Source organism: Anaerococcus nagyae (genome assembly GCF_040364225.1).
Taxonomy (GTDB): domain Bacteria; phylum Bacillota; class Clostridia; order Tissierellales; family Peptoniphilaceae; genus Anaerococcus; species Anaerococcus nagyae.
Genome location: NZ_AP031484.1, coordinates 1,672,474 through 1,891,834 on the forward strand (window position 1 = coordinate 1,672,474; position 219,361 = coordinate 1,891,834).

Genomic DNA, 219,361 nt, shown 5'->3' on the forward strand with positions numbered 1-219,361 from the left:
TATAACTGCTGGATCATCGAAGTAATCATCTTGATCTCCATAATTATAGTTCTTACGAACTTTTATCATATTATTAATCATACCTTCTAATGAATCTGTTTTTGTTGGTCCACAAAGTCCATAATAATCACCTGCAAATATACATGGGTAGCCATCTTTTCTAAATAAAATTAAGGCATAGGCTATTTCCTTAAACCATCCATCTACCCAAGAATCAAGTCCTTGACCTGGTTGGCTATCGTGATTATCTACAAAAGTAACCGCTTGTTCTGGAAAGTCTTTTACAATAGTATTATCAAAAATCTTTCTCATATCGTAATTACCCATGGACTTACTAGCTTCTTCAAAGTGAAAGTGAAGCGGCACATCAAATAGATCTATTTGATAATTTGTAGATTCTAAATATGCACTAATAGTATCCTTAGAATATTGCCAAAATTCTCCAAATAGATAAAAGTTTTCTATCCCATTTTCATCTATGATATGACCTGATAAATCTTTGATAAAGTCTTCTGATATATGTTTTAAAGCATCGTAACGGAAGCCATCTACATCAGTCTCTTTTATAAACCAGTCAGTCCATTTAAATATTTCATCACGTACTTCTGGGTGAGTATGGTCTATATCGTTATTCATAAGGTAATCAAAGTTTCCTTTTTCATTGGAAACATCGATATCCCAATATTTCCCATCTCCAACTATCCTATAGATAGCAGAAGTTTCTGATAAATCATCATAGTCTACACCGGTAAAGTGATACCAGTGCCATTGCATTCCGGAATATTTTCCCTTACGACCTGGAAAAGTGAAATGAGTCCAAGCTTCTATATCAGTTTCTTCTCCAACATCTTGAGTACGGTTATTTTGATCAACCATTACTGCCTTAAACTTTTCTTTTGCATCTCCATTTCCCTTATGGTTTAAAACTACATCAGCATAGCATTTTATTCCTGCTTCATGAAGAGAGTTTATCGCCTCTAGTAGCTCTTCTTTAGTACCATATTTGGTTCTTATTGTTCCTTTTTGGTCAAATTCTCCCAAATCCCAAAGGTCATAGGCACCATAACCTACATCCATATCGGATCCACCCTTGGTCATTGGTGGCATCCATAGTGCATCTATGCCATTTTCTTTAAGTTTTTTTGCATTTTTTCTTAGATTTTTATAAAAACTGCCATCTGCTGGAGTGTCCCACTCGAAAGATTGCATCATTACTTCATTTGCCATTATTTATCCTCTGCACAAATTTCTATAGACTTGCTTGCTCCAATTCTACTAGCTCCTGCTTCTACCATTTCTAATGCTTCACTTGCCGTATGAATTCCTCCACTAGCTTTCACTCCTATATTAGGACCCACTGTTTTTCGCATAGTAGCTATATGTTTAGCTTTTGCACCATCTGTTGAAAAACCAGTAGATGTTTTTACAAAATCAGCTCCTGCTTTTACTGCAAGATCGCAAGCTTTTATAATTTCTTCTTCTGTAAGTAAACAAGTTTCCACGATAACTTTTAAAATATTATTTCCACAAGCCTCTTTAACTGCTTTTATATCTTCTATAACATAGTCATAGTCTTTTTCCTTGAGTCGGCCAATTTCTATAACCATATCAATTTCATTAGCACCATCTTCTATAGCACATTTTGTCTCATAAGCCTTAGCAGATGTAGCCATAGCTCCTAATGGAAATCCAACAACCGCAGTTATTTTTACATCTTTATTATAGTCTTTTATAAGTTTTACAAATGATGAATTTACACATACACTGTAAAAATCATTTTCTATGGCTTCATCTACAAGCTTTTTTATATCAGAGCTTGTAGCCTCTGGCTTAAGATTCGTATGGTCAATCAATCTATTTAACCTCATCTTCGTTCTCCTTATAAGAAATCATAGCAAGGGTTATATCATCTTGTTGCTCTCCCCAAGTAAAATCACTTATTCTATCATATATCTTATTTATATCCTGAAATTTACAAAAAGTTTCTCTTAATTTCTCAAGACCAAATTCTTTTTTATCTTCATTACTAGCTTCTATTGCTCCATCAGTAAAAAAAAGAATTTTGTCCCCTTCTTCTAAGTTTAAGGTCACTTCATTATATACATCTGGTTCTATAATATTTGAAATCATTCTACCATTAGCATGGAGAAATTTGCAAGTATAGGCACTATTCTTATATAGCATTGGTGGGCAATTATGACCAGCATTAGAAAATATTAAGCTATTGTCTTTAAAATCGAAAATTCCAAGCCAAGCTGTAAAATACTGAGAAGAATCTATATCTAAATCAAAAAATCTTTCACGAAGTTTAAGAAAGGCATCTGAAGGAGTAAATTCTGGGTGCTTATCAAAAATTGAGCCTATAGATACCTTAATGAACATAGTCATTATAGATGCCTTGACCCCATGTCCCATTACATCAGCTATATAAAATGCATATCTACTATCATCTAGCCTTATAATGTCATAAAGATCTCCAGAAACATTAGCACTAGGTATATATATACCTTCTAAAATAATATTTCCATAAGCCTTACTTTTAGGTAAAATAGAAGACTGAACTTTTCTAACAAATCTTATATCATCAAGCATACTTCGATTAGCTTCAAATAACTCAATTTTCATCATAGTTTCTCTAGTTATATCACGAAAAACTTCAACTGTACCCTTATATTTATCTTCATAAAAAATAGGAGAAGCCTTTATGCTATAGTATCTTTCTGAAATAAGTTTTTCCTCAACTACAGTGGTATTTCTAATAGACTCATTCTCACTTGCAAGGTTAAGGGGGACATTTTCATCTAGATATATCTTAAGATCTTCGGACTTCTTCCTAGCTTCTTTTAAAGAATCATTAATAAACATAGTGTTTCCTTTAGGGTCCACTATCCTAACCCAATCATCCATTGAGTTTAACACAGCAAAATTTGTTTCTTCTAATTTATCTACAAGTGTTTTTGCCATAACTTCCATCCCTTAACACGTTAATTTTTGAAACTTCTTACTAATAACTATATCATTTTACCTAAACTTTGGCAAATAATTCTCAAAGTGTATATACTTAGAATTTCAACGTTTATAAGATTTAAATTGAATTTAAGGAAAGCAATATTTAAAATTTCTAATTTTATAAGCTTTATATAAGTAATAAAGATAAATATATTGACCAAAAATTACAATACTATAATAAAATTGATTCATTTTATATAACAAGTAAGTTTTTTTTATAAAATATAAAAATAATACTTATTAACTATTATTCCTATTTTTACATATAGAAAGATAAATTGAAGATAATAAACTCGTATTAACCTATATCACATGCCAAAGTATATTGTATAATACTTTATTATCTTTGTATTTATAATATAATTATCTAATGATTAATTTATGTAATTAATAACTTGATAAAGATCAACAAGCTCTCTATCAGCATCAAAATTTTTATCAAAAGAAGTATCATGAACTATAAAGTAGTCAATACCAGCAGCTTTGGCAGCCTTATATCCATTATTAGAATCTTCTAATATAAGTGCTTCATTTTTTTCAACCCTAGCTTTTTCGATTGCCTTTATAAATATTTCTGGATTTGGTTTACTTTCTTTAAGTTCTTCTCCGGATATAATAAAATCAAAGTATTCGTAAATTCTTTCCTTCTCTAATAAAAATGAAACTTTTTCTCTAGAAGAAGATGATGCTACACAAGCCCTAATATTATTTCCTTTAATAAATTTTAATAGTTGGTCAAGTCCTTCTTTTTTGATACTTTTTTCATAACTCTTAAAATATTCTTCTCTATAATCTTTAAGTTTATTTCTAAACTGTGTAGTTTTTTCTTCACTGCCTATATCATCTGCAATAAATCTATGAATACCAGCTTCACTCATTCCAGCCATTTGGTTTCTTTTATTTATATCATAGGAAAATCCATAATCTGCAGCAAACTTTTTACAAGATTCATAATACATTTTCTCAGTATCAAACATCAAACCATCCATGTCAAATATTATTAGCTTATATTTCATTTCAATCTCCTAACTATGTTTTTCGTATTAATTAATAATATTACTATTTTTAGTTATTAAATCAAAGTCTATAAAACATAATGGTAGGTATATATTTTTATTTATCTAAATCTTTAATATAAATAACAAAAAAGGCAAGGTATAATAAGCCTTACCTCTACTAATACTTTTATTATAATATATCTATTTCTTCACCTTCTAGGGCCTTGTTCATGCTCCTAATTGAGCAGAATTTACCACACATAGAACATGAATCTTCATTTTCTGGCTTGTATTCATCCCTTTTTGTGCGTGCTTTTTCTGGGTCCATGGCAATGTTAAATTGTGCTTCCCAATCTAGATTTCTTCTAGCATCTGCCATTTGATCATCTAGCTCTCTTGATTTTGGCAACTTATTTGCTATATCTGCTGCATGAGCTGCAATTTTAGTTGCAATAATACCTTCTCTAGTATCTTCTACATTAGGTAAGCCTAAGTGTTCTGCAGGAGTTACATAACAAAGAAAGCTAGCTCCATTTTGAGCAGCTATAGCTCCCCCTATAGCTGCTGTTATGTGATCATAACCTGGAGCTATATCTGTAACTATTGGCCCTAATACGTAGAAAGGTGCTCCTTTACATAAACTTTGTTGTATTTTCATATTAGCTGCTATTTGATCCATAGGCATGTGTCCTGGTCCTTCTACCATTACTTGTACATCCTTATCCCAAGCCCTTTGTGTAAGTTCTCCAAGTCTAACTAGCTCATCAATTTGAGATATATCAGATGCATCTGCAAGACAACCTGGACGACAAGCGTCTCCTAGGGATATAGTAACGTCATATTCACGACAAATGTCTAAGATTTCATCGTAATATTCATAGAATGGATTTTCCTCTCCAGTCATACTCATCCAAGCAAATACTAGAGAACCGCCTCGAGAAATTATATTCATCTTTCTCTTTTCATTCTTTATTTGATCCATAGTTTTTTTATTTATACCACAGTGAAGAGTTACAAAATCCACACCATCTTCTGCGTGTAGTCTTATTACATCTACAAAATCTCTTCCACTTATATCTTTAAGGTCTCTTTGATAATGGATTACAGCATCATATACTGGTACTGTTCCAAGCATTACCTTGCTTTCTTCAACAAGTTTTTGTCTAAATGGTTGGGTGTTTCCATGACTTGATAAGTCCATAATTGCATGAGCACCAAGTTCTATAGTTTTATTTACTTTCTCTATTTCCTTATCATAGTCTTTTGCATCTCTTGATATACCCAAGTTAACATTAACCTTTGTTGTAAGCATTGATCCTAATCCTTCTGGATCTATTGCTTTATGTTTAATATTTGCTGGAATAATGGCTTTACCTTCAGCTATGTATCCTCTTAAAGTCTCTGGATCTATATTTTCTTTTTTAGCAACGACTTCCATTTCAGAAGTTATTATCCCCATTCTAGCAGCTTGCATTTGTGTCTTGTAATTTCTTTGCATTTTATTAGCTCTCCTTTTTTAATTTTTATTATTCAAGGTTGATTTATATATAGAGGAGAACCCATGTTAATCGTAATACATCTACGTTAAGGATTATAAAATAAAAAATACCTGCAAAAATATGCAAGTACTACATCTTTTTGCTCCCTACGCTAGTATTAACTAACAGGTTCTAAGGGTCAGGTTTTACCTTCTCAACTTTTATAGTAAAGTCCCCCTGCGATTTATTTAATTTAACCTACAATCATCCTAACACTATGTATTAGCTTTGTCAAATTGCTATTTTTAAAATTAAGATAAATAAAAAAGCACCTTTGTTTCGCCAAAGATGCTAGAAGTCTTGTTTTAACTTATTAATTTATTTTTATACTAATAACTAAGCCCAATATTACTCTCTTATCAGACTGGATTATTATTAAACTAATTCAAGTATAGCTCTTTCTGAGCCATCTCCTCTCCTTGGTCCTAGTTTTAATACTCTTGTGTATCCACCGTTTCTTTCAGCATATTCTGGAGCTATTTCGTCAAATAGCTTTTGAACTGTTGAAGGTTTATAAATGTAAGCTGCTGCTTGTCTTCTTGAGTGAAGTGTATTTTCTTTGCCAAGACTAATCATTTTTTCTGCCATCTTTTGTGTTTCTTTAGCTCTTGAAATAGTAGTTTCAATTCTACCGTTTTCGAATAAAGAAGTCACTTGGTTTCTAAGCATGGTATTTCTATGGTCAGTTCTTCTGCCAAGTTTTCTTTTATTAGCCATTCTTACCTCCTATTCATCTTTTAGACTTAGACCCATATCATGAATCTTATCTTTTACTTCTTCTAATGATTTTTTACCAAAATTTTTGATAGTTTTAAGTTCTGCTTCAGATTTTTCTACTATATCACCTACTGTATCAAAACCAGCTCTTTTTAGACAGTTAAATGAACGTAAAGATAGATCCATTTCTTCAATCGTCTTGCCTAACTCTGTATCACTTGGTTCTGTGAAAGTTTCTTCTTCAACTTCTTCGATTTCTTCTTCTTCAACAAATTCTACATTTGGAAGATCTTTGAAGTAAGTGAAGTCATCTATAAGAATACTTGCACCTTCTGATAAAGCTTCTTGTGGTGAGATAGTTCCATTTGTCCATACTTCTATGACAAGTTTATCATAGTCTGTTGCTTCTCCTACTCTAGTATTTTCTACATAGTAGTTTACTTTTTCAACCGGAGTAAATGAAGAGTCAATAGCGATAGTTCCGATAGGATCTGAGTCAGATTTGTTTTGATCTGAAATTCTATATCCCTTACCATTTGTAACTTCAAGTGATATAAATAGCTTAGCCTTGTCATTAACAGTTGCTATATAATGATCAGGATTTGCAATTTCAATTGAACTATCCTTGCTTATATCTTTTGCTGTTACAATCTTTGGTCCTTCAATATCTAAAAATAATGTTACATCTTCATCATTATTTTTCTTAATATCAAGACCCTTTAAGTTTAGGATGATTTCAGGAACGTCTTCTACTACTCCATCAATTATTGAAAATTCATGGAGGACTCCTTCTATGAGAATTTTTGAGACGCTAGAACCAGGTAAGGATGAAAGTAACACCCTTCTCATACTGTTTCCAATGGTTGTACCATAGCCTCGTTCAAGTGGATATAAGGCAAATTTGCCATAATTGCTGGCTTCGTCTATATCCAATATTTCAATATTTGTATCTAATTTTTCGATCATGGTAACTCCTTAGTTCTAACTTTTTTTAATTATTATTTAGAGTAGAACTCTACGATCATACGTTCTTCTACTGGTATATCAATGTCTTCTCTAGTTGGGAATCTATCAATTGTTACTTTTAAGTTTTCTATATCAGAATTTATCCAATCAACTACTCCAAAAGTTGCGTTTGTTTCTTTGATAGTTTTGAATAATTCTTTGTTTTTAGATTTTTCACGTACTTCGACTACATCGCCTTCTTCTACAAGATATGAAGGGATATCTACTTGTTTACCATTTACTAATAAATGTCCGTGAGTTACTATTTGTCTTGCTTCTCTTCTTGTTCTTGCAAGACCTGATCTAAATGCTATATTATCTAATCTTCTTTCGCAAAGGATTATAAGTTGTTCACCTGTTTGTCCTTCCATTGTAGTTGCTTTTTCATAGTATCCTCTAAATTGTTTTTCAGATACTCCATAGATAAATTTAGCTTTTTGCTTTTCTCTTTGTTGCATACCGTAGTCTGACATTTTACCACGTCTTTGTGGGAGTTGTCTTTTAGATTCACCTGTGTATCCAAGGTATGCTGGAGAAATTCCTAAAGCTCTTGCTCTTTTATAAACTGGATCTTTTGATACTGCCATAATTTCTCCTTATTAAACTCTTCTTCTTTTTGGTGGTCTGCATCCATTATGTGGAATTGGTGTTACATCTTTAATCATTGTAACTTCAAGTCCTGCAGCTTGTAAGCTTCTTATTGCAGATTCACGTCCAGAACCTGGTCCTTTTACATATACTTCTACTGTTTTTAGTCCTTGGTCAATTGCTTTTTTAGCAGCTGTTTCTGCAGCTTCTTGTGCAGCAAATGGTGTAGATTTTCTACTACCTCTAAAACCAAGTTGTCCAGCAGATGCCCAAGATAAAGCGTTACCTTGCATATCTGTAATAGTTACCATTGTGTTATTAAATGTTGAGTTAATGTGAGCTTGGCCACGTTCAACATTTTTCTTAACTCTACGTTTACGTGATGTTGTTTTTCCTTTTTGAGCCATTGTTCTCCTTAACCCTTTCTTCCTTTTCTAGTTCTAGCGTTATTTTTTGTATTTTGTCCTCTTACTGGAAGTCCCGCTTTGTGTCTAAGACCTCTATAGCTGTTGATTTCACGAAGTGCTCTAATATTCATAGATGTTTCACGACGTAAATCACCTTCGATTGTATAGTTGTTTAGTTGTTCACGGATTTTACCTAATTCTTCTTCAGTAAGATCTTTCATTTTTGTATCAGGATTGATTCCTGTATTTTTTAATATTTCGTTTGCAGTTGCACGACCGATACCATAGATATAAGTAAGGCCTATTTCTGCTCTTTTTTCTCTAGGTAAATCTATACCAGCTAATCTTGGCATTAAACCCTCCTAACCTTGTCTTTGTTTATGCTTTGGATTTTCGCAAATTACCATAACTTTACCATTTCTTTTGATAATTTTGCATTTATCGCACATTTTTTTTACTGATGCTCTAACTTTCATGTTATTCTCCTTGTCTTTATCTGACTTATTTTTAAGTCCTAATGAAATTATCCTCTCAAGGCTTTATAGCTTAGTCTTTAGGACTCATAATCACCCGTCTGGTTAATCTATGACTTCGTCTCGAAAATGTAAAATGCTTCGCATTTTCCACCCATGATGATTTTCCTCTCAAAGAAGATGCTCTTCTTCTCGCTTAGTTTTTCGGACTCATGATCGCCCGTCCGGTCGATCTAGGACTTCGTCTCGAAAATGTAAAATGCTTCGCATTTTCCACCCATGATGATGGGACTACTTCTTCCTCCAAGTGATTCTTCCTTGGCTTAAGTCATATGGAGATAGTTCTACTGTTACTTTATCTCCTTCTAGTATTCTTATGCTGTTCATTCGAAGCTTGCCTGAGATATGGGCTTGGATTTCGTGTCCATTGTCTAGTTCTACTTTAAATATTGCGTTTGGTAGAGCTTCTGTAACAACTCCTGTAACTTCTATAGCATCTTTTTTTGACATATATAGAACCTCCTTTTTTGCTTCTAACATGTCTTATAAAACTAATTTATTTGCCTTATATCCATAAGACATATTTGCTCAAAGAGATTCGATATTTTCTCTTTTTCTACTAATCATAAATTAGTTTATTTCTCCTAATTTATGTTTAAATTCTTCAAAAACTTCATCGATAGTTTTGCTGCCATCAATACTCTTTAATATACCTTTGTTTGTGTAATAATCAATGAGTACCGCTGTTTGTTCATTGTAAACATCGATTCTATTTTTTACTGTTTCAAGTGTATCATCTGCCCTTTGAATTAGTTCTGTTTTACATTTATCACATATTCCATCTACCTTTGGTGGATGATTAATTATGTGATATGTAGCTCCACAATTTGGACAAACTCTTCTGCCTGTTACTCTTTCAATTAATATATCTTCATCTACATCAAAGTAGATTACTACATCAATTTTTTGGCCCCTATCTTCCATACCTTGATCTAAAGCTTGGGCTTGGCTTAGGTTTCTTGGAAAACCATCGAATAAAACAATCTTATCAGAACTTTTTGTGTTTTCTTGCTTATCAAAGTAGTCCCATAATAAATCAATGGTTAATTCATCTGGTACAAGATTACCTTGATCCATATACTCTTTTGCTTTTAAGCCTAGAGGAGTTTTATTGTGGATGTTATATCTAAATAAATCTCCTGTGGCTATTTGTACTGCATCTAAATTTTCTAAAATTTTATTTGATAGTGTACCTTTACCTGCTCCTGGGGGGCCTAACAATATAATATTCATCTTTTACCTATTTAAAAATCCTTTGTATTGTTTCATTGTCATCATTGCTTCAAGTTGTTTTATAGTTTCAATTATAACTCCAACTACTATGATTACTGAAGAACCACCAAATGATAGTCTCAATCCTAAAAGTTTGGAAGCAATTGCTGGAATTATTGTAAGAAGCGCTAAGGCTATTGAGCCTATAAAAGTAATCCTGGTAGCAACTTTTGCTAAGTATTCGCTTGTTGGCTTTCCTGGTCTAATTCCTGGAATGAACCCACCATTTTGTTGTAATTGTTTTGCATATTCTACAGTATTAAACTGAATTTGGTTATAAAAATATGCAAATATTAAAATAAGTGCTGATTGGATTATTAGGTATAGAATAAAACCTCCAGTTGTATTTTGGAAGAAATTTGTTATACCACTTTGTCCACCATTGCCAAAGAATAAACTAATTGTAGATGGTATAGCCAACACTGCTGAAGCAAATACTATTGGCATAACTCCACCCATATTTACTTTAACAGGTATATGGGTTGATTGACCACCATACATCTTACGTCCTACGACTCTTTTAGCATACTGAATTGGAATTCTACGTTCACCTTCGGATATTAATACTACTGCAATTACAATAAGGATTACTAAAATCGCCATTATTATAATTGGTAAATATCCTACTAATCCATAGTGAACTTGTGAAGTCCATCTGGATAGTGTCTTTGGAAATGATGCTATGATACCCATAAAGATTAGAAGGCTTGTACCATTTCCAAGTCCTTTTTCTGTAATAGTTTCACCCATCCATGTAACAAACATTGTTCCACCGATAAGGATTACATTCATTGCTATTTTTTGGAATGTTGTTGCATTTGAAAGTGCTGCTCCATATAAACCGTTAGTAACTGCTATAGCTTGGAATATCGCTAATACTATTGTTACATATCTAGTGTATTTTTGGATTTGCTTACGTCCTTGTTCTCCTTCACGTGTAAGTTCCTCTAGTCTTGGTATAACTACTGTTAATAGTTGCATGACGATAGAAGACGTAATGTAAGGCTGAACGCCTAGGGCAAAGATTGATAGGGTTGATAGGCCACCACCAGTTAACATATTTAGATAGTCAACTAAGGTACCTTCAACAGATGAGTAAGCACTTTTGAGAGCCTCTTGATCTATAAATGGTAATGGAATATTATTTCCAAACCTATAAACCAAAAGCATAAGCATGGTAAACCAGAATCTTTCTCTGATTTCAGGCTCTCTAGATGCTTTTTTAATTGTTTCTAGCATTGCTCACCTTCTTAGTTTTCTGCTTTTGTATCTTTCTCAGATGGTCTTACCCATTTTTTAACTTCAATTTCTTCAACTGATCCACCAGCCGCTTCGATTTTTTCTTTAGCACTTGCTGTGAATTTGTGAGCTTTTACATTAAGTTTTGTTGTAAGTTCTCCATCACCAAGGATCTTAACTCCATCTTTAGCTTTGTTTTTATTCAATATTTTATTTTCAAATAGTAATTCTGGTGTTACTTCTGTTCCATCCTCAAACATATTTAATGTTTCTACATTGATAACTTCGTATTGTTTTTTATTGATATTTTGGAAGCCTCTTTTTGGAAGACGTCTATATAAAGGCATTTGACCACCTTCAAAACCTGGTCTTACTCCACCACCAGATCTTGAGTTTTGTCCATCTTGTCCACGACCAGCACGTGTACCATTTCCTGAACCTGGACCTCTACCTTTTCTTTTTTTCTTCTTTAGTGGTTGATTAGGTTGTAATTCATGTAATTTCATCTTACACTCCTAGTTAATTTCTTTTACTTCAAGCATAAAAGGAATTTTATTAATCATTCCTCTAACTGCTGGATTATCTTCTCTTACAACACTTTGTCCGATCTTTTTAAGACCTAGAGCTTTTGCTGTTGCAATTTGATCATCTTTTCTACCGATAAAAGATCTTTTTAATTTGATTTCTAATTGGCTCATATTTGCTCCTTAATAATCGAATTCTTCTACCGATTTACCACGAAGTTTAGCAACATCTTCAACAGTTTTCATGTTATAGAAAGCATCTAGACAAGCATTGATAATATTTCTAGGATTGTTGCTTCCTAAGTTTTTAGCTCTGATATCTTTATAACCTGCAAGTTCGCATATAGCACGTACAGGTCCACCAGCGATGACTCCAGTACCTTCTGCTGCTGGCATTAATAGTACATGTCCGCTTGCTTTATGCCCTTCTATTCTATGTGGAATTGTTGTTCCTACTACTGGAACCTTGATCATATGTTTTTTAGCATCTTCTGTTGCTTTTCTAATTGCTTCTGGTACTTCTGTAGCTTTTCCTGTTCCAATTCCAACTACACCGTTAGAATCTCCTACTACTACAAGAGCTGCAAATCTCATGTTACGTCCACCTTTTACAGTTTTAGCAACTCTGTTGATTGATACTACTCTATCTTCGAGGTTTAGCTTTTCTACTTCACTTCTTAATAAATATTTCATCTAATACCTCCTATTAAAACTTAAGACCAGCTTCTCTTGCTGCTTCAGCTAGAGCTTTAACTTTCCCATGGTAAATATTACCATTTCTATCAAAAGCAACTTCACTTATACCAGCTTCAATTGCTCTTTTCGCTATAGCTTCACCTACTTTACTTGCAGCTTCAATATTTGATTTAGATTCTAAACCATTAGCTACATCTTCTTGTAAAGTATTTGCACTTGCTAATGTTACACCATTTACATCATCAATGACTTGTGCGTAGATATTAGCATTTGATTTGTATACGGAAAGTCTTGGTCTTTCAGGAGTACCGCTGATTTTTGCTCTAACTCTTTTTTTACGAGTTTGAAGTCTTTGTTTTTTATTATCTTTAGCCATTTATCTCTCCTACTTACCTGTCTTACCAACTTTGCGTCTTACATATTCGCCTTCATATCTTATACCCTTACCTTTATATGGTTCTGGTTTTCTCCATTTTCTGATATTAGCTGCATGTAAGCCTACTAATTGTTTATCAATTCCATTAACAACAATAGTTCTATCATTTGGTACTTCAGTTTTGATTCCTTCTGGATCTGGCATTGTAACTTGGTGTGAAAAACCTAAATTCATTACTAAGTTATCACCTTGTTTTTGAGCTCTATAACCTGTACCTTCAATTTCTAATGTTTTGCTAAATCCTTCTGTAACACCTTTTACCATGTTAGCAATAAGTGATCTAAATAAACCGTGGTCTATATTTTGTTGCTTTGTATACTCTTCTGGAATTTTAACTAGTAGCTGATTATCTTCTTCTACTACTTCAATTGTTGTTGGGAAACTTTGAGTTAGATTTCCTTTTGGGCCCTCTACTCTAATATTTTGTCCGTCAATTACAACTGAAACTCCATTTGGGATTTCAATTGGTTGTTTACCTATTCTTGACATATATTTCTCCTTACCATACGTAACAAATAACTTCGCCACCTACATTTTGACTTCTTGCAGCTTGGTCAGTTAAAAGTCCTTTTGATGTTGAAATAATTGCTATCCCAAGACCATTTAATACTTTTGGTACTTCGTTCGCTTTTACATAAACACGAAGACCTGGTTTACTAATTCTTCTAAGGCCTGAGATTACTTTTTCACCGTTTTCAGTATATTTTAAATCTATTGTAAGAATTCCTTGTTTGTTATCTTCTTCTACGTTAAATCCGTTAATGAAGCCTTCATCAAGAAGAATTTGTGCAATAGCTTTTTTTTCATTAGAAGATGGTAAGCTAACTTCTTTATGATTAGCTTTAACTGCATTTCTAATTCTTGTTAGCATATCCGCAATTGGATCTGTCATCATAATATTTATCCTCCCTAATTACCAGCTAGATTTTCTTACTCCAGGAATTTGTCCCTTATTTGCTAATTCTCTAAAACAAATACGGCATATTCCATATTTCCTAAGGTAGCCGTGTGGTCTACCACAAATTTTGCATCTGTTATATTCTTGAGTTGAATACTTATGTGCTTTCTTTTGTTTAGCTATCATTGACTTTTTAGCCATTAAGCGCTCCTTTATTTTTTAAATGGCATTCCCATTAATTCTAAGAATGCTTTAGCTTCTTCATCTGTATTAGCTGTAGTAACAATTGTAATATCCATACCATGTAAGAAATCTACATCATCATATTTGATTTCCGGGAATATTAATTGTTCTTTAATTCCTAATGAATAGTTTCCACGACCATCAAATGAGTTTGGGTTTATACCTCTAAAGTCTCTTACACGTGGTAGTGAAATACTGATTAACTTATCTAAGAAGTCATACATTTTTTCACGTCTTAGTGTTACTTTAGCTCCGATTGGTTGACCTTCTCTTAATTTGAAGTTAGCTACTGATTTTTTAGCACGAGCTTCTATAGGTTGTTGACCTGTAATTAATGCAAGTTCATTCTTTGCTGAAGTTAATAATTTTTCATTATCTTTCGCTTCACCAAGACCAACGTTTATAACTATTTTCTCTAACTTCGGTACTTGCATTACATTCTCGTAGTTAAATTGTTCAATAAGAGCTTTTACTACTTCGTTTTCATATTTTTCTTTTAATCTGCTTGCCATAATATCTCCTTAGACTAGTCGAACTTCTCATTTGTCTTATGGCTTACTCTGATTTTTCTGCCATCTTCAAATACTTTGCTAGTTCTAACACCTCTGCCAAGTTCTTCTGAGTATAGAAGTACTTTTGACGCATCAATTGGACCTTCTTGTTCAAGTCTTCCAGATTCGCCACCCATTTGCATAGCTCTTTGGTGTTTAATTTGAATATTAGCACCTTCTACAATAACTTTATTTTCTTTTGGGAAAGCTTTTATAACTTCACCAACATGACCTTTATATTGGCCAGATATAATTTGAACTTTATCGCCTTTTTTAACGTGCATTGAATCCTCCTATAATACTTCTGGAGCAAGGGATATAATTCTCATGAATCCTTCCCTTCTTAATTCTCTAGTAACTGGTCCAAATATACGTGTACCAACTGGTGACTTATCATCTTTAATAATTACTGCTGCATTTTCATCAAAAGCAATTTTTGAACCATCAACTCTTTTTAGGCCTCTTTTGCTTCTAACAATAACCGCTTTTACAACATCACCTTTTTTTACCGCTCCGCCGGGTGTTGCACTTTTAACTGAACAAGTTACAACATCACCTATATTTGCATATCTTATGCCAGTTCCGCCTAGAACTTTGATTACTTGTAATTCACGTGCTCCGGAGTTATCTGCAACTCTCATACGAGTTTCTTGTTGTATCATTATAATCTCCTTAAACCATTAAACAATTTCAGCAGTTTGGGCAACTCTTACTAGTCTCCATCTTTTTGTTTTTGATAGAGGGCGGGTTTCCATAATTACTACTGTATCGCCTACTTTAGCTTCATTTTTCTCATCATGAGCTTTATATTTTTTACTTCTATTGATTCTTTTTTTATACACTGGGTGTGAAATTTTATCTTCTACTAAAACTGTAATAGTCTTATCCATCGCATCAGATACTACAACACCACGTGCTACTCTTCTACTGTTTCTTTCCATGAAATTTAAGCCTCCCTATTTATATTAAGCTTTCTTTCAGTTTGTATTGTTTTAACTCTAGCGATGTCTTTTTTGACACTTCCAATTGCTGATGGATTTTCTAATTGTCCAGTTGCAAGTCTGAAACGAAGATTAAAAAGCTCACTTTGTAAATCATATAATTGTTTATCTAAATCATGGTCTGATAAATTTCTGATTTCTTTTGCTTTCATTATTATTCCTCCGTACCTGTAACTTCAAGTCTTTGTATGAATTTAGTTTTGATAGGAAGCTTTTGTGCAGCAAGTCTCATAGCTTCTCTTGCAGTTTCTTCACTAACACCACTCATTTCAAATAGTACACGGCCTGGTTTTACTACTGCTACCCAATATTCAGGAGCACCTTTACCAGAACCCATTCTAACTTCTGCAGGTTTTTTAGATACTGGTTTATCTGGGAATACTTTAATCCAGATTTGACCACCTCTTTTGATATATCTTGTCATCGCACGACGAGCAGCCTCGATTTGGTTAGCTGTCATCCAAGTAGCTTCTAATGCTTGTAAGCCATATTCACCATAAGCTAATTGGTTACCTTTTTGAGCTTCACCTTTCATTCTGCCCCTGTGTTGTCTACGATATTTAACTCTTTTAGGCATTAACATAAGTTTATCTCCTTATATAAATACTATTTATTAGTATTTTCGTTATTATTTCTGTTAGGACGTCTATTGTTGTTTCTTCTCTTTTTATTTCTATTATTTGGTCTTTGCTTCATTTTTGGTTCACGTACAGCTTTCTCTCCTGGAAGAATTTCGCCTTTATAAATCCAAACTTTACAACCAATTTTACCATATTCTGTATCAGCTTCTGCAAAACCATAGTCAATGTCTGCTCTTAGTGTTTGAAGTGGAATTGTTCCTTCTGAATATCCTTCGCTTCTAGCCATATCAGCTCCACCAAGACGACCAGATACCATAGTCTTAATACCTTTAGCTCCAGCTCTCATTGTTCTTTGGATAGGTTGTTTCATAGCACGTCTAAATGCTACTCTGTTTTCAAGTGCTGATGCAATATTTTCTGCTACTAATTGTGCATTAAGGTCTTGATATTTGATTTCTTCAACGTTTATGATTGTTCTTTTGCCCGGAGCAACTTTTTCGATTTTTTTCTTAAGTTCTTCAATTCCTGAACCACCTTTACCGATAACCATACCTGGTTTTGCTGTAAAGATTGTGATTTTAAGGTTATTTACTGCTCTTTCAATTTCTATATCAGCAATTCCTGCATCATAAACTTCTTTTTTAACTACTTTTCTGATGTTATAGTCTTCTACTAATAGATCTGAGAATTCTTCTTTATCTGCATACCATTTTGAGTCCCAGTCTTTTATAACACCAACTCTAAATCCTTTAGGGTTTACCTTTTGGCCCATATTTTCCTCCTACGCTTCTATATTCTCAAGAACTATGCCAATGTGGCTACTTCTTTTAAGTATTGGATATGCTGCACCTTTAGCTTTTGGATGCCATCTTTTCATAGTTGGAGCATCATTTGCAAATGCGTTTTTAACATATAGGTCTTCTCTATCAAGTCCGTTGTTGTTTTCTGCATTTGCTATAGCAGATTTAAGTACACCTTCAAGTAATCTAGCACCTTTTTTGTTTGTAAATCTTAAGATATTAAGTGCTTCATCTACTTGTTTACCTCTAATCTCTTTACAAATATAGTTTACTTTAAGAGGAGATATTCTTTGATATTTAGCTGTTGCTTTAACTTCCATTGTAATCTCCTAACGCATTTTACTTTTCATTTCAGTTGCCTTTTTAGCATGGCCTCTGAAAGTTCTTGTTGGTACAAATTCACCTAGTTTATGTCCCACCATATCTTCTGTGATATAGATTGGCACGTGTTTTCTACCATCGTGTACTGCTATAGTATGTTCTACAAATTCAGGGAATATTGTAGAACGTCTTGACCAAGTTTTTATAACTTTTTTCTCATTTTTTTCATTTAATTCGTCAATCTTTTTCATTAAATGATCATCGACAAATGGTCCTTTTTTAAGTGATCTAGCCATTATATCCCCCCTATTTTTCATCTCTTCTTCTTACAATGTATTGTGAAGATTGTTTTTTCTTATTACGTGTTTTAACACCGATAGCTTTTTTGCCCCATGGTGTCATTGGTGATGGACGACCAATTGGTGTACGACCTTCACCACCACCGTGTGGATGGTCTACTGGGTTCATTACAGAACCTCTAACGTGAGGACGGCGTCCTTTATATCTTGTTTTACCTGCTTTACCAAGTCTAACTAATTCGTGTTCTGAATTTCCTACAACTCCTACTGTCGCTTTGCAGTTTAAGTGTACTAGTCTAACTTCACCACTTGGTAATCTTAGTGTTGCAAACTTACCTTCTTTAGCCATAAGTTGTGCCCCAACACCAGCACTTCTTACTAATACTCCACCTTGACCTGCTCTAAGTTCAATATTATGAATCATAGTACCTACTGGAATATCTTTAAGTTCTAGAGCATTACCTGGTTTGATATCTGCATTTTCTCCTGATAGAATTTCATCTCCTACTTTAAGTCCTCTTGGAGCCAAGATATATCTTTTTTCTCCATCAGCATAAGTTACTAAAGCGATATTTGCTGATCTATTTGGATCGTATTCTATAGTTTTTACTCTTGCTGGAATATCATCTTTGTTTCTTTTGAAATCGATGATTCTATATTTTCTTTTTACTCCGCCGCCTCTAAAGCGCACTGTTGTTCTACCAGTATTGTTACGACCACCTTTAGATTTTAAATCTCTTAAAAGTGATTTTTCTGGTCTATTTGTGGTAATTTCTTCGAATGTTGAAACAGACATATTTCTATGACCATTTGAAGTTGGTTTTAATTTTCTTATAGGCATTTAAATCCTCCTTATAAACCTTCGAAGTATTCGATTTCTGCACTGTCTTCTGTAAGAGTTACGACAGCTTTTTTCCAGTCTGCTTTTTTGCCAATACCATGACGTGTACGAACTTTTTTACCTTCGTAATTCATAGTTCTTACTTTTTTTACTTTTACTCCGTCAAAGATTTCTTCAATAGCAGCTTTTATTTCTGGCTTGTTTGCATTTTTATCTACTTCAAAAGTATATTTGTTTTCATCAAGTAAGCTCATGCTTTTTTCTGTAATAATTGGTCTTTTAATTACTTCATAAGGTGATTTCATTATATAAATACCTCCTCAAGTTTAGCAATTGCATCTTTTGTAATTACTAGCTTGTTATGTCTTACTAAATCATAAACATTTATTAAATTAGCAGCTGATACATCAACACCTTCAATGTTTCTAAATGATCTATAAACGATGTTGTCATTTTCTGCTGTTACTACATACGCTTTTTTGCCAGCGTCAATAGCATTTAATATACTTGCTGCTTCTTTTGTCTTAGGCTCTTGTAAATTTAAGCTATCTAAAACTATTAATTCATTGTCGTTTACTTTTGAAGTAAGAACTGAGTAAAGTGCTTTTCTTCTTAATTTCTTTGGAATTTGGTAGCTATAATCTCTTGGCTTTGGTGCAAATACTACTCCACCGCCTGTATAATGTGGTGCTCTTATTGAACCTTGACGAGCTCTACCCGTTCCTTTTTGTCTAAATGGTTTACGTCCACCACCACGTACTTCAGAACGTGTTCTAGCAGATTGTGTACCTTGTCTTTTATTTGCAAGTTGGTTTTTAACTACTTCGTAAACTGCGTGTTCGCTTACTTTTGTGTTAAATAGAGTTTCGTTAAGCTCTAATTCACCAACATTTTCTCCTTGAATGTTTAATACGTTAACTTTAGGCATTTAAGTCCTCCTTAGTTTTGGCCCTTGACTGCTTGTTTAACTTGAACAAGTCCGCCTTTAGGTCCTGGAACCGCACCTTTAACTAGGATATATGAGTCTTCTAAGTTTACTTTTACCACTTGTAAGTTTTGAACAGTAACCCTTTCATTTCCCATTTTTCCTGAGCCTTTTCTACCTTTGAATACTCTAGCTGGATCTGAACCTGCTGCACGAGCACCTGCTACTCTATGAGATTTAGAACCGTGAGATTGAGGACCTCTACCATAATTCCATCTTTTAATAGCACCTTGGGTACCTTTACCCTTGCTTGTTGCAACAACATCTACGACTTCGCCTGCTTCAAAGATATCTACAGCTAATTTATCTCCTACCGCAAGTTCTATTGGATCATTGCCGTAGTTTACTTCTTTAAGGTATCTTTTGTAAGATGCGCCTGCTTTGTCAAAATGACCTTTAACTGGTTTTTTAACATTTTTTTCTTTTTTGTCCATATAACCGATTTGCACTGCGTTGTAACCGTCTGTTTCTTCTGTTTTAACTTGTACAACTACATTTTCATCAGCCTTTAGAACAGTAACTGGAGTAACTACTCCGTCTTCATCGATGACTTGAGTCATGCCTACTTTTGTTGTAAATATACTCTTCATGAGTACCTCCTTAATTACAGCGGATTGATTCCTTCTATTAGAATCTATCAATCATTCTAATTACAGTTATTATAACTTAATTTCGATATCAACACCTGCAGGTAAGTTAAGTTTCTTAAGTGCATCAAGTGTTTTAGCATTTGGATTGATGATATCGATTAATCTTTTATGTGTTCTTTGTTCAAACTGTTCTCTAGAGTCTTTGTATTTATGAACCGCTCTTAAGATCGTAATCTTTTCTACTTCTGTTGGAAGTGGGATTGGTCCAGATACTTCCGCTCCGCTTCTTTTTACTGCTTCTACGATTTTTTCTGCTGAGCTATCGATTACTTCGTGATCGTAAGCTCTAAGTCTAATTCTGATTTTTTGTTGATTAGCCATTTTTCCTCTCTCTTTCTATACCACCCATCCGGGCGTTTGATATTTTTGGAAACCGCTTAGAATTATTTCTAAACTTGCTAGACAAGAGTTCCCTTGGGGCTTGGCCTTAGTCTCCAAGCAACATCTTGCTTCAAAGCACCCTATTATAATACAACAAAAAGCTTATAATAGCAAGCACTTTTAATAGATTTTACAAACTTTTAGTAAAATTTATGAATATACATAAAACTATATTTAAACCATTGCTATCTAGCCATTTGCTAAGTGCTTCTTAATATACTACCTATCCTATATTTGTCAACAACTTTTCTCTCTAATTTTAATCTATTCTATGCTAGAGTAAATTTTTAATTTTTTTAATAACATTTATATTTTCAGTTATAAATTAATTATTTTCACCTTCTATAATTAATCATAAACAAGGAGGCAATTATGAAAAATATTTTGGAAACAAAAAACTTAACAAAACAATACGGAGATTTTAAAGCTCTTGATGAAGTGTCTATCAATATTCATAAAGGTGAAGTTTATGGACTTTTAGGTCCAAATGGGGCTGGTAAATCGACTCTACTTAAACAGATAACACAAATAATAAAGCCAAGCTCTGGAGAAATTTTTTATAAAGAGCATCCTATCTGCCAAAAAGATCTCTCTGAAATAGGAGCAATTATTGAAAGTCCTGCTATTTATCCAAATCTAACAGCTTACGAAAACTTAAAAGTCCTAACTACTTTATTAAATATAGATGAAAATAGAATAAATGAAGTTTTAAAAATAGTTGGCCTTACTAATACTAGTAATAAATTAGCTCGTGAATTTTCCCTAGGTATGAAGCAAAGACTTGGCATTGCTATGGCTTTAATAAATAATCCATCATTTTTGATACTAGATGAGCCAACAAACGGCCTAGATCCAATAGGTATTGCCGAGCTGCGCGAACTAATAAAATCTTTTAATAATGACGGTATAACCGTACTTATTTCTAGCCACATTTTAAGCGAAGTAGACCAAGTTGCTGATAAAGTCGGCATAATTGTAAATGGCAAACTTGCCTATGAAAGCGCTAATGATAAGGGAAGTGATCATCTGGAAAGTCTTTTTATGGAAATTTTAAAAAAAGAAGGTTATTAATATGAATAAATTTATAAAAACTGAATTTATTAAAGAAAAGAGATCAGCTAATAGTAAACTTATAAAGATAGTTCCACTTATTTTTATTATTTTTACAAGTCTAGTTGTTTTACTCATGGTTAGAAGCATAGAGAATAAGAGTTATTTGTTAGCTGCTGCTTATAACTGGTACCCTATTTTAATTCTGCCAATAATTTTAAGTCTTTTAGTAGTAAATATTATAGTAAAGGAAAAAGATTATCATATTAATCTTTATAAAAGTCTCGGCTTAAATAAAGAAAAAGTCATTTGGGCAAAAGTAATTGTGGTGACTCTCCATTTATTTATAATACTAGTAATTTCAGGTCTACTTTTATATATAGTAGGAAAATTTATGTTACAGGAGAATGTATACTTTATTGATATAGTTAAAGCCACTTTTGTAACTTTTATAGGGTCACTTCCAATAATTTCCTTTTCATTTTTATTGATGGTGGCTTTTGGTAAAAATTTTATAGTATATATTGCTAATTTTATTCTATCCCTACTAGGACCAATAATTGCAATCAAAAATTACTGGCTAATTTACCCCCACTCCTATACTTTTAGGATGCTTGCACCTGCTATTAATCTTAATCCGAATGGCATTTTTTTAGAGAAAGGATCTTACCTAGCAAATCCGAGTGCTATTTATATAGGGATGATATTAAGTCCAATAATTTTTACATTTACGATGATATTTAGCAGTAAAATTTATGTGAGGAATAACAATGATTAATATTATAAAATCAAATTTTATAAGAAATAAAAGAACTGCACTTATTTGGGTATCAATCTTTGCCCCGATTATGTATACTTTATTTTTCTCTATTTATATAGCAACTACCCATAACCTAAAGGGACAAGAAATACATTCTTTCTTTGGTATCTTTACCATACTTGCAACCTTTGCCTTAAGTTTTTTTGTACCTATGGCCTATGAGTCTGATAAAGAAGCAGGCTACTATTTTAACGAGATAAGATTTTCTGTATCTAGAAAGAAAATTTTTTTAGGAAAATTTTTATTTATCTTAGTTTTATTTGTCTTAATAGTAGCCCTAGCTAGCATTGGAATTTTCCTTGGGACAAAAATAATAAGAATTGACATACCGAGCCACAAAATAAATTTCACTCTGCTTGGAATAAGTCTTTTGACTCTAGTTCCCCTAATTCCTATATATCAATTTTTGACCCTAAAATTTGGTAAATCTATAAGTATTTTAGCTGGAATTTTTATCACCCTTGCTGCCATTTTATTTGGTTCAACAGGGCTTGTAGAACTTATTTGGCCTATTTTTCCTTTTGTATGGCCGATTAAACTTATTTATTTATTAGCTTCTAGCAAAATAAATCTAAATAATGTTATAATTTTCTTAATTCTTGCTATCGTCCTTACATCTGTGTTTTTACTTTGTGCTATGGATTGGTTTAGTAAATGGGATGTAATCGCAAAAACGGAGGAATAGATGAATATTTTACTAATTGATGATGATATAGACCTTACAAACTTGATAAAAAATACCCTAAAAAAAGAATATGATCTTACAATTTATAACGACTCATCCATAATAGATCCAGATATTTTTTCAAATTTTGATCTGATCATTTTGGATATTATGATGCCAAAAATGTCTGGTTTTGAATTTTTAGAAAAGTATAGGGATATGATAGACATTCCTATACTTTTGCTTACTGCAAAAGACTTTGAAGCTGATAAAATTGAGGGCTTTGCTCTAGGGGCTGACGATTATATCACCAAACCATTTTCAATAAACGAGCTTCGCGCTAGAGTTGCAGCTCATATCAGACGCGAAAGGAGAGAAAAACACAATCGTTTAGTCGATTATCCTATTTCCTGTGATCTATTAAATCGTAAATTTTATACTTACGAAAATGAAATCAATTTGACCAAAAGTGAGTACGAAATATGTGTCCTACTTTTAAAAAACAAGGGTCAGGTGTTCTCAAAAGAATATATTTATACGACAATTTACGGGTACGATGCAGATGGTGACAGCAAATCTTCTATAACAGAGCGCATAAAACAGATTAGAAGCAAATTTGTTGAACACAAGCTAGATCCGATCAAAACAGTCTGGGGAGTGGGATATAAATGGGAAATAGAAAATCTTTAGGTTTCTTAATAAGAAAATACGCTATTTTTGAAATTATTTATTCTGCATTTATATTTTTACTTGCACTTTACCTCGTAAGATTTGCCCTAAATAGGTCTATTATTTATCCAGCAAATTACGCAGAAAATCATATTAGTGAAATAGATGCAATGCTCACGCAAGATGACTTTAAAACCAGCAATATCCCCTATTTTTACGATTATGAGTATACTAAAAATGGTAATGTTATAGAGAATACTATCGATGACAAATACTCAAATTATGTAAAAGAAGCTTACAAAAATGGATTATCATATATAGGTTCGCTACTAAATCCTAAATTTTTAAAAAAGCTTTCGGCAGGTGATAAAACACTGATTTTAGCTTATCAAATATCACCAATTTTGACATCCAAAAATCTATACGAAAAAATAAATAATATAGAGATATTATATGTACTTACCATATTTACCATCTGGCTAATAGGTTTCTCACTTTTTATAAGAAAGTCTGTCAGATTATTGAAAGCTGAAATAGAAAAAATATCAGTAACAAACAGCCATATAAAAGATATGGACTTAGATTATAAAAGAGAAAAGTCAAAGTATAGAGAAATCTATGGGGTTTTGAACTCACTAGACACCTTATCTAAAGAGCTAAAAAGATCTCTAACTGACCAATGGGAAGCTGAGACTTCTGAAAAAGAATTACTAGAAGAAATCACTCACGACATTCGCACTCCTATTACAATTATAAAAGGCAATACCGAATTGCTTAAAGAAGATATAGTTGAAAGTCAAATTGAATACTTAAATGGTATAGAAAGTGGAACAGCTAGGCTAGAAATTTACATCGATAAGCTTAAAAATTTTTCAAAGACTCTAAAAACAAATCCACATCCAGTAGATGAAAATGCTATCAGTTATTGGATAGACATAGCAGAGACAATTATGGCTAATAAAGATATTAATTTAGTCCTTAGCAAAAGAGAAACTTCTAAAATAAGACTAGATAAAGAGCAAATAGCAAGCGCCTTACAGAATCTAATTGTTAATGCGACTGAGCATAGTAAACCTTACGGAAATATTTATCTATCCTTTGAAAATGAAAATAATTTATTTGTAATAAGCGTAAAAGATGAAGGGGACGGTTTTGAGAATGAAATCTTAGAATCCTTCCCTCAAAAGAAACTCACCAGCAAAAAAGATAAGATAAATCATGGCTTCGGTTTAAATATTATAAATCAAATAACAAAAAATAATAATGGTATACTAGAAATCAATAATTACAGTGAGAAGGACAATCAAGGAGCTGTAGTTAAAATGAAGTTTAAAATATAAAAAAGTAGGTCAGTTTATGAGCTGAACCCATACATCCGTATTCCGAATTTTGGGGGTTCAGCTCATTTACTCTCTTGCCTACTTTTTTAGTTAAATGCTTATTCCAATACGATATTGTTGTATGTTTTTTCTGTCATTTTAAATGTAGCAAGGTAGAAAAGTATATAAGCTGCAAAGACAGCTAATAGGCATTTTATAAATAAAGATATTTTTGTAAGCCCAAGAATTTTTAAAAACTCAGTAATGATTGGTAGAGCAAATAATGAGTGTACAAAAGCAAATACTAGTGGCAAGAAAAATACCAAGCCCATTTGCTTAGATATACTTTTTTTAGCCTCTTTATTAGTCATGCCCAATTGTCTCATAGTTTTAAATCTTGCTCTATCATCAAGACCCTCAGAAAGTTGCTTGTAATAAATAGCTAGTACTGTAGATACTAAAAATCCTAAACCTAGGATAATACCTACAAAGAATATTCCAGCATACATAGCTAATAATTCTGCCCTATCAGCTCTACCATCACTTAAAGAAAACCACTGATCTGATAGCTTATCAGCAAATTTCTTCCACAAATTTTCCTTTAACTGTGGATCATAGGGTCCATCTACATCAAAAGTTATATTCCAATTTTCGTCATACCTAGGATCATCACTTATCTTTAGACTATCTGTCACTTCCTTAAAAAGCTTAGGATCTTTAAAAACAAGTTTAGAGGTATTTGTCATAGTTATATCAGTAGAAGGAAATTTCGTAGGATAATTTTCTTCTTTTTCCTTGTTAATTTTTAAATCTTTACCTTCAATTTTCGTTATATTATAACCTTGATCATCTGATAAGAGTATAGCATCAGCTCCATTGAAATTATAAGTAGAATTTTCATCAAGATAAAGTCCTAGAAAACTAGAACCTCCAAACTCTTCTTCAAGAGTAGCTTCAGAATCACGTTTGGTAATTATAGTTCCATTTTTATCTATAATAAAATAATTTGACTTAAAAGAATTTATCTTAGCAGTTTTATTTTCTTCTTTTAATGCGTTTGCTACTAATTTCTCATAATAATCTAAACTTTCTTCTTTTTTAGGAAAACTCATTTTGTAATCAGTTGGATACAGTTGATCTTGCATTTTAATAGTTCCAAAATAAAGGGAAAAGCCCGAAGTTAAAACAACTATTACCATGGTTGATAAGACAGCAATACTAGCAAGAGTATTAGCACTATTTTTCACTCTATAAATCAAACCAGAAACTGCTGTAAAGTTTGATTTTTTGTAATAAAATCTTTTATTTTTCTGTAATAATTTTAATATTCCAGATATTATTACAGAAAAAGCAAGATATGTTCCTAAAATTACTAGCAAGACAGCTACAAAAAATAATCTAAAAGCTTTCATAGGATTATCTGTGCTAAGGCTTATATAATACCCTAGACCTATACAAATAATCCCTAATATTCCTATAATAGCAGGATGTTTAGGAGCTTTTTGTCCTGCTTTCGACTCTTGCATATAATTAAGAGGAGTAAAATTCCTATTCTTAAAAACTTGTTTTAAAAGCAATAATGCAAATATGGCTAAAAATATTAAAGCTGTAAGCATCAGTGGTTGTATTACTGGAAAAATCCCACTTTCTAATACATTAATATCAGAATTCATCAATTTCAAAAATCCAGCAAAAACTAATTTATATGATATTAGTGATATAAGAGTCCCTATTATTAATGACCTTAAGTATAAAATCAATAGTTCATGAAGATATATCTTTATTAAATGCTTTTTCTCCATTCCTAGCATCAGATATAGAGCCGACTCATCTGCCTTATTCTTTTGAATAAAGTTATAGTTCTGCGAAATCGTAAGTAAGGCAAATATCAATAGTATTATAGAACCAAGATCCATAAGTGTTCCTACTGTAGTTGCCCCAAAAAAAGTTTCTATAACAGGATCGGCACTTATAGATAGACATAAGTTTATTAAAACTATAAAAAACACCGTAGTTCCTATAAATGGATAATAGAGTCTTTTATGTCTTCTTATGCCATCTTCGGCGAGATTTTTGTAAAGTGATTTCATTTTATCTCACCTCTAGCAAGCATTTGCATAGTATCAGCTATCTTTTCACCCATTTCATAGCTTGTAAAACTAGAATTATAAAGTTCATGAAAGATCTTTCCATCTTTTATAAATAAAACTCTTTTTGCTTCTGCAGCTGCTTGGACTGAGTGGGTTACCATTATAATAGTTTGTCCACTTTCGTTTAATTTACTAAAAACTTCCATAAGCTCTCTAGAACTATTAGAATCAAGGGCTCCTGTAGGCTCATCTGCTAAAAGCAATTTGGGATTTGTTATTAGGGCACGAGCTACTGCACATCTTTGCTTTTGTCCCCCTGATACCTCATAAGGGTATTTATTTAAAAGTTCATTTATTCTTAAAGATTTTGCAATATCATCTGCTCTTTTATCAAAACTTGCAGGATCTTCCTCTGCAAGTATTAATGGTAATATTATATTTTCTTTAAGAGTTAAAGTATCTAGTAAATTAAAATCTTGAAAAACAAAACCTAAATGCTCACGTCTAAATTTTGACATTTCAGAATCACTTATAGTCGAAAAATCTTTACCTTCTAAAATTATTTCTCCCTTGGTAGATTTATCTAAAAGAGCAAGTAAATTCAATAGAGTAGTTTTTCCACTACCAGACTCTCCCATAATAGCTATGTATTCTCCTTCTTCTACCGAAAAATTAACATTATCTAAAGCCACAACCTGATTGCTTGATAATCTAGTTTTATATATTTTCTCTAAGTTTGAAACTTCAAGTAGCATATTATCACTTTCCTTTCTTATCTTTTCTTGTCTATATAATACAATAGATAAAAATAAAAATCCTTGGATTTATATAACAGTTTAAGACTTAAAGTGACAATTTGTTAGTTTTAATAGTTCCATCAAAAAAAAGAGCCAAGCTTAGCTCTTCCTTAATTACTATTAATTTTTAGCTTATTTGGAAAATAATATATCGTAAGAATCCTTTTCCAAATCTTCTCCTATAAAAATAAGAGAATTATTTGAAGATTTCCCCTCATACTTTTCTACATTAAATTTATTATCTACAATATCCACTCTTACTTTTTTATTAGTAACATCGACTATACCCTTAGCTCTAATAAGTTTTCCAAATCTATTACAAGTAACAGCATTTAGCTTGGTTCCTAGCTCATTAAAATCCTTAAAATTTACATTATCATAGCTAAAGCTATCTAACTTTAATTCTTTACTAGCTGAATTAGCTCCTATATCTATATCATAAGTGCTAAGTAATTCTTGCCATATATCTTTATCAAAATCTTTGTAATGATTTGCGTATATACTTGCCTTCGTTAATCTTTCTAACTTACTTATTACCTCTTCTATTTCTTCTTTACTGGTATTCTCGGTTTTAGATAATAATAAGTATCCGGAGTTTTTAATCTGGTCTAAGAAAAGATCTTCATAGTTCCTAATTAAGCTATCAACGCTGTTGTAGTCTACTATAGTTATAGGATTTAATAATTTTATTTTTTCATATTCTATAGACTTAATATTAGCGATGATATTAGATAAATATCCTACGCCAGTAGGCTCAATGATTAAGTAATCAGGATCTATAGTATTTTCTATAGTTATAACTGTTGTTGCGAAATCCTTCTTTTTTGAACAACATACACAACCTTTCTCCAAAGAAAGAATATCTTTTCCTGTATTAGCTAATATATCATAATCCACATTTGCTTTAGCATAGTCATTTTCTAATATTGCTACGTTTTCTAATCTCTTTTGAAATTCTTCTATAAAAGTAGTCTTTCCACTGCCCAGAAAGCCAGATACTATTATTATTTGCATATTATTTATCCATCAAATCTTCTGCTACTACTACAACTGGCTTAATCAAATCAGCTGGCTTATCTTTCATAAGATATAAGGCATCTTCAACTTTATCTAAACCATAGAATTTATGAGTTACAAGTTTGGAGATATCAAGCTTGCCACAAGATACGAGACTAGCCAATTTTTCCATCCTAAGTCTTCCACCTGGTGTTAGTCCTCCGCTTATGACTTTATGTCCCATACCTACGCCCCACTCAGCTCTAGGAATTTTTACATAATCACCGCCATCAAGATAGTTCACATTGCCAATCTTAGCACCTGGCTTCATAGCTTTTATAGCTTCTTCAAAAGTATCTACTCCACCACCAGCTATAATAACCCTGTCTACACCCTTACCATTGGTAAGATCTAATACTTGTTCAGAAATAGACCCTTCCTTATAAGAAATTATGTCGGTTGCTCCATAATATTTAGCAGCTTCTACACATTTTGGTCTAGTACCTACAGCATAAATTTTACCAGCGCCTCTTAAGTTTGCTCCTGCAACAGACATCAAGCCAACAGGACCTATTCCTATAACTAAAACTTCATCTCCAAATTGCACATCAGCTTGTTCAACTCCATGGAAACCTGTAGTTACCATATCCGATAACATAGGTGCAAGGACTGGATCAACCCCTTCTGGAATCAATGCTAAGTTAGCGTCAGCATCATTTACATGAAAAACTTCTGCAAAAACTCCATCCTTAAAGTTCGAAAACTTCCATCCTGCAAGCATTCCACCAGAATGCATAGGAAATCCTGCTTGACTTTCAAGAGATGACCAATCAGGAGTTATAGCAGGTACTAATACCCTATCTCCTACTTTGAAATCCTTTACAAGCTCTCCAACTTTTACAATTTCTCCTGCTGATTCATGACCTAAAATCATATCGTGTCTATCTCCGATCGCACCTTCCCACACTGTGTGAATATCAGATGTACAAGGTGCTAAAGAAATCGGCTTTACCAGGGCATCCAGAGGACCAATCTCTGGCTCTGGTTTTTCAATCCATCCTGTTTGACCAATTCCCAACATTGCAAAACCTTTCATATAAACCTCCTTATTTTTATTTCAATATCATTATATATCGTTTTCTCTAATCGTCAATAATTTAACGTTATATATTTAACTTTTCTATACATTTTTCTTGATCCTACTAGTAATTTAATTTATCTCTCGAGCTAAATTAAGTATGAGTTTGCTACCTATTCCCACCTCTGATTCAATATCTACATCTATACTTAAGTTTTCTGCGGTAGTTTTTACTAAATTCAACCCAATCCCGGTTGACTTTTTATAAATCCTACCATTATAGCCCGTATATGATTTATCAAAAACTCTTGGCAAATCTTCCTTTCTGATCCCTATACCCGTATCCTCAATTACCAAATTTTTACCTTTCATATAAATACTGATTTCTCCATTTTGAGTATATTTATTTGAATTAGATAATATTTGATCTAATATTAAGCCAAACCATTTTTCATCAGTAGTTATAAACAATTCAGTAGGACAAAATTTTACCTTGTTTTTCTTTTTTATGAACAGTTTAGAATATTTTTTTATAGATGATCTTATAAGCTTATCCAAGCTTTGCTTTTTAAAAACAAAATCAGTGGATAAGGATTCAAGTCTAATATAGGATAATAAGCTTTCTATGTACTCTTCTATTTCAAAAACCTCTGCCCTAGCAGCATGACTATCAACAGGGTGATCATTTAATATCAGGTCTAGAGAAAAAAGAGGAGTCTTTACTTGATGGGCCCACATGGTCATATAATCTTTAAATTCTTTCATCTTTAAGTCAAAAGATTTTTCCATTTCCTTATTTAACTTATTAATAGAATCAATTTCTTCAAAAAACTTTGTGTTATTAATTATATCAGGTGGATCCATGGAAGGATCATCAGCCCAATAGGTCAATGCGTTTGAAATTTTTTTATAGTTTATAAAAGAAATTACTATATCCACTAAAAATAGTAGAACTGATACCAATATTATATATAGGATATAATTTCTATCAATTCCAAATAAAGTGCTTGCAAATAAGAAAACTATATAAAGTGAAAATATTATTAATACATGAGTCTTTATTTTTAAAAATCTAACTATCTCTTTCAATATAATAACCAACTTTCTTTTTAGTCTTTATTAAATCTTTTAGGCCAACATCCTCAAGTTTTTTACGAAGTCTCATAATATTTACAGTAAGTGTATTGTCATCAATAAATTCATCAGTCTGCCATATCTTATCCATCAGTTCCTCTCGCTTAAATACTTTCTCTGGATATGTAAACATCATCTCTAAAATTAAGTATTCATTCTTTGACAAGCTAACTTCTTTATTATCAAATATCAATAACATTCTATTCCTATCTATAAATATATCTTTATATGAAATATTGTGAGTTACTTCTGTATACTCATATGATCTTCGAAGTAAGGCCTTAATTTTCGCCAATAATAACTCCAAATCAAAAGGCTTAGTTATATAGTCATCAGCTCCCATATTCATTGCCATTATCTTATTTAAGTTTTCACTAGCTGAAGATATAAAAATTATGGGAACATTCGAAACATTTCTAATTTTTTCGCACCAATAATATCCATTGAAAAATGGTAGAGATATATCTATCAAAATAATAGCTGGGTCTATTCTTTCATATTCCTCAAAAACTTTCTCATAATCTTTAACTAGATAAACTTCATAAGACCAATTTTCCAAAAATTTTTTAAGCGATTTAGCTATAATCTCATCATCTTCTATCAAAAATATTTTAAATCTATCCATAATTAACCCCTTTCATATGATTATATCCTAAAAATACACATTAAAAAAAGCTACCAAGATTTAATCTCAGTAGCTTGCATTATTTATTTTTTTCTTTAAAGTCATATCCTCTATCTTCCAAGTCTTCTATAAGATTTGGAAAAGCTTTTAGGATTCTCTTTTCACCGTATTTATCAAAGCTTTCTTTGAAGTCTTTGCTCCTTTGATCAAATTCTTTTCTTTTATTACTTGTTTTACCAGCCGCTTCTATACCCTTATTTGCAATTTTTTCTCCAATATCTGTTGTAAACTCGCTAATTTTTTCTGAAGATTTTTCTACCTGACTAAACTTTTTATTGATTCCTAGAATTGAATTTATTGTTGCTACTAAATCTATGATAAATAATACAGCCACAATTATATTTATTCCTATAGTCAATTTATAAGGAATATATTTTACTAAATTTGCAATCATCGGATGTATAGCTTCATATAGAATAAAGCACAAAGCTGCCCATGCAATGGAATACTCTGCACAAATATAGCCACCTATATTAAATTTCTTATCAGAGTAATCCCACCATTTTTTATGGAAGACTTTTTCTAGGATAAAGCCTGTTATAAGTTCTATTATTGAAGCTATAATCATTGAAGCAAAAAATAAAAAAAGTTTACTATCAGTTCTAACTGACTTTAGTAGTATCAAAATACTAATAACTGCAAAGCCATAAATAGGGCACCAAGGCCCATTTAATACTCCACAGTTAATATATTTTGCTTGTCTAATTGCATTATAGGTTACTTCCAACGCCCAACCTATGATGGCATAAATAAAAAAATAAATTATATAGATTTTAAGCATAAATACCCCTAAATAAATCTTTATTTAATTAAGAATAGCAAAATTTATAATAATAGGCAAGACTTTTATTTTTCTTCTTTTCTTTTTATAAAGTCTCTATTTCCCCACCTATCTTCTAAATCTTTAATTAAATTCGGATAAGCACGTAGTAGTCTCTTTTCTCCAAAGGAATCAAATTTAGCTCTAAATTCTGCACTTCTTTCATCAAATTCCTTTACAAATCTAGAATTTTCAAACTCTTTTTTCTTATCGAGAGCTACAAATGTCTTATCTGCAACCTTTTGTCCTATACCATCAGATACTTTTTTGATATCTTTAGACTGATTTTCCAATGATTTGAATTTTGCACTTAAGCCCATAATTGTAATTACTGTTGATATAAAATCAACTAAAAACACGATTCCTAGTATTATATTTAGTATTATAATTACTTTTATAGGAACTAGTTCTGTAGCCTTTTTTATCAAAGGATGGACAGCTTCATATAATACAAAACAGGCAGCTCCCCATATTAATGAGAATTCAGCACAAATATATCCTCCTAAGTTAAACTTATAGCCCGTATAATCCCACCATCTTTTATGAAATATCTTTTCTAATATAAAACCTGTTACAAGTTCTAAAAGAGTTGCTATAATCATTGATACAAAAAATAATAATAGCTTATTAATATTTCCCACTTTATTTAATAGTAGAATTACTGCTACAGCACCAAAACCATAAATAGGACAATATGGACCATTAAAAAATCCTCTATTTACAAATCTTCCTTTAGTAATAACATGAAAAGATACTTCTAAAATCCAGCCTATAATAGCATATATAAAAAAATAAAATATGTAATATTGCATAAATAAAAAAAACTCCTAAGAATTACTTCTTAAGAGTATATTTTACATATTCTATTTGATACATTCAACTATCTTGCTTATTTCATCCTTATCTAGGGTTATTTCTAGCGTAACAATATTTTCTCCCTCTGTAAGAACTACATAGTTAAATTATCCATCATACCAGTACTTTCCAAAGCTAATTATATTACAATATTTAAAAATAAAAAATTATCAATTATTATTCTTATCAAATTCTTTCAAATGTTTTTTAGCACGCTTTAAATATTCTTCCATAACTTTAATCCTTGCATAATATTTCTGATTGCCTTCTACAATTATCCAAGGAGCATAATCAACATTAGTACGATCTAGCATTTCATCCATAGCTTCTATATATGAGTCCCATTTTGCTCTATTGCGCCAATCTTCATCTGTGATTTTATAATTTTTATCAGGATTATTTTCACGTGCCATAAAGCGTTTATACTCTTCATCCTTATCTATAACTACGAAAAATTTGAGTATCAAGCTTCCATGATCATGTATTTGCTTTTCCATATCTAGCATTTCATCATAGGCTCTATCCCATTCATAAGTTGTTGCAAAGCCTTCTACACGCTCTACCATGACTCTGCCATACCAGGACCTAGAAAAAATTCCTACATAACCATCCTCTGGCAATTTATTATAAAATCTCCATAAATAATGATGGTCCAATTCATTTTTAGTTGGAGCTGAAATTGCATGCACGGTGTAAAGTCTTGGATCAACTTTTTTTACAAGTCTTTCTATAGCACCATCTTTTCCAGCCGCATCAACACCTTCAAAAGCTAAAACAGTAGATATACCACGCTTATAATATTCAAACATCATATCTCTAACTTCTTTTTCAAGCTTATCTTTCTTTTCTTTATATTCTTCTTCACTTATTTTCTTTGTAAGATCAAGCTTTTCTATTATTTTATTATTACTTTGATAGGAACGTTCAGTATTTTCATTATCTAACCTTTGGGTTGATACCCTCTCTAAACCAATTGTTAAGGCTTCAAGCATTTGATAAAGTGCTTCTTTACTAGCCTTCTTTAAATCATTACTATCAATTACAGTCCACGGGCTAAAAGAGAAATCTGTTTTTTCTATTATATTTTCAAAATGTTTTTGATAATCTTTATAATTTTTATTTTGCTCTTCATCATTTCTCTTTAGATAAAAGCTTTTTTCGTTAGAATCTTTAAGTTTTTCTATTCTCTTTTTTTGCTCATCCTTACTTACATTTAGAAAAAACTTGATTATTATAGTCTGATCATCATATAGCATCTTTTCCATCTTTTCCATAGACTTTATCTTTTTGTCAAGTTCTTTCTCTTTTAGGCTTAAATCATCAAATAATTTGTAATATAATGATCTATCAAAAATTTTTATATGACCTTTTTTGGGAACATTCTCAAAAAATCTCTTCTCAAAAGGAAACCTATTATCATATTCTTCATTTTTCTCAAAAACATCTACATCAAAGTACTTTGGTATCAAATCTTGGCTTAGATAATTTATTACATAGCCCTTACCTGCCGACTCAAATCCATCTACCATTACAAGGACTGGAATTTCTAAATTCTGACAAATCCTTGCAAGCCTTGCTACTCTTGCTTCAAGATCAGAGCGACCTAAGTCGTTATATTCTACTTTTATTTCTTTATTTAAATTCATAGCGTACTCCTTTATAGAATTCTACCCAAAATCCTAAATGATATCCTTCAGTCTTTCTATATCTTCGATTTCTATTGATTTATCAGATAACGTTATTAATCCATCATCTATCATATTTGATAACTCACGAGATAAAGAAGGTCTTGTTGTTGCAAGTATATCCGCCCATTCTTCTCTGGAATGATCTATAGATACTTTAGAATTTTCTTGATTTAGTATTAGATATTTGACTATTTTTTGTCTAAGAGTAGACTGGGAGGTAATTTGGTTAGTGCGGCTCAATTGAAGACATTTTTTAGATAAAAGGTCTATATAAGATTGCAAAAATTCTTTTGATACATCTGTTTCAAATATTTTTTTAAAATCGTTAATTATTAAAACTTTACTATCATTTTCTGCTTCAGCTGAAAAGTCAAAAGGTTCACCAAGATAGGAATAAACTTCACCGAAGATAGAGGGTTTATTAAGCTTTTTTATAATAAATCTCTTACCATTGGGATCTATTTTATATACCAATATGCTACCTTCTATAAGATAGTACATGTGAGAAGCTACTTCTCCTACCCTAAATATCTGCTCCCCCTTTTTATAAAGTTTTTCTTCTATATTCACATTTTTTCTTATACATGATAAATCTTCATCACTTAGATTATTAAAAATTGAAATGCATCTTAAATTCATATTTCACCTCAGATTAAGTATAAAAAAGATCGTCTAATTTTTCAACTACACAATTTATCAATAAAATTACTATAGATAAAAAAAGTCTATACTATCTTTAATACTTCTAATTGACTAGCCTTTAATCATTCTAAAAACACTATACAAGGATGAAGTATTGCTAATGCCAATACTAATATAAGATGTCAAATAGTGGATTTTTCATAGTAGCTAATTTCTTTATTTATTTGGGTATTATAATAATATAACTTAATTATTATTAATTTTTACATATTATAATTAAAAAAAGTTATGTACTTAACTATTTGCCAGATAATTAATATAATTAATAGTTATTTTTAAAATTCATTATATAGGAGGTATTTGATAATCTTATGGAAACTAAGTTAAAAGATAAGACTACTAAAGTAGCTTTTTCTAAAGCTATTGATCTTGCACTAAAGCATGTAAAAAAAGATCCTGTTGAAGGTATGAAGGATATTACTAAGATAATGGATAAGTACATAATGCCTAAATCTTCAGAAGAAAACAGTGCAAAGCATGCTCTTGAAAGAATTAGAGCAGAATTTGCTAATCCTTCATCTAAGTGGGCTTCTTTTGCTGAAGAAATAGTAGATGAAGTTGATGATCATGTATTAAAGCAATTTATCATGACAGTAGCTTATAATGCTGTTTATAAAGGAAATGCTAAAAGAAATGAGCTTCAAAGACAATATAATTGCAATATTCCATGGGCAATTCTTTTTGATCCTACTTCTGCTTGTAACTTAGAATGTAAAGGTTGCTGGGCTGCAGAATATGGACATAAAAACAACCTAAGCTATGAAGAAATGGAAGATATTGTTAGACAAGCAAATGAAATCGGTTGCTATTTCTTCTTGTTGACAGGTGGAGAACCTATGGTTAGAAAAGATGACATTATTAAACTTGCTAACGAGTTTAATGAATCCGAATTCTTCTTATTTACAAATAGTACATTAATTGACGATGAATTTTGCGATGAAGTTGTAAAAGCTGGAAATATATCATTTGGTCTTAGTGTTGAAGGTACAGAAGAGTCTACAGACTTTAGAAGAGGAGAGGGTGTATATAAAAGAGTTCTAGATGCCATGGATAGACTTAGAGAGCACAAACTTTTATATGGTGTCTCTGTATGCTATACATCTAAAAACTATGAACAAATTACTTCAGATGAATTTGTATCAAAAATGATAGATCACGGATGTAAGCTAGCCTGGTTCTTCCATTATATGCCTGTTGGTAACGATGCCGATCCTTCACTTTTACCAACACCACAACAAAGACAATATGTTTGTGAAAGAATAAGATATATAAGATCTGGCTCTAGTCCATACAAGATATACGCTATAGATTTCCAAAATGATGGTGAATTTATAAATGGTTGTATAGCAGGTGGAAGAAACTATTTGCATATTAATTCTCTAGGAGATGTAGAACCTTGTGCATTTATCCACTATTCAGATTCAAATATTAGAGAAAAAACACTTATGGAAAGTTTACAAAGTCCTCTATTTATGGCTTATCATGATAACCAACCATTTAATGACAATATGTTTAAACCTTGTCCAATGCTAGAAAATGCTGGAAAACTTACAAAAATCGTAGAGGAATCAAAAGCAAAATCAACTGACTTTATATCGCCAGAAGATCCTAAAGATCTAGAAGCAAAATGTAGTCCATATGCTAAAAATTGGAATAAAACTGCAGATGAAATCTGGGAAAAAAGAAAAGAAGAAAAGAAAGCTAATCTAGCAAAATAGTAAAATAAAATTAAAAATTAAAGCTCGAAATTCACATAGGAACTTCGAGCTTTATCTTTATCTAATTTTCTCTATTTAAGCAGTCATTTCTTCTAAGTCTTCTTTAACACTTGTATTTGGAGCAATACCAAAATTTTCTACTAAAAAATCTACAACTGTTTCTGATAGGAAGGCTGGAAGAGTTGGTCCTAAATGAATATTCTTAACTCCTAGACTCAATAGAGCAAGTAGTACTATTACTGCTTTTTGTTCATACCAAGCAATATTATATTCTATTGGTAGATCATTTATTGAATCTAAGCCAAATGCTTCTTGTAGAGTAAGAGCAATTTGTACTAGTGAGTAAGAGTCGTTACATTGACCAGCGTCTAATACTCTTGGGATTCCATTGATATCTCCAAGACCTAATTTATTGTAACGGTATTTAGCACATCCTGCTGTTAGGATTACCCAATCTTCTGGAATAGCTTCAGCAAAGTCTGTGTAGTATGATCTATCTTTAAATCTACCATCGCAACCTGCCATTACAACAAACTTTTTGATATTTCCTGCTTTGATTTCCCCTACAACTTTATCAGCTAATTGAACAACTTGGTTGTGAGCAAAACCACCTACAACTTTAGTATCCTCAAGATTTGTTGGAGCTTTACAACTTTTAGCAAGTTCTATAATCTCTGAGAAGTCTTTGTACCCATTTTCGTCTTTTTCTATATGTTTACATCCTGGATAACCAGCATCCCCTGTTGTAAACATTCTATCTTGATAAGTATTATCTTTTTTCATTGGAACAATACAATTTGTTGTCATAAGTATTGGACCATTGAATGCCTCAAATTCATCATTTTGAGACCACCAGCTATTACCATAATTACCGTGGAAGTGATCATACTTTTTGAATTCTGGATAGTAATTTGCTGGAAGCATTTCAGAATGAGTATAGATTTCTACTCCACTATCTTTACTTTGATCTAAAAGCATTTTCATATCATTTAGATCATGACCTGATATAAGGATAGCTGGCTTATCCCCTGCAGAATAATCAACCTCTGTAATTTCTGGATTACCAAAACTTTCGGTATTTGCCTTATCAAGTAAAGCCATAGCCTTAACCCCATGGCTTCCTGTATCCATTACTAAATCAATTAAGCTTGGTACTTCTTTGTCAGATTTAGTAGTTTCTTCTAAAGCATGTGCAATAAATCTATCTACTTCTTGATCTCTATATCCTAGAACATTCGCATGGTGATTGTAAGCTGCCATTCCCTTTAAGCCATATGTAGTAAGTTCAACAAGGGATCTTTCATCCTCATTCATTGTATTAAGCACACCAACTTCAATGGCCTTTCTTTCAAGTTCCTTATCATCCATTGATGAATAAAGAGCTATTTCAGATAAGTTATCTTTATTATCTAACTTTTCAATTAGCTCATCTTTCATTTTTATAGTTTCTTTAACAACTTTCATGATAGCGTCTGTATCAAAGTTTGCATTTGTAATAGTTACAAATAAATTATTTGAAATCCTATCATATACTTCTTCATTGTCATCACCAATTCTATTGGCAACTTCTGCAAGTCCTTTTGTTACATATACTAATAAATCCTGTGCATTTGCAGTGTCTTCCTTCTTACCACAAACACCTTGTACTGTACATCCTTCGTTTTTAGCTGTCTCTTGACATTGATAACAAAACATATTATTACTCCTTTTTAAACTTAATGTCTAATATCCTTTATGTTTACATTATAGAATATACCCATCTTAAAATCTGTAACATATGTTACATTTCCAAAATTTTTCTAAAAATAAATATACGACTATTCACAGATTTTGATATTGGGTATAATTGTAAAAAGATTTACTAATTTATTATAAGGAGGAAATATGGGATTATTTGATAAATTTAAATCAAAATCTGAAAAAAAAGTAGGCGATAATAACAGTGAAAATATTATACTTGCTCCTATGACAGGAGAAGCTAAAAATATAAAAGACTGCCAAGATCCAGTTTTTGCACAAGAGCTAGTGGGTAAGGGAACTATGATAATTCCAAATGAAGGAAAATTATATAGCCCAGTTGATGGTACTATTTCAATGCTTGCTGATACAGGACATGCTGTTGGAATTACATCAAGTTCAGGGCTTGAGATCCTAATCCATGTTGGACTTGATACAGTAGAATTAAAGGGTGAACCATTTAATATAAAAGCTAGCAAGGATCAAAAAATAAATGCTGGAGACTTACTATTAGAATTTGACATAGCAAAAATCGAAGCTAGTGGTAAAGCAATCGAATCACCTGTTCTCATTACAAATCCAGATGGTTATGAAATAAATGTATTAAAAGCTGGTGCAGTTAACCATGGCGACGAATTAATAGAAATAAGATAAAAAATAAGGGCTTTTCTATAAACTTTATGGTTTACAAAAGCCCTATTTTTATAAAATTTATATATAGAGGATTACTATGAAATTAATTGCACTTGATGTAGATGGTACACTTTTAAACTCTAATCATGAAATAAGCCAGAAAACTCGTAGAGCAATTATAAAATCTTTAGAAGAAGGTCATAAAGTAGTTATAGTCTCAGGTAGACCTACAAAAGCTATAAATCATATAGCAAAAGAGCTAAGCCTTGATAAATATGGAGGACTCATATCAGCCTTCAATGGTGGGACAATTATCAACTATGAAACTGGACATGAACTTACTAATCACACCCTAGACCTTGACCTTACTAAAGAAATTATAAAAGAAAGCAGAAAACTAGATATAGATGTACTAATTCCTAAAAATAAAACTATGATATCTTATAGGGACAATAAATATTTAGACCTTGAAAAAAAGATTTTGGGATTTGAAACTGAGGTTAGAGAAAATATTATAGAAAACATAGACTTTAATCCAAACAAATTACTCCTTGCTAATGACAAGAAAACTCTAGATGAGCTTATTCCGGTTCTAGAAAAAAAATATGGTAAAAAAACAACTTTAGTTCGTAGCCAAGATTTTTACTATGAAGTGATGCCCAAAGGCTTATCCAAGGGCAATAGCCTTTTAGAGATAGCAGAGCACTATAACATGAAGCAAAAAGACATTATAGCCTTCGGAGATCAGATGAATGATAAAACTATGATAGAGATAGCCGGTGTAGGTATTGCAATGGCAAATGCAATAGAACCTATAAAAGAAATAGCAGACTACATCACGCTATCAAACGATGAAGACGGAATTGCAAATTATCTAGAAAAATTCGTACTTAAAGGAACTTATGATGAATAAATTAATAGCTGTGGATGTAGATGGAACACTCTTAAATGATGACCATCAAATATTATCCAATACCAAAGACTCAATTATAAGAGCAATGCAAGCAGGTCACAAAGTAGTTATAGTTTCAGGTAGACCAACAGAAGCTATTCTACCTATAGCTAAAGAACTATCTTTTGAAAAATACGGTGGTTTAATATCATCATATAACGGTGGAGTAATAACCAACTTTAAAACAGGAGAAAAAGTTACAAATCACACTCTAAATATAGATTTAGCAAAAGAAATTTTAGAAAAAACAAAAAACTTTGATGTATTTCCACTTATAACAAATGAGTACACTATGCTCTCAAATAAAGAAAACGCCTTTCTTACAGTTGAAACACAAATATTAGGTCTTAAGCCTTTGATCATAGAAGATTTAAGTCATGCTATTGACTTTAATCCTCACAAAATTATATTCGTCAACTATCCTCAAAAAATTGATGAATTAATTCCTTTATTAGAAGAAAATTTTTCTGATAGAACTAGTCAAGTCAGAAGTCTAAGATCTTTTTACGAAATCATGCCTAAAAATCTATCCAAAGGTAATTCTCTTATAGAGATAGCTAACCACTACGGAATAAATCAAGAGGATATAATAGCCTTTGGAGATGCCCAAAACGATATAAGTATGTTTGAAATGTCAGCAACTCCAATTGCTATGGCGAATGCAGATGATATTATAAAAGAAATGGCCTCATATATAACTCTATCTAATAACGAAAACGGAATCGGGTATTATCTAGACAAATTTATTCTCTAAGACTTAAAACATAATATGGTATAATTGTAATTAATGCGCAAACCATTGTATTAATAGCAGGAGGTTTTATGGCTAAAATTATTGCAGTAGATATTGATGGAACACTTTTAAATAGCAAAGGTAAAATCAGCGAAAAAACTCAAAAAGCATTAGAAGATGCTTTGCAAGAGGGTAATATTGTTGTCATAGCATCAGGAAGAGATCCTAAAGGAGTCATCCAATATGCAGAAATTCTAAAGCTTGACAGATATGACGGCCTACTTTCAAACTATAATGGAGCCAGAATAACAAACTATAATACACAAGAGATATTAATCAACCATACACTAAATATTAGTGAAATGAAAAAATTATTAGAGTTTTCTGAAGATTTGGATATAAATTATACTATTTATTACGATGGTAAGTGCTATACCAACTCCATGGATACATATAAGCTTAAAGATACTAGCTCAAAAAATAATATGGAAATCATATACGATCCGAAACTATCATATAATATAGACTTCGAACCAAATAATGTACTATTTGCCTGTCATTCTGACAAAATAGAGGAAGCTATAGTGCAAATTGATGATAGCTTTAATGATAAGTTTACTTTTGTAAAATCAACACCATATTACTATGAGGTTATGCCAAAAGGTATAGGGAAAGGTGAAAGTCTTCTAGAAATTGCAAAATATTATGATATTCCAATAGAAGATACAATAGCTTTTGGAGATGAAGAAAATGACCTGACAATGATCAAAACCGCTGGTATCGGTGTCGCAATGGGAAATGCGACAGACTTAGTAAAAGAAGCTGCTGATTATATAACTTTATCAAATGATGAAGATGGAATAGCAGATTATTTGGAAAAATTTATACTTAAAAAGGAGAAAATTTAATGAATATTATTGTTGCACAATCTGGTGGACCAACAAGTGTAATTAACTCATCACTTGCCGGAGTAATATCTGCAGGAATAGAAAATAGTTTTGATAAAATCTATCTTAGTCTTCACGGTATAGAGGGAATTATCAATAATGAGATAGTAGAAGTTGATAAGAAAAAATATGAAGAAGTAAATGCAAAAGAAAGATTAATGGCAAGACCTTCTTCAATATTGGGGTCTTGTAGATTCAAACTTCCAGAATCCTTTGACGACAAAATTTTCGAAAATATTTTCAAAACATTAAAAGATTATGAGATATCAACATTTGTATATATAGGCGGAAATGACTCCATGGATACAGTCATGAAGCTAAATGAGTATATGAAAGCCCATAATATAGAAGGCATAAACATCATAGGTTGTCCAAAAACCATAGACAATGACCTAATGGAAATGGATCACTCACCAGGCTTTGCTTCTGCTGCTAAATATATAACTTCAACTTTAAGGACACTTAGAACTGATGTTGACATTTATGATTTAAAATCAGTAACTTTTGTAGAAATCATGGGAAGACATGCAGGTTGGCTTGCAGCATCAGCTCTTACAGCTAACTATGGCATGGGTAAGGAAGTGGTAAACTTAGTCTATCTACCAGAAGATAAGAAATCCTTGGATCAAGTTTTAGAAGAAATACATGCAGAACTTGAGAACGAAAATAATCTAATAGTTGCTATAGCAGAAGGATTTAGAGACAAAGATAATAAATTGGATGAAGAAAGATTCGAAAATAAAGACGATGCCTTTGGTCATAAGATTGTAGCCGGTGTAGCAAGCAGACTTTCCGACTTAGTACGTGATAAACTAGACATAAAATCTCGTGCAGTAGAACTTTCTATAGCACAAAGAACAAGTAATCTCATAAGCAAAATAGATGCAAACGAAGCCTACAATCTAGGCTATAATGCTCTAGAACTTGGAATAGATAATACAAATCTAATTCCAGTACTAAAAAGAAAAGATACACCTGAATATCAAGTATACTACGAATCAGTAAGTCCAGGTCAAATAGCCAACAAAGAGATGAAAATCCCTGAAGAATGGTTGGTAGATAAAAAAACATTAGAAGAAAAAATAACAACTTATACCCTCCCACTTATAGAAGGAAGTATAGAACAAACATACAAAAATGGAATGCCTGTTTTTGTTGATATTGGTGATTTTATAAAATAAATAAAGCTCTACTTGATTTTAATCAGTAGAGCTTTTAGTATACTATTTTTAATTTCCGTTAAACTTCTTCTTATTAATATTTAAGATAACAGATCCTAGTATTACTAGAATTAATCCTAGAAGTAAATTTATTGTAAAATCTTCTCCTAAAATTATAACTGAAAGTATGGAGCCAAATATTGGTATAAACAACTTGTACATACCCATTTCATTGACACTATAATATTTTAGAACTGAGTTCCAAATTACATAAGCTGTTGCTGAAATAAAAGCTCCATATAATAGTAAACCTACTGCTTTTGGTGTAAATACCAAATTATTTTTGTTCATAATATAACCAATAATTATAAGTGGTAGAGAGCCTAGTATGAACTGACTTGCCGTTACTAAAAATTCATTTTGATCTTTTCCATATTTTCTTACATATACTGACGATAAAGCATTAAAAAATGTGGACAATAATATCATTCCCTCTCCCATGAGATTAAATTCGCTTCCCATTTCTCTAATTCCTCCATTTACAACTACTATACCTAGTGTACCTAATCCTATTGCAAATATTGTATTGGCTTGGACTTTTTCGTTTGGTAAAAGTATTAGAGAAATTAATACTACCATAAAAGCATTGGTTGACTGAATTATTGCAGCCTTTACTCCAGCTGTATTTGATAAAGCTATATAATAAATCATATATTGTATAAAGGTTTGAATTAATGATAGGATTACAATATATCTTTTATCAACATCTTCTCTTATAATTTTTTCTTTATTAAATAATTTCAAATAAATAAAGCCCAAAACTCCAGCTAAGAAAAATCTAATCCCAGCCAAAAAAATTTGAGCTCCAGTATCACTTCTTCCTACTCCTAATTCTTGATAAGTAGTTTTTATAGTTGGTATAGCAGACCCCCACAAGAGCATAGCTATGACAGTTGCTATAATTGCCGCTTTTTTATTTTTTAACATACATCTCCATTCATTACATAAAAACAATTGAAATTAAAAGGTAAATTATACCACTTGCAAGCATTATTTTGATAGGATCTGTCTTTAGTTTAAACATCGCAAATAAGGATAGTCCAAAGATAATGAACATTAACCAATCTAGATTATTAAACGCTATAGTATTTGTATTAAAAAAGGCTGTTCTTAGAATGCTTATACCAGCCATCAAAATCATGGAAACTATAGCAGGTCTTAAAAAGTATAATACATTGGAAATAGCATCCAGATCAGAATATTTTTTATAAAAATAAGAAATAGTTCCTACAATAAGTGCTGAAGGCAAGACACATCCAAAAGTTGCAGCCATAGCTCCAGGAAAACCTGCTATTCTTGTTCCTACAAAAGTTGCTGAGTTTATAGCAATTGGACCTGGTGTCATTTGACTTATGGTTATTAAATCATTAAATTCATTTAAAGATAACCATTGATTTATATCAACAACTTGCTCTTGTATTAAAGGCAAGGCAGCATAACCTCCTCCAAAACTAAATAGACCAATTTTTAAAAAGCTTAGAAATAATTTAATTAGCATGACGGCTCCTTTTAATTAGTGTATAGATTGTCCCTATAATTATGAGTCCAAGTATTATATAAGTTACATTCATATCAAAGAAAAATCCTAAGATAAAACTTACTATCATAATTATTGGGATTATAGGAGCTTGTGCTTTCAATAAATCTCCAGCCATATCTATTACGACCTTAATAATAAGAGCTCCGACACCAGCTTGCATACCTTTTAAAAATAGGGCTATATATTTATTAGTAATAAAAGCCTCATAGGCAAGGGAAATTAAGCTAATTATAACAAGAGGTGGAATAATTGTTCCTAATATGGCAACAAGCATACCAGTAAGGCCTAATGTCTCATAGCCTACAACAACAGCAGCATTGACAGCTACAGCTCCAGGAGCTGATTGGGCAATAGCTGTCATATCAAGCATCTGTTCTTTACTAATCCATTTTAGCTTATCAACAAAAGTTTCTTTCATAAGTGATAAAATTACATAACCTCCACCAAAGGTAAACGCTGATAAATAAAGAGTCGACTTAAAAAGGTCCCATAAGTTTTTTTCTTTTTTCATAAGTCCCCATTTCTATTTTCTTATGATAAAATAATACCCTTAATTCCTTTATAGAAGTTAAGGGTATTGCAATCATAGATTTTAGCTTAGGCTTTATAGTATTTATCATTAATTTTTTCTGAAATTTTTTCTGGTGTAAAGCCAAACTCCGCTGTTACTTCATTTCCTTTTCCAGAAAGTCCAAAACTGTCAATACCTATATTTAAACCATCGCTTCCTGTCCATTCTGCCCAGCCAAATGTTGTTGCCATTTCTATAGAAACTTTATTTTTAACCTCTTTTGGCAAAACTTCTTGTCTATAAGCTTCGTCTTGTTTTCTAAATAATTCCATAGATGGCATAGACACTACTCTTACATTTTTACCATCTTTTTGCAAAAGTTTTTTACTTTCTAGAGCAAGTTCTACTTCTGAACCTGTAGCTATTAATATAAGATCTGGTGTGCCTTTTGCATCACTTATTATATAAGCTCCTTTTTCTATATCATTTATATTTTCTGTCTCTTTAAGATTTGAAATACTTTGGCGAGTAAGAGCCATAACTACCGGACTTTCCTTGCTTTCTAAAGCAATTTCCCAAGCAAGTCTTGTCTCATTAGCATCTGCCGGTCTTAGCATGATAGTGTTTGGAATAGCCCTAATCATCGCTAGTTGATCTATTGGCTCATGAGTTGGACCATCTTCACCAACTGCTATTGAATCATGAGTCATAACATAGGTTAGTGGGAGTTTTGATAGGGCTGATAGTCTAATAGCTGGTTTTAGGTAATCAGTAAATACAAAGAAAGTTGAAACATGATGCCAGCTTCCACCGTGAGCCATAATTCCATTTCCTATGGCAGCCATTGCAAATTCTCGAACACCATAATAAATATTACGTCCTTCTGGAGTTCTATCTGTAAAAGCTATAGTATCTTTAATATTAGTTTTATTGGATGAAAACAAATCTGCAGATCCAGCCCAGAAATTCGGTGTGATTTTTGCTAAATCTTGGATAATTTCTCCATTTGATGCACGAGTTGCAAGAGCCTTATCCTCTGATGAGTATTTCCTAACCTCATCCATAAAGTTTTCTGGTAGTTCTCTATTAATTCCTGCCATCAAATTATTATAATCTTCTCTGTAGTTTTCTTTATAGAATTCTAAAAGCTCATCCCACTTTTGATTTTCTTTACTACCTGTATGAGCTATCCCTTCCTCAAAAGTCTTATAAATGTCTTCTGGAATTGAAAAATCATCTTCATTCCATTCATAGATTTCCTTAGCTCTCTTAAAATCCTCGGCGCCTATTGGAGCCCCGTGAACTTTATTAGTCCCTTGATTGGTAGAACCATATCCTATTACAGTTTTAATTTCTATAATGGTTGGCCCATGCCAGTTACCTTTTGCATGATTAATAGCCTCATAAATCTTATCTAAATCTCTGCCATCATCAACAAAGATATAATTCCAATTAAGAGCTTCTGCTCTCTTTTTCATATCTTCTGAAAATGTTGTGTTAGTAGCTCCGTCTAAACAGACATCATTTGAATCATATAAAACTATTAATTTTGATAAGTTTAAATGCCCAGCAAGACTCATTGCTTCATAAGATACACCTTCCATAAGGTCACCATCACCGCAAAGTGCATAGGTATAGTGGTCTATAATTTGCGCATCTTCTTTATTATATAAAGCTGCCATATGTTTTTCTGCTATTGCTAGACCAACTGCTTGGGCAATACCCTGACCAAGTGGACCAGTAGTAACCTCAACTCCATCTATATGCCCACGTTCTGGGTGTCCTGCTGTGTTTGAATGAAGTTGTCTAAATTTTTTTAAATTATCTAGACTTACATCGTATCCTGTTAGGTGTAATAGGGAATATATCAATGCAGATCCATGTCCTGCTGCTAGAACAAATCTATCACGATCAAACCAAGAAGAATTCTTAGGATTCGCTTTTAAAAACTTATTCCATAAAACATAAGCCATAGGGGCAGCACCCATAGGAAGTCCTGGGTGACCACTATTTGCCGCCTCAATTTGGGCAATTGAAAGGGATCTTATAGCACTGATCGCTCTATTATCATCATTATTAAACATTTTCTCTCCTTAATTATTAAATTTATACAAATGAATATTTACTTATATGATTACTATACTCTTCATTTTTTATATATATTTATAAAAATAGAGCGAGTCTAATTAACTCACTCTTTATACACTATTTATTCCTTGATTCGAAAGCTTCCCAGTCTTTCTTAAAAGACTCAATCCCCGCTGTCGTAAGAGGATGCGTCCAAAGTTTTTCAAAAAGATTTCCTGGAATAGTAGCTATATGCGCTCCAGCAAGTGCAGCTTTTTCTAAATGATTAATGTGCCTAATACTTGCTGCTATAATTTCTGAGTCATAATCATATATATTTATGACTTTTCGAAGTTCAGCTACAAGTCTAGCTCCATCTTCACCCATATCATCGATTCTACCCATAAAAGGAGAGATATATGTAGAACCTGCTTTCATAGCCATTATTCCTTGGGATACAGAAAAAATCAATGTGCAGTTAGTCTTAATTCCTTCTTTACTTAAAGTATGAATTGCTCTTAACCCTTCCTCTGTCATAGGAATTTTTACAACTATGTTATCAGCCCACTTAGCTAAATCACGAGCTTGCTTAACCATTCCCTTATAATCGTAACTAGTAACCTCAGCAGAAACTGGCCCATCAACCAACTCTGTTATATCCCCAATAACTTCATTAAAATTACGCCCCTCTTTATTAATTAAAGAAGGGTTGGTAGTTACTCCATCACAAAGTCCTAAATCATTTATCCTCTTTATTTCATTTATATTTGCTGTGTCTAAGAAAAATTTCATGATACCCCCATTAATTAAATACAGAATTTTTAAATCTTATTAAAACTTATATTATATTTATATATTTAGATCTAGCATAAAAGTTATATCCCTTTTAAATATTATTCCCAAAATCTCTTCTTAATTATCTTTAAAAACATTTACTTTTAATAAAACGTTAATCTCTAAGATATTTTAAATTAAAATTACCCATAAGTTTATAAAAATTATATAAATCCACGGAATATTGGTATAATTAGTAAGTGTATTAACTATATTATTTATCAAAGAGGTATGTATGACTGCCAAAAATTCAAATTATATAAAAAGAGTATTAATTTGCCTTATGGCAAATATTCTAATCGGAATAACCATAGGTGCTATGAGAGTAGTTAATCTTGGTATAGATCCATTTACATCTCTAATAATAGGAGTAAGCAACTTAGCTAAAACTCCTTTTAGGTATATATATCCCATTATAAATGGAGTGATTATAGTATTAATTTTTTTCTTAAATAAGCCAATGATTGGTATAGGGACAGTTATTAATCTTATAGTTATAGGACCAGTAGCAGATTATTCTGCGGCTTTTATAGAAAATATATACACTAGCCCAACTTTCATATCTAGAATTATCATTTTAATAGCAGCTCTTATAATAATGGCTATGAACGTTTCTTTGTATACTAGCACCAATATAGGAGTATCTGCTTATGATTCCTTGTTCCTTACAATTAATAAAAAGAATCATAATATTTCTTTAGGTGTTGCTAGGATTATCACTGATTCTATAAGTATGATCGTAGGTATTATAGGAAAAGCTACTATCGGTATTGGAACTATAATAAATGTATTTTTTATGGGCCCAATGGTCGATTTTTTTAATAAGTCTATAGCTAGTAAATTACTTAAAAATATATGTTAGCTTATAATACTTTAAATATAAAAATATCCCATTAAAGCATAATGAACTGAGCCTTTAAAGTTGAACCAAAGCAACTTAAGGAGGTCAGTTCAAACCTTAAGGGATTGCTTTTATTCTTCTACTATTTTATCAAATACAGATGTAGCTGTTTCTTTTATAACTTCATTTAATGTTACTATATTATCTTTCCCTTCTGCATTTAACCATTCTTTTGCTTCTTCTTCAGATTTACCAAATTCTTCTACAGCGCCTCTCCAAGTAGCTCTTCCGCAAAGGACACCATTGAATGTTGAGCCGGCTTCTTTGGCAAATTTTAGGGTTTCTTTGAATAAGTCTGCGCTTACTCCGCCGCTTAGGAAGATGAATGGAATATCAGTTGCATCGGATTGTTCTTTGAAATATCCTAAAGCTTCTTTCCTTGAGTGTAAGATTTCACCATCACCAAATCCTTCTACAAAGTTCATATTTACTGGTGCTTCTACCTTTAATACGTCTACCTTATATCTTGGATCATCAAACACCTTAATTGATTCGATTACTTTTTTAGGACGTAGCTTAGAATACTCTGCTCCTTTTGCATCGTCTATATTTGCATCATAGTTTACGATTTCTAAGAAATACGGAAGTCCTAATGCTTCACATTCATAACCAACTCTTTCAACCCAAGCTTTCTTGATGTCATTGATCTTATCATCTTCATCTATATCGTAGTACAAAAGAACTTTAACAGCATTTGCTCCCATTTCTTTTATTCTAAGTCCTGATACAAAATCAATTAATCTAGGTAATCTGCCTTCTTCATACTCATCATATCCAGTTTGTTCATAAGACATGATTAAGCCAGCATTTTTATCACGAGCATTTACACCTTTCATACCATAGATTGGATCAAGAAGAATAGATGATGAGTATTTAGTAAGTTCACTAGAAATTAATTCTTTAAACCTTCCAATCCCTTCTACATTATTTAACTTAGGGTTAGCTTTCTCCATCATCTTTTCCATAGACCCTCTTTGATCAATAGCAAGAGCTGCAATGGCACCTTCTTTATTTACTAGTTCTTTAAAATTTGCATATTTTTCTTTAGATACTTTCATTAAATCTCCTCCACTTCTATTTGCTCATAATATTTATCAAAATCATCCATATTTATGTGGGCAATTTCTTTATTTAAAACATTTAATAAACCACAAGTCATACTTGTTTTTATGATATCTATGTCATCTTTATCTTTACTTATAGCATATATAGCTCCTGCAAGAGAAGAATCTCCGCTCCCAACAGGATTAATTGCCTCTACTTCTGGAACGTTTGCCTTATAAACTTTATTATCAATTTTTACAATAGCCCCATCTTTGCCCATAGAAGCTATTATATATCTTATATCTTTGAAAGGTTCTCTTAATAAAATATCAACCAAATTATCTTTGCTAACTTCCGTCTTTAATACATCTCCTATTTCACTTTCGTTTGGCTTAATTAAATCTGGTTTTACACCTGCATTTATTATAGACTCAAGGGTTTTTCCTGAAGTATCCACAGATATAAATTTATTTTTCTCTTTAGCATAGGCTATTATTCTTTCATAAAAACTTGCATTAAGACCATTTGGTAATGATCCTGAAACATTTATATAATCACAGCCTTTAGTGATTTCATCGAGCTTTTCTATAAAGTCATTCTCTTCAGTTGTTGTTATTTTAGGTCCTTTTTCAAGGATCTCTGTTTGATTTCCTTCGTGTAATACAGCTATACAATTTCTCGTATCTTCCCCTATATCAATAAATCTTGACTCTTGCCCTTTATTTTTAATGGTATTTTTTATATACTCTCCTAAGGCTCCTCCAACAAAGCCTGAGTGTACAACATCTTCTCCCAGTTCATTCAAGACATATCCAACATGAATTCCCTTACCACCTGCATCTTTTATAACTTGGTTAGTCCTATTAACATCATCGATTTTAAAATTTTCTAGTTCATATGATATATCTACAGATGGATTTGCTGTGATTGTTAAAATCATTCAAAAGCCCTCTTTCCATTTATATAGGTAGCTTTAAGATCTAAATCTTCGTTTAGTACTATAAAATCTGCTTCATAGCCAAGTTTTAATTTTCCACATACATCATCAATACCTACAGACTTTGCAGGTATAAGGCTTGCCATTTGTATCGCTTCAAATACATCTGCAATTTCCCAGTCAACTACATTTTTAACTGCGTCTTTTAGCTTAAGTATAGATCCTGCTAGAGAACCGCCTTCCTTAAGTCTTGCTGTGCCATCTTTAACTACAACTGGAAATTCTCCTAGCATATAGTCTCCATCTTTCATTCCACCTGCTGACATACAGTCCGTAATTAAAGCTATATGATCTCTTCCCTTAACATTCATCAAAATATTGGCAGCAGCTGGATTTACATGATGACCATCACATATAAGCTCAGATATAGTTTCTGAATTCATTGCAGCTCCTACCATTCCAGGATTTCTGTGATGAAGTCCACTCATACCATTATAGGTATGAACAAATATATTTGCCCCTTCATTTACAGCATCCATAGCTTCTTCATAGCTTGCATCAGAATGTCCAAGAGCAACGTATACTCCCATAGCATTTGCCTTGTGTATAAAGTCTTTTATATTTTCTCTTTCCGGTGCAATTGCAATCTTATTTACAAGACCATTTGAAAGCTCTTTCCACTTTTTAAGTTTTTCTATATCAGGATCTGACATATATTTTTCATTTTGAGCACCTTTATATTTTTCAGTAAAAAATGGTCCTTCTAAAAATATGCCACGAATCTTAGCACCTTTTACATCCCTGTATTCCTCACCTACAATCCTACAAGCTTCATTTAATCTTTCAGTACTATCTGTAAGGGTTGTAGGCAAAAAGCTTGTAACTCCTGTTTCTAGTAAGGCTTCTGAAATTATATTTAGAGCACCTGGCTTAGCGTTCATAATATCTTCTCCACAATATCCATGAATATGAGTATCTACTAAACCTGGTGCTATAATTTCTCCTAGATCTTCATAAAAATCTGGCTTCTCTTTTGAAAATGATTTAATCTTTCCATCTTCTACTTCCATATAGTAATCTTGTAAAACTGTATTTTCTAATATTATATATTTTGCTGTATAAAACATAACTTCTCCTTTTCTTTAAGTATTTATTTTATACCCATGACTTAATTATAAGGATGTATAGTAACTCCCTTTACTACTCTATTAACGGTTCCAGATTTTGAAGGATTATCAGGGGTATTGCCTACTCTTAGACTTGTAATCAAACTTACAAGTTGACCAATAATTATAAACGGTAAAGATAAGTAAGCATCACAAGTAAGTTCATTTTCATAAATTAACTTTTCAAAGTCCCCATCTATTTTAGAATTGGCTACAGCTATTATTTGAGGAGCAATTTTATCAGCTGCTATTTCATTTAATATATCCAAATCATAATCTCTTGTATACTCATTTGAAGATATAAAAGAAATAATTAATGTCTTACCATTTACAAATGACTTAGGTCCATGTCTAAAGCCCATTGAAGATTCATATAGACTAGAAACATCACCCGCTGTAAGTTCTAGAACTTTTAGTCTAGCTTCATTGGTTAGTTTATACAAAGAACCCGATCCAAGATATATGATCCTATCAAAGTCAAAGTCAACAAGTTTTTCTATTTTCTCGCTATCTTTTAAAATATCTCTGGCTATCTTAACAATTACATCCACTTGCTCTTTCTTGTCGCTTCTATTATCAAATATTAAAAGAGCTGTTAAAAGCATAGATGAAAATGAACTTGTCATAGCAAAGCCCTTATCGTTTGTACCTTCTGGCTCTATGAAAACATAAGAATTATCATCATCTAATAATTTTAAAGCAAGTTTACCATCTGGAGCACAAGTAATGGCTAAGTTATAAAAGTCATCTACTAATTTTTCGCCAAGCTCTACTGCGGCTAAAGACTCAGGTGAATTACCACTTCTTGCAAAACTTACTAGTAGAGTTTTTTTATCCTTTTTAAAATGAAGATATGGGCAACTTACTAAATCAGTAGTTGCTATTGACTTAAAATCGTAATTTCCTAAAGAATTTAAGTATTCACAAGCAACATTACCCACATATTCACTAGTCCCAGCTCCAGTAAAAATTATCTCAATATCCTCACCTATTTTTCCAAAAAAATCCTTAAGTTCTTCTAGTCTTTGTTCATAAAGCTCATATACTTTTTCCCATATATCAGCTTGAGAAAAAATTTCTGAATAAGTATTAATTGCATCATTTTCTTTTATATAATCTAAATCTAAGTACACTTTCTAACCTCTTCTTTCCTAATAAAAATTTTACACATTAGCAACAACTATTATATTAAAAAACGATAGCGCAATTGATTAATATTCAATTGCACTATCGTCTCATTACTAAATACCATCTTGATTTGAGGAAGTTTCTATTTCTTGCTTGTAGGTCACAATTGATTGTTTTGATGTTGTAATTATATCTTCTAAGAATTCCTCATTATCTTCTATTTCAGATGATAAAGCCTGATATAACATCGCAAAATTAACACCCGCTACAAACTGAACATTTTCTTTATCTGCTAAAGTCATTACAGATCTATTAAATGGAGTTCCACCAGCCAAATCAGACAATACAAATATATCACTATAGTTCAATTCTTTGTATGCATCTTCTATATTCTTATCTAATTGCTCAATATTATCTCCATCATGAAATTCAACAATTCTTATATTATCAAAGCTTCCTGCTATCATCTTAATTGTCGAATATAGCCCACTAGCTAAGTCTCCATGAGTAGTTAAAATAATTCCTTTCATCAGATACAACTCCTCCCGCTAAAATACACCAATATAAGCACCTACTATACCTAATATAAGAAGGAAGACTATGCACTTTATAGGCGTCCAACTCTTCTTAGATAAGAGGAAGTATAATAGTAAAGTAAGACCTAATGGTACTAAACTTGGTATGATACCATCTAGTACTTCTTGGATATTTACATTAACAGGAACTTGTTCATAAACGGTGAATTTTAATTCTGATGTGCCGTTTCCAAGATCACGTACCTTAGCACCTTCTTTCAAGTCTTTGGTAAAGTTTCCCTCATCATCTTTTATATATAAATAATCTTCATATGTCTTAATAGAGTCATTAGCTACTACTGTTTGCACTTCTTGAGCTTCATTTGTCATACCATTTGGAATTTCAATAGCAAGCTTTGTACCACCGTAAACTGATATAAGTGCTCCAACTATTATTACACCAAGTATAGATGCTGCTCTAGTAAATTCTTTAGCATTAGCTGTGAAAATATCTATAGCATCGGATCCCAATTTATAAGACCAGTTCATAAGCCAAAAACGCAATGCAAACTGAGCCACATTAAATATTACGAGAAATAGTATCGGCCCTGCAATATGTCCCTGTAAAGCAAGGTTTGAAGATATGCCTGCAGTAATTGGTACAAGAGTAAACCAAAATAAAGCATCTCCTATTCCACCTAGTGGACCCATAGCAGCTACTCTTACAGCTCTTATTGTGGGAACTTCAACTTTATTTTGTTCAAGCGAAAGTATTATTCCCATTACAAATGTAACCAAGAATGGATGAGTATTAAAAAATTCAAGATTATGAGCCATAGACTTAGATAGGTCTTCATCATTAGTATGAATCTTTTCTAGACCAGGTAGTATAGCATATAGCCAACCTGCAGCTTGCATTCTTTCATAATTAAATGACGCTTGTAAAAACAGTGATCTCCACACCATCTTATTTAAAGTTTTTTTGTCTAATTGTGGAGCAGGAGTAAGATCCTTATATTGGGTTGATTGATTATATTCCATCTTCATAATCTCCTTCAATAGATACACTTGATGATACTTTTATCTTAGAATTAATTTGATAATCCCAATATGCAATCGCAAATCCTATCATAGCTATTATGAGTAATGCTGGTCCACTTAGGGTTGGATTAGCCATTATAATAACAGCTAGAGCAAAACCAGCAAAGAAAAATCCCCACAAGTCACGACTTATCATAAGTCTTAATAATACAGCAAAGCCTACATATTTCATCATTCCACCTGCAACATCTAAGCCATGCATAAATGTATCAGGTATATTTTTTACAAGTTGCTTTCCAAAGGTAGCTCCACCTATGAAAAATAATACTACAATAATACCAAATATAGCTCCAATCGCCGCCATAGCTCCATAATTTAATTTTTCAATCCCTCTTGGGTTAGCTTCAGCTGCATATTTATCTGCCCTACTCATTAAAGGTGCCATTATTGTAAATATTACTGTTACACCATATTGTCCTAAAAGAGCAAAAGGAATAGCTGCTGCTACAGCCGCATTAGAGTCAAACCCTGCTGTAATAGCAAATATTACAGACATAATTCCACCGATAACTGCATTAGGTGGTTGTGCTCCTCCTACAGGCATATTACCTATAGTCATAAGCTGATAAGTCGCTCCAACTATTAATCCAGTGTTTAGATCACCAAGGATAGCTCCAACTATAGGGCCCATTACAATCGGTTGATAAAGTGATTCAAGAAAACTAAATTGGTCAATAGCTGCTATAAATGTCACTATAAATATCAAAATTATTTGCAAAGCATTAAAATGCATAATTTTCTCCTATTATATTATGAAAATAGCTTTTCAACGCTCTCCGTGGCTTCTGTAGGAACTTTCCTTATTTCAAGTTCTATACCGTGTTCTCTTAAAGCCTTAAAAGCATTGATATCGTTATCATCTACAGCAACAACACCTGCCACTTGTCTTTTTCCCTCAGACATATGCATATTTCCAACATTTACTTTTTTAATAGGCACTCCACCTTCAACTAATCTTAATGCATCCTCTGGGGATTCAATAATAATAAATATTTTTTGCCTATCTGCAGCTTTATGAATAGTATCTATCGTCTTTTGAATTGTCCAATATCTTGTATCCACCCCATTAGGAGCAGCCATATCCATAAGACCTTGTCTCATTTTATTACCAGCAACCTCATCATTTGCGACAAGTATTAAATTTGCTCCAATAGCTTTTGTCCATTGAGTTGCAACTTGTCCATGCAATAAACGATTGTCTATTCTCGCTAGAATAATATTTGGCATAAATAACCTCCAACATAATTTTAAGCAACTACTTCTTTTATTGCGGATCGATCCACTTTGATATCTACATCTTTTGCTATATTTACAATAGCAGTATCTTCACTCATCTTTATTACTCTACCGTAAATCCCTCCAAGCAAGATAACCTTTGATCCAGGCTTGAGTAAAGCTTGCAGTTTTTCCATATGAGATCTAGACTTTTTCAAGTTTCTCATACTCACTATTTGCATAATGATAACAAAAATGAGTATAAAAACTAATAAAACTAGTGAAACTGTAGCGATATCTTTTATCATGAATCCTCCTAACTGGTAATTACCTCTTATTTAATTATAAAAACATTTTCTCAAAGTGTCAACTATACATAATAATCATATATAATATTATTTATATATAGTTCTTATAAAGGATTATAAGAAGTTTCATAATAAAATTTATCTCCCCTAGCAAGAGAAATAGTATACTCTAATACCTGATCATCAAAATCATAAGATTTTCTAATTATTTTTAAGCACGCATCTTTTGCTTTTTGATTAAGATAGTTGGCTATCTTATTAGGTAATATCCCTACTGAAAATCTCTCATTAACATTAAAAATTTTTGTGCTTGCTTTCTCATCAAATATTTCATATAAAGGCTTTCTTTCAATCATGTCTTTAGTAACCCTTTCAAATCTACTATATGGAATATATGTGACCTCATACATCATAGGAACCTCATTTGCCAACCTAAGCCTTGTAAAAGATATAGCTAAATCAGTTTCTTTTATTTTAAGATTCTGGGAAATTTCATAGGAAGGATGTATTATCCTAAAATCAATAATCTCTGATCTAGGCGTCTGTCCATTTGCTATTGTCCTTTGAGTGAAAGAATAATATTTATTTAAATTATCTTGATCAGAGGTTTTACCTGTAACAAAGGATCCTTTACCATGGATTTGATAAATAAGCCCACTATTGACCAATTCATTGATAGCATTTCTTATTGTAGTTCTACTTACATTATATATTGCACAAAGTTGTCTCTCAGAGGGAATCTGATCTCCTTTTTTCATATTTTTAATTTCTTTACTTAAATCATCTACAATATCCGAATATAAACTCATATAACAAAACCTCTATTTAACTAATTTTCATATTAATGCTTACATTTATTAAAAATATTACATTATTATCTTTAAATATATTCATAAATTTTGAATTAAATAATTAATTTATTTAATAAATTATACTATCCTAAAATAAAAATAACCAAGTCAGATAAATAAGTATAAAATTTTTATACTTGCTAAACATCCTCTTGTTACTTAATTACTATTTTCATTTAATATTAAGATTAACATAGGACATATTTTTAAATAAATTAATGAGCTTCATATATAACTTGTATAAACATTATATATAGTTTTAATATTTTATTATATCTAGAAAATAGATCTTATATATCCACCAAAAAGACGGTTTTTCTACCCCCAACATTAGCAACTAAAAATATAATATATCATAAAACATTACCAAATTAATTATTAAATGCTTAATTAATAAAGCAAGTATACTCTTTTAAAGCCATTCTTTTCTTCTCACTTATTTTCTTATCAGTTATTACTTTTACTTTATCAAGAGTATAAAAAGCATATAGATCTTCAATACCTATTTTTGTAGAATCTACAACTAAATATTTTTCTTTAGAATTATCAAATATCATGGATTGCAGATACCCTTCATCTTCATTATAAGTATATATGCTATTACCATTGACTCCATTCGCACCAATAAAGGATTTTTGAAAATTCATTTTTGATAGGGTGCTATTAGCTATACCTCCTACAAAAGCTCCAGTTATAGATCTAAATTCTCCCCCTATGAGATAGGTCTTAGGCCACTTATAATCCTTTATTTTTTCAAAAAGATAAAAAGAATTGGTATAAACTATACATTTTTTACCTTTAATAAATTCACTGGCATATTCAATTGTAGAACCAGCTCCTAAAAACACTCTTTCCCCATCATTAATAGTATTTACAAGCAATTGAGCTACGTATCTTTTTTGTTCTCTATTTAAGAGTATCTTTTCTTGATTAGAGAATTCATGGGGTAAGTCACGTTCAATCTTTTTAGCTCCACCATGCACTCTAACCAAAAAACCTTTTTCCTCAAGTTCACTTAGGTCACGTCTTATAGTCATTTCAGTCACATCTAATATATCAGTTAACCCAGAAACTTGAATTATTCCATTATTATTTATCTCATCTAAAATAATACTTTGACGTTCTTCTTTTAACATTAATCTAAATCCTTATATAATTTTTGATATATATAAAATAAATTTTAACATCAACTCATACTAATAATTTAGATTAAGAATAGTTAAAGCTTATTTTTATATACTATCTCTCTTTAATTTAAGCTCTTCATTTCTTTTTATCATTTGTTTTCTATACCACATAAACAATAGTAAATATGCTATTAATACCATTAGAGCTATCAATATATATTTACCACCTTCTCCATTAGCTAATCCTATAAAGTAAGCTACAAACTTTTCTACAGGCCCTTCAAGAGTTGAGTGTGTAATTAAAGCTGTTTCTGGTAATCCTGTAGGAAAAGCATGCACTGCTTTAGCAGCTTCAGTAGCATAAGGTGCAATTAAAGTACCAGACCATAAGAAGATCGGCAACATAAATATACCTATTATAACCATTCTTATAATCTTACCACCAGTAACTACTAGTAAAGCTGGAGTTAGACCCATAGCTATGATACCTCCTAAAGGTAGTACCTTGTTTCCAGGCAAAATCATTGCTATAAGCAGCATGATTGGTGCAAGTATATTTGCAGCCGCCCACATTTCGGCACGACCCGCTATAAATGGCCAGTCTAATCCTATATTAAGTTTACGATCTCCCAACTTTTTATTAGCATAATCTGCAATACCTTGGGAAAGAGGCTCTACCGATTCTATAAACCATTGTCCAATTACTGAAAATAGTTCAAGACAAGTAGCAGCAGTAAAGGCTAATTGTAATACATCCATTAATTTCATTCCCGCTAGGAAACCTACTAAAAGGCCCAAATAAATACCGATAGCAAACTTTGATCCCCAAAATCCTATTTTAGAATTTAATTTTGCAGCATCAAAATCATACTTATCTAGTGAAGGGAATAGTCTATCTATAATCTTATCAAAAACCATCACAATAGGATTCATCATATAATTCATATGTGTTGTAGTCATCGGATTTTCATCTGGCGCATCCAAAAGTTCATTAAATGTTGGCTTCATCAAATCTGAATTTAATATCTTTAATACCCCAATAAAAATAACTAATAAAGTTGTTATGAGTAGATTTGCACCCATGTACATAGCAAAAAGTCCAGTAATAGCTAAATGCCATATATCAAATATGTCTACATCCAGGGTATCAGTTTTGTTAGTAAATAGCATAACTAAATTTACTATTATCATAACCACTAAGAAATACAGAGTATATGGTGAACCCCAAGTTATATTAGCCAAAGGTGCCCAACCTACGTCAGTAATAGATAGATCTATACCTGTGCGTAATACAAAAGCTTGTAAAGCTTCAGAAAAACTTGTAGTAAGAATACCCATAATAGCTCCAATAGCAGTTATAGATATAGCTAATCTAATACCGCCTTCAAGAGCTTTAGAAAACTTAACACCCACAGCTATAGCGACGATAGTAAGAACTAGCATCATAAGCACTGCTGGTGTTATATAATCCATAAATTTCTTAACATAGGTATTTGCAAAGTCAATTATTCCGTTCATTTTTACTCTCCAATCTAGTTAAGATTTTTTTCTTTAATGATTATTTCTACTTTATCATAAACTGGCTTAGCCATAGATGGAACTCTATATAGTATAGCACCAGCATCTACAATAGGAATTGAAACTTCAAATCCAAGATCCGTTCTAGAAATTTGAGCAAAAATATCATATTTTTTTATCATATCTTCCGTAATATCTTTAATCATTACAGCGTCACATTTTAAATCATATCCCCTATTCTTCATTTCAGCTTCCATTGCATTTTTTATTTGATGACTTGAATTTACTCCTGCTCCACAAGCTGCTAACATCTTAATCATTTACACTCTCCCTAAAATTCTCTTCTATAAATTTATAAATTTCATCAACACTATCTATATTAAACAAATTATTGATATCTGGTGTTTGAATTACAAAATCCATAATATCAGAAAGTATATTTGTTTGATTACCACTCTCATCATTAAGAATCATAAATATAAACTTAACCTCCAATACTTGGCTTGGATCAATCATATTATTGAAACTTATATTATTATTTAATTTAACAGGTATAATACGAGTCATCTTGACCGCTGAAGGTTCTGTATGAGGAATAGCAATATTCGAAATATTCGGATCAACTAAAGACATGTCCATCCCCGTAGGATAACTTTTTTCCCTAGTTTTTACCATTTCTAAAAAATCATCAGTTACAAGATCATCTTTTTTAAGTTTATAGAATAATTCCTTAAAAAGATCATCCTTTGTCTTTGCATCTGAAATATAAATATTATTCTTATCAAAAAGTTTCATAATTTTATTCTAGTCATGGTATTCTCCATGATCCCATTTTTCTAAAAATTCATCAAAGAATTCGCTATTACAAAATTGTTTTTGCTTATCTTCACCTTGTTCTTCTTCAATGGACATAAGCTTTTCTATTAGCCTTTTATTTTCATTAGTTTCTTTATATTCTGCATTTATAAAGCTATCCACTATTTCACAAGCAAGATCTTTTCCTACAATCATGCCACCTACACCTATTACATTTGCATCTAGTTCTTCTCTAGCATATACAGCTGTTGCACAATCACGCACCAATGCACATCTTGTTCCAAAAGATTTATTTACCGCTGTAGTGATCCCTACACCCGTACCACATAAAACAACTCCAAAGTCACATTCTCCGCTTGCTACCAATTCCCCAACTTTTTTACCAAATATCGGATAATGAGTTCTAGTATTATCGTAAGTTCCTACGTCAATAACTTCATAACCATTAGCTTTTAAATGATCTGATATTTTCATTTTTAAACTTGTAACAATATGATCACATCCTAATGCTATCTTCATTACTTACCTCCTACATCATTTTATTTAGCATATCTATTCTGATTTGATGGCGGCCACCATCATAGCCATGACTTAAAAAGCTTCTTACACAAGACTTAGCTAGTTCTTCACCAACAATTCCAGATCCAAAGCATAACACTCTTGCTCCATTATGTCTTTTTGTCATTAATGAGGATCTTTCATCACTAACTTCTGCAGCTATCATTCCTTTATGTTTAGTAGCCGCCATGTAAGAACCTGCTCCATATTTATCAATAAGTATCCCCACAGAAGAATCATCAGAGCCACTTGTAAGCATACCATCTACTTCTAAAAGTTTTTTACAAACAGCTTTTGCACTATCAACAAAGTCAAATTCATCTTCAGTTAAATCTTCAACTTCATATCCTAAAAATTTTACTTCTTCAACTAGAGCATTTTTTAGCTCTATTCCATCTTTATCAGAAGAAAAATAAACTTTCATAACCCCTCCTTTGTTCCTTTATGTTTATTAATTTTCTTATTTGTTTATATAGTATATCAACCGAACTTTTTTGTCAACGTTTTCTGCAAAAATATTTTAAAATAATCATCTACATTATCCACACAATAAAAAATGTTTGTTTTTGTTTCAAATCAATTGCACAGTTCAATTGAATTTAAAAGTAACTAAATAGAAGTATTATTATCTAAAGGAGTAATTTATGAAAATCATTTTGGCTGTTGATGAAAATTGGGGTATTGGTAAGGGTAATGAGATGCTTTTTCATCTATCTACTGATCTTAAACATTTTAAAGAGGAGACCATCCATAACATAGTTATCATGGGCAGAAACACCTATGAATCTATGGGCGGTGGTTTAACCGATAGAAAAAACATTGTTCTCAGTCGAAATACCGATTACAGGCTAGATGACGCCAAGGTTTTTAACGACTACAAAGAAGTTTTATCTTTTGTAGAAAATAGCCCAAAAGAAGCTTATGTAATTGGTGGTTCTCAAATAGTTGATATATTCTTACCATTTTGCAATGAAGCTATTATTACAAAAATATATGCAAGCCGCGATGCCGATACTTATCTTCATAATTTCGATAAGGATAATAATTTTGAAATTATAAATAAATCAGGGACCAATAAAGAAAACGGAATTAAATTTGAATATATTACTTACAGGAGGAAATAATGGATAATATTAAAAGCACAGAAATATTTGTAAGCGATTTATGCCCACATTGCCAAGTAGTTATAAGAGATTATGAGAATCATCCCGAAAAATATGATGGAACAGAAATGCTTAATATAAGTAAAAATCTAAGCCATTTGAAAAGATTTCTAAAGTACCGTGACGATTTAAAAGGATACAAGGAAATCAAAGCAACTGGTAAAATTGGTGTACCTTCAAAAGTTTTAGATGGGATAGAAGTAGAATTTTTCGAAGAAGTTTAAGAATATTAGCCAGTCAACTCATAAGTAATTATTTTACGCTAGCTGGCACTTTTTGCTTATCTTATTTAATTTGAAAGAAAGGAATGTAATGAGAGAAAGAACATTAAATGTCTATTCTGAAATAGGAAAATTAAAATCTGTTTTGTTACATAGACCAGGAAAAGAGTTAGAAAATCTAACTCCAGATTCCCTAGATAGATTGCTTTTTGATGATATACCATTTTTAGATATAGCTAGATATGAGCATGATGCTTTTGCAAAAATATTAATTGATAACAATATAGAAGTTCTATACTTAGAAGATTTAGCTGCTGAAGCTATAACTAATTCAACAATTAAAGAAGAGTTTGTAGATGAATTTATAAGCGAAGCTAAAATCTATGGAATTTGTAGCAAAAATCTAGTGAAAGATTATCTTATGAGTATAGATACTAACCAAAATATGATACTTAACATGATGGAGGGAATCAAAAAAACAGATATAGCCTCCTATAGAGAAGTAAGTCTTGCTGATATGGTTAATTCTACTAATCCATTTATATGTGATGCTATGCCCAACTTATATTTCACAAGAGATCCTGCAGCAAATATAGGCCATGGCGTATCCCTAAATAAAATGAGAAATGAAACAAGACAAAGGGAAACACTATTTGCCAAATACATTTTAAAGTACCATCCAAGGTTTAAAGATGCTAATATTCCTCTATGGTATAACAGAAATGATGTAAGTGTAATTGAAGGCGGAGACGAACTTATACTTTCCAAAGAAGTTATAGCTATAGGTATATCAGAGAGAACGGATCCAGATTCTATAGAAAAACTTGCAGAAAGAATATTTACACACAATGAAACATTCAAAAAAATTCTAGCCTTGCAAATACCTAATAAAAGAGCTTTCATGCACTTAGATACAGTTTTTACTATGGTTGATTATGATAAATTTACCATACATCCAGAAATAGAAGGTCCTCTTACAGTATATTCTTTGACAAAGTCTGAAGAAAAAGAAATCAGGATAAAAAAGGAAAACCTAGAACTAGATAAGATATTAGCTGAAGCTTTATGTCTTGACAAAGTTACACTAATCCGCTGTGGAGGAAATGATCTTGTAGCTGGCGCCAGAGAACAGTGGTCAGATGGTGCAAATACCCTAGCAATCGCTCCTGGCGAAGTAATCGTTTATTCTAGAAATAAGGTGACTAATAGCCTCCTAAAAGATAACGGAATCAAAGTCCATGTTATGCCATCAAGTGAACTTTCTCGTGGTCGTGGTGGTCCCAGATGCATGTCCATGCCTTTACGGAGAGATGATATTTAAGATTATAAAAGAATTTTTACACTACGTTTTTATATAACCTAAATTTATTTTCAATAATATTTTCTATGACTGTAATATTAAATTTTTCTTTAGAAGATAACAAGATAAATAATTAAATTTATAAAATAATAAAAGAGCCCGAAAGGGCTTTTTGAACTGTTAACAAAATATAAATTTACCCATTTCGACTGAACGTAGTGAGCGGAGAAATCTTATTAGATCTCTCCATGCATTCGTTTCACTCACACTAAAACTCGTTTACTGGGCAAACTTTTTTGTGCTTTCGCACTAGTTTTAGGGATGAACTTACCAAACCAAGGTATATTCATCTAGTCGAGATGGTCTGTAGCTTAATTTAAATTTTAAATTATTAATAAGTTATAAAATCGATTTTGTCTACGTTCTGAAAAGGGTCCGAAAGGACTCTTTTATTATACCTATTCTATAGATTGAAGTGCTTCTAGCATATCTATATATTTTAATTTACGATATACATATCTACCTAGAATTATAGTTATCGTGCCAATTATAACAAGTGAAATTGCAAATGATATATATGTTAATACATATTTATATGCGCACAATAGATATACAATAAAAAACTGAAATCTTAATGATCTCAGTTTTTCTTTTCTATTTTATTGTACTTTATATAGGCATTTGCAGCCATAGTTATTGATACTATCAAAATAATCCACCAGAATGGACGATTTTTTTGATATTGTAAATAAGTTATCACTAACAGTAGCATTGTTGTAATAACACTTGTTAAAAATTCTAAATCATCTAAATTATTCTTATTCATATTAAATAACTTGATCTAAAGTTTTCCATGAAAGCAGGGCACATTTTACTCTTTGTGGCATATTTTGAATGTTGATAAATGCTGCGGCATCACCTAATTTATCTATCTCCTCATCGCTTATATCTTCTCTTTTTATCATTCTAATATAAATATCCGCAAGTTCTTTTGCTTCTTCTTTCGTCTTCCCGATAATTGTATCGCACATAACACTTGTAGCCGCTTGGCTTATAGCGCATCCATCGCCTGTAAAGGCTGCATCTACAATCTTGTCTCCATCGTATTTTAGCTCTAAGACAATCTCATCACCACAAGAAGGATTGTGACCTGGCTCTTTGATATCTGCATCTTCTAGTTCATGTTTATTAGCTTGATTTCTAGAATGATCGAGGATTATTTGAGAATAAATTTCTTCCATATCCATGTTATAAACCCATTACCTTTCTGACATTTAATAATTCTTTTGCAAAAATTTCCGCTTCTTCTTTTGTATTATAGAATGCAAAGCTTGCTCTTGCAGTTGAACTTACACCTAAGTACTTGTGTAAAGGCATAGCACAGTGATGACCTGATCTAACTGCAACTCCCTTACTATCTAGGATGCTTGCTATATCATGTGGATGGATATCGTCATAAGTAAAAGCTAAAACAGATCCAGTTTTAGAGTCTTCTGGATAGAAGATCTTAATATGCGGATAGTCTTTTACTAAATCATAGGCATAGTGGGTAAGCTCTGACTCGTATTTATAAATCTCATCTATTCCTATATTTTCCATGTATTTTATGGCCTCAGCCAAACCTACTACGCCACCTACATTTTGTGTACCTGCTTCAAATTTATAAGGGAGTTCTGCAAAAGTTGCTTCTTGCTCATAGACATATTCTATCATGTCTCCACCAGTATTAAAAGGTTCCATCTTTTCAAGAATTTCCTTTTTACCATAAAGAACACCTATACCCATAGGAGATAAAAGCTTATGGCCTGAAAATACTAAAAAGTCACAATCTAAATCACTTACATCTGTCTTTAAGTGTGGGATAAGTTGAGCTCCATCAACTATAGCAATAGTACCTTTCTCATGAGCCCAGTTTACTATTTTTTTTACGTCAATTATTTCACCAGTTACATTGCTCGCACCAGTGAATGAAACTATTTTTGTCTTATCATTAATCTTTGATTTTAAATCATCATAGTCTAAAGAATAATCGTCTTTTAGGTAAGCGTAAACTAATTTTGCTCCAGTTTTTTTACAAACTTGTTGCCATGGAACAAGATTTGCATGGTGCTCTAAGATTGTTATAAGTATCTCATCACCTTCATGCAAATTATCTAGAGCATAAGAATAAGCTATTAAATTTATTGCTTCTGTTGTATTTCTTGTAAAGATAACTTCTTCACGATGCTTAGCACCTATATATTCCTTAATATCATCACGAGAGTTTTCATAAGCCTTAGTTGCCTCAAAGCTTAAATAATGTGCTCCCCTATGAGGATTTGCATTCTTATATTTATAATATTTATCAACCGCTTCTATAACCTGTATAGGTTTTTGGCTAGTAGCTGCTGTATCTAGGTAGATGACATCCTTACCTACATTTTTACTATCTAGGTAAGGAAAGTCTGCTCTAATTTTATTAATATCCATCTTAATTCCTTGTATTCATTTGATGAACTTTTTCTTTTAAAGATTCTTTTAAAGCTTCATCTTCTATCTTATCAAGGGCTTTAGAAAAAGTTGCTTCTAGCATCATAGACTCCGCTTGCTTTTTATCAAAACCACGACTCATAATGTAAAATAACATTTCCTTATTAAGTCTACCAACACTTGCAGCATGGTTGCCCGCAACTTCTTTTTCTGCACAAAGTAGAATTGGTGCAGTCTTATTTTTAACCGTATCGGAAAACATCATAGAATAATCCCCTATCTTACCATCTGCACTTACGCAACCTGGTCTAAGGTCTACTACACCCTTCCAGTTTTTATGAGCATGATCTTTGAGTGCTCCATTAAACATAGCTTCAGAATCCGTATCATTTCCATTGTGTTCATTAGTAGCAAGTATATCTAAGAATTGATTTTCTTCTTTAAAGTATACTCCTGATTCACGGACCATCGCTCTATCTCCATCAAGAATATTTTTTATATTTACAATAGAATTATCCGCCCCTATTTCAATATAAGTAATATCTAGATAAGACTCTTCTCCTAAAATTGTTGTAATAGAAGAAAAATTAATTGATTTTTCTGGTAAATTTGTTACTACAACAAGTTTAACTCGTGCTTTGTCAGCTATATTGGCTCTAATTTGAGAGTTAAGGTATAAGTTATCTCCTTCTCCAAAAGCGCTAATTAAATATGAAGAAGTAGAATCCTCTCCTGCATTTACATCAATGCCTGAAACCAAAATATCATTATCACTATCAAGCTTAAGTTCTATAATCTCAGTTTCTTTTTTATCAGCACTTGCTATATCAAATGTCCTTGTAAAGTTTCTAAAGTTCTTATTTTCTGCTTTTACTTCATCTGAAATTCCATAAACTTTTGACTTAAATGCCTCATCAAGAGCTTTTATAGATTCAGTGTCACTTGATTTAAAATAATCTTTTCTTTCTGCTTGGCCTAGGCTGATATCTGAATCTACCCAATTTAGGCCAGTAGAATTCCAAGTATACATTCTCATTTCATTAAGTTTACTCATCAGCCATTCGCTCCTTCAAGTTCCATATCTATTAAGTGATTCATTTCTACAGCATATTCTAATGGTAATTCACGACTAACTGGTTCTGCAAAGCCACGTACTATCATAGATTTTGCTTCATCTTCGGGAATTCCACGACTCATTAGATAAAATATTTGTGATTGATCTAAGGATCCAATCTTTGCCTCGTGTCCACAATCCACATCATCATTTCTAATATCGAGTACTGGAATAGTATCAGACTGTGCACCTTCAGTAAGCATTAGATTTTCACAGTCAACTGTTGAACGACTACCCGCTGAATTTTTCTTCATTTGAACTAGAGATCTAGTCATTGATTTTCCAGTACCACCCGTAATTGACTTGGTAAGAGCAGTTGAATATGTGTTTGGAGCAAGGTGAATCATTGAGCAACCATTATCAATATATTGACCATCACCTGCAAAAGTAATTCCAGTATACTCCGCGCTTGCACCTTCTCCAGCTAATACACTTGTAGGATAAAGCATAGAAACTTTTGATCCAAAGGAACCTGATACCCAAATAACCTTGCCGCCCTCATCTACTATAGCACGCTTTGTGTTTAGGTTATACATATTCCTTGACCAGTTTTCTATTGTAGAAAATCTAACTTCAGCATTTTTACCAACAAATATTTCTACAGAACCTGCATGTAAGTTTACAACATTATATTTTGGAGCTGAACATCCTTCTATGAAGTGAACTTTTGCATTATCCTCTGCAATAATCATAGTATGTTCAAATTGTCCAGCACCTGGAGCATTAAGTCTATAATATGATTGAAGTGGTATATCTACCTTTACTCCTTCTGGAACATATATTAATGATCCACCTGACCATACTGCACCGTGAAGTGCCGCATATTTATGAAGTGTTGGGGGTATTGCTCTTTGGAAGTATTCTTTTACCAAATCTTCATGCTCTTTAAGGGCTGTTGCAAAGTCCATAAAGATAACACCTTGATCTTCTAAATGCTTTTGAATAGAGAAATATACTTCCTCACTATCGTATTGGGCACCTACACCAGCTAAAGATTCTTGTTCAGCTTGAGGTATACCAAGTCTATCAAAAGTAGCTTTTATCTCTTCGGGAAGAGCTTCCCAATTAGATTTCTTATCTGTCTTTGGCTTAACATAGGCTGTGATATCATCCATATTTAACTCAGATAAGTCTGGACCCCAGTTTGGATTTTCCATTTGAAGGAAAAGCTCAAGAGATTTAAGCCTTCTAAGCCTCATCCAGTCTGGCTCGCCTTTTTCACGTGAAATTTCATTTACTATATCAGCATTAATTCCTTTTTCTGTAATCTTATCGTAAGTAAATTCATCTATAAAGTCGTAAAAACCTCGATCTAATTCCTTTAATTTTTCTTCTATATTATTACTTGGCATAGTCTACACCCATTCATATCCACGTTTTTCGATCTCGTCCATAAGACTATCGTCGCCTTCATGAGCAATTTTACCGTCTTTTATAACATGAACGTAGTCCGCTTTGATATTTTCTAATAATTCTCTATGGTGGGTAATAATAATAACTGCATTATCCTCTGATAGATAATCTTTTATACCACTACTTACTATTCTAACAGCATCAACGTCTAGTCCTGAATCTGTTTCATCTAGCATAGCAAGTTTTGGATTGAGCATCTTTAATTGTAAAATTTCTGATTTTTTTCTTTCACCACCAGAAAATCCCACATTAACATATCTTGACGCATAATCTTCAGATAAGTTTAAAGATTTCATTTCCTTAGCTAAATTTTTGCTAAAGCTTAGCATTTGCGGCTTCTTTCCTGTGATTTGCTCTTCAGAAATTCTTAAAAAATCATTTAATTTTACACCTGGGATTTCATCAGGATGTTGGAAACTCATGAAAATTCCACGACGAGCACGTTTATCAACAGATTCTTCTGTGATATCTTCGCCTTCAAAATAAATTTTCCCTTCTGTAACTTCATAAACTGGGTTAGCCATAATTGTATTCATTAGAGTTGATTTACCTGATCCATTCGAACCCATAACCACATGAACTTCACCCTTATTTACTGTTAAATCTATACCTTTTAAAATCTCATTATCTTCTACAGATACATGAAGATTTTCAATTTTTAATAACTCAGACATTTTTACCTCTTCTTTTTAATTTATATTAATCGAAAATTCAATTAAAGTATACTCCTTTACTAGGAATTATCAATCAGCTTATAGTCTATATTGTACTCGAAAATATCCATAAAAAAACGAGCCTAGGCTCGCAATATCTCTATACTTTTAATCTTGGTTAATTTTATTTTCTATTACATCTACTAAAGATTTGACAGCTTCTTCTTCTTTATCGCCGCTAGCTTTGATTGTTAATTCTTCGCCATTAGAAGCACTCATGCTAAGAACTGACATGATAGACTTTGCATTATAGCTTCTTCCATTTTTTTCTACTGTTATATCACAAGGAAACTGAACAGCGGCTCTGATAAAGATTGATGCAGGTCTTGCATGTAAGCCAATCTCATTAGTTAGTGTGACTTTTTGCTCGTACATAGTACCTCCTTTTTTTAAATCTTTTTATAAATTAATATTACATTATTTAAGCAAAAAATGCAAACATTTTCACAAATTTATTCAATTATGATTATAAAATCTGGCAATTTACTAGGATTTAACAAAAAAATTAGGACAGTTAAATCTGATAAGTATAGAAATTAACTATCCTAAATATATAACTTTTATTTAAGCAATTATTTATTTATAAAAACTCTAAGCAAAACTTAAATTCTTTTTATAAGCTCTTTTAAGAATTTGTAATTGTTTTCTACTGACTTTATACTAACACGCTCTGCCGGTGAGTGTGCTCCTTGTATTTCTGGTCCAAAGGAAATCATCTCAACATCTGGCATAACACCCTTAAATAGACCACATTCTAGACCCCCATGAGTGGTTGCAACTTCCATATCCGTTCCATTTTGCTCTTTCCATATATCATTTGCAATATCTATTAACTTAGTTTCTTCTCTTTGCCATCCTGTGTAAGCACTTTTTATCTCTGCCTTACCACCATATAATTTTACAATTTTTGTAGCTATAGCTGCTCTATTAAATTTAGCAGAATCAATTTGTGATCTAATCATTGAGCTCATTCTAATCTCATCTTCACTTTCTTCTAGTATACCTAGATTTGATGAAGTTATAATCTCATCTTTATATTTTTTATACAAACCATTAGGTAAGGTATATATACAGTCAATTATATTTTTAGATAAACTTTGGCTAAGAACTTTTCCATCAAAACTAGTTTCTTCTATACTGATTTGTCCCTTAGGGTCTGTATCTTTTGATTCATTTAATATATCCTCTTTTCTGCTATTAATTTCTTCTATAGCACTTTTTTTATCAGATACAGAAACTATGGCATAGGCCGTAGATGGGATAGCATTCCTCTTTACACCACCATTAAACTCTGCTATTTGTACTCCGTCTATATCTACTAATAACCTAGCCAAACTATTTATAGCATTGATTCTAGCTTTATCAATTTCCATTCCAGAATGGCCACCTTCAAATCCTCTTAGGTCAAGTTTAATAAAGTCTCCTTTAGCATCTTCATATTCTTTTTCAAATGTTATTTCTAAATCAAGACCTCCAGCACATCCTATCGTAAGAGCACCTTCTTCTTCTGAATCTATATTTAATAAATATTTTGCATTTATATCCGTTCCATCAAGAGCATTTGCACCAACCATTGATGTTTCCTCTCCTGTTGTAATAATTGCTTCAAGCGGCCCATGTTCTAGTGAATCATCATCAAATATTGCAAGAATAAAAGCCACTCCCATACCATCATCGGCACCTAGGGTAGTCTTATCAGCCGTTACCCATTCATCTTCTATCAATAATTTTATAGGGTCTTTACTAAAGTCATGAGCAGAATCATCTTCTTTTACACAAACCATATCCATGTGAGCTTGTAAAGCCACAGTTTCTCTATTTTCACAACCAGATGAAGCATTCTTTTTCATAATTACATTAAGAGCATCATCTTGACGTACTTCTAGTTTATGTTCTTTAGCAAAATTTACCAAATAATCTGAAACAGCTTTTTCATCTCCAGAGCATCTAGGAATTTCGCTTAATTCTTTAAAATATCTCCAAACTTCTTTAGGATTTAATTCATTATATTCCATTTATATCCTCCATTAATCTTAACTATTATATACAAATACTAATACCCAATTTTTGACTTTAACCTTTGCTTGTTTAGACTAAGTTTTAAGCTTCTTAAACCAAATGAATGGCTTTTCTTATTTATAATATACTCATACTTATTATAAGTTTCCCTAATTTCATCCTTGTTATAACCTAAATTTATAGCTTCTAAGAGTTTATTAACTATATTACCCACCAATTTATGGTTTATTAAGGCCTCTTTTTCTCTTTTTGATAGGTGCAAAGATTTATCATTTAAGATCCTATTAGAAAATTCTATATCATCTTCTATTTTTTCTAAGCTAAAGGAAGAAAGAGAAAGCCTATTTGTTTCGATTCTATAATAAGTAAGATACTCAGGTACTATCTCAATTTTTTTAGAATTTTTTATTATCCTTACCATAAACTCAATATCTTCTCCATAGGAGCTTTGCTCGTGAAAAATAATATCATTATCCAATATTATTTCTTTTTTAATTAGAAAATTACTTATATGGAGCTTATTTTTTGTTATTAAGTAATTAACTAAAAAGTCACTCTTTACAAAAGAACTTTTCTTTTCAGTAACTTCTCCATCAATCAATTCATTATAGCCACATGTACATAGGTCAGAATTTGTCTGTTCTATTTTTTTATACATCTTTGATAAGTACTTCCTGTCATAGAGATCATCAGAATCTAGAAAGCAAATATATGGGCTAGTTGACTTAGATATTCCAAAATTTCTTGCAGCAGAAACACCACCATTTTCTTTTTTATAATAATAAATATTATCATACTTTTTGCCTAATTTACCTACTATTTCACATGAATCATCAGTTGAGCCATCGTCAACTATAATAATTTTAAAATCATTAAAATCACTTGCTTCTACCGATTCAATAGTCTCACTTATCATACTACTTGCATTGTACATTGGAATTATCACATCAATTTTCGCCATAAAACTTACCTCAAAATATATAAACTTATTACAATTATTATAAACTTATATGTTTTTTAGTCAATAATTAAATAAATCAACTATTAAATTAATATTATTGATTTTTAACTCCAATATTGATTAAACATTGAATTTATTATATAATTATTTTTATAAGTTCAGTAAAGGAATAATTATGAGAAAAAGAAAAAAAAGAAAATTTAAACTTTTAAGGTTAATTGTAATAGCTTTTATAATTTACATTATGGTAAATTTTCTTAGAACTAGAATAAATGACTCACCATATGAGGATAATTACTTTAACGAAAAATTAAGTTATTTCAATTCAATCTTTAAATCAAATAAATATAAAACAGATGACATGAACAAACTTAGAAAAAATATAGAAAAAGAAGCTAATAAAGGCAATGAAAAAGCTCAATGGATTTATGATAATTTCGATTCTTTAGATAATACTTTATTATACCTAAGTGGAAACGACTCTGATACTATAGAATTTGTCTATAATTATGCAAATGGGATTACAGACTTTGCCTATTATGATGGTCAGTCTGTAGATTTAGGCAGAAAAACACCTTATTTTATTCAATGGGACAACAGATGGGCCTACAATAATTTAGGTCATTCCAATATAGGTATAGCAGGATGTGGACCAACCTCAATAGCCATGGTACTTGCAAGACTAAATAACGATATCACTATAAGCCCTGATAAAATATCTAAAGACGCCTATGGGTATATGGATGGAAATGGTATATCTTGGTCATTCTTCCAAGATGAGGCAAATAAGTATGGATACAGTGTTAGTGATATTCCAAATAATGAAGAAGCTATGATAGATGCTTTAAACTACGGACCTTTAATTGTTTCTGTAGATAAAGGATATTTTACTCTTTTCGGACACATACTTGTTATAGATTCCTATGAGAATGGTAAATTTATAATTAATGATCCAAATAGTATCAAAAAAAGCCAAATGAAATGGTCATACCATCAACTACAAGATCAAATAGCTCATATTTGGTTACTTAGTTGAAATAATTCTTTTACTTACTTAAACTATATAAATAATATAGATTATATTCTTATTGCTAATAGAAGCTATAAGTTGCTTTTATTAGCAATATAACCATCTTATAAATTTTATCTTTCAAATTGTATTCAAGTTTATACTCAAATAAGATAAATTATCCAAATAAATCTTTACTCTACCTTCCTTGTAATAAAAACTTTTTAAGCCACTAATTTAGGTCACCCTAATTTTTATATTAATTTAGTAGAATTTTTTTGTCATTTATATTATAATATCAAATATGAAATCATTATAATAAATAAATTTATTTACAGTAAAAATTAATAAGTGAGTATGGCCATACTAATTTCAAGACTTGTTATATGATTTTATATAGCTGTCTACTGAAAAGATAGCTAAAATTAAAATATAAAAATAGAATATGTATATTTTAATAGGGAGGACTTTAATGAATAAAAAAAATAATTATAGCAATTATAGATTAAGTACCGCATTAGCTTTAATGCTAATTTTTTCAACTAATAATACTGTATTTGCAAGTGAAGAAGGAAATTTAAATAATGATGAATTTTTTTCTACTAGTGAAGAAGAATTTTTAAATAAATCAAATGATCAAGAGATAGTAGAAAACAGTGACGATGGTTCTACCGATCTTACTACCAGTCCTACAGATACAGATGAAATAAATCAAGCAAATGATAATGCTGAGGATAGTAAAGAAAAGATGAGAGAAGATAGCAATCCCAAAACTAATAATATCAATGATCCAATAGATATAGATAATGAAAATAAAATAAATAACAATATTGATTCTAAAGAAGAAGTATCAAAAGACACAAATAAAGCAAGCAAAGTAAAACTAGATGACACAAACGAAGAAAATCTAGTTACAGTTGTCAAAGATCCTACTTATCCAAGTTACATACCCCTAGATAAGATAGATCAAAATGAATACTATATATTTGGTCAATATAAAAATAATCGAGATGATGGTGAAGATAGAGCTACTTATACATTTTATATTGATAGAAATGATCCTTACCAAAAAGTTTACATTAATTTAAAAAAAATAAATAGTGAAGGAAAAGAATTTGAAAAAGTTTATAGCATAAACTATAACGGCGAACTAAACATCAAGAAATTAGCTACGAATATATCTAGAAATGAACTAGAAATTTCAGCTTTAGATAAGAAAAACACTGGAGAAAGTACTTTTGGCACTGTAAAAGAAAATACTGATGCAGAAAATCAGGAAAATAAATCCACAACTTATGACATCCCCCTAAGAACTCATCACACTACACATTTTTTAGACGCAGATACTGATAATGATATTCATTCTCCTGTTGTCGCTTCTGGTTTCTTTGGACAGGATATCACGCCTCCACAAGCTCCTAAGAATATTAACAAAGATGGAATAACATATGAGTATACTGGCAAGTCTATTGGTTTGGATAAATTTAGTGAAAATTATAAAATTCTTCAAGAAGCTAATGATACTTTTGAATACTATATAGGTAAAGATAAAAAACAAAAAGTTGAAGTAAAGAGAGCAGGTGATCAATCAATCATAAATATCACAACATATGATCAAGATGGAAATGTTTTAAAAACATATAAAGGTGTTAAAGAAAACGATAAAATTCTAAACGACTTAGATCTCTCCTATGAGATTATCAACGAAAATCCTGTTATATATTCTAATACTAGTAAAATTTACTACTATAAAAAATTTGAAAATAAGGCTATTGATAATCCAAATAATAAAGATTCTGATGGATTAGAAAAAAATAAGGATGTAGAAAAAAATTATGTTGATAAAGATTATAAAAAAGAATTTTTAAGTAATCTATTAAACTTGTCCAAATTAACAAATACAGAAAAAGTAAAATTTGAGGAAAGAATCAATTTAGCTAAATCTAATGATGAAATCTATAAAATTTATAACGAAGCTATTAATTTAAATAATGCAAGAACTAAAAATGAAAGTTCTAACACAGATGACAATTACATCATTGATGATAACAAATCAAAAGAAGTAAATAAATATCCATTTATCAAAGATGAATCAAATGTCGATATATCAAAAGAATCTATTAATAAAATTAAGGAAGATCATAAAAATTCTAATAATTCCAACAATAGTCACTCTCTAATTTATATTCCAGACGACTATAAATATGTCAAAAAAGGATTCTATTTTAAAGAAGATCTTCTTAAAGATTACTATAACCTTAAACAAGCTATATTAGAAAATGAATGTTTATGTAAAACTTGCCAACACTTATTGTCTGATATTTCAAGTTTGAGCAAAAAATATTCTGACAAAATAAACAAACTGATAACACAATCCAAGTTATTATGTAAAGAAGGAAAAATGGCTTTAAAAGAATATTGTAAGATTCTAGAAATAGATAATTAAAAATAGTTATGGAGGTATATATTGAAAAAAAATCATAATAAATCTATATCATTTATTTTAGCTTTATCAATGGTATTTAGCTTTGTAAGTCCATCCTTTGCATCAAAATCAACAAATCCTAAAAAAGATAGTGATTTGGTAAATATTAATAGAAGCAAGCAGAAAAAAAGCAAAATTATCGATGATTATTTATCTAGCGAAGCTAGTATAAAGGCAGATATTGAAAAAGAAGTATATTTTATCGAATTTAATAAGAATGCAGATAAAAATAAAATAAAAAAAGCATTAAATTCAATCAAGGATACAAAGGTTCTCTACGAATATAATATTATATTCAACGGATTAGCAATCTCTACTTATCCAGAAAACATCGATTATATAAAAACTATTAAAGGAGTTGCAGATATTGAAAAATCAGAAAAACTCAATCCTTTAATGGAAAATGCCAGAAGCCTAGTAAAGGTAGACAAGGCAAGTAACTATCTTAAAAATATCAATGCAATAAATCCCAATCTTGGCAAAAATTATGATGGAAGAGGCATGGTGATAGCCAATATAGATACAGGTATGGATGCAAGCCATAAGGCAATGAGACTCGATGATGATGCAAAAAAAGTCGCCAAGGTAAAATTAGATAACTTATCAGAAGCCGATAAGAACTTCTATATTTCAGAAAAGGTTCCACATTCAGTAAATTATCTAAATGGAGGAAAAATAACAACCGAAAAGTACGATGATGGTTCAGATTATCACGATCCTCATGGAATGCATATATCAGGAATTCTAGCTGCTAATGATACTATGGAAGATATTAATAAAGGTAAGGGAATCAGAGGTATTGCCCCTAATGCTCAATTGTTTTCTTATAAGATGTACTCAGATGCTAGTGAGGGTTTTGCTGGAGATGAAACTATGTTCCATGCCTTTGAAGATTGTATAAAACATGATGTAGATGTAATTTCTATATCCTCAGGTTTTACAGGTACTGGACTTAAGGGAGAAAAATATTGGCAAGCAATCAGAACTCTAAGAAATCATGGCATTCCAGTTTGCGTTGCAACTGGTAATTATGCAAGCTCAGCTTCTAATTCTTCTTGGGATAGATATGCAAACAATGCCTTAAATATGACAGATACTGGAAATGTAACTAGAACAGCAGCCCACGAAGATGCCATAGCAGTAGGCTCATCCAGAAATACTAAAATCAATTTTGATGGAGTAAATATTGGTGGAAACGACTTTAGATATTCCAGAATAGGAGCTTTTTTTGATCCCAATAGTTTTAAAAAAGACAAGTATAAATTTATTTATTTAGGCAAATGTCAAGATGATGATATAGCTGGCAAAAACCTAAAAGATAAAATTGTAATCATGGATAGAATATACACAAAAGATTTAAAATATTCTTTTAAAAAAGCAGCTGATAAAGGAGCAGCTGGAGTTATAGTTGTAAATACTGTATCTTACTATAACCGTGATGATTGGGAAAGCCTTCCAGCTATGGGTTATGAAGAAGATGAAGCTACAAAAGTACAAGTATTTTCCATCTCTGGTATGGACGGTATAAAATTATGGTCAATGCTAACTGGAAGATCCGACAAGGTTAATGTCAAATCTAAAAAAGACTCAGACTATAGAATAGATATGAACTTATATAACTCTCAAAAACCTAAAGTAGGAGAGGAAAAAGAGCTTAATATTAAATTTTTAGATAAAAAAATTCCTTGGCAAGATGTTAATGTACCCGCTGGATCTACATCCTGGGGACCTAGAGTAGATCTAATGTTAAAACCAGATGTATCTGCCCCAGGTAAAAATATATACTCTACCTTAAATAAAATAGACGGAAAAGATACCTATCAATATATGTCAGGTACGTCAATGGCTACTCCAGTAGTATCAGGTTCAACAGTTATTATTAGACCTAAATTAAAAGAAATGGTAAAAAAACCAGTTATTAAGAGTAGAGGAATAGATTTGGTATCCCTTACAAAAATAATGCTACAAATAACATCCACTCCTATGATAGATCCTCAAACAGAAGAAAGTGGAACTTATCTTTACGCATCACCTAGACAACAAGGTTCTGGACTTATCAATGTTGAGAAAGCTCTTAAAAATAATTTAGTAATTTCTTATGATCTAAAGGACTCTAGTGGTCAAACAAACTCTTATGGAGCTGTCTCTCTAAAGGAAATAAAAACTAAGAAAAAAGATTTCAGAATTAATATTGATAATCCAACTAATAGGGATATCACTCTTAAAGTATCATCCTCCCCTATTACTACAGATGGAGAGATTAAAGTAAAAAAATTAGATGAAGAATATGATGAAAAGTCCAAAACTGGAATTCATACAGTTAATGAAATTCATCCAAAAAAAGTTGACGGAGCTAAGCTAACCTTCGCTAAAAACGAAATAGTAATTCCTGCAAGAGGATCTTATAGTTTAGGTGCAAGCCTTGACGTTGGAAGCCTTGCTAACAAAAATAAATTTATAGAAGGATTTATAAACTTTGAGTCAAAAGAAGAAAAAGAAAATACCAGAAAGGATCCTCAACCTTCTCTATCTATGCCATTTATGGGATTTGCTGGAGACTGGAATAATGAACCTATAATCGATAAATGGGCTTGGGAAGATGGATCTCGTTCAAAGGGCATTGTAGGTTATGATGATGAAGGTAATCCAAAAATACCTGGAACCTTAAATAGAGGTCGAGGAGGAGAACACGGCATAGATTTATTTAAACCAGCAGGAGTTATCCAAAATAGAGAAGATGATAATAAGAGCTTAGATCAAGACCCAGATTTATTTGCCTTTAACAATTCACAAGATTGGGATCTAGAATCCACTGGAGAAAGTAAACTTATCAAAGATTATGAAACAGATAGAGGCCTTACTCCAAGCCCACTCATTTTAAGATCTGCAGCTGATGCTAAAGTTTCTATAGTAAACAGTGATAATCCCAAAAATCAAAATTATTTAAAAGTACTCGATGTAGATCATTTTATAAAGGGAATCTTAAACTCTAAAAGAAATGACTCAAAAGGTATAAAGGGTTCTAAGCTAAAAGTTTATGGTGATCTGAGATGGGATGGATTAATCTATAATCCTCATTCAGTAGATAAATACGATAAAAATTATGTTGAAGGTAAATTTGAGCCAATAGCAGAAGGGCAATATTTCTATAAATTTGAATATAGACTAACCCCTGATTATCCATATCAGATCTCCTATATTCCAGTAAAAATAGATAGAACTCCACCTGAGATTGTATCTGTTGATGCATCTAACCCTGATGAAATAAAACTTAAAATAAAGGATAGCTACCATAAGCAAAAAGAAGCCTACAAAAATGAAACTATCTTTACCAGAGAACAAGAAAAAAATCCTCAAAAATTTGAAGAAGTTCCTAACAAAGTATGGTTTGCAGGAGCTGCCTTTGTAGATGAAAATGGCGAAATATTAGATAAACTTAAAGTAGTAAATGTTGGAGAAAAAAATAAATATAACGGCTTTAAACTAGATAAAGATGGTAACAGCTGTTATAAAATATTGGGAGCTAATAAAAATCTTTTAGGAAAGACAATAGAAATTGCTGCTTTAGATGGAGCTTCAAACTTTACTGATTTATATCAAGTTAAATTTGACAAAAAAATTATAAACGGCAAGCTAGGATACTCTACTGTAAAAAGCTCCTACGATCCTGATATAGATGACTATATTGAAGAAAAAAATTCAGCAGGAAAAATAGACGCCAAGTTATTAAAAAATATTAATACAAGTGAAAAAAAATCAGATAAAAATGAAGCTAATAGCTCTGCTAATTTAGAAGGAAAACCAAGTATTAATATAGATACTACTAAATCTACTATTGAATCACTTGATAATAAAGATCTAAATAGAATTATAAAAGTAAAAAAGATCAAAAAAGAAAATCCGTTAACTGGTATAAAAGAAGAAAGCTACGATTATGGAGATGAAAAGTCCATAGATGAATATGGACTTCCAAGTAAATATCTTGATGGAAGTAAGATGGAATTTGTAGATAATTCCCTAGATTATTTTAAAGATCATAACTATGTAGGAAAGATTATATTAAATGCAAATGGTGGATTTGATATAGAAGGTGTAGTCAAAAACGTAAGTAAAGATGCTAAAATCTACTTTAGATCTACTGCTATGAAAAAAACTAACAAGCTAGGCCAAGTGAAGACTATTCCATCAACATATAACGAAAAAGATAAGTCAATGTCATTCAATCTATGGGCAAATATAAATGATGTCGATAATAATAAAGGTATTGATTATAAGGGAGATATAGAACTATACGTAACCGATAAAAATGGTAGCAGCCAAAGTATCTATATAAGAATGCCTAAAGAAAAAATCTCTAAGAAGACAGAAGATAAAATACCAAATGTCGAATCTAATTATGGAAATATCATAGAGCTTGGCGGAGCTGACCTAAATCATGGATTAAAAGAGAAAACCGATGAGGCCGGCAATATTTATTATGAAATAAGTGATAATTTAAAAATTAAAAATGGATATGCAGTTAAAATAATATCTATAAATCCTGGAAAAACCGGATTAGAAGCCTTATCATCAAATATATATACTAACGATAGTAAAGATGTAGCAACTAAAACAGCTAATATAAAGACTCTTCAAGGCTTTACCATCTTAAGATATGAAGTCTATAAACTAGAAAAAAATTCTAATGGAGAAGCTATACTAAATGATGAAAATTTAGTAGAAGAAATTGGCAAAATTGTATATATAGATAAAGATAAAGTCCAACTTGATATGGATAATGATAGCTTTAATCCTTATACAAATGAAAATAACGCTAATTATGGAGAACTTTACATTAGAAAAAGTCCACTAATTTTACGAGGAAAAGTAGGTGATAAAGGTGGATTTAACTGGAACTTTAGAATAAATGAATCCATAGTTGATCAATATTTAATTTATGGAGATCTAAACAGTGATAATTCCAAAGACTTCGAAGTAAAAATAGATGCTAACGATGGTGATATCATGGATTGGGCTGTCAAAGACTATATAGGCAACGGTGAGCCAGAAGGTATTAGATCACAATACAAGATATTTATCGACAACACTAAACCAGAAATTGAATTAACAAATGAAAAGCTCGATAACAGTATCGGACTAAAATATGAGATTGACGGTAAAGATAAGGAAGTAAATTTATCTATAACAGATAAGATAGATAGTGGAAATCCTGGAAGAATTCAACAAAAATCAATTTTGGTAAATGGAAAAGAATACCAAGCTAATAGCTTATTAAATTCTTATGCTAATTACAATAATCCTGATCAAGTAGAAATTAAAGTTATTGCAACTGATTATGCAAGGAATACCAAAGTACAAATTTATAAGCTTGACTTAAATACAGGAAAAATAGAAAATGTCCAAAATCCAAAAGTAGAGGTCTTAGTAAATGCTACTACAAATGAAGTAAATTTAGGTGAAGACTTCACTCTTCCAGAATATGAAGGCACAATACCTGAGGAAAAAGAATTCGCCGGATGGAAAGTTAGAGATGCTATCAAAAAACCAGGTTTTACTTTTAATACTCAAGCAAATATAGAAATCACACCAGTATTTAAAGATAAAGAAAAAGATTATGTGTCTTTAAATTTTGAATCCAATGGAGCAGATGGAGAGATTCCAGAAATGAAAGTTGTGAAAGGAAGCGAAATAAGCCTTCCTGAAAATACATTCATAGCTCCAGATGGCAAAGAATTTGCTGGATGGCTTGTATCTGGAAATGAAGATATAAATAATCCAAAAGATAAAATAACAGTAAACGATAATATTACAGTTACTGCTATTTGGAAAGATATTCAGTAAACATAAGTTTTTAGTAATTTAAGATTAACAAGTTCTTTGTTACTTAATATAAAAAGCTGGCATTTATTTGTCAGCTTTTTAATTTGATTCAATCATCATATTTTTATCCCTTATAATATTTTCTATATTTTCTGTATAATCACGTAAGTTACGAGCATTGCGATATTTTTTACCATTCATAAGCTTAGTATTAGCGTTCATACCCAGGCCAATGACATTCTCACTCTCCTCGTTAATTACAATATTATATCTTTGACTAGTATCATCTTTCTGATATCCTACATTCTCTAAATTAGATAAAATATTCTTTTGTCTATAAAGATAATAAGCTTTATATCCATTTTCTTCTGTAAATTTTTTAATGACTTCATTTATCTTCAAAGCATCTTTTACAGAACCTTTTTTATTTTCTTCTCTGTACTTACTCCCACGTTTGCTAGCCAAAGCATGGAAAGTTATATTTTGTGGCTTTAACTTTTCTAGAATTTCAAAGTTCCTTATAAAAGAGCAACTATTCTCTCCTACAAGTCCCACAATAAAGTCCATATTTATAATAAATTTCAAATCTTTAGCATATTCATATATGGTTATAAAATTATCGTAATCAAAGCTGCGACCTACAGAATTTATAATATCTTCATTAAAAGTTTGAGGATTTAGAGATATTCTCTGCACTTTATTTTCGCTTAAAATATCAAGTTTTTGCTTATCTAGTGTGTCTTCTCTACCTGCTTCAACCGTAAATTCTCTATAGGTAAATCTCTTATTTATAGTATTAAGCAGCCTATCAAGATCATATGCTGATATATTTGTAGGAGTTCCCCCTCCTATATAGATGCTATCAAGACTATTGGGTAAGTCTATATTATTTATTTCATGAATTAATTTATCAATATATGCACTTCTATCATGATTAATTCCTACTAAGGTAGGATAGGCACAATATCTACATCTTGTAGGACAAAATGGTATATTTATATACAAGTTAAAATCATTTTTATTAAAGTCTAGCTTATTTTGTTCATTTTCTACATCTTTGAGTAAAGCTAGTTTTTCATCAGAAACAAAGTATTTATCCTTAATCTGATTTGTACTTTGACTTTTTAAAAGTTTTGATGGTTTTGATCCCGTAAGCATCCCCCATGGAGACTTATAACCAGTTTCTTTTTCAAAAATTTTATATAAATTTGCTTTCAATTGGTAATTACTTTCGTAGGGATAAGATTTATCTTTAAAAATAATTTCATCATCTAAAATGTTAATACTAGCTCTATTAGTAAATTCTATGTTACTATCATCATAAAAAATATTTAAAATATCATATACAGTTTTTCTTTTATTTTTATCATTTAAACTTATTTTCATGTGAAAATTATACCATAAGTAAAATAATTGCAAAGAACTAGCTTATGCTAAACATAAGCTAGTTCTTTTATATAAAAGTTATTTTATATCTTTTAAAAAATTATAAGCCCAATCTTTATCTACCTTTTCAGCTTTATCTATTTCTAAAAGTTGGGAATATCGATTTAAAAGGTTATCATATACTTCCCTTACAAATCCTAAGGTATATTCATTACCATCTGTTGTAATTATATGGAATTTATCATCTCTTTCTAATCTAAAAGACTCAACATCATCATGCCCTAAGGATAATTCCTCGCTTTCTAAGAGAATGTATTTCATAATCTCAACTGCCTTATCAGAAAGGTAATTTTCAAAAATCACAATTTTTTCACAAACTTCATCAAGGTCTGATGTCATACGCGTCAAATACTTATTTTGCTCATCTTTATGATCCCTATCTAGCAGAGATAAGCTTGACTTAAAAATCATCCTAGCCTTACTATCTACAAACTTAGGATCATTTACTATCATAAATTTAATTTCATCATCTGTATAGGCAAATCTATAATTTAAAATAAATCTATGTCCACAAGATGGACAAAGTAATTCTCCAAATTCCTTATTTAATATCTTCTCCCTATCTTCTGTGGCAGAAAATATAGCTGTATTTAATTCTGTTTCAAAGGAGTGTTTGCATACTGGGCAAGTTACTCCAAATATTTTTTCTCTAGTTTGCATATAAACCTCATTCAAATTCTATAGTATTTATGCCTAACTTTTTGTCAGGCTTTCTAGCAAGTCATTCATCTTTTGAATCTAAGAGCAATCCTCTTATTAAATTTCTTATAATACATAAACTCATCTCTTAAAATAGTTTTTACCCAAATAAGAATCTATTATTCAAATTTGACTGCCTTTAATAAAGGTATAGAAAGTATTGATGCAAATATAACAGAAATAAGGCCATTAGTTAAAGAAACTCCACCTTTTTGAACCATCTCTACCCAAGTAGCGGGTCCAGAAAGATCTAATATAAAATAATCTTTTATAAAAGTCTTTAGTAAATAAAGAATGATATAAGTTATCTGCCCAAGTATAGATGATAGTATAATCCTAGATTTAGAAGTATCATCTTTCTTCTTATATAATATAAGTCCTGCTACAGCCGCCATAGCAAACTTATTTATAAAAGTTGTTGGCGCAGAGGTAAAATAGACTGGATCAAATAAATCAAACATACTTGTCCCAATTCCTGCTGCAAGGCCCCCATAAAGTGGTCCTAAAATAATTCCTGATAATAAACAAAATACATTACCCAAATGAAACCTAGTATTGCCAAAAGGGGTCACAACAGGTATTTGCAAATAATTCGACAAATACGCTAGTGCAGCAAATAATCCAATATAAGCTAATCTTTTTGTTGTTAAATTTTTCATAAGCTCCTCCTCATTAATTTATAGTATATCATATATATTTATAGTAAAGTAATAATAGAGGTGATATAATGAGCGAATTTTTAGGTCCTATACATTATATGATGTATGAAAAGATCAAATTTCAAGATAAAATTACTAATTACTTGCTAGATGGAAATACTAGTGAAGTTGATAGAATAAATAATCCCGTTTCTAATGAACCACTAGAAAGTTTAATTGATCAAGACAATATACATGGATGGCTTGATTCTAGAATAGATGTTGTAGAAAATAGACTACACTATGCCCTTACCCACTCAGAAAATACGAAAGAAAAAATGTATAAACTCGGTGAGGAAAGTGCTAAAGGAAAAGATTTTTCAAATTATAATACAATTTTTTCTGATTTAAATAAATATTTACTTGATGGAATGCCATGTGATAATGGTCTTGCCGCCCAAGTAGATGATAAAAATGACTTGTATTTAATTACTAACAACAATATGCATAGTAAATATGAAAAAGAAACTATAAACCCAGATAATTCTTTAGATAATACTTGCCAAGGTGGCCATGATCATGACCATCACGAAAACTTTGAAGTAAGTAGTGAAAATCCAATCAACCTTAAAAAGGAAAATTCAACTTATCACGATTATAGGTATGAATTCTTAAAAGGATACTTTTCTAATAGTCCCTATGATGTAGAGTTGATAAATGGTATTAATTACAGAATCCATCCCAAAAATTAAGTCAAATAAATTTAGCAAAATAATTTGGCCCGAAAAGTTTGAATTTAATTCAACTTCTTAGGGTCTTTTACTGTTTACATAATTAAGATTGAACAAGGTAACTAAAAGGAAAAAACATGAGAAATGATTTTAACAACAAAGAAAAGCTAATATTTAGAATGTTGACTGACTCGATAATAGTAGGAGTGTTTGCAGGTCTTTTTTCTGTCTTCTACAAGTTTATCATCTCTAAAATGGGGATCTTAAGGCATAACTTATATGATGAATTTAATATAAAATCAATTGCAATTATAATATGCTTAGCCATTATAATTTCATTTATTATATATAACTTATTAAAATGGGCACCACTTTCTGGAGGAAGTGGTATTCCTCAAATACGTGGAGAAATACTAGGTAAATTTCAAATGGACGAATTCCCTACTATAGTTTCAAAAATAGTTGGTGGAGGACTAGGTAATCTAATGGGATTTTCTCTAGGTAGAGAGGGTCCTTCTATACAGATGGGCGGTGCAGCTGCAAAGCTTATAGGTAAAATATTAAAAAGACCTCCTGATGAAATAAAGTATATGATTACTGCAGGAGCTGCAGCAGGTCTTGCAGCAGCTTTCAATGCTCCACTTGCTGGCTGTATTTTTGCAATAGAAGAATTACATAAATCCTATTCTAGATTTGTCTTACTTCCTGCTCTTATAGCATCTATAATAGCAAACTACGTCTCATTTGTAATAATGGGAGTAGATAGCTCATTCTCCTTTACTATGGCAAAATCACTACCCATGAATCTTGTATGGATAGCGATCATAGTAGGACTTTTAACAGGAGTTATTGGTGGTATTTATAACAAACTAATTTCTAAATTTCAAGATTTATTTAAATCTATCAATTCAAATGTATTAAAATATGCTTTCTTGATGATAGTAACTATAGTCATAGGCTTTACTTTTGTTGAAGGAACTGGCGGAGGCCATGAACTTTTAGAAGATATGGCCGCTAATAAATTTTCTGTAAAATATATATTAGCTATACTTCTCATAAAATTAATCTATACTACTTTTTGCTATGGCTCAGGAGTCCAAGGTGGTATATTTTTGCCAGTTCTAGTAATTGGCGGATGCTGTGGAGCACTAATTTTTGCAATGCTTAGTAAAAATATGAGTGTAAATGATTATTATATAAACTTTTTAATTCTAGGCATGAGTGGTATTTTAGCATCAGTTGTTAGAAGTCCAATACTTTCTGTAATATTGGTTTCTGAAATGACCTCTTCATTCAGCCACCTTTTATCATTGTCCCTAGTAGTAATAACTTCTTTTTATGTAGCTGAATCTCTAAAAATCGCACCAATTTATGATACACTTTTTGAAAGACAGCTAAAAGATAGGAATTTATTGGCTACTCATAGAAAAGAACTTGGAGATTATTCGATATTTGAATATACAATAACCGATGGACTAGCCATAGTTGGAATGAGTATAAAAGAGATTAATTTCCCAAAGCATATAATAATACTTTCAATTGAAAGAGATAACCATGAATTTGTACCTAGTGCCTTAGATGTAATTTTAATTGGTGATAAGCTTACTGTATTAGTTAATTCAGAAGATGCTTTTGAAATTGACAGTTTCTTTAAAAGAGAATAAATTTTACTACAAAAAGTAGCTGTTGCAAAGATGAATTATCCTTTCAATATTGCAACAGCCCTAATTTTATTTATAGATTGATAAAACTCTCTCTCCTAAGTCAATTAATTCTTGTGCTTCTTTAGCTAATTGTCTTAAAAAGACTATATTTTTATTAGAAAAATTAGGAGCTTTCTTTAATATGATATCTACTGCACTCAAAGTTAATTTAGCTTCACTTATAGCCTCTCTTAATTCATTAAGATCTTCATTTGTCACTTTCTTTTTGACATCTTTTTCTTCATCAATAGGTGTAGATATTAATTCGTGACTAGAATCATATTTAGGAGTTTCTTTTTCTATAGTTGAATGAGTACTATTATTAGTATTAGATGAACTAGATCCGCTAGCTCCCCAATAATTTTCTCCTACTTGTCCATCCTTATTTTTATCTATCATAAAGGGATAAATCCAGTCTACACCGCGTTTAATTGGTAAAGAAAATTTTCCTGATTCAAGTACTTCTTCAATAGTAAGAACTTTATTGTTATCAGTATTCATTCTATCTAGTTCTTCTCTTTGCAAATCAGTTAAGTTAATATATGCTTGTCTAGTTTTGTTTGAATAATAGAATGGTGAATTAGTGTTAATAGCTGCAAATGATTGACCTACATTTAAAATAGAAAATGAAATAACAAGACCAGCTGCAACGATTTTTTTAGAATTTTTCATAATTTCTCCTTTATAGATACATAATATTATATATATTTTATCAAATTTTAAAGACTTAGCAAAATTTAACTATGAAAGAGCCTGTTGCAGAATGAATAAAACGTCTCAAAATCATTAGAAGAATCTCTACGAAAATTTTGCCTTCACGAGCTGACAGGCTAAAATTGGCCCACCAGCCATGGGAAGTGAAATTTCCTAAGAGAACCTTCTAATAACGGGACTATAATTATTCATAGTCTTGCAACGGCTCCTTTTATCTACACGTCATAAAAACCATCTTCATAAGCTTTAATGGCTAAATGCCTAAATGGAATAATTGTCGCAAAAATTATAATTAGATCTATAGAAGATGCCAAAATATAATATCTTCTACCGCTTTCATTAATTATAAATATATATAAGAGGATTATAATTGCAACATAGATAAGTCCTGCAAAGTAAAATATAACTCCTTGTATGCCACCTTTGCTAAGTTCCTCAGGTTTTGTCCAATTAGTTTTTATATTTTTGCTTCCTATATAAAGTCCTATATTTGTGGCCAAAATTATCGCTAACTCTTGACCTACAAAGAAAGCTAAAGCTCCTATAATTTCAGTCTTTAGTGCAATAGTAGCAATGGTACTTAAGATTAAACTAAACATACTAGAAGCTATAAAGCTAGTTAAAAATCTAGCCTTGTAATGACTCTTTGGATTTATAGGTAGTGTTTGAAATAAGTAAAAACTGCTATGTTCACGTGATAAATCATTAGCTGCAAAACCAGAGTTAATCCAGATTAAAACACCTAGACCATACCCTGCTAAAAACATCCAAAATCTAAATGTGTTCAAATCAGGTCCATTTCCAACATCACTTACAATATCTTTTCCAATATTAAAGGACATGACACCAAATATAATTATCATCATTATAGCTTGTGAAATAAATGCTATATTAGAAAACAAATTTTTTATATCCCTTTTAAATATAGTCTTAACTTGAGAACTTCTTTTAAAGTCCATATTATCTACTTCTTTTTTAGAAGATTTACTAAACTTTTTATCCTCTAAAGCATCATAATATAAATTATTTGCCAGCTTATAAAGTATAAATACTAAAACAGCAGAAATTGCAAATAGTATAAGAGTGTATATGATTTTATTTATAATATTACCGCTAAGGCTCAGTCCATAAAGTTTGGAGTTAAAAAATACATTGGAAATACCTGACAATGTCCCAATAACAGAATTAAAAACTTGACCATTACTTTCCATTGACGATGAATTATCTTTATTAAAAGAAAAATAGTATAGCATTCCAACTATAAAAAATAAAATTATATATCCAATATTTTTAAATAGTTTCCTATGCCTACCTACATTAGTAAATCTCATAATTACTAGTATAAGACCAGTTAAAATCGCATATGGAATCATTATCAAACTTACAAAATTAATAATTCCAAAAATTAAAATCTCTAAATCAAATCCTTTAAAATAAAAGTAAACAGCTATACTTATAATAAATAATACATAAAAATCTACAAATGAAAATACCGATCCAAATAGTTTGCCAATAAAAAGTTCTCCTTGACCTATGGGCAATGTCTTATAAAGATTTGTATCCTTAATAGAAAAAAATGTAGATAACATTTTTGGCAGATAAAAAATCAATACTGTTAAAGTTAATGCTATGCCAAATAATGTGAAATACATAAGGTCTCCATTTTCTTGGTTTAAATAAACCTTTCCAATGACATGAGAAAACATAATCGTAAAATATATAAATACAAGATAGGTGAAAGCTAAATATAGAATTCTTAATGGATAAGAATTTGGAAGATTTGTCGCCTTTTTATTTGGATAATAAGGAAAAAACTGCTCTAAAAATGTATATTTACTAATAGTTTTTATATTATTCATCAGTAAGCTCCAAAAATATAGCTTCTAAGTTTTCTTTATGAGAAGCTTGAGATTTTATTTCATCAAAAGTACCTATAGCAATAATCTTACCCTTATTTATAATAGCTATCCTATCACAAAGTTCTTGAGCTACGCTCATAACGTGAGTTGAGAAAAATATAGATTTACCAGCTGATGCTCTTTCTCTTAAGATTTGCTTTAGATTATAAGAACTTTTAGCATCTAGACCTACCATAGGTTCATCTAATATTAGAACTTCTGGATCATTAATAAGTCCACCTATTAAGGCAAGTCTTTGAGCCATACCATGAGAATAAGTTTCTATTTGATCACCCATAGCCATTCTTATGTCAAAGTATTCTAAATAATAGTCCAATCTTTCCTTACGAGTTTTTTCATCAATTCCATAAATATCAGATAAAAAATTTATATACTCATAGCCTGTGTAATTTTCGAATAATTCTGGATTATCTGGTATGTAAGAAAATTGACTTTTATAAGCCGTTTGGCCTTCATCAAGACTTAATCCATTCATTTTTATAGATCCACTTGTAGGCTTATTTATACCCACTATGGCCTTTATAGTACTTGATTTACCAGCACCATTTGGACCGAGAAAACCAAAAATTTCTCCATCTCTTACATCAAATGAAATATCATCAACTGCAACTTTATTATTACTATAGGTCTTGCTAAAATTTCTAACTTCAATCATAAAAAACCCCCTTTTCAAGGGAGTATATCATAAAAGAATTTTACATAAAACTATCAAATAAGAATATTTTATATATTTTTATTATATTTTATATTTATTTATGCTAATTAGATTTATATTTTTCTATAAAGTCAAAATCTACTCCATTTACAATTATCGCAGAAATAACACCAATCATCGTATCAAGTGTCCTACTAAAGGCAAAAACAAAAGCTAAATTACCTTCATTCCCGTGATTTATAGTAATAGATAAAAATACAATAGCCATAATAGAAATAGCCTTAGGTTTACCAGCCATAGCCATAATCCAAATTATTATACTGGCTAATAAACTAATTAAAATTAATTCTAATGTTGGTGGTAGAGTGTGGGCTGGTATCAAAAAAAGATAAACTGTACCACACACACCACCTAATATCGTTCCTATTATCCTATTCTTACCTATATCTCTAGACCCCTCTACGTCAGATTTTAAACATATTATAGCTGCAATAGCACTATAAAAAGGCAGACCTTCTCCTGGTCTAAAATGTGATATAAGCATGGCTAATGTTACAGCTATAAATGTTTTAATTATTCTAAGACCAGGTCTTCTTACTTTCATAATAAATTACCTAGAATGAAATCATAAAATGCTTCTTCATTTACCTTATTGGCTAAATAGTTGTTCTTTCGGCTTGAAACACGCTTTAAGGCTCCTTTTTCTTCATCGCTATCTACCTTAAATCCAGACTCTTCAAATATAAATGCTTCTGGAGCTTGAGTTAGATATAAAAGTAGGGGAGCTTTTAAGAATCTTTTTTCTTCAGGAACTTTGATAAATTCATCTAATATTGTCTCCAAATCTCTATCTGTATTTCTTAATTTTTCAATCATATCATCTGTCAAAACAACTGATCTACTAAGTTCATCAGGGATGATAAATATATCTATACCCGTATTTAAGACTTTATCTATAGCCTTATAATCAGATCTAAAGTTCTCACTAACTTCTGCACCAAAGCTTCCACCCAATATAAAAATATGAGAAATATAATCTTCTAACCCATCTGCTTCATCTAAAGCCTTAGCTATATTTGTAAGAGGCCCTGTTGTTAGTATATCAAGCTTCCCACAATCATCTGCCTTATCAATTATACTTTCAAAAGCTGGCATATTTTCTATATAATCATCACTTGTTGTTAAAATATCTCTGTCTTCATAGGAAAGATCTAAGTCATCCCCTTTGGATACAGATAAATATAGGCCCTCATTTGCACTTAGAGCAACTATATTATCTGCAGCTTTTTTAGGGCTCATTGTTCCTGAGCTAGTAGAGATACCTACCAGTTCAAAATCAAAAGAATTAAATGCCATTTTTATCATTAAAGCTTCATCAAGCCCAAAATTTGTATCTATAAAAATAAATGGTTTTTCGTAATCCATAATACCTCACTTTTTTTTACTATACTAAGGCTATAAATTTTTACCATATTGTGGGCCTAACTGAATCAATTTATAACATAATTATCATTTATATAATTTGATTAAGTACATCTTCTTTTATTTTAAAACTGTGATCATCTGTTGGAAAAATACCTTCTTTTACTTCTTTATCATATTGATTGAATGCCTCTACTATATCTTCCCCTATATTAGCGAAGTGCTTTACGAATTTTGGTGTAAAGTCATCGTACATTCCAAGCATATCTTGATAAACTAAAACTTGTCCATCACATCCATCACCTGCACCTATCCCTATAGTTGGTATACTGAGCATTTTGCTTATCTTAGTTGCCAATCCTTTTGGTACACATTCTAAAACTACAGCAAAGGCCCCTGCTTCTTCTACTGCATTAGCATCTGCAATCAATTTTTTAGCAGTTTCTATATCCTTACCTTGAACCTTAAACCCACCTAGAGAGTTGATAGATTGAGGAGTCAATCCTATATGAGCACATACTGGTATCTTGGCATCTACAATAGCTTTTATTATTTCTTTTACTTCTGTTCCACCCTCTAGTTTTACACAATTTGCTCTACCTTCACTCATAAGCCTACCCGCATTTTCTACAGCTTTTGCAATATCTGTATTGGTATATGACATAAATGGCATATCACAAATAACCATAGTATCCTTTACTCCACGAGCTACAGCCTTACTATGATGAATCATATCTTCCACTGTTACACTAAGGGTATCCTCAAGTCCAAGCATGGTCATCCCTAAACTATCACCTACTAGGATTGAATTTATATTAGACTTTTCTACTAGCTTAGCTGTTGTATAGTCATAAGCAGTTATCATAGTTAATTTTTCGCCATCTTCTTTTGCTTTTTTAAAAGTCAATGCAGTATTTTTCAATTTTAATTTTCTCCTTTTTCTTTTTCTAATTTAGAACTTAAATCATTATAATTTCTATTTGGATTTTTTTCTTTTGCTATTTCAATCAATAATAAACTTATATCAAGATAAACTTCTTTCTCTATATAGATATCATTTTCTTTAAGATATTCTATGTGAGAACTGATAGTATTTATATCAGCTCTTTCTATAGGTCCTGTAAGTGAATTAACTACTCCTTTAGCAAAAATATTATCCATATTTTTTTTAGCCAAGCTCTCTAAGGCTTCTAATGATTCTTTATCTGTAAATCCATAAGATTTTAATATTTTCTCAGCCATATAAGAAAGGCCTACTACCATATTGCTTATACACACAGTAGATAAATGATAGCCACTTTTATCTTTTGTAGTTATTATTTTATAAGGATTACCCAGTCTATCAAGGTTTTTAGTAAATATCTCTAGAGCCTTCTTATCACCTTCTAATGTAAAAAAGGATCCATCTAAATCCTTATAAGAATTTTCTTTACTAGAAAATGCAAGCATAGGATGCATAGAAATAGGGTGAAAATCCAACTTATTTCTTGAAAATATCTGAGAATTTAGACTCCCACTACAGTGACAAATAATCTTACCTGCTATATTATATTTTTTTAAATCTTCCCATACATTTAGAATCTGATCATCTGTAGTGGTTATAAAAATAATATTACAGTTATCAACTAATTCCTTTAAATTTTTAAAAGACTTAGTATTGGTTAGTCCTGCGCTATAGTCTGCACTTTTTTTACTTTTGCTATAATATCCCTCAAGACTTATATGATTGTTATCAAAAAAATAAAGTCCTAAAGAAGTACCAACCTTCCCAGCGCCTATGATTGCCGCTTTATACATATAACCCCTCCTTTCCTTTTATATTAAATAAGTAAAATTATATTTAAAAACCTATTTACTTATTATAGTAACATAAATTTCAAAATATTGATATAAATTTATCATACTTACAAATAAAAAAAGATGCGATTAATCTCGCACCTTCTAGTTCTCTGCATCTGAATATTCTTTTAATTTACCTAAGGCTTGGTTTTCTATTTGTCTTATTCTTTCACGGGATAAGTCATAAATAGATCCTATTTCCTCTAGGGTTTTTGGTTTTTCGTTATCTAAACCGTATCGATAAATTATTATCTGTCTTTCCCTTTCAGTAAGCTGATCTAAAGCTTTCATTAAAAAATTTTCCATATCACGCTCTAGTATCAACATATCTACAGGAGTTGATTCATCTCCTACCATATCCATAAGCTCATCACCTGTTGAATCTTCACTATCTAAGTTGATATTTAAAGATGTGGAATTTACTTGGTTACGATTTATTAAAAATAGATCATCAGCTTGCTTTTTATCTATACCTTCTTTTTCTAAGATTTTATAGATTTCTTCATCACTTGCTTCTGGATTAGCTTTTAATATTTGTTTTAGTTTGTTAAGTTTTAAATATTTACCAGCCGGTATTCTTATAGTGTGGCCTTCCTTATTTATAGCTTTCCTTATGGCCTTATCAATCCATTTATAGGCATAAGTTGTAAACTTATAACCTAAAGATAGGTCAAATTTTTCCGCTGCTCTTATCATACCTAACATTCCAGATTGAACTAGGTCTTCTAAGTCTAAATCATTACCATGAGATCTATAAAAGTATGATGCTCGACTTCTTACTAAGCCTTGGTTTTTTTCTACTAACGCTGCTAGGGCATTTTGGTTACCTTCTTGAAATTTTTCTACTATTTCTTCATTGGTAAGATCAGACATTTTCATCATGTCTTTGCGAGTAATAGGAGATATGGCGGTAGATTCACTTCTTTTAGGTGTATCATCTTCCTCCTCTTCATCCTCCTCTATATCTTCTATTTCATCAATGTCATCATCTACATCATCTTTTATTTCTTCTTCATAGTTTTCATCATCTTCTTCATCAATGAACTCTACCAGTTCATCTCTCTCTTCATCGGATAATTCTTCAATGACAATAGCTATTTCTTCTTCACTCATATCTGATGAATTAAAATAACTTCTTAGTCTATCAACTACCCTTTCATCTTTTAAATTTATTTTATCCATAGTTCACCCTTGTTTTTTGAATTTATTTTACTAATCTTTATCCAAGTCATCTTTGATTTGGTCTATTTTATCAATCATTTCTTTTGATAGGGGAAATGATTTAAAATTCCTATTAAAGTCCTTTTTGCGTGTTCGATTGATTTTTCTTTGGTTATTATATATATCTGCTCTAAGCTCATTTGCTGTTACTCTACTAGCTCCCTTGCTTGTAACTAGGACTTGAATCTGTCCATCATCTGTTACTACCTTTAGGTTATGCTTATGGCTTATTTTTAATATTTGCTTTTCTATATAAGTATCTGCTGTTTGAAATCTCTTGGTATAGACTATCTTAATGCCATATTTTTCTATTATGGTTTCTTTTGGTCTATCTAAATTATAAGCATCAAATACTATTATAATTTCTTCTCCACTTAGGGATTTATATTCAGCCATCTCATCTATAAGCTTATCTCTAGCTGCCTCCAGTGAGGATTTTGATATTTCTAATAGATTGGACCACGCATTTATTACATTATAACCATCAACTATGGTTATATTTTTTCTACTGGAAGTCATTTTGTCTTAGAACCTCATACATACAGGTAGCTGCTGCTACTGATGCATTTAACGAATTAACTTTACCTAGCATTGGAATTTTTATAAGTTCATCACAATTATCTCGAACTAATCTACTTATACCATCGCCCTCGTTACCTACAACTATGGCCACCCTACCAGTAAGATTTGTAGCTGATAGACTATTTTTTGCTTCTCCTGCTAAACCATAAACCCAAAATCCATCTTTTTTTATAGTTTCTATAGTTTGATTGAGATTAGTCACCATAAAAATTTTTATATTGTTGATAGCTCCAGCACTTGTTTTATATACTGTTGGATTTACCTTTGCTGACCTATGTTCTGGGATGATTACTCCATCAAAACCAAAACTTTCAGCAGATCTTATTATAGCTCCAAGATTATGAGGATCTTCGATTTTATCTAAAAGTATTAATCTCTTAGCTTCCTTTAAATCTTCTAAACTAGCATATTTAAAAGAATTAACCTCAATCATAACTCCTTGGTGATTGCCATTATAGTTTTCAAAAAAATTTTTATCTACAAATTCAATTTTAACATTTTTTTTATTAAGTTTATCTATAATTTTTTTTACTATAGGAGTTTTTTGATCTATTATATAAGCTTTGTGAATTTTCTGTCCATTATCTATAGTTTCTAATACTGGTTTTCTTCCATAAATCTTATCCATTAGATAAGCTCCCATTTCACACCATCACGTGTGTCCTTTATAGCAACTCCCATTTCTTTAAGTTCATCTCGAATTTGATCAGCCTTATCATAATCTTTATTTTTCTTAGCCTGATTTCTTTGCTCAATTAGATCTTCTATCTTTGATTCATCTATAGTATCATTTGATTTTTTACGATTTTCTATTCCTAAAACATTCTCTAATTCTACTAATTCATCTAAAACAGCTTTTATTAGTTCCTTAGAATTTTTTAAGCTAATCTTTGTATTGGCAAATTTAACTAAATCAAAGACTACTGTTATGGCATCTGCTGTATTTAGGTCATCATCCATAACTTCTATAAATCTATCACGAAAACTATCTAATTGATCGACTAAAGCTTTTTCATCCTCTTTAATTTGACTGTTAATCGCATTTTCTAGTAATTCCTCTAGTCTAAACACTGAATTATTTATCCTATCTAAAGAATTGCTAGCTCCCTTAATGATTTCTCTAGTAAAGTTGATTGGTTGTCGGTAATTAGTAGTAAGTAACCAAAATCTAATTACCATTAAGTCGTACTCTTTTTTGATATCATGAAGAGTAAAGAAGTTTCCTAAAGACTTACTCATCTTTGTACCATCTACTTGGATCATTCCATTGTGCATCCAATAATTAGCAAAAGTCTTTTCATTAAGTGTTTCAGATTGAGCTATTTCATTTTCATGGTGTGGGAACTCTAGATCTTCTCCACCAGCGTGGATATCAATAGTTTCACCTAAAATATTTTTACTCATAGTAGAGCATTCTATATGCCAACCTGGACGTCCCTTGCCCCAGGGAGAATCCCAAGAAATTTCACCTTCTTTTTTTGTCTTTTTCCAAAGAGCAAAATCTACTGGACTTTCTTTTTTGCTAGAATCTGCGCTTTCAAGTCTATTACTTGCTCCATGAACTAAATCAGCTACATTTTTACCTGACAATTTTCCATAATCATTAGCCTTAGAAACTCTAAAATAAACGTCTCCATCTACAACATATGCTGCATCTTTTTCAATAAGACCTTCTACAAATTTTATAATCTCATCCATAAGTTCTGTAGCTCTTGGATGAATAGTTGATTTTTCATCTAAGTTTAGATCTGATGCATCTTCCATAAAAGCCTTAATGTATTTATCTGTGACCTCTTTTGTAGTAATGCCTTCTGCTATAGACTTATTGATTATCTTATCATCTACATCTGTGAAGTTTACAACATAGGTCACATCATAGCCTCTAAATTTGGCATACCTTTTGAATGTGTCAAATACTACAAGAGGCCTTGCATTTCCTATGTGCATATAATCATAAACAGTAGGCCCACAGACATACATCCTTATTTTATTTTCTTCAATTGGAATAAATTCTTCTGTCTTTCTTGTGAGCGTGTTATGAATTTTCATTTAAAAATTTTCCTTTACGTAATTAAGTCTTTGTGCTATTTTCTCTTTACCCATTAATACCATAACAGATGATAAGTCTGGGCCGTGTACTGATCCTGTGATTGCCGCTCTAACTGGGAACCAAAGATTTTTGCCTTTGATACCTGTTTCTTTTTGTATAACCTTCATAATAGAGCCAGCAAATTCTTCATCTATTTCATCTATTTTATCTAACTTTTCTAGATATGAATCGATAAGTTTCTTAGTATCCTCTTCTTTTAAAACTTCTTTAGCTTCATCTTGCCAATCTACTTTATTATCATCTAAATAATAATTTTTAGAGAGTTTAGGTGCATCTGAGAACTTATCAATTGCTGATTGCCATGTATTTGCTAATAGTAGTAAGTTATGGTCTGAATAATCTTCATCAATTAGGCCAGATTCTACCATGTATGGCTTTATTTCTTTTGCTAAATCTTCTGGGCTCATTTCACGTACATAGTGTCCATTTACCCAATCTAGTTTTCTCTTATCAAATACAGCACCAGTTTTATTTACTCTATCAAAGTCAAATTGTCGAGCTAATTCTTTTATAGTAAAGATTTCTTCTTCACTATCTGGTGACCATCCTAAAAGTGCTAGGAAATTGATCAAACCTTCTGGTGTATATCCTTCTTCTATGAAGTCTTCTACCATCCCATCACCATTTCTCTTTGAATATTTCTTATGATCTTCATTAAGAACGGTTGGTAGGTGGATATATTCTGGAGTATCCCATCCAAAAGCTTCATATAAATACACATGTTTTGGAGTTGATGATATCCATTCATCTCCACGTACTACATGGGTGATTTTCATCAAGTGATCATCTACCACTACTGCAAAGTGGTATGTTGGATATCCATCTCTTTTTATAAGAACTTGATCATCCATATCATTTGTATTAAATGTAATTTTACCCTTAATTCTATCTTCAAATGAGATATCACGATCTTTTGGTAGTTTTAGTCTAACTGTGTATTCTTCACCATTTGCTACTCTTTGTTTAGCTTCTTCAAGTGGAATAGAACGGCAAAGTCCATCATATCTTGGTGTTAGTCCATCAGCTTTTTGCCTATCACGAACTTTATCAATTCTTTCTTGAGAGCAGAAGCAATAATAAGCCTTATCTTCTTCTATAAGTTTTTCGATATATTTATTGTAAATACCTGCTTCAACCCTCTCAGATTGAATATATGGGCCGTATTCTCCTTTTTGGATAACTTCACCATTGCTATCAAGCATTACACCTTCATCTATTTCTACTCCAGACCATTCTAGAGCCTTTAATAAATTTTCAAGTGCTCCTTCTACAAATCTAGTCCTATCAGTATCTTCTATTCTAAGAACCATAGCTCCATCTGTATGACGTGCATATAAATAATTAAATAATGCAGTTCTAAGTCCACCAATGTGTAAATAACCAGTTGGTGATGGAGCAAATCTTACTCTAACATCGCTCATAGTAACTCCTTTTAAATTAATTCTAATATACTTAATTTCATTATAATATATATTTAAACTACTTAGCAATATATTTGCTAATAAGATGATGAAAGGGAGTGCAAAACACTCCCTCCACAATTAACTTATTTAATTATAACATTGCTTACTCTAAAAATCAACTTTGTCAAGGATTTCTATTGTAAGATTTAACTTAACTTATTTTTACCCATTTAAAGCTGTAATATTATCTATAATAAAGATCTAATTCTTTAAAGTTTTTCATGTGATTTTTGTCTCTTTTAGCTATTCAATATTATCCTTTCAGCCTAAAATTATCATCATAAAGCAAGGCTACTGTAGGGATTACTAAGCCTCCTATTATATTTCCAAATAATACCACTAAAAATACAAGTATAGTCTGTTTGTTAAACTCCCCTGCTAGGAAAAAATAAAAGCTATCAGCTATACTATGTTCAAAACTCGATAATACAAAGGTCATTATTGAAATAAATATAGCTAAATACTTGCCAACCTGATAAGGATTATACTTAAACTGATGGGTCGCGTTGGTCACAAACATATTACAAAATATAGATAAGACAAACATAGATCCTAGGGAGTCTGAAAGCTTTACAGCTGTTCGTTCTTGAGCTTTCAAAACTAGATCTGGTCCTATTCTAGTAAACTTTATAAGATTTGCTACTAGAAAGGTTCCCAAAAGATTAGCTATTAATACTACAAACAGTCTTTTACTATAAGATATTTTCTCATTATAAAAAAAGTAACCAATCATACCGGTGAAAAGGTTATATTTAAGACTTAAAATTATAAATAAGGCACCAGCAAATAAAAATGCTCCTAGATAAGGATTTTCTGTAGAAAGAAGAACTATTCCACCAAATCCAACAATAATTCCCGCCATAAGGGCAAGGATAAAATCTTTATATTTATCACTACCTTGTAATTGTTTCATAAATATCCTCAATTTCTTCATCAGATCTATCTTCTTCTATAAAGAAGTCTCTTAATCTATTTTTATAAGGCCTATCCGCAAGCTCTATGTCAGAATTTAAGAAATCTACAACGAATCTTGCAGTAGCAGCAGTGCCATGTATAAGTGCTTTTTCATCCAAATCAAATTTTGGACTATGAAGAGCTGCTCCGCTTCCTTTTTCTTCATTATTTATTCCAAGCATAATATATAAGCTTGGCCACTGATAAGAATAAGTTGCAAAAGTATCTGATCCCATAGATGGACTAGCTTCTTTTACGAAATCTTCTCCTAGTTCATCAGTCATAGAAGTAAGAGCAAGAGCCGATAGATTTAGGTCATTTATTATTGGGAAACGAGGTTTGGTATAAGTATCAAAAATCACTTTACAATTATTAGCCTTGGACTTATTAATTATTAGAGATTTAAAATCTTCATAAAATTTATAACCGACTTTTTCCCTATCAAAAAATCTCATACTACCTCTAAATCTTAATTTCTCAGGTATTTGGTTATATTTATTTCCCATTTGTACTACCCCTATGGAATAGGTCATAGGATCAAATGGTGAAAAGTTATTCATTCTAAGAGACTTAAGTCCACTATAAATATCTACAAAGCAATCTAATGGATTATTGGCTTCATAGGGACGAGAACCATGTCCACTATTTCCTTTAATAGTTATGTCAAAAGCCAAAGAACCTGCATTGATCCCCCCAGCTCCTATAGCCATTACTCCAGACTTATAGTCTGGAGAGACATGGATAGCATAGCAAGCATCTATATTTATATTTTTACTATCAAGGTAAGCAAGAAGGTACTTATAACCCTTACCACTCTCTTCTCCTCTTTCAAAGCATAATATTACACTTCCAGCAAAATCATCCTTTACTTCATTTAATATCCTAGCAGCCGTCAAAAGTATAGAGGTATGACCATCGTGTCCACAAGCATGCATTACTCCTTCATTTTTACTTTTAACAATGCGTGGCTTGCTTAGGTTATTATCTGGCTCATCAAAGGGAAGAGCATCAAGATCTGCCCTTAAAAGTATAGTCTTAGGATTATTATTATTTTTATTTCCATCTATAAATCCTAATATTCCTCCCTTGTTGACTATATCGTAAGATACTCCCATTTGACCTAACTTTTGACAAACAAGTTTTACAGTTTCTTCTTCTTTGCCCGCTAGCTCTGGGATTTTATGCATTTTTCTTCTAATATCTACAGTGTAATCAAAAAGCTCATTAGCTTTTTCTAAAAACATTATTTATACATTCCTAACTTTTGGCAAAGTTCGTCTATTTGATCTACCAATGATCCTATAAAGGCAACCGTTTCTGATATAGCTTTTGTATTTGTCATGTCAACACCAGCAGCTTTTGCCAAATCAATTGGACCTACTGATCCACCTAACTTAAGTACATCTATCCAAGTATCAACATCTTTTTTACTTCCATTTACAATCTTATCAGAAATAACTGTTCCTATTGTCAATCCCGCTTGATATGTGTATGGATATAGTCCCATATAATAATGAGGTTGACGCATCCATGTTAATTCTGATCCATCTACCAATTTTACAGAATCTCCCCAGAATTCTTCTAATTTTTTTGTGAAGATTTGATTTAAATCATCAGCACTTAGACTCTCGCCAGCTTCTACTTTTCTATAAACCTCTCTTTGGAAAGCAGCTTCTATAAAATGAGTTACAAAGTTATGGTAGTAAGTCTTAGAAATCATTGTAGCAAGTACCCAAAGCTTCTCGCGATCATCACTCGCTTTATTTAATAAAAATCTTTCCATGGTGATTTCATTTGCTGTTGATGGAGCTTCTACAAAATACATACTCATATCATTAGTTAAAGCATTTTGATTACTATTTGAATAATAATATTGTCCAGCATGCCCTAATTCATGGGCTAAGGTCATTACTTGGCTCATCTTGTTATTATAAGTTGTCATAATAAATGGATGTGATCCATAAGGGCCAGACGCAAAGGCTCCTGTACGCTTACCAATATTTTGAGCATAGTCAATCCATCTTTCATCAAAGGCACGATTTAGAACTTGCCCGTACTCTTCCCCAAGATTTGAAAGACCCTCAATAATATATTCGCGAGCACCATCAATTGTTACTTCTGGTTCATATTCTGGATCTATAGCAAGTTTTAAATCAGCATAGGTCATCTCATCTAGACCATAAACTCCCTTAATTATCCCAGCGTATTTTCTCATATGAGGTGCAAGCTCTTCCATAATTGTATCTATATGATTCTCATAAATTTCTTTGTCTACATCTTGTCGTGAAAGTAGGTAATCAAATACTGTATCATAACCCCTAATATCCGATATTCTTTTTTCATTTTCTACGTGAGTTGTATAGACAGAAGCATCTGAGTTTTGATATTTTCTTAAAACATCGTGGTATCTTTTAAAAGCTTCACGACGTAAGTCATCACGAGGATCAGCTTCCAAAAACTCTTCAAAAGTATTATGATTTAATACAATTTCTTCACCATCATATTCAAAATCTTCAAAGTCCATATCTGCATAGCGAATATCACTATATGATTTATACGGCGCATCAAATGTTGGAATTAGATTTGCTAAGACCTTTTCTGTTTCGTCAGATAGTAAATATTTAGAATTATCAATTACCCTATCAATATAATACTTATATTCTGGATAACTTGTCTTTGTTTCTTCTAGTAAGCTTTTATCAGTTTTTGCAAGCATTGATTCAAAAAAGCTTAGATTCGCATCGATCTTACTCATTTCATTTGCAAAATTTGCAAATCTCTTCATTACGCTTGAATTTGAAGTATCAACTTCTGTAGTAATACTTGCAAAAGTTGAAAGTCTATCAGTTAATGCAGCAATCTCTGAATAAGCTTCTAAAGCTTCATAAATTTGATCAGATGAATTACACTCTTTGTATTTTTTTACAAAAATATCTGACATTTTTTTCAAATCTTCAATGCCATCTAAAAAAACCTCATCACTTTCAAAAAGTTCTTCTATGGCCCATGTTTCATTTATATCAACTTCATTGCGTTTTTTCATGATTACCTCCCTTTGTAATATTATTTATACATTCATTTGTATTTTATTTTACCCCAAAAGCCTAGTAAAACGATAATGATATATTTTGACATACATTTAATAAAGAAAGATAAAACAATACCTTATATCAGAAATTAAGATAATAATTATATACTAAAAATTGTATCTATGTGTAATTGATTTATCAAATTAGGTTAATATGCATAAAGAATGCATATAATAAAAAGGTCCTTTAAGTTTAATCTAAGAGTAAGGATAGTTTCTAGATTTTATTATATTCGGAAGGTATAAAAACTTTAGTAATTTCTAAAGTACCATTAGCACTATTGAATTACAACTTAATTTACAGTAAGACTTAAGATAAGATAGATGATGCAATTTAAATCCTAGTTAGGATGGATAATAAAATGAAATGTCTAGGATATCAAACTCCATATGATTTGTTTATGCACGAACTTAGTTTGATTTAGGTGTCCGCGATATTAATTGCAATTCATCAAGCTAAGAATCATAAATAATTAAGATATGATTCCTCATAATATACACGTATATTAAGCTTGAAAATACTAATCTAATTTCTTACTTACAGTTCACTTTATTACCGTAATTTTATTTTATATTTTCATATAAACTGAACTATCAAAAAGATTATAACTCCTACTGTCGCTATAGGTATAAACAAATGAATTTTTTTATTTGTCTCTACATATCTATCCCACTCTTCTACTGCTTGATTCGTAAATAAAATTCCCATTAAGATAACATGAGTAGATCTTGTTATATCAACCTTTTTTATTAATAATATAATGTATAAAACAAAAGCTATAGCAACTATTAACCTCCGAGCCTTCCTCATATTTTCACTCCTTTCATGGTGACATACTATACAATGATCTTATCATGTATAATATCATGATTAATATATTAAAACAAATATAATGATTATATATAAAAATTTTAATAACTTTAAATTCTTTAGCTATTATTAATTATATATTTTAAATAATATCTTAATTATCTGTTTATTATAGATGCTGTTATTCACATAATTACCATGTGAAAAACACAAAATTTTATTAACGAATATAACTACAATTAAATTACCAAAACTATTTTAACTAAAGTGTTTAATAAATTTATGGGAAAAATTAGTATCTAGTTAATAAAGTCTACCAGAGAGATCTATAAAATAAGTCATACACAAATTCCTATTATGAATGATATTTATCACTAAAATAGACCTGCTAGTACTTAGGTTACTTAAAAGCATTGGATAGGATACATATATAAGACAAATAAAAACTGAACATGTTATACTAGTATTAATAACAATGGGAGGATAAATTTAACCAAGCATTACGAAGAAAATTTCAAAAAACAAATAGTTAATATATATAGCCAAGGAAACCATTCATTAAGAGATCTCAGCAAAGAATATGGAATGTCAACATTAACCATTAATGGTTGGGTTAATAGATATAATAACACCAAATCCTTTGATATAGACGATAACAGAAGCGAAGAAGAAAAAGAATTAATAAAACTTAGAAAAGAAGTAAAACAGCTTGAAATTGATAATTGTGATAAGATTTGATCCCAGTCGCGTATTCTGCTCGTCCATTTACTTTGAGGCATCTACCATTGCTAGATACAAACTTTTTTGTAGAGAATAGTCACTTGGAAATATGGTCTTGTTTTTAGTAACTTTTCTTAGTTGTCTATTGAAGTTTTCCATGGCATTTGTAGTATATACTAGTTTTCTTATCCCTTCTGGATATTTGAAATATGTGGATAGTTCTGTCCAGTTATTTTCCAAGAGCTTACAAACATCGGATATTTTTTATCCCATTTTTCTTCAAAGATGCCTTTGTTAGAGCTAATTCTTCTGTTGATGCTTTGTATACTGCTTTTAAGTCTTTCATTAATTCTTTTATATCTTTGTAGGATACATATTTTGTTGAATTCCTTATTTGATGGATTATGCATTTTTGAATTTCTGCTTTTGTATATACTGCTTCTATGGCTTGGCTAAATCCAGGTAAGTAGACCTTGGTATATCAACCTTTTTTATTAATAGTATAATATACAAAACAGAAGCTACAGCAACTATTAATCTCCAAGCTTTCTTCATACTAGTCCTCCTTTACTTAAATATAGTGTATTTTGAGTATTATATCTAATCAAAAGGTTAAAAAATCAATCATTTTAAATAATACTCTTACTTCCCCATCTATCTACATATTTTAAGAACTCAACGTTATTGCCTTTATAATTTTTCTTATTTATATAGTATAGTATTAAAAACAATCTATAATGCAAAATATATTAGCAAAGAAAAGAGGGAACTATGGATAAAAGAATAGAAAATTTTGCCAAACTTGCAGTAGAATTTGGTGTAAATGTAAGAGAAGGAGAAGATGTATTAATCAACACACCTGTTGAAAGTCCAGAACTTGCAAGACTTATAACAAAGGTAGCCTATGAAAAGGGTGCACGTAGTGTATCAATAGACTGGCGTGATGATACCATAACAAGGCTAACTTATGATAATCAAAGCCAAGAAACATTAAATGAAGTTGCTGATTGGAAAATAGAAAAATTAAAATATCAAATTGCTGATAAAAAATCAAATAGAATATCAATATCTGCAGAAGATCCAGACCTTTTAAAGGGCCTAGATGAAGCTAAAATCTCAGAAGCAATTCGTGAGAATTCAAAAGCCACTAAAGAATTTGTAAAATATACTATGAATGATATAGTAAGCTGGCTTGTAATATCAGTTCCAACCAAAAAATGGGCTAAGAAAGTTTTTCCAGATTTAAGCGAAGATGAAGCATATGATAAATTATGGAAAACAATTCTGGATGTATCAAGAGTTGAAGAATCATGGGAAGCCACTAAGAAAAATTGGAAAGATCATATAAATACTCTAGAAGAAAAAGCAGTTTATTTAAATGATCATCAATTTGATAAAGTTCATTACAAGTCATCAAATGGGACAGACCTATGGGTAAAGCTTCCTAAAGATCATATATGGATGAGCGCAGGATCTAAGAATGCCAAAGGAGATTTATTTATTCCAAATATACCTACAGAGGAAGTATTTACAGCACCGCAATATGATGGAGTAGATGGCAGACTAGTTGCAACAAAACCTTTAGTATACAATGGCGTAATAATAAATAACTTTGAATTTACCTTTAAAGACGGAAAAGTAATTGACTTTGATGCTAAAGAGGGAAAGGATACTCTAGCAAAGATGCTAGACTCTGATCAAGGAAGCAAAAACTTAGGAGAAATAGCACTAGTTCCATATGATAGCCCTATTTCCAATTCAAACATATTATTTTATAACACACTATTTGATGAGAACGCATCTTGCCATTTTGCTCTAGGTAAGGCATACCCAACTTGCCTTGTAGGTGGTGCAGAACTTAAAGAAAGTGAACTAAATAGTAGAGGAATCAACGACTCACTAATCCACGAGGATTTCATGGTGGGAAGTAGTGACCTTGAAATTACAGGCTACAAAAACGATGAAGAATTTCCAATCTTTGAAAACGGAAACTGGGCATTTTAGTTTAACTTTATATATAGGCAGAGTAATTAATCTGCCTGTATTTTTATTTATAAAAAGAAAAACAAATAAAAATTGGACTTTTGTGAGATCCAATCTTAGAAGTAAGTTCGAAAATCATTTTTCTTTTGCATATCTGAAATAAGTAAGATGTGTCGCCATGGTTGGCGTTATAAAAACCCGGCATCGTTAGATGCTTGAGTTGCTTATTTATATAAAAATAAGGGTAGTAACGCGGAACTTTTCGGGGGCTGTTGTAAAATAGATAAATCGTTTCAAAATCATTCGAATATCCTATCAGAAAGTGTCTCTGCTAGCCTATGGGCTAAAATCTCAAACTTTCTGATAGGCCCCGAACGATGGGCATCTATTGATTTGCAACAGCTCATTTTTTAATCAATAAATATTGTAATAAATTTTTGGAAGACATAATGAAAAAATTATCGAAAAATCAATTTTTATAAGTTAGAATAATACTATTTGGTTTGCTTTTTGGAGCTGTAATTTTAATCTTCTCTCAACTCTTAGAAAACTAAGCGTGATCTCTATGTATATTTTTTTACTAGCATTCTACATTTTTACTTTCCAAAGTCCTAGAAAGTTCTAGATCAGCTAGCAAAATAGTACATGAATTCTAAATTAAAATATGAAGGAATTTCCTAATATTTTTTAATAAGACACTCCTTTAATTATCTATCTACTTGCTATTATTCTCACTATTGATGAAATACCTATGAAATAATTCCAACATCATTTTTAGAGGCTAAGATTATAAGCATGATTAATAGGTAATATTAGCAGTAAGTATTGCTATATATCCATTATATACTTTCTTATAATAGTCAATCCTAACACTCTCATCAGATTCTTCTATAAATTTATTATTATATTTTATATCAAGTATATTCGGCTCAATACTTTGAATACTAACACCAAAAATTTATAGACTACCCTTTCTATTAGAAAATAATCTACCATGATATACTACATACTTTCAAAGCTCACTTTGCTTATATACATTTCTTTTTCTAAGCTCAGCAAGTCTGCTAAATGATTTCAATATTATTCTTCTTTTAGCAATTTTATTTGTCAATATTATATACGCATCAAATATTTATAAAAAATACCAGATATTATGCACTGAAAATTAGCAATATATAAAATTTTAATATCTAAATACCCAAGTAAACGAACCTTATTAAATCAACTAGAGTATGCACAATTATTGCACTAGTAAGATCTACTTTTCTTTGCAATATTGACATAGGTAAACCAAAAAGTAAGATTAAGCATACAAATGAATCTAGTCCCATTATTCCGTGAGCTAATACATGGGGAGCTACCATGATCGTATAGATTAAAAATTTTTCATACTTAGTTTTTGCTTCACCTTTTAGTATGTATATGGCAAGGGCATATAATATGAATCTGATTCCAACCTCTTCCCATATACCAGCATATAATGCCATTGCTATAGCATCTGGAGTCAATACCGGATTGTTAGATATGCCAGCTAATTTAATATTTATATATCCTAAAACCAATCCTAAAATTACTCCACGTCCTATTGATTTTATATAATTTGTCCTTATAATCTTATTTCCCGGAACGTATTTTCTAAATACCGAAACTGCTCCCATATAACCACTCATCACCATGCCAATGACTAATGGCCCGCTAAAGTAATCCGCTCTTACCATTCCATATAATCCTCCTGCATTTGCGAGAATTAATGAAATTATAAGATCTTTTGAATTTGATTAGTAAATATACTGAAGGGATGAGAATTGCCAAAGAAAATATAATAGGCTTTGTTATAGTTGTTTTTGCAATAGCAAGTGATGACAGGATACTTATTAGGATAAATGCGATTGTTATATAGGTTAAGCTTTTAGCTTCTTTACGCATGGCTTTTCCTTTCTCATTGTGTTTTAATTAATATTAACTTTTTACCCCAAAAAGGGGCTGTTGCAGAATGAATAAACCGTCCCAAAATCATTAAAAGAATTTCTACGGAAATTTTACCTCCACAAGTCGGCAAGCTATGTAAAAAATTTTCCTAAGAGAGCTTTCTAATGATGGAACGATAATTATTCATAATTTTGTAACAGCCCTTACTTAATTTTATTTTTATCCATTATAAGCTTCTTCATCTACAAATAAATATGCATTTGGATGTAAGTGTAAAAAGCTTGCTGGGAATTCTGGATAAATAGTATCTTCTTCTATGATTCTTTTAACAACTTCATGTTTATTCTTGCCATTTGCAAGAACTACTAAAGTATTGGCATTAAATACATCTTCCATGCCCATAGAAATTGCATATTTTGGAACTTCATCCTTGTTTGCAAAAAATCTTGAGTTTGCTTCTATAGTTTCATCTGTAAGTTTTATAATAGAGGTTCTACGATTTAGTTTTTCATAAGGCTCATTGAAAGCTAAATGACCATTTGGACCTAATCCTAGAATTTGAATATCTCTTTTACCAAACTTATCCAAAAGCTCATCATATTCTTTGGCATACTTCTCATCTGCTTCTGGAGCATATGGAAGATTTGTTGCTCCTTCTTTAAAACTTACTTTATTAAATAAATTTTCATTCATAAAATATTGGTAAGATTGATCATTTTCTTTAGAAATACCTATATATTCATCGAGATTAACACTCTTTGAATACTTAAAACTAATTTCGCCTTCTTTTTCTGCTTCTGCTAATTTTTCATATAGACCTATAGGTGTAGATCCTGTTGCAAAACCAAACTTAGCTTGTGGCTTTTCAATCATAAAATTTATTATAAAATCTGCAGCTTTACGACTCATTTCATCATAATCTTTTGCTACTATAACTTTCATTTTAACTCCTTTATTAGATAAAATTTTAATTATATTTTACCACTTTTTATGTTAAATGAGTAGTGTCAATTTAGTTAAAATAATAAAAATTTCAAAAACTAATACTTCACAAATCTAGAAATAAAAAAAACAGGGTCTAAACCCTGCATTAATTATTAATAATTAAATGGTGCGATCTCAAAGTATGCTTGTGGGTGAGCACATGCTGGACATTTCTTTGGAGCTTCATAAGCTTCGATTAAGAAACCGCAGTTACCACACATCCAAACAACTTTTTCATCTCTTTTGAAAACTTGATCATTTTCGATGTTGTATTTAAGTTTTTTGTATCTTTCTCTATGAGCTTCTTCAACTTTTGCTATATTTCTAAATGCTCTTGCAATTTCATCAAAACCTTCTTCTTCAGCAACGTCAGCAAATGATGGATACATATCTTCTGCTTCATCATTTTCACCATCAATTGCTCCTTGAAGATTTGTTACAGTATCATGCCATACTACTGGCCATTTTGTATAATTCTCATTAAGTTCTATTTCTTCAAGTTTATATTCTTCTCTTAAGAATTTAAAGAATCTAGCTGCATGTTCTCTTTCATTCATAGCTGTCTCTTCAAAAATTCTAGAAATTTGAACATATCCTTCTTCTTTTGCAACTTTTGATGCAAGAGTATATCTCATGTTTGCTTGGCTTTCACCTGCAAATGAAGTGATTAAATTTTGAGCTGTTTTGCTTCCCTTTAATTCCATATGTATATTCTCCTTTTATCTTCTATAATGTATGTATCTTTAGTATCATTATAAGTAATAAGGAAAACTTTGTCAAATAATATTCCAAGTATTATGCAACGGTAAATAACGATTATCAGTATCAACATAAAGTGCTTATTATATAGCTCTTCTAACTTATTTATAGCAATTAAGCTTATCCTATAAATAAAATTTAAAATTATATTACAGAAATTATTCTAATAAAACTGCTCTATAAAGTAAAATAGAAATTTTACTCTACAGAGCAAGTTAATTATAATCTAAACATTCCAATCAATTTACAAATCATACATCTTGTAATTGTTAACTAATTAATCGGAAAAAACAATGATATTAATTGTGGTAAAAATATCATAAATATTGTTGCAGTTGGCTGAGTTGCAGCATAAAATGATGAAACTTTATCATCTTGAGTAACTTGTAAAAGTGCACCTAATGATGGAGCAGATGTCATTGAACCTGTAGTTGCCCCAAGAGAAGCAAATAATGGTAACTTAAATACTTTATAAGATAATAAAAATGATAAAAGTGCTGGTACTAAGGTCATTATTACACCTGCAAAAAATAGCTTAGGACCATATTTGCTTACCACTTCTACAAAGCCGCTACCAGCGCTAACACCTGATTCTAATAAGAAAAATGCTAGACCAAGATCTCTTACCAAAGATAATCTTTCTTTGCTAATTGTTAAATTAACTTTACCTACATGTCCATAATTTCCAAGAATTAGACCTGCTATCAAGGATCCCCCACCATATCCTAAGGAAAGACTTACACTATCTCCTATAGGAATCTTTATTGAACCAATTAATATACCTAATACACAAGCTAGTGATATAGCAAAAAGTCCATTCGGATCTAAATTAATAAATTCTTTGAAATCTCTACTATTTTTTTCTTGCTTATCTTCTGGCAATATTAACTTGGCATTTTCTTTATCAGTATCTGCATGTAAAAATTTAGGGATCAATTGTACTATCAAAACAACCCCAACTACACCAAATGCATAAGCAATACCATATCCAACTCCTGGTAAATTAGACTCAGTTAAACTTTTTACTGTCCCTAACATAGAAGTTGAAGTCATTGCTCCTGAAGAAAGTCCTAATGATAAAGACATTTCTATATTCAATACTCTGGAAAGTATTACAACTAGGACTCCACCAATCAATGCTGTAAATAATGATATAGCAAGAAATGACCAGCCATTTTTCTTTATATTGGCCATAAAACTAGGACCTGCCATTAAACCTATAGGCGCAAGAAATAGTACTAATCCAAGCGTTGCAAGAAATTTAGGTACACTATAGCCAAAATGACCGAAAAATAAAGCCACTATTAAAATAGCAGAAGCACCAAATCTTATACCAAAAAAATTAATTTTACCTAGAATGTATCCAAGCACCATTATTAAAAATATAACTAAAATTTCATCCATAAATATCCTTTCATAAAAACAAATAGTCATTTATAAACTCTATAAATATTACTTATGAAATACATAAGTAATATAAGAAGTTTAAATACCGAATAAAAATAATTACTTTTTTAAATAAATAGTATTAAAATCCTTTGCATTATATTTAAATAAAAAAAGCTATTATTATGTGTAAGATTCTTATATAAAATCAATTATAATTTGACTAGAAAAGTTTGATAAATATAATACAAGTTACACTATATATTATATTCTTTGTTTTAAAACTAGTCAATATACTCTTATCATATTATATTTATAATATTAAATAAAATTTACTTTTTAGTTATAGTAGGCTGAGTAATATTAGGCTTGGAAAATAATCATAATACTTTTACTTATCTTAGAGTAAGCTTACTTACTCCAAATATTAGCAGGATATATTTTATTTTCAAACATTTTTTTAAACTCTTCTTGAGCTGGTTCTAGGTCTTGCTTATATGTAATACCTATCCACTTATCACTAGTTGGAAGAATAGTTATATCTGCTTTATCTTCTTCTAACAACTCTCCAATCATTTCTGGCAATACATACTCTGCTTTTTCTAAATTATCCTTATTCTTTTCTAGGTATTTTTCAAAATATTCTTGGCATAAATCAATAAATTCTGGATATGTTGCCCACATATTCATAGATACTAGGGCATCTAGGTGAAGTAGGTCTTGATCTAATCCTTCCTTACTAGAAAGTTTCCCATCTTCTTCAAGTTTGATTTCATGAGTTTCTAAAATTTTAATTAGTTTGTTATCCTCATTACCTACTGAGACTCCTCTAGTAACAGTTCCATTATCTGAAAGAGTATTCTTTAGCTTATATCCTGCCATAGCGATTTGTAATTTTTTATTATTTTGATTAGATGGATCTACTAAGAATTCATGTAAATCATCAAAAACAGTCTTCCCATAGTAATCATCTGCATTTATAACTAAAAATGGTTCATTTACTATCCCCTTACAAGCAAGAACTGCATGAACTGTCCCCCAGGGCTTAGTCCTTTGAACAGGATTTTCAAATCTTTTTGGTAGTTCTAGAGTTTGATAAGCATAGTCTATATCAATGACATCTTTGATCCTATCTCCAATTATATCCTTGAAGTCCTTTTCTATATCAGGTCTTATTATAAAAACAACCTTATTAAATCCCGCTTTCATAGCATCAAAAATAGAATAATCTATAATTGTATAACCATTCTCATCCATTTTTGCTAGTTGCTTTATTCCTGCTCCATATCTTGAGCCAATCCCTGCTGCTAAAACTACTAGAGTAGTATTCATATTATTACCTTCCTTCATATCCTTTTGGATTATTCTTTTGCCATCTCCATGCATCTTCACACATTTGATCTATACCATATTCTGCTTGCCAATCTATTATTTCTTTAGCTTTACTTGCATCCGCATAGGACTTATCTATATCTCCTGGTCGTCTTTTTTCTATTTTATAAGGAATTTCTTTGCCTGACGCCTTTTCAAAAGCACGAATAACTTCTAATACTGAATAACCATTGCCAGTGGCTAGATTTATTATCTCTACTCCATTTAAATCATCAATTTTTTCAAGAGCCTTTAGATGGCCACGAGCTAAATCAACCACATGGATATAGTCTCTAACTCCTGTCCCATCACATGTATTGTAGTCATCTCCAAATACATGAACATAACCGAGTTCTCCTGCTGCAACTTTTGAAACATAAGGTAAGAGATTATTAGGAATTCCCTTAGGATCTTCTCCTATAAGCCCTGATTTATGTGCTCCTATAGGGTTAAAATAACGCAAGAGCACTACTTTAAATTCTGGATCAGCTATATTTAGGTCTGTCATTATTTGCTCCATAAAAGACTTACTCCATCCGTAAGGATTGGTGCAAACTCCCTTTGGACACTTTTCTGTAATAGGTATTATTTCTGGAGTCCCATAAACTGTTGCTGATGATGAGAATATTATTTTTTTTACTTTAGCTTCTTGCATAGCAGTAAGTAAGCTCAAGGTCCCTGTAAGATTATTATGATAATATTTTAATGGTTTATTAACAGATTCACTAACTGATTTTAATGCTGCAAAATGTATTACAGCATATATATTTTCTTTTTCAAGAACTTCTCTTAAAAACTCAGTATCCAAAATATCTGCCTCATAAAAAGTTACATTTTTTCCAGTTATCTCTTCGACTCTGTCAATAGCAACTTTTGACGAGTTTAATAAGTTATCATAAATTACTACTTCATAACCACTATCTAAAAGCTCGACAGCAGTATGGCTTCCTATATATCCAGCACCACCTGTAAGCAATAATTTTTTCATGATTCCCACCTCAATTCCTTATAACTTACAATTATTATAGGTATTATAAAAATATCTGTCAATAAATTGTAACCTTATTTAGTATTATTAATTTTGTATTTATAGCCTTAAAATTCATTTTAGGGTATAAATTTATTAACCGAAAACTTATACGGAGGTTAATAATGAAAATTGATTATAGTAATCTAAAATTAGATAGACTCAATGATTATGAGCAAAAAGCCTTAAATGCTTTTGATGCACTTATGGATGGCTCAGGTGAAGGATCTGACTTCATAGGCTGGATCGATAGACCTAATGATTATGATAGAAAAGAGTTTGAGAGAATAAAAAAGGCAGCTGCAAAAATTCAATCAGATAGTGATGTTCTAGTTTCTATAGGAATAGGAGGATCATATCTTGGAATAAAAGCTGTTGATGTTGCTTTAGATAAATATTTTGATTCCGATAGAAAAGTTAAATTAATCTATGCCGGCAATCAATTATCAGGCCAATATATGACTGAACTTTTAGAATATCTCAAAGATAAAGATTATTCTTTAAACGTAATTTCCAAGTCAGGAACAACTACAGAACCTGCCATTGCCTTTAGATTCTTAAGGGAATCTTTAGAAGAAAAATATGGCAAAGAAGAAGCCAAAAGTAGAATCTATGCCACAACCGATAAGAAAAAGGGAGCATTAAAAGATCTAGCCAACAAAGAAGGTTATGAAAGCTTTATTGTACCAGATGATATAGGCGGTAGATTTTCAGTTATATCCGCAGTAGGTCTCCTACCACTTGCAGCTTGTGGTATCGATATAGATGAATTTATGGCAGGATTTGCTGACGGACGTAATAAATACACTAAACGCGACTTTAAAAATAATGAAGCTATAAAATATGCAGCTATTAGAAATATGCTTTATGAAAACGGTAAAGATATAGAGGTCTTAGTAAATTACGAACCAAAGCTTAAGTATATAGCCGAGTGGTGGAAACAATTATTTGCAGAATCCGAAGGAAAAGATGGTAAAGGAATATTCCCAGTTTCCGTAAACAATACAACAGACCTTCACTCTCTAGGACAGATGATTCAAGCAGGTAAGAGAAATCTATTTGAAACCGTAATAGAAATTGAAAATCCACTTAATGATATAGAAATCAAAGAAGATAGTGAAAATCTAGATGGACTAAACTACCTAGCTGGCAAGAGTGTAAATTATGTAAATAAGCAAGCCATGGAAGGAACAACTATTGCCCATGTCAAAGGTGACATTCCAAATCTTAGAATAATAGTTGATAAAATAGATGCTAGAAATCTTGCTGAATTATTCTATTTCTTTGAAATAGCTGTGGGAGTTGGTGGTTATATGTTAGAAGTAAATCCATTTAACCAACCGGGTGTAGAAGAGTACAAATCTCAAATGTTTAAACTTCTTGGTAAACCGGGATACGAAAATAAGTAAATTCATAAAAGAATCCCCTTATGGGATTCTTTTTTATAAATGCAAAATATTAATAAATATGTTAATATAATAGAGTCGATAAAAAATAAAAAGAGGTAATATATGAAAAAAATTTCCCTAATAGGTTTGGGTAATGTAGGGGCTACTGTAGCTTACACTCTTGTTGAAAGACAACTTTGTGATAGCCTAGCTCTTTTTGATAAAAAAGAAGGATTAGCTGAAGCTGAGCTTAATGACCTAAATGATGGAATGGTAAGGCGTGATGGCAATGTAAATATAATTGCCGGAGAAATATCAGATCTTGATGATAGTGACATCATAATCTTTGCCCCTGGAGATATAAGTATCCTACAAAAATATTCAGATAGACTAGAAGAATTCAAATACACAAAAACTTGCGTAGAAGAATGGGCACCAATAATAAAGAAATCAAAATTCGATGGAATTATAGTTTCTATTACAAATCCATGTGATGTAATTGCAGAATATATGCAAAAACTAACAGAACATCCACGTGAGAAAGTAATTGGTACAGGAACTATTCTAGATACAGCTAGAATGAAAAATGCTGTAGCAAAATTTGTAGATATAGATCCAAATTCTGTCAACGGTTATGTCATAGGCGAACATGGTAATAGCCAATTCGTAGCTTGGTCAAATGTATCAATTGCAACTCAACCTATAACAGAAATATTAGATAAGATGACTATAGACAGTATAGAGGCCTCCACAAGAATGAAAGCTTTTGAAACAATCAAAGTTAAAGGCTACACATCTTATGGTATAGCAAATTCTACAGCTATAGTTGTAGAAACAATCTTTAAAGATGCCAAAACAATTCTTGCAGTATCCTCTTACTCAAGTGTTGATGGATGCTATATAGGCCATCCAGCAGTTGTAGGAAAAGATGGAGTAATAAGAGATTTTCACCTAAAACTTAACGAAGAAGAGAAGGAAAAGTGGGATCATTCAGTAAAAACAATTAAAGAAATCTCACCAAAAAAATAAGACAAATCTAATAAGACTTGTCTTAAATCAAGGACCCAAATGGGTCTTTTTTTCTATGCAATTTTGCCTTTTTTTCTAAGCCTATTAGAGTTTATTATGGCTGCAGTTGCATCTCCTGTTATGTTTAGGGTTGTTCTACCCATATCAAAGATTCTATCTATACCTGCTACTAATGCTATGCCTTCTACTGGTAAACCTACTGCTTGAAGTACCATTGCTAGCATTATCATTCCTGATCCAGGCACACCTGCTGTACCTATAGATGCTAGTGTTGCTGTTAAAACTATGGTAAGCATTTGGCCAAGGCTTAGATTAATTCCATAGCAAGAGGCTATAAATACCGCACATACACCTTGGTAGATTGCCGTTCCATCCATGTTTATAGTAGCCCCTAGTGGTAGGACAAAGCTTGTAACATCACGGTCAGCTCCTAATTCTTCACAGCATTGTAAGTTTAATGGTATAGTGCCCATTGATGATGCTGATGAAAATGCAAACATCATTGCTGGCATCATTCCTTTAAAAAATTCTTTAGGACTAAGTCCTCCTAATGTTTTTATTGTAAATGAATAAACGACTAATGCATGTACTATATAAGCAAGATATGCTACTAGTAGTACTGATGCTAGAGATCCAATAATTTTTGGACCATTTTCAGCTATAACTGGCATTAATAAACAAAATACACCAAAAGGTGATAATTTTAATATAAGTTCCATAACTTTCATGAAAATATCATTTAAAATATCTATAGTCTCTATAGCTTTTGCTTGCTTTTTTTCATCGATTAGTAAGATTGCAAAGCCTATTAATACAGATGAAACAATTACTTGAAGCATGTTTGTTTCGACTATTGGAGCCAAAAAGTTACTTGGAAATATATTTACTATTGTATCCATAAATGACACATTGCTATCTACCGAATACTCTAGACTAGCAGTTGCAATTACAGGAAAGTACTTTTTAAAAATATTAGCAAATCCTAATCCTATAATAATTGCAAAGGCAGTTGTACAGAAATAATAAACAACTGTAAATCCACCTACTTCACCAACTTTTTTAATGTCTTTCATTGATATGATTCCACCCATTATTGAAAATAATACTATAGGTGTTACTATAAATTTAAGTAAATTAAGAAAGATATCTCCGAGAGGTCTAACATAGCTAGTAAGTGCTTGAGAATAATTTTGTAATAGTAATCCTAATATAATAGCTAAAATTAGTGCAATGAATATGCTTTTAGCTAAGTTCGACTTTTCCTTAGTTTGTGTTTCCATAATTTCTCCTTTCAATAGTTAATAAATTATATGTATTTTAATCCAAATATGATATCTTGTAAAGTATTTATTGTAAAAAACATTTGACAAAATGATTTAAATCTTTTAAAATATTGAAGATTTGAGAAAAAATATGGAGGGCTTATGCAAAAAAAGAAAATTTATAATGTGAATGATGATGTTCCTGGGAAATTATTGATTCCACTGGCTTTACAGCATACCTTTGCTATGTTTGGTGCCTCTGTTCTTGTTCCTATTTTGTTTGGTATTAATCCTGGTATTGTACTTTTGATGAATGGCATAGGTACTTTACTTTTTATTTTAATAACAAAAGGCAAAGCTCCAGCATACTTAGGGTCTAGCTTTGCCTTTCTAGCTCCAGGTATAACTATAATTCAATCTCAAGGATTCGAATACGCTCAGGGTGCTTTTGTTGTCGTTGGAATCTTAGGTTGCCTGCTTTCTTTTATTATCTATAAGTTTGGAACTAGCTGGATTGATATAGTATTGCCACCAGCTGCTATGGGAGCTGTTGTAGCCCTAATAGGATTTGAACTTGCTAGCAATACAATTTCTGGTGGTAGTATAGGTGCCAACATTATGACAGATACTGTAACTAAATACGACTGGATAGTATTTTTAGTAACACTTCTTACAGCAATACTTGGATCTATAATGTTTAAAGGTTTTCTATCAACAATTCCTATCTTAATAGCTATTATAATTGGCTATATAGTTGCATATAGTTTTGGGCAAGTAGATTTAACACCTGTAAGAGAAGCTTCATTTTTCACCCTACCTCACTTTCAGTTTGCCAAATTTTCTAAAGAAGCAATATTTGCTATGCTACCAGTTCTCTTGGTAATTGCAGCTGAGCATATAAGCCACCAAGTAGTAACTAGTAATATTATTGGTAAGGACCTTCTAAATAATCCTGGACTTCATCGTTCCATATTTGCAGATAACTTTTCTACAGCTATCTCAGGATTAATAGGTGGAGTACCGACTACAACCTATGGAGAAAATATTGGCGTAATGGCTATTACTGGAGTTTACTCTGTAAAAGTAATAGGTGCTGCAGCAGTCATATCAATCCTAATGGCATTTATAGGACCACTATCAGCTTTGATTTCTACAATACCTGGTAATGTTATAGGAGGTGTAACCTTCTTGCTTTATGGAATGATTGGTACAAGTGGTATTAGACTTTTAGTAGATCAAAAGGTAGATTACTCTAAGTCTGATAACCTAATCTTAACTTCTGTAATATTTATAGCAGGCCTGAGTGGTTTATCTATCAAGTTTGGATCTATACAATTAACAGGGATGGTATTATCCTCAGTAGTTGCAATAATACTATCATTGTTGATTTACCTAATTAAAAAAGCTGGCCGGTCAAATCTTATCGATTAGCATATGATGTTAAATTTTGCATTTTAAAATAGCCTTTAATACAAGGCTATTTTAAAATACTTTCTTCTAATATATATAATTTTTATTTTTTTTAATTTTACTAATTAATATAAATACTACTGTAAGCTCTACAATAAACGTTATTAGTCCACCTTCTATACCAAACAAACCACCAGTTAAAATCGGATTTCCAGATATTTTAGTCCTTATTAAGGTTGTCTCAGATTTACTAATTCCAGAAACATTTATCCCGTATATATTTCCTTGAGCGAAATTCCGAAAGCTGTGTGCTGCTGCTGGTAAAAATACATCATCTGATATGTAAAATAAAAGTGAAAATATACTTCCTAATAAAAATATATTTATAAAAGCCAATACTCCAAAACCTGGATTATTTATATGCAAAATAGAAAATATCAAGCTATTAGTTATTATAGCAGAGGCTACTCCATTAAATGATGCAAAGTAGTTCATAAGTACCGACCTACACAAAAGCTCCTCTTGGAACCCTTGAAAAACCCATCCTATAAAGAAAGCTATAAACATCAATACTTTGATATTTTTAAAATTATAGCTACTCTTAGTTAATCCCAAAGCCTTTAGTAGTAAAAAAGCTACTGTAATCATTAATAGACCTATGAATGCTCCCTTTAGATAATTTTTAATCTTATTAGGATTCTTTAAACCTAGTGAGGAGTTGTTTCTTTTTAAATAATACTTTGCTAATAAATAGACTAAAATGCTAGTCAAAATGGTACTATATAGATTAGTAAGTAATAAAATATCTCCTGATAAATGATGTGACAAAGACTCTTGACTAATAAATCTCCCATCTTCTATTTGCACATGCAAAATAAAAGAAAGTAAAAACTTAGGTACTAATGTAAGAATTATCAAAAGCACAACAAGAACTACTGCATTCCTATCTTTTTGACTCCTCTTTGTCTCTTTTATAGAATAATTATCTTTGAGCATACATAATCCTTTAAAGTTTATTTAAATAAAAAAGTTCTAATCTTACACTAACATATATCCAAAAGATAAAAACACGAACTTACTAGTGTAAGTTATTAGAACTTTCGCTAGCATCCTTATTATTTTGAGATAAGTCTTCTCCATCTTCGGCGTATTCCAAGGCTCCTCCTAAAATAGCATTTACAAATTCTCTTGATTCATTAAACTTATATCCATTAAACTTTCTTTCAAAATAAACTGTAGCTTTTCTAGTATTTAGCTCTTGATTAGGATCAGATAGGGCTACCATATAGTCTTTATGAAGCTTTACATCATCTGCATCTTCTGGCAGCTTTTCAAAGACATCTATATAATTTACATTGCTCACTTCAATAGTAACTTCCTTACCATTTGACTTTTTAGACTCACCTATAACTTTTACTTTAAGATTCTTGAAATTATTATCATAAAATTCTTTTTGTTTATTAGGATCTTCCGAATAAGACTTTTCAAGAACGTCTAGAATTATAGGCAACCTATCGGTCTTTTTTTCTAGATATTCCATATCTTGATTTTGAATAGCTTCGGTGAGCTTATCTACATTCCTATTTACATTTGATATGTAAAGTTGATAGATAGCAAATGGGATTCCTATTATCAAAAGTGCTATGATTATATAAGGAAATATATATACTTTCCTATGTTTTGGTCTTATATGTGTATTTTTTTGTGGGTTTCTTGCTTTTTTTGCCATAATTTCCTCTTTATACTTAATTATACCATCTATTAGCTAAATTCATGAAATAATGATATGATAAACTTATGAAAAGATTTGAAATTTATTTTATGGATTTATTAGCATTAATACTTTTAGTAGGGTCATTTTTTCTTCCTTACATAGGAAACTTTACTGGAAAACTCGCCATAAGTAATGACTCAATCCTCTTGCTCATAAACTGTTATTTAATAGCTTATTTAGCATACATTATATCATTTATGGATACAAAAAAGGTAATTCTTATGGCACTACCCCTTTTAATTTACTCAATATTTTTAATATTTTTTATGAGAAACTTCAATTTTTCTTTAGAAAAAGAAATGATAAACGACTTAAAATATATAGTGACCAATTTATTTGATTTGGTTTTTGTTGTATTTATATTTTTTCTCATAGACCTTATTTTAAATAGACTTTTAGGTAATAAGCTTGCAGGTGCTATAGCAATTATAGGACTCATACTCTACCTTGTTATGCAAAATACTAACTATTTACCCCTTGATTTTTATTATAAGGATACTCTGGCTTATTTTGCATTTTATGTAATGGGAGCTAGGATTAGACCTGCAAATTCTATGAAGAAAGGACTATTTATATTAGCAATATTATTATTGGCGGGAGAAATTTACCTTAATTACTACTTTAAATACTACCCTAACATTAACTTCTCACTTTTCGTAATTACTTATCTTATTTTAAAAGATAGTGCGAATGTTGATATAATGAATCGTGACAGATACTTAGTCTTTGCCTATATTTATCCCTATAAGATAATTTATATATTGTTAAAATCACTAATAAAAGCAAGTCCTATTGTTATTACACTCCTTACAGTTCTAAGCGTATTTTTATTAGGAGAACTTCTATATAAGCTTAGAGTTAAATTTTTAGATTATATCTTAGTTGGGATCCATTAAAATCTACCAAAATCTAACAAATTGTGATAATATAATAATGTATAAATGTTTTGTTTAATATTTTTTATTATTGGAGGTAGTTATGAAGGAAAAACTTCAAAGATTGGGTCAGTCCCTAATGCAGCCAGTTGCAGTAATGCCTCTTGCAGCGCTACTTATGGGAATCGGTTACTTAATCGATCCAGAATTTTGGGGTGCAGGTTCACCTGTAGCAGCATTTTTCATTTCTGCAGGTGGTGCAATTTTAGATAATTTAGGTATTTTATTTGCTGTAGGTATTGCATTTGGTATTGCAAAGGAAAATCATGGTGCTAGTGCTTTGGCAGGACTTGTAGCATTTTTAACCTTATCAAAGATGCTTTCTACTGATACCATAGCACAACTAAGATCTCTTGATCTTGAAGCATGGAAACTTGCAGAGCCTTATAAGGTTGCAGCTTTTGATGCTATAAATAACAAAAACGTACTTATTGGTATACTATCAGGTATCCTAGGTGGAAAGGCTTATGATAGATTCCACGGCACGACACTTCCTGATTTCTTAGCATTTTTTTCAGGTAGAAGACTTGTTCCAATCATGGCATCTTTATATGCACTTATCTCATCAGTCATTCTAGTATTCATATGGCCTTTTATTTTTGCAGGACTTGCAAAATTTGGCTCAACACTAACAAAAATGGGAGCTCTTGGAGCTGGACTATATGGTTTCTTTAATAGACTATTAATTCCAACAGGACTCCACCATGCCCTAAACCAAGTATTCTGGTTTGATCTTGCAGGAATAAATGATATACCAAACTTTATCGGTAATATCAAAGACTCAATAACAGCTACCTATCATCCAGGTATGTATCAAGCAGGATTTTTTCCAATAATGATGTTTGGCTTGCCAGGTGCAGCTTTGGCAATAGCAAATAGCGCAGATGAAGATAAGAAAAAAACTACAAAAGCTTTAATGCTTGCAGGTGCTCTCGCATCATTCTTAACAGGAGTAACAGAACCTCTTGAGTTTGCATTCATGTTCGTAGCTCCCCAATTGTATTTTGTTCATGCCTTATTAACAGGTATTTCTGTATTCCTTGCAGCTAAATTACAAACTTATGCAGGATTTGGATTTTCAGCAGGATTAATAGATTTATTCTTATCATCTAAAAATCCAATGAGAAGCAAAATATGGATACTCATAGTAATGGGTATAGTATTCTTTATCCTATACTATTTTATCTTTAAATTACTTATTGAAAAATGGGATATAGCAACACCAGGTAGAACAGCTAAAGCTAATAGTGATACGACAGTTATCCACACAGAGGATAAGGGAAGAGTATCAACAGCTGATAAGTCAGAAAAAGAAGAAAGAGCTGAACAAAAAGTAAGCTTATCAAGCTCACATAAAGAGGCTGCTAAAATTATACTAGAGGGCTTAGGCGGTTCAGAAAATGTGGATACAACAAGTTATTGCACAACAAGGCTTAGACTAACAGTCAATGATCCAAACAAAGTAGATGATGAAAAAATAAAATCTGCAGGGATAGCAGGTCTTATAAAACCAGGTTCTAAGACAGTTCAAGTAATAATTGGCCCACAAGTACAAGCAGTACACGATGAATTTGTTAAATTATTAGGTTAATAAAGTCAAAAATACATAAGAAAACAGTAGACTATCTACTTGCTGTTTTCCTATGTATCCCATAGCACCCAAGAGTTAAAAAAATAAAAATAATTTTCCTCTTGATAGCGCTTTGATTCTAGTACTTATAGGACAATTTCTAAATTATATATACAAATAAAACAAAATAGGCTGTTGCAAAATATATAAATAGTTCCAAAATCATTAGAACACCTTCCCAAAAAGTGTCTCTATCAGTCTGCTGGCTATATCTCAAACTTTATGGCAGTGAGTCTAATGATGGAACGGTATATATTAATTTGCAACAGTTCTTTTTTGTTTTTATAGTATATCTATTTTTGTTTTTATCTCTTTTCTTAATATAAACATACATAGAATAGAGTTTGTAAATTCAGCTATAAAAAATGCCCACCATGCGACATTTAGACTTCCTGTTTTTGACAATAGGTTAAATATTGGAATTAATATTATAAATTGTCTTAAAAACGACTGAAATATTGCTATTTGCCAATTTCCTAAGGATTGGAAAACTCCTCCTACTGAAACTATGGCTGGTACTGCTACTAAATATGATAGCGATACTATCCTCATCATTGGCACTCCTATCTCTACCATATTATCAGTTGCATTAAACATAGCCAAAAGTTGTTTAGGAAACAGCCACATTATTACCACTGCTATTGCCATTAGCACAAATGAACTTTTTATTGATAAGCCTATGGATTCTTTTATCCTATCTTTTTTCTTAGCTCCGTAATTATAGGAAACTATAGTTGTTAGAGCATTAGATATACCAAATACTGGCAAAAAGGCAAATGATTGGAACTTAAACATTACCCCATAGGATGCTATTGCACTAGATCCAAAGTTTTTAAGAATTGTATTTAAAGCAAAAACAACAAGGGATCCAATAGTGTTCATTACTATTGTTGGCAAACCTATCCAAAATATTTGTTTTACTATATCTCCGTGAAATTTAAATCTTTTTGATGTGAATTTGATATCGTGGTTCTTGTTTTTATTAAAGTAAAAGCCTACTATAGCACCAAACACTTGGCCAATTACTGTTGCAATTGCAGCACCCTTTACTTCCAATCTTGGAAAACCAAATAGTCCAAATATCAATATTGGATCAAGTATTATATTTAAAATAGCCCCAGACATTTGGGTAATCATAGTATATTTTGTAAGTGATGTTGCTTGCAATAGCTTTTCTGCAAGAGTTTGAAAAAATATTCCTATACTAAAAATAGTCACTATGTATAAGTACCCTTTAGTATACTCAGTAACTACTGGATTTTGACCTTGATGAAGTGCATAATTTTTTGTAAACAAAAGCCCTAGAAGTGCAAATACTACATAAGTAATACCTGCTATCACTATGCCATGAATTGCAACTGATCCAACACGTTCTCGGTTATTCTCCCCCAAAAACCTACTTAATAAAGCTGAGGATCCCACTCCTATACCTACTCCAAAAGCAATTAAAATGTTTTGTACAGGAAATGCTAACGATACCGCTGTTAGTGCATCTTCTGATAGTTGGGCTACGAACATAGAATCTACTATGTTATAGATTGATTGCACTAGCATAGAAATTACCATTGGTATAGCCATTTCTAATAAAAGCTTATCTATAGGCATTGTTCCTAACTTATTTTCATTTACTTGTATATCTTCCATAAAATCTCCATAAAAATATTATAATATCTAAGCTTATTCAATAAACCAGTTAAAATTGATGATGTCAATAGTGGCTTGATAAAGCAAAAAAGCCTAGGAATGTTTTCCCAGGCTCAATTTTATATTTATTATTACTTATTATTTAAAAAGCAGAATTTACTGACTTACTATCACGTTCCTTGTTTAATTCTTCGATGAATGAATCAACTGAAACATCAGATATCTCTTCTCCATCTCTATTTCTAACTGTAAGTAGTTTGGAGCTTTCTTCCTTTTCTCCTACTACTAACATGTAGTTTGCACGCATTAACTGAGCTTGGCGAATCTTATATCCTACTCCTTCGCTTCTAGCATCTACTGACACTCTAAATCCTGCTTCTTTAATTTCACCTTGTAGTTTTTCTGCTGTATCTAGGAACTTATCAGATACTGGGATAATTACTACTTGTTCAGGGTTTAACCATAATGGGAATCTACCTGCAAAGTGTTCTGTAAGTACACCTATAAATCTTTCTACAGATCCTAATAAAGCTCTATGAAGCATAACTGGTCTTTGTTTTTCACCATTTTCATCAACATATGTCAAATCAAAGTTTTGTGGTAATTGGAAGTCTAATTGGATAGTACCACATTGCCACTCTCTTTTTGCTGCATCTTCTAGGTGGAAATCAATTTTTGGACCATAAAATGCTCCATCACCTGGGTTTAACTCATAATCTATACCACGTTCTTCGAGGGCAGCTTTAAGTTGTTCTTCTGCAAAATCCCAATCTGCGAGTTCTCCCATATAGTCATCTGGCCTTGTTGATAATTCTAATGAATATTTAAATCCAAATGTTGAATAAAGAAGGTCAGCTAGGTCTATCATTCTATAAACTTCGTCTTTGATTTGGCTAGGTAAGCAATATACATGGGCATCATCTTGAGTAAATGTTCTTACTCTGAAAAGTCCATGAAGAGTTCCTGAAAGTTCGTGTCTATGAACTTGTCCAAATTCTGCAAGTCTAATTGGTAGGTCTCTATAAGAATGTTGGTTTGATGCGTATGTCAATACTGAACCTGGACAGTTCATTGGCTTAATAGCATAGTCCTCATCATCAATTTTTGTAAAATACATATTTTCTTTATAGTGGTCCCAGTGACCTGACCTATGCCATAGTTCTTCATTCATAATAAGTGGAGTTTTGATTTCTCCATATCCACGTTCTTCTAATACATCTCTCCACCAATCTAACAATTCATTCATCAAGATCATTCCATTTGGATGGAAGAATGGAAATCCTGGTCCTTCTTCATGGAATGAGAATAAATCCATTTCACGACCTATTTTTCTGTGATCACGACGTTCGATTTCTTTTTGTAATTCTTCCCATTCTTCAAGTTGTTTTGCTTTTTCAAAAGAAATACCATAGATTCTTTGAAGCATTTGACGATCGGAATCACCTCTCCAGTAAGCACCAGCTATAGTTTTAAGTTTAACCGCTTTAATTTTTTTAGTAGATTCTAAGTGTGGACCACGGCATAAATCTGTAAATACATCTCCCATCTTGTATAAGGTAATTAGTTCATCTTCAGCAAGATCATTTATAAGTTCTACCTTGTAGTCTTGGCCTTCTTCTTTAAACATCTTTAAAGCTTCATCTCGGCTAACTTCTAGCCTTACCATTTTCTTATCATCTTTAGCTATTTCTAGCATTTTTTCTTCTATCTTTTCTAAATCTTCTGGGACAAATCTATGGTCTGTTTCCATATCATAGTAAAAGCCATCACCAATAGCAGGCCCTATCGCAAACTTTGTATCTGGCCATAATTGTTTGATTGCTGCTGCCATTACGTGGCTTGTTGTATGCCAAAAGATTTCCTTTCCTTCTGGATCATCAAATTTTACTACTCTAAAATCACAATCTTCTGTTAATGGTTCAATATAGCCCATTACTTTGCCATTTACTACAGCACCTACTGCTTGTCTATATAAGCCATTTGAAATATCTTTTGTTACATCTCGAACTAATATTCCTTCTATATATTCTTTTACAGAATTATCAGGTAATGTTACTTTAATCATTTTTTCTCCTTTTCTGGCAAATCCCAAACAAAAAACCGTCCTCTATCGACTAGTCGATAAAAGGACGGATTATTCCCGTGGTTCCACCTAAATTTGTGCTCATTAAGGTCTTAACGCGACCTAACGTTTTAATTTCTTAAAAAAACTCAAGGGTGGTTTTCGTTAATTACTAGACCAAGACTTCTCAGCTACTGTCTTTCTCTGTAGGTATTTGCAATTACTACTGTCCCTATCATAGTTAATATTCTAATCTTAGTTTACCTTCAAAATTAGTTTTTGCAAGTTACATAATTCTAACGAATAGAACATTTACTTTTGCTAGGATGTTTATAAAGGCCCCTCATCTTTTCATGACTTTTAATATATAAGTAAACTAGGTAAATAGGGTAAATATGTTATAGTAATTAAGTTAAATAAGTGAAATTATAAGGATAAATTTATGAAAGTAGTAATAGTTGGAGCTGTTGCTGGTGGAGCTACTTGTGGAGCAGCCCTTAGACGATTAGATGAGAACATTGAGATCGTAATGTTTGAGAAAGATAGGGATATGAGTTTTGGCAATTGTGAGTTGCCTTATTATCTATCCTACGAAATCAAAGATAGCTCACTTTTAGTGCATAGAAATAGTGATATATTTAAGAAAAATTATAATATTGATGCATATAACTATCATGAAGTTATAGATATAAATAGAAAAGAAAAATATGTAAAAGTTTTAGATAAACGATGCGGTAAAGAATTTAACGAGTCATATGATTACTTAGTGCTAGCTCCTGGTGCTAGTCCTAACTTACCAGAATCCATAAAGGGAACTAACAAGTCCCATGTATTTTCTATAAAAAATGTCGTAGACGTAGAAAACATAAGAGCTTATTGTGAGAAAAATCATCCAAAGGAAATTTTTGTTGCAGGGGGAGGATTCATAGCAATAGAAGCTGCTCATGCCCTAAATAAACTTGCTAATACACACGTAAACATGTTTATCAGGGGAAAAATTTTAGGGGTAGTAGATGATGAACTAAAAGCTTTTATAGAAGAAAATATTATAGACAATAATGTAGATATAGTTCATGAAAAAGAACTTATCGAAATAAATGATAAAGAAGTGATTTTTGCATCTGGCAAAAAAGTCCCAGCAGATCTTGTGATCCTAGCTTTAGGTATGAACGCAAATAATAAATTAGCCAAAGATGCTAACCTATCCATTACAGATAAGGGGTCAATTGTAACTAACGACTTTTATCAAACTGATGATCCAAATATCTATGCCATAGGCGATGCAATTGATATAACAAATTTCATAACTGGCGAAAAGCAAAATCTAAAACTAGCATGGCCTGCTCATAGGCAAGCAAAGTTTGTTGCAAAGCATATATTAGGGTTAGATGATAAAGCCTTAAAATACATAGGCACTTTCTCAATCAAATCATTTGATTTAAATATTTCAGTAACAGGACTTGGCGAAAATATCCTAAAAAAAGAAAACTATGCTTACGATACAACTCTCATATCACACTCAGATATAGTAAGTATAATGCCCGATTCAAAAATTATATATATGAAGCTTCTCTTTGATAAAGAAACAGGCAAGATTTATGGAGCTCAAGCTCTTGGTAAAGGAATAGTTGATAAGAGAATAGATGTAATAGCTACTCTTATAAAAATGGGAGGAACAATCTATGACCTATACGATTTAGAGTTAGGCTATCAGCCATACTATTCCACTACAGAAGATGCTAACAACGTAATAGCTAGCCAAGCAATTAATATAAAAGAAAACAGGCTAAAACATGTTAGATTGTCTGAGCTTAAAGATATTAAAGACGAATATGATATATACGATATCAGAAATGAAGTTTACTTTAATGAGTGTCATATAAAAGACGCTAAGTTACTTGATAGTAAGAATCTAAAAGAAAAAGTCAGTCAACTCCCAAAAGATAGAAAAATATTATTTTATGATGAAACGGGAACCCAAGTATCCAAACTTATAAAAATGATGGATAACTTAGCTTTTGATAATATATATATGCTAGATGGCGGCATGCTTTTTCTTAGAAAATATAATGATTACTTGAAGCTAGATTTAATTACAGATTAAGTCACCATTCATAAAAAATGAGCTGTTGCAGGAGATGAATAAATCGTCCCAAAATCATTAGAATAACTTCTACGGAAACGTTGTTTCCACGAGTCAGCAGGCTATGCAAAAAATTTACTAAAGAAATTTATTAAGAGAACCTTCTAATGATGGGATGATAATTATTCATAGTTTTGCAACAGCACCTTTTTATAAAAATCATTTTTTTACTATTACTTTAAATTATTTCCTATTTAAATTTCTATATTTACTAGGACAAAGTCCAGTATATTTTTTAAAAGATCTTGTAAAATTTGATGGATCTGTATAGCCTAATACGTTTGAAATCTGAATTATATCATTGTCTGTATTTATTAAAAACTCTTGAGCTTTAATCATCCTAAGATTATTTAGATATTTCATAGGGGTATGTTGATACTTTCTAATAAATTTGGTATTTAAATTTGTCTTTGAGATACTAAATTTATCACATATTAAATCCAGATTAATATTTGCCGATAAATTCTCTCTAAAATATTTTTCTATCAAAATGATTTTATCATCCTCGCTTTGTTGATAATACTTAAGCCTATTATCATACACTTTCCCCTTGGAAATTAAATATATTAACTCTAAAGTTTTTAATGAAATTAATAGCTTATCTTCTTCTTTTAGTGATAATATAAGTTCATCAGCTGTATTCAACGCTTTTGGGCTAGATAAAATACATCCTATATCTCTTACATTTTTATAAGAATCTAAAAAATTATTAATGATATCATAATAGAAAATACTTTCATCTAAGTTATTAGGGGTTATCACTATATTAAAAGCAGTCGTTCTATCTCTATTAGTGTATGATTGTTTAGAGTTAGGAATATACTTACCTATAAATAACTGTCTATTAATCAACACTTTAGAATTATTTATATAAGTAAAATAATTACCCTCATATGAATAAGCTATCCTATAGCCATAATTTCCATTTTCAAATGAATTTTCAGCCATATATTTTTCTTTAAAATCTATATATATTATATAAACTCCTGGAAATATTAAATATCCTCTCATTTTATTCTCTGAACAAATTATAGATTTATAATCAAAAATTTCTTTATCTTCTGTAGGATAAGCCCTAAATCCCCAGCTTTCTATACCCTTAACATTCATCTATAAACTCCACAACATTTTCATTAGCTATCTTTATAAATTCATAATCATGGGTTACAATTATTACTACTTTTCCCATCTCTTTCATTTCTTTAATTATTTCAATTGTTTTTTTCATATTTGTCATACAAAGACCAGATGTAGGTTCATCTAAGATAACAATTTTCTTTGGACTTGCATATGCTAAAGCTAGGGCAAGTCTTTGTTTTTGTCCACCAGATAAGCTTTGAGGATGTATATTTTTCTTATCTATTAAGCCAAGTTTAGAAAGACTTTCATCTTTTATTTTTTCATCCTCTGTAACTATTGAAATCTCTTTATATACGCTCTCTGTAAAAAGCTGATAGTTTACATCTTGCATTACAAGGGATATATAATCTCCACTTGACTTAATTTTCTGACCTTTATAGTAAACTAAAGACTTTTGCCTCTTATTTAGCTTACACAAATTCCTAATAAAGGATGTTTTTCCTATGCCGTTTTTACCAATTATAAAATATATCCCAGGATCAAAAGAAATATTAAAGTCAAATAAAACTCGCTTACTATTTTTATATTTGCAATAAAAATTAATACATTTTAATGCATGATTATGATCATATGACTTATCATCTAAAGACTTTCTAGTCCATTTTTCATTTTTTATTTCATTAATCCCTATTTCATCTAATCTTCTTAGATTATAAGTCTTTATCAAATCATTATTTACTTCTTCTTTATCATATTCTATAAGATTATTTTCTTTAATTATACAAAGCTTATCTAGTATATTTTTTAAATAATAAAGTCTATGCTCAGCGATAATTATAATCTTACCCATATATTTTAAGATTTTAATAACATTTGCTAGCTTTTCAATTGCTTTTTTATCAAGAGAGGCTGAGGGTTCATCAAATACATATATATCATTATCTAAAACTGCTACAGAAGTAATTGCCACTAATTGTTTCTGTCCACCTGATAATTTTAATAAGTCCTTATCAAGAAGTTTTTCTGTACCTAATATATTGCTATATCTATCAATAGTTTGAAATATTTCATCTCTTTCTATATTTTTATTTTCCAAAGCAAAAGCTATCTCATCAAGAGAATTTACTGCATAAAATTGATTTTTAGGATTTTGAAATACCGTAGATATAAACTTACTTCTATCTGCTATGGTCATATCTACTAGATTCTTACCATCTAATTCAATTTTCCCACTCAATTTTGCCTTATCAATCTCAGGAATTATTCCATTGATAGCTTTAATAATCGATGACTTACCAGAGCCGGATTCCCCAGTTATTACATTCACAGAGCCTTTTTCAAAATTTATATTGACATTTTCTAATATCTTATAACTTTTTTTGTCAACATCTTCATAGTCTAATCCAAAATCTTTAAATTCTAGCATACTTTCCCCTTATAAATAAAATTATTAAAAGCAAGGAAAATACTAAAAAGACATAATCAAAAAATTTAAGTCTAGTATTTGAAATGCTAGAACGTTCACATCCTACTTTCATCCCTCTTGTCATTGCAGATATTGATACATTATCAGCTGTTTGTGAGGTTATCATTAGCAAGGGAACAAATTTATATTCCAAAATCCTAACTGGATTTTTAAAGAAATTTTTTGCTGTTAATCCATGCATATAGATAGCCTCATTTATTTTTTGATAGTCCTCTTTTATGGAATAAAAAAATCTAAACATAACTGAAATTGGTATTATTATATAATCAGGAAGCTTTATTTTTTTTAGAGCATAAACTAAATCACTCATAGTAGTAGTGCTGATTGTATAATAACCCATCATAAAGCCTGGTAGAACGCTCATAGTAATTCCACAATACAAGTTTAATATCATAGTCCGTATATTTTGAGGAAGTATTAATAAGTATTTATTTCCTACAATGGCGAGAGTATTTACTACTACTCCCTTTATAAGCATTGACCATCTTTTATCTACCAAGGCAAAAATATAAGGTAAGAAGCACAAGAACATTCCTAAATAATAATAGTTATGTACTAGGCTCCCTTCAATTACAACAACTCCTACTACTATAGTTAAAAGTAGTTTTGTTCTAAAATCAAGCTTCATCTATGCCATTCCTGCTTTTATAAAGTGTTTTTTAAGTATTTTTATTCCTAGCGTACAACCTAAATAAGCACCTAATACACCAAGAGCAACAATTGGAACAAATGACCAAGTAGGCATTACTGACATTAACTTTTCTACAAAGTCTGCTTTATAACCTTGGCTTATCAAATTCTCTTTATAAGAATCTCTAGCTATATATAAAGGTAATAGATTAGCAGCAGAAAATAATGAAAAAAACATATAAGTTAACCTTGCATATTTTATGCTTTTGTAATTACCTTTTTTCATTATAAATTCTGAAACTAAAGCAATAAGAACAATGAGTGGAAAAGCAAGAGAGCCATGACCACTTAAAGAAAATACCAAGCCAAAAATAATGCCCATTATCAAAATCATACCAAATTTATCTATTTTAGTTGAATAGAGCATAAAAATAGGTCCTGATAACAAACAACAAGCAAAAGGGACAAGAGGCATGAGCACAGGTATAAAACCTATCATGCCAGCAACCCATACTGCCATAACGACTAAAAGAGAAAATACTCCTGCATTTACTAAATCTCGTACATTAAATTTATTCACTTATAAAAAACCTCCCTTAATATACAAATTCTTCAGAAAGCCTTGAGCTTTCTATCATTTTTGCGTAAGTTTTACTATTGTCCAAAAGATATTCATGAGTTCCTAAAGCTTCGATTTTCCCCTCATTCATAACTATAATTTGATCTACATTTTGAATTGACTTCATTCTATGAGATATGAGCACTACTGTCTTATTTTTTGTTAGTTCATTTAAAGACTCTTGGATATACTTTTCATTTTCTACATCTAAAGAAGCTGCTATTTCGTCTAATAAAATTATTTCTGCATTTTTTAAAAATGCCCTAGCTATTGAAATTCTCTGTCTCTCTCCTCCAGATAAGTTTGACCCATTTTCTCCAATTAGAGTTTTATATCCCATTGGAAGTTTGTTTACAAACTCGTCGCAATTGGCAAGCCTTGCAGCTTTCAAAACTTCATCGTCACTTGCGGATAAATCTCCAAGCCTTATATTATCCATAACACTTCCATTAAATAATATTACATCCTGAAATACCATGGATATATGGCTAAATAAATCCTTAGTATCTATGGCATTAATTTCTTTGTCATCTATAGTTATCTTGCCTTTATCATAATCATAAAGTCTTGATAAAAGTCGAAGTAAGGTCGTCTTTCCACAACCAGATGGGCCTACCAAGGCACTTACTTTATCCTGCTTACTTTTAAAGGAAACATTATCTATTACTTTCTTGCCATCTTTGTAAGAAAACTCGAGATTTTCACAAGTAATATCAAAAGATTTTAAATCACTTCTGTGACCCTTTTGCATATTTGCCGATTCAATAGCTTTGATTTTTTCAACTGGTGAATCTATATACATAAATTCTCCATAGAATGTTGTAAATTGATCTACTCCATCTATTAGCCTTGCCGCAGCAAATAAGTAGCCGGAAAAGTATAAAATATTTATATTTCCTTCATTAAGTTCTTTTAAGCCAAAATACATGACAAAACCTAAGGCAAATTTTGCCACTATTTGTGAAAGTATTACTGGTATAACTTGAGATATTTCAGTAGCAATATGGTTTTTCTCAAGCTTATTTACAAAGTTAATTGCTTGTTTTTCTTTGCTTTCGCTTAAATTATAAGCTTTGATTTCTGTAGATGCGTCTATAAGCTCTTGAAAAATCCTAGCAGATTCTCTTTGATCTTTATAATATTTACCTGTAGCTTTTTTTTGCTTGTTTTTAGATAAAAATGTCAATAATACACTTGCTAAAATTGGAATAATTATAGCCAAGGCTAGTCTAACATTTCCTATTAATAACAAAATTGAAACGATGCAAAAACTAATTATAAAACCATAAAAACCTGGGATAGAATGACTTAGACAGTGTTCTATAGTTTCTACATCCTTCATTATAGTTTGGGATAAATCTGTAAGATCGTGGCTAGCATAAAATGATAGGGGCAAATCTTTTAATTTTTCAGCAAGACTAATCCTTAAATTTGCACTTTCTTTATATGTCTCGTTATAGGTTGTCTTATAATCCTTATCAAGTACCAAGGCCATTATAAAAGCTATAATAATATAGGATATTATAGTAGCTTTAAGCGAAAAGTCCCCAAGACCCAACAAACCCTGGATTGTATACATTAGCAAAAATATAGGCAACATAAAAGATAGGTTTTTAAGGGTGGAATAAAAAATAGCTATCGACGTTCCCTTTGCACCCTCATCTGTTAGGGCAAATCTATTTTTTAAATAATCTTTCATTAGCTTATCCTCCATTGGTTGGCTTCATCATACAAATCTACAAATTGTTTGTATCTAGCCTCCTTTTCCATCAAATAATCGTGGCTTCCACGCTCAATTATATTTCCGTCTTCAACTACTAATATCTCATCAACTCCACGAATAGATGACAGTCTATGAGCAATCATAATAACTGTTTTGCCTTCCATTAGACTTTTGAAAGCTTGTTGAAGTTCATATTCATTTTCTGGATCTGCTGCAGCTGATGCTTCATCTAAAATAATGATCTTAGGGTCTTTTAGAAATATCCTTGCTATAGACACTCTTTGTATCTCTCCACCTGATAAATTGACCCCGCTTGATCCAATTATAGAATCATAACCATCCTCAAACCTATCTATGAATTGATCGCATTTTGCAAGTTTTAAAGCATCATAAACTTCCTTTTCAGATGCATCTTTTTTGGCAAGTTTTACATTTTCAAAAATTGAAATTCCTTGAAATAGTTTTGGATTTTGGTAAACCATGCCAATATTATCCATTAAAGTTTCTCTTCTATAAGAATAAATATTCTTATTGCCAATTAAAATTTCTCCAGAATCTATAGGATATAAAGAAGAAATAAGTTTTGCAATAGTTGATTTGCCACCTCCAGATGGTCCTACTAGGGCATAAACTTTACCCTGGTCTAATTTAAAAGATAAATTGTCTATAACCTTAGTCTTTTTGTCATAAGAAAAACTTACATTTTTAAATTCTATAGAATAATTTTCTATAAATTCATCATTACCATAAGTAATCGCATTATCTTTCATCTCGTCAAATAAACTCTCAAGATTGTCAACTGCTGTATTGGCCTCTACATTGTACAAACCTACATACATTATCTTCATCAAATCCGAGAAAAATAAACCCATAAACAATGTGAAAAACAAAATTTTGGCAGACCAAAGATAAGGATCTGCTCCATTTTTTACCATGTAAATGGCAATAAATATAGGCGTGATGATAAATATGTTTAATACCCACTGAAAGCTTACAAAAGGCAACCTACAAGACATAGAATATTCATAAACCATATCTCTATAGTCGTTAATAGTCCTATATAGCTTTTTAAAGCCTATGAGTGGAGCATTAAAAATCTTTACAACTGGCAATCCTCTGACATACTCAACAGCCTGTCCATTAAGCTCGTCAGATTTTTTCATATAAGCTATAGTAAAATCTTTTTCACCAGACATTTTGTAAAGTAAAAACATAGATATTAACACAATTGTCACAAAAAATATTCCTAGATAAAGATCTATATTAAAAACCAAGATTAGTAATAGTATTGGTGTAATAATTGCCGCTGTATGGTCAGGTATTAAATGAGCCACACTCATATGAGTTTGCTCGACATTGTTGTCTATAATTTTTCTGACTTCTCCTGACTGATGAGTATCAAAAAAAGTTTTAGACGCCTTTAGTAAATTCTCTGCTCCCTTTTCTCTAAGCCTTGTTTCTAATCTAAAAGCTGCTAAGTGACTCATCCAAGTTCCAATTATATATAAAACCGCTTGACCTATAAATAAAAGTAAAACAATCGATACACTAGATTTTATATTTAAAGAGTTTCTTTGTGTAAAAACATTAAAAAGTATCTGCCAAATTAAATAATAAGCATAAAACTGTATAAAACATCCAAATGCCGTGAAAATTAGAGACAATATTCCATTAATCTTTTTTTCTGGCATATAGGAAAATAATTTTTTGTATAATTTCAAATTAATTCCTCTCTTTCATTTAAATATAAGCTTACATTCAACATTGATAACCATTATCATGATATATCAAATTCTTTCTTTTGTACATGTCAAAAATAACTTTCTATTCAAAAATATTAATAAACTTAAAGCTTTCTTTGTTAGATTAAAATAGTTTCAATAGCTAGAATATCACCCTACTTAGTCAGTCAAATCTATAAATTAATTCATTACAGTATTCAATATGAAATTCTAATGTATAACTTAGAAGGCTTTGATTAGGCAAATTTATCACTAAATCTTCTTTTAAAAATATCCTCATAACTTTCCCCATATTTTAGATTCTCAATTAACTCTTTCTAGAAGAGTCTCGTTATATATCTGCTGTAAAATATACTATAAACTAATTAAGAAAAAATAAAATACTTGCCATTTTTTAACTAATATATTAAATTCTATTAGCGTTATACTATTATCAAATATTGTGATAGAAATATAGAAAGGATAATATAATATGGAAAATCAATTAAAAGATGCTGTAATTGTAGTCTATGGACGTTCCGTAGTAGGTAAGTCTGGAAAAAAAGATGTCTTTAGAGATGTACATAAAGTAGACTTTGTGTTAAAGGGAGTATTAGAAAAAGTCTACCCTATGGTATTCCTAGCCGCTATACATTACCAGGTAAGAGAAAACAACATAGTAGTCAAAAAAGCAGTATATACAAAAGCAGAAATTCAAAAATGCATAATCCATCAAATAAGGAATTCAACAAAATATGTATCCTACAAAGATATAAAAGAATTAATGAAAGACTTAAAAGCAGTATACAAAGCATCAACAGAAGAATTAGCTCTAACAAAGGCATCTTTGAAGAAAAATGGGATAAAAAATATCCGATGTTTGTAAGCTCTTGGAAAATAACTGGACAGAACTATCCACATATTTCAAATATCCAGAAGGGATAAGAAAACTAGTATATACTACAAATGCCATGGAAAACTTCAATAGACAACTAAGAAAAGTTACTAAAAACAAGACCATATTTCCAAGTGACTATTCTCTACAAAAAAGTTTGTATCTAGCAATGGTAGATGCCTCAAAGTAAATGGACGAGCAGAATACGCGACTGGGATCAAATCTTATCACAATTATCAATATTTTTTGAAGTGAGGTTTTAAATAAGTAAAAAATCAAGTGTGAAATTTGCTGTAAACTTTCATGAAATTTGACAGTTTATTAAAGTTATTTAAAATTAAGACAAGCTCTATTCCTATAGGAATGGACATATATTGATACATAAAAAATGTATCAACCCTTACCCTTACTCAGGATTTAGGTTGATACACAAAATTATTTACATATCCATAAAATACCGGAACTAGTATAACTACCAGACCTGGTATTGGGTACAACTTTATGGGGTAACCTTAAAACCCATTACAGGCCTTTTTTATTTGCTATCTCCAATTTGTAAATCTCTTTTATAAGCTTTTAACCTTATCTAGTAATAATTTTCCCCTCTTTCATATAGTAAATATCATCACACAATTCTTCTATTATTTCTTTCTCATGACTAGCTAATAATATTAGCTTTCCTTTTTCTCTTTCTTCTTTGATTATTTTTTTAAGAACTACTATTCCCTCTTCATCTATAGCATTAGTCGGCTCATCAAATATTAATATATCTGGATCTTCCATTATTACATTTGCTATAGCTAGTCTTTGTTTCATCCCAAGAGAATATTGCTCAAACTTTTTATTTCTTGCTTGACTCAATCCTACTATTTCAATTACTTCATCTATTCTTTTATCATCTACAATATTTCTAATAGATGCAATCATTTTAAGATTATTAAATCCAGATAATCCATTCAAGAATGAAGGATTTTCTAATAATAATCCTATATTTTGAGTTATATCATTATCTGTAATTTTTTTATCATCTATTATTATTTCGCCTTGATCTATAGTTATAAGGCCACAAATAGCTCTAAATAACATAGTTTTTCCAGAACCATTTCTACCAACAAATCCATGAACACAAGCATTTTTTAAATTTAAGTTGATATCATCTAGTATTAGATTACCTGATATATACTTATATAAGTTATTTATTTCTATCATTTTTCATCTCCATAGAAGTTATACTTTTTAAAATAAAAATAGGATATTACTAGTGTAATAAGACTCGTTGCCAATAAAAATAACATATTGCTAGATAAATTATAAGTTCCTCCTAAAAAATCTTGCTTGAATGCTAAGCTCGCTTGACCTAAAATGTAAGGAAAATTTGATAACATTGTTAGGGATAAGTCCAATATCAAAAAAAGTAAAGATAGCATAGTAGAAAATTTCAATGCAATCATTACTCCTATAAATGTAAGTATTGCGTTTTCTAATACTAAGCAAGTCATAATTCTTAGAAAAAATAAGTTATATGATGGATCATGATAATTATTAAAATTTTCAATTATAAATAAAGCTAATACAAATACTCCTACTATAAGCAAATTAATTAATGTAGAAGCTATAATTTTAGAGTAAAAATATGTAGTTTTACGTTTTACTTTCATTAAGTTATATATTCCATTGTCATAATGATCTTTTACTAATATTAAAACTAAACTAGTTACAGGTATTAAATGTAAAAGTAACCAATGATTTGGTATAAAAAACTCATCTAACGTATCAATGATCCCAATATCTATATAAGCATTGTTAAAAAATTTTATAATAAGTGAAACACTTTTATCGCCTATAGTAGATAAAAATATCATAAATGCATACACCAAAATCATAGCTATCATTGGAAATTTAAATCTTTTTAATTGGTACTTAAAATCTCTATAAAATAAGTTCATATTATTTCTTCTTTTCTGCTCTTTTTTATTAAATATAATATAGGAATAAATACTGCAAGTAAAATATACATCCAATTTAATAAGTTGTCAGGTAAAACTCGATTAATTACTAAATCTTTTAAACCGACAAAGCTTGCATAGTCTTCTGTAGTAAATACATATATTTGATTTAATATTGACGCTATAATATCTATAATAAGAACTGCTAATCCTCCAACATATTTATTATTAAATTTATCATTTATAATAAGTGCTAAACTCGACATTATACCACCAACAATAAAAACTATAAAAATATGTACTAATAAAAATAAAACTGGAGATTTTATAAATAGATCGGATAAAAATGCTTGATTTATCAAACTAGCACTTATATAATTCATAGCAAACATAGGTCTCACCATTAACCATAATAATATATTTATTAGATATGGAAAGATTACAAATAATCCACCAAAAATAAAATTATATATGTATATGGATCTTAAATAGTCTCTTTTATTCATTCTAACTAATAGTTGATTTTCAAAACCACTTTTACGATCTTCTATTAGAGTATCACTAAGAGCTAAACTTGCTAAGATAAATGATAAAAATAAATACATAATCCCACCTAAAGTAGATCCACCTGTCATCATCATATTCATATTCCAAGCTGACTGAAGAGGAAATAGATTTACATATGTTACCTCATTATTAGTCTTAAAAAAATTAAAGTAATTTATTATCACAGTAGCTAACATGAGCATAATAAATTGCTTTCTTTTAAAGATTCTAGTTAAAATTAACTTATTCATAAATTTCCTCTAAATTGATAGTTTTATAAAAGATAACTCCATCTTCTAAATGATTGTTAAATTCTTTAGCATACAAGCTATTATTAATATAGATAAAGTTATTATATCTTTGATAGTCTTTTAACAGATAGTAATTAAATTTAAATATCTTCTCTTCTTTAGGATTTAGTACAAGCTCATTTTTATCATAAGTGTTATCAAACTGACTATTATCAAATCCCAAGTTTATATTTTGTATGTCTCCTTTGTCATAATTTGAATACAATGACAACTTGTCATAAATATTAGATAAATCCACTTTTTTATTAGAAGTATTTTTAATATCATAACTTATAACAGCAATAGGAAATCCGGATGGATCTATACTTACTATACGGGCATCCACCACCCTTATATCAAAATCCTGACATAATATTTCTTCGTTCATATTTACGCTTTCTATATAATCTTTTTGTGGATAATCCTTATTTAGACAATATACTTTAGTGACATATAATATTGTTATTATTAAAACTATAGGAATAGTAATATATTTCTTCTTATTCATTTTTTGTTACTTGTCCAATATCATCTACTTTTTGCATATTATTTATTATATCTATGTATTTTTTATAAGCACCCTCAACATTATTGTCATGAGATTCCAATTTTCTTATCAGATGCATATCTTCACTAGTGAAAGTTTCCTCGATAAGATCTAAAGAATCAGAATCATATTTTCTATAGTCTCCATTATCGAATTTTAAAGTAATATATTTACCATCTTTTACTATACTGAACTTACCTTTTTGATAAAGGTCATTATAAAGCTCTTCAGAAATACCTTCTCTTTCATCTTTCTTATAGGCTATATTAGTTTGATAATACAAGTTACTTTTTGTATTAGCTACAGTAGAGGTATCTCTATCTCTGAACTCATAAATACCATTACTATTAGTTCTAAATTCATAGGAATCACTAATTCCATAAACTTCTTCAGAAATTACAGAATTATCTTTTGTATTAAAAGTTTTATAATGATAAACTCCACTTTCCTTATGTGTAGCAAGTTTATCTAAATCTGCTTTTTCGCTTTCACCCAAATTACTTATGACCTCAGCTTTATTTTGCTCACTTTCTTTATCGACTTTATTAGAAGAACAAGCTACAAGCGATAAAGTTAAGATTATAAAAAATATATTTTTTTTCATATTTCCCTCGGTATATAGTTTTAGTTGGTAAGAAGGCAAGAGTATTTATATGAGTCTGTAGACCATGCACCTATCATTTCAGCTGACATTAAGCATAACTTACTATAAAATCAAATCATACTAAAAATATTTTTTATTTCTTTCATAATTTTTCCTCTCTTCTTACCATTTTTATTTTATTATAGCAGCTTCCCCCCCACAAATACAATATTAGAAACAAGTTTTAAGATAATTATAAAATTCATTTTAATCTAATATAAACTAAATAAAAAAATGGCATTAAAGAGTATAATCTTATACCCTTTAATACCATCTCATATACTTACAATTATATTTCAAAGTCCATCATAATATTTGCAAGTATCTTTAAATTTTATTTTTCTTCGTATAAAATATTCCCATCTTTGGAATGATCTTTATCCCCAGAATATTGCAATCGTCTGATCCTACAAGCTTTTATCCTATTATCTTCTATATAAAGGATTCTTATCTCATAGCCATTGTATTCTATTGTTTCATTGGCTCCCTCTTCTGGTATATAGCCTAGTTTATCTATTATAAAGCCACCTAAGGAATCAAAGTTTTCATTATTTTCATCTATATCTATAGGAATTTTTTCATTAAGATCTTTAATAGAAATAGACGCTTTAACTATATAAACTCCCTTGCGATTTTCCCTAAATTCAGGTCCTTTGCTTGTTCCTTCTTCTAGGTCTCCTACAATTTCTTCTAGTAGGTCATCGATAGTTACTACTCCTGCAAATCCACCATATTCATCTATCAAAACTGCCATATGGGTATGCTTTATCTGCATATCAGAAAAAAGCTTATCTGTTTCTATTTTATCTGGAGCAAAATATGCTGGCTTTATAAGACTTTTTAAATGGACATTCTTAATCCCCACTCTAGTAGCTTCAAGTAGATAGTCTTTGGTATATAGAATCCCTAATATATTATCTAACTCATCCTCATACACTGGGATCCTAGAATGTCTTATTTTACTAAATTCATCAAGCCAAGTTTTATCTTTATCGTTAATATCAATCATAAAGACATCCGTACGCGCTGTCATGATTTCTTCTGCAATAAGATCATCAAATCCCATAATAGAGTTAATCATCTTAGACTCCATGGGTCGAATAATTCCTTGGTTTTCACCAACTTGGAATATAGATTTGATCTGCTCACTTGTAACTTCTTTTTCGACTGCTCCTGCCTCTATACCAAAGATATTCATAAAAAAATTTGTTACAGATGTGGTTATAGAAACTAAAGGTTTGGTCAAAAACATTACAAATCTAATAAGACCTACAGTATATCTAGTTATTTCCATAGGAAATCTTACGCCAATTCTTTGTGGAATCTTATCTACAAATATAACTTTTATAATTGCATATATAACTATCTCAATAAAGGTCATCCACCTTAAAGAGATCATTCCACCAAAGAAAAAGCCATCAGAACTTAAATCACTTAACCTATTTGAAAAATAAGCAATTGTTAAAAGGGAAAATATTATATTTACTATGTCGAAAGATTGATTTAGTCTATCTTGATCAGATATAATCTTTAGAATAGTCCTAGTTTTTGTATCATTTTCTTTCTCTTCCTCTAATTTCATTGGATTAAGTGTAATTAATCCTGAGTGAATGGCTGTAAAAGTGCCGTTGATTATTAAAAATAAAATTGTAATAAGAATTGTAATTAAGCTATGGTAGGGGCCTTGGTCCATTTATATTCTCTCCGTTCTTTTTTATCTAAGAATGACTATATACATTATTTTTGATATTGTCAAAACAATTTTATATAAAAAATTGGGTTGTTGCAAAATATGAATAATTATCTCACATCATTAGAGGTTTCTCTTAGGAAATTTTTTACATAGCCAGCCGACTCGTTAAGGCAAAATTTCCGTAGAGCTTCTTCTAATGATTTGGGGACTATTATTCATTCTGCAACAGACCCAAGTTCTTTTTTATTTTTTAACTTTAATACATACATCAACACAAAAATTACTATCACCCCAAAAGATAAGGAAATGATTGCTGAATGAGTAAATCCTGCTATGATATATGCTACTACAGATATAGCTGCAACACTCATGCCATATGGCAATTGAGTTTTAACATGATCAATATGAATACAACCTGCCCCTGTAGATGACATTATAGTTGTATCAGATATTGGAGATAGATGATCTCCGCATACTGCCCCCGAAAGAGTAGCTGATATGCCTATAAAGAATATTGGATCTGTTGGCTCAAACATAGATACTACAATTGGTATCAAAATTCCAAAAGTACCCCAGCTTGTTCCCGTAGCAAAGGCAAGAAATATTGCAACTATAAAAATTACAACTGGCAAAAGCGAATTTAAATTTCCTGCTGCGTTTGCCATAAGTCCACCTACATATTGAGTAGATCCCAATAAATCGTTGGATATATTCTTTAGGCTTGTAGCCATTGTCAAGATCAAAATAGCTGATACCATTGAAGAAAAACCTTCAGAAATAGCATCCATTGACTTTTCAAATGTTAATGCTTTTTTTACTACAAAAAATACTATAGTTATTATAAGAGCAATAATAGATCCCATTGCAAGAGCTATTGATGAATCTGTATTAGCAAAAGCGTTCACAAAATCATGATAAAAAGGACTTTTAAAATCAAAAAATCCGCCTACATTAATTAAGCTAATAACACAAGAGATAATCAATGCTAATACAGGAAAAACTAAATCAATTACAGATCCATTTGAGTGTTCATCTGAATCATCAATGGTAATATCCTTCCTAATGCCTAGATTTCCTTCTTCTATAGCTCTTTTCTCGTATTTTTTCATTGGACCAAAATCATTATCAAAGACTATAATACTTATTACAAAAACCAATGTCAAAAGAGAGTAAAAGTTAAAGGGAATTGCTCTTATAAATAACTCTATGCCTGACATATGGCTATTTTCGGCATATCCTGTAACCGCAGCCGCCCATGAAGATATGGGTGCTATCATACAAACGGGAGCCGCTGTTGCATCTATTATGTAAGCAAGCTTTGCTCTTGATACCCTGTGAGAATCAGTTATAGGTTTCATGACAGATCCACTTGTTAAACAATTAAAATAATCATCAATAAATAGCATTATGCATAAGCAAAATGCAGCAAGCTGTGAGCCTCTTCTAGTCTTTATTTTTGAATTAGCCCAATTCCCAAATGCTTTAGATCCTCCTGAATAATTTATAAGTACAACTATTATTCCAAGAACTATTAAAAATATAAAAATTCCTGAAGTTTGTGAAATAGAAGTAATAAATCCTTTCTGCACTAGATTATTTAGAAAAACTCCAAGTGAGCCTCCTGAAGCTAAGATAGCCCCTGTGACAATCCCTAAAAATAGAGACGAAAAGACTTCTTTTGTAAATAATGCCACAAAAATAGCTACTAAAGGTGGAAAAAGTGACCAAATACTCGCCTCAGTAACCTCTCCAGTTAACGCAATATATATAGCAAGCCCTAGAGACAGCAATGCTATGCCAAGGGCTGGTTTTAACTTTTTGGTATCCATAAAAACCTCTCTATGAGTTTTAAATATTTATAAGGACGATCTTATATAATTAGCAAAAGATCTAGCATCAGCCACAACGCCATTTGCTAAATCTTTTTAAATATCTAATCACTTATAATTAAACTCAAATACTTTGTCGTATGCCTTATATTATACTTAATTTTTTCATATATAAAAGTCTTTTGAGTAACTACTAGAAATATATGGTTATAAAAAATAACTCTTAAGCTTATAACCATTAAAATTAAAGCAAAAATCAACAAATTAATCGAGTTTAACTTCTACAACAAATACATTCACAAAGAATTAGTAACAACGTTTATGAGTTTGACAAAAGGTCTTGTAATAGAAAGGATAAGTCTATTTAAAAATTTATAGATAAGGTAAGTTTCGTAGAATTTCTAACCCTAATTCATCTTGGAATTTTATCTAAAAAGATCATAAGCGAAATGAATATAAATGTACTTACAGAAAGCCTACTTTCTAAGATTGATAGATGGTTTATAACAATTCTTATTTTTCTAAAAAATAAATTATTATAAGCAATGATAAGAGTAAATCAATCATAGCAAAAGACTGATTTAACTTATCTTATTAGCTTATAACATTAAGTAAATATTTATTATTATCTCTCCCTTAGTCTTTCATAACTTAGGGATATAAGAGTATAGACTGCAATTATGGTAGCATTTAATACTACTAAAATTGCACATTTTGTATACTAAAATAATGCCCTGATTTCATTTGTTCTTCTTATAAATTAGCTTCTAAATTTCTCTGTTCTACAAAATCAGCTTCATTTAGCGTATCAGTTACATCTGGATCTGAAATAATATCTTTTACTTTCATTAGCCTTGCAATAGTTGCTCTTTCATTTTCTTCTAGTTTTGCTCTAATATATTTGATAGTTTCTTCCAAATCTGGAATAGTTCTATATTCTAGGGCATTTACACGACGACGTGTACTCTCTATTTCATCAGCCATAAGTTGAGTAGTTTTTTCCATCTCTGCAAGCTTAAGTAGCTTTTCCATTACATCATTTAAACCACTTATAGCTTGATCAAGTCCTGCAGATGTTTCAGCATATCCGTATGAATACATACTTGCATCTTCATTTTGTTCTACCTTAAATTCCATTTCTGGAATTCTTACGCTCATGACATTTTTAACACCTATATCAACACCAACTTTTTGTGTCGGAAAGCTTACTGCTGCTTCCATAGATTCTGGACTCATAAAAGCACTTGCAACAAGAAAGTCAGAGAAAGAATCAGAAAGTTCTTTTTCTACTTCTTCTCTTAACTCCTTGTTTTCACGAATTAAAATCATAAACTGACGCATAAGCTCATCTTGCTTATCCTTAAGAAGTTTATAACCACGTTTACTTGTGCCAAGCCTTTCTTTTAAGGTGTTTAGATTCATTCTAGTTGGTGTTACTTTTAGTCTAGCCATAGATTATCACCTAGTCCATATATTTTTCAATAAGGTTATCATCAATTCTCTTAAGCTCAGATTTTGGAATTAATTTAAGCAATTCCCAACCTAAATTTAAAGTTTCTTCGATTGTTCTATTTGTATAATATCCTTGGTTGATATATTTTTCTTCAAATTGCTTTGCAAATTCGGCAAATGCTAGGTCGGCATCTGATAGTGCAGAGTCTCCCAATATCTTTTGAAGCTCACGAGCATCAACACCTGATGCGTAAGCTGCATAGATTTGATTCATTGTACCAGCATGGTCTTCACGAGTTTTACCCTTACCTATACCCTTATCCTTAAGACGGGACAAGCTCGGAAGGATTGATACTGGTGGCTCTACACCTTGGTTGTATAACTCACGATTTAGGATAATCTGTCCTTCTGTGATATAACCAGTAAGGTCTGGGATTGGGTGAGTAATATCATCTTCTGGCATTGATAGTATAGGAATCTGTGTGATAGTTCCTGGTTTACCACGAAGTTTTCCGGCTCTTTCATAAATTGTAGAAAGGTCTGTATATAGGTAGCCTGGATATCCACGACGTCCTGGTACTTCTTTACGAGCAGCTGATACCTCACGTAAAGCTTCAGCATAATTTGTCATATCTGTCATTATAACAAGAACTTGCATATCTTTTTCGTAAGCTAAATATTCAGCACAGGTAAGTGCCATCTTTGGTGTTGAAAGGCGTTCGATAGCTGGGTCATCTGCAAGGTTCATAAATAACACTGAGCGGTCTAAAGCTCCAGTTTTTCTAAAATCTTCCATGAAAAACTGTGCTTCTTCAAAAGTTATACCTATAGCTGCAAAAACTACAGCAAATCCTTCGTCATCATTAAGTACTTTTGCTTGACGAGCGATTTGAGCTGCTACTTGGTTATGTGGAAGTCCATTTCCTGAGAATATAGGAAGTTTTTGTCCACGTACAAGAGTATTTAGTCCATCTATAGTTGATATACCTGTTTGGATAAATTCTGATGGATAATCACGGCTTACTGGGTTTATAGCAGTCCCATTTACATCTCTTTTTTCATCTGGAATGATATCTGGACCATCATCTATTGGTTCTCCAAGACCGTTAAATGCACGCCCTACCATGTCTTCTGATACACCAAGTTCTAGCGGTCTACCTAAAAATCTTACAGAAGTAGCCTCTAGATTAATACCTGTAGACCCTTCGAAAAGTTGGACCATAGCACGTCCTTCTTCAATTTCTATAACACGGCCACGACGACGTTCACCTGTATGCATTTCTATATCTACAAGTTCATCAAAATTGACACCCTCTACACCTTCGACAAGCATAAGAGGTCCAACAACTTCGGTAACTGTTTTATATTCTTTTAACATTATGCCTCCCTTTGTAGTCCGCCAATTTCTTGGTCAATTTCATTTTTTATATCTTTAAGCTTATCTATATCATCTTCATGTATAAACTTAGCTCTGGTTATTTTCTCATGAACCGGTAGATCTTCTAAATTGTCTAATTCCACTCCGGCTGATAAGGCTTCTAATGATCTATCGTAATTATATAAAATCAAATCAAGCATGATATTTTGTTTTTTAAGTGAACAATAAGTATCTACATCATGGAAGGCATTTTGTTGTAAATAGTCTTCTCTAAGAGATTTTGTTACATCAAGCTTAAGTTTATCATCATCAGAAAGCGCATCACGACCAACTAATCTTACGACTTCTTGAAGTGATTGTTCTTGAGCGAGTAAACTCATAGCACGTTTTCTCATAGTTGAGAACTCTTCGTTGACGTTAGTATCTATATATCTATCCATCTTATCTTGATATAGAGAATAAGAATTCAACCAGTTAATAGCTGGGAAGTGACGTTGGTAGGATAAATCATAATCTAAGCCCCAGAATACTTTTACTATACGTAAAGTAGCTTGAGTAACTGGTTCTGAAAGGTCTCCTCCTGGAGGACTTACAGCTCCTATAACAGTTAGACTTCCTTGTTCATCTCTATTTCCTAAAACTTCAACCTTACCACTTCTTTCATAGAAATCTGCAATTCTACTTGCAAGATAAGCTGGGAAACCTTCATCTCCTGGCATCTCTTCCAAACGTCCAGACATTTCACGAAGTGCCTCTGCCCAACGGCTTGTTGAGTCAGCCATCATAGCTACATTGTAGCCCATATCTCTAAAGTATTCTCCAAGTGTGATTCCTGTATAGATACTTGCCTCACGGGCAGCTACTGGCATATTTGATGTATTGGCAATAAGAACTGTACGTTTCATTATTGATTCACCAGTTTTTGGATCAACTAGTTCTGGGAATTCGTTAAGTACATCTGTCATCTCGTTACCACGTTCACCACAACCTACATAAACTACCATATCTGCATCAGCAAATTTTGCGATTTGGTGTTGAACTACTGTCTTACCAGATCCAAATGGTCCTGGAATTGCAGATGTACCACCTTTAGCTACTGGGAAGAAGGTATCTATAACTCTTTGTCCTGTAATAAGAGGTTCATCTGGGTCAAGTTTTCTTTTTGATGGACGAGCCTTTCTTACTGGCCATTTTTGAATCATATTGATTTCTTTATCACCATCTTCTGTTTCAATTATAGCTATAGTTTCTTCAACTGTGTATGAACCTTCTTTGATATCCTTTAATTTTCCAGAAATACCAAAAGGTACCATAATTTTGTGTGTAAGTACTGTAGTTTCTTCAACTGTACCTAAAATATCTCCTGATCCAACTTCATTTCCAGCTTCCATAGTAGGTTTGAATTCCCATTTTGTCTCACGATTAAGTGCTGGAGCTGTAACTCCTCTTTTTAGGAAATTGCCTGCTAAGTCTTCTAATTTTTGAAGTGGTCTTTGGATACCATCATACATATGTTCAAGCATACCAGGTCCAAGTTCAACAGATAGAGGGTGTCCTGTAGATATTACCTCATCCCCAGGACCTATTCCTGTTGTTTCTTCATATACCTGAATACTTGCAACATCTCCCCTCATCTCTATTATTTCGCCGATGAGCTTATCTTTTGATACCTCAACCACATCATAGATATTAGCATCAGATAATCCGCTAGCTTCTATCAATGGTCCTGATACTTTAGTAATTTTACCTTGTTTCAAATTAAGCTCCTTTAATTTAGAATATTGGCTCCAACAGCTTTGTCTACTGACTTATTAATATCAGCAAGACCTATTCCCATAGAGCCTTTGTTGCCTGGAATAAGTATTATAGCTGGAGTCATTTGATCTCTATATTTATCAATTGTAGATGGAATTTGTTGTGCAAATTTTTCTGTAATAAATATTACACCAACATCCTCTTTGGCAAGAGATTTGATAGTATCTGCTGCCTCTTTGCCATCTATAACTGTATATACTTCTACACCGAGTGCCTTAAATGCAAGGACTGAGTCCTTATCCCCGATTACTGCTACTCTATGCATATGTTTCACGCAACCTTTCTAAAGTAAATTCCCTTGGAAGAGAATTTAATTTTGATACTAAAATGATCCTTAGATTTTTAATTTCAGTTTCCTTAGAAATTATATAATTCATCAAAACCTCAGGACCATAGGTCATGGATTTTGCTTTCCTTGAATAATCCATTTGATGATCATCTATAGACTTTTCTAAATCAAGTAGATTTTCATCCATCGACTTATCACTATCTATAGTATTAACTATATACTTATTGATATTTTCATTTGAAAGTTTAACTACTACTTGATTAATATCAACTGCATAAAAGTCATCGAATTTAGAAAGTTCAATATATCCACCGTCTATTAATGCATCTTTAAGGTCATCTAGACTAGCATCTTGTGCTTTTATACGTATAAGAGTTTTGATATTTATAAGGTCAATACGTTCTTTAGTATATTTTGTCAAATCATCTAGACCTATTTGCTCAGCATCCTCTAAAAGTTTTTCATAATAATACTTATCCAAAGTCATATCAATATATTTTGGATTATTTGTTTCTCTAAACCTATTAAGAGCATCTTTTGCATAATCTAGGTACACATCATTAGTATTAACTGATTTATTAAAAGGCTCATAGCCTTTTATATCAAGACTTTCTAAAAATCCTAAATCTACGCTGTCTTCATTAGAAAGCATCTTTTTGATATAGGCTAAATCAATATTGCCTATATCACTATATAAGTGAGTGTATACTTCCTCTTGCACTATTTCTTTTACCATTACCTTAAGGTTATGAAAATTATATCTTTCTCTAAAGTATTGTAAAAGTTCCTTTTCACCAGATGTGCTTTCTATAAGCTCATAGGATTTTTTTAATTCAGTATCGAGTATTTTTTCGTATTCTTCTGGACGGTTAAGAGCTTGTATAGCTTCCCTATAAGAAGAATCGTTTAAGGCCGCTAGGACTTCTCCTAAGTCATCATAGTCGTTTAATCTTTCTAAATCATTTTTTGTAAGGAGGTTTTTTTCATATAGTCTTGTTGAGATAGATCCACCTATATAGTTATCTCTATTCATTTAAGCCTCCTTACTTAAAAATTTCATCAGAAATTTGTTTTCTTATATTATCGATGTTATATTTTATTATCGAAGAAAATCTGTTATCGTATTCGATTTTACCAGATTTTACTACAAAGCCATCTTCTACTGTATCGTCTGATACTTTTAGGTCCTTAAAGTTTTCATTTTTTAGAGCATCTTTATGGTTTTTTGATAGTAAAATCTCACCGTTTATAATATTGGATTTGTTAAGAGTATTTTTTACATATCTCTTATATGAATCAGCATCTAGATTTTTTAAATTTTCTAAAAGATCATCGACAACTTTATCAATAACCTGATTTTTAGCATTAATCTCAATATCACGTGATTGTCTTTCAGTTGACACAGTTTCGTTTTTTCTTATAGTCTCTGCTTCTTTTTTTGCACTTTCTATAATTTCACGAGCCCTTTTATCAGCTTCATTTCTTTTTTCATTTATTATCTCATTAGCTTTAGCATTCGCTTCATCTAATATCTTTTGACTTTCAGTATTTCCTTCGTTAATAATTGATTCTAATATTACTTCAAGATTATTCATAATCTTTTCCTAATATTAAGCTGCTCTAAGCACAAGTAGTAGAGAAATTACAAATCCTAGGATTGCATATAACTCAACCATTACAGAATATACAATACCTTTAACGAATTGGTCTTCATTTTTAGATAGGATATTAACTCCTCCGATAGCTACTTTAGATTGAGCTTTCGCACTTGATAAACCTACAATACCTACTGGTAAAGCTGCCATTAGGTAGTAAAGACCTTGTTGGAAAGTAATATCTCCAGATATATTATTCATAATAAAGAAACCAATTACGAAACCATAAAGACCTTGTGTACCTGGTAAAAGTTGTAATACTAGAGCTTTACCAAATTTATCTGGTTGATCTACTGTTAGTGCTGCTGTTGCCTCACCTGCCATACCTACACCCTTAGCAGAGCCAATACCTGATAAAAATACTGCAACAGCTACTGCTAATACTGTAAAAATAGTTCCACCGTTTTCAACAAAAAAATCACTCATTATTTTTCTCCTTTTCTAATAATATTTATAAAGTCTGTGTCTTCAACCATTTCACGGAACTTTATTCCGCCACCTTCGTAGAATTTATTAAACATTTCTACATAAATCAATCTTAGTGAGTGTACATAAGCTGATAAATATGAAAGGAACATATTAAATAGTTGGAATACTATAAATACTATAATTCCACCTATTAATCCACCTATGCCATCACCTGCCATCATTTCTACAATCAAGTTTACTGAATAAGCTACGAATCCACCTGAAAGTACTAGAGCCATAAGTCTTAAAAATGATACAAAATCACCAATCCATGATGTAATACCGTATAGTTCATAAGTACCACTTGCGATTCTTACACCCCAATTCTTAGCTTTACGACCTCCAAAGAGAACTATAAGAGCCATTCCAGCAATCATTATCCACTTAGCTATAGGACTTTTTGTAAGTCCAAGAGCAATAGCTCCTCCTACTGCCATATACCAGCTTAAAGTGTCAAATATTAATACGTCAAAATGTCCGTCTCTAACAGCCATATAGCCTTTTATGCCTAGAGAATAGAATAAGCTTACACCACCTATAACCATACTCATAACTATAAGTTCGTTAATATCTTTTGTAATATCTATTAATCCAAATGGAACATCGATTATTCCACCAAATACTGATCCAAATAAGATACCAAATACACAAGCAGATATAGAAATTCTTAAAAATAGTTTTAAGGTTCTTTCTTTGCCTGGTAAAATATTACGCTTTAAAGCAAATAAAATTGCAATAACACCTAAAAGCCCATAACCTAAGTCTCCTATCATAAAGCCTGTAAATATAGTATAAAAAGGCGCTATGAGTGCAGTAGGATCGAGTTCGCTATATTTTGGTAAGGAATAAGTTTCTACAATCTCTTCATATGGCTTAACTAACTGATTATTATCCAATATTATAGGAACATTTGGATCTTTCTTATCCGCTTCGATTTCATCTAGGATATACTTATCACCTAAGATTTTATCTAAGTCCTTCTTGAATTCATCTGATTTTTCAGAAGGTATGTATCCCTCTATAATATTCATTTGTTTAGTTTTAAGGAAGTTTTCACTAGAAGCTTCTTTTCTTCTGCAGTTTTTAATATAAGATTGGTAAATATATAAGTCTTGCAAATATTTAGAAAAAGTTCTAATCTCTTTTTCGACTTCTTCTATCTGAGTATTCGCTTTCTCTTTTTCTGTGGATAAGCTAGTAATATAAGTACTTACGTTATCCTCTGCAGATATTTTTACTCTGGTAAATCCATACTCTTTTAAAATTTCACTAAATTCTTCTTTTATTTCTAAACTAGAGACAGCAACAACATAAAAATTGCCTTCATTCTCACTTATCTTATAAACTAAGCTACCATCAAGATCTTCTTCTATCAAAGCTTTTTGGAGCTCATCATAAAACTTACTTGAAATAGTACCAGTCTCAAAGAAAAATCTATTAGAATTATAAAGACTATTTATATCTACGTCGATATCTTTCCATGGTAATAAGTCACTATGCTTACTATCCAAATTATCTTTATTGCTGACTAACTTTTCATGCTTGGTAATTAGTTTTGTTAACTTCTCATAAATTAAATCAAAACCAAAATTAGATCCACGCTTGTTAACCTCATCAAGAGTTAAATCACTTATTTTTCTATAGCTATCTTCTGAAAGATCCTTAGTATAATTTTCTATTGTATCAATAGCATAATTAACTTTGTTAAGTGATTCATCAATTTCAGCAAGCTTACTTGTTTCTCTAACTTCAGTTAAGTAATCCCTATTATCATCTAAAACCAAATCATTAAAATGCACATAGTTAAAATCTTGTAAGGTATTAAGTAAATTTTCTCTATCAGAGTCGAAGCTTAGCAAGTTAAACTTATCCATTTTAACTATTGCCATCTTCTACAATCCTTTCTGTAAGATTATTAATAATAATGTTAACATCTGATTTGTTAATATTTGTTATTTTGTTTGAAGCTTCTCTAGCCTTTTGAAGGATAGGTTCCTTTTCAGCTTGAGCTTTTTTGTTAGCTTCTTCAATTAGGCTTTTAGCTCTGCTATTAGCATCAGCTATAATTTTTTTATATTCTTCATCTGCCGACACTTTGGCATCTCTTAGGATTTGAGATGATTTTTCTTTAGCATCACTGACACTACGGTTTGCAGTATCTTCAGCCTCTTTGATTTTTATTAAAATATCATCTGCCATTTTTCACCCCCTACGTAACATTACTTAAATTATACCCTAAAACCGAGTTTTCAAGTAGTTTTTCTCTATAAATTAAAGAAAAATTTAACAATCAAATAATAGTGATTATTGTAAATTATATCATTGAACAATATATATTATGCTTTATTATTCTTTTTTTATTATATAAATTATTAATCCATTTAAATAAAAAACGAAATCTAGCAATTTTTATAGCTAAGTCTCGTTTTGTAAAATTTAATTTAGTTTTTATAAATCATCTTCAATTATAGAAGACTTAGAATACGCTGATACCTTCGCCTCAAAGAAGTCTGTCTTTACTTGATTTGGATCCGCATATTCTTCTACCCACTTCATTGAATCTGGCACTTCATTATATCCTTCATATAAAGAATCAAAGCCTAAGCCTTTTGCTCTTAGGTTTCCAAGATACTTGATATAATCTTCTACCATCTTCCCGTTTAAACCTGCTATATTATCACCTATAGCGTATTTCCCCCAGGATATTTCTTCTTCTACACCTTCTTTTAGCATAGCTTGATAGTATTTGATATGCTCATCTGTAAATAGATCAGCTCTTTCTTTTCTAAGATCATTTATTAGGGACCTAAATAACCATAAGTGAGTGTTTTCATCTCGGTTTATATACCTAATCTCTTGAACTGTCCCTGGCATCTTACCATTACGTCCTAGGTTATAGAAGAAAGAAAAGCCTGAGTAAAAGTATATTCCTTCTAGAATATAGTTAGCTATAAGGGCCTTCATAAAATTAAACTCATCATCTTTTTCTAAAAAGTCATTATATTGGTCGCCAATGTATTCATTTCTATGAAGCAAATGTTCATCATCTTTCCACATATAAAGAATTTTAGTACGCTCTTCTGGTGAGCATATTGTATCTAGTATATATGAATAGGATTGAGAGTGAATGGACTCTTGATAGGTCTGTATTGATAAACAAAGGTTAATTTCATTTGCTGTTACATAGGTTTGTAGATTTGGTAAATTAGCTGTTTGTATAGAATCTAGATATGTTAAAAATGAAATTATCCTATCAAATGCAAATTTCTCATGCTCATCTAGATTTCTATAGTCTTTTATATCTTGGTTTAGATTAATCTCCTCTGGTATCCAGAAGTTATTCATAGCTTGTCTATACCAATCACTCGTCCATGTATATTTTAAGTTATTAAAGTCATTAAGGTTGGTAGTATTTCCTTGGATAATTTTTCTTTTAGAAAGATCAATATCCCCATCTTCGTTGAAAATACCACGTTTTTCAACTTCTCTTTTTTTACTATCTTCCATTTAATTTCTCCTTATTTATACTTTAATAAAGCTTTAAAATTATAAGCTTTATTTTTACTACTTTACAGATATTATACGCTTATAAAGTTAATTATAAATCTTGGAAGAAGCAAAGGACTTACTCAACTTTTATGTCAAACCTTTTAGTCTTTTGTGCGTAGGATTGTTTACTTGCCTCAATTTTTACAGTATATGTTCCAGCTTTTAAGAATGTAGCTTTAAAGTTTGCTTGCCCTTTATAAGTTGTTTGAAAAGTCTTTTGGGCAATCTCTTTATCATCTTCATTTACTACTGTGAATTTTACACTGGCATCTTTTAGATTTAAGCCTTTTTCGTCTTTTATAAGTACTGGTAAGTTTATTTGAGTCCTTTTCTTATATGAATCCTTTAGGTCTAAAACTTCTATATCAATTGGCTTTTTGTTTGGATCTATAAAATTTACTTCATAGCTTGCTTTTAATTTATCATTGCTACCTTCTTTTGAACTTATTTCTATTTTATAGACTCCTGGTCCCATGCTTCTATTTGGTTGAATATATACTACAGCATTCCCATTGTTATCTGTTACTTTTTCTAGTGAATAATCAAAATTATTTGGACCAGTTACTCTAACATTTAATGGATACGCTTTTTTTAGATTATTATCAAAATCTTTGATCTTTAGGCTAATAGCTGCCTTATCACCATAGTAAAATACTTTCTTATTAGGAGTAAAGTCAACTTTTATGGTATTAGTCTTTTCTTTTACACTAAACTTTGTGGTTTCCTTACACTCTCCATTGTTTGGAGAACTTGCCTTAACTTCAACTTGATATTCTCCAGCTTTGCTATTCTTATCAGGATAGTAATTATAGATTGTTTGCCCTTGGCTATTGGTCTTACCAGTATTACTATGGACTTCTCCATCAGGTCCTGTGATTTTTATAGCTAAATTAGCGTAAGCTAGGTTCTTATCCCCTGCTTTTGTATGGATATTAAGTTCTACCCTTTCTCCAGCTTCATATTCATTTTTACTAGGGTTTAGACTCATACTTATTTTTTCATCTGTAGGAGGAGCTGGTTCTGGGTTTATTTCTCCTATACTAATATCAAAGTTATTTTCATAATCCTCATAACCTTGACCCATAACTTTTACATTTAGCTTATAAGTCCCACTTTCCTTTATGTGATAAGTATATAGATTCATCTTTATATTACCATTAGAATCTGTATACCCCTCTACTTGTTTGCCATCTGCTAGATTTACTCTAACTAGAGCATACCTTAAATTTCTACCTGATTGATCTTTAACATTTATAGATACTGGCAAGTATTCATTTAATTGTAAATTTTCTTTGCCTAAGTTGACATCAACTTTAAAATTATTAATTTTAGGAGTATCTTTTTTGATATACACATCTATAGTTTTGCTAACTCCTGATCCATCAGCTGCTGTTAAAGTTATTTTTGCGGATCCATTTCTAATTGCTCTTACTTCTCCTTTAGTATTTACACTTGCTACATAAGGATTTGAAGATTTGAAGTTAATGTTTTTATTTGCTGCATCAGCTGGCAAAACTTCTACATCTAATTTCTGACTATCTCCAGGACTTAAATTTAAAGTCTCAGGATTTACAATAATATTTTCAACCTTTTTACTGGTTGGTTTGGGATTATTATCATCATTATCATCTGGGTCCACATAAGAGCCTAATGGTTTTGTAAAGGCCTTCACACATACATTAGTATTAGCCATTTGGTTTGTTAAGTCCATCCAATTATAGCCATCATAAGATATATAAGATTGGCCACCAGCTGCTCTTGCTCTAGAAGAGTAGCCCCATATAGGTGCTTCCACTGGTATAGGATAGTTATATCCTGTTGTAGTAAACTTGATAATTGGTGCAAAATAGGCTCCTCTTGGTATTTGTTGAGGATTAATTCTTATAGTAGTGTAACCAGCATATTTTATATTGCCCTCAGCTACTTTAACCCTATCATTAAAGCCACTATTGCCACCTATATTAGTATTTACATAAACTTCATAATCCATGTTATTAGTTGGAACAAAGACACCAACTTCTGTAATTTGTAAGTTTTGATTGGTTGGACCAAATACATTAGAAAACCATCCTACTGTTCCCATCCCTATATTATCAGTCATTCCAAGGGGATCGTGATACCATATAGACTTATCTCTTTCTTTATTTCTAAGTTTAAATATACAGTTACTTGTTCCGATTATAGAGTCATAGTAGGATACATAATAATATCCTCCCATATTACCCCAACCAGTGCCCCATGAATTTTTAACAAGCCATGCGCCATTACCTGGTGCACCCCATTTAAAATTATTTGCACTATAATTATCATCCCAACCTACGATAGTAACGGCATGGTTGCCCCAACCATTTCCATAGTTGTTATGGCCCATTGTGTAAAAATTCGTGTAGTATTCGTTACCATTTACTGTAGTATAGGCAGCTCCATATTCCATGATTGCTCTTTTTAGTGTAGCAGTATCATTAGCATTTCTAACATCCGGTATATACATAGCACTTTCTAGCTCTTTTACAGGCTTTACATATGCGGGAGATGAGAAATCATAAGGATCGTAAGGCTCATCTCTTTCAGATATAGGTCCAGACCATCTAGCTAAATAAGCTGCTGAAATCCTACAATTGCCCCCATCTTTTGGACCCCAATCGTATCCATGAGTATTTCTTAAGTTCTTTTCAGAAAAATCAGTTGATTCACGAGGCAATAAAACTGATTCTGCTGATCCGTAAGTAGCAAAGGCCCAGCAAGACCCATTAGGTCCTTGATTTCTAACAGGTGTTACTCTTCCTTCATCTCTTAGATCATAACTTGCTGGCAAATAACTTGCCATTTGTCTATCTGGTGCAGGATTATCTATAGAGTCATAGTCTGTATAGATTTGCAAGGGATCTGGCCTAACTCCATTTTTTTCTCCCTCTTCACTTGATAAATGCCTATTAAACATAGGGTTTTGTTGGGGACTTTCAATCTCCAAGTCATCTATCAGCTGATCATCATCTAAGCTAAAATGATTTTCAGAATCTTCTAGTTCACTTTTTTGCATGTTGACACCATTATCACTTGCATAAGCAGGCAAAGAGCCGCAGCTTAGGCCAATGATTAGTAACAATGAAATTAAGATATTTTTTTTCTTTTTCATAACTATCCTCGCATAAATATATTTCATATATATTTATATAAAATATAAATTTTTTTGTCAAGTTATAAATTCCTTATTAATTTAATATAGGAATTGCAATAAATGGACAAAAAAGATATAGGCAAGTTTATAATACTGCCTATATCTAAAAAGTTTATTATTTAATTTTTTCGATTATTCTAGATCTTGTTTCAAAATCATCTGTGCTTCCACTTATTGAATTATTTTCTTTTGCCATTTTTGACATTTGATCTAGGATATCTTTTACTTCTGTTAGATCTCCAGTTTTTTCTGTAAGCTTATCTATACCTTCTGCCTTATATCTTCTAAGACCTTCATCAAATTCACCATATTTTGAAACATAAGTATCAAATCCTTCTTTTAATTGAAGAGCTCCGTTTCTAAGTTCAAGCACTCCATTATTTAAGTCATTAATGCCTTTTGACATTGGATTTATAGCTGTTTCATTAATATTAGCTAAGGCAGATAAAGCTTTTGATCTTTCTTCAAATTGAGATAAACCACCAGAAAGTTTTTCTGAACCACTTCTTAACTCAGCTGATTTAGAATCTAATTGATTCATTGCTCCTGTAAGTTTTTCTACACCTTCTTGATTTTGAATTGTACCAGCTTTAAGCTTGCTTGAACCCGCTTTAATTTTACCAGTTGCTTCATCTAGCATTACTATTGATTTTTGAAGTTTTCCTATATCACTCTTTGAGAATCCTTCATCAATTTGTGCTATACCTTTTGATAAGCCTTGAGATGCTTTGCTTAATTGTCCTTTTGATTCGTTTAATTTTGTGCTAAGCTCTCCTGTACCTTGGCTTGCTTTTGCAATACCTGCTGATAATTGACCTGATCCAGCAGATAATTCGCTAAGACTACTAGCTAAAGCTCCTGTTACTTGGGCATTTGCCTTTAGATTCTCTGCTTGAGCATATAAACCTTGTTCAAGTTGTCTTATAGTGTATACTTCATCAGCGTATACTCCTTCACTATCCTTGCTTTCAATGCTTGCTGCTAATCCTTCAAGAGCAGTTGCTTTTGCTGTTATGTCTTCTACACTTGCTCCAACGCTTGGTGCATTTTGTGCTGTTTGGTTTAATTTATCAATACCTTGGTTAAGTGTCTTTGATGATTCTTCAAGTTTATTTAAACCAGCATTAAGCTCTCCGACGCTTGTTGCCATAGGATCTATACTTTGACCAAATTTATCAATTCCAGATTTTAGACTAGCTAAAGAATCTGTAAGCTTACTCATATCCTGATCGCCTGAAATTGATGAGGTTTTTGATCTAAGCGTACCTGTTGCCTTGTTTAATTGAGCTATACCATCATCTAGTTCACTAGCTCCATTTTGAAGTTCTTGTGCACCTTTATTTAATTTAGTCATATTTGAATTGATTTTGCTAACACCTTGTGTATATTGGTTAACTCCATTATTTAGCTTAGAACTACCAGTATTTAATTGGCTTACAGCTGATTGTATTGGTTTAATCTTTCCTGGAAGTGTGCTAAAGGCACTTGATAGTTGATTAAATCCATTTTGAAGCTGAGCTGATCCATCAGCTAATCTTTCAGTACCATTAGATAGTTTACCTATACCTTGATTTAAGCTTTGACTACCTTCTTTTAATTGGCTTGAAGCATCCACTAACTTATCTGCATTAGAAGTAAGTTGATCAACACCATCGCTTAAATCATCTAGAGATGAAAGACTAGTATCTTCTTGAAAAAGTTCATTTGTTATAACTGTATAAACTTCTGTTGGTTCATAGTCTTTAACATCCATTTCAATTTCCATTTTATCTTTAAACTTATCTAGCTTATCATTACCTAATATTCCATCAAAGTTTTCTCTAAGACCTGGTGTAAGAACTCCACTTACTATTTGGTTTTTACCATCTTTTACAACTTTACCATCACCAGCGTCAATATTTGATACTTGATCATCATCAAAGGTAATTTCTGTAACTACTACATAAGGTGAAAATACTTTTCTATCTTTACCATCAACTTTTGCAGTTTCTTCAGTGTTATTTACTGCTTCAGTAACTACTTTAAGATGTCCAGATTTACCTTTAAGATCTTCAAATTTAACTTCTTTACCATCAAGAAAGTATTTTACACTTACATCTACTGGAAGTTCTTTATCTGTGCTTCCTTGATAGTAAACATCCTTATCATCTGAATTCCAGTTGATATATCCATCTTTTGTTTCAATTTTTTCATCTGTTTCAAGATTCTTGATATTTTCTAAGTCAGACTTATCTTTGATCTTTACATTTTTATCGCCATTAATCCAAACAGAAACAGTTTTATCCTTTACTTTTCCAGAATCCTGCGTAACATATATTGTTTCACTTTTACGAGCTAAAGGTTCTGAATCAGCATAGGCAAGATTTGTACCTAAAACAGAACTTACTGTAACTGCTGCAAGGACTTTTACAAAATTCTTTTTCATTAATTTCCTCCTAATTTAATCCTTTTGTTGTCTTCTTAATGAATGGGAATGTTATACTTATTAATGCTGGTAGGAAGAGAATAATTACAAGCATTGATATTATAGCTCCTCTTGCCAAGAATATGCATATAGTTGATACAATCTCCATCTTTGAATAAATACCTACACCAATAGTTGCTGCAAAAAATGAAAGGGCAGATGTCACTATTGATTTTGAAGTTTCTCTAACCGACAAATCAAGCGCCTTATCTACATCATTAGTTTTCTTATACTCAAACAAGAATCTATCCATCATTAGTATTGAGTAATCTATAGTAGAACCTAATTGAACTACACCGATAATAATTGATGTTATAAACGGTATTGTTTTTCCAGTATAGAATGGAATACCCATATTAATAAATATAGCAAGCTCAATAGCCGCAATTAATACAACCGGTATAGCAAATGACTTAAAGACGATAGCAATTATTAAAAATACTACAATTATTGACACTATATTAACCATCTTAAAGTCCCTATCAGATAAAATCGTAAGGTCTTTAGTAAGAACTGCTTCACCAGTCAGCTTACCATCTGGGTCATGCTTTTTAACTATCTTATCAATATCATCAATTTGTTTGTTAACTTCATCCGATGCAGTTTGATATTCAGAGTTTAACATTATCATTTGATAACCGTTCTTATTAAAGTTATCCTTTAATTTATCTGGTAAAACATTACTTGGTAATGTAAGGCCAGTTACTGAATTTAAGCTTAAAACGTTATTAACTCCATCTACATCTTTTATTTCATCAATCATGTTGTTAACACTTTGATTACTTAAGTCGTCTCTTACAACTATAAAGTGGGTTGATGCCATATTGTAATCTTTTTTCATCTTATTTAAAGCTACTATAGAATCCAAATCCTGTGGTAATGATCTATCTAGGTTGTAGTATAGATCTGAATTGTTTGATCCATAGATTGCTGGAATAAATAATAGTAAAAATACAATAAATAATGGTTTTCTATTCTTTATAGTAAAGTCTGCTGTTTTTTCAAAAGAAGGTAATAAAATCCTATGATTAAATCTATTAACCCATTTTTCAGTAAGCAAAAGCATTGGAGGTAATACTACTACTGTAGATATAAGTCCTAAAAGCACACCTTTACTCATTACAAGTCCTATATCCTTACCAAGCCCTAGTTTCATCAAAAGTAAAACTAAAAATCCAGCAAATGTAGTAAGCGATGATGCAAAAATTGATGACACAGTACTTTGAATAGCTTTAGCCATAGCTTCATTGCTTGATTCTGTCTTTTTCTTCTTTTCAACATACCTATGATATAGGAATATAGAATAGTCAGTTGTTACTGCTAATTGTAGTACAGCCGCTATAGCCTTGGTAATATAAGAAATCTCTCCTAAGAAGATATTTGTACCAAAGTTATATAGAATAGCATATCCTATATTTAACATAAATAAGAATGGTATTATTGTAGATTCATTAGCTAAACTTAATACTATAAGAGCAAGTACTACTGCAAGAGCTACATAAATTGGTGTTTCATGGTCTATTAAGTCCTTGGTATCTTTAACTAATGAAGAAATACCACTTAGGTATTTTTGCTTAGACTCTATAGCCTTTATCTGATCTATAGCTCCCATCGTCTTAAAAGAAGATGATGACTCTCCAAACTTAACCATTAAAAGAGTACTGCCATCTGCATAGAAAGCATCCCTTAACTCATCTGGCAAAAATTCATTTGGTACAGTATCTCCTACAATAGAAGATTTAGATATAACATCTTCCACACCATCTACTTCTAAAATTTGCTTTTTAAGAACCTCTGCATCATGGTCGCTACCCTCTAGAATAAGCATACCCGTTGCAGCATTCTTAAAATCTTTATCAAGAATATCTTGACCTTGTGTAGACTCCAAGTCAGCTGGTAGGTATGATAAGATATCATAATTCACACCTGTATGTTGGTATCCTATCCAGGATGGTATTAATAGCAAAGTAGTTATTAATAATACAAGTTTAGGATGGTATGAAATAAATTTTGCGATTCTTTTCATTTAGTTCTCTCCTGTTCTATTAAACATTTTTCTGATAACAGCAAATAAAACTGGCTTCATTTCATCAATTGATAGAATTGACTCTTCCATCAATGCACTTTTACAAGTAGACATCATAATCTCAAGAGTCAACGAAAGGATGTAAAGCTGCTGAGACTCTGAATATGTCTTGGAAAACAAATTCTCATACTTATTTAAAATAAACTTTAAAGTTGAGTCAGCTTCTATTAGTCTTTTATCATTTTCAATTTCTGTGTATAATGCCCAAGTAATATTATCTCTTAAAAGTTCTAATTCAAATGGATTAGCTATAAGATAGTCAATTATGTAATTAACAAAAGATATATACCTTTCGACTGGATCAGTACCAGTGCAATGCTCTTCTGCATTTATAATTATATCCATAGACTTATCCAGAACTATTTGTTCCTTAAGGTCCTTCTTATCATCATAATATAGATAAAAAGTTCCAAGACCATATCCAGCATCTTTCATAATGTCTCTAACAGATGTCTTTTCTAGGCCTTTTTGCTTAAATACCCTAAGTGCTGATTCCATTATTTCAGCTTTTTTCCCACTTGCATACTGAGTAACCATCGCTCCTCCTTTCTATAACTGAACATCGTTCATTTGTTGTCACGTGTATATCATACACCCATTATGAACGATGTTCAATATCTTTTTTATTTTTTTATTTGTAAAAATATGAAATCTACTACTTTAAATCAATTTATAAAGTTATTTTATTATAATATTTGAAAAGAAATACTGTAAGTATGATAAAATATGGATTTTTTACTGTTATTAGAATTAGCACATATTATTTAATAAAAAATATAAATATATTTTATAAGACTTAATTTTAAGGAGTATTAAATGGAACCTAGATAGATACTTTATGATAATCTTTGCTATAATTATGCTAATCTTAGCTTATATTGAATATAAAAAAAAGCAATAAAAATCAGCTATATTCAAGAGCTATAACCCATTGAAATTTAGCTAATCTTATTTAAATATTCTATAAGTTTTATATACTTATTATGATCACTATTATAAAAAACTCACCAACAAATTTTTCTTACTACTTATCGGTGAGTTTAAGTTTATTAAAACTTAGCTTGCACAAGAGTCGCAATCTTCTACTTCTAAACTCTTACCTCTTACATAGTAAATACTCTTTACTCCGGATTCCCATGCTTTTATATATACATTTAATATTTGGCGCATAGTATATTCGTTAGTGATATAAATATTTACTGACTGAGCCTGATCTATATGTCGCTGCCTTACTCCTGCCATTTCCATTGATATTTCTTGATTGATATCATGAGCATTTTCGTATAACCAAAAAGTTTTTGTTGTAAGTCCTGGTGCTACTCTTGGCACTATGGCACCTTTCTTTTCTTCTAAGAAATAGCGACTCATGATTGGATCTACCCCTGCAGATGTTCCCGAGATAATAGATGTTGAACCTGTTGGAGCTATAGCCATGAGATATCCATTTCTAAGACCACTTTCTCTAACATCATCAGCTAGTTGCTCCCATCTTGGGCTATTGTAATTTCTTAGCTTAAAGTATTGACCATTTTCCCAATCACTGCCTTCAAATTCCTTATACGATCCCTTTTCTCTAGCTATTTCCATGGATTCTTTGATAGCATAGTAGTTTATATCTTCATATACCCTATCTACAAATTCTGCGTGGGCTTGGCTGTTGGACCATTTAATATCATTTTTAACTAACATATGGTGGTAGCCACTTGTTCCAAGTCCTATGGCCCTATATTTTTTGTTGGTTACTTCTGCATATGGAGTTGGATAGTAATTTAAGTCTATTACATTATCTAAGGCTCTTACCACTGTTCTTACTGTTTCTTCTAGTTCCTCTTGATTATTCACATCAATAGTTCCAAGAGTTAAACTTGCTAGGTTACATTCTACAAAGTCACCCGGCTTTGTCTTATTAACTATAATTGTATCCCCATTCTTATCTAATATTTCTGTAGATACTGTCTCTGATGCACTCATATTTTGAGCTATCTCCGTACACAAGTTTGATGAGTAAATCATGCCTTTGTGTTTGTTTGGATTCATCTCATTTACTGCATCTCTATTAAAGACAAACGGTGTTCCTGTTTCTGTCCAAGATTTTATTAATAGTCTTACCATTTCCTTTACAGACATTGTTCGTCTTGAGATATCTTTATCTTCTACAAGTTTTAGATAAAACTCTTTCCATTCATCTCCATAGGTATCTTCTAGGGCCTTACCGTATTTCTTCTCAACTTCATGTGGGTCAAACATATGCCAAGTTGCATTTATATCATCACGAGTAAGCTTCCAGAAGTAATCTGGCACACAAACTCCTGGGAAGATATCGTGGGCCTTCATCCTATCATCACCATTATTTGTTTTAAGAGCTAAGAATTCTGGCATATCCTTATGCCAAATATCTAGGTAACAAGCTACAGCTCCTTGGCGAACTCCAAGTTGGTCTACTGCAACGGCTGTATCATTTGCAAGTCTTATCCAACGAATGACTCCACCTGCTACTCCTTCGAATCCACGAATATCAGAACCATTAGCACGTACCTTTCCAAAGTATAATCCCATGCCACCGCCGTGTTTTGAAACTTCTGCAAAGTTTGTAATAGATCTATAGATCCCCTTAAGTGTATCTGGCACTGTATCTATAAAGCATGATGACAATTGGTTAAATGGCTTACGAGCATTAGTCATGGTTGGTGTAGCCATGGTAGCCTTTAGATTTGAAAGCACATCATAAAGTCTTTTGGCAAAGGCAACACTATCATCTTCTGGAATGGCCAAGTGCATAGCTATACCCATAAACATCTCTTGCACGCTTTCTATAATATCTCCTGTAAAAGTCTTTATTAGATAGCGTTTTTTAACTAAATCAAGACCAGAATAGGTAAAGAGATTATCGCGTTCTTTATTAAGATAAGCTCCTAGCTCATCAAAATCTTCTGATGAGTAGTTTTTCTTGATATATTCACCATATAAGCCAGCAGATGTTAGATAGTCAATTTTTGATTTGAAATCTACTATATCAAATCTTTCCTCATTTCTTTTTATTTCAAGATCTATTTCATACATCAAAAATCTCGCTGCAATAATTTCCCAATCAGGTGTTTCCTTACTTGTAAGCTCACTTGCTGCACGAGTAAGTGCCTTTAAGAGATCTTCCTCTGTCATATTTGCCTTTGTAAATGATTCGAATTTTAAATATAAGGATTCTATCGGATATCTTTGATTATCAAACTCTTCTTGAACGCTCTCTATAATCTCTAGTATATCTTTATCTGTAATATAATTTTCAAAATCATTCATTACTTTCCTATCCATATTATGCTTTGCACGATAAAGGATAAAGGATTTTACTTCTCTATAATAATTTTCGTCTATTAAAGTTAACTCTACTAAATCTTGTACTTCTTCAACTGAGACCACGTGATCTTTTGGGTACTTTTCCTTAATAGTAGCTACAATTTTATCTGACATTTCTGATAATTTCTCATCTGTTACAACACTATCTACTGATGCAAAAGATTTAGCTATCGCAAGTTCAATTTTTTCTTTTTCAAAAGTAACTCTCGTCCCATCTCTTTTTATAATTTCCATAATTTTCCCCGATTCTGTGCATAAAAAATAAACACTATATCTAGTGCTTATTTCTTATTTGATGATAATATTATACCATATATAGTAGTTGATAATCATCTTAATTAAATTTTAAACAAAGGCTTGTTTTCAAGCCCGAATTAAAATTAACTCTTAAAATTTTACTTTTAGCTATATTTATATATATTTATAAATTATCACTGATATATTCGTACTCATCATTCTTAATGACAGCCGTATCACATAACATATCCATTAGAGATTGTTTCATAGGTGAAAATCCTATAATTATATAAAGAATTACAAATTTATTTTGTACATATCTGCCAAAAGTTTCACGTGAAACAATCTGAGATAGTGATGGTCTTTCTCCATCGAGGCTAACCACTCTAATATTCATAATCATCTTCCCCAAAGTCTGCCCATTATTAAAATAAGTTAATAGGGTGAAGTAGGCCAAAATTAGTACCCAGTGTAAGATATTAGGTCCATTTATTCCACTCTTTAGTTCCATATCAAAAGACATAATATTTCGAAAAATACTTTCTACAGAACTAATTATGAGCATATCTATAGCAAAAGCTACTAATCTGGTAAAAAATCCCGCATATATGAATTTCGGACTATCTTTATATTTATTTATTGATATAGCTTCACTCATTGCTTCCTCCATATAGATACATTGGAAGGTTGTTATTTTCTTTCATAAATTTATCTAGCATTTCCAAATCTGATTTAGGATTATCTACACTTGTCTTAAATCCTGGCAAATATTTAGAAAAACTGGACATTATATCATCTTTTTCTACAACCATTGGATCGTCAAGATTATTTGTCTCTGCCATATCATTAGCTGCTGCTTCTAGATCACCTATATTATCTATTAACCCATTTTCTTTAGCTTGGCTTCCATCATAAACTCTACCATCAGCAAGCTTTTTAACTTCAGCTTCGCTCATTCCTCTTCCATCTGCTACTATTTTTACAAATCTAGAAAAAGCAGAGTCTACTAGTCCTTGGAAATACTCTTTTTCTTCCTTGTCCATGTCGCTTCCTGGTGAACCAGCGTCTTTCATTTTTCCTGTAGTTATATTTTGTTCTTTTATACCATATTTATCAAAAAGTCCCTCTAATGAGTAAGATTGCATTATAACTCCTATAGATCCAGTCCAAGTTTCATTAGAAGCATATATTTTATCGCATGGAGCAGAGATATAATAACCACCACTAGCTGCAAGTTCTTGCATTACTGAGTAAACAGGTTTATTATTTTCTTGTATTTTTTTAACTTTGTTTGCTATACGTTCGCTAGCATATACAGATCCTCCTGGTGAGTTTACATGAAGAATCACACCGGAAATTGTATCATCTGTTGCAGCCTTATTTAGCTCATCTACAACAAAATCATTTGAATCATCAGACGCTATCATACCATCTACATTTACAACAAGTATTTTTTGCAATGGATTTGTTCCATATAAGGTATTTTCTTCTGACATTCCCAATCTTGTAAGAGCTTGGTTTCTTAAGTCTTCTTTTTCTTCCTCAACTTTATTTTGTGAAAATAATGATATGAGAAATACCAATACTGCAAGTCCAACTGCTATCCATCTTTTTTTGTTAGTTTTATTTCTTTTATTATTTTGCTCCATTAATGTAGTCCTTTACTAAATTTACACTCTTCTTATTTAACTATCCTTATATTTATTTTATTAAAGATCTATAAGCTTAATTGAATTTAAAATATGTATATATTTTTGTATAAGCCTATAAAAGATAACTTCCATACTACCTCCTTAATAACTTGTTAAATTATTTACCCATTGCATCCAAGTAATTCACTTTTCTTTGTGAAAAATAAAATCAAAAGTATAATTATATTGCATGACAATTATCGTTAACACTACAATTTTAATAATTGGAATGTATAGGCCTTTTGGCCTATTTACATATATTATAATTTATTTTAAATCTCGAGCAACACCTTAAAGAATCTTTCTTTAGTTATTCAAAGTTTATAATAAATTAATTATGATTTTAAGCTAAAAAACTATCAGATAAATTCTGATAGTTTTTTAGCTTTTTATTTTCTTTGTTATAAAATTTATACATGAAGGTATAATCTACATTAAGCTTAATCTTAAAAATTTCATTACATTTACCTTACTCATCCCAGGCAGTAACTTCATTTATATATGGATCAAGTTCTCTTATATTTTTTGGATTAAAGACTGGATCCTTACCTTCATTCAACTGTTTCATATAATCATCATATACAGATACTGATATTTTACCTAGGAATATAAGAACTATAAGATTTATTACCGCCATAATTCCCATGAAAACATCTCCTAAATTCCATACTACAGAAAAATCTCCTACACAACCTAAAATTATAGCTATTAAAACTAAAATTCTGTATACACTTAGTGCACTTTTACCCAAATTTAAATTTAGTACATTGTTTTCTCCATAGTAATAATTGCCTATTATAGAAGAAAAAGCAAACATTAGTATACAAAATGATAAGAAATAATTTGCCCAGTTACCCACTTCATTAGCTAGTGCTGCTTGAGTTATTTCTAGTCCTTGAAGACTAGAATTATAAATTCCTTCACCACCTAATATGACTACAAAAGCTGTAGCAGAGCATACTAAGATAGTATCAAGATACACACCTAATGCTTGGATAAGGCCTTGTTTTGCTGGGTGAGATACATCTGCTACTGCAGAAGCATTTGGAACGGCACCCATACCAGCTTCATTTGAAAATAAACCACGTCTTATACCATTTAGTATAGCTGTTCCGAAAAGTCCTCCAAAACCTGCCTTTAGATTAAAAGCACTTTCAAATATTACACCAAACATATGAGGAACTAGCTTAATATTTTTGATAATAATAAATAAAACAACAAGTATATAGGCAATGGCCATAACTGGTACAATTAAGCTTGTTACATCCGCTATTCTTTGTAAGCCACCAAAAATAATTATTCCAGCAAGAATTATAAGAATTAATGCAATAATTTTCTTATTTACACCGAATGAAGAATTAAATCCAGCTGCAATAGTATTTGCTTGCATAGCATTAAAATTGATTCCATAAACTATAGATATTACAACTGAAAACACAATTGCAAGTTTAGGCTTATGCAATGCTTTTCTTATATAATACGCAGGACCACCCTTAAAAGTTCCATCAGGATTTTTTTCTTTAAAAACTTGACCTAAAGTATTTTCTACAAATGATGAAGCTCCACCGATTAAAGCTGTAATCCACATCCAAAAAACTGCTCCAGGACCTCCAGTGGATATAGCAGCTGCAACACCAACAATATTTCCAGTACCAATATGACTTGCTGCCGAAATTGTAAAAGCCTTAAATGGCGATATAGAATCTTTATTCTTAGCAGGTGCAGTTATAAGTTTATTAGCATGGCCAATATTAGTAATCTGACCTGCTCTAATCTTAACTGTATAATATATACCAATTGCAAGTAACAAGGGAATTAATATATATGTATATATGCTATCGCTAAATAAACCGGTTGTCATATTAAAGGCTTCTTCACGTAAGCCTTGACTTTTTAAATTACCTATTTCGCTAATAGTTTGAGATATATTTATCATAAAAGCTCCTTATAAAAAAATATTTAAATCTAATTCATTTGAAAGAATTTTCAAAAGATTCGTACCCCTAACACTGTTTCCACTCTCATCAAGTCTTGGAGAATAAACACATATTCCATATTTTCCAGGAACAACTCCAAGTATGGCTCCACTTACTCCACTTTTTGAAGGTATGCCAACTTCTAATAAATATTGACCGCTTTTTTCATACATTCCACAGCTAGCCATTTGAGAAATAACTGTTTTTACAATTTCTTTTGAAATTATTTCCTCTGATTGATCAATACTTACTCCTCCATTAGCAAGTATTGCACCAATATGTGCTAACTGACTAGAATTTAGGCCTATTGAACAATTTCTTATGTATAAATCCAAGATCTTTTCTGCATCATCAGTGAAAATTCCTTTGCTCTTTAAATAATAAGCTATAGCTCTATTTATGTCTGTCGTCTGCATTTCTGAAAGATATACTTCTTCAATGAGTCTAATATCATTACTATTTGCCAACTTCCTAACCATATTTATAGTTCTATCAAATTTATCAATGATATCATCGCCTCTTATAAGTGAAGAAGTTGTAATAGCCCCTGCGTTAATAAATGGATTTGATGGTTTATCATCTATAGGTATAACGGAGTTAAACTTATACTTAGATGCTTCAGTTCCAATTTTTTTAAATACGGTATCTGCATCATTATCTTTTAATGCCATAATCAAGGATATTACCTTTGAAATTGATTGCATAGAAAAAACAGTATCTGTATTACCAAATTCATATAACCCTCCATCTACACTGACTATAGAAAGTGCAAAGTTTTCAGGATTTACATTAGCAAGTTCTGGTATATAAGTAGCCACTTCTCCCCTGCCAATATAACTCTCGCTTTTTTTTATAGCTCTATTTATTATTTCTAATAATTCTTGATTTTCTTTATACATATTTCACCTCCTTACCATAGAATATTATATCATATATGTGATAACGTTCCCATAGTTTTTTGAATATTTTTTATAATTTATTATTAAAAATACTGTCATTAAAATCAATATTTTAATATATTTTAAGATTATATCAATATATAAAACCATACTAAAAAACTGACTACTATGATTTCATAGCAGTCAGTTTCTTCTCTTAACTTATTAATTTATATATTTTCTTTTTAAGAATTTTTAATTATTAAAATCTGTTTAATTCAACTAAATCAGATAAAGTTTCTAATTGAGTTCTAACTTGCGCAAAGTCTGACATTGTTTGATCATATCCCATTTTAATTAATGGAATACCAGCTTTATCATATGCCTTTTTAAGTGATGGATATTCCATTTCCTCAGTATCATTGAATGTCATCATGAAAAGTATACAAGCATCTGCATCTCTTTCTAATGCTTGATTTAAAACGTATTTTGGTCTTTTTGTTATATCTGGGTCATAAAGAAGTGGATCTTCATCCATTCTTGCAAATTGATCAGCTAAAGCTACATATGGATCTTCAATATTTGTATCTACATCTACTTTAAAACCTCTTGACTCAGCTGCTACGTCATCATCTACAACGTTTACTTTATATTCATCAAGAACCTCTAGTAAACCATCATTATCAGTTATCACACCACTTGTTACTACTCTTGGACCATCCCATTCTTCTTTTTCCATATTTTTTAATTGATTAACCAAATCTTCTAATAATTCATTATATTCTTCTTTTAGCATTAAGAATGAACTCTTTAAAACATTTGATCTATCTTTAGTAGAAATAGTTTGTCTATGGTCTCCTGCAAGTTTAGTAAACTCTCTCTTTAGTTCTCTATTTTTATTATAAATTTCAAAAGTTTCTTTAAACTTGCTTTCATCAATTTCATCAATACCAAGAGCTACTTTTAGTTCGTCAGCTGCTCTTCTGAACATCTTCGCATTGTATGTAATACCAAATTTTTCTTTCCTATGTTGACCGTGATTAATAAATACCATTGGTATCTTATCTCCTACAGCAACTTTATAGTTTTGAGATAAAGGTCTAAGTGTATCATCTAGAGTTGTTAGCATTGTTGCAGATAAACCATCTAAAGAACCGTCTAATGCCATTTCCATACATCGCATGGCTAAAGAGTAGTAGAATGTTGGGAAGTATTGCTTAGCAAGATCTATTGATCCTTCTCCACCCCAAATACCTATTGGAACTGCTCCTGCTGCATGAATGATTTCTTCAGGAGCGTAGTAAGGGAAAACCCCTACTACTTGTTTACCTTCTGCTAGATAATTATCAATTTGCTCACGTTGGTTATGAGCAATATGATCAAATTTTTCTAATAGTTGATTTATTTCCATTTTATTTTATTCTCCTGTTTTGAAATTATTGAGCTTGTTTGTTCTTATCATCTGAAGTCTTGTTTAATTTTTTTTCTAATTCAGAGATTTCTGTATTGTCATGGTTAGTATATTGGTCTTCACCTTTAGAAAGTCTTTCATCACGTCTTTCATTCATGATTTCTATAAGACCTTGAACACGTGTTTTATATTGTTCTTCTGAGAAGTTTCTTGAATCCGCTTGATCTCCATCGAAGTTTACTACTGGAATATCTAGAGAATCTCTCCATTGTCTCTCCATTTCTGGCATAGCTCCTGACCATGGTTTGCATGATCTATTGTAGTTAACTAAAGCGCCATCTATACCATTATCACGAGCCATATTAGCTCTCCATTCAACTCCATCTTCTATACATACAGAACATGGAGCCTTAGAATAAGCTGCTGCCATTTCACGTATTCCATCATATTGGAATCCAAATGCTGGAGCATATACTACTGCAGCTACGTTTACGCCCGCTTCTTCTAATGGTTCAAATAATTTACGCAATCCTGGCCAACATGGAATTCCTTCAAATAGAATTCTATGTTCTTCTGGTTTAGTCCATGTAGATGTACCTTCTTTAATTGATTGTTCATATTCTTCAGCTAATAGTTCAAATCCTCTAGCAGCTCTTTCATCAACTCTTGCTGTTACAATATCAGCCATGTGATTAAATAGATCAAATCCACTTAATGGTGATGGTTTATAAGCCATGTAGTTACATGCTTTAAGCCAAGCAGCTGCAGTTCTATTTGCTGTATCACAAGCTTTATCAAACTTTTCTTGGTCAAACTTCTTGCCTGTGATTTCTTCTAATTGGTCTATAGCATATTCAAATTGTCCTACCATGTAGTCAATTTTTTCTTCTGAAACATCCCCTGTATTTTGGAATGGAAAATCTACCATTACCATTGGAATATCATGGATTCTAGCTATATTTTCATACCATTTAGTCATCATATTACAAATGTTGTTACAGCATAGTACTAAGTCTGGCATAGGCATTTTTCTAGAATCTGAAGGTTCTCCTGCAGCATAAGCTAAAGAAATTCTAGCATAACCGCAGATATCGTTATCATATCCCATATCTTCGGCTTTTTTACAAAGTCTTAGACCATCTTTTTTGGCAGCTGTTGTTGCAGCATGGTTTTCAGGATATACACAGTGGATTCCAAAAGCTTTTGCAATCTCAATTGGGAATTTAGAAGAAGTCCATGCAATTAATTCTCCTCTTTCTTTTGCTTCCCACGCATCATTATAAATATTATCTACTAAGTCAGATAAAACTTTTTTCGCTGGTGGATTACCATCTATTGGACGAGGTTTTCCACTTGCTTTCGGTTTTGTATTTTCAGTTTTTGTAGTTTGTTTAGTTTCCATTATAACCTCCTACTTATTAGCATTCATAGCCATTTCTCTTTTTTTTGTATTCTCTAATTTTTGATAAGCTAAGAGAGCAGCACCTAAAGCTCCTACTACTTGGGAGTACTCAGATGTTTTTATTTCATGGCCTATATTTTCTTCTAGAGCTCTTTTCATCCCATCATTTAAAGCTACTCCACCAGTGAATACTACATCATCTTTAATGCCAACTCTTTTCGCAAGAGCACCTACACGGCTTGCTATTGCATTATGAATTCCTTTTACTATATTGGGTTTATTGGTTCCTTTAGAAAGTTGACTTATTACTTCTGATTCTGCAAATACTGTACATGTAGAAGAGATCTCTACAGCCTGATCTGCCTGAGCATCTAATTTTTCCAAATCTTTTAGATCTACCTCAAGCCTATCTGCTATAACATCTAAGAACTTACCAGTTCCAGCAGCACACTTATCATTCATTACAAAGTTATCTAGGATTCCATTATCTCCTATAGAAAGAGCCTTAGAATCTTGACCACCGATATCAATAATTGTCTTTACACTTGGGAATAAAAAGTATGCTCCCTTAGCATGACATGTTAATTCTGACATTTGATAGTCAGCTAATTCGAAAGTTTTTCTACCATAGCCTGTAGCCATAATAAATCCCATATCGTCACTGGTTAAATCTGTATCTTTAAAAACTTCTTCCATTACTCTCTTTGGTCCAGAAGTTCCTGCACCAACTCCTATTACAGCTGTAGATACAATATCTTTACCATTTTTCAAAATAACTGCTTTAGTAGCAGTAGATCCTACATCTACACCTAGGGTATATAAATCGTCCATAAAATCACTCTTTCTTATATATATTAGTCTCGAAAACTCGAGTATTTTAACATTTCTATCAGTATCATCATACTCATTTGAAAAGCTAATTCAATTGAATTAGCTTTTTAAAATTTATGAATGTTAAATTATTATAATTAAAAATTATCCTTTAATTATTCTAGGAAGTATCATTTGGTGAACTGGACAAATTTCTTGTTTATTTTGGTAGCTGGATTCTGTAAATGCAACCATATAATTTCTCATAGCATTTAAGTTTACAACTTCATCTACCATACCAGTTATAGCTGTATACATTGGTTTTGATTTTTCTTTATAATCTTGTATCAACGCATTCATTTTTTCAATAGTATCATCTAAGCTTTTGCCTGCTTTATTATCTTTAACAAGCCTTCTTGAATACATTGCTATAGATGCAGTTTCACCATTCATTACATTTATTTCAGTAGCTGCAGTACCTAATGAGAAGGCATTTGTATCATTACCTTGAGGTCCACCTAGTACATAGTGAGCTGCTGCAGTACCTTTTCTAAGAGTAATCTCCATTTGTGGTATATTAGAATTTTGTATAGAATAAATCAATGATTGTCCAAGTCCTAATAATTCAGCTTTCTCAGCCTCATCACCTACGTCTATTCCTGTAGTATCTTGAATCCAAATTATAGGCAATTTATCTCTTGCACATAAGGTTACAAATTCATTTAATTTTATAAGACCTTGTCTATATAATTTTCCACCTACTCCGACACTACCACTAGCTTTATATTCTGGATAGTTCATAAGTAAGCCTTGAGCATTAGCTATTATTGCTGTAGGTAAGCCATTAACTTTTGCTATTCCTGTAATCATTTCAGGACCATAACCTTTTTTAAATTCTTCGAACTCTGATCCATCTATTAATCTAGCTATTACTTGATACATATCATATGGCTTTTTAGTATTCATTGGTAATATGCTGTATATATCATCAGCTGAGAATAATGGATCTTTTGGATCATCTACTCTAAAGAAGTCTAAATCATAGGCAGGTAGCATATCTACAAATTTTCTTATGCCGTGTAATACACCTTGTTCATTTGAGTAAACTTCTCTCATAAATCCTGTTTCAGCAAAGTGAATACCAACTGATCCTGGAGGAGCTGTAACACCGGCAGATTCAGTAGATTTGATTATATCTTGAGCACCCTCTTCGTCTATATAACCTTTTGGATTCATACCACCAACTATACCAGCACCACCTACCGCCATATTAGCATCTTTATGAGCTACTATAACTGTTGGAGAAATTGAGTGATAGCCACCACCAGCAGGGTTTGTTCCCCAAATCCCTACTATTACTGGTATACCTAATTGGTTAAGTTCAGAGTTTCTGTAGAAAGGTGTACCACCACCACGTCTATTTGCATAAACTTTTTCTTGTTCATCAAGTTTTACACCTGAACAGTTAAGTACATATACCAAAGGAATATTAAGTCTTTTAGCTGTATCACTTGCCCTTACTAAGTTTTCCGCTTGACCAGCTACCCATGCACCAGCAAGTTTTTTATTATCAGATCCAACTATCAAACACCATTTACCAGCTACTTTTCCTAGACCCTTTACGATGCCAGTTGATCCATTCTTATTTCCTTCTGGATTGAATAATGAGTTTAATGGAACAAAAGTTTTGTCATCTACCAATTCGTGAATTCTTTGTAGAACTGTCCATTCTCCTCTTTCGTTAACTTTCTCATCTGGCTTACCAGCAGCCTGTACTTCTTTTATAGCATCTCTTATTTCGTTCTCAACGGCAGTTAGTAAATCACAATTTTCACTATCTATTGAATCAATTTCTGATCCAATAGTTTTCATATTTTGAAAATAAGGATGTAATGTATAATTTCCCATAAATTATCCCTTCTATCAGTCCTTAGGAACTTTGATGAACGCTTGAGTTGGGTCGATCTCTTCTCTTATAAGTTTAATAATTTCTGGACTTGGAGCCTCTAAAGCAACAGCTTTGTCTGTATCAATTTCAAATCCAGTATTTTCTACAATTTCTTCAATTGAAGAAGTTGGATAGTATCCAGCTAGATACATTCTTTTAGTTTCTTCATCAAACTTTAAGATCCCCTTGTCTGTAACGACCATCTTAGGTCCTCTATTTCCTGGAAGACCAGCTCTTTCACGTCCACCAGGACCATCCATATAACCTGGTGATGTTACATAGTCTACTTGTTCAATAAATCTTCTTTTTTCGTGTTGCATCATTATTACAGTATCTACATATGTAGCTATACCATTTGCTCCACCTGAACCTGTAAATCTAGTTTTTGGATTATTGTAATCACCTATAACTGTTGAGTTTACGTTTCCATAAGGATCTATTTGAGCTCCACCTATGAATGCTATCATTCTATTTTCATCATGTAACCATTCGTTTGTTTCAAAACCAATAAATCTATAGTTTGGCCATTGAACAGCACAGTGAGCCATTAATCTAATATCACCTACAGAAGTTGGTACTTCAATTGGTTTACAATCCATAAGACCTGATTCCACAATTATTTTACAATTTGGTGCAAATACAGTTTTTGCAACTGACGCTCCTATTAATGGAAGACCTGTTCCTACTATAACTATTTGTCCATCTTCAATTTGTTGAGCTATAGTTATAGCTTGCATCTCTCTTATAGTGTAATTTTCATAATTACTCATTATCGCTATCCTCTCCCTTTTCTTCGTTATCTGCTTGTTTCTTTAACACATCTGTAGCATATCCATAGCCTTGAACTGCCATAATATTTAGCAATGTTTCTAGGCCTATTTTTTCTAGATATTCACTATGATCTTTGAAATTATATATATATTCTTGAACAAAAGCTTTAAATCCTTCTTCTGTTTTTGAAACTTGTTCATACATTCTTAAGAAGTTAGCATCATAATCGTAATAACCATAACATTGTGAAGGATGAGCTCCTTTTGGTACATGAACTACAGCATCTACGCACATACCTGGGATTGTATTTTTGGTAGGATCACGTCTTATATCTTCATTGCTCATAAGTTCTTCACATGTTACTATTGTTTTCTTAGCAGCTATAGCTATATCTACATCATGGAATTCATCACCAATAATTCTTGTTGTTCCATCAGGTGAGCAAACTTGAGCGTGAATTATAGCAGTATCGATTTGAGGAACTGGAACTGCTACAACTTTATCGTCACCAGAAAATGGGTCAGTTACATAGAAGAACTTATCATTTGGTAATTTATCTATTTTTTCTCTTTCTTCTTTAGAAATACCCCATTTATCAACCAAGTCTGTTCCTTGCATAAGTTTTACAGGAAGATATAGTAATCCTAAAGATGCAGCGTGAAGTCTAAGCATTTCCACATCTTGAGAATAATCTTCCATTAAAAGAGTTCCATTTTCAGCTTTAGCCCTAAATCTTCTTAATACATTAGAAAATCCTGAGTTTGCTGTATAACAGTTTATATAAGCTTTTACTCTATCTTCTCCTATAAGAAGGTCCCAATCACCGCCAGCAGGTCCACCTTCTCCTATAAAATCTTTTTGTCCTTGTCTTAAAATTTCATGTATAGCAGCATATGGTCTTCTATTTGTTGTAAAGCCGCCAAGACATAGAGTATCTCCATCCTCTACATAACGTTTAACAGCATCATGAAGGCTAGTTACCTTAGTATTTTTCATTTATAATCCTTTCATTATTAAATTATGTAATTTAAAAAATATAAACTTTATTTATTATCATTTCCAAATTCTGGAGTTTTTGGAATATCAAAATCATCAATTGTGACTTTTTCAGGTATTGGATCTTCATACTCAACTATAACATCATAGTCTTTATTACTATTTTTTACATGGATTGAGTATTCTTCCTTTATTGTCTTACTCAATATATACCTCTTTCTTAAAAATTATTTTTATATAAAACTTAAGTTAATTTTTTATAACTTCAGTGTTTTCTTCAAATGCTCTATGATCAATTTCACATCCAGTAGGAATCTCTACTTGATTGATGTTGTTATTGTGAAAAGCAAATTCGTTTATTTCTTTAACAGTATCAGGAATTTCTACCTCTTTAAGGTTATTATCATAAAAAGCAGAAACATCTATCTTTTCAACTTTTTCATTCCAAGTAATACTTTCTATATTATTTAAAGAAAAAGCATACTTATTAATAACAGTAACATCTTTTGGAATCTTTACAGAAGAAAGTTTATTTCTATAAAATGCAAAAGCTCCAATTTCTTTTACACTCTCTGGAATATTTATCTCTTCTATTTCATTTTGACCAAATGCTTCAAATCCAATTTCTTCTACTGTATCCGGTATTTCTACTGAAGTAAAAAATCTTCTAAAGAAAGCTTTTTCCCCGATTTTTTTTATAGCTTGTCCTTCAGGATTTGTAGTTGGGATGGGCATTGATTTTATCTTCTCTTCTTTAATTTTATCTTTACCTTTTCTTGTAAGAGCTACGATAGTATCACCATCAAATACAAAATCATCATATTCAAACTGATTACTCATTAATTCCTCCTTCATTTCATACAATGACTATTAAAAGTATATCATAAGTTTAAAACTAATGAAAGTATTTTCTCAAACAAAATTTTTTTATAAAAAAGGTATAAGCCTTATTTTTACATAATAAAGTAAAATGAAATTTTTTATCTTATTTTTTCAAGAAATCATTTTCTAAAGGTAAGTAAATATAATTTTATATTAAACTTTATTATGCAAAATTATATTAATATTTAATATTTATTAACTTTTTTATTTCTATTTTTGATTACAAAAACTCATATAATCCACAAATTTAAAGAGTTTAAATTTTTATAAAGCTAATGATTTCTAATACATATAACAGTATATAATTTTTATGATTTTATTAACAATTTACTATTGAAAAATGAAAACGTATACGTTATAATATTACCGTAAACATTATTACAATAATTAGTCGTTAGGAGGAAAATAATGACAGAAACATTAAACCCATTAGAGTCAGCCCAACAAAAAGTAAAAAAAGCTTGCGATAAGCTTGGTGCTGATCCTGCAGTATATGAAATTTTAAAAGAACCTGAAAGAGTAATTGAAATCTCTATTCCAGTAAAAATGGATGATGGTTCAGTTAAAGTATTTAAAGGATGGCGTTCAGCTCACTCAACAGCAGTAGGTCCATCAAAAGGTGGATGTAGATTCCATCCAAATGTAAACCTAGATGAAGTTAAAGCTTTGTCACTTTGGATGACTTTTAAAGGCGGAGCTCTTGGTTTACCATACGGTGGTGGTAAAGGTGGAGTTGCTGTAGATCCTAGCGAATTATCTGAAAGAGAACTTGAACAAGTAGCTAGAGGTTATGTAAGAGGACTTTATAAATACCTAGGTGATAGAATTGATATTCCTGCTCCAGATGTTAATACAAACGGACAAATCATGAGCTGGATGGTTGATGAATATGTTAAATTAAACGGAGATAGATTCGACATTGGTACATTTACTGGTAAACCAGTTGATTTCTCTGGATCTCAAGGACGTAACGAAGCTACAGGATTTGGTGTAGCAGTAGTAGTAAGAGAAGCTGCTAAAAGATATGGTCTTGACATCAATACAGCAAAAATAGCTGTTCAAGGTTTTGGTAACGTAGGAAGCTATACAGTTAAAAATATCGAAAGACAAGGCGGAAAAGTTAACGCTATAGCTGAATGGGACAAAAAAGAAGGAAACTACGCTTTATACAACGAAGAAGGATTCGACTTTAAAGATCTATTAGCTTATAAAGAAGAAAACCACACACTAATCGGATATCCAAATGCAGAAAAAATTTCTGAAAAAGATTTCTGGGAAGGTGAATGGGATATCTTAGTTCCAGCTGCTCTTGAAAATGTAATTACAAAAGATGTAGCTGAAAAATTAAATGTTAAATTAGTTTGTGAAGCTGCTAATGGTCCTACAACTCCAGAAGCTGATAAAGTTCTTGAAGAAAGAAATATTCCACTAACTCCAGATATCTTAACAAACTCTGGCGGAGTTTTAGTATCTTACTATGAATGGGTACAAAACCAATACGGATATTATTGGGATGAAGCTGAAGTAGAAGAAAAACAAGAAGCTGATATGATGAAAGCTATAGAAGGTGTATTCGCAGTTTGTGATGAATATGATGTAATTCCAAGAGACGGCGTTTATATGTATGCTATCCAATCAATCGAAAAAGCTATGAAATTAAGAGGTTGGTACTAATTTTAAATTAGTGCTATATACTAATTAATAATTAAGTAAATTAAATGTGCATAGAGTAATTATTACTCTATGCACTATTTTTATTATCTTATATACTAATTATTTAAGCTAACAAATATTTACTAAAATATTTATTAATCTTTTTTATTCAAATTAATTACTTTACTTATTCTACTTTTAACTAGGCCTATTTATACAGCTAGTACTTATGAATAAATACATCTTATATTTGATAGCAATATTCTAATCTATAAATATTTTGTTCGTTAAATTTCAATTATTATTTTAATAAAAATTAATCCTTATATCAATTGCTAATTCAAGTACTCATTAATTAAGTCTTAAAGTAAGATTTCATAAGTTATATATTTTATAGTGAGTTAGTAAATTTTCCAACATAAAAAGTTGCTATAAATTTTTATAGCAACTTTCAATGTTAATCTTAATTATAAATCAAAGTGTTTTTTGATATTTCCAAGTACAACATCACCTATATCATCTTGAGAATCTTTTGTAGATCCACCTATATGTGGAGTGATATAGAATCTATCACAATCAAACAACTTGCTTTCTACATGAGTATCTGTAGAATCAAGTCCACCTGCACCAAGTTCATTTGAAATAGTATCAAAGTTTGCACCGCCTATAACTTTATTTTCTAATGCATCATAAAGAGCATCTTCATTTACTATTCCACCTCTAGCAGCATTGATGATTATAGCATCATCTTTCATTTTTTCTAGTTCTTCTTTACCTATCATATCTTTTGTATCAGGTGTTAGAGGGATGTGTAAAGTAATAATATCAGATTTTTCTAATATTTCATCAAGGTCTGTTAGTTTTGTGTAGTCTTCTTTAATATCAGCTTCTGTGAGGAATGGGTCTCTTGCAAGTACATCCATATGGAATACATTTGCTATTTCTCCAACTCTTCTACCTATAGCTCCGTAACCTATTATTCCAATAGTTTTATTTCTAAGTTCTCTACCTTCCCATCTGTACTTATTCCAGATTCCTTCATTTTTGATCTCATTTTGAGCTTGTACTGTATTTCTATAAAGATCAAGTATTTTTGCTATTACAAGTTCTGCTACAGCGTTTGCATTAAGTCCTGGTGAGTTATATATTTCTATACCTTTTTCTTTAGCATAATCTTTATCAATATGATTTGTTCCTGTTGAACCTACAAAGATTGCTTTTAGGTTCTCTCCTGCATCCATGATATCTTTATCTATAAATGGATCAACCCTCATTATTAGCATATCATATGATGGAATAAGCTCCATTAGTTTTTCTTTACTAGGAAGCATTTCCTTGTCATATTCGATTCCCAAATCTTTCAATCCATTGTCAATTTTATCTGACATATAATCAATTATTAAGGCTTTCATTTAAAATTTTCTCCTTTATTTTATGTGATGTGATAACATTTTCATATACTATTATAACACAGGCTATTTTTTTATCAACATCTATTTTTTATAGTTTTTTCGATTTTTGTTTTACTCTAATTATATAAATTCCTATATAGGTCTTCTCTTCTATCATTTAAAATTCTAAATGTTTCTTTGTAATCTTTTGTATCATTTATATCTATACTTGCTGTCTTGATAGGACCTTCACTACTTGTCTCTATTATATATCTTCCCATTGGATCAACTATCTGAGAATGGCCTCCAAAATATCCTTCAGAGGCTCTTCCAATAGAATTTACACCAACCACAAATATTTGGTTTTCAATAGCTCTTGCTCTAACTAAGCTATCATAGTTAATCATCCAATCTTCATGCCAAGCTGCTGGATTAAACAATACTTCTACACCATCTAAAGCATAAGAGGTAACCCATGAAGCAAATTCTATATCATAACAGATTACAACTCCACACTTTATACCATCTACATCAAAGATAAGTCTATCATTCCCGGCCTTTACTATTTCCTTTTCTCCAGAACTTGAATATAAATGTGTTTTATCATAATGACCTATAAGCTTACCAAGCTTATCAAATACATAAGAAGTATTGTAAATGCTACCATCTCTTTTATCTAAAACGGATCCACCAATTATATAGATGTTTAATTCTTTGGAAAGCTTTGATAATAGTTGCTTAGTATTTTTCCCATTATTATCTGCATATTTTATTGCTTGACTATCTATTTCAGCCGTATTAAATATTTCTGGTAATACTATAACATCAGGATTTTCTTTTCCTGCTTTTTTTATTAAATTTTCTGTCAAATTAAAATTATAAGTTGCATTTAATCTAAGCAGTTCTGGTTCTATTAAGGATATTTTCATTAATCATTGCCTTTCAAATAAAAAGAAATTACCACACGATAAATAAACCATCTTTATTAATTCTTGCTATAAGAGTACTCGCAAGTAAAAATAAAAAATAAGTTTTTAAGAGCTAACTTAATAGTATTATGACTTATAAGTTAGCTCTAATAAAACGATAATTGTTTATAATTTTGTAACAATCTCTCTAATTAAAATACTGATACATACGCATCTTTTTTATCTAATATAAGCATATGACCAGGTGCATGAGTAATCATAATTTCTGGTTTTGAGGCCATAGCTACAGCTTGTGGAGTTACTCCGCAAGCCCAAAATACCGGAACTTCACCTTCTTTAAAATCACTTCTTTCGCCAAAATCTGGATTATCAATATCTTTGATACCAATCACCTCAGGATTTCCTATATGGATTGGTGCTCCATGAGTAGCTGGGAATCTTGCAGTTACTGTGCTAGCTCTTACTACATCCTCATATGGTATAGGTCTCATAGAAACTACCATATTACCATGAAAAGATCCCGCACTTTCACATTCAATATTTGTAATATACATAGGAACATTATGTTCGTCTTCTATATGCCTTACAGGAATACCTGCTTCAATCATAGCCTTTTCAAATGAGAATGAACATCCTATTACAAATGTCACAAAGTCATCTTGCCAAACATTTTTAAGATCAGTTACTTCTTCTTTGAATTCACCATTTTCATAGATTCTGTATTTTGGTATATCTGTTTTTATATCTGCTCCATCAGCCATAATCTTAGTTAATGATGAGCCTTCATCTAATACTTCAAGTATTGGACATGGTTTTGGATTTCTTTGGGCAAAAAGTAAAAAATCATAAGCATATTTTTTAGGCAAAATAGCCAAATTTGCTTGTAAATAACCTTCACTCATTCCTGATGTAGGCATATTTACTTCGCCTATTCTAATTAATCCTCTAACTTCCTTAGGACTCATGTTTGCAAGTTCACTTAATTTCATGCATTTAGCTCCTTAGCGATATTTTCAAAAGTTTCATAATAGTCACGAGCAATTTTATTTGCCTCTTCTGGGCTTACTTCTGTGAATATTATCTTATCTTTATAATTAAGGTTTCCTAATTTATGAATATCAGCTGTGATCACAGTGCCAACTTTTGTATATCCACCAGTTGTTTGTCTATCTACAAATAGAATGATTGGTTGTCCATTTGAAGGAACTTGTATTGACCCTAGAGCTGTACCATCAGATATTATATCTGCTGATTCTTTATGCTCAATTTTATTTCCTGAAAGCCTTATACCCATACGGTCAAAATCTTTTGTTACTGTGTATCCACCTGAGTTAAAGAAATCAAATATTCCTTTATCTGTAAAAGCATCATCTTGTGGACCTCTTACTACTCTTAATTCACTAAATTTAGAATATTGATTTATATATTTTGCTGCAAGCTTTCTTTCTTTTGTACCTTCTGATACTTTTACATCAAAGCTATCATCTGTCATTAGCTTGCGTCCTTTATAGCCACCTATAGCAGTCTTTAGATTTGTAGATTTTGATCCATTAACTACTGGAACATCAATCTCTCCACCAAAAGCTATATAGCCTCTGAATCCATTTTTAGCAGCAGTTAAGTTTAATTCATCACCTTCTTTTACTAAATAAGATCTATAATTTTCTATAGGTTCTCCATTTATATTTGGAGAAAAATCTGCTCCTGTAAGGGCAATTAGCATTGGTTCATTAAATTTAAAACTTGAACCTAAAAATGCCATTTCGATTACAGCATCATCTTTATCATTTCCTACAAGTAGATTAGCTATTCTAGCATTATAATCGTCTGCAAATCCTGAAACATTGATACCTATTTCTTGGTAACCGTATCTTCCACTATCTTGTATAGTGGACAACATGCCACCATTTATAACTTCAACATTAGCCACGGAGTTCCCCCCTCTTAACTTCTTTTATATTTACCTTATAAGTTCCAGCATTAACCTCTTCTAAAATCTTATTATATGTTTGCTCATCAACTGAAACATATCTAATATAATCACCTGCATTTATAAATACTGGCGATTCTGGATTAGATGGATCATAAAGTTTTACTGGTGTTCTGCCTATTAGTTGCCATCCTCCTGGTGATTCTAGTGGATACATACCTGTTTGTGTGCCTGCTATACCAACTGACCCTGGTACTATTTTAAGTCTTGGAGATGAAAGTCTTGGAGTTGCTATTCTCTCATCTAGACCACCTAAATAGGTAAATCCTGGCAAGAACCCCATCATATATACCAAATAATCTACACCTGCATGTATTTTTATAACTTCATCTTCAGAAAGTCCTGCATTTTCTGCTACATTAGATATATCAGGTCCGTATTCTCCTCCATAAAGAGTTGGGATCTCTATTAATCTAACATTCCCATCTGAAAGATTGGTATCTGCTATTTCTATAGAATCTAATTTTTCTACAAGTTCATCAAAAGTAAAAACTCTAGGATCATAGTTGATTAATATTGATCTATAAGTTGGCAAAATATCAACAATACCATTTAGTCTTTCATCCTTAAGATAATTTACTACCTGAGATATACTTGCATTAATTTCTTTACTAATTTCATTACCAAATTCCATTACAAGAGCACTATCTCCTGATGGTAAATATTTTATATTTTCCATTATATATTTTCCTTTATATTCCTACGCTTACCATTTCAATCAAAGTTTTTATACTCATAATACCAGTAAATATAACAACTAAGATGCCAAGAACATACAATAGTTTTGAGTGTTTGTATTCTCCTATAATATCTTTCTTTCTAGTTGCTGCTAACATTACAGCAAGTGTAATAGGTAAAATAAATCCATTTAATGTACCTACTACTACAAGTAATTTTTGTGGCTTACCTATAATAATAAATACTATTGTTGAAATTACTAAAAATAGGTTAGTAATCAAGGACTCTTTTTTAGCAACAGTTGTCGATAAAGTTTTAAGGAATGATACAGATGTATATGCTGCACCTACTATAGGAGTAAGTGATGCTAGGAAGAATAAAAGTCCAAACACCTTATATCCGACATTTCCTGCTCCAACTCTAAAAGCTGTTGCTGCAATATCTTGAGGATCGATTTGATCACGAGCTATTCTTATAGCACCTAATATAGCTAAGAATAATAATACCCTCATAATAAATGCTACGACTATACCTAAAATAGCTGATTTATTAACTTCATCAAGATTCTCTTCTCCTGTTATACCAGCATCAACTAATCTATGTCCACCTGAAAAGATGATATATCCACCTACTGTACCACCAATTAAAGTAATAATTGCAGGGAATAATTCAGTCATTGATTTTTCTGGGACTATCATAGATCCAAACGCTTCTCCAACTGGAGGCTTTGTCTTTATAGCAACATATGTTATAAGTATTATCATTATGATACCAAAGTATTTTGATGTTTGATCCAAAATACTTTTAGCTTTTGGATTAGAGAATATTAGAATTCCTATAATACCACCTATAGCAGCACCTATCCTTGGATCTAGTCCAAATAAAATATTTAAACCAATACCTGCACCACCTACATTACCAATATTAAAAGCAAGTCCACCAATAGCAACTAAAGCAGCAATGAAATATCCTAAGCCCGGTAAAACTTTATTAGCTATATCTTGACCTCTCATACCTGATACAGATATAACTCTCCAGACATTTAGTTGAGCAATTAGAGATATAAGTACGGCAGATAATATTACAAAAGCAAAAGACTTATCTAAGTCAAATGTAAATTTACCTGTCTGTGCTATAAATCCTGGTCCACATGATGATGCAGCCATTAAAAAAGCTGCACCAATGAGGACTGAAGGATTACTCTTACTTTTTACAGATTTAACTGTAGACTCGTCTTTAGGCTCGTATACAGCTTTATCATTAGTAGTATTTGTATTTTTATTGTTTTTTGTCATCCTATTTTCCTAAAAATTCGTCCAAAGAAGTAACTTTAATCCCTTCTTCTATTAGACCTTCCTTTAAAATTCTAACAAACTCTAAAGCTTCTGGGTTATCTCCATGCACACAGATAGAATCAGCTGCTATGTCTATCTCCTTACCATCAGCTGTAGTAACTTTTCCTTCCTTTATCATTTTTATTACACGTGGTAGAGCTTCTTTAGGATCTTTTACAAAAGCCCCTGGAAGCTTTCTATTTACCAAAGTTCCATCTTCATTATATCCTCTATCAGCAAATACTTCTTGGGCTACTCTTAGTCCACGTTTTTTACCTTCTTTAGCTATGTATGATCCTGATAATACCATTAATATTAGATCTTTGTTATACTCTTCAACCGCATCCAAAATAGCATTAGCTAATTTTTCATCATTGCAAGCAGTATTATAAAATGCTCCATGTAATTTTACGTGTTGTAATGTTGTTCCATGAGCTTTTGCAAATGCTTCTAAAGCACCTACTTGATATAAGAAATATCCACGAGCTTCTTCTGGACTAACATCCATCTTTCTTCTACCAAATCCCATTAAATCAGGATATCCTGGGTGAGCACCAATTCTTACACCTTTTTGTTGAGCTAACTCACAAGTTTTATCCATAATAAGTGGATCACCTGCATGATAACCACAAGCTAAATTAATACTTGTAACATACTTTATAATTTCTTCATCTAATCCTATTTTATATGAACCAAATGATTCCCCTATGTCACTGTTTAAATCAACATAATATTCCATTATATCTCTCCTTTACTATTCTAATGTCATTCTTAATCATTGTAGCACAAAATCGATTTCATGTAAATTATAAACCTCACTATTTTTATATCACAAAATATATACAGTGAACGCAATTAATTAACAATAAATAATAAGAATTTTTAACTATAAAAACAATATCTAAATAAAAAATCACTGAGGATGAATTTTGATAAAATTCATCCTCAGTGAGATAAGTATATGTCACTAAAAATACAGGGAATACAGTTTCAAGTTGTAAAATATTTATACTCAATAAGGTATTTACTAATATATATTATATTATAAATCAACTTATACATTACTGCTATATATTAAAAACTAAAACAACCTTTTTCTTTTGCTTACTTCACTACTATATTTTTATAGTATAACGAAAACTAATCTAATCGAAAAAGGTTATTAACATAATTTTATACTTAGTGAATGTATTCTATTATGATAAATATTATTTATCTTAATAAAGAGCCTAAGACTGACAACAATATAGGATTAAATATATCATCTATAATTACAGCAAACGAAGGATAAAACACCCAAGCTAAATTATGATATCCATACTCTTGCATAACAGCCTTTACATTAGCTACAGCATTTGGACCTGATCCACAGCCCCAGCCACAGTTACCTGCTGCCATAACAGCTGCTCCATAATCTGATCCGAAAGCTTTAAATGAAATAGTTAAAGTAAATACTGCAATTAAAATCGCTTGCAATAATAATATAACTACTAAGGATGAAGCTTGAGAAGCTATAGCTGTTATGTCAATTGTCATTAATACCAAAGCTAAATATAATTCTAAAAACATATCCTGAATTGCATTAACTTCTGGAATATAAAGCTCACTTCCACTTTTATCTTTTATATACCTAGCTATAACGCCTGCAAATAAACATCCAATAAATTTAGGCATTTGTATAAGGGGTATCAAATCAAGTAAATATTTTACTGGTATTCCTATGGCAGCAATTAATAACATCATTGCAAAAGATCTAATCATCTTTGTGTTGTCAATTACAGCAACAATATTTTTCTTAGCTGTTTCTGGCTTATCATTAGGATCAGATTTTAAATTATGTTTTCTGATTAAATATGCAGCTACAGGACCGCCCACTAATGATCCCATGATATTTCCCATAGTACCTGCTGCTACACCAAATTCTGTTACATTATTTGGTGCACCCATAGATTGAAATATAGGACCAAAAGCCGCTGCTGTTCCGACTCCACCACTCATGCCTGCAGATGAAGCCTGTAAACCCAAATAAGGATTGAGACCTAATACTTTAGCAGCTCCCAAACCTAATAAGTCTTGTAATAATATCAGTAAACAGGAAACCCAGGTCACTCTTAATACAAGCTTACTTCCAGCACTTTTCATAAGTTCTGTGGAAAAACTATACCCTACAGCCAAGAAAAATAAGTTCTGAGCCAAATCTTTAGTTACTTCTGCATCAAAAGTAAGGTCTATAATTCCCACAGTTTTGATTAATGATATTATAAGCGAAAATATAATGCCAGAGACCACAGGAGCAGGTATAGCGTATTTTTGTAAAGCTTTTGATTTACTTACCAAAAACCTACCAAGAAATATAACTATAGCAGCAAGTCCAAGTGTAGTAAGATACTCAAACTTAAATGAAGTAATTTCCCCTGGATTTTTACTTAATTCACCAAAATAAGATAAAAATTTATCCATAATCCTCCTTTGTTATAAAATACAAACGCCTAAATTGTTGTCTATTATTATCCAAATAATGTGAGTAACACACCTGCTGCTACTGCAGAGCCTATAACACCTGATACATTTGGACCCATAGCATTCATTAATAGGAAATTACTTGGATCAGCTTCTTGTCCAACTACATTAGATACTCTAGCAGCCATAGGTACAGCTGATACTCCGGCAGAACCTATAAGTGGATTGATCTTATTTTCATCTTTTAAAAATAAATTCATAAGCTTAGCCATTAAAACACCAGTTGCAGTTCCTATTGCAAAGGCAATCAATCCTAATAACATAATCTTTAGGGTAGCTAAGTTTAAAAACTGTTCAGCAGATGCAGAAGCACCTACAGATAATCCTAGCAATATGGTAATTATATTCATGAGTTCATTTTGAGCTGTCTTTGTTAAGCGATCAACTACTAGGGATTCTTTCATTAAATTACCAAACATAAGCATACCGATTAAAGGTGCTGCATCTGGTAAAGTAAGGGATACTAGTAAAGTTACTAGTATTGGGAATATTATCTTTTCTTTCTTAGATACCTTTCTCATTTGAGGCATTTTAATTACACGCTCATTTTTAGTTGTCAAAGCCTTCATTATAGGAGGTTGTATAATCGGAACAAGCGCCATATATGAATAGGCTGCTACAGCTACTTGACCTAGCATATGAGGAGCAAGTTGTCCTGTTAGATAAATCGATGTTGGACCATCTGCCCCACCTATTATAGCAATAGAAGAGGCCTCTTGACCATTAAAGCCTAGTAATATAGCCCCCATAAAGGTAAAGAATATACCAAATTGAGCTGCTGCACCTAAAATTAATGATTTAGGGTCTGCTATTAATGGACCAAAGTCTGTCATAGCTCCAACACCCATAAATATTAAAGGTGGAAATATACCTAATTCATCACCCTTAAAGAAATATCCTAATAATCCTCCAGGTTGCTGTAACTCACTGACTACAGATATCACTCCACTAGCTTTATTAGAATCAATTATTGTAAGCTTATCTATACCTGCTTGCATTAGACCAGCTAGTGGTAAATTTGTTAAAAGCATTCCAAAACCAATAGGTAGTAATAATAATGGCTCAAATCCTTTAGCTATAGCTAAATAAATTAAAACAACTGATATAACTAGCATTACCACTGCTTGCCAAGTAAGTGCGGCAAAGCCAGTAGAAGATAAAAAATTCCCTATTACATGTGACATTATTTTCTCCTAAGCGATATCTACAAGTGGATCCCCTGTATTTACATTATCCCCACTAGCTACATGTATTTTATTAACTACTCCGTCATTAGGAGCTTTTATATCATTTTCCATTTTCATAGCTTCAAGTACTAATAGTACATCACCTTTAGATACTGATTCACCTTCACTAACATTTATTTTATTTATTGTTCCTGGTAGTGGTGAAGTAACAGATGAAGCTGATGCTGCCGCAGGTGCTGCTTGCTTTTCTGTTTCATTTGATGTTGATGCTGCTGGTTGAGTATTGCTAGCAGGTTGATAAACTACAGTTGGTCTTTTTTGAGATTCAAGAAAATCATCTTCTTCTACTTCAACCTCGTAAGTCTTTCCATTAACTGTAACATTTAATTTTTTCATAAATTCCTCCATAATTATATTATGATTTATACTATATATTAATTTTCTTTAATATGTATCTTTACTGAATCGCTTCCCAAGGCTTGACAAACTGCTGCAGTAATTACTGCTACAACTTCATCTTCATCCTCTACTTCTACTTTTTTTACAGTTTTTTTTGCTGGACTTGTTTTAGAAGTTTCTTTTACATTATTAGTTTCCTTCTTATCTCCAACAGCTTTACCCATAAGTTTTATTACTAATATTAATATTACTAATACCGCAAAAACTGTTCCCATAGAAAGTAGAGTTGTTTGGCCTGCTCCCTGCATTTTTTGCGCAGTAGTCAATGTATTGATATCGTTTGCTAATGCATCTAAAATTTGATTTGAATTCACTTATTCCTCCTTTCTAAATTCTAATAGTTTCTGATACAATAATTCTACAATTCTCAAAATATAAGATTATCATATCCTAGATTATATAATACCAAATTTTAATATTCTTTTAAAGAGATAACTAGGATATCGTATTTATATATAAACAAAAATCATATTTTTAACTAAAACTCTTGATTTTTAAATATAAAATTTATAGAACAATAATTTGTATAATATCACACAATATTTCTAACACGATAATTTAAATAGATACTAATTAACTTAACAAAAAAGCAAAAAAGTGATACCACTACTAATCTATAGTATCACCTTTTTTACTTAAACATTAGTCTCAAATAACCAAGCGGGAAAGGTAAGTTATAGCATAATCTTAAACCCGTAACCTATTTATAATTTTATAAGATATCTTGGTATATTACTAACATCAAAAATTATTAAAATGTAATCTGTGCAAATACAGTTATCATTAATACATTAATAATATCTATTGCAAATGCTCCTACCATCGGCAAGATAAAGTATGCTTTTGGAGCAGGACCATATTTTTCTGTAATGGCATCCATATTAGCCAAAGCATTGTATGTAGCTCCCATGCCAAATCCACACATACCCCCAGCTAGAACAGCTGCATCATAGTCGCTACCCATAACTTTGTATGTTATAAAGTAAGAAAATATAGCCATAAATATAGTTTGTGCAAATAGAATTATTAACATTGGACCAGCTACTGCTTTTAGTTGTGTTAAGTCAAGTGTTATAAGGGCTATTGATAAGAAAATATTAAGTCCCATAGCTCCACATATATCATTAGCTCTTTGATTTATTTCCCAACCATCTTTTTTACCAATTGTGTTTACATATATAGCCGCAAAAATCATAGCTGCTACATACTCTGGTAAGTTAAGAGGTGTTCCTACTATTGATACATTGTCATATAAAAATTGCTTTAATATAGCACCTAATCCAACTGAAATAAATATTAAAGCAAAAACTTTTAAAAAGTCATCTACTACTAGTGGATGGTCTTTTTCAATTATTGCTTCTTCTTCACTATCTGGTTCAACAAGTAATTCTGGATTTGGTTTTAAGTTATGTCTTTTGATTCTAGCAGAACCAATTGGTCCACCTATTAATGAACCCATAATTACACCAAATGTAGCTGCAGCTAATGCAACGACTTCTCCAGCTGGTAATCCCATAGCTTCTAATTCTGGACCCCAAGCCCCTGCTGTACCATGTCCACCAACCATAGTAATAGATCCACAAACAAGACCTAGCAATGAGTTTTGACCGATAAGTTTAGCAAGCCCCATTCCAATAATATTTTGGAAAGCTACAAGCACTACAGATAGAATAAGGAATATTACAAATCCTTTTCCACCTTTTTTTAGTGTTTCCAGGTTTGCTCCTATACCTATTGATGCAAAGAAAACCATCATAAATGGATCTTTTAATGTCGTATCCATTTCAAAAGTTGCTATACCAGATGATTTTAGGATAAGATGAATTATAGCAAATAAAAATCCTCCAATTACTGGTGCTGGTATACAAAATCTATCGAAGAAGTTAACATTCTTCCTTAAGAATTTCCCCACATAAAGCATCACGATAGCTATTGCAGTCGTTTGCATCATATTAGTAGAAATAGTGTGAATACCGTCCATATTGCCTCCTTAAATATGTATTCCGAGTGATATACTCTACATTATAGCCGATATATGTTAAATGATTAACGGCAATTATAATATATCAAAATGTTTTCCTGCTGTCAATAGTTTTATTCTTTATTTTATTAAATACCTAGAAAATTTTATTAAATATCTGATTAAATATATAAAAAAAATCACCACTTATACCAAATTAAGAGATAAATGGTGATGATATTTTAACTTATATTTTTATACTAATATAGATCCGCTCTTCTATCATTATATATATTCATCTGTTTCCTAACATCTTTGACTTGATTCATATTTATTTCTGCAGTTTTTACTCCTGTAGTCTCATAAGGTTCTACAATATAATCTCCTAATGGATCTACTATCATAGAATGTCCACCTGAATCATCTTTATATCTAGTAGAATTAACTCCTACTACAAATATCTGATTTTCAATGGCCCTTGCTCTATTTAAGGCTTCCCAATGATTTAATCTAGATGTTGCCCATGATGCGCATATAAATAAAATTTCTATACCATCTAAAGCAAACTTTCTAGTCCGCTCTACAAATCTTACATCATAGCAAAGTACCACTGCACACTTTACTCCATCCATTTCAAAAGTTGCATATTTATTTCCACTAGTAAAAAGCTTATCTTCACCTGCTGGGGAGAACAGATGTATTTTGTCATATTCACTTAAGAGTTTTCCGTTTCTATCATAATTATAATTTCTATTGTATATTTTGCCGTCTTCTTTGACAGCAACTGAACCTCCAACTATGTTAATATCTAATTCCTTAGAAATATTTGATAAAAACTCTTTGGATCTTTCCCCATCAACATCAGCTAGTTCTTCTATATTTTTAGGATAATAAAAAGTATTCCATGCTTCAGGTAAAACTACAACATCAGCTCCCTTGCTTTTACTTTTTCTAATCGTATCTTCAATTAATTTATAATTATTATCAACTTCCCCCTTAATCGGGGCAACTTGTCCTAGTGCTATTTTCAATTTTTCCTCCAGTATATCTTATCAATTACATAAAAATGATACCCTAAAGTACTCAAAATAAAAAGAATCCTATTAATATATTATAATTATACATATCCATAATTTTAATATTAAAAACAATTATATTATAGTAAAAAAAATACCAGATACTGGATAAATTAGTAACTGATATTTTTTATTTTTTCTATTTAAAAATTATTATTTATTAAATTTTAATCTATAATAACCATAAGAAAAGGATTTTTCTTCTCCGTCTACATCTAAAACAACATCTAAATTTTCATCTAATCCCACTAAAACTCCTGAAATTTCTTCACTTTCATTGTAGACAGTAACAAGATCATCTTTTTTTGCTATTAGTTCATTGTACTTTTCTAAAAGTTTTGTATGGCAAATTCCCTCTTGCATAGAAAATATAGCTGGTACAACATAGTATTTTACATTTTCTATAATGTCTCGAGTGGAAAGATCAGCTTCTTTGCCTAGAAGTGTCGTCATTTTTTCTTTTAAATTTTCTGGAATAGGAGATTCTTCTACAAGATTTATACCAATTCCAACTATTGTATATTGAGCATGTCCCTTACAATCTACTGCTGATTCGCAAAGTATACCTGCAAATTTCTTATCATCTATATACAAATCATTAAGCCATTTAATCTTTATATCCTCATCAGATATTTTCTTTAAAGATTTAGCAACTAAAACACCCGCTTGTGAAGTTACTAAGACTAAATCAGAGTCAGGTACCTTTATATTTAAGCTAATATATAATCCACCTTTTGGAGAAACAAATAAATGATCTTTTTGTCCTTTTCCCGCAATTTGCTCATCAGCAGTTACTATTCTGACCTTATGACCCTTCTCAAGTTCACCTTTCATATAAGTATTTGTAGATTCAACAGATTCTAAATGCTCTTCTTCTTCCATCCAAGCTAGCTTTTCATCTGTAAGATCTTTTAAAATTGTTTCAATTTTATATTGATCATCATTTAATAAATCTGATGCTTCTTCAAATTTATCCAGGTACTCTTCTCTTTTTTCATAATCTAGTTCAACTAGTGAATAGTACATATAATAGTACATATAAGTTGATGGACCCTTAGAAAAATAAGCCTTTATATTGACTTTTTTGATATACTCATTAAATCTATCTAATTGTCCTAATAACATCATTAGTTTTGCTGATAAGACCTTATAAGTGTTTAATTGATTATCAGATGTCTTATCAATAACAAGATCTAAGGCACGATTTATCTCGTTTGATTTTAAAAGATAAACTATATTATTTTCAAGTATTTGGCTCATAATTTAGCCTCCTTTATTTTAATTTATTACATAATTATTCTCTTTTATAAAAACCTTACTAAATTTTAATCTCTATTTAAAATTTATAGAGAGATCTACTAAAGTAAATTAATCAGTGTAAAATAAAATTTTATTTATTACCTATAGTGTTTGACTCATAACTAGTACTTTCTATTTTATTATTAGAATCATCTACATACTTATAAGTCCTCTTATATACAATAATTGCCACTAAAATTTTAGCTGCATCTGGGATTATAAATGGTATAAATCCTAGGCTTAAAACCTCTTTCATAGGAACTTCTACACCATTTAATTTTGTTAGACCGTATTTTAAGTAAATTAACCCGATTAAATAACTCACTATAACTCCAACTATAATTCCACTTATAATTTTTTTGTTATCCATACTTCCATGTGCCATTTTTGAAATTATGTAAGCCATTGGTATAAAGCTTATTATAAATCCAAATGTAGGGCTAGCTAAAGATTGAGGCCCTCCAGAAAAACCTGCAAATATAGGCACACCTATTAGCCCTATTATCATATATAAGAATGTTGATAATGCTGCATGAGCTGGTTTTAGATATAGGCCTGCCAATATTACAAATAGGGTTTGTAGTGTAAATGGAACTGGTCCTAAAGGAATTGTTATAAAAGATCCTACAGCTATCAAGGCTGTACTTAATGCAATTCTGGTTAATTCTTTACTTGTCATTTTTCACCTCTTTCTTATATGTATTGATCTGCCACCTTAAATATGATTATAGCATAATATTTTAATAAATGTAAACGATAACAAATTTAAAACCAAATTATTATACATTGTTAAGTTATACTATTAAAATTCTAATAAAAAAAAGATGCTAAGAATAGCTATACTATTCAAAAGCATCTTTCAGATTTTTAAATATCAGTATCTGGTGCTTCTGGCAAATCATTTTCATCATCAGATATAGGTGGTAAATCTTCCTTTTCTACTTCACTATCATTTAGATTTTTTAAATCTACATCTGTGTTCTCCCTGATTTCTTCTTTATCCACAGAATCTTCTTCTTTACGGTTTAAAATTTCCATAAACTCTTCACCTGTAATAGTTTCTTCTCTTAATAAGAAATCTGATATTTCATGAAGCTTATCCATATTTTCTTTTAATATCTCTACAGCTCTCATGTGGGCCTGATTGATAATTGATTGTACTTTCTCGTCTATTTTATTACCAGTTCCACCTGAAACTATTAAATTTCTTTCTCCTCCAAGATATCTACCTTGGATTTGTTCTAATTGCATGAAGTCAAAGTCTTCATCCATGCCATAGATTGTAACCATAGACCTTGCCATTGCTGTAGCTCTTTCTATATCGTTACTTGCTCCTGTAGTTTTTGTATTGAATATAAGTTCTTCTGCTGAACGTCCACCTGCAAAAGTACAGATTTCATCAAATAGCTCTTGCTTAGTCATAATATACTTTTCATCTTCATCAACTGTCATAGTATAGCCTAAAGCACCACCAGTTCTTGGAACAATAGTAATTTTGGTTACTGGTGTTTTCTGTGTTTGTATAGCTGCTACTAAAGCGTGACCTACTTCATGATAAGCAATAATTTTCTTTTGATCATCGGAAATGACCGCATTTTTCTTTTGTTGACCTGCAATTACTACTTCTATCGATTCTTCTAGATCTTCTTGACTTAATTTTTTACGACGCTCCCTTACTGCACGCAAGGCACCTTCATTTACTATATTTGCTAAGTCAGCACCTGAAGTACCTGCTGTTCTTCTAGCAATTTCTTCATAATCAATATCATCTTCACGTTTAATATTTTTTGCATGAACCTTTAGTATATCTTCACGACCTTGCTTATCAGGTAGTTCAACTTCAACTTGTCTATCAAAACGTCCTGGACGTGTTAGAGCTGGATCTAGGATTTCTGGTCTATTTGTTGCAGCTAAAAGAACAACGCCTTCTGTTGCATCAAAACCATCCATTTCATTCAATAATTGGTTTAGTGTTTGTTCACGTTCATCATTGCCAGAAAATCCACCAGTATCTCTTTTTTTACCTATAGCGTCAATCTCATCTATAAACACTATACATGGCGCTTTCTCCTTAGCTTGTTTAAATAAGTCACGCACCTTGCTAGCGCCAAGTCCTACAAACATTTCTACGAATTCTGAACCTGATATAGTAAAGAAAGGTACACTTGCTTCACCAGCTACAGCCTTAGCAAGTAATGTCTTACCTGTTCCTGGAGGCCCTACTAAAAGTACCCCTTTTGGAATTTTAGCACCAATTTCCTTATACTTACCTGGATTGTGTAGGAAATCTACTATTTCAAACAAACTGTCTTTGGCTTCTTCTTGTCCTGCAACATCTTTAAATGTCTTACCTGTTTTATTTTCTACATAAACTTTTGCATTGGATTTACCAAAATTCATGAAGTCCGCGCCACCGCGACCACCCATGGTTTTCGTAAGAGATCTTGATGCAAAAACAAAAATCACCCATAAGAATAATAGCGGTAAAATAGACGTTAAAAATAGGGTTAACCATGGATTCATAGTTGTTTCTATTTTTCTAGAAAAAGTTAGCTTATTATTATGTTTTTTAGCTTCTAATAATCTATCTGTAAGATCAGTATCTGCCCAAAGACCTGTTTCATAAGTTTTTTCTTTGCCATCTACAATAGCTTTAAATGTATACTTTGTATCATCTTTTGAAACTTCTGTTACTTGGTCCTTCTCAATCATTGATACAAACTGACTGTAGCTTACTTCTTCTGCCTCTCCTTGAGTTACAATTGGACTTATTGCAAAACGTATTATTATATATAATATTATTCCAATTATCCAATAATAAAGTAGAGGTCTATTACCTTTATCCTTTTTATCTTTCATTTATAGTCCACTCCTTGAGATGTAATTATCAAGCAGTTCATCAAGGGCTCCTAATTCATCGATTATAGTTTGCAAGTTAACATCTATTCCATCAGTTGGTATATCAGTTCTAATTTGATCAAAATATTGTCCAACCTTTTCGGCAGATTTACGTCCCTTTTCGGTAAGAGTTACATTTACTACTCTCTCATCTTCTTCAGAACGTAATCTATCAACGAACCCTTGTTTTTCTAGCTTTTTACATATATTTGAGATATTACCACCAGTAACACCGATGGCCTTTCCAAGATTACCTATGGATTGAGCATCTCCGCTCGCATAAAGAGTTATTAACATCTTTAATTGTAAGGTAGTAATACCTGTCTCAGTTGCTGTGTCTTGTAACAATATGTCAATTTTATGAGAAATCTCTCTTATCATTGAGAAAATTGAATTATTAAATTCAAAAAAATCTATATGCTCTGTAGCCATATTTCCTCCTGGATAATAATTTATCTACTAACTTATTTTACATATTATTAATTTTTTTGCAATCAAAAAAATATTATTTTTAATTAAATTAATTAAAAATAATATTTATTATAGTATTATTTAATATATTATTTATTCCAGAAATCTTTTTCATACTTTCCATTTTCTATTAATGTAATATATTTAGCACTATCTAAGGATGCTATTTGCCCTTGACCAGCAGCCTTATTTATCTGATAAGGTATACCTGCTATATCTCCTGCTGCATAAAGCCCCCTAATATTAGTTCTGCAATTTTTATCAACTATAATATGTTCCTTATCTACAGCTATTGATGGAACTAGTCTTTCAGGCTTTGAAGAATCTCTTATAATAAAAAATCCATCAGCTGAGATTTCTTTCCCAGAACTAAATCTAAGCGTATTAGCCCTATCTTCACCTATAAATTCTAATGGCTCTTCACCACTTATGATTTCTATACTAGGATTTAGGTCTATATCATTCTTATACATATTTACATATGTAAGTTTTCCTACAATCTCTGAAGTAAAGTTTGCCTCTTCAACCGATTCCGCATTATAGCCTATAACTACTACTTCTTTTCCTTTATAGAGAGCGGCATCACATGTGGCACAATAACTTACGCCTTTTGCAAAAAACTCATCTTCATTTTCCAAATCTTTTTTAAGATCTATACCTGTGGCAACTATAACAGAAGTAGCTTCTATAATATCATTATCTTTTAGCATTAATGAAAAATAATCTCCCATAGCATAGACCTGCTGGATCTTTTTATTTGACCTTTCTATATTTTTTCTACTTTCAATAGATTTTTTGAAGTTTTTATTTAACTCATTACCATTTATATGGGTAAAGCCTAGATAATTATCTATCCATGCCGTCTTTGTAAGTGATGGGGAATCTACACCAAATAATATTATATTTTTATTTCTAACACTTGCATTTAAAGCGGCACTAAGCCCGGCTGGGCCAGCACCGATTATTGCCATGTCATATCTCATTATAAGTATTTACCTATAGCTTGTTCAAGTACATCTTTTGATTGAAATCCTACCAAGCTTTCTTTTAACACACCGTCTTTGAAAATCATAAGTGATGGTACTGCATTTACATTATATTGACGGGCAATATCTTCTGAATTATCTATATCTACTCCATAGATATTGTATCCTTCTTCTTTATCAAGCTCCTCAAGGATCGGTGCTTGCATTTTGCAAGGTCCACACCATGTTGCATTGAAATCTACAAGGCTAAGTCCTTGTCCGTTTTCTATTTCTTCTCTAAATTCTACTGAATCTAATTCACGCATTATTGATCCTCCTATTATTTATTGATTATATTAGTTCAATTATGTTTTTTACCAGTAGGATAAATTTATTTTTAATTTAGTAGTTAGATAGCCTTAATCAACTAATCACCTAACTTCCATAACTAGTAGTGTGTATATTATACCCTTATTTTCTCTTTCTAAATTCATTTGCTCACATATAGCTCATTTGTTTTTTATAAATGACCTTTTTTACTAATATAATTATTGTATTATTGATTCTATACTACTATATAAATATTATTTTGCCTTTTTAAAAAGATCTTCTAGCACGCACTAATTTTATTACTTTTATAAGCTTTATATTATTAAGAAATTTAGATAGCTATAAGATCCTTATTAGCTGTAAAATCACAGCTAGGGATCAGATAAAAGTTTAATAAATATCCATTTACTATTAAAAAGATTTTTAAACTAATAAAAGAATAGATATAGATAAAACTAGCTTAGTATTTTCTTTTACCTTAGCTAAAGTACTTATTTTTCTACTTAAAATTTTCAAAAAATAAGGAGACCTCCTAATAGGTTGTCTCCTTATATAAATATCTATTATAAATAATATTAAGAAATTGATTTATCTACTGATTGGCTAGCAGTAATTATTGCAATTTCATAAACATCTTGTGCAGAGCATCCACGAGATAAGTCATTAACTGGTGCATTTAGACCTTGAAGTATTGGACCCAAAGCTTTATATCCACCTAATCTCTGAGCTATTTTATATCCAATATTACCTGCTTGTAAGTCTGGGAAAATAAATACATTAGCAGTTCCTGCTACATCAGATTTTGGGGCTTTGTTTTTAGCTGTAGCTGGATCGATAGCAGCATCAAATTGTAACTCGCCATCTAATGGTAAATCTGGATTTAATTCATGAGCTTTTCTAGTAGCTTTTGATACTTTATCAACAAGATCATGTCTAGCAGATCCTTTTGTTGAGAATGAAAGTAAAGCTACTCTTGGATCCATACCAAAACCTCTTGCAGTTTCAGCAGATTCTACTGCCACTTCTGCCATTTCTTGAGATTCAAGGGTAATATTTACAGCTGTATCTGCAAATACTAATTGTTCTCCATTAGGTCCTATCATAACCATAACTCCTGAAGCTCTTGATACACCTGGTTTTGTTTTAATAAGCTGTAAGGCTGGTCTAATTGTATCACCTGTAGTACCTACAGCACCTGATACCATACCATCTGCAATACCAGCTTTTACCATCATAACACCATAGTAGTTATGATCTTTTTTAAGCATGTATTCAGCATCCATTTTAGTAGCTTTGCCTTTTCTAGCTTCTACAAATAAATCAGCTAGTTTATCAAAACTTTCATCATAATTTGGGTCTATAATTTCAAGTTTTCCAAGTTTTAGGTTATTTTCATTAGCTACTTTTTGGATTTCTCCCTTATCACCTAAGATAATTGGATGAATAAGTCCTTCTTCATTATGTCTAATAGCAGCTTCTAAAATTCTACTGTCGTTTCCTTCTGGGAAAACTATTTTTAAATTTTTTCCTTCGATGGCCTCTCTAGCACTTTCTAATATTGATGAGTTTGCCATATTTCCTCCTTAAAATAACGTTTCATTACTTGTGCTTCTATTATACCCTTATTTGATAAAATATGACAAAGTTAATATTCAATAGATAATTTTTTTTCAAATAATATCGAAGTACTATGGTTAAATAGTTAAATTTTTAACCTTTTGCTTTTTTAAGAGCTTGATCTTCATATTCTGATAGTTCACTCTTAGATTGACCATTGACAATCTCCTTTAAATATATACTAGAACCATCTTTCCCATAGATACTAGTTAAGATTATTCCGTTATGAAAATTATCTAACATGCATAAACAAAATGATAGCTCATTTGTTCCATAATCAAATGCATCATATCTAACTACTGCTGTATTTGAAATAGCACCCATAGTAGAATCATGAGCATCTAAAGATCTTTGATCTATAGATCTTAGTTGTTTATTTGATGCTTCTATTTGATCATTTAAGTTTATTAATAATTCTTCTATGTTTACATCCTCATTATTTCCTCTTAGAAGATGATCATATCTTTTCTTTTGTCGGCGTAATTTGTTATTCATAGATTGAATCAAGGCAAACTCTATTATAACTATAATAGATAATATTGCTAAGATTACATAAATAGCTGTCATCATTTCCTTCTTTCAATAATTTTTTTATTTTTTTCATATAATTCTAAAGCTTGTTTTTTTATTTGTTCATAGTCTATACACACATTGGTATTTTTGATATTTACATCTATAGTAGAAAAAGCGGAGAAAATTGCTTCTCTTAATAGATTATTGGCAATTTCACCATCTGTTAAAGTGGATTTTTTGCCATAATTAAGATAAAACTCTAGTATTTCTAAAGACTTCAAGTTGATTTCTATCATTGATAAAAGAGCACTAGATGCTTTAAGGTAATCTTCTTCCTGGAGATCATTATCTTTAAATTTTGACATTAAGTAATTAAAGTTATTTACATCATCTTGCATCAAATCTTCTAAATTTTTGGAATACTCTAGTATTGTTTCATATGAAACAATTGCTTCTTCTTTTAGATTGTTCCATTCTTTTTTATTCATCATTAGCATTAAGTTAACAGCTAAATTTGACATTAAAATCAATATCGCTCCTCCACCTGGATTAGCTTCAGCTTTTCCTGTTTGTTTAATAAGGGTTGATACATCCATATCTTTAATCTTCATTTGCAAGCTTTTCATATAACTGTTCTATATCTTCAATAGTAAAGCAATCAATACTTACTTTATATATTTTATTTGACTTATCTATAGATACTTTAGTTGATAGTTTATCCATAAACTTTTCTTCTAAATCTTCTACTAATATCGCATCAATATTTGGACCATAAGTCTTACTTGTGCTCTTTAATTTGCTTGATTTTTTTCTTGTATTAGTTTTTTCAACTTTTCTAATATTTGTCTTACCTTTTATAAAATCGTCAAGGGTATTTTTTCTCTCATTATCATCCTTTATAGAAAGTAGAGTTCTAGCTTGACTTGAGGAAATTTTATTGTCATTAAGAGCTTTTTTTTCAAAATCATTTAAATTTAATAATCTCATGGTATTAGCTATATAAGATCTAGATTTTCCCATAGTATTAGCTATCTGTTCTTGTGTCATAGAATATTGACTTGCAAGCTTTTTATATGCACTTGCCTCTTCCAAAACTTTTAAATCCTCTCTTTGAACATTTTCAATCAAGGATAATATTTCAACTTCTTTTTTACTATAGTCCCTGACAATTGCATCTATCTCTTTTAATCCTGCTTTTTTACTTGCTCTATATCTACGTTCCCCTGCAATAATTTCATAATTATCATTAACTTTGGAAACCACAATAGGATTTAATAATCCGTATTCTTTTATAGAATGAGATAAATCAATAATTGTTTCATCATCAAAACTTTTTCTAGGTTGGTCTATTCTTGGCTTTATATTGTTTATAGAAATTTTTACTATCTTATCATTAAATCTACTTTCTTCAATGTTATTATATTGAGCTATAGAAGTTTTTAATTTATAGTCAGATGAATTCAAATCATCTACAGAAGAATCTTCATTAACTTCAGGTATTAATGAATGTAGGCCTCTACCTAAGGTTTTTTTATTTGCCATTAGTTACCTCACTCTCTTTATTCACTATCTCTCCCGCTAAAGATAAATAAGCTATTGCACCAGATGATTTTTCATCATACTCTATTGTTGAAAGTCCATGGCTTGGAGCTTCAGCTAATTTAGAATTTCTTGGTATCATAAACTTAAATACCTTGGTTTTAAAATAAGATTTTACTTCTTCTACAACTTCATAAGATAAATCAGCTCTCTTATCAAACATAGATAACAAAACTCCTTCGATTTCCAAATTTTTATTCAATTGTTTTTTTACCATATTATAAGTATTCATTAGTTCAATCACACCTTCTAGGGCATAGTATTCTGTTTGAATTGGTATTATAATAGATGAGCTAGCTACTAATGCATTTATAGATAATAAACCTAAAGATGGCGGGCAATCTATTAATACAAAGTCATATTGATCGTCAGTAAGATTTAAAAGAATATTTTTAAGTTGTTGAGTTCTCTCAAATGCATCTAGCTCAACTAACTCTACCTCTAGACCTGATAAAGCTGACTCCGATGCTATAAGATCTACTCCTGATTTTGTATGACTTATATAATTTTCTAAATCAAGCTCAGTATCATCAGTATCTTCTTTATTATTCTTTTCTAAGTTTTTTTCTAAATCTTTATTTTTCTTACTTTTATCTTCGCTATTTGTTATATCTCTAACCATTTCAGAGTTTGAATTTTCCTCAATATTGCTATTATCATCTTCATTTTCATAAAATAATTCATACAAGGAATTATCAATTTTATACTTATCCAATCCTAATCCAGTTGTAGTGTTTGCTTGTGGATCAATATCTATCACTAAAACTTTTTTGTCTAAATGATTTAATGCAACAGCAAGATTCACAACCGTTGTAGTTTTTCCTACTCCTCCTTTTTGATTAAAAACCGATATTACTCTCATAGTCACCTCTCATAATTAGTATAGCTGTATCAATAATTGCATTTTTTGCTCTAAGTCTTACTCTGTTTCTATCTCCATTTAGCTTAAGGTGTCTAGTATATTTCTTGCCATTATATAGTATCCCTATATAAACTTCTCCAGTATGTGCATATCCTGTACTAGCTAGACATAGATTACTTGATGTAAGCTTATACAATCCATCTAACATCTCAAGTAAAACTTCTTCGCTTACTACAGTATACTCTTTTATTGTTTCATATGAAACATTTAATAACTTATGCTTTACATCGTTCGAATAGGTTACATAAGACTCATTTATTACATCAGATGCACCAGAAACATCTATTATAGATGACGCAATCAATCCCCCCGTTATAGACTCAGCAGTGGATACAATCTCCTTTCTTTCTTTTAATAACTTAATCAAAACTTTTTCTTTAGGAATATCTTCTGTTGTTATTACATAAGCTCCCAGATTTTTTTTAATTAAATCCAATCCTTTTGTTAATTCTTTATCAACACTTTCTTCACTATTTCCTTTAGCGGTAACACGTAAAATAGGACCTTCATCAGTTATATACGGACTTATTGTAGGATGAGTGCAGTTTAAATCCATTCGCCTAGCCATATCCCATTCACCTAACATGCCTATCTTAGCATTTTTAGATTTCATTATAGCAATTTTATTTATATATTTACTAACTTCATTATTAAACATCGTTTTCATTTCATTGGGAGGCCCAGGCATAAGTATGTATTTTGTTCCAAGTGAGGATTCCATAATACATCCAGGTGCAGTACCAATAGGGTTATTTAAAATAATAGCAGATGTTGGAAATTTAGCCTGCTTAATATTAGCCTTTGCTGTTTCTTCATTACCATTAAAATACTCTATTAGTTTATTATATGAATACTCATCAACTTTAACTTCACTAACGAGATCACATACTTTAATAGCAACTTCTTTTGTTAAATCATCTGGTGTAGGTCCTAATCCCCCACTAGATATTACATAATCAACTTTACCATCACAAGCTTTAAAAGCATTATAAAGTCTTTTCTCATTATCTCCAATAGTCTCCATTTTATAAAGATCTATACCATTTTCCATAAGACGTCTAGCAATAAATTGAGAATTAGTATCTGTAATATTCCCTAGCAATATTTCTGTTCCAATCGAAAAAATTTGTGCTTTCATACTTACTCCTTTTCTATTTTTAGTATATCATAAATTTTATTAACAACTAATATAAGTTTTCATTGTCTTTATTATTTGTGATCAATCTATAAATAAAGTAAGCTCCTATAAAGAAGCATACGATTAAAATCACGCCTATAACATTAAGATACTGAGGTATTATGACAGATGAAATAGCTATCAAGTTATTGGAAGCATGAACTATAATGCAGTCGTATATATTTCTTCTATAATAATAAACTATAGATAAAACCATAGCTAGAAAAAATGTATTTATCCCTTGTAGCAGGTTCATATGATATAATCCAAATAAAACTCCATTAATAATTATAGCTTGCTTAAGCGAAAAAATCTTGTTGGTTTCATTGAATACAAATCCTCTAAACAAAACCTCCTCAGTAATTGGTGCTATTATTACTACTAATATTGTTTGTATTATAGTAGATAAAATGTCATTTGCATCAAAAGCTGCGTTTACTATATCTATACTATGATTAACAAGAATGTTGTCTTCTAATAAACTCATCAATAATCCTATAATCATATTTCCAAATCCAGCAGCACCAAATCCAATAATTATCATCTTCCAAGAATCAGATAAAAATCCTTTATTCCTAATATACGAAGCTCCATATTGTTTTTTCTTTATTTTAATAATTATATAAGTGCTTATAGCAATTAATAACTGAGTTATTAATAATATATAAAGTCCCGCATTAGGATTATCTGGATCAATTACTGCAAGAGACATAACTGCAGATACCAAATATGTAACTAATAATATAGCAAGTAAAGTAGCTATTATCTTTAAAAATTTTTTTATTTTATCCATACTATTCCTTTCGCTTTTTATAATTAAAGATTATACCCATTCTTTTTTTTTACAAAAAGTTTCATATGAAACAAAAAAAGAATCCTATAACGGATTCTTTTTCGGAAGATTCTTTCCCCTAGGATATTTAACTTTTGTTGGATGAATTTTTCTTACTATCACATTTACTCTTTCATTGCCAGCTAAATCAAATCTATCTAATTTTATTATTTCTCCACCTAAAACTTTAAGAGCGTTGCCTGCTTGTTCTAGTTCTTCATCAGCTTTAGGTCCTTTCATGGCAATAAACAATCCATCTACTTTTAAAAATGGAATACAAAGCTCAGATAGAGTTGACATATTTGCAACTGCTCGTGAAATAACAACATCATATTTTCCACGCTTCTCTTTCGCAAAATCTTCAGCTCTGGTATGGATTGCTCTTGTATTTTTAAGTTCAAGTTTTTCTATAACTTCATTCATAAATCTCACTTTTTTATTAACACTATCTATTAATGTCAAATCAAAGTTTTTTTCTATTCTTAATGGTATCCCAGGAAAGCCTGCTCCAGATCCCACATCCAGCACTTTACTATCCTCACTTATATAATCTATTATAGACAGTGAATCATCAAAGTGTTTTACTTTTATTTCACTAGGATCAGTTATAGTTGTTAAATTAGTATAAGAGTTTACCTCCAAGAGATGCTCTCTGTATATATCGTACATTTTATTTTTATCCACTTACTTCTCCAGTCTTTAATCTAATTAGTAAAACATTTATATCTGCGGGAGTGACTCCAGAAATTCTACTTGCTTGTCCTACAGATCCAGGTTTAATTTCATTTAATTTTGCTGATGCTTCTTTTTTGAGACCATCAATACTAGTGTAATCAAAATCACTTGGAAGTTTCTTTTCTTCAAGCTTCTTAAACTTATCAATATCAGCCATTTGTTTTGCTATATATCCCTCATATTTGATTTCTGTTTGTACTTGTATTTGTTGAAATTTTGGTAATATTGGTCTATCTTTATCTAATATTTCAACTTTAAAATAGTCTAATTCTGGTCTTTTTAACAAATCATAAAGTGAAACACCAGTTACTATAGGATTTGTTCCTAATTCCTCTAAAGTCTTATTTGTCTTTTCTGTTGGAGTTAAGATTATTTTTTTAAGTCGTCCTTTTTCTATATTTATAGCATCATACTTTTCTAACATTTTTTGATAACGCTCATCACTTGCTAAACCTATATCATGAGATTTTTTAGTTAAACGCTCATCTGCATTATCTTGACGCATGGTTAATCTATATTCACAGCGACTTGTCATCATACGATATGGTTCATTAGTGCCTTTTGTAACGAGGTCATCAATTAGTACTCCTATATAAGCATCTGACCTGTCTAGAATAAACGGATCTTCTCCTTTGATTTTTAGAGCAGCATTTATACCAGCTATAAGACCTTGTCCTGCTGCCTCCTCATAGCCACTTGAGCCATTGATTTGTCCTGCAAAATAAAGACCAGAATAATTCTTTGATTCTAAAGTCAGATTAAGATCACGAGTATCAATCATATCATATTCTATAGCATATGCCGGACGCATAATTTTTGCATCTTCAAGACCAATTATAGTCTTATAAAAATCCATTTGAACTTCTTGTGGCATTGATGATGAAACACCTTGAACATAAATCTCATCCGTTGACAATGATTCAGGTTCCAAAAATACTTGATGAACATCACGATCTGGAAATCTTATCATCTTATCTTCTATTGAAGGACAATAACGTGGACCAATGCCTTTAACATTACCGCCATAAATAGGAGATCTATCTATATTGTCCATAATTATTTGTTTAGTTTCTGGTGTTGTATAGGTCAGATAACAATCATATTGTTTCCTATTAGAAAAATCTTCACCTTCATTCTCAAATGAAAATGGAATTACTTCTTCATCGCCTGCTTGTATTTCTGTTTTTGTAAAATTTATAGTTTTTCTATCAACTCTAGCAGGAGTTCCTGTCTTGAATCTACGAAGTGAGAACCCCATCTTCTCAAGCGTATTAGATAGATAAGTTGCAGCAGAGAGACCATGAGGTCCTGAAATTTTTTCAAAGTTTCCTATCAGGATCTTTCCATTTAAATATGTTCCTGTACAGACTATAATTGCCTTACATGGAAATACAGCGCCTTGTATTGTTTCACATGAAACAATTTTGCCATCTTCATAGTTTATATTATCAACTTCTTGTTCGAAAATATCTAAATTAGCTTCATTTTCTATAACTTTTTTCATTTCTTCATGGTATTTTCTTTTGTCAGCTTGGACTCTTAGAGAATGTACTGCTGGACCTTTAGATGTATTAAGCATCCTCGATTGAATAAATGTCTTGTCTATGACCTTAGCCATCTCGCCACCCATAGCATCTATCTCACGAACTATATGTCCCTTTCCTGTACCACCAATATTAGGATTACAAGGCATATCCGCTATAGATTCAAGACTTGTGGTAAGAATCAATGTCTTCATCCCTAGTCTAGCAGAAGCTAGTCCTGCTTCACAACCTGCATGCCCTGCTCCTATTACAACAACATCATAAGCATCTTGTATATATTTATTTTTACTTTCCAACACAAAACTCCTTAAAGACCTTATCCATTATTTCATCTGAAACTGACTCCCCTATTATAAGTCCAAGATCATCATAAGAGCCTCTTAGATCAACCTCAACTGCATCAAGAGATATGCCCATCTTTATATCATATAAAGATGAGGCTAATTTTTCGCTAGCTGATTTTAATAACCTCTCATGTCTAGTGTTTGTTATTAGGATTGATTCGCGATTGATCTCTGATGCATCGAAGATTTTTGTTATAGTCTCTTCTAGTTTATCAATTCCTATATTTTCTGTCATAGAAGTTTCTATAATAGGTAAGTTCACATCCAACAAGGACTTATCAAACATAGAATCCAAATCCATCTTATTTAGAATGATAATAGCATTTTTATCTTCTATTAATTCTAATATTTTCTTATCTTCATCATCAAATTTTCTAGAAGTATCAAATAAGGCAATAATTAAATCACTAGCTTTAGATAGTTCTATAGATTTATCAACACCAATTTTTTCTACTATGTCCTCTGTATCTCTTATTCCTGCTGTATCATTAATTTTTAAAGTAAAGGATCCAAGATTAATATATTCACTTATAAGATCACGAGTAGTACCTGGTATATCAGTAACTATAGCACGATTTTCTTTTAGTAATGCATTTAAAAGCGATGATTTACCAACATTCGGCTTACCTATTATGGTAGTATTAATTCCATCTTTTACTATTTTGCCTTTATTTGAGCTATTAATTAGCTTCTCAATTTTATCATTAGCTTTTTGCATATAAGAAATTATCTCATCTGGAGATAGATCTTCCCCATCTTCAGTAAAATTTATAGAATATTCTAATCTAGATAGAGCTTCAAGTAAAAATTTACGTATACTATCTATTTCCTTTCTCAAAGATCCATTAAGTTGATTTATACCTTGAGCCTGGGAGAGATCATTAGTTGAATTAATTATATCAAGCACAGCTTCAGCTTGAGATAAATCTATACGACCATTAAGAAAAGCACGTTTAGTAAATTCCCCAGGCTCAGCAAGAACTGCTCCCTTATCCAATATTAAATTTAAGATCTTTTTTACAGAAATGAAAGAACCATGGCAATTAATTTCACAAATATCTTCTCTAGTATAGGTAGATGGACCTATCATAAAATTTACCATAACCTCATCTATAATCTCATCATCATCTACTATGTTTCCATAGCGCATTTTTCTATTATCTTTTTGACTATCTATAGGCCCACCATAGATAGGTCTAAAAATTTGATCAATTATTTCCTTACTCTTATCTCCACTCATCCTAACAATGGATATACCACCAGTACCTTGTGGAGTGGAAATAGCTGCTATAGTAGCTTCACTCATATATTTTCCTTTCATAGTACGATTAATATCCACTACTTTGACTAGTGGTCTATAACATATGAATTATAGTGGAAAAAGTTAAAATGTCAATGATTTGACCTAGATAATAGATGTTAAGTCTAAAAATCTATCAAATCAAATAAATAATTATAGCCGTAATTGTAGATGCAAATCCTACCAATGCTTCATAAGGGATAAGTTTTAATCTATCTTTAATTACCATTTTTACACTACCACCAGTAGCGTGGAAGAATGAACCGTGTGGCAAAGAATCAAGCACTGTTGCACCAGAATGAACCATAGCTGCTGCATTTATGCTATTTACATCTGCGCTAATTAAAGTATTGGCAAAAGTTTTTGATGCTATAGTTGCTCCAGCAGTAGTTGAAGCTGTTGCAGCTGCCATTAAAATACCAGATAACGGAGCCAAGATAAATGGTTTAAGATTTAAGGTATCTATTAAGCTTATCATATCTGTTTGTAAGTGTGAGTTTGATATAATACCTGAAAGTGTACCAGTCCCTATCAGCAGGGCACAAACACCTATTACTTTTGAAAAACCATATGCAGAATATTCACTTATATGTTTGATCTCTCCACAAACAAATAAGCAAACTATACCCCCTAATGGTAAGGCAATTAATGGATCAACCACTATATCGAATAATGGTCTAAGAGCAAGTAATATTACTACAGTAGCTGGTCCTGCTATAGCACTTGCAAATCTTGGAAGATCTTTTAAAGAATTGTCAACAATATCTATATCATTGTCTGTAACTATATCATTGAATTTCCTATTAATAGTTTTAGCTAAAATTATGGTAATTATTAAAGCAATTAATGCTGGAATAATATTTATCCCCATAAGTGAATTAAGATTTACTCCAAAAGCTTCACTAGTAGCAATAGTGTTTGGATTTGGACTTATGATATTGCCAGCTTTTCCTCCTCCAATCATTGCAAAAAGTGATGCAGATTTACTCATCTTTGTCCTTTTAGCCACCGCAAGTGCAATAGGAGCGGTTGTTATAACAGATATATCTATAAAAACTCCAACTGCACATATAATCATTGTAGATATAGATATGGATATAATAGCATTTTTTTCTCCTAACTTATTTACTATGGTTTCAGCTATCTTTTCTGCAGCCCCTGTTTTTACCAAGCATCCTGCAAGTATACCACTTGTCATAATTCTTAAAATTGAACTCATCATCCCAGCAGATCCTGATATCATAGCTTTAACAGTACCATCAAGGCCTCCACCTCCTATAATACCACCTATTATCGCTCCAAGAATCAGTGAATAAGTTGAGTGAAAATTTTTAATAATAAGTACAATCGCAATTAAAAGACCTAATACAGCACCTAAAGTACTAAATTCTATCCCTTCCATTTTTACCTCCACATATCTATAATATTAAATACTTGAGTGACACATCTATTCAAATTTTCTTTACTTTTTTCAATAGACATGGCTTCATTAATACTAGTTATTTTATCTATAATAGGAAAAAAAGCATCTATACCTTCATTATTTACTGCCACCGCTTCATTATCCACGATTCCAGCAAAAGCTATAACTGCTTTATTATATTTTTTAGCAAGTTTTGCAACTCCCACAGGAGCTTTTCCCATTGAAGTTTGGAAATCTATTTTACCTTCTCCAGTTATTATAAGATCAGCCTTCTTTATATGATTTTCAGCATCAAGTAAATTTAGTATTAGATCTATTCCATGACTTAAGTTTGCATCAAGAAAAGTCTTAAATCCATAACCTAAGCCTCCAGCAGCTCCTACACCCTTAATAGAATTATCTGCAGAACTTATGTATTGTTTTGTAATATTATGATATTTTAATAGTAGTTCATCTATAATTTTAACTTCTTCAGATGTAGCTCCTTTTTGTGGTCCATATACATAAGCAGATCCATTTTCTCCATTTAGAGGATTATCGACATCACAAGCTATATCAAAATCTGCTTCTTTAACCCTAGGATCCACTTTACTATCATCGATTTCTACTAGATCATAAACTCCCTCAATACCTGGCTTGATTTCATTACCATCTATATCTAAAAACTTAAATCCAAGAGCAGATAGCATACCTATACCACCATCATTAGTTGCAGATCCCCCTATTCCAATAACAAAGTGCCTTGCTCCTTTATCAAGAGCATCAATAATCATTTCTCCCACTCCGTATGTACTTGCTTTCATAGGTGAAAGTTTATCTTTTATTAGAGTTAACCCACTTGCTTGACTCATTTCCATTATAGCTAATCTACTTTTCTCAGAATAAGCATATCTAGCAATCTGACTTTCAAATAGGGGATTATTTACCTTAACTTTTATCTCCTCTATGTCAGATAAACCTATAAGAGATTCTACAGTCCCTTCCCCACCATCAGCTATAGGTAAGACTTCTACCTCGTGAGGGATTTTTCTTTTCTCTAAAGTATTCTTAATTGTATTGCCAGCCTCAATAGATGACAAACTTCCTTTAAAAGAATCCATCATAACTAAAATCTTCATATTACCTCCTATATATAAATTATATAAAACAATCATAAATAGTATAATGTTACTTATACTAAAATAATTAATATTATTACAAAAATAATTGTTACAGGAGATAGTATGGTAATAAGCAAAGCTATAGCTAAATCAATTGTTGATGAAATTAACACAATCATAAACGAGGATATAAATTTTATAAATACCAATGGAATCATTATATATTCCACTGATAAAAAACGAATATCAACATTTCATCAAGCAGGTTTTATTTGTGTAAAAGAAAACGTAGATGTAATTGTAAAAGATTTGCACACTTATAAGGGATCAAGGCCTGGCATAAATATGCCTGTTGTATTTAAAAATGAAGTTATAGGTGCTATAGGTATTACAGGAATCGGAAAAGAAATCATAAAATATAGCACAATTATTAAAAAAATGACGGAAATTTTAATCAAAGAAAATTATAACCAATCTATAGAAGCAAAAAATAGAGAAGGAATAAAATACTATATAGAAGGATTAATACACGGAGATAATCTAAATAAGGAAATAGACTTCTCAGATAAATTTCAAGATAAAATGATACTAGCTGTAGGAAAAAATTCCACTTCTCATATATCTATCGAATATATTGATCAGATATATGAAATACTGAACAAATATTTATATAGTAAAAATTGTATATATGCTGTATTTTTTAATGAAATAGTTATATATAGCTTTCATTGGGATTTAGATATTACCTATAAACAGTTAGAAAAAGTAAGTAATAAGATAAATCTTGCTACCAATTATAATCTCAAATTTGGAATTAGTGAATCATTTAATAATATTGAATTATCAAAAGAAATGTATAAGCAAGCAAATATAGCTCTTAATTGGGGAGAGATTTCAGGAACCAATAAAAAATTTTACGAATATAAAAATTTTGATTTAGAACTTTTACTAACCTCTGTAGATAAAAATTCTTTAAGTAAATATAGATCCACAGTTTTATCAAATATAGAAGATAAGGATTTTAATATATACAAGAATCTAATAGAAACTTATGTTAAAAACAACGGTTCAATAATAAAATGTGCAGATGAACTTTTTATTCATAAAAACACTGTACAATATAGGTTAAATAAACTTAAAGAAATAACCGGTTATGATCCCAGAAATATTAATGATTTAATAAGACTACATATTGGTTTTATGATTACAAATGTTGATTAATATTAAAAAAGCGGGTATTCCAGCTACGAACAGGAATACTCCGCATAAAGTATATTTTTATTAAGTTAAGTATATAAAATACTAAATTTCTATTTTTCATCTTCTCCAACATAGTCTACAACTACATATCTTTTAGGTTCTTGACCTTCTGAATGGCTATCTACATTTGGATGCTTACTTATCTCTTCATGGGCTAATCGTCTTTCATATGAGTTCATGTATTTAAGATTCCATGCTTTCTTACTTTTAGCTACTTTTTTTGCAGTATCTCTAGCAAGTTCTTTAATCTTTTCATCGCGACGTTTTTTATAATTATTTATATCTACATTTACTCTTAAATTATTAGCTCTTGAGTCAATTGATTTTCTTATAATAAGCTCTATAGCATCAAGAGTTGCCCCACCCTTTCCTATAGCAATACCTGTATCCTTTTCTTCTACTTTAGCATCTAGTTTAATTATAGATCCTTCTAGATTTCCATATACACTAGCATTTTCAAAGTGCATTTGTCTTAGAATTTCTTCCAAAAATTCCTTAGCTTTATAGTACTTATCTATATCTGTTTGTTGCTTATCATATACTATATCATGACTATTATTAGCTTTAAAGTCATCAGAAAGCTTTTCATTAATTTCATCTAAATTCTTATCAGTGTTAACCTCTGAATCAGATGATTCAAAGGTTAATTTTTCTGTAAGATTAGAACTTTCTGTTTTTTTATCAGACTTGATATTAGAATCATCCTCAAACTTAGTAAATAAAACTGAATTATCTTTTTCATTATTTTCTCTTTTAAGTTCTTCTGGTTCTATTGGTTGTCTATTTATATCTCTTTTTTCTAAAGAATCGATTCTTTGATCAAGGATTTTCGATAAATCTTCTGTATCTTTTTTATAAGTCTTGGAATTTTCTTCATAAGAATTGATCTTTTGAAGTCTCTCATAATTTCCAAGATTTTCTTCTTCATCTTTGATATTATGAATACTTTGTTCAAACTCAGCTCCATCACGAGCATAATCTTCCTTTTTAGAATCATCCTCTGCTATAGGACCTTCATCTTTATAATTTGCAGAAGCTTCGTCCTTATAATAATTGCTACGATCTTTTATATTATATTCACGATCGAAGTCAGAGCTTCCTACTGTATCTCTTTTAATCTCATCTTCAATATCTAAGAGAGCTTCATTTATATCTTCATCATAAGATATACGAACAACGGCATCCTTACTTCCAATCCCTAAAAATCCGCTAGAGCCTTCGTTTATAACTTCTATATCTACTTCTGACCTTTCTTTAGCAATTTCTGCTAGAGCGCGTCTAATAGCTTCATCTTTAGTTTTTGCTTGTTTTATTATTGACTTTCTCATCTTTTACCTCGAATGTTTGAACTTGTTTAGGTTTTTTAACTGTAAAATGCAATACAACCATTATTATAAGTCTTATAATAGAACTCATTGTATAATAAAGTGGAAGACCTGCTGGAAGGCTTCTAAACATGAAAAAATAGAGTAGAGGCATCATTAAAAATGTCTTGCTCATACCAGCCATAGGACCTTCTGACATTTGTGGATTGGTCTTCATTGAAAATAATTGAACACCAAATTGGGATAAACTCGTTAAAAGTGGAAGACCAAACCAATATGGGTCTTGTTTAGTTAAGTCACTTACCCAATAAAAATCTTTTCTAATACCTTCTATACCTTCTGGAAATACGAAAGTTTTAGTATCACGCATAACCCTAAATAAAGCAAAAAGAATTAAAAGTTGCAAAATCATCATTAAACAGGATGAGAAACCAGGATTGACTCCCTCTTCCTTATATAATTCTTGCATTTTCTTTTGCATAATTTGAGGATCATAAGAATATTTCTTTTGAATTTCATCCATCTTTGGTTTTATCTTTTGTGTACTTTCTGCTTGTTTTTGTTGAGAAATAGTAACTGGTACTGTAAGCAAAGTTACAAGCAGAGTCATAAGTATAATTGCAATAGCGTAAAAGCTTATATTGCTAGGTTCTACTTGATTTGCTGCAAGTGAATCGTATATCCACCTCATTAGCTTACCAAGTAAAGTAGCTATAAAATTTAACATAAATACTCCATAAATTTATTCGGGAAAACCCCTATGCAGGTCTAATAGTCTATCTAACAGGATCATAACCACCTTTAGAAAAAGGATTACATCTTAAAATTCTCCACAAAGACATAAAAAAAGCTTTAAAAAACCCATATTTTGTAAAACACTCGATAGCATATTGCGAGCAAGTAGGGTAGTATTTGCATTTTCCTCTGCCTAACTGTGGAGAAATGTAAGTTTTATAAAAATTAATTATTCTAATAAAAATTTTATTTAACATAAAAAATCTTATTCTTTTTAAATGCCTTGTTTAATACATGACCCAAGGTTTTTTTAAGAGACTTATAATCAAAGTCAGTTACATGCTTTTTAGGAATGATAATTATATCTACTCCATTAAGATTATTATAATTTTTTCTTACTATATCACGGAGCCTTCTTTTTAGTAGATTGCGCTGGTTAGCCTTGCCAATCTTCTTACTGATAGAAAATCCAAATCTGGGATGATCAAGACCATTATTTTTTATTAATATAGTAAAATCTCTATTAAAAAAAGCATCACTTTTCTTATATACACGCTTAAAATCTGTATCTTTTCTTAAACTAAGTCGCTTTTCCATTTGTGTCCTAAATTTCTAATAAAGCGATTGCTTAACTATAGGCTAATAAACTAGCCTACTATAATTAAGCAGATAATCTTTTTCTATTCTTTTTACGTCTTGCTTTTAGAACTCTTCTGCCACCTGGAGTAGACATTCTTTTTCTAAAACCATGATCTTTAGCTCTTTTTCTTCTATTTGGTTGATAGGTTCTTTTCATAGTTACACCTCCTCATAAAATTTTAGACTCATACTATTATATGTAGAAATAGTTAATATGTCAAGGTTTTTTGTTGATTTTAAGCTCTTATAACCCATCATAACAATAAATGAATAATATTTCTATCCATTAACTCATAAATATACAAATAATTACTGATAAGCTAATAATAATGCAATGTGTATAACTTTTTACATAAATTATTTCTCCACAGGATATTAACCAAAAAATTATATGGATAAATATAAGAATATATGTTTAAAAAAATCTAAAAGTTTGAATTCTCTTGATAAATATAAAAAGTTTTAATAAATACACATACTTATCCACAATTACACAAATATTATTAAGATAATATAAATATGATAATTAAGTTTTCCCAAAATTTATCTACTTCTTGTGGATAAGTTGTCAAAAGCTCTATTTTAGAGTATAATTTGATGTGTAAAAATATATGGAAAATCCCAAATTTCCTTTTTAAAAGATTAACTTTTGTGGAAAAGTTTTTAATTTTAAAATTTATGTAAAATTCATATTATTAAAATCCTTATTTTTAAATAAAAAACTTATAAACAGAAACTTATCCACA

At 31.1% G+C, this 219,361-nt stretch carries 216 protein-coding genes, 1 pseudogene, 1 riboswitch and 1 other annotated feature (1 of these 219 cut by a window edge); of the genes and pseudogenes, 33 read left to right on the forward strand and 184 right to left on the reverse strand.

Features of this window, described 5'->3' with window-relative positions:
- The 35 genes from ABXG81_RS08150 to rpsJ form a co-directional block, all read right to left on the reverse strand.
- A protein-coding gene (locus tag ABXG81_RS08150) for an alpha-amylase (RefSeq protein WP_209813366.1) crosses the window boundary here: on the reverse strand, positions 1 to 1,227 show its 5' portion. Its footprint begins 225 nt before the window's first position; only the first 1,227 of its 1,452 coding nucleotides appear in the window; the start codon lies at positions 1,225 to 1,227; its stop codon lies off the left edge, out of view.
- A complete protein-coding gene (gene deoC, locus ABXG81_RS08155) occupies positions 1,227 to 1,868 on the reverse strand; it encodes a deoxyribose-phosphate aldolase (protein ID WP_209813367.1) in 642 nt (213 codons plus the stop codon). Before deoC ends, ABXG81_RS08150 begins: the two co-directional genes overlap by 1 nt.
- On the reverse strand, positions 1,855 to 2,964 hold the full coding sequence (locus tag ABXG81_RS08160) for a SpoIIE family protein phosphatase (protein ID WP_288223104.1): 1,110 nt from the start codon (positions 2,962 to 2,964) through the stop codon (positions 1,855 to 1,857). The genes deoC and ABXG81_RS08160 overlap by 14 nt, the downstream gene beginning before the upstream one ends.
- A 419-nt stretch (positions 2,965 to 3,383) precedes the next feature.
- Positions 3,384 to 4,025: an HAD family phosphatase gene (locus ABXG81_RS08165; protein WP_353528760.1), complete on the reverse strand. Its 642-nt coding sequence runs from the start codon at positions 4,023 to 4,025 to the stop codon at positions 3,384 to 3,386.
- A 172-nt stretch (positions 4,026 to 4,197) separates the two neighbouring features.
- Positions 4,198 to 5,505, reverse strand: a complete 1,308-nt coding sequence (gene thiC, locus ABXG81_RS08170; RefSeq protein ID WP_117520212.1) for a phosphomethylpyrimidine synthase ThiC — start codon at positions 5,503 to 5,505, stop codon at positions 4,198 to 4,200.
- A gap of 127 nt (positions 5,506 to 5,632) precedes the next feature.
- Positions 5,633 to 5,734: riboswitch (TPP riboswitch) on the reverse strand.
- Between the two features lie 186 nt (positions 5,735 to 5,920).
- Positions 5,921 to 6,262 carry a 50S ribosomal protein L17 gene (gene rplQ / locus ABXG81_RS08175; RefSeq protein ID WP_117520214.1) on the reverse strand — a complete coding sequence of 114 codons (342 nt, stop codon included), beginning with the start codon at positions 6,260 to 6,262 and terminating at the stop codon, positions 5,921 to 5,923.
- Between the two features lie 9 nt (positions 6,263 to 6,271).
- Entirely contained in the window at positions 6,272 to 7,228 is a 957-nt protein-coding gene (locus ABXG81_RS08180) for a DNA-directed RNA polymerase subunit alpha (protein WP_117520217.1), read from the reverse strand.
- 32 nt (positions 7,229 to 7,260) lie between these two features.
- On the reverse strand, positions 7,261 to 7,854 hold the full coding sequence (gene rpsD / locus ABXG81_RS08185) for a 30S ribosomal protein S4 (RefSeq protein ID WP_117520219.1): 594 nt from the start codon (positions 7,852 to 7,854) through the stop codon (positions 7,261 to 7,263).
- Between the two features lie 12 nt (positions 7,855 to 7,866).
- Positions 7,867 to 8,262 (reverse strand): 30S ribosomal protein S11, encoded by a 396-nt coding sequence (gene rpsK / locus ABXG81_RS08190; protein WP_117520221.1) that lies wholly within the window; start codon positions 8,260 to 8,262, stop codon positions 7,867 to 7,869.
- 8 nt (positions 8,263 to 8,270) lie between these two features.
- Complete coding sequence (rpsM, locus tag ABXG81_RS08195) at positions 8,271 to 8,615, reverse strand: 30S ribosomal protein S13 (protein WP_117520223.1); 345 nt, start codon at positions 8,613 to 8,615, stop codon at positions 8,271 to 8,273.
- A 9-nt stretch (positions 8,616 to 8,624) separates the two neighbouring features.
- Positions 8,625 to 8,738 carry a 50S ribosomal protein L36 gene (gene rpmJ / locus ABXG81_RS08200; RefSeq protein WP_004818043.1) on the reverse strand — a complete coding sequence of 38 codons (114 nt, stop codon included), beginning with the start codon at positions 8,736 to 8,738 and terminating at the stop codon, positions 8,625 to 8,627.
- 288 nt (positions 8,739 to 9,026) lie between these two features.
- Positions 9,027 to 9,245: a translation initiation factor IF-1 gene (gene infA / locus ABXG81_RS08205; RefSeq protein WP_004834664.1), complete on the reverse strand. Its 219-nt coding sequence runs from the start codon at positions 9,243 to 9,245 to the stop codon at positions 9,027 to 9,029.
- 120 nt (positions 9,246 to 9,365) lie between these two features.
- Positions 9,366 to 10,028, reverse strand: a complete 663-nt coding sequence (locus ABXG81_RS08210) for an adenylate kinase (protein WP_117520225.1) — start codon at positions 10,026 to 10,028, stop codon at positions 9,366 to 9,368.
- Between the two features lie 3 nt (positions 10,029 to 10,031).
- Positions 10,032 to 11,306, reverse strand: a complete 1,275-nt coding sequence (gene secY / locus ABXG81_RS08215) for a preprotein translocase subunit SecY (RefSeq protein ID WP_117520227.1) — start codon at positions 11,304 to 11,306, stop codon at positions 10,032 to 10,034.
- A gap of 11 nt (positions 11,307 to 11,317) precedes the next feature.
- Positions 11,318 to 11,812, reverse strand: coding sequence for a 50S ribosomal protein L15 (gene rplO / locus ABXG81_RS08220; protein WP_117520229.1), 495 nt, complete (start codon positions 11,810 to 11,812; stop codon positions 11,318 to 11,320).
- A gap of 9 nt (positions 11,813 to 11,821) precedes the next feature.
- Entirely contained in the window at positions 11,822 to 12,004 is a 183-nt protein-coding gene (rpmD, locus tag ABXG81_RS08225; RefSeq protein ID WP_117520231.1) for a 50S ribosomal protein L30, read from the reverse strand.
- Between the two features lie 9 nt (positions 12,005 to 12,013).
- On the reverse strand, positions 12,014 to 12,523 hold the full coding sequence (gene rpsE, locus ABXG81_RS08230) for a 30S ribosomal protein S5 (RefSeq protein WP_117520233.1): 510 nt from the start codon (positions 12,521 to 12,523) through the stop codon (positions 12,014 to 12,016).
- Positions 12,524 to 12,536: 13 nt separating this feature from the next.
- Positions 12,537 to 12,902, reverse strand: a complete 366-nt coding sequence (gene rplR / locus ABXG81_RS08235; RefSeq protein ID WP_117520235.1) for a 50S ribosomal protein L18 — start codon at positions 12,900 to 12,902, stop codon at positions 12,537 to 12,539.
- A gap of 9 nt (positions 12,903 to 12,911) precedes the next feature.
- Positions 12,912 to 13,451, reverse strand: coding sequence for a 50S ribosomal protein L6 (gene rplF, locus ABXG81_RS08240; RefSeq protein ID WP_117520237.1), 540 nt, complete (start codon positions 13,449 to 13,451; stop codon positions 12,912 to 12,914).
- Between the two features lie 10 nt (positions 13,452 to 13,461).
- Complete coding sequence (gene rpsH, locus ABXG81_RS08245) at positions 13,462 to 13,857, reverse strand: 30S ribosomal protein S8 (protein WP_117520239.1); 396 nt, start codon at positions 13,855 to 13,857, stop codon at positions 13,462 to 13,464.
- A gap of 18 nt (positions 13,858 to 13,875) precedes the next feature.
- Complete coding sequence (locus ABXG81_RS08250) at positions 13,876 to 14,061, reverse strand: type Z 30S ribosomal protein S14 (RefSeq protein ID WP_117520241.1); 186 nt, start codon at positions 14,059 to 14,061, stop codon at positions 13,876 to 13,878.
- Between the two features lie 11 nt (positions 14,062 to 14,072).
- Positions 14,073 to 14,615: a 50S ribosomal protein L5 gene (gene rplE, locus ABXG81_RS08255; RefSeq protein ID WP_117520243.1), complete on the reverse strand. Its 543-nt coding sequence runs from the start codon at positions 14,613 to 14,615 to the stop codon at positions 14,073 to 14,075.
- 14 nt (positions 14,616 to 14,629) lie between these two features.
- Positions 14,630 to 14,938, reverse strand: a complete 309-nt coding sequence (rplX, locus tag ABXG81_RS08260; protein ID WP_117520245.1) for a 50S ribosomal protein L24 — start codon at positions 14,936 to 14,938, stop codon at positions 14,630 to 14,632.
- 9 nt (positions 14,939 to 14,947) lie between these two features.
- Positions 14,948 to 15,316, reverse strand: coding sequence for a 50S ribosomal protein L14 (gene rplN, locus ABXG81_RS08265; protein ID WP_117520247.1), 369 nt, complete (start codon positions 15,314 to 15,316; stop codon positions 14,948 to 14,950).
- An 18-nt stretch (positions 15,317 to 15,334) separates the two neighbouring features.
- A complete protein-coding gene (gene rpsQ / locus ABXG81_RS08270) occupies positions 15,335 to 15,595 on the reverse strand; it encodes a 30S ribosomal protein S17 (RefSeq protein ID WP_117520249.1) in 261 nt (86 codons plus the stop codon).
- A 5-nt stretch (positions 15,596 to 15,600) separates the two neighbouring features.
- A complete protein-coding gene (gene rpmC, locus ABXG81_RS08275) occupies positions 15,601 to 15,807 on the reverse strand; it encodes a 50S ribosomal protein L29 (RefSeq protein WP_117520251.1) in 207 nt (68 codons plus the stop codon).
- A 2-nt stretch (positions 15,808 to 15,809) separates the two neighbouring features.
- Complete coding sequence (gene rplP, locus ABXG81_RS08280; RefSeq protein WP_117520253.1) at positions 15,810 to 16,238, reverse strand: 50S ribosomal protein L16; 429 nt, start codon at positions 16,236 to 16,238, stop codon at positions 15,810 to 15,812.
- A gap of 23 nt (positions 16,239 to 16,261) precedes the next feature.
- The gene (rpsC, locus tag ABXG81_RS08285; RefSeq protein ID WP_117520255.1) at positions 16,262 to 17,008 is read right to left on the reverse strand and encodes a 30S ribosomal protein S3; all 747 of its coding nucleotides are present in this window, start codon (positions 17,006 to 17,008) and stop codon (positions 16,262 to 16,264) included.
- 9 nt (positions 17,009 to 17,017) lie between these two features.
- The gene (gene rplV / locus ABXG81_RS08290; RefSeq protein ID WP_117520257.1) at positions 17,018 to 17,356 is read right to left on the reverse strand and encodes a 50S ribosomal protein L22; all 339 of its coding nucleotides are present in this window, start codon (positions 17,354 to 17,356) and stop codon (positions 17,018 to 17,020) included.
- A gap of 9 nt (positions 17,357 to 17,365) precedes the next feature.
- Positions 17,366 to 17,653, reverse strand: a complete 288-nt coding sequence (rpsS, locus tag ABXG81_RS08295) for a 30S ribosomal protein S19 (protein ID WP_101539548.1) — start codon at positions 17,651 to 17,653, stop codon at positions 17,366 to 17,368.
- A 10-nt stretch (positions 17,654 to 17,663) separates the two neighbouring features.
- Positions 17,664 to 18,497, reverse strand: coding sequence for a 50S ribosomal protein L2 (rplB, locus tag ABXG81_RS08300; RefSeq protein ID WP_117520259.1), 834 nt, complete (start codon positions 18,495 to 18,497; stop codon positions 17,664 to 17,666).
- A gap of 11 nt (positions 18,498 to 18,508) precedes the next feature.
- Complete coding sequence (rplW, locus tag ABXG81_RS08305) at positions 18,509 to 18,802, reverse strand: 50S ribosomal protein L23 (RefSeq protein WP_117520261.1); 294 nt, start codon at positions 18,800 to 18,802, stop codon at positions 18,509 to 18,511.
- Positions 18,802 to 19,425, reverse strand: a complete 624-nt coding sequence (rplD, locus tag ABXG81_RS08310; RefSeq protein ID WP_117520263.1) for a 50S ribosomal protein L4 — start codon at positions 19,423 to 19,425, stop codon at positions 18,802 to 18,804. The genes rplW and rplD overlap by 1 nt, the downstream gene beginning before the upstream one ends.
- A gap of 11 nt (positions 19,426 to 19,436) precedes the next feature.
- A complete protein-coding gene (gene rplC, locus ABXG81_RS08315) occupies positions 19,437 to 20,072 on the reverse strand; it encodes a 50S ribosomal protein L3 (protein ID WP_117520265.1) in 636 nt (211 codons plus the stop codon).
- Between the two features lie 69 nt (positions 20,073 to 20,141).
- Positions 20,142 to 20,453: a 30S ribosomal protein S10 gene (rpsJ, locus tag ABXG81_RS08320; protein WP_044565289.1), complete on the reverse strand. Its 312-nt coding sequence runs from the start codon at positions 20,451 to 20,453 to the stop codon at positions 20,142 to 20,144.
- 432 nt (positions 20,454 to 20,885) lie between these two features.
- Between rpsJ and ABXG81_RS08325 the strand changes: the two genes are divergently transcribed.
- The 5 genes from ABXG81_RS08325 to ABXG81_RS08345 are packed head-to-tail and all read left to right on the forward strand — an operon-like array spanning position 20,886 to position 25,056.
- The gene (locus tag ABXG81_RS08325; RefSeq protein WP_209813378.1) at positions 20,886 to 21,584 is read left to right on the forward strand and encodes a lantibiotic protection ABC transporter ATP-binding subunit; all 699 of its coding nucleotides are present in this window, start codon (positions 20,886 to 20,888) and stop codon (positions 21,582 to 21,584) included.
- Between the two features lies 1 nt (position 21,585).
- Positions 21,586 to 22,341 carry an ABC transporter permease gene (locus tag ABXG81_RS08330; protein ID WP_117520268.1) on the forward strand — a complete coding sequence of 252 codons (756 nt, stop codon included), beginning with the start codon at positions 21,586 to 21,588 and terminating at the stop codon, positions 22,339 to 22,341.
- Positions 22,334 to 23,068 carry a hypothetical protein gene (locus ABXG81_RS08335; RefSeq protein ID WP_353528761.1) on the forward strand — a complete coding sequence of 245 codons (735 nt, stop codon included), beginning with the start codon at positions 22,334 to 22,336 and terminating at the stop codon, positions 23,066 to 23,068. Before ABXG81_RS08330 ends, ABXG81_RS08335 begins: the two co-directional genes overlap by 8 nt.
- Positions 23,069 to 23,737: a response regulator transcription factor gene (locus ABXG81_RS08340; RefSeq protein ID WP_117520272.1), complete on the forward strand. Its 669-nt coding sequence runs from the start codon at positions 23,069 to 23,071 to the stop codon at positions 23,735 to 23,737. It abuts the gene before it with no gap.
- The gene (locus ABXG81_RS08345; protein ID WP_353528762.1) at positions 23,716 to 25,056 is read left to right on the forward strand and encodes a HAMP domain-containing sensor histidine kinase; all 1,341 of its coding nucleotides are present in this window, start codon (positions 23,716 to 23,718) and stop codon (positions 25,054 to 25,056) included. Before ABXG81_RS08340 ends, ABXG81_RS08345 begins: the two co-directional genes overlap by 22 nt.
- A gap of 98 nt (positions 25,057 to 25,154) precedes the next feature.
- On the opposite strand, the gene ABXG81_RS08350 is transcribed toward ABXG81_RS08345, so the two are convergent.
- The 10 genes from ABXG81_RS08350 to ABXG81_RS08395 form a co-directional block, all read right to left on the reverse strand.
- A complete protein-coding gene (locus ABXG81_RS08350; protein ID WP_353528763.1) occupies positions 25,155 to 27,125 on the reverse strand; it encodes an FtsX-like permease family protein in 1,971 nt (656 codons plus the stop codon).
- Positions 27,122 to 27,880 carry an ABC transporter ATP-binding protein gene (locus tag ABXG81_RS08355; protein WP_209813387.1) on the reverse strand — a complete coding sequence of 253 codons (759 nt, stop codon included), beginning with the start codon at positions 27,878 to 27,880 and terminating at the stop codon, positions 27,122 to 27,124. The genes ABXG81_RS08350 and ABXG81_RS08355 overlap by 4 nt, the downstream gene beginning before the upstream one ends.
- A gap of 174 nt (positions 27,881 to 28,054) precedes the next feature.
- A complete protein-coding gene (locus ABXG81_RS08360; RefSeq protein ID WP_353528764.1) occupies positions 28,055 to 28,936 on the reverse strand; it encodes a GTP-binding protein in 882 nt (293 codons plus the stop codon).
- A gap of 1 nt (position 28,937) precedes the next feature.
- Positions 28,938 to 30,014 (reverse strand): NAD(P)-dependent alcohol dehydrogenase, encoded by a 1,077-nt coding sequence (locus ABXG81_RS08365; RefSeq protein ID WP_117520282.1) that lies wholly within the window; start codon positions 30,012 to 30,014, stop codon positions 28,938 to 28,940.
- Positions 30,015 to 30,128: 114 nt separating this feature from the next.
- The gene (locus ABXG81_RS08370; protein ID WP_209813390.1) at positions 30,129 to 31,085 is read right to left on the reverse strand and encodes a sensor histidine kinase; all 957 of its coding nucleotides are present in this window, start codon (positions 31,083 to 31,085) and stop codon (positions 30,129 to 30,131) included.
- Positions 31,069 to 31,755 carry a response regulator transcription factor gene (locus ABXG81_RS08375; RefSeq protein ID WP_209813392.1) on the reverse strand — a complete coding sequence of 229 codons (687 nt, stop codon included), beginning with the start codon at positions 31,753 to 31,755 and terminating at the stop codon, positions 31,069 to 31,071. Before ABXG81_RS08375 ends, ABXG81_RS08370 begins: the two co-directional genes overlap by 17 nt.
- 79 nt (positions 31,756 to 31,834) lie before the next feature.
- Positions 31,835 to 32,596: a putative ABC transporter permease gene (locus tag ABXG81_RS08380; RefSeq protein WP_209813394.1), complete on the reverse strand. Its 762-nt coding sequence runs from the start codon at positions 32,594 to 32,596 to the stop codon at positions 31,835 to 31,837.
- A gap of 65 nt (positions 32,597 to 32,661) precedes the next feature.
- A complete protein-coding gene (locus ABXG81_RS08385) occupies positions 32,662 to 33,447 on the reverse strand; it encodes a putative ABC transporter permease (RefSeq protein WP_117520290.1) in 786 nt (261 codons plus the stop codon).
- 213 nt (positions 33,448 to 33,660) lie between these two features.
- Positions 33,661 to 35,136: a hypothetical protein gene (locus tag ABXG81_RS08390; protein ID WP_316122239.1), complete on the reverse strand. Its 1,476-nt coding sequence runs from the start codon at positions 35,134 to 35,136 to the stop codon at positions 33,661 to 33,663.
- Positions 35,137 to 35,169: 33 nt separating this feature from the next.
- Positions 35,170 to 35,817 (reverse strand): Crp/Fnr family transcriptional regulator, encoded by a 648-nt coding sequence (locus tag ABXG81_RS08395; protein ID WP_353528765.1) that lies wholly within the window; start codon positions 35,815 to 35,817, stop codon positions 35,170 to 35,172.
- Between the two features lie 374 nt (positions 35,818 to 36,191).
- On the opposite strand from ABXG81_RS08395, the gene ABXG81_RS08400 reads away from it, so the two are divergent.
- Positions 36,192 to 37,598, forward strand: a complete 1,407-nt coding sequence (locus ABXG81_RS08400; RefSeq protein WP_353528766.1) for a radical SAM protein — start codon at positions 36,192 to 36,194, stop codon at positions 37,596 to 37,598.
- A 75-nt stretch (positions 37,599 to 37,673) separates the two neighbouring features.
- Here ABXG81_RS08400 and hcp read toward each other — a convergent pair whose 3' ends face one another.
- The gene (gene hcp, locus ABXG81_RS08405; protein WP_353528767.1) at positions 37,674 to 39,293 is read right to left on the reverse strand and encodes a hydroxylamine reductase; all 1,620 of its coding nucleotides are present in this window, start codon (positions 39,291 to 39,293) and stop codon (positions 37,674 to 37,676) included.
- Between the two features lie 189 nt (positions 39,294 to 39,482).
- On the opposite strand from hcp, the gene ABXG81_RS08410 reads away from it, so the two are divergent.
- From ABXG81_RS08410 to ABXG81_RS08430, 5 genes are all read left to right on the forward strand, one after another.
- Positions 39,483 to 39,989 (forward strand): PTS glucose transporter subunit IIA, encoded by a 507-nt coding sequence (locus ABXG81_RS08410; RefSeq protein WP_353528768.1) that lies wholly within the window; start codon positions 39,483 to 39,485, stop codon positions 39,987 to 39,989.
- 76 nt (positions 39,990 to 40,065) lie between these two features.
- Positions 40,066 to 40,881 (forward strand): Cof-type HAD-IIB family hydrolase, encoded by an 816-nt coding sequence (locus ABXG81_RS08415; RefSeq protein WP_353528769.1) that lies wholly within the window; start codon positions 40,066 to 40,068, stop codon positions 40,879 to 40,881.
- On the forward strand, positions 40,874 to 41,674 hold the full coding sequence (locus ABXG81_RS08420) for a Cof-type HAD-IIB family hydrolase (protein WP_353528770.1): 801 nt from the start codon (positions 40,874 to 40,876) through the stop codon (positions 41,672 to 41,674). Before ABXG81_RS08415 ends, ABXG81_RS08420 begins: the two co-directional genes overlap by 8 nt.
- Positions 41,675 to 41,742: 68 nt before the next feature.
- On the forward strand, positions 41,743 to 42,561 hold the full coding sequence (locus ABXG81_RS08425; protein ID WP_353528771.1) for a Cof-type HAD-IIB family hydrolase: 819 nt from the start codon (positions 41,743 to 41,745) through the stop codon (positions 42,559 to 42,561).
- Positions 42,561 to 43,781 carry a diphosphate--fructose-6-phosphate 1-phosphotransferase gene (locus ABXG81_RS08430; RefSeq protein WP_353528772.1) on the forward strand — a complete coding sequence of 407 codons (1,221 nt, stop codon included), beginning with the start codon at positions 42,561 to 42,563 and terminating at the stop codon, positions 43,779 to 43,781. The genes ABXG81_RS08425 and ABXG81_RS08430 overlap by 1 nt, the downstream gene beginning before the upstream one ends.
- 48 nt (positions 43,782 to 43,829) lie before the next feature.
- Here ABXG81_RS08430 and ABXG81_RS08435 read toward each other — a convergent pair whose 3' ends face one another.
- From ABXG81_RS08435 to fsa, 5 genes are all read right to left on the reverse strand, one after another.
- Complete coding sequence (locus ABXG81_RS08435; protein WP_353528773.1) at positions 43,830 to 44,747, reverse strand: DMT family transporter; 918 nt, start codon at positions 44,745 to 44,747, stop codon at positions 43,830 to 43,832.
- Between the two features lie 13 nt (positions 44,748 to 44,760).
- On the reverse strand, positions 44,761 to 45,318 hold the full coding sequence (locus ABXG81_RS08440; protein ID WP_117520312.1) for a chromate transporter: 558 nt from the start codon (positions 45,316 to 45,318) through the stop codon (positions 44,761 to 44,763).
- On the reverse strand, positions 45,308 to 45,871 hold the full coding sequence (locus ABXG81_RS08445; protein ID WP_117520314.1) for a chromate transporter: 564 nt from the start codon (positions 45,869 to 45,871) through the stop codon (positions 45,308 to 45,310). Before ABXG81_RS08445 ends, ABXG81_RS08440 begins: the two co-directional genes overlap by 11 nt.
- An 86-nt stretch (positions 45,872 to 45,957) precedes the next feature.
- Entirely contained in the window at positions 45,958 to 47,955 is a 1,998-nt protein-coding gene (gene tkt, locus ABXG81_RS08450; RefSeq protein WP_117520316.1) for a transketolase, read from the reverse strand.
- A gap of 121 nt (positions 47,956 to 48,076) precedes the next feature.
- Entirely contained in the window at positions 48,077 to 48,730 is a 654-nt protein-coding gene (gene fsa / locus ABXG81_RS08455; protein ID WP_117520318.1) for a fructose-6-phosphate aldolase, read from the reverse strand.
- Positions 48,731 to 49,007: 277 nt separating this feature from the next.
- On the opposite strand from fsa, the gene ABXG81_RS08460 reads away from it, so the two are divergent.
- Complete coding sequence (locus tag ABXG81_RS08460) at positions 49,008 to 49,634, forward strand: hypothetical protein (protein ID WP_117520320.1); 627 nt, start codon at positions 49,008 to 49,010, stop codon at positions 49,632 to 49,634.
- 110 nt (positions 49,635 to 49,744) lie between these two features.
- Here the strand turns inward: ABXG81_RS08460 and ABXG81_RS08465 are convergent, their stop codons facing one another.
- The 16 genes from ABXG81_RS08465 to lacA all read right to left on the reverse strand — a co-directional run bounded on the left by ABXG81_RS08465 (position 49,745) and on the right by lacA (position 62,381).
- Positions 49,745 to 50,731, reverse strand: a complete 987-nt coding sequence (locus ABXG81_RS08465; protein ID WP_353528774.1) for a tagatose 1,6-diphosphate aldolase — start codon at positions 50,729 to 50,731, stop codon at positions 49,745 to 49,747.
- Entirely contained in the window at positions 50,731 to 51,657 is a 927-nt protein-coding gene (locus ABXG81_RS08470; protein WP_209813421.1) for a hexose kinase, read from the reverse strand. Before ABXG81_RS08470 ends, ABXG81_RS08465 begins: the two co-directional genes overlap by 1 nt.
- Complete coding sequence (gene nagA, locus ABXG81_RS08475) at positions 51,654 to 52,781, reverse strand: N-acetylglucosamine-6-phosphate deacetylase (RefSeq protein ID WP_353528775.1); 1,128 nt, start codon at positions 52,779 to 52,781, stop codon at positions 51,654 to 51,656. The genes ABXG81_RS08470 and nagA overlap by 4 nt, the downstream gene beginning before the upstream one ends.
- A 41-nt stretch (positions 52,782 to 52,822) precedes the next feature.
- Positions 52,823 to 53,953: an SIS domain-containing protein gene (locus ABXG81_RS08480; RefSeq protein ID WP_117520328.1), complete on the reverse strand. Its 1,131-nt coding sequence runs from the start codon at positions 53,951 to 53,953 to the stop codon at positions 52,823 to 52,825.
- A 108-nt stretch (positions 53,954 to 54,061) separates the two neighbouring features.
- On the reverse strand, positions 54,062 to 54,478 hold the full coding sequence (locus tag ABXG81_RS08485; protein WP_245325647.1) for a PTS fructose transporter subunit IIBC: 417 nt from the start codon (positions 54,476 to 54,478) through the stop codon (positions 54,062 to 54,064).
- An 18-nt stretch (positions 54,479 to 54,496) separates the two neighbouring features.
- Complete coding sequence (locus ABXG81_RS08490; RefSeq protein ID WP_209813424.1) at positions 54,497 to 55,504, reverse strand: PTS system mannose/fructose/sorbose family transporter subunit IID; 1,008 nt, start codon at positions 55,502 to 55,504, stop codon at positions 54,497 to 54,499.
- Positions 55,494 to 56,297 carry a PTS sugar transporter subunit IIC gene (locus ABXG81_RS08495; protein WP_117520332.1) on the reverse strand — a complete coding sequence of 268 codons (804 nt, stop codon included), beginning with the start codon at positions 56,295 to 56,297 and terminating at the stop codon, positions 55,494 to 55,496. The genes ABXG81_RS08490 and ABXG81_RS08495 overlap by 11 nt, the downstream gene beginning before the upstream one ends.
- Before the next feature lie 17 nt (positions 56,298 to 56,314).
- Complete coding sequence (gene agaV / locus ABXG81_RS08500; RefSeq protein WP_117520334.1) at positions 56,315 to 56,791, reverse strand: PTS N-acetylgalactosamine transporter subunit IIB; 477 nt, start codon at positions 56,789 to 56,791, stop codon at positions 56,315 to 56,317.
- A gap of 20 nt (positions 56,792 to 56,811) precedes the next feature.
- A complete protein-coding gene (gene yajC, locus ABXG81_RS08505) occupies positions 56,812 to 57,087 on the reverse strand; it encodes a preprotein translocase subunit YajC (RefSeq protein WP_209813427.1) in 276 nt (91 codons plus the stop codon).
- Between the two features lie 104 nt (positions 57,088 to 57,191).
- Complete coding sequence (locus tag ABXG81_RS08510; RefSeq protein WP_181965101.1) at positions 57,192 to 57,896, reverse strand: GntR family transcriptional regulator; 705 nt, start codon at positions 57,894 to 57,896, stop codon at positions 57,192 to 57,194.
- A 428-nt stretch (positions 57,897 to 58,324) separates the two neighbouring features.
- A complete protein-coding gene (locus tag ABXG81_RS08515; RefSeq protein ID WP_353528776.1) occupies positions 58,325 to 59,074 on the reverse strand; it encodes a DeoR/GlpR family DNA-binding transcription regulator in 750 nt (249 codons plus the stop codon).
- Positions 59,075 to 59,170: 96 nt separating this feature from the next.
- Positions 59,171 to 60,583, reverse strand: a complete 1,413-nt coding sequence (locus ABXG81_RS08520; RefSeq protein ID WP_353528777.1) for a PTS transporter subunit IIC — start codon at positions 60,581 to 60,583, stop codon at positions 59,171 to 59,173.
- 14 nt (positions 60,584 to 60,597) lie between these two features.
- Positions 60,598 to 60,903, reverse strand: coding sequence for a hypothetical protein (locus ABXG81_RS08525; RefSeq protein WP_353528778.1), 306 nt, complete (start codon positions 60,901 to 60,903; stop codon positions 60,598 to 60,600).
- A complete protein-coding gene (locus ABXG81_RS08530) occupies positions 60,896 to 61,378 on the reverse strand; it encodes a PTS sugar transporter subunit IIA (RefSeq protein ID WP_353528779.1) in 483 nt (160 codons plus the stop codon). The genes ABXG81_RS08525 and ABXG81_RS08530 overlap by 8 nt, the downstream gene beginning before the upstream one ends.
- 9 nt (positions 61,379 to 61,387) lie before the next feature.
- Positions 61,388 to 61,918, reverse strand: a complete 531-nt coding sequence (gene lacB, locus ABXG81_RS08535) for a galactose-6-phosphate isomerase subunit LacB (protein ID WP_209813435.1) — start codon at positions 61,916 to 61,918, stop codon at positions 61,388 to 61,390.
- Positions 61,919 to 61,928: 10 nt separating this feature from the next.
- Positions 61,929 to 62,381 (reverse strand): galactose-6-phosphate isomerase subunit LacA, encoded by a 453-nt coding sequence (lacA, locus tag ABXG81_RS08540; RefSeq protein WP_117520348.1) that lies wholly within the window; start codon positions 62,379 to 62,381, stop codon positions 61,929 to 61,931.
- A 220-nt stretch (positions 62,382 to 62,601) separates the two neighbouring features.
- On the opposite strand from lacA, the gene ABXG81_RS08545 reads away from it, so the two are divergent.
- From ABXG81_RS08545 to arcA, 3 genes are all read left to right on the forward strand, one after another.
- Entirely contained in the window at positions 62,602 to 63,081 is a 480-nt protein-coding gene (locus ABXG81_RS08545; protein WP_353528780.1) for a dihydrofolate reductase, read from the forward strand.
- Complete coding sequence (locus ABXG81_RS08550) at positions 63,081 to 63,344, forward strand: hypothetical protein (RefSeq protein ID WP_117520352.1); 264 nt, start codon at positions 63,081 to 63,083, stop codon at positions 63,342 to 63,344. Before ABXG81_RS08545 ends, ABXG81_RS08550 begins: the two co-directional genes overlap by 1 nt.
- Before the next feature lie 88 nt (positions 63,345 to 63,432).
- The gene (arcA, locus tag ABXG81_RS08555) at positions 63,433 to 64,662 is read left to right on the forward strand and encodes an arginine deiminase (protein ID WP_209813443.1); all 1,230 of its coding nucleotides are present in this window, start codon (positions 63,433 to 63,435) and stop codon (positions 64,660 to 64,662) included.
- A gap of 619 nt (positions 64,663 to 65,281) precedes the next feature.
- Here arcA and ABXG81_RS08560 read toward each other — a convergent pair.
- The 9 genes from ABXG81_RS08560 to ABXG81_RS08600 form a co-directional block, all read right to left on the reverse strand.
- On the reverse strand, positions 65,282 to 65,467 hold the full coding sequence (locus ABXG81_RS08560) for a hypothetical protein (protein ID WP_117520356.1): 186 nt from the start codon (positions 65,465 to 65,467) through the stop codon (positions 65,282 to 65,284).
- Between the two features lies 1 nt (position 65,468).
- On the reverse strand, positions 65,469 to 65,888 hold the full coding sequence (gene sufU / locus ABXG81_RS08565; protein WP_117520357.1) for a Fe-S cluster assembly sulfur transfer protein SufU: 420 nt from the start codon (positions 65,886 to 65,888) through the stop codon (positions 65,469 to 65,471).
- Position 65,889: 1 nt separating this feature from the next.
- A complete protein-coding gene (locus ABXG81_RS08570) occupies positions 65,890 to 67,110 on the reverse strand; it encodes a SufS family cysteine desulfurase (protein WP_353528781.1) in 1,221 nt (406 codons plus the stop codon).
- A 1-nt stretch (position 67,111) separates the two neighbouring features.
- The gene (locus ABXG81_RS08575) at positions 67,112 to 68,164 is read right to left on the reverse strand and encodes a SufD family Fe-S cluster assembly protein (protein WP_353528782.1); all 1,053 of its coding nucleotides are present in this window, start codon (positions 68,162 to 68,164) and stop codon (positions 67,112 to 67,114) included.
- Positions 68,164 to 69,576: a Fe-S cluster assembly protein SufB gene (gene sufB, locus ABXG81_RS08580; protein ID WP_288223296.1), complete on the reverse strand. Its 1,413-nt coding sequence runs from the start codon at positions 69,574 to 69,576 to the stop codon at positions 68,164 to 68,166. Before sufB ends, ABXG81_RS08575 begins: the two co-directional genes overlap by 1 nt.
- A 3-nt stretch (positions 69,577 to 69,579) precedes the next feature.
- Positions 69,580 to 70,311: a Fe-S cluster assembly ATPase SufC gene (sufC, locus tag ABXG81_RS08585; protein WP_117520365.1), complete on the reverse strand. Its 732-nt coding sequence runs from the start codon at positions 70,309 to 70,311 to the stop codon at positions 69,580 to 69,582.
- Positions 70,312 to 70,458: 147 nt separating this feature from the next.
- On the reverse strand, positions 70,459 to 70,725 hold the full coding sequence (locus tag ABXG81_RS08590) for an HPr family phosphocarrier protein (protein WP_353528783.1): 267 nt from the start codon (positions 70,723 to 70,725) through the stop codon (positions 70,459 to 70,461).
- 227 nt (positions 70,726 to 70,952) lie between these two features.
- Positions 70,953 to 72,365: a beta-Ala-His dipeptidase gene (gene pepD, locus ABXG81_RS08595; protein WP_117520368.1), complete on the reverse strand. Its 1,413-nt coding sequence runs from the start codon at positions 72,363 to 72,365 to the stop codon at positions 70,953 to 70,955.
- Positions 72,366 to 72,403: 38 nt separating this feature from the next.
- Positions 72,404 to 73,330, reverse strand: a complete 927-nt coding sequence (locus tag ABXG81_RS08600) for a glycosyltransferase family A protein (RefSeq protein WP_117520370.1) — start codon at positions 73,328 to 73,330, stop codon at positions 72,404 to 72,406.
- A 175-nt stretch (positions 73,331 to 73,505) separates the two neighbouring features.
- On the opposite strand from ABXG81_RS08600, the gene ABXG81_RS08605 reads away from it, so the two are divergent.
- The 3 genes from ABXG81_RS08605 (at position 73,506) to ABXG81_RS08615 (ending at position 82,665) form a co-directional block, all read left to right on the forward strand.
- Entirely contained in the window at positions 73,506 to 74,366 is an 861-nt protein-coding gene (locus ABXG81_RS08605; protein WP_353528784.1) for a C39 family peptidase, read from the forward strand.
- A gap of 445 nt (positions 74,367 to 74,811) precedes the next feature.
- A complete protein-coding gene (locus tag ABXG81_RS08610) occupies positions 74,812 to 76,785 on the forward strand; it encodes a hypothetical protein (protein WP_353528785.1) in 1,974 nt (657 codons plus the stop codon).
- Between the two features lie 21 nt (positions 76,786 to 76,806).
- Positions 76,807 to 82,665, forward strand: a complete 5,859-nt coding sequence (locus ABXG81_RS08615; RefSeq protein ID WP_353528786.1) for a S8 family serine peptidase — start codon at positions 76,807 to 76,809, stop codon at positions 82,663 to 82,665.
- Between the two features lie 78 nt (positions 82,666 to 82,743).
- Here the strand turns inward: ABXG81_RS08615 and hemZ are convergent, their stop codons facing one another.
- From hemZ to ABXG81_RS08630, 3 genes are all read right to left on the reverse strand, one after another.
- A complete protein-coding gene (gene hemZ, locus ABXG81_RS08620) occupies positions 82,744 to 84,030 on the reverse strand; it encodes a coproporphyrinogen dehydrogenase HemZ (RefSeq protein WP_353528787.1) in 1,287 nt (428 codons plus the stop codon).
- A gap of 78 nt (positions 84,031 to 84,108) precedes the next feature.
- Positions 84,109 to 84,750, reverse strand: coding sequence for a CpXC domain-containing protein (locus ABXG81_RS08625; RefSeq protein WP_117520376.1), 642 nt, complete (start codon positions 84,748 to 84,750; stop codon positions 84,109 to 84,111).
- A 158-nt stretch (positions 84,751 to 84,908) separates the two neighbouring features.
- Entirely contained in the window at positions 84,909 to 85,448 is a 540-nt protein-coding gene (locus ABXG81_RS08630) for an ECF transporter S component (protein WP_117520378.1), read from the reverse strand.
- Between the two features lie 68 nt (positions 85,449 to 85,516).
- Here ABXG81_RS08630 and ABXG81_RS08635 point away from each other — a divergent pair, with 68 nt between their 5' ends.
- Together ABXG81_RS08635 and ABXG81_RS08640 are read left to right on the forward strand one after the other, a co-directional pair.
- Positions 85,517 to 86,179 (forward strand): hypothetical protein, encoded by a 663-nt coding sequence (locus tag ABXG81_RS08635; protein ID WP_209813461.1) that lies wholly within the window; start codon positions 85,517 to 85,519, stop codon positions 86,177 to 86,179.
- A 116-nt stretch (positions 86,180 to 86,295) separates the two neighbouring features.
- On the forward strand, positions 86,296 to 87,822 hold the full coding sequence (locus ABXG81_RS08640) for a ClC family H(+)/Cl(-) exchange transporter (protein ID WP_353528788.1): 1,527 nt from the start codon (positions 86,296 to 86,298) through the stop codon (positions 87,820 to 87,822).
- Positions 87,823 to 87,888: 66 nt separating this feature from the next.
- Here the strand turns inward: ABXG81_RS08640 and ABXG81_RS08645 are convergent, their stop codons facing one another.
- From ABXG81_RS08645 to ABXG81_RS08720, 16 genes are all read right to left on the reverse strand, one after another.
- A complete protein-coding gene (locus tag ABXG81_RS08645; protein ID WP_209813464.1) occupies positions 87,889 to 88,533 on the reverse strand; it encodes a hypothetical protein in 645 nt (214 codons plus the stop codon).
- A 257-nt stretch (positions 88,534 to 88,790) separates the two neighbouring features.
- A complete protein-coding gene (locus ABXG81_RS08650; RefSeq protein ID WP_353528789.1) occupies positions 88,791 to 90,434 on the reverse strand; it encodes a hypothetical protein in 1,644 nt (547 codons plus the stop codon).
- Positions 90,427 to 91,149: an ABC transporter ATP-binding protein gene (locus ABXG81_RS08655; RefSeq protein ID WP_316111795.1), complete on the reverse strand. Its 723-nt coding sequence runs from the start codon at positions 91,147 to 91,149 to the stop codon at positions 90,427 to 90,429. Before ABXG81_RS08655 ends, ABXG81_RS08650 begins: the two co-directional genes overlap by 8 nt.
- 103 nt (positions 91,150 to 91,252) lie before the next feature.
- Positions 91,253 to 91,753: an FUSC family protein gene (locus ABXG81_RS08660; RefSeq protein WP_117520390.1), complete on the reverse strand. Its 501-nt coding sequence runs from the start codon at positions 91,751 to 91,753 to the stop codon at positions 91,253 to 91,255.
- Positions 91,750 to 92,574 (reverse strand): nucleoside hydrolase, encoded by an 825-nt coding sequence (locus ABXG81_RS08665; RefSeq protein WP_353528790.1) that lies wholly within the window; start codon positions 92,572 to 92,574, stop codon positions 91,750 to 91,752. Before ABXG81_RS08665 ends, ABXG81_RS08660 begins: the two co-directional genes overlap by 4 nt.
- 88 nt (positions 92,575 to 92,662) lie before the next feature.
- Complete coding sequence (gene panB, locus ABXG81_RS08670; RefSeq protein ID WP_209813470.1) at positions 92,663 to 93,493, reverse strand: 3-methyl-2-oxobutanoate hydroxymethyltransferase; 831 nt, start codon at positions 93,491 to 93,493, stop codon at positions 92,663 to 92,665.
- 2 nt (positions 93,494 to 93,495) lie between these two features.
- Positions 93,496 to 94,368 carry a DUF2520 domain-containing protein gene (locus ABXG81_RS08675; RefSeq protein WP_353528791.1) on the reverse strand — a complete coding sequence of 291 codons (873 nt, stop codon included), beginning with the start codon at positions 94,366 to 94,368 and terminating at the stop codon, positions 93,496 to 93,498.
- A gap of 144 nt (positions 94,369 to 94,512) precedes the next feature.
- Positions 94,513 to 95,592: a sigma-70 family RNA polymerase sigma factor gene (locus tag ABXG81_RS08680; protein WP_117520398.1), complete on the reverse strand. Its 1,080-nt coding sequence runs from the start codon at positions 95,590 to 95,592 to the stop codon at positions 94,513 to 94,515.
- Between the two features lie 30 nt (positions 95,593 to 95,622).
- Positions 95,623 to 96,150 carry an NYN domain-containing protein gene (locus tag ABXG81_RS08685; protein WP_117520400.1) on the reverse strand — a complete coding sequence of 176 codons (528 nt, stop codon included), beginning with the start codon at positions 96,148 to 96,150 and terminating at the stop codon, positions 95,623 to 95,625.
- Positions 96,137 to 96,841: a 23S rRNA (guanosine(2251)-2'-O)-methyltransferase RlmB gene (gene rlmB / locus ABXG81_RS08690; RefSeq protein WP_353528792.1), complete on the reverse strand. Its 705-nt coding sequence runs from the start codon at positions 96,839 to 96,841 to the stop codon at positions 96,137 to 96,139. The genes ABXG81_RS08685 and rlmB overlap by 14 nt, the downstream gene beginning before the upstream one ends.
- Positions 96,841 to 98,262, reverse strand: a complete 1,422-nt coding sequence (cysS, locus tag ABXG81_RS08695) for a cysteine--tRNA ligase (protein ID WP_353528793.1) — start codon at positions 98,260 to 98,262, stop codon at positions 96,841 to 96,843. The genes rlmB and cysS overlap by 1 nt, the downstream gene beginning before the upstream one ends.
- Positions 98,263 to 99,744: a glutamate--tRNA ligase gene (gene gltX, locus ABXG81_RS08700; RefSeq protein ID WP_353528794.1), complete on the reverse strand. Its 1,482-nt coding sequence runs from the start codon at positions 99,742 to 99,744 to the stop codon at positions 98,263 to 98,265.
- A gap of 295 nt (positions 99,745 to 100,039) precedes the next feature.
- Entirely contained in the window at positions 100,040 to 100,699 is a 660-nt protein-coding gene (locus ABXG81_RS08705) for a formate/nitrite transporter family protein (protein WP_117520408.1), read from the reverse strand.
- Positions 100,680 to 101,984 carry an amidohydrolase gene (locus ABXG81_RS08710; protein WP_353528795.1) on the reverse strand — a complete coding sequence of 435 codons (1,305 nt, stop codon included), beginning with the start codon at positions 101,982 to 101,984 and terminating at the stop codon, positions 100,680 to 100,682. The genes ABXG81_RS08705 and ABXG81_RS08710 overlap by 20 nt, the downstream gene beginning before the upstream one ends.
- Positions 101,984 to 103,783 carry an oligoendopeptidase F gene (gene pepF / locus ABXG81_RS08715; RefSeq protein WP_353528796.1) on the reverse strand — a complete coding sequence of 600 codons (1,800 nt, stop codon included), beginning with the start codon at positions 103,781 to 103,783 and terminating at the stop codon, positions 101,984 to 101,986. The genes ABXG81_RS08710 and pepF overlap by 1 nt, the downstream gene beginning before the upstream one ends.
- A gap of 622 nt (positions 103,784 to 104,405) precedes the next feature.
- Positions 104,406 to 104,639, reverse strand: coding sequence for a DUF6442 family protein (locus ABXG81_RS08720; protein ID WP_117520414.1), 234 nt, complete (start codon positions 104,637 to 104,639; stop codon positions 104,406 to 104,408).
- Between the two features lie 483 nt (positions 104,640 to 105,122).
- Between ABXG81_RS08720 and ABXG81_RS08725 the strand changes: the two are divergent.
- A pseudogene (locus ABXG81_RS08725) lies at positions 105,123 to 105,344 on the forward strand (transposase); the annotation flags it as partial.
- Positions 105,345 to 105,404: 60 nt separating this feature from the next.
- Here ABXG81_RS08725 and ABXG81_RS08730 read toward each other — a convergent pair.
- Together ABXG81_RS08730 and ABXG81_RS08735 are read right to left on the reverse strand one after the other, a co-directional pair.
- Positions 105,405 to 105,599 (reverse strand): transposase, encoded by a 195-nt coding sequence (locus ABXG81_RS08730; protein WP_353528797.1) that lies wholly within the window; start codon positions 105,597 to 105,599, stop codon positions 105,405 to 105,407.
- Between the two features lie 4 nt (positions 105,600 to 105,603).
- Positions 105,604 to 105,804: a transposase gene (locus tag ABXG81_RS08735; RefSeq protein WP_353529253.1), complete on the reverse strand. Its 201-nt coding sequence runs from the start codon at positions 105,802 to 105,804 to the stop codon at positions 105,604 to 105,606.
- 326 nt (positions 105,805 to 106,130) lie between these two features.
- Between ABXG81_RS08735 and ABXG81_RS08740 the strand changes: the two genes are divergently transcribed.
- Positions 106,131 to 107,363, forward strand: a complete 1,233-nt coding sequence (locus ABXG81_RS08740; RefSeq protein ID WP_316116556.1) for an aminopeptidase — start codon at positions 106,131 to 106,133, stop codon at positions 107,361 to 107,363.
- A 1,169-nt stretch (positions 107,364 to 108,532) separates the two neighbouring features.
- Here the strand turns inward: ABXG81_RS08740 and ABXG81_RS08745 are convergent.
- The gene (locus ABXG81_RS08745; RefSeq protein ID WP_353528798.1) at positions 108,533 to 109,060 is read right to left on the reverse strand and encodes a CPBP family glutamic-type intramembrane protease; all 528 of its coding nucleotides are present in this window, start codon (positions 109,058 to 109,060) and stop codon (positions 108,533 to 108,535) included.
- A gap of 50 nt (positions 109,061 to 109,110) precedes the next feature.
- Between ABXG81_RS08745 and ABXG81_RS08750 the strand changes: the two genes are divergently transcribed.
- Positions 109,111 to 109,242 (forward strand): hypothetical protein, encoded by a 132-nt coding sequence (locus ABXG81_RS08750; protein WP_353528799.1) that lies wholly within the window; start codon positions 109,111 to 109,113, stop codon positions 109,240 to 109,242.
- A 248-nt stretch (positions 109,243 to 109,490) separates the two neighbouring features.
- Here ABXG81_RS08750 and ABXG81_RS08755 read toward each other — a convergent pair whose 3' ends face one another.
- From ABXG81_RS08755 to galE, 5 genes are all read right to left on the reverse strand, one after another.
- Complete coding sequence (locus tag ABXG81_RS08755) at positions 109,491 to 110,213, reverse strand: glucosamine-6-phosphate deaminase (RefSeq protein WP_209813481.1); 723 nt, start codon at positions 110,211 to 110,213, stop codon at positions 109,491 to 109,493.
- A 155-nt stretch (positions 110,214 to 110,368) separates the two neighbouring features.
- A complete protein-coding gene (rbr, locus tag ABXG81_RS08760) occupies positions 110,369 to 110,959 on the reverse strand; it encodes a rubrerythrin (protein ID WP_117520424.1) in 591 nt (196 codons plus the stop codon).
- Positions 110,960 to 111,287: 328 nt separating this feature from the next.
- Entirely contained in the window at positions 111,288 to 112,418 is a 1,131-nt protein-coding gene (locus ABXG81_RS08765; protein ID WP_353528800.1) for an antiporter, read from the reverse strand.
- A gap of 393 nt (positions 112,419 to 112,811) precedes the next feature.
- Complete coding sequence (locus ABXG81_RS08770) at positions 112,812 to 113,732, reverse strand: sugar phosphate nucleotidyltransferase (RefSeq protein ID WP_117520608.1); 921 nt, start codon at positions 113,730 to 113,732, stop codon at positions 112,812 to 112,814.
- A gap of 4 nt (positions 113,733 to 113,736) precedes the next feature.
- Positions 113,737 to 114,759, reverse strand: coding sequence for a UDP-glucose 4-epimerase GalE (gene galE, locus ABXG81_RS08775; protein WP_117520428.1), 1,023 nt, complete (start codon positions 114,757 to 114,759; stop codon positions 113,737 to 113,739).
- Positions 114,760 to 114,923: 164 nt separating this feature from the next.
- On the opposite strand from galE, the gene ABXG81_RS08780 reads away from it, so the two are divergent.
- Both ABXG81_RS08780 and ABXG81_RS08785 read left to right on the forward strand, forming a co-directional pair.
- On the forward strand, positions 114,924 to 116,207 hold the full coding sequence (locus ABXG81_RS08780; protein WP_353528801.1) for a glucose-6-phosphate isomerase: 1,284 nt from the start codon (positions 114,924 to 114,926) through the stop codon (positions 116,205 to 116,207).
- Positions 116,208 to 116,309: 102 nt separating this feature from the next.
- Positions 116,310 to 117,215, forward strand: a complete 906-nt coding sequence (locus ABXG81_RS08785) for an L-lactate dehydrogenase (protein ID WP_117520432.1) — start codon at positions 116,310 to 116,312, stop codon at positions 117,213 to 117,215.
- 53 nt (positions 117,216 to 117,268) lie between these two features.
- Here the strand turns inward: ABXG81_RS08785 and ABXG81_RS08790 are convergent, their stop codons facing one another.
- Entirely contained in the window at positions 117,269 to 118,495 is a 1,227-nt protein-coding gene (locus ABXG81_RS08790; protein WP_353528802.1) for a dicarboxylate/amino acid:cation symporter, read from the reverse strand.
- 144 nt (positions 118,496 to 118,639) lie between these two features.
- Here ABXG81_RS08790 and uraA point away from each other — a divergent pair, with 144 nt between their 5' ends.
- On the forward strand, positions 118,640 to 119,908 hold the full coding sequence (uraA, locus tag ABXG81_RS08795) for a uracil permease (RefSeq protein WP_353528803.1): 1,269 nt from the start codon (positions 118,640 to 118,642) through the stop codon (positions 119,906 to 119,908).
- Between the two features lie 66 nt (positions 119,909 to 119,974).
- On the opposite strand, the gene ABXG81_RS08800 is transcribed toward uraA, so the two are convergent.
- Complete coding sequence (locus tag ABXG81_RS08800) at positions 119,975 to 120,883, reverse strand: CPBP family intramembrane glutamic endopeptidase (protein ID WP_353528804.1); 909 nt, start codon at positions 120,881 to 120,883, stop codon at positions 119,975 to 119,977.
- An 82-nt stretch (positions 120,884 to 120,965) separates the two neighbouring features.
- The gene (locus ABXG81_RS08805; RefSeq protein WP_117520439.1) at positions 120,966 to 121,616 is read right to left on the reverse strand and encodes a hypothetical protein; all 651 of its coding nucleotides are present in this window, start codon (positions 121,614 to 121,616) and stop codon (positions 120,966 to 120,968) included.
- Between the two features lie 68 nt (positions 121,617 to 121,684).
- On the opposite strand from ABXG81_RS08805, the gene ABXG81_RS08810 reads away from it, so the two are divergent.
- The gene (locus ABXG81_RS08810; protein WP_288222912.1) at positions 121,685 to 122,557 is read left to right on the forward strand and encodes a hypothetical protein; all 873 of its coding nucleotides are present in this window, start codon (positions 121,685 to 121,687) and stop codon (positions 122,555 to 122,557) included.
- An 82-nt stretch (positions 122,558 to 122,639) separates the two neighbouring features.
- On the forward strand, positions 122,640 to 124,187 hold the full coding sequence (gene nagE, locus ABXG81_RS08815; RefSeq protein WP_316110988.1) for an N-acetylglucosamine-specific PTS transporter subunit IIBC: 1,548 nt from the start codon (positions 122,640 to 122,642) through the stop codon (positions 124,185 to 124,187).
- 321 nt (positions 124,188 to 124,508) lie between these two features.
- Here the strand turns inward: nagE and ABXG81_RS08820 are convergent, their stop codons facing one another.
- Both ABXG81_RS08820 and thrS read right to left on the reverse strand, forming a co-directional pair.
- A complete protein-coding gene (locus tag ABXG81_RS08820) occupies positions 124,509 to 125,870 on the reverse strand; it encodes an MATE family efflux transporter (RefSeq protein ID WP_353528805.1) in 1,362 nt (453 codons plus the stop codon).
- 142 nt (positions 125,871 to 126,012) lie between these two features.
- Positions 126,013 to 127,935, reverse strand: a complete 1,923-nt coding sequence (gene thrS / locus ABXG81_RS08825; protein WP_353528806.1) for a threonine--tRNA ligase — start codon at positions 127,933 to 127,935, stop codon at positions 126,013 to 126,015.
- Between the two features lie 57 nt (positions 127,936 to 127,992).
- Positions 127,993 to 128,180: a binding site (T-box leader), on the reverse strand.
- Positions 128,181 to 128,374: 194 nt separating this feature from the next.
- Between thrS and ABXG81_RS08830 the strand changes: the two genes are divergently transcribed.
- A complete protein-coding gene (locus ABXG81_RS08830) occupies positions 128,375 to 130,036 on the forward strand; it encodes an FAD-dependent oxidoreductase (RefSeq protein WP_353528807.1) in 1,662 nt (553 codons plus the stop codon).
- 222 nt (positions 130,037 to 130,258) lie between these two features.
- Here the strand turns inward: ABXG81_RS08830 and ABXG81_RS08835 are convergent, their stop codons facing one another.
- From ABXG81_RS08835 to ABXG81_RS08860, 6 genes are read right to left on the reverse strand one after another with little or no spacing between them, the layout of a single operon-like run.
- Positions 130,259 to 131,185 carry an AraC family transcriptional regulator gene (locus ABXG81_RS08835; RefSeq protein ID WP_209813495.1) on the reverse strand — a complete coding sequence of 309 codons (927 nt, stop codon included), beginning with the start codon at positions 131,183 to 131,185 and terminating at the stop codon, positions 130,259 to 130,261.
- The gene (locus tag ABXG81_RS08840; RefSeq protein ID WP_117520450.1) at positions 131,175 to 132,581 is read right to left on the reverse strand and encodes an ABC transporter ATP-binding protein; all 1,407 of its coding nucleotides are present in this window, start codon (positions 132,579 to 132,581) and stop codon (positions 131,175 to 131,177) included. Before ABXG81_RS08840 ends, ABXG81_RS08835 begins: the two co-directional genes overlap by 11 nt.
- The gene (locus tag ABXG81_RS08845) at positions 132,568 to 133,269 is read right to left on the reverse strand and encodes an energy-coupling factor transporter transmembrane component T (protein ID WP_073998609.1); all 702 of its coding nucleotides are present in this window, start codon (positions 133,267 to 133,269) and stop codon (positions 132,568 to 132,570) included. Before ABXG81_RS08845 ends, ABXG81_RS08840 begins: the two co-directional genes overlap by 14 nt.
- Complete coding sequence (locus ABXG81_RS08850) at positions 133,270 to 133,851, reverse strand: MptD family putative ECF transporter S component (protein ID WP_115595736.1); 582 nt, start codon at positions 133,849 to 133,851, stop codon at positions 133,270 to 133,272.
- 16 nt (positions 133,852 to 133,867) lie between these two features.
- The gene (locus ABXG81_RS08855) at positions 133,868 to 135,589 is read right to left on the reverse strand and encodes an ABC transporter ATP-binding protein (RefSeq protein ID WP_353528808.1); all 1,722 of its coding nucleotides are present in this window, start codon (positions 135,587 to 135,589) and stop codon (positions 133,868 to 133,870) included.
- Positions 135,589 to 137,334 (reverse strand): ABC transporter ATP-binding protein, encoded by a 1,746-nt coding sequence (locus ABXG81_RS08860; protein ID WP_353528809.1) that lies wholly within the window; start codon positions 137,332 to 137,334, stop codon positions 135,589 to 135,591. Before ABXG81_RS08860 ends, ABXG81_RS08855 begins: the two co-directional genes overlap by 1 nt.
- Positions 137,335 to 137,827: 493 nt before the next feature.
- On the opposite strand from ABXG81_RS08860, the gene ABXG81_RS08865 reads away from it, so the two are divergent.
- Complete coding sequence (locus ABXG81_RS08865; protein WP_353528810.1) at positions 137,828 to 138,220, forward strand: transposase; 393 nt, start codon at positions 137,828 to 137,830, stop codon at positions 138,218 to 138,220.
- Between the two features lie 4 nt (positions 138,221 to 138,224).
- A complete protein-coding gene (locus ABXG81_RS08870) occupies positions 138,225 to 138,419 on the forward strand; it encodes a transposase (RefSeq protein WP_353528797.1) in 195 nt (64 codons plus the stop codon).
- Positions 138,420 to 138,811: 392 nt separating this feature from the next.
- On the opposite strand, the gene ABXG81_RS08875 is transcribed toward ABXG81_RS08870, so the two are convergent.
- The 34 genes from ABXG81_RS08875 to ABXG81_RS09040 all read right to left on the reverse strand — a co-directional run bounded on the left by ABXG81_RS08875 (position 138,812) and on the right by ABXG81_RS09040 (position 180,368).
- A complete protein-coding gene (locus ABXG81_RS08875) occupies positions 138,812 to 139,438 on the reverse strand; it encodes an ATP-binding cassette domain-containing protein (RefSeq protein ID WP_316112302.1) in 627 nt (208 codons plus the stop codon).
- A complete protein-coding gene (locus ABXG81_RS08880) occupies positions 139,435 to 140,175 on the reverse strand; it encodes a hypothetical protein (RefSeq protein WP_288222918.1) in 741 nt (246 codons plus the stop codon). The genes ABXG81_RS08875 and ABXG81_RS08880 overlap by 4 nt, the downstream gene beginning before the upstream one ends.
- Positions 140,172 to 140,972 carry a hypothetical protein gene (locus tag ABXG81_RS08885; protein ID WP_316112299.1) on the reverse strand — a complete coding sequence of 267 codons (801 nt, stop codon included), beginning with the start codon at positions 140,970 to 140,972 and terminating at the stop codon, positions 140,172 to 140,174. Before ABXG81_RS08885 ends, ABXG81_RS08880 begins: the two co-directional genes overlap by 4 nt.
- Positions 140,965 to 141,519 carry a hypothetical protein gene (locus ABXG81_RS08890; protein ID WP_353528811.1) on the reverse strand — a complete coding sequence of 185 codons (555 nt, stop codon included), beginning with the start codon at positions 141,517 to 141,519 and terminating at the stop codon, positions 140,965 to 140,967. Before ABXG81_RS08890 ends, ABXG81_RS08885 begins: the two co-directional genes overlap by 8 nt.
- Complete coding sequence (locus tag ABXG81_RS08895) at positions 141,512 to 142,162, reverse strand: hypothetical protein (protein WP_353528812.1); 651 nt, start codon at positions 142,160 to 142,162, stop codon at positions 141,512 to 141,514. Before ABXG81_RS08895 ends, ABXG81_RS08890 begins: the two co-directional genes overlap by 8 nt.
- 373 nt (positions 142,163 to 142,535) lie before the next feature.
- Entirely contained in the window at positions 142,536 to 143,894 is a 1,359-nt protein-coding gene (locus ABXG81_RS08900; protein WP_117520456.1) for a hemolysin family protein, read from the reverse strand.
- Positions 143,895 to 144,109: 215 nt separating this feature from the next.
- The gene (locus tag ABXG81_RS08905; protein WP_353528813.1) at positions 144,110 to 145,723 is read right to left on the reverse strand and encodes a Na+/H+ antiporter NhaC family protein; all 1,614 of its coding nucleotides are present in this window, start codon (positions 145,721 to 145,723) and stop codon (positions 144,110 to 144,112) included.
- Between the two features lie 753 nt (positions 145,724 to 146,476).
- On the reverse strand, positions 146,477 to 147,175 hold the full coding sequence (locus ABXG81_RS08910; RefSeq protein WP_117520460.1) for a V-type ATP synthase subunit D: 699 nt from the start codon (positions 147,173 to 147,175) through the stop codon (positions 146,477 to 146,479).
- Between the two features lie 10 nt (positions 147,176 to 147,185).
- Entirely contained in the window at positions 147,186 to 148,553 is a 1,368-nt protein-coding gene (locus ABXG81_RS08915) for a V-type ATP synthase subunit B (protein ID WP_117520462.1), read from the reverse strand.
- The gene (locus ABXG81_RS08920) at positions 148,553 to 150,310 is read right to left on the reverse strand and encodes a V-type ATP synthase subunit A (RefSeq protein WP_353528814.1); all 1,758 of its coding nucleotides are present in this window, start codon (positions 150,308 to 150,310) and stop codon (positions 148,553 to 148,555) included. Before ABXG81_RS08920 ends, ABXG81_RS08915 begins: the two co-directional genes overlap by 1 nt.
- An 11-nt stretch (positions 150,311 to 150,321) precedes the next feature.
- Positions 150,322 to 150,633 (reverse strand): V-type ATP synthase subunit F, encoded by a 312-nt coding sequence (locus ABXG81_RS08925; protein ID WP_353528815.1) that lies wholly within the window; start codon positions 150,631 to 150,633, stop codon positions 150,322 to 150,324.
- Entirely contained in the window at positions 150,626 to 151,690 is a 1,065-nt protein-coding gene (locus ABXG81_RS08930) for a V-type ATP synthase subunit C (RefSeq protein WP_353528816.1), read from the reverse strand. Before ABXG81_RS08930 ends, ABXG81_RS08925 begins: the two co-directional genes overlap by 8 nt.
- Before the next feature lie 10 nt (positions 151,691 to 151,700).
- Positions 151,701 to 152,252, reverse strand: a complete 552-nt coding sequence (locus ABXG81_RS08935; RefSeq protein ID WP_353528817.1) for a V-type ATP synthase subunit E — start codon at positions 152,250 to 152,252, stop codon at positions 151,701 to 151,703.
- A 15-nt stretch (positions 152,253 to 152,267) separates the two neighbouring features.
- Positions 152,268 to 152,738: a V-type ATP synthase subunit K gene (locus ABXG81_RS08940; protein WP_353528818.1), complete on the reverse strand. Its 471-nt coding sequence runs from the start codon at positions 152,736 to 152,738 to the stop codon at positions 152,268 to 152,270.
- A complete protein-coding gene (locus ABXG81_RS08945; protein ID WP_353528819.1) occupies positions 152,738 to 154,669 on the reverse strand; it encodes a V-type ATP synthase subunit I in 1,932 nt (643 codons plus the stop codon). Before ABXG81_RS08945 ends, ABXG81_RS08940 begins: the two co-directional genes overlap by 1 nt.
- A complete protein-coding gene (locus tag ABXG81_RS08950) occupies positions 154,656 to 154,979 on the reverse strand; it encodes an ATPase V (protein ID WP_288222924.1) in 324 nt (107 codons plus the stop codon). Before ABXG81_RS08950 ends, ABXG81_RS08945 begins: the two co-directional genes overlap by 14 nt.
- A gap of 249 nt (positions 154,980 to 155,228) precedes the next feature.
- Positions 155,229 to 156,287: a ribonucleotide-diphosphate reductase subunit beta gene (locus ABXG81_RS08955; protein WP_117520478.1), complete on the reverse strand. Its 1,059-nt coding sequence runs from the start codon at positions 156,285 to 156,287 to the stop codon at positions 155,229 to 155,231.
- 118 nt (positions 156,288 to 156,405) lie between these two features.
- Complete coding sequence (locus tag ABXG81_RS08960; RefSeq protein ID WP_353528820.1) at positions 156,406 to 159,465, reverse strand: lectin like domain-containing protein; 3,060 nt, start codon at positions 159,463 to 159,465, stop codon at positions 156,406 to 156,408.
- 157 nt (positions 159,466 to 159,622) lie between these two features.
- A complete protein-coding gene (locus ABXG81_RS08965; protein ID WP_353528821.1) occupies positions 159,623 to 161,932 on the reverse strand; it encodes a hypothetical protein in 2,310 nt (769 codons plus the stop codon).
- Positions 161,933 to 161,942: 10 nt separating this feature from the next.
- A complete protein-coding gene (locus ABXG81_RS08970; RefSeq protein WP_117520484.1) occupies positions 161,943 to 163,997 on the reverse strand; it encodes an MMPL family transporter in 2,055 nt (684 codons plus the stop codon).
- Positions 163,998 to 164,594 carry a TetR/AcrR family transcriptional regulator gene (locus tag ABXG81_RS08975; RefSeq protein WP_117520486.1) on the reverse strand — a complete coding sequence of 199 codons (597 nt, stop codon included), beginning with the start codon at positions 164,592 to 164,594 and terminating at the stop codon, positions 163,998 to 164,000.
- A 519-nt stretch (positions 164,595 to 165,113) separates the two neighbouring features.
- Complete coding sequence (locus ABXG81_RS08980) at positions 165,114 to 167,642, reverse strand: ribonucleoside-diphosphate reductase subunit alpha (protein ID WP_117520488.1); 2,529 nt, start codon at positions 167,640 to 167,642, stop codon at positions 165,114 to 165,116.
- Between the two features lie 187 nt (positions 167,643 to 167,829).
- Positions 167,830 to 168,303 (reverse strand): RDD family protein, encoded by a 474-nt coding sequence (locus ABXG81_RS08985; protein WP_181965103.1) that lies wholly within the window; start codon positions 168,301 to 168,303, stop codon positions 167,830 to 167,832.
- Positions 168,296 to 169,294, reverse strand: coding sequence for a signal peptide peptidase SppA (gene sppA / locus ABXG81_RS08990; protein WP_117520492.1), 999 nt, complete (start codon positions 169,292 to 169,294; stop codon positions 168,296 to 168,298). The genes ABXG81_RS08985 and sppA overlap by 8 nt, the downstream gene beginning before the upstream one ends.
- Positions 169,295 to 169,805: 511 nt before the next feature.
- On the reverse strand, positions 169,806 to 171,272 hold the full coding sequence (locus ABXG81_RS08995; protein WP_353528822.1) for an alanine/glycine:cation symporter family protein: 1,467 nt from the start codon (positions 171,270 to 171,272) through the stop codon (positions 169,806 to 169,808).
- A 9-nt stretch (positions 171,273 to 171,281) separates the two neighbouring features.
- The gene (glsA, locus tag ABXG81_RS09000; protein ID WP_316115773.1) at positions 171,282 to 172,211 is read right to left on the reverse strand and encodes a glutaminase A; all 930 of its coding nucleotides are present in this window, start codon (positions 172,209 to 172,211) and stop codon (positions 171,282 to 171,284) included.
- A gap of 241 nt (positions 172,212 to 172,452) precedes the next feature.
- Entirely contained in the window at positions 172,453 to 173,601 is a 1,149-nt protein-coding gene (locus ABXG81_RS09005; RefSeq protein ID WP_353528823.1) for a 2-hydroxyacyl-CoA dehydratase, read from the reverse strand.
- 25 nt (positions 173,602 to 173,626) lie between these two features.
- Complete coding sequence (locus tag ABXG81_RS09010; RefSeq protein ID WP_117520500.1) at positions 173,627 to 175,003, reverse strand: 2-hydroxyacyl-CoA dehydratase subunit D; 1,377 nt, start codon at positions 175,001 to 175,003, stop codon at positions 173,627 to 173,629.
- A gap of 9 nt (positions 175,004 to 175,012) precedes the next feature.
- Positions 175,013 to 175,834: an acyl-CoA dehydratase activase gene (locus ABXG81_RS09015; RefSeq protein WP_353528824.1), complete on the reverse strand. Its 822-nt coding sequence runs from the start codon at positions 175,832 to 175,834 to the stop codon at positions 175,013 to 175,015.
- Positions 175,835 to 175,978: 144 nt separating this feature from the next.
- Positions 175,979 to 177,721 (reverse strand): carboxyl transferase domain-containing protein, encoded by a 1,743-nt coding sequence (locus ABXG81_RS09020; RefSeq protein ID WP_117520504.1) that lies wholly within the window; start codon positions 177,719 to 177,721, stop codon positions 175,979 to 175,981.
- A 15-nt stretch (positions 177,722 to 177,736) separates the two neighbouring features.
- Positions 177,737 to 178,531, reverse strand: coding sequence for a glutaconate CoA-transferase subunit B (gctB, locus tag ABXG81_RS09025; protein ID WP_117520505.1), 795 nt, complete (start codon positions 178,529 to 178,531; stop codon positions 177,737 to 177,739).
- On the reverse strand, positions 178,524 to 179,528 hold the full coding sequence (gene gctA / locus ABXG81_RS09030) for a glutaconate CoA-transferase subunit A (RefSeq protein ID WP_353528825.1): 1,005 nt from the start codon (positions 179,526 to 179,528) through the stop codon (positions 178,524 to 178,526). The genes gctB and gctA overlap by 8 nt, the downstream gene beginning before the upstream one ends.
- Before the next feature lie 47 nt (positions 179,529 to 179,575).
- A complete protein-coding gene (locus tag ABXG81_RS09035) occupies positions 179,576 to 179,734 on the reverse strand; it encodes a hypothetical protein (RefSeq protein ID WP_181965104.1) in 159 nt (52 codons plus the stop codon).
- 43 nt (positions 179,735 to 179,777) lie between these two features.
- Positions 179,778 to 180,368, reverse strand: coding sequence for a leucine-rich repeat domain-containing protein (locus tag ABXG81_RS09040; RefSeq protein ID WP_117520510.1), 591 nt, complete (start codon positions 180,366 to 180,368; stop codon positions 179,778 to 179,780).
- Between the two features lie 450 nt (positions 180,369 to 180,818).
- On the opposite strand from ABXG81_RS09040, the gene ABXG81_RS09045 reads away from it, so the two are divergent.
- Complete coding sequence (locus ABXG81_RS09045; RefSeq protein ID WP_117520512.1) at positions 180,819 to 182,084, forward strand: Glu/Leu/Phe/Val dehydrogenase; 1,266 nt, start codon at positions 180,819 to 180,821, stop codon at positions 182,082 to 182,084.
- A 446-nt stretch (positions 182,085 to 182,530) separates the two neighbouring features.
- Here ABXG81_RS09045 and ABXG81_RS09050 read toward each other — a convergent pair whose 3' ends face one another.
- The 31 genes from ABXG81_RS09050 to ABXG81_RS09200 all read right to left on the reverse strand — a co-directional run bounded on the left by ABXG81_RS09050 (position 182,531) and on the right by ABXG81_RS09200 (position 214,674).
- Complete coding sequence (locus ABXG81_RS09050) at positions 182,531 to 183,475, reverse strand: NAD(P)-dependent oxidoreductase (protein ID WP_117520513.1); 945 nt, start codon at positions 183,473 to 183,475, stop codon at positions 182,531 to 182,533.
- Positions 183,476 to 183,591: 116 nt separating this feature from the next.
- On the reverse strand, positions 183,592 to 184,383 hold the full coding sequence (locus ABXG81_RS09055) for a nitrilase-related carbon-nitrogen hydrolase (protein ID WP_316115765.1): 792 nt from the start codon (positions 184,381 to 184,383) through the stop codon (positions 183,592 to 183,594).
- Between the two features lie 191 nt (positions 184,384 to 184,574).
- On the reverse strand, positions 184,575 to 185,372 hold the full coding sequence (locus ABXG81_RS09060; protein ID WP_117520517.1) for a putative hydro-lyase: 798 nt from the start codon (positions 185,370 to 185,372) through the stop codon (positions 184,575 to 184,577).
- Positions 185,369 to 186,313 (reverse strand): biotin-dependent carboxyltransferase family protein, encoded by a 945-nt coding sequence (locus tag ABXG81_RS09065; protein ID WP_209813525.1) that lies wholly within the window; start codon positions 186,311 to 186,313, stop codon positions 185,369 to 185,371. Before ABXG81_RS09065 ends, ABXG81_RS09060 begins: the two co-directional genes overlap by 4 nt.
- Positions 186,306 to 187,055 carry a 5-oxoprolinase subunit PxpB gene (gene pxpB / locus ABXG81_RS09070; RefSeq protein WP_353529255.1) on the reverse strand — a complete coding sequence of 250 codons (750 nt, stop codon included), beginning with the start codon at positions 187,053 to 187,055 and terminating at the stop codon, positions 186,306 to 186,308. Before pxpB ends, ABXG81_RS09065 begins: the two co-directional genes overlap by 8 nt.
- 10 nt (positions 187,056 to 187,065) lie before the next feature.
- Positions 187,066 to 188,346 carry an NRAMP family divalent metal transporter gene (locus tag ABXG81_RS09075; RefSeq protein ID WP_117520523.1) on the reverse strand — a complete coding sequence of 427 codons (1,281 nt, stop codon included), beginning with the start codon at positions 188,344 to 188,346 and terminating at the stop codon, positions 187,066 to 187,068.
- A gap of 1 nt (position 188,347) precedes the next feature.
- Positions 188,348 to 189,124, reverse strand: coding sequence for a 5-oxoprolinase subunit PxpA (locus ABXG81_RS09080; protein ID WP_117520525.1), 777 nt, complete (start codon positions 189,122 to 189,124; stop codon positions 188,348 to 188,350).
- Positions 189,125 to 189,597: 473 nt separating this feature from the next.
- Positions 189,598 to 190,845, reverse strand: a complete 1,248-nt coding sequence (locus tag ABXG81_RS09085; protein WP_117520527.1) for a sodium/glutamate symporter — start codon at positions 190,843 to 190,845, stop codon at positions 189,598 to 189,600.
- Between the two features lie 47 nt (positions 190,846 to 190,892).
- A complete protein-coding gene (locus tag ABXG81_RS09090) occupies positions 190,893 to 192,089 on the reverse strand; it encodes a sodium ion-translocating decarboxylase subunit beta (protein WP_353528826.1) in 1,197 nt (398 codons plus the stop codon).
- A gap of 9 nt (positions 192,090 to 192,098) precedes the next feature.
- Positions 192,099 to 192,488, reverse strand: a complete 390-nt coding sequence (locus ABXG81_RS09095; protein WP_117520531.1) for a biotin/lipoyl-containing protein — start codon at positions 192,486 to 192,488, stop codon at positions 192,099 to 192,101.
- A gap of 38 nt (positions 192,489 to 192,526) precedes the next feature.
- Entirely contained in the window at positions 192,527 to 192,865 is a 339-nt protein-coding gene (locus tag ABXG81_RS09100; RefSeq protein ID WP_117520533.1) for an OadG family protein, read from the reverse strand.
- A 437-nt stretch (positions 192,866 to 193,302) separates the two neighbouring features.
- Positions 193,303 to 194,532, reverse strand: a complete 1,230-nt coding sequence (gltS, locus tag ABXG81_RS09105; RefSeq protein WP_353528827.1) for a sodium/glutamate symporter — start codon at positions 194,530 to 194,532, stop codon at positions 193,303 to 193,305.
- Positions 194,533 to 194,771: 239 nt separating this feature from the next.
- A complete protein-coding gene (locus ABXG81_RS09110) occupies positions 194,772 to 195,542 on the reverse strand; it encodes a carbon-nitrogen family hydrolase (protein WP_209814309.1) in 771 nt (256 codons plus the stop codon).
- Positions 195,543 to 195,740: 198 nt separating this feature from the next.
- Entirely contained in the window at positions 195,741 to 196,847 is a 1,107-nt protein-coding gene (locus ABXG81_RS09115) for a biotin--[acetyl-CoA-carboxylase] ligase (RefSeq protein ID WP_117520537.1), read from the reverse strand.
- Between the two features lie 130 nt (positions 196,848 to 196,977).
- Positions 196,978 to 197,565 (reverse strand): biotin transporter BioY, encoded by a 588-nt coding sequence (locus ABXG81_RS09120; RefSeq protein ID WP_353528828.1) that lies wholly within the window; start codon positions 197,563 to 197,565, stop codon positions 196,978 to 196,980.
- 188 nt (positions 197,566 to 197,753) lie between these two features.
- Positions 197,754 to 199,745, reverse strand: a complete 1,992-nt coding sequence (gene ftsH / locus ABXG81_RS09125) for an ATP-dependent zinc metalloprotease FtsH (protein WP_316115756.1) — start codon at positions 199,743 to 199,745, stop codon at positions 197,754 to 197,756.
- The gene (locus ABXG81_RS09130; protein WP_117520543.1) at positions 199,746 to 200,216 is read right to left on the reverse strand and encodes a MarR family transcriptional regulator; all 471 of its coding nucleotides are present in this window, start codon (positions 200,214 to 200,216) and stop codon (positions 199,746 to 199,748) included.
- Positions 200,217 to 200,344: 128 nt separating this feature from the next.
- Positions 200,345 to 201,226, reverse strand: a complete 882-nt coding sequence (locus ABXG81_RS09135) for an FAD-dependent oxidoreductase (RefSeq protein ID WP_353528829.1) — start codon at positions 201,224 to 201,226, stop codon at positions 200,345 to 200,347.
- Between the two features lie 11 nt (positions 201,227 to 201,237).
- Positions 201,238 to 201,546 (reverse strand): thioredoxin, encoded by a 309-nt coding sequence (gene trxA, locus ABXG81_RS09140; protein WP_316115752.1) that lies wholly within the window; start codon positions 201,544 to 201,546, stop codon positions 201,238 to 201,240.
- Positions 201,547 to 202,125: 579 nt separating this feature from the next.
- Complete coding sequence (gene pta, locus ABXG81_RS09145) at positions 202,126 to 203,124, reverse strand: phosphate acetyltransferase (protein WP_117520547.1); 999 nt, start codon at positions 203,122 to 203,124, stop codon at positions 202,126 to 202,128.
- A 136-nt stretch (positions 203,125 to 203,260) separates the two neighbouring features.
- Positions 203,261 to 203,734: a DUF4446 family protein gene (locus ABXG81_RS09150; RefSeq protein ID WP_117520549.1), complete on the reverse strand. Its 474-nt coding sequence runs from the start codon at positions 203,732 to 203,734 to the stop codon at positions 203,261 to 203,263.
- Positions 203,734 to 204,291, reverse strand: coding sequence for a cyclodeaminase/cyclohydrolase family protein (locus ABXG81_RS09155; RefSeq protein WP_181965107.1), 558 nt, complete (start codon positions 204,289 to 204,291; stop codon positions 203,734 to 203,736). The genes ABXG81_RS09150 and ABXG81_RS09155 overlap by 1 nt, the downstream gene beginning before the upstream one ends.
- The gene (locus ABXG81_RS09160) at positions 204,281 to 205,222 is read right to left on the reverse strand and encodes a ParB/RepB/Spo0J family partition protein (RefSeq protein WP_316115749.1); all 942 of its coding nucleotides are present in this window, start codon (positions 205,220 to 205,222) and stop codon (positions 204,281 to 204,283) included. Before ABXG81_RS09160 ends, ABXG81_RS09155 begins: the two co-directional genes overlap by 11 nt.
- Positions 205,212 to 206,141 carry an AAA family ATPase gene (locus ABXG81_RS09165; protein ID WP_353528830.1) on the reverse strand — a complete coding sequence of 310 codons (930 nt, stop codon included), beginning with the start codon at positions 206,139 to 206,141 and terminating at the stop codon, positions 205,212 to 205,214. Before ABXG81_RS09165 ends, ABXG81_RS09160 begins: the two co-directional genes overlap by 11 nt.
- Positions 206,119 to 207,339, reverse strand: coding sequence for a nicotinamide-nucleotide amidohydrolase family protein (locus ABXG81_RS09170; protein WP_353528831.1), 1,221 nt, complete (start codon positions 207,337 to 207,339; stop codon positions 206,119 to 206,121). Before ABXG81_RS09170 ends, ABXG81_RS09165 begins: the two co-directional genes overlap by 23 nt.
- 46 nt (positions 207,340 to 207,385) lie before the next feature.
- Entirely contained in the window at positions 207,386 to 208,171 is a 786-nt protein-coding gene (locus ABXG81_RS09175; RefSeq protein WP_353528832.1) for a type II CAAX endopeptidase family protein, read from the reverse strand.
- Positions 208,172 to 208,255: 84 nt separating this feature from the next.
- Positions 208,256 to 208,894, reverse strand: coding sequence for a 16S rRNA (guanine(527)-N(7))-methyltransferase RsmG (rsmG, locus tag ABXG81_RS09180; protein ID WP_209814297.1), 639 nt, complete (start codon positions 208,892 to 208,894; stop codon positions 208,256 to 208,258).
- Positions 208,887 to 210,788: a tRNA uridine-5-carboxymethylaminomethyl(34) synthesis enzyme MnmG gene (gene mnmG / locus ABXG81_RS09185; RefSeq protein ID WP_117520562.1), complete on the reverse strand. Its 1,902-nt coding sequence runs from the start codon at positions 210,786 to 210,788 to the stop codon at positions 208,887 to 208,889. Before mnmG ends, rsmG begins: the two co-directional genes overlap by 8 nt.
- Entirely contained in the window at positions 210,775 to 212,139 is a 1,365-nt protein-coding gene (gene mnmE, locus ABXG81_RS09190) for a tRNA uridine-5-carboxymethylaminomethyl(34) synthesis GTPase MnmE (RefSeq protein ID WP_353528833.1), read from the reverse strand. Before mnmE ends, mnmG begins: the two co-directional genes overlap by 14 nt.
- Positions 212,140 to 212,269: 130 nt before the next feature.
- The gene (locus tag ABXG81_RS09195) at positions 212,270 to 213,535 is read right to left on the reverse strand and encodes a GntP family permease (protein ID WP_117520566.1); all 1,266 of its coding nucleotides are present in this window, start codon (positions 213,533 to 213,535) and stop codon (positions 212,270 to 212,272) included.
- 2 nt (positions 213,536 to 213,537) lie between these two features.
- A complete protein-coding gene (locus ABXG81_RS09200; protein ID WP_117520568.1) occupies positions 213,538 to 214,674 on the reverse strand; it encodes a glycerate kinase in 1,137 nt (378 codons plus the stop codon).
- A 105-nt stretch (positions 214,675 to 214,779) separates the two neighbouring features.
- Here ABXG81_RS09200 and ABXG81_RS09205 point away from each other — a divergent pair, with 105 nt between their 5' ends.
- On the forward strand, positions 214,780 to 215,877 hold the full coding sequence (locus tag ABXG81_RS09205; RefSeq protein ID WP_209814293.1) for a sugar diacid recognition domain-containing protein: 1,098 nt from the start codon (positions 214,780 to 214,782) through the stop codon (positions 215,875 to 215,877).
- An 89-nt stretch (positions 215,878 to 215,966) separates the two neighbouring features.
- On the opposite strand, the gene jag is transcribed toward ABXG81_RS09205, so the two are convergent.
- From jag to rpmH, 5 genes are all read right to left on the reverse strand, one after another.
- Positions 215,967 to 217,244 (reverse strand): RNA-binding cell elongation regulator Jag/EloR, encoded by a 1,278-nt coding sequence (jag, locus tag ABXG81_RS09210; RefSeq protein ID WP_288222938.1) that lies wholly within the window; start codon positions 217,242 to 217,244, stop codon positions 215,967 to 215,969.
- On the reverse strand, positions 217,210 to 217,968 hold the full coding sequence (locus ABXG81_RS09215) for a YidC/Oxa1 family membrane protein insertase (RefSeq protein ID WP_117520572.1): 759 nt from the start codon (positions 217,966 to 217,968) through the stop codon (positions 217,210 to 217,212). Before ABXG81_RS09215 ends, jag begins: the two co-directional genes overlap by 35 nt.
- A 49-nt stretch (positions 217,969 to 218,017) precedes the next feature.
- Entirely contained in the window at positions 218,018 to 218,233 is a 216-nt protein-coding gene (gene yidD, locus ABXG81_RS09220; protein WP_117520574.1) for a membrane protein insertion efficiency factor YidD, read from the reverse strand.
- Entirely contained in the window at positions 218,223 to 218,573 is a 351-nt protein-coding gene (gene rnpA, locus ABXG81_RS09225) for a ribonuclease P protein component (RefSeq protein ID WP_117520576.1), read from the reverse strand. The genes yidD and rnpA overlap by 11 nt, the downstream gene beginning before the upstream one ends.
- 64 nt (positions 218,574 to 218,637) lie before the next feature.
- Positions 218,638 to 218,772, reverse strand: coding sequence for a 50S ribosomal protein L34 (gene rpmH, locus ABXG81_RS09230; protein WP_117520578.1), 135 nt, complete (start codon positions 218,770 to 218,772; stop codon positions 218,638 to 218,640).
- Between the last annotated feature and the right edge of the window lie 589 nt (positions 218,773 to 219,361).

Excerpts from the sequence above, each read along its gene's own strand:
- deoC (WP_209813367.1), bottom strand. The coding sequence starts at position 1,868 with ATGAGGTTAAATAGATTGATTGACCATACGAATCTTAAGCCAGAGGCT.
- ABXG81_RS08160 (WP_288223104.1), bottom strand. The coding sequence starts at position 2,964 with ATGGCAAAAACACTTGTAGATAAATTAGAAGAAACAAATTTTGCTGTG.
- ABXG81_RS08165 (WP_353528760.1), bottom strand. The coding sequence starts at position 4,025 with ATGAAATATAAGCTAATAATATTTGACATGGATGGTTTGATGTTTGAT.
- thiC (WP_117520212.1), bottom strand. The coding sequence starts at position 5,505 with ATGCAAAGAAATTACAAGACACAAATGCAAGCTGCTAGAATGGGGATA.
- rplQ (WP_117520214.1), bottom strand. The coding sequence starts at position 6,262 with ATGGCTAATAAAAGAAAACTTGGCAGAAGAACTGACCATAGAAATACC.
- ABXG81_RS08180 (WP_117520217.1), bottom strand. The coding sequence starts at position 7,228 with ATGATCGAAAAATTAGATACAAATATTGAAATATTGGATATAGACGAA.
- rpsD (WP_117520219.1), bottom strand. The coding sequence starts at position 7,854 with ATGGCAGTATCAAAAGATCCAGTTTATAAAAGAGCAAGAGCTTTAGGA.
- rpsK (WP_117520221.1), bottom strand. The coding sequence starts at position 8,262 with ATGGCTCAAAAAGGAAAAACAACATCACGTAAACGTAGAGTTAAGAAA.
- rpsM (WP_117520223.1), bottom strand. The coding sequence starts at position 8,615 with ATGCCAAGATTAGCTGGTATAGATTTACCTAGAGAAAAAAGAGCAGAA.
- rpmJ (WP_004818043.1), bottom strand. The coding sequence starts at position 8,738 with ATGAAAGTTAGAGCATCAGTAAAAAAAATGTGCGATAAATGCAAAATT.
- infA (WP_004834664.1), bottom strand. The coding sequence starts at position 9,245 with ATGTCAAAAAAAGATGCTATAGAAGTTACAGGAGTTGTTACAGAAGCT.
- ABXG81_RS08210 (WP_117520225.1), bottom strand. The coding sequence starts at position 10,028 with ATGAATATTATATTGTTAGGCCCCCCAGGAGCAGGTAAAGGTACACTA.
- secY (WP_117520227.1), bottom strand. The coding sequence starts at position 11,306 with ATGCTAGAAACAATTAAAAAAGCATCTAGAGAGCCTGAAATCAGAGAA.
- rplO (WP_117520229.1), bottom strand. The coding sequence starts at position 11,812 with ATGAAATTACATGAATTACAACCTAATCAACCACTAAAGAAGAAAAAA.
- rpmD (WP_117520231.1), bottom strand. The coding sequence starts at position 12,004 with ATGAGCCAATTAGAAATCAAATTAAAAAGATCTTTTATCGGTAGAAAA.
- rpsE (WP_117520233.1), bottom strand. The coding sequence starts at position 12,523 with ATGAAATATTTATTAAGAAGTGAAGTAGAAAAGCTAAACCTCGAAGAT.
- rplR (WP_117520235.1), bottom strand. The coding sequence starts at position 12,902 with ATGGCTAAAGATAATAAAAAACAAAGACTTCAAACTCGTAAAAAAAGA.
- rplF (WP_117520237.1), bottom strand. The coding sequence starts at position 13,451 with ATGTCAAGAATAGGTAAACAACCAATTGAAATCCCAAATGGAGTTTCA.
- rpsH (WP_117520239.1), bottom strand. The coding sequence starts at position 13,857 with ATGATGACAGATCCAATTGCGGATATGCTAACAAGAATTAGAAATGCA.
- ABXG81_RS08250 (WP_117520241.1), bottom strand. The coding sequence starts at position 14,061 with ATGGCTAAAAAGTCAATGATAGCTAAACAAAAGAAAGCACATAAGTAT.
- rplE (WP_117520243.1), bottom strand. The coding sequence starts at position 14,615 with ATGGCAAGCAGATTAAAAGAAAAATATGAAAACGAAGTAGTAAAAGCT.
- rplX (WP_117520245.1), bottom strand. The coding sequence starts at position 14,938 with ATGCACGTTAAAAAAGGCGATAAAGTTCAAATTATATCTGGCCAATAT.
- rplN (WP_117520247.1), bottom strand. The coding sequence starts at position 15,316 with ATGATACAACAAGAAACTCGTATGAGAGTTGCAGATAACTCCGGAGCA.
- rpsQ (WP_117520249.1), bottom strand. The coding sequence starts at position 15,595 with ATGGAAAGAAACAGTAGAAGAGTAGCACGTGGTGTTGTAGTATCTGAT.
- rpmC (WP_117520251.1), bottom strand. The coding sequence starts at position 15,807 with ATGAAAGCAAAAGAAATCAGAAATTTATCAGACCATGATTTAGATAAA.
- rplP (WP_117520253.1), bottom strand. The coding sequence starts at position 16,238 with ATGTTAATGCCTAAAAGAGTTAAATATCGTAGACAACACAGGGGCAGA.
- rpsC (WP_117520255.1), bottom strand. The coding sequence starts at position 17,008 with ATGGGCCAAAAGGTAAACCCTAAAGGATTTAGAGTTGGTGTTATAAAA.
- rplV (WP_117520257.1), bottom strand. The coding sequence starts at position 17,356 with ATGGAAGTTAAAGCAACAGCTAAATATCAAAGAATATCTCCTCTTAAA.
- rpsS (WP_101539548.1), bottom strand. The coding sequence starts at position 17,653 with ATGGCTAGATCACTTAAAAAAGGACCATTTGTCGATGATCATTTAATG.
- rplB (WP_117520259.1), bottom strand. The coding sequence starts at position 18,497 with ATGCCTATAAGAAAATTAAAACCAACTTCAAATGGTCATAGAAATATG.
- rplW (WP_117520261.1), bottom strand. The coding sequence starts at position 18,802 with ATGAAATCACCTTATGAAGTAATTAAAAGACCAATTATTACAGAAAAA.
- rplD (WP_117520263.1), bottom strand. The coding sequence starts at position 19,425 with ATGCCTAAAGTTAACGTATTAAACATTCAAGGAGAAAATGTTGGTGAA.
- rplC (WP_117520265.1), bottom strand. The coding sequence starts at position 20,072 with ATGAAGAGTATATTTACAACAAAAGTAGGCATGACTCAAGTCATCGAT.
- rpsJ (WP_044565289.1), bottom strand. The coding sequence starts at position 20,453 with ATGGCTAATCAACAAAAAATCAGAATTAGACTTAGAGCTTACGATCAC.
- ABXG81_RS08325 (WP_209813378.1), top strand. The coding sequence starts at position 20,886 with ATGAAAAATATTTTGGAAACAAAAAACTTAACAAAACAATACGGAGAT.
- ABXG81_RS08330 (WP_117520268.1), top strand. The coding sequence starts at position 21,586 with ATGAATAAATTTATAAAAACTGAATTTATTAAAGAAAAGAGATCAGCT.
- ABXG81_RS08335 (WP_353528761.1), top strand. The coding sequence starts at position 22,334 with ATGATTAATATTATAAAATCAAATTTTATAAGAAATAAAAGAACTGCA.
- ABXG81_RS08340 (WP_117520272.1), top strand. The coding sequence starts at position 23,069 with ATGAATATTTTACTAATTGATGATGATATAGACCTTACAAACTTGATA.
- ABXG81_RS08345 (WP_353528762.1), top strand. The coding sequence starts at position 23,716 with ATGGGAAATAGAAAATCTTTAGGTTTCTTAATAAGAAAATACGCTATT.
- ABXG81_RS08350 (WP_353528763.1), bottom strand. The coding sequence starts at position 27,125 with ATGAAATCACTTTACAAAAATCTCGCCGAAGATGGCATAAGAAGACAT.
- ABXG81_RS08355 (WP_209813387.1), bottom strand. The coding sequence starts at position 27,880 with ATGCTACTTGAAGTTTCAAACTTAGAGAAAATATATAAAACTAGATTA.
- ABXG81_RS08360 (WP_353528764.1), bottom strand. The coding sequence starts at position 28,936 with ATGCAAATAATAATAGTATCTGGCTTTCTGGGCAGTGGAAAGACTACT.
- ABXG81_RS08365 (WP_117520282.1), bottom strand. The coding sequence starts at position 30,014 with ATGAAAGGTTTTGCAATGTTGGGAATTGGTCAAACAGGATGGATTGAA.
- ABXG81_RS08375 (WP_209813392.1), bottom strand. The coding sequence starts at position 31,755 with ATGGATAGATTTAAAATATTTTTGATAGAAGATGATGAGATTATAGCT.
- ABXG81_RS08380 (WP_209813394.1), bottom strand. The coding sequence starts at position 32,596 with ATGCTTAAAATCTATATAATTTATTTTTTTATTTATGCCATCATAGGT.
- ABXG81_RS08385 (WP_117520290.1), bottom strand. The coding sequence starts at position 33,447 with ATGCAATATTACATATTTTATTTTTTTATATATGCTATTATAGGCTGG.
- ABXG81_RS08390 (WP_316122239.1), bottom strand. The coding sequence starts at position 35,136 with ATGAATTTAAATAAAGAAATAAAAGTAGAATATAACGACTTAGGTCGC.
- ABXG81_RS08395 (WP_353528765.1), bottom strand. The coding sequence starts at position 35,817 with ATGAATTTAAGATGCATTTCAATTTTTAATAATCTAAGTGATGAAGAT.
- ABXG81_RS08400 (WP_353528766.1), top strand. The coding sequence starts at position 36,192 with ATGGAAACTAAGTTAAAAGATAAGACTACTAAAGTAGCTTTTTCTAAA.
- hcp (WP_353528767.1), bottom strand. The coding sequence starts at position 39,293 with ATGTTTTGTTATCAATGTCAAGAGACAGCTAAAAACGAAGGATGTACA.
- ABXG81_RS08410 (WP_353528768.1), top strand. The coding sequence starts at position 39,483 with ATGGGATTATTTGATAAATTTAAATCAAAATCTGAAAAAAAAGTAGGC.
- ABXG81_RS08415 (WP_353528769.1), top strand. The coding sequence starts at position 40,066 with ATGAAATTAATTGCACTTGATGTAGATGGTACACTTTTAAACTCTAAT.
- ABXG81_RS08420 (WP_353528770.1), top strand. The coding sequence starts at position 40,874 with ATGAATAAATTAATAGCTGTGGATGTAGATGGAACACTCTTAAATGAT.
- ABXG81_RS08425 (WP_353528771.1), top strand. The coding sequence starts at position 41,743 with ATGGCTAAAATTATTGCAGTAGATATTGATGGAACACTTTTAAATAGC.
- ABXG81_RS08430 (WP_353528772.1), top strand. The coding sequence starts at position 42,561 with ATGAATATTATTGTTGCACAATCTGGTGGACCAACAAGTGTAATTAAC.
- ABXG81_RS08435 (WP_353528773.1), bottom strand. The coding sequence starts at position 44,747 with ATGTTAAAAAATAAAAAAGCGGCAATTATAGCAACTGTCATAGCTATG.
- ABXG81_RS08440 (WP_117520312.1), bottom strand. The coding sequence starts at position 45,318 with ATGCTAATTAAATTATTTCTAAGCTTTTTAAAAATTGGTCTATTTAGT.
- ABXG81_RS08445 (WP_117520314.1), bottom strand. The coding sequence starts at position 45,871 with ATGAAAAAAGAAAAAAACTTATGGGACCTTTTTAAGTCGACTCTTTAT.
- tkt (WP_117520316.1), bottom strand. The coding sequence starts at position 47,955 with ATGTTTAATAATGATGATAATAGAGCGATCAGTGCTATAAGATCCCTT.
- fsa (WP_117520318.1), bottom strand. The coding sequence starts at position 48,730 with ATGAAATTTTTCTTAGACACAGCAAATATAAATGAAATAAAGAGGATA.
- ABXG81_RS08460 (WP_117520320.1), top strand. The coding sequence starts at position 49,008 with ATGACTGCCAAAAATTCAAATTATATAAAAAGAGTATTAATTTGCCTT.
- ABXG81_RS08465 (WP_353528774.1), bottom strand. The coding sequence starts at position 50,731 with ATGAAAGTATCTAAAGAAAAATATGCAAATTTTAAAGAACTAGTAAAT.
- ABXG81_RS08470 (WP_209813421.1), bottom strand. The coding sequence starts at position 51,657 with ATGATTTTAACAATCACAGCAAATCCATCTGTAGATATATCATATGAA.
- nagA (WP_353528775.1), bottom strand. The coding sequence starts at position 52,781 with ATGTTTTATACAGCAAAATATATAATATTAGAAAATACAGTTTTACAA.
- ABXG81_RS08485 (WP_245325647.1), bottom strand. The coding sequence starts at position 54,478 with ATGAAAGGAATTATTTTAACTACTCATGGAGACTTAGCTAGTGGGCTA.
- ABXG81_RS08490 (WP_209813424.1), bottom strand. The coding sequence starts at position 55,504 with ATGGAATATAATCAATCAACCCAATATAAGGATCTTACTCCTGCTCCA.
- ABXG81_RS08495 (WP_117520332.1), bottom strand. The coding sequence starts at position 56,297 with ATGCATTTTAATGCTTTGCAAATAATTTTGATATTTATAGTGACATTT.
- agaV (WP_117520334.1), bottom strand. The coding sequence starts at position 56,791 with ATGCCAAATATTATTCTAGCGAGAATAGACAATCGTTTATTGCATGGA.
- yajC (WP_209813427.1), bottom strand. The coding sequence starts at position 57,087 with ATGATAAAAGATATCGCTACAGTTTCACTAGTTTTATTAGTTTTTATA.
- ABXG81_RS08510 (WP_181965101.1), bottom strand. The coding sequence starts at position 57,896 with ATGAGTTTATATTCGGATATTGTAGATGATTTAAGTAAAGAAATTAAA.
- ABXG81_RS08515 (WP_353528776.1), bottom strand. The coding sequence starts at position 59,074 with ATGTTAAAAGAAGAACGTCAAAGTATTATTTTAGATGAGATAAATAAT.
- ABXG81_RS08520 (WP_353528777.1), bottom strand. The coding sequence starts at position 60,583 with ATGAACGGAATAATTGACTTTGCAAATACCTATGTTAAGAAATTTATG.
- ABXG81_RS08525 (WP_353528778.1), bottom strand. The coding sequence starts at position 60,903 with ATGATTAAGATGTTAGCAGCTTGTGGAGCAGGAGTAAATTCAAGTCAT.
- ABXG81_RS08530 (WP_353528779.1), bottom strand. The coding sequence starts at position 61,378 with ATGAAACTTTTTGATAAGAATAATATTTATATTTCAGATGCAAAGACA.
- lacB (WP_209813435.1), bottom strand. The coding sequence starts at position 61,918 with ATGAAGATAGCATTAGGATGTGATCATATTGTTACAAGTTTAAAAATG.
- lacA (WP_117520348.1), bottom strand. The coding sequence starts at position 62,381 with ATGAAAGTTTATTTTTCTTCTGATAAAGATGGAATAGAGCTAAAAAAT.
- ABXG81_RS08545 (WP_353528780.1), top strand. The coding sequence starts at position 62,602 with ATGAAAATCATTTTGGCTGTTGATGAAAATTGGGGTATTGGTAAGGGT.
- ABXG81_RS08550 (WP_117520352.1), top strand. The coding sequence starts at position 63,081 with ATGGATAATATTAAAAGCACAGAAATATTTGTAAGCGATTTATGCCCA.
- arcA (WP_209813443.1), top strand. The coding sequence starts at position 63,433 with ATGAGAGAAAGAACATTAAATGTCTATTCTGAAATAGGAAAATTAAAA.
- ABXG81_RS08560 (WP_117520356.1), bottom strand. The coding sequence starts at position 65,467 with ATGAATAAGAATAATTTAGATGATTTAGAATTTTTAACAAGTGTTATT.
- sufU (WP_117520357.1), bottom strand. The coding sequence starts at position 65,888 with ATGGATATGGAAGAAATTTATTCTCAAATAATCCTCGATCATTCTAGA.
- ABXG81_RS08570 (WP_353528781.1), bottom strand. The coding sequence starts at position 67,110 with ATGGATATTAATAAAATTAGAGCAGACTTTCCTTACCTAGATAGTAAA.
- ABXG81_RS08575 (WP_353528782.1), bottom strand. The coding sequence starts at position 68,164 with ATGAGTAAACTTAATGAAATGAGAATGTATACTTGGAATTCTACTGGC.
- sufB (WP_288223296.1), bottom strand. The coding sequence starts at position 69,576 with ATGCCAAGTAATAATATAGAAGAAAAATTAAAGGAATTAGATCGAGGT.
- sufC (WP_117520365.1), bottom strand. The coding sequence starts at position 70,311 with ATGTCTGAGTTATTAAAAATTGAAAATCTTCATGTATCTGTAGAAGAT.
- ABXG81_RS08590 (WP_353528783.1), bottom strand. The coding sequence starts at position 70,725 with ATGTACGAGCAAAAAGTCACACTAACTAATGAGATTGGCTTACATGCA.
- pepD (WP_117520368.1), bottom strand. The coding sequence starts at position 72,365 with ATGGAATATAATGAATTAAATCCTAAAGAAGTTTGGAGATATTTTAAA.
- ABXG81_RS08600 (WP_117520370.1), bottom strand. The coding sequence starts at position 73,330 with ATGGCGAAAATTGATGTGATAATTCCAATGTACAATGCAAGTAGTATG.
- ABXG81_RS08605 (WP_353528784.1), top strand. The coding sequence starts at position 73,506 with ATGAGAAAAAGAAAAAAAAGAAAATTTAAACTTTTAAGGTTAATTGTA.
- ABXG81_RS08610 (WP_353528785.1), top strand. The coding sequence starts at position 74,812 with ATGAATAAAAAAAATAATTATAGCAATTATAGATTAAGTACCGCATTA.
- hemZ (WP_353528787.1), bottom strand. The coding sequence starts at position 84,030 with ATGAAAATAAGTTTAAATGATAAAAATAAAAGAAAAACTGTATATGAT.
- ABXG81_RS08625 (WP_117520376.1), bottom strand. The coding sequence starts at position 84,750 with ATGCAAACTAGAGAAAAAATATTTGGAGTAACTTGCCCAGTATGCAAA.
- ABXG81_RS08630 (WP_117520378.1), bottom strand. The coding sequence starts at position 85,448 with ATGAAAAATTTAACAACAAAAAGATTAGCTTATATTGGATTATTTGCT.
- ABXG81_RS08635 (WP_209813461.1), top strand. The coding sequence starts at position 85,517 with ATGAGCGAATTTTTAGGTCCTATACATTATATGATGTATGAAAAGATC.
- ABXG81_RS08640 (WP_353528788.1), top strand. The coding sequence starts at position 86,296 with ATGAGAAATGATTTTAACAACAAAGAAAAGCTAATATTTAGAATGTTG.
- ABXG81_RS08645 (WP_209813464.1), bottom strand. The coding sequence starts at position 88,533 with ATGAAAAATTCTAAAAAAATCGTTGCAGCTGGTCTTGTTATTTCATTT.
- ABXG81_RS08650 (WP_353528789.1), bottom strand. The coding sequence starts at position 90,434 with ATGAATAATATAAAAACTATTAGTAAATATACATTTTTAGAGCAGTTT.
- ABXG81_RS08655 (WP_316111795.1), bottom strand. The coding sequence starts at position 91,149 with ATGATTGAAGTTAGAAATTTTAGCAAGACCTATAGTAATAATAAAGTT.
- ABXG81_RS08660 (WP_117520390.1), bottom strand. The coding sequence starts at position 91,753 with ATGAAAGTAAGAAGACCTGGTCTTAGAATAATTAAAACATTTATAGCT.
- ABXG81_RS08665 (WP_353528790.1), bottom strand. The coding sequence starts at position 92,574 with ATGGATTACGAAAAACCATTTATTTTTATAGATACAAATTTTGGGCTT.
- ABXG81_RS08675 (WP_353528791.1), bottom strand. The coding sequence starts at position 94,368 with ATGTATAAAGCGGCAATCATAGGCGCTGGGAAGGTTGGTACTTCTTTA.
- ABXG81_RS08680 (WP_117520398.1), bottom strand. The coding sequence starts at position 95,592 with ATGGATAAAATAAATTTAAAAGATGAAAGGGTAGTTGATAGACTAAGA.
- ABXG81_RS08685 (WP_117520400.1), bottom strand. The coding sequence starts at position 96,150 with ATGACTTCCAGTAGAAAAAATATAACCATAGTTGATGGTTATAATGTA.
- rlmB (WP_353528792.1), bottom strand. The coding sequence starts at position 96,841 with ATGGATAAGATTTATGGAAGAAAACCAGTATTAGAAACTATAGATAAT.
- cysS (WP_353528793.1), bottom strand. The coding sequence starts at position 98,262 with ATGAAAATTCATAACACGCTCACAAGAAAGACAGAAGAATTTATTCCA.
- gltX (WP_353528794.1), bottom strand. The coding sequence starts at position 99,744 with ATGAGCGATGTTAGAGTAAGATTTGCTCCATCACCAACTGGTTATTTA.
- ABXG81_RS08705 (WP_117520408.1), bottom strand. The coding sequence starts at position 100,699 with ATGAAACAATTACAAGGTAGTGATAAATATAAAGATTTTATCCTTGCC.
- ABXG81_RS08710 (WP_353528795.1), bottom strand. The coding sequence starts at position 101,984 with ATGTTTTTAGAAAAAGCTAATGAGCTTTTTGATTACACTGTAGATATT.
- pepF (WP_353528796.1), bottom strand. The coding sequence starts at position 103,783 with ATGAAAAAACGCAATGAAGTTGATATAAATGAAACATGGGCCATAGAA.
- ABXG81_RS08720 (WP_117520414.1), bottom strand. The coding sequence starts at position 104,639 with ATGAGGAAGGCTCGGAGGTTAATAGTTGCTATAGCTTTTGTTTTATAC.
- ABXG81_RS08740 (WP_316116556.1), top strand. The coding sequence starts at position 106,131 with ATGGATAAAAGAATAGAAAATTTTGCCAAACTTGCAGTAGAATTTGGT.
- ABXG81_RS08745 (WP_353528798.1), bottom strand. The coding sequence starts at position 109,060 with ATGGTAAGAGCGGATTACTTTAGCGGGCCATTAGTCATTGGCATGGTG.
- ABXG81_RS08755 (WP_209813481.1), bottom strand. The coding sequence starts at position 110,213 with ATGAAAGTTATAGTAGCAAAAGATTATGATGAAATGAGTCGTAAAGCT.
- rbr (WP_117520424.1), bottom strand. The coding sequence starts at position 110,959 with ATGGAATTAAAGGGAAGCAAAACAGCTCAAAATTTAATCACTTCATTT.
- ABXG81_RS08765 (WP_353528800.1), bottom strand. The coding sequence starts at position 112,418 with ATGGATGAAATTTTAGTTATATTTTTAATAATGGTGCTTGGATACATT.
- ABXG81_RS08770 (WP_117520608.1), bottom strand. The coding sequence starts at position 113,732 with ATGAATACTACTCTAGTAGTTTTAGCAGCAGGGATTGGCTCAAGATAT.
- galE (WP_117520428.1), bottom strand. The coding sequence starts at position 114,759 with ATGAAAAAATTATTGCTTACAGGTGGTGCTGGATATATAGGAAGCCAT.
- ABXG81_RS08780 (WP_353528801.1), top strand. The coding sequence starts at position 114,924 with ATGAAAATTGATTATAGTAATCTAAAATTAGATAGACTCAATGATTAT.
- ABXG81_RS08785 (WP_117520432.1), top strand. The coding sequence starts at position 116,310 with ATGAAAAAAATTTCCCTAATAGGTTTGGGTAATGTAGGGGCTACTGTA.
- ABXG81_RS08790 (WP_353528802.1), bottom strand. The coding sequence starts at position 118,495 with ATGGAAACACAAACTAAGGAAAAGTCGAACTTAGCTAAAAGCATATTC.
- uraA (WP_353528803.1), top strand. The coding sequence starts at position 118,640 with ATGCAAAAAAAGAAAATTTATAATGTGAATGATGATGTTCCTGGGAAA.
- ABXG81_RS08800 (WP_353528804.1), bottom strand. The coding sequence starts at position 120,883 with ATGCTCAAAGATAATTATTCTATAAAAGAGACAAAGAGGAGTCAAAAA.
- ABXG81_RS08805 (WP_117520439.1), bottom strand. The coding sequence starts at position 121,616 with ATGGCAAAAAAAGCAAGAAACCCACAAAAAAATACACATATAAGACCA.
- ABXG81_RS08810 (WP_288222912.1), top strand. The coding sequence starts at position 121,685 with ATGAAAAGATTTGAAATTTATTTTATGGATTTATTAGCATTAATACTT.
- nagE (WP_316110988.1), top strand. The coding sequence starts at position 122,640 with ATGAAGGAAAAACTTCAAAGATTGGGTCAGTCCCTAATGCAGCCAGTT.
- ABXG81_RS08820 (WP_353528805.1), bottom strand. The coding sequence starts at position 125,870 with ATGGAAGATATACAAGTAAATGAAAATAAGTTAGGAACAATGCCTATA.
- thrS (WP_353528806.1), bottom strand. The coding sequence starts at position 127,935 with ATGATTAAAGTAACATTACCTGATAATTCTGTAAAAGAATATATAGAA.
- ABXG81_RS08830 (WP_353528807.1), top strand. The coding sequence starts at position 128,375 with ATGAAAGTAGTAATAGTTGGAGCTGTTGCTGGTGGAGCTACTTGTGGA.
- ABXG81_RS08835 (WP_209813495.1), bottom strand. The coding sequence starts at position 131,185 with ATGAATGTTAAGGGTATAGAAAGCTGGGGATTTAGGGCTTATCCTACA.
- ABXG81_RS08840 (WP_117520450.1), bottom strand. The coding sequence starts at position 132,581 with ATGCTAGAATTTAAAGATTTTGGATTAGACTATGAAGATGTTGACAAA.
- ABXG81_RS08845 (WP_073998609.1), bottom strand. The coding sequence starts at position 133,269 with ATGAAGCTTGATTTTAGAACAAAACTACTTTTAACTATAGTAGTAGGA.
- ABXG81_RS08855 (WP_353528808.1), bottom strand. The coding sequence starts at position 135,589 with ATGAAAGATTATTTAAAAAATAGATTTGCCCTAACAGATGAGGGTGCA.
- ABXG81_RS08865 (WP_353528810.1), top strand. The coding sequence starts at position 137,828 with ATGGAAAATCAATTAAAAGATGCTGTAATTGTAGTCTATGGACGTTCC.
- ABXG81_RS08875 (WP_316112302.1), bottom strand. The coding sequence starts at position 139,438 with ATGATAGAAATAAATAACTTATATAAGTATATATCAGGTAATCTAATA.
- ABXG81_RS08880 (WP_288222918.1), bottom strand. The coding sequence starts at position 140,175 with ATGAACTTATTTTATAGAGATTTTAAGTACCAATTAAAAAGATTTAAA.
- ABXG81_RS08885 (WP_316112299.1), bottom strand. The coding sequence starts at position 140,972 with ATGAATAAGTTAATTTTAACTAGAATCTTTAAAAGAAAGCAATTTATT.
- ABXG81_RS08890 (WP_353528811.1), bottom strand. The coding sequence starts at position 141,519 with ATGAATAAGAAGAAATATATTACTATTCCTATAGTTTTAATAATAACA.
- ABXG81_RS08895 (WP_353528812.1), bottom strand. The coding sequence starts at position 142,162 with ATGAAAAAAAATATATTTTTTATAATCTTAACTTTATCGCTTGTAGCT.
- ABXG81_RS08900 (WP_117520456.1), bottom strand. The coding sequence starts at position 143,894 with ATGGACCAAGGCCCCTACCATAGCTTAATTACAATTCTTATTACAATT.
- ABXG81_RS08905 (WP_353528813.1), bottom strand. The coding sequence starts at position 145,723 with ATGGATACCAAAAAGTTAAAACCAGCCCTTGGCATAGCATTGCTGTCT.
- ABXG81_RS08910 (WP_117520460.1), bottom strand. The coding sequence starts at position 147,175 with ATGGCTAGACTAAAAGTAACACCAACTAGAATGAATCTAAACACCTTA.
- ABXG81_RS08915 (WP_117520462.1), bottom strand. The coding sequence starts at position 148,553 with ATGTTAAAAGAATATAAAACAGTTACCGAAGTTGTTGGACCTCTTATG.
- ABXG81_RS08925 (WP_353528815.1), bottom strand. The coding sequence starts at position 150,633 with ATGCATAGAGTAGCAGTAATCGGGGATAAGGACTCAGTCCTTGCATTT.
- ABXG81_RS08930 (WP_353528816.1), bottom strand. The coding sequence starts at position 151,690 with ATGAATAGAGATAACTATATAGGTGGATCTATCTCAACAAGACTATAT.
- ABXG81_RS08935 (WP_353528817.1), bottom strand. The coding sequence starts at position 152,252 with ATGAATAATCTTGAAGTAATATTAGAATCAATTATTAACGAAGGAAAT.
- ABXG81_RS08940 (WP_353528818.1), bottom strand. The coding sequence starts at position 152,738 with ATGAGTGATTTTTTTGTTGAAAACGGTGGAACTATTTTTACAGTATTA.
- ABXG81_RS08945 (WP_353528819.1), bottom strand. The coding sequence starts at position 154,669 with ATGGCAATAGTTAAAATGGATAAGTTTAACTTGCTAAGCTTCGACTCT.
- ABXG81_RS08950 (WP_288222924.1), bottom strand. The coding sequence starts at position 154,979 with ATGGCAGATGATATTTTAATAAAAATCAAAGAGGCTGAAGATACTGCA.
- ABXG81_RS08955 (WP_117520478.1), bottom strand. The coding sequence starts at position 156,287 with ATGGAAGATAGTAAAAAAAGAGAAGTTGAAAAACGTGGTATTTTCAAC.
- ABXG81_RS08960 (WP_353528820.1), bottom strand. The coding sequence starts at position 159,465 with ATGAAAAAGAAAAAAAATATCTTAATTTCATTGTTACTAATCATTGGC.
- ABXG81_RS08965 (WP_353528821.1), bottom strand. The coding sequence starts at position 161,932 with ATGAAAAAGAATTTTGTAAAAGTCCTTGCAGCAGTTACAGTAAGTTCT.
- ABXG81_RS08970 (WP_117520484.1), bottom strand. The coding sequence starts at position 163,997 with ATGAAAAGAATCGCAAAATTTATTTCATACCATCCTAAACTTGTATTA.
- ABXG81_RS08975 (WP_117520486.1), bottom strand. The coding sequence starts at position 164,594 with ATGGTTACTCAGTATGCAAGTGGGAAAAAAGCTGAAATAATGGAATCA.
- ABXG81_RS08980 (WP_117520488.1), bottom strand. The coding sequence starts at position 167,642 with ATGGAAATTATAAAAAGAGATGGGACGAGAGTTACTTTTGAAAAAGAA.
- ABXG81_RS08985 (WP_181965103.1), bottom strand. The coding sequence starts at position 168,303 with ATGAGTGAAGCTATATCAATAAATAAATATAAAGATAGTCCGAAATTC.
- sppA (WP_117520492.1), bottom strand. The coding sequence starts at position 169,294 with ATGGAGCAAAATAATAAAAGAAATAAAACTAACAAAAAAAGATGGATA.
- ABXG81_RS08995 (WP_353528822.1), bottom strand. The coding sequence starts at position 171,272 with ATGATAAATATATCTCAAACTATTAGCGAAATAGGTAATTTAAAAAGT.
- glsA (WP_316115773.1), bottom strand. The coding sequence starts at position 172,211 with ATGTATAAAGAAAATCAAGAATTATTAGAAATAATAAATAGAGCTATA.
- ABXG81_RS09005 (WP_353528823.1), bottom strand. The coding sequence starts at position 173,601 with ATGGAAATAAATCAACTATTAGAAAAATTTGATCATATTGCTCATAAC.
- ABXG81_RS09010 (WP_117520500.1), bottom strand. The coding sequence starts at position 175,003 with ATGGAAACTAAACAAACTACAAAAACTGAAAATACAAAACCGAAAGCA.
- ABXG81_RS09015 (WP_353528824.1), bottom strand. The coding sequence starts at position 175,834 with ATGGACGATTTATATACCCTAGGTGTAGATGTAGGATCTACTGCTACT.
- ABXG81_RS09020 (WP_117520504.1), bottom strand. The coding sequence starts at position 177,721 with ATGGGAAATTATACATTACATCCTTATTTTCAAAATATGAAAACTATT.
- gctB (WP_117520505.1), bottom strand. The coding sequence starts at position 178,531 with ATGAGTAATTATGAAAATTACACTATAAGAGAGATGCAAGCTATAACT.
- gctA (WP_353528825.1), bottom strand. The coding sequence starts at position 179,528 with ATGAAAAATACTAAGGTAACTAGCCTTCATGATGCTGTTAAACGTTAT.
- ABXG81_RS09040 (WP_117520510.1), bottom strand. The coding sequence starts at position 180,368 with ATGAGTAATCAGTTTGAATATGATGATTTTGTATTTGATGGTGATACT.
- ABXG81_RS09045 (WP_117520512.1), top strand. The coding sequence starts at position 180,819 with ATGACAGAAACATTAAACCCATTAGAGTCAGCCCAACAAAAAGTAAAA.
- ABXG81_RS09050 (WP_117520513.1), bottom strand. The coding sequence starts at position 183,475 with ATGAAAGCCTTAATAATTGATTATATGTCAGATAAAATTGACAATGGA.
- ABXG81_RS09055 (WP_316115765.1), bottom strand. The coding sequence starts at position 184,383 with ATGAAAATATCCTTAATAGAACCAGAACTGCTTAGATTAAATGCAACT.
- ABXG81_RS09060 (WP_117520517.1), bottom strand. The coding sequence starts at position 185,372 with ATGAAATTAAGTGAACTTGCAAACATGAGTCCTAAGGAAGTTAGAGGA.
- ABXG81_RS09075 (WP_117520523.1), bottom strand. The coding sequence starts at position 188,346 with ATGACAAAAAACAATAAAAATACAAATACTACTAATGATAAAGCTGTA.
- ABXG81_RS09080 (WP_117520525.1), bottom strand. The coding sequence starts at position 189,124 with ATGGAATATTATGTTGATTTAAACAGTGACATAGGGGAATCATTTGGT.
- ABXG81_RS09085 (WP_117520527.1), bottom strand. The coding sequence starts at position 190,845 with ATGGATAAATTTTTATCTTATTTTGGTGAATTAAGTAAAAATCCAGGG.
- ABXG81_RS09090 (WP_353528826.1), bottom strand. The coding sequence starts at position 192,089 with ATGTCACATGTAATAGGGAATTTTTTATCTTCTACTGGCTTTGCCGCA.
- ABXG81_RS09095 (WP_117520531.1), bottom strand. The coding sequence starts at position 192,488 with ATGAAAAAATTAAATGTTACAGTTAATGGAAAGACTTACGAGGTTGAA.
- gltS (WP_353528827.1), bottom strand. The coding sequence starts at position 194,532 with ATGGACGGTATTCACACTATTTCTACTAATATGATGCAAACGACTGCA.
- ABXG81_RS09115 (WP_117520537.1), bottom strand. The coding sequence starts at position 196,847 with ATGAGCCAAATACTTGAAAATAATATAGTTTATCTTTTAAAATCAAAC.
- ABXG81_RS09120 (WP_353528828.1), bottom strand. The coding sequence starts at position 197,565 with ATGACAAGTAAAGAATTAACCAGAATTGCATTAAGTACAGCCTTGATA.
- ftsH (WP_316115756.1), bottom strand. The coding sequence starts at position 199,745 with ATGAAAGATAAAAAGGATAAAGGTAATAGACCTCTACTTTATTATTGG.
- ABXG81_RS09130 (WP_117520543.1), bottom strand. The coding sequence starts at position 200,216 with ATGGCTACAGAGCATATAGATTTTTTTGAATTTAATAATTCAATTTTC.
- ABXG81_RS09135 (WP_353528829.1), bottom strand. The coding sequence starts at position 201,226 with ATGGCAATAATCGGTGCTGGCCCAGCCGGGCTTAGTGCCGCTTTAAAT.
- trxA (WP_316115752.1), bottom strand. The coding sequence starts at position 201,546 with ATGCGTGAATTAGATTCAGTAGAATTTAGAGAAGAAATAGAAAACGGA.
- pta (WP_117520547.1), bottom strand. The coding sequence starts at position 203,124 with ATGGCAAACTCATCAATATTAGAAAGTGCTAGAGAGGCCATCGAAGGA.
- ABXG81_RS09150 (WP_117520549.1), bottom strand. The coding sequence starts at position 203,734 with ATGACAGCTATTTATGTAATCTTAGCAATATTATCTATTATAGTTATA.
- ABXG81_RS09155 (WP_181965107.1), bottom strand. The coding sequence starts at position 204,291 with ATGAAGATTAAAGATATGGATGTATCAACCCTTATTAAACAAACAGGA.
- ABXG81_RS09160 (WP_316115749.1), bottom strand. The coding sequence starts at position 205,222 with ATGGCAAATAAAAAAACCTTAGGTAGAGGCCTACATTCATTAATACCT.
- ABXG81_RS09165 (WP_353528830.1), bottom strand. The coding sequence starts at position 206,141 with ATGAGAGTAATATCGGTTTTTAATCAAAAAGGAGGAGTAGGAAAAACT.
- ABXG81_RS09170 (WP_353528831.1), bottom strand. The coding sequence starts at position 207,339 with ATGAAAGCACAAATTTTTTCGATTGGAACAGAAATATTGCTAGGGAAT.
- ABXG81_RS09175 (WP_353528832.1), bottom strand. The coding sequence starts at position 208,171 with ATGGATAAAATAAAAAAATTTTTAAAGATAATAGCTACTTTACTTGCT.
- mnmE (WP_353528833.1), bottom strand. The coding sequence starts at position 212,139 with ATGAGTGAAGCTACTATAGCAGCTATTTCCACTCCACAAGGTACTGGT.
- ABXG81_RS09195 (WP_117520566.1), bottom strand. The coding sequence starts at position 213,535 with ATGGAAGGGATAGAATTTAGTACTTTAGGTGCTGTATTAGGTCTTTTA.
- ABXG81_RS09200 (WP_117520568.1), bottom strand. The coding sequence starts at position 214,674 with ATGAAGATTTTAGTTATGATGGATTCTTTTAAAGGAAGTTTGTCATCT.
- ABXG81_RS09205 (WP_209814293.1), top strand. The coding sequence starts at position 214,780 with ATGGTAATAAGCAAAGCTATAGCTAAATCAATTGTTGATGAAATTAAC.
- jag (WP_288222938.1), bottom strand. The coding sequence starts at position 217,244 with ATGAGAAAGTCAATAATAAAACAAGCAAAAACTAAAGATGAAGCTATT.
- ABXG81_RS09215 (WP_117520572.1), bottom strand. The coding sequence starts at position 217,968 with ATGTTAAATTTTATAGCTACTTTACTTGGTAAGCTAATGAGGTGGATA.
- yidD (WP_117520574.1), bottom strand. The coding sequence starts at position 218,233 with ATGTTAAATAAAATTTTTATTAGAATAATTAATTTTTATAAAACTTAC.
- rnpA (WP_117520576.1), bottom strand. The coding sequence starts at position 218,573 with ATGGAAAAGCGACTTAGTTTAAGAAAAGATACAGATTTTAAGCGTGTA.
- rpmH (WP_117520578.1), bottom strand. The coding sequence starts at position 218,772 with ATGAAAAGAACCTATCAACCAAATAGAAGAAAAAGAGCTAAAGATCAT.